Annotated in this window: 185 protein-coding genes, 1 tRNA gene, 1 pseudogene and 1 riboswitch; of the genes and pseudogenes, 22 read left to right on the top strand and 165 right to left on the bottom strand. The window is 38.0% G+C overall.

Going from position 1 to position 186,643, the window contains the following annotated elements; all coding sequences use genetic code 11:
- Positions 1–124: 124 nt before the first annotated feature.
- The 7 genes from LY28_RS07160 to LY28_RS07130 form a co-directional block, all read right to left on the bottom strand.
- Positions 125–523 carry a hypothetical protein gene (locus LY28_RS07160; protein WP_110461489.1) on the bottom strand — a complete coding sequence of 133 codons (399 nt, stop codon included), beginning with the start codon at positions 521–523 and terminating at the stop codon, positions 125–127.
- A complete protein-coding gene (locus LY28_RS07155) occupies positions 493–1,581 on the bottom strand; it encodes a M48 family metalloprotease (RefSeq protein WP_110461488.1) in 1,089 nt (362 codons plus the stop codon). Before LY28_RS07155 ends, LY28_RS07160 begins: the two co-directional genes overlap by 31 nt.
- Positions 1,582–1,603: 22 nt before the next feature.
- Positions 1,604–2,152: a DnaJ domain-containing protein gene (locus tag LY28_RS07150; protein ID WP_110461487.1), complete on the bottom strand. Its 549-nt coding sequence runs from the start codon at positions 2,150–2,152 to the stop codon at positions 1,604–1,606.
- Between the two features lie 209 nt (positions 2,153–2,361).
- Positions 2,362–2,925: a polysaccharide deacetylase family protein gene (locus tag LY28_RS07145; RefSeq protein ID WP_110461486.1), complete on the bottom strand. Its 564-nt coding sequence runs from the start codon at positions 2,923–2,925 to the stop codon at positions 2,362–2,364.
- 292 nt (positions 2,926–3,217) lie between these two features.
- Complete coding sequence (locus LY28_RS07140; protein ID WP_110461485.1) at positions 3,218–5,254, bottom strand: methyl-accepting chemotaxis protein; 2,037 nt, start codon at positions 5,252–5,254, stop codon at positions 3,218–3,220.
- Between the two features lie 336 nt (positions 5,255–5,590).
- Entirely contained in the window at positions 5,591–5,731 is a 141-nt protein-coding gene (locus LY28_RS19090) for an AgrD family cyclic lactone autoinducer peptide (RefSeq protein ID WP_165835518.1), read from the bottom strand.
- Between the two features lie 37 nt (positions 5,732–5,768).
- Positions 5,769–6,599 carry a hypothetical protein gene (locus LY28_RS07130; protein ID WP_110461483.1) on the bottom strand — a complete coding sequence of 277 codons (831 nt, stop codon included), beginning with the start codon at positions 6,597–6,599 and terminating at the stop codon, positions 5,769–5,771.
- Positions 6,600–6,893: 294 nt separating this feature from the next.
- Here LY28_RS07130 and LY28_RS07125 point away from each other — a divergent pair, with 294 nt between their 5' ends.
- Complete coding sequence (locus LY28_RS07125) at positions 6,894–7,505, top strand: accessory gene regulator ArgB-like protein (protein ID WP_110461482.1); 612 nt, start codon at positions 6,894–6,896, stop codon at positions 7,503–7,505.
- 180 nt (positions 7,506–7,685) lie between these two features.
- Here the strand turns inward: LY28_RS07125 and LY28_RS07120 are convergent, their stop codons facing one another.
- The 4 genes from LY28_RS07120 to LY28_RS07105 form a co-directional block, all read right to left on the bottom strand.
- On the bottom strand, positions 7,686–8,288 hold the full coding sequence (locus LY28_RS07120) for a hypothetical protein (RefSeq protein WP_110461481.1): 603 nt from the start codon (positions 8,286–8,288) through the stop codon (positions 7,686–7,688).
- A 639-nt stretch (positions 8,289–8,927) separates the two neighbouring features.
- A complete protein-coding gene (locus LY28_RS07115; RefSeq protein ID WP_110461480.1) occupies positions 8,928–9,614 on the bottom strand; it encodes a DUF4956 domain-containing protein in 687 nt (228 codons plus the stop codon).
- Complete coding sequence (locus LY28_RS07110) at positions 9,596–10,345, bottom strand: polyphosphate polymerase domain-containing protein (protein ID WP_110461479.1); 750 nt, start codon at positions 10,343–10,345, stop codon at positions 9,596–9,598. Before LY28_RS07110 ends, LY28_RS07115 begins: the two co-directional genes overlap by 19 nt.
- Before the next feature lie 568 nt (positions 10,346–10,913).
- Positions 10,914–12,455, bottom strand: a complete 1,542-nt coding sequence (locus tag LY28_RS07105; RefSeq protein ID WP_110461478.1) for a carbohydrate-binding domain-containing protein — start codon at positions 12,453–12,455, stop codon at positions 10,914–10,916.
- A gap of 335 nt (positions 12,456–12,790) precedes the next feature.
- On the opposite strand from LY28_RS07105, the gene LY28_RS07100 reads away from it, so the two are divergent.
- Positions 12,791–13,471 (top strand): response regulator transcription factor, encoded by a 681-nt coding sequence (locus LY28_RS07100; protein ID WP_110461477.1) that lies wholly within the window; start codon positions 12,791–12,793, stop codon positions 13,469–13,471.
- Positions 13,472–13,624: 153 nt separating this feature from the next.
- Here LY28_RS07100 and LY28_RS07095 read toward each other — a convergent pair whose 3' ends face one another.
- Together LY28_RS07095 and LY28_RS07090 are read right to left on the bottom strand one after the other, a co-directional pair.
- Positions 13,625–14,830 (bottom strand): M24 family metallopeptidase, encoded by a 1,206-nt coding sequence (locus tag LY28_RS07095; RefSeq protein WP_110461476.1) that lies wholly within the window; start codon positions 14,828–14,830, stop codon positions 13,625–13,627.
- A gap of 104 nt (positions 14,831–14,934) precedes the next feature.
- Entirely contained in the window at positions 14,935–16,140 is a 1,206-nt protein-coding gene (locus tag LY28_RS07090) for a transglutaminase-like domain-containing protein (protein ID WP_242981176.1), read from the bottom strand.
- Positions 16,141–16,617: 477 nt separating this feature from the next.
- On the opposite strand from LY28_RS07090, the gene LY28_RS07085 reads away from it, so the two are divergent.
- Positions 16,618–18,711, top strand: a complete 2,094-nt coding sequence (locus LY28_RS07085; protein WP_110461474.1) for a glutamine synthetase III family protein — start codon at positions 16,618–16,620, stop codon at positions 18,709–18,711.
- 95 nt (positions 18,712–18,806) lie between these two features.
- Here the strand turns inward: LY28_RS07085 and LY28_RS07080 are convergent, their stop codons facing one another.
- The 7 genes from LY28_RS07080 to LY28_RS07050 all read right to left on the bottom strand — a co-directional run bounded on the left by LY28_RS07080 (position 18,807) and on the right by LY28_RS07050 (position 24,220).
- Positions 18,807–19,340, bottom strand: a complete 534-nt coding sequence (locus tag LY28_RS07080) for a 2-oxoacid:acceptor oxidoreductase family protein (RefSeq protein ID WP_110461473.1) — start codon at positions 19,338–19,340, stop codon at positions 18,807–18,809.
- Positions 19,341–19,343: 3 nt separating this feature from the next.
- The gene (locus LY28_RS07075; protein WP_110461472.1) at positions 19,344–20,090 is read right to left on the bottom strand and encodes a thiamine pyrophosphate-dependent enzyme; all 747 of its coding nucleotides are present in this window, start codon (positions 20,088–20,090) and stop codon (positions 19,344–19,346) included.
- 23 nt (positions 20,091–20,113) lie between these two features.
- On the bottom strand, positions 20,114–21,172 hold the full coding sequence (locus LY28_RS07070) for a 3-methyl-2-oxobutanoate dehydrogenase subunit VorB (RefSeq protein WP_110461471.1): 1,059 nt from the start codon (positions 21,170–21,172) through the stop codon (positions 20,114–20,116).
- 115 nt (positions 21,173–21,287) lie between these two features.
- Positions 21,288–21,494, bottom strand: coding sequence for a 4Fe-4S dicluster domain-containing protein (locus tag LY28_RS07065; protein ID WP_110461470.1), 207 nt, complete (start codon positions 21,492–21,494; stop codon positions 21,288–21,290).
- 227 nt (positions 21,495–21,721) lie between these two features.
- Positions 21,722–22,402, bottom strand: coding sequence for a hypothetical protein (locus tag LY28_RS07060; RefSeq protein WP_110461469.1), 681 nt, complete (start codon positions 22,400–22,402; stop codon positions 21,722–21,724).
- An 86-nt stretch (positions 22,403–22,488) separates the two neighbouring features.
- Complete coding sequence (locus LY28_RS07055; protein WP_110461468.1) at positions 22,489–23,259, bottom strand: tRNA threonylcarbamoyladenosine dehydratase; 771 nt, start codon at positions 23,257–23,259, stop codon at positions 22,489–22,491.
- A gap of 112 nt (positions 23,260–23,371) precedes the next feature.
- Positions 23,372–24,220 (bottom strand): hypothetical protein, encoded by an 849-nt coding sequence (locus LY28_RS07050; RefSeq protein WP_110461467.1) that lies wholly within the window; start codon positions 24,218–24,220, stop codon positions 23,372–23,374.
- A gap of 301 nt (positions 24,221–24,521) precedes the next feature.
- Here LY28_RS07050 and LY28_RS07045 point away from each other — a divergent pair, with 301 nt between their 5' ends.
- Positions 24,522–24,710 carry a ferredoxin gene (locus tag LY28_RS07045; protein ID WP_110461466.1) on the top strand — a complete coding sequence of 63 codons (189 nt, stop codon included), beginning with the start codon at positions 24,522–24,524 and terminating at the stop codon, positions 24,708–24,710.
- A 92-nt stretch (positions 24,711–24,802) separates the two neighbouring features.
- On the opposite strand, the gene LY28_RS07040 is transcribed toward LY28_RS07045, so the two are convergent.
- Positions 24,803–25,201 (bottom strand): TM2 domain-containing protein, encoded by a 399-nt coding sequence (locus tag LY28_RS07040; RefSeq protein WP_110461465.1) that lies wholly within the window; start codon positions 25,199–25,201, stop codon positions 24,803–24,805.
- A gap of 574 nt (positions 25,202–25,775) precedes the next feature.
- Positions 25,776–26,114, bottom strand: coding sequence for a helix-turn-helix domain-containing protein (locus LY28_RS07035; RefSeq protein ID WP_110461464.1), 339 nt, complete (start codon positions 26,112–26,114; stop codon positions 25,776–25,778).
- Positions 26,115–26,377: 263 nt separating this feature from the next.
- Here LY28_RS07035 and LY28_RS07030 point away from each other — a divergent pair, with 263 nt between their 5' ends.
- Together LY28_RS07030 and ychF are read left to right on the top strand one after the other, a co-directional pair.
- Positions 26,378–26,530 carry an aspartyl-phosphate phosphatase Spo0E family protein gene (locus LY28_RS07030; RefSeq protein WP_110461463.1) on the top strand — a complete coding sequence of 51 codons (153 nt, stop codon included), beginning with the start codon at positions 26,378–26,380 and terminating at the stop codon, positions 26,528–26,530.
- A 98-nt stretch (positions 26,531–26,628) separates the two neighbouring features.
- Entirely contained in the window at positions 26,629–27,723 is a 1,095-nt protein-coding gene (ychF, locus tag LY28_RS07025; RefSeq protein ID WP_110461462.1) for a redox-regulated ATPase YchF, read from the top strand.
- Positions 27,724–27,833: 110 nt separating this feature from the next.
- Here the strand turns inward: ychF and LY28_RS07020 are convergent, their stop codons facing one another.
- The gene (locus LY28_RS07020) at positions 27,834–28,298 is read right to left on the bottom strand and encodes a chemotaxis protein CheW (protein WP_110461461.1); all 465 of its coding nucleotides are present in this window, start codon (positions 28,296–28,298) and stop codon (positions 27,834–27,836) included.
- Between the two features lie 463 nt (positions 28,299–28,761).
- On the opposite strand from LY28_RS07020, the gene LY28_RS07015 reads away from it, so the two are divergent.
- Together LY28_RS07015 and LY28_RS07010 are read left to right on the top strand one after the other, a co-directional pair.
- Complete coding sequence (locus LY28_RS07015) at positions 28,762–28,965, top strand: DUF896 domain-containing protein (protein ID WP_110461460.1); 204 nt, start codon at positions 28,762–28,764, stop codon at positions 28,963–28,965.
- A 1-nt stretch (position 28,966) separates the two neighbouring features.
- Entirely contained in the window at positions 28,967–30,136 is a 1,170-nt protein-coding gene (locus tag LY28_RS07010) for a class I SAM-dependent rRNA methyltransferase (RefSeq protein WP_110461459.1), read from the top strand.
- Positions 30,137–30,229: 93 nt separating this feature from the next.
- Here the strand turns inward: LY28_RS07010 and LY28_RS07005 are convergent, their stop codons facing one another.
- From LY28_RS07005 to LY28_RS06925, 17 genes are all read right to left on the bottom strand, one after another.
- Positions 30,230–31,027, bottom strand: coding sequence for a hypothetical protein (locus LY28_RS07005; RefSeq protein WP_110461458.1), 798 nt, complete (start codon positions 31,025–31,027; stop codon positions 30,230–30,232).
- Between the two features lie 70 nt (positions 31,028–31,097).
- Positions 31,098–32,819, bottom strand: coding sequence for an ABC transporter ATP-binding protein (locus tag LY28_RS07000; RefSeq protein ID WP_110461457.1), 1,722 nt, complete (start codon positions 32,817–32,819; stop codon positions 31,098–31,100).
- Complete coding sequence (locus tag LY28_RS06995) at positions 32,816–34,558, bottom strand: ABC transporter ATP-binding protein (protein ID WP_110461456.1); 1,743 nt, start codon at positions 34,556–34,558, stop codon at positions 32,816–32,818. Before LY28_RS06995 ends, LY28_RS07000 begins: the two co-directional genes overlap by 4 nt.
- A 101-nt stretch (positions 34,559–34,659) precedes the next feature.
- On the bottom strand, positions 34,660–36,108 hold the full coding sequence (gene cls, locus LY28_RS06990; protein WP_242981175.1) for a cardiolipin synthase: 1,449 nt from the start codon (positions 36,106–36,108) through the stop codon (positions 34,660–34,662).
- Positions 36,109–36,134: 26 nt separating this feature from the next.
- Positions 36,135–36,884: a DNA repair protein RecO gene (recO, locus tag LY28_RS06985; protein ID WP_110461454.1), complete on the bottom strand. Its 750-nt coding sequence runs from the start codon at positions 36,882–36,884 to the stop codon at positions 36,135–36,137.
- A 104-nt stretch (positions 36,885–36,988) separates the two neighbouring features.
- Positions 36,989–37,123 carry a YqzL family protein gene (locus tag LY28_RS06980; RefSeq protein WP_110461453.1) on the bottom strand — a complete coding sequence of 45 codons (135 nt, stop codon included), beginning with the start codon at positions 37,121–37,123 and terminating at the stop codon, positions 36,989–36,991.
- Positions 37,124–37,198: 75 nt separating this feature from the next.
- Positions 37,199–38,086, bottom strand: coding sequence for a GTPase Era (gene era / locus LY28_RS06975; protein WP_110461452.1), 888 nt, complete (start codon positions 38,084–38,086; stop codon positions 37,199–37,201).
- 40 nt (positions 38,087–38,126) lie between these two features.
- On the bottom strand, positions 38,127–38,585 hold the full coding sequence (gene cdd, locus LY28_RS06970; RefSeq protein ID WP_278302987.1) for a cytidine deaminase: 459 nt from the start codon (positions 38,583–38,585) through the stop codon (positions 38,127–38,129).
- On the bottom strand, positions 38,564–38,941 hold the full coding sequence (locus LY28_RS06965) for a diacylglycerol kinase family protein (RefSeq protein ID WP_110461450.1): 378 nt from the start codon (positions 38,939–38,941) through the stop codon (positions 38,564–38,566). The genes cdd and LY28_RS06965 overlap by 22 nt, the downstream gene beginning before the upstream one ends.
- A 137-nt stretch (positions 38,942–39,078) precedes the next feature.
- Complete coding sequence (ybeY, locus tag LY28_RS06960) at positions 39,079–39,567, bottom strand: rRNA maturation RNase YbeY (RefSeq protein ID WP_110461449.1); 489 nt, start codon at positions 39,565–39,567, stop codon at positions 39,079–39,081.
- Complete coding sequence (locus LY28_RS06955; RefSeq protein ID WP_110461448.1) at positions 39,554–41,806, bottom strand: HD family phosphohydrolase; 2,253 nt, start codon at positions 41,804–41,806, stop codon at positions 39,554–39,556. Before LY28_RS06955 ends, ybeY begins: the two co-directional genes overlap by 14 nt.
- Positions 41,807–41,858: 52 nt before the next feature.
- Positions 41,859–42,791 carry a PhoH family protein gene (locus LY28_RS06950; RefSeq protein WP_479692076.1) on the bottom strand — a complete coding sequence of 311 codons (933 nt, stop codon included), beginning with the start codon at positions 42,789–42,791 and terminating at the stop codon, positions 41,859–41,861.
- Positions 42,792–42,845: 54 nt separating this feature from the next.
- The gene (gene yqfD / locus LY28_RS06945; protein WP_110461446.1) at positions 42,846–44,045 is read right to left on the bottom strand and encodes a sporulation protein YqfD; all 1,200 of its coding nucleotides are present in this window, start codon (positions 44,043–44,045) and stop codon (positions 42,846–42,848) included.
- Between the two features lie 28 nt (positions 44,046–44,073).
- A complete protein-coding gene (gene yqfC / locus LY28_RS06940; protein WP_479692075.1) occupies positions 44,074–44,430 on the bottom strand; it encodes a sporulation protein YqfC in 357 nt (118 codons plus the stop codon).
- Between the two features lie 100 nt (positions 44,431–44,530).
- Positions 44,531–45,451 (bottom strand): delta-lactam-biosynthetic de-N-acetylase, encoded by a 921-nt coding sequence (gene pdaA, locus LY28_RS06935; RefSeq protein ID WP_110461445.1) that lies wholly within the window; start codon positions 45,449–45,451, stop codon positions 44,531–44,533.
- A 186-nt stretch (positions 45,452–45,637) separates the two neighbouring features.
- Positions 45,638–46,339: a DUF881 domain-containing protein gene (locus tag LY28_RS06930; protein ID WP_110461444.1), complete on the bottom strand. Its 702-nt coding sequence runs from the start codon at positions 46,337–46,339 to the stop codon at positions 45,638–45,640.
- Positions 46,314–47,060 carry a DUF881 domain-containing protein gene (locus tag LY28_RS06925; protein WP_242981174.1) on the bottom strand — a complete coding sequence of 249 codons (747 nt, stop codon included), beginning with the start codon at positions 47,058–47,060 and terminating at the stop codon, positions 46,314–46,316. Before LY28_RS06925 ends, LY28_RS06930 begins: the two co-directional genes overlap by 26 nt.
- 173 nt (positions 47,061–47,233) lie before the next feature.
- Here LY28_RS06925 and LY28_RS06920 point away from each other — a divergent pair.
- A tRNA-Trp gene (locus tag LY28_RS06920) sits at positions 47,234–47,309 on the top strand.
- Between the two features lie 107 nt (positions 47,310–47,416).
- Complete coding sequence (locus LY28_RS06915; RefSeq protein WP_110461443.1) at positions 47,417–48,337, top strand: acyl-CoA thioester hydrolase/BAAT C-terminal domain-containing protein; 921 nt, start codon at positions 47,417–47,419, stop codon at positions 48,335–48,337.
- Between the two features lie 137 nt (positions 48,338–48,474).
- Here LY28_RS06915 and LY28_RS06910 read toward each other — a convergent pair whose 3' ends face one another.
- The 19 genes from LY28_RS06910 to LY28_RS06825 all read right to left on the bottom strand — a co-directional run bounded on the left by LY28_RS06910 (position 48,475) and on the right by LY28_RS06825 (position 70,615).
- Positions 48,475–49,347: a MetQ/NlpA family ABC transporter substrate-binding protein gene (locus LY28_RS06910; protein WP_110461442.1), complete on the bottom strand. Its 873-nt coding sequence runs from the start codon at positions 49,345–49,347 to the stop codon at positions 48,475–48,477.
- A 34-nt stretch (positions 49,348–49,381) separates the two neighbouring features.
- The gene (locus tag LY28_RS06905; RefSeq protein ID WP_110461441.1) at positions 49,382–50,092 is read right to left on the bottom strand and encodes a methionine ABC transporter permease; all 711 of its coding nucleotides are present in this window, start codon (positions 50,090–50,092) and stop codon (positions 49,382–49,384) included.
- Positions 50,089–50,901 (bottom strand): methionine ABC transporter ATP-binding protein, encoded by an 813-nt coding sequence (locus LY28_RS06900; protein ID WP_110461440.1) that lies wholly within the window; start codon positions 50,899–50,901, stop codon positions 50,089–50,091. Before LY28_RS06900 ends, LY28_RS06905 begins: the two co-directional genes overlap by 4 nt.
- A gap of 234 nt (positions 50,902–51,135) precedes the next feature.
- Positions 51,136–51,942 carry an ABC transporter ATP-binding protein gene (locus tag LY28_RS06895; protein WP_110461439.1) on the bottom strand — a complete coding sequence of 269 codons (807 nt, stop codon included), beginning with the start codon at positions 51,940–51,942 and terminating at the stop codon, positions 51,136–51,138.
- A complete protein-coding gene (locus tag LY28_RS06890; protein ID WP_110461438.1) occupies positions 51,939–53,036 on the bottom strand; it encodes an ABC transporter permease in 1,098 nt (365 codons plus the stop codon). The genes LY28_RS06895 and LY28_RS06890 overlap by 4 nt, the downstream gene beginning before the upstream one ends.
- A 27-nt stretch (positions 53,037–53,063) precedes the next feature.
- Positions 53,064–54,113 carry an ABC transporter substrate-binding protein gene (locus LY28_RS06885; RefSeq protein WP_110461437.1) on the bottom strand — a complete coding sequence of 350 codons (1,050 nt, stop codon included), beginning with the start codon at positions 54,111–54,113 and terminating at the stop codon, positions 53,064–53,066.
- Positions 54,114–54,170: 57 nt separating this feature from the next.
- On the bottom strand, positions 54,171–55,487 hold the full coding sequence (locus LY28_RS06880; protein WP_110461436.1) for an O-acetylhomoserine aminocarboxypropyltransferase/cysteine synthase family protein: 1,317 nt from the start codon (positions 55,485–55,487) through the stop codon (positions 54,171–54,173).
- Between the two features lie 243 nt (positions 55,488–55,730).
- Positions 55,731–56,060, bottom strand: a complete 330-nt coding sequence (locus tag LY28_RS06875) for a NifB/NifX family molybdenum-iron cluster-binding protein (RefSeq protein WP_110461435.1) — start codon at positions 56,058–56,060, stop codon at positions 55,731–55,733.
- A gap of 11 nt (positions 56,061–56,071) precedes the next feature.
- Positions 56,072–57,409 (bottom strand): nitrogenase component 1, encoded by a 1,338-nt coding sequence (locus LY28_RS06870; protein WP_110461434.1) that lies wholly within the window; start codon positions 57,407–57,409, stop codon positions 56,072–56,074.
- Positions 57,406–58,902, bottom strand: a complete 1,497-nt coding sequence (locus tag LY28_RS06865; RefSeq protein ID WP_110461433.1) for a nitrogenase component 1 — start codon at positions 58,900–58,902, stop codon at positions 57,406–57,408. The genes LY28_RS06870 and LY28_RS06865 overlap by 4 nt, the downstream gene beginning before the upstream one ends.
- Positions 58,903–59,346: 444 nt before the next feature.
- Complete coding sequence (locus LY28_RS06860) at positions 59,347–60,525, bottom strand: trans-sulfuration enzyme family protein (RefSeq protein WP_110461432.1); 1,179 nt, start codon at positions 60,523–60,525, stop codon at positions 59,347–59,349.
- Between the two features lie 24 nt (positions 60,526–60,549).
- Complete coding sequence (locus LY28_RS06855; RefSeq protein WP_110461431.1) at positions 60,550–61,233, bottom strand: ABC transporter ATP-binding protein; 684 nt, start codon at positions 61,231–61,233, stop codon at positions 60,550–60,552.
- Between the two features lies 1 nt (position 61,234).
- Positions 61,235–62,455 (bottom strand): ABC transporter permease, encoded by a 1,221-nt coding sequence (locus LY28_RS06850; protein ID WP_110461430.1) that lies wholly within the window; start codon positions 62,453–62,455, stop codon positions 61,235–61,237.
- Positions 62,445–62,864: a DUF4418 family protein gene (locus tag LY28_RS06845; RefSeq protein WP_110461429.1), complete on the bottom strand. Its 420-nt coding sequence runs from the start codon at positions 62,862–62,864 to the stop codon at positions 62,445–62,447. The genes LY28_RS06850 and LY28_RS06845 overlap by 11 nt, the downstream gene beginning before the upstream one ends.
- Before the next feature lie 295 nt (positions 62,865–63,159).
- On the bottom strand, positions 63,160–65,625 hold the full coding sequence (locus LY28_RS06840) for a tetratricopeptide repeat protein (protein ID WP_110461428.1): 2,466 nt from the start codon (positions 65,623–65,625) through the stop codon (positions 63,160–63,162).
- A gap of 624 nt (positions 65,626–66,249) precedes the next feature.
- The gene (locus LY28_RS19085) at positions 66,250–66,417 is read right to left on the bottom strand and encodes a hypothetical protein (RefSeq protein WP_165835517.1); all 168 of its coding nucleotides are present in this window, start codon (positions 66,415–66,417) and stop codon (positions 66,250–66,252) included.
- A gap of 2 nt (positions 66,418–66,419) precedes the next feature.
- Entirely contained in the window at positions 66,420–67,640 is a 1,221-nt protein-coding gene (locus tag LY28_RS06835) for a Ger(x)C family spore germination protein (RefSeq protein WP_110461427.1), read from the bottom strand.
- Complete coding sequence (locus tag LY28_RS06830) at positions 67,637–68,734, bottom strand: GerAB/ArcD/ProY family transporter (RefSeq protein ID WP_110461426.1); 1,098 nt, start codon at positions 68,732–68,734, stop codon at positions 67,637–67,639. Before LY28_RS06830 ends, LY28_RS06835 begins: the two co-directional genes overlap by 4 nt.
- A 159-nt stretch (positions 68,735–68,893) precedes the next feature.
- The gene (locus LY28_RS06825; protein ID WP_110461425.1) at positions 68,894–70,615 is read right to left on the bottom strand and encodes a spore germination protein; all 1,722 of its coding nucleotides are present in this window, start codon (positions 70,613–70,615) and stop codon (positions 68,894–68,896) included.
- 230 nt (positions 70,616–70,845) lie between these two features.
- On the opposite strand from LY28_RS06825, the gene LY28_RS06820 reads away from it, so the two are divergent.
- The gene (locus tag LY28_RS06820; RefSeq protein WP_110461424.1) at positions 70,846–72,081 is read left to right on the top strand and encodes a D-alanyl-D-alanine carboxypeptidase family protein; all 1,236 of its coding nucleotides are present in this window, start codon (positions 70,846–70,848) and stop codon (positions 72,079–72,081) included.
- Positions 72,082–72,146: 65 nt separating this feature from the next.
- On the opposite strand, the gene dapB is transcribed toward LY28_RS06820, so the two are convergent.
- The 16 genes and pseudogenes from dapB to LY28_RS19670 all read right to left on the bottom strand — a co-directional run bounded on the left by dapB (position 72,147) and on the right by LY28_RS19670 (position 87,172).
- Entirely contained in the window at positions 72,147–73,007 is an 861-nt protein-coding gene (gene dapB / locus LY28_RS06815; RefSeq protein WP_110461503.1) for a 4-hydroxy-tetrahydrodipicolinate reductase, read from the bottom strand.
- 251 nt (positions 73,008–73,258) lie between these two features.
- Positions 73,259–73,401, bottom strand: a riboswitch (cyclic di-AMP (ydaO/yuaA leader).
- A gap of 175 nt (positions 73,402–73,576) precedes the next feature.
- Positions 73,577–74,371, bottom strand: coding sequence for a 3D domain-containing protein (locus LY28_RS06810; RefSeq protein ID WP_110461423.1), 795 nt, complete (start codon positions 74,369–74,371; stop codon positions 73,577–73,579).
- A 271-nt stretch (positions 74,372–74,642) separates the two neighbouring features.
- The gene (locus LY28_RS06805) at positions 74,643–75,395 is read right to left on the bottom strand and encodes a DUF975 family protein (RefSeq protein ID WP_110461422.1); all 753 of its coding nucleotides are present in this window, start codon (positions 75,393–75,395) and stop codon (positions 74,643–74,645) included.
- A gap of 59 nt (positions 75,396–75,454) precedes the next feature.
- On the bottom strand, positions 75,455–75,871 hold the full coding sequence (locus LY28_RS06800) for a secondary thiamine-phosphate synthase enzyme YjbQ (RefSeq protein ID WP_110461421.1): 417 nt from the start codon (positions 75,869–75,871) through the stop codon (positions 75,455–75,457).
- A 256-nt stretch (positions 75,872–76,127) separates the two neighbouring features.
- Positions 76,128–76,862: a zinc dependent phospholipase C family protein gene (locus LY28_RS06795; protein ID WP_110461420.1), complete on the bottom strand. Its 735-nt coding sequence runs from the start codon at positions 76,860–76,862 to the stop codon at positions 76,128–76,130.
- Positions 76,863–77,093: 231 nt separating this feature from the next.
- Entirely contained in the window at positions 77,094–77,630 is a 537-nt protein-coding gene (locus LY28_RS06790; protein ID WP_165835515.1) for an A24 family peptidase, read from the bottom strand.
- Between the two features lie 28 nt (positions 77,631–77,658).
- The gene (locus LY28_RS06785; protein WP_110461418.1) at positions 77,659–79,275 is read right to left on the bottom strand and encodes a DUF6382 domain-containing protein; all 1,617 of its coding nucleotides are present in this window, start codon (positions 79,273–79,275) and stop codon (positions 77,659–77,661) included.
- A gap of 230 nt (positions 79,276–79,505) precedes the next feature.
- Positions 79,506–80,105, bottom strand: coding sequence for a prepilin peptidase (locus LY28_RS06780; protein ID WP_165835514.1), 600 nt, complete (start codon positions 80,103–80,105; stop codon positions 79,506–79,508).
- Positions 80,089–81,210, bottom strand: coding sequence for an endonuclease toxin domain-containing protein (locus tag LY28_RS06775; protein ID WP_207658061.1), 1,122 nt, complete (start codon positions 81,208–81,210; stop codon positions 80,089–80,091). Before LY28_RS06775 ends, LY28_RS06780 begins: the two co-directional genes overlap by 17 nt.
- Positions 81,200–83,356, bottom strand: a complete 2,157-nt coding sequence (locus tag LY28_RS06770; RefSeq protein WP_110461416.1) for a DUF5702 domain-containing protein — start codon at positions 83,354–83,356, stop codon at positions 81,200–81,202. The genes LY28_RS06775 and LY28_RS06770 overlap by 11 nt, the downstream gene beginning before the upstream one ends.
- A gap of 244 nt (positions 83,357–83,600) precedes the next feature.
- Positions 83,601–84,227, bottom strand: coding sequence for a TadE/TadG family type IV pilus assembly protein (locus LY28_RS06765; protein ID WP_110461415.1), 627 nt, complete (start codon positions 84,225–84,227; stop codon positions 83,601–83,603).
- Between the two features lie 64 nt (positions 84,228–84,291).
- On the bottom strand, positions 84,292–84,504 hold the full coding sequence (locus tag LY28_RS06760) for a Flp1 family type IVb pilin (RefSeq protein ID WP_110461414.1): 213 nt from the start codon (positions 84,502–84,504) through the stop codon (positions 84,292–84,294).
- A gap of 75 nt (positions 84,505–84,579) precedes the next feature.
- Positions 84,580–85,461: a type II secretion system F family protein gene (locus LY28_RS06755; RefSeq protein WP_110461413.1), complete on the bottom strand. Its 882-nt coding sequence runs from the start codon at positions 85,459–85,461 to the stop codon at positions 84,580–84,582.
- A 6-nt stretch (positions 85,462–85,467) separates the two neighbouring features.
- Entirely contained in the window at positions 85,468–86,211 is a 744-nt protein-coding gene (locus tag LY28_RS06750; RefSeq protein ID WP_110461412.1) for a type II secretion system F family protein, read from the bottom strand.
- Positions 86,212–86,348: 137 nt separating this feature from the next.
- A pseudogene (locus LY28_RS06745) lies at positions 86,349–86,984 on the bottom strand (CpaF family protein); the annotation flags it as partial.
- Positions 86,985–87,037: 53 nt separating this feature from the next.
- The gene (locus LY28_RS19670) at positions 87,038–87,172 is read right to left on the bottom strand and encodes a hypothetical protein (protein ID WP_278302935.1); all 135 of its coding nucleotides are present in this window, start codon (positions 87,170–87,172) and stop codon (positions 87,038–87,040) included.
- 393 nt (positions 87,173–87,565) lie between these two features.
- Here LY28_RS19670 and LY28_RS06740 point away from each other — a divergent pair, with 393 nt between their 5' ends.
- Entirely contained in the window at positions 87,566–88,279 is a 714-nt protein-coding gene (locus LY28_RS06740) for a LytR/AlgR family response regulator transcription factor (protein WP_110461410.1), read from the top strand.
- On the top strand, positions 88,276–89,583 hold the full coding sequence (locus tag LY28_RS06735) for a sensor histidine kinase (RefSeq protein ID WP_110461409.1): 1,308 nt from the start codon (positions 88,276–88,278) through the stop codon (positions 89,581–89,583). Before LY28_RS06740 ends, LY28_RS06735 begins: the two co-directional genes overlap by 4 nt.
- Before the next feature lie 17 nt (positions 89,584–89,600).
- Here LY28_RS06735 and LY28_RS19665 read toward each other — a convergent pair whose 3' ends face one another.
- The 6 genes from LY28_RS19665 to LY28_RS06705 form a co-directional block, all read right to left on the bottom strand.
- Positions 89,601–89,735 (bottom strand): cyclic lactone autoinducer peptide, encoded by a 135-nt coding sequence (locus LY28_RS19665; RefSeq protein ID WP_110461408.1) that lies wholly within the window; start codon positions 89,733–89,735, stop codon positions 89,601–89,603.
- A gap of 61 nt (positions 89,736–89,796) precedes the next feature.
- A complete protein-coding gene (locus tag LY28_RS06725) occupies positions 89,797–90,378 on the bottom strand; it encodes an accessory gene regulator ArgB-like protein (RefSeq protein WP_110461407.1) in 582 nt (193 codons plus the stop codon).
- A 173-nt stretch (positions 90,379–90,551) separates the two neighbouring features.
- On the bottom strand, positions 90,552–91,469 hold the full coding sequence (locus LY28_RS06720; protein ID WP_110461406.1) for a BRCT domain-containing protein: 918 nt from the start codon (positions 91,467–91,469) through the stop codon (positions 90,552–90,554).
- A gap of 161 nt (positions 91,470–91,630) precedes the next feature.
- Positions 91,631–92,104, bottom strand: a complete 474-nt coding sequence (locus tag LY28_RS06715; RefSeq protein ID WP_110461405.1) for a phage holin family protein — start codon at positions 92,102–92,104, stop codon at positions 91,631–91,633.
- A gap of 1 nt (position 92,105) precedes the next feature.
- On the bottom strand, positions 92,106–92,729 hold the full coding sequence (locus LY28_RS06710) for a peptidoglycan recognition protein family protein (protein ID WP_110461404.1): 624 nt from the start codon (positions 92,727–92,729) through the stop codon (positions 92,106–92,108).
- 86 nt (positions 92,730–92,815) lie between these two features.
- Positions 92,816–93,337, bottom strand: a complete 522-nt coding sequence (locus LY28_RS06705; protein WP_110461403.1) for a hypothetical protein — start codon at positions 93,335–93,337, stop codon at positions 92,816–92,818.
- A 121-nt stretch (positions 93,338–93,458) separates the two neighbouring features.
- Here LY28_RS06705 and LY28_RS06700 point away from each other — a divergent pair, with 121 nt between their 5' ends.
- Positions 93,459–93,650, top strand: a complete 192-nt coding sequence (locus LY28_RS06700; RefSeq protein ID WP_110461402.1) for a ribbon-helix-helix domain-containing protein — start codon at positions 93,459–93,461, stop codon at positions 93,648–93,650.
- Positions 93,651–93,677: 27 nt separating this feature from the next.
- Here LY28_RS06700 and LY28_RS06695 read toward each other — a convergent pair whose 3' ends face one another.
- The 38 genes from LY28_RS06695 to LY28_RS06505 all read right to left on the bottom strand — a co-directional run bounded on the left by LY28_RS06695 (position 93,678) and on the right by LY28_RS06505 (position 122,078).
- Complete coding sequence (locus LY28_RS06695) at positions 93,678–94,883, bottom strand: BppU family phage baseplate upper protein (protein ID WP_110461401.1); 1,206 nt, start codon at positions 94,881–94,883, stop codon at positions 93,678–93,680.
- An 18-nt stretch (positions 94,884–94,901) separates the two neighbouring features.
- Entirely contained in the window at positions 94,902–95,426 is a 525-nt protein-coding gene (locus LY28_RS06690) for a hypothetical protein (protein WP_110461400.1), read from the bottom strand.
- The gene (locus LY28_RS06685; protein ID WP_110461399.1) at positions 95,423–96,544 is read right to left on the bottom strand and encodes a hypothetical protein; all 1,122 of its coding nucleotides are present in this window, start codon (positions 96,542–96,544) and stop codon (positions 95,423–95,425) included. Before LY28_RS06685 ends, LY28_RS06690 begins: the two co-directional genes overlap by 4 nt.
- Before the next feature lie 3 nt (positions 96,545–96,547).
- A complete protein-coding gene (locus tag LY28_RS06680) occupies positions 96,548–98,266 on the bottom strand; it encodes a hypothetical protein (protein WP_110461398.1) in 1,719 nt (572 codons plus the stop codon).
- Positions 98,266–100,434 carry a phage tail protein gene (locus LY28_RS06675; RefSeq protein WP_133250180.1) on the bottom strand — a complete coding sequence of 723 codons (2,169 nt, stop codon included), beginning with the start codon at positions 100,432–100,434 and terminating at the stop codon, positions 98,266–98,268. Before LY28_RS06675 ends, LY28_RS06680 begins: the two co-directional genes overlap by 1 nt.
- A 271-nt stretch (positions 100,435–100,705) precedes the next feature.
- The gene (locus LY28_RS06665; RefSeq protein ID WP_110461395.1) at positions 100,706–101,023 is read right to left on the bottom strand and encodes a hypothetical protein; all 318 of its coding nucleotides are present in this window, start codon (positions 101,021–101,023) and stop codon (positions 100,706–100,708) included.
- Between the two features lie 52 nt (positions 101,024–101,075).
- Positions 101,076–101,624: a hypothetical protein gene (locus LY28_RS06660; RefSeq protein ID WP_110461394.1), complete on the bottom strand. Its 549-nt coding sequence runs from the start codon at positions 101,622–101,624 to the stop codon at positions 101,076–101,078.
- Between the two features lie 16 nt (positions 101,625–101,640).
- On the bottom strand, positions 101,641–101,958 hold the full coding sequence (locus tag LY28_RS06655) for a hypothetical protein (RefSeq protein WP_110461502.1): 318 nt from the start codon (positions 101,956–101,958) through the stop codon (positions 101,641–101,643).
- On the bottom strand, positions 101,942–102,343 hold the full coding sequence (locus LY28_RS06650) for a hypothetical protein (protein ID WP_110461393.1): 402 nt from the start codon (positions 102,341–102,343) through the stop codon (positions 101,942–101,944). The genes LY28_RS06655 and LY28_RS06650 overlap by 17 nt, the downstream gene beginning before the upstream one ends.
- 5 nt (positions 102,344–102,348) lie before the next feature.
- Positions 102,349–102,687, bottom strand: a complete 339-nt coding sequence (locus tag LY28_RS06645; protein WP_110461392.1) for a hypothetical protein — start codon at positions 102,685–102,687, stop codon at positions 102,349–102,351.
- Positions 102,684–102,962, bottom strand: coding sequence for a hypothetical protein (locus LY28_RS06640; protein ID WP_242981173.1), 279 nt, complete (start codon positions 102,960–102,962; stop codon positions 102,684–102,686). The genes LY28_RS06645 and LY28_RS06640 overlap by 4 nt, the downstream gene beginning before the upstream one ends.
- A gap of 28 nt (positions 102,963–102,990) precedes the next feature.
- A complete protein-coding gene (locus LY28_RS06635) occupies positions 102,991–104,181 on the bottom strand; it encodes a phage major capsid protein (protein ID WP_110461390.1) in 1,191 nt (396 codons plus the stop codon).
- Positions 104,178–104,924, bottom strand: coding sequence for a head maturation protease, ClpP-related (locus LY28_RS06630; RefSeq protein ID WP_110461389.1), 747 nt, complete (start codon positions 104,922–104,924; stop codon positions 104,178–104,180). Before LY28_RS06630 ends, LY28_RS06635 begins: the two co-directional genes overlap by 4 nt.
- A complete protein-coding gene (locus LY28_RS06625; RefSeq protein WP_110461388.1) occupies positions 104,924–106,075 on the bottom strand; it encodes a phage portal protein in 1,152 nt (383 codons plus the stop codon). Before LY28_RS06625 ends, LY28_RS06630 begins: the two co-directional genes overlap by 1 nt.
- 53 nt (positions 106,076–106,128) lie before the next feature.
- Entirely contained in the window at positions 106,129–107,772 is a 1,644-nt protein-coding gene (locus LY28_RS06620; RefSeq protein WP_110461387.1) for a terminase TerL endonuclease subunit, read from the bottom strand.
- Positions 107,759–108,067 (bottom strand): P27 family phage terminase small subunit, encoded by a 309-nt coding sequence (locus LY28_RS06615; protein WP_110461386.1) that lies wholly within the window; start codon positions 108,065–108,067, stop codon positions 107,759–107,761. Before LY28_RS06615 ends, LY28_RS06620 begins: the two co-directional genes overlap by 14 nt.
- A gap of 141 nt (positions 108,068–108,208) precedes the next feature.
- Complete coding sequence (locus tag LY28_RS06610) at positions 108,209–108,529, bottom strand: HNH endonuclease (protein WP_110461385.1); 321 nt, start codon at positions 108,527–108,529, stop codon at positions 108,209–108,211.
- A gap of 546 nt (positions 108,530–109,075) precedes the next feature.
- Positions 109,076–109,495 carry a hypothetical protein gene (locus LY28_RS06605; protein WP_110461384.1) on the bottom strand — a complete coding sequence of 140 codons (420 nt, stop codon included), beginning with the start codon at positions 109,493–109,495 and terminating at the stop codon, positions 109,076–109,078.
- A 220-nt stretch (positions 109,496–109,715) separates the two neighbouring features.
- Positions 109,716–110,153 (bottom strand): ArpU family phage packaging/lysis transcriptional regulator, encoded by a 438-nt coding sequence (locus LY28_RS06600; protein WP_110461383.1) that lies wholly within the window; start codon positions 110,151–110,153, stop codon positions 109,716–109,718.
- Between the two features lie 14 nt (positions 110,154–110,167).
- Positions 110,168–111,295 carry a ParB/RepB/Spo0J family partition protein gene (locus LY28_RS06590; RefSeq protein WP_207658060.1) on the bottom strand — a complete coding sequence of 376 codons (1,128 nt, stop codon included), beginning with the start codon at positions 111,293–111,295 and terminating at the stop codon, positions 110,168–110,170.
- A 37-nt stretch (positions 111,296–111,332) separates the two neighbouring features.
- Positions 111,333–111,902 carry a class I SAM-dependent methyltransferase gene (locus LY28_RS06585; RefSeq protein ID WP_242981172.1) on the bottom strand — a complete coding sequence of 190 codons (570 nt, stop codon included), beginning with the start codon at positions 111,900–111,902 and terminating at the stop codon, positions 111,333–111,335.
- A 24-nt stretch (positions 111,903–111,926) separates the two neighbouring features.
- The gene (locus LY28_RS19505) at positions 111,927–112,454 is read right to left on the bottom strand and encodes a GNAT family N-acetyltransferase (protein ID WP_242981171.1); all 528 of its coding nucleotides are present in this window, start codon (positions 112,452–112,454) and stop codon (positions 111,927–111,929) included.
- A 40-nt stretch (positions 112,455–112,494) separates the two neighbouring features.
- Complete coding sequence (locus LY28_RS06575) at positions 112,495–112,857, bottom strand: HNH endonuclease (protein WP_165835513.1); 363 nt, start codon at positions 112,855–112,857, stop codon at positions 112,495–112,497.
- 97 nt (positions 112,858–112,954) lie between these two features.
- Positions 112,955–113,308: a hypothetical protein gene (locus LY28_RS06570; protein ID WP_110461382.1), complete on the bottom strand. Its 354-nt coding sequence runs from the start codon at positions 113,306–113,308 to the stop codon at positions 112,955–112,957.
- A complete protein-coding gene (locus tag LY28_RS06565; RefSeq protein ID WP_110461381.1) occupies positions 113,295–114,071 on the bottom strand; it encodes a ParA family protein in 777 nt (258 codons plus the stop codon). The genes LY28_RS06570 and LY28_RS06565 overlap by 14 nt, the downstream gene beginning before the upstream one ends.
- The gene (locus LY28_RS06560; RefSeq protein ID WP_110461380.1) at positions 114,068–114,409 is read right to left on the bottom strand and encodes a DUF7768 domain-containing protein; all 342 of its coding nucleotides are present in this window, start codon (positions 114,407–114,409) and stop codon (positions 114,068–114,070) included. The genes LY28_RS06565 and LY28_RS06560 overlap by 4 nt, the downstream gene beginning before the upstream one ends.
- The gene (locus tag LY28_RS06555; RefSeq protein WP_340162532.1) at positions 114,402–114,794 is read right to left on the bottom strand and encodes a VRR-NUC domain-containing protein; all 393 of its coding nucleotides are present in this window, start codon (positions 114,792–114,794) and stop codon (positions 114,402–114,404) included. Before LY28_RS06555 ends, LY28_RS06560 begins: the two co-directional genes overlap by 8 nt.
- Positions 114,763–115,713: a rolling circle replication-associated protein gene (locus tag LY28_RS06550; RefSeq protein WP_110461379.1), complete on the bottom strand. Its 951-nt coding sequence runs from the start codon at positions 115,711–115,713 to the stop codon at positions 114,763–114,765. The genes LY28_RS06555 and LY28_RS06550 overlap by 32 nt, the downstream gene beginning before the upstream one ends.
- 267 nt (positions 115,714–115,980) lie before the next feature.
- Positions 115,981–116,190, bottom strand: coding sequence for a hypothetical protein (locus LY28_RS06545; RefSeq protein ID WP_110461378.1), 210 nt, complete (start codon positions 116,188–116,190; stop codon positions 115,981–115,983).
- Between the two features lie 2 nt (positions 116,191–116,192).
- Entirely contained in the window at positions 116,193–116,615 is a 423-nt protein-coding gene (locus LY28_RS06540) for a hypothetical protein (RefSeq protein ID WP_110461377.1), read from the bottom strand.
- 40 nt (positions 116,616–116,655) lie between these two features.
- The gene (locus tag LY28_RS06535; protein ID WP_110461376.1) at positions 116,656–117,468 is read right to left on the bottom strand and encodes a DNA adenine methylase; all 813 of its coding nucleotides are present in this window, start codon (positions 117,466–117,468) and stop codon (positions 116,656–116,658) included.
- A gap of 16 nt (positions 117,469–117,484) precedes the next feature.
- Complete coding sequence (locus tag LY28_RS06530) at positions 117,485–119,206, bottom strand: DNA cytosine methyltransferase (protein ID WP_110461375.1); 1,722 nt, start codon at positions 119,204–119,206, stop codon at positions 117,485–117,487.
- A gap of 46 nt (positions 119,207–119,252) precedes the next feature.
- The gene (locus LY28_RS06525) at positions 119,253–120,548 is read right to left on the bottom strand and encodes a phosphoadenosine phosphosulfate reductase domain-containing protein (protein WP_110461374.1); all 1,296 of its coding nucleotides are present in this window, start codon (positions 120,546–120,548) and stop codon (positions 119,253–119,255) included.
- A 67-nt stretch (positions 120,549–120,615) separates the two neighbouring features.
- The gene (locus LY28_RS06520) at positions 120,616–120,930 is read right to left on the bottom strand and encodes a hypothetical protein (RefSeq protein ID WP_110461373.1); all 315 of its coding nucleotides are present in this window, start codon (positions 120,928–120,930) and stop codon (positions 120,616–120,618) included.
- A gap of 22 nt (positions 120,931–120,952) precedes the next feature.
- Positions 120,953–121,159 (bottom strand): hypothetical protein, encoded by a 207-nt coding sequence (locus LY28_RS06515; RefSeq protein ID WP_110461372.1) that lies wholly within the window; start codon positions 121,157–121,159, stop codon positions 120,953–120,955.
- 61 nt (positions 121,160–121,220) lie between these two features.
- A complete protein-coding gene (locus tag LY28_RS19080; protein WP_165835512.1) occupies positions 121,221–121,394 on the bottom strand; it encodes a hypothetical protein in 174 nt (57 codons plus the stop codon).
- Positions 121,391–121,813 (bottom strand): DUF6075 family protein, encoded by a 423-nt coding sequence (locus tag LY28_RS06510; RefSeq protein ID WP_110461371.1) that lies wholly within the window; start codon positions 121,811–121,813, stop codon positions 121,391–121,393. The genes LY28_RS19080 and LY28_RS06510 overlap by 4 nt, the downstream gene beginning before the upstream one ends.
- Before the next feature lie 16 nt (positions 121,814–121,829).
- Positions 121,830–122,078 (bottom strand): AbrB/MazE/SpoVT family DNA-binding domain-containing protein, encoded by a 249-nt coding sequence (locus LY28_RS06505; protein WP_110461370.1) that lies wholly within the window; start codon positions 122,076–122,078, stop codon positions 121,830–121,832.
- A 125-nt stretch (positions 122,079–122,203) separates the two neighbouring features.
- Between LY28_RS06505 and LY28_RS06500 the strand changes: the two genes are divergently transcribed.
- Positions 122,204–122,341 (top strand): zinc ribbon-containing protein, encoded by a 138-nt coding sequence (locus LY28_RS06500; RefSeq protein WP_110461369.1) that lies wholly within the window; start codon positions 122,204–122,206, stop codon positions 122,339–122,341.
- Here the strand turns inward: LY28_RS06500 and LY28_RS06495 are convergent.
- Genes LY28_RS06495 through LY28_RS06485 form a run of 4 tightly spaced genes read right to left on the bottom strand, consistent with a single transcriptional unit; the run spans position 122,329 to position 123,354 of the window.
- Positions 122,329–122,649, bottom strand: a complete 321-nt coding sequence (locus LY28_RS06495; RefSeq protein ID WP_110461368.1) for a hypothetical protein — start codon at positions 122,647–122,649, stop codon at positions 122,329–122,331. The genes LY28_RS06500 and LY28_RS06495 overlap by 13 nt on opposite strands.
- Positions 122,646–122,933 carry a hypothetical protein gene (locus LY28_RS06490; protein WP_110461367.1) on the bottom strand — a complete coding sequence of 96 codons (288 nt, stop codon included), beginning with the start codon at positions 122,931–122,933 and terminating at the stop codon, positions 122,646–122,648. The genes LY28_RS06495 and LY28_RS06490 overlap by 4 nt, the downstream gene beginning before the upstream one ends.
- On the bottom strand, positions 122,930–123,088 hold the full coding sequence (locus tag LY28_RS19075; protein WP_165835511.1) for a hypothetical protein: 159 nt from the start codon (positions 123,086–123,088) through the stop codon (positions 122,930–122,932). The genes LY28_RS06490 and LY28_RS19075 overlap by 4 nt, the downstream gene beginning before the upstream one ends.
- A gap of 2 nt (positions 123,089–123,090) precedes the next feature.
- A complete protein-coding gene (locus LY28_RS06485) occupies positions 123,091–123,354 on the bottom strand; it encodes a helix-turn-helix domain-containing protein (protein WP_242981170.1) in 264 nt (87 codons plus the stop codon).
- A gap of 296 nt (positions 123,355–123,650) precedes the next feature.
- On the opposite strand from LY28_RS06485, the gene LY28_RS06480 reads away from it, so the two are divergent.
- Both LY28_RS06480 and LY28_RS06475 read left to right on the top strand, forming a co-directional pair.
- Entirely contained in the window at positions 123,651–123,956 is a 306-nt protein-coding gene (locus tag LY28_RS06480) for a helix-turn-helix domain-containing protein (protein WP_110461366.1), read from the top strand.
- Entirely contained in the window at positions 123,956–125,467 is a 1,512-nt protein-coding gene (locus LY28_RS06475; RefSeq protein ID WP_110461365.1) for a recombinase family protein, read from the top strand. The genes LY28_RS06480 and LY28_RS06475 overlap by 1 nt, the downstream gene beginning before the upstream one ends.
- On the opposite strand, the gene LY28_RS06470 is transcribed toward LY28_RS06475, so the two are convergent.
- The 6 genes from LY28_RS06470 to LY28_RS06445 form a co-directional block, all read right to left on the bottom strand.
- Positions 125,441–126,082: an ATPase, T2SS/T4P/T4SS family gene (locus LY28_RS06470; protein WP_479692074.1), complete on the bottom strand. Its 642-nt coding sequence runs from the start codon at positions 126,080–126,082 to the stop codon at positions 125,441–125,443. The two genes, LY28_RS06475 and LY28_RS06470, sit on opposite strands and share 27 nt — an antisense overlap.
- Positions 126,083–126,146: 64 nt before the next feature.
- The gene (locus LY28_RS06465) at positions 126,147–127,247 is read right to left on the bottom strand and encodes an AAA family ATPase (protein ID WP_110461363.1); all 1,101 of its coding nucleotides are present in this window, start codon (positions 127,245–127,247) and stop codon (positions 126,147–126,149) included.
- Between the two features lie 207 nt (positions 127,248–127,454).
- Positions 127,455–128,255, bottom strand: a complete 801-nt coding sequence (locus tag LY28_RS06460; protein ID WP_110461362.1) for a hypothetical protein — start codon at positions 128,253–128,255, stop codon at positions 127,455–127,457.
- Positions 128,256–128,454: 199 nt separating this feature from the next.
- Positions 128,455–129,204 (bottom strand): sugar phosphate isomerase/epimerase family protein, encoded by a 750-nt coding sequence (locus tag LY28_RS06455; protein ID WP_242981169.1) that lies wholly within the window; start codon positions 129,202–129,204, stop codon positions 128,455–128,457.
- 163 nt (positions 129,205–129,367) lie between these two features.
- Positions 129,368–129,841: a VanZ family protein gene (locus LY28_RS06450; RefSeq protein ID WP_110461360.1), complete on the bottom strand. Its 474-nt coding sequence runs from the start codon at positions 129,839–129,841 to the stop codon at positions 129,368–129,370.
- Between the two features lie 149 nt (positions 129,842–129,990).
- Positions 129,991–133,761, bottom strand: coding sequence for a phosphoribosylformylglycinamidine synthase (locus LY28_RS06445; protein WP_110461359.1), 3,771 nt, complete (start codon positions 133,759–133,761; stop codon positions 129,991–129,993).
- Positions 133,762–133,909: 148 nt separating this feature from the next.
- Here LY28_RS06445 and LY28_RS06440 point away from each other — a divergent pair, with 148 nt between their 5' ends.
- Positions 133,910–134,794, top strand: coding sequence for a LysR family transcriptional regulator (locus tag LY28_RS06440; RefSeq protein ID WP_110461358.1), 885 nt, complete (start codon positions 133,910–133,912; stop codon positions 134,792–134,794).
- 30 nt (positions 134,795–134,824) lie between these two features.
- On the opposite strand, the gene LY28_RS06435 is transcribed toward LY28_RS06440, so the two are convergent.
- Positions 134,825–135,874, bottom strand: a complete 1,050-nt coding sequence (locus LY28_RS06435; RefSeq protein WP_110461357.1) for an HD-GYP domain-containing protein — start codon at positions 135,872–135,874, stop codon at positions 134,825–134,827.
- Positions 135,875–136,171: 297 nt separating this feature from the next.
- Complete coding sequence (locus LY28_RS06430) at positions 136,172–137,416, bottom strand: methyl-accepting chemotaxis protein (RefSeq protein WP_110461356.1); 1,245 nt, start codon at positions 137,414–137,416, stop codon at positions 136,172–136,174.
- Positions 137,417–138,124: 708 nt separating this feature from the next.
- Between LY28_RS06430 and LY28_RS06425 the strand changes: the two genes are divergently transcribed.
- Together LY28_RS06425 and LY28_RS06420 are read left to right on the top strand one after the other, a co-directional pair.
- Entirely contained in the window at positions 138,125–138,682 is a 558-nt protein-coding gene (locus LY28_RS06425; RefSeq protein ID WP_110461355.1) for a helix-turn-helix domain-containing protein, read from the top strand.
- Positions 138,683–138,699: 17 nt separating this feature from the next.
- Positions 138,700–140,364, top strand: a complete 1,665-nt coding sequence (locus LY28_RS06420; protein ID WP_479692073.1) for an AMP-binding protein — start codon at positions 138,700–138,702, stop codon at positions 140,362–140,364.
- 90 nt (positions 140,365–140,454) lie between these two features.
- Here LY28_RS06420 and htpG read toward each other — a convergent pair whose 3' ends face one another.
- The 6 genes from htpG to LY28_RS06390 all read right to left on the bottom strand — a co-directional run bounded on the left by htpG (position 140,455) and on the right by LY28_RS06390 (position 150,382).
- Positions 140,455–142,353 (bottom strand): molecular chaperone HtpG, encoded by a 1,899-nt coding sequence (gene htpG, locus LY28_RS06415; protein ID WP_110461354.1) that lies wholly within the window; start codon positions 142,351–142,353, stop codon positions 140,455–140,457.
- A gap of 295 nt (positions 142,354–142,648) precedes the next feature.
- Positions 142,649–144,034 carry a SpoVR family protein gene (locus LY28_RS06410; protein WP_110461353.1) on the bottom strand — a complete coding sequence of 462 codons (1,386 nt, stop codon included), beginning with the start codon at positions 144,032–144,034 and terminating at the stop codon, positions 142,649–142,651.
- A gap of 5 nt (positions 144,035–144,039) precedes the next feature.
- Positions 144,040–145,245 carry a YeaH/YhbH family protein gene (locus tag LY28_RS06405; RefSeq protein ID WP_110461352.1) on the bottom strand — a complete coding sequence of 402 codons (1,206 nt, stop codon included), beginning with the start codon at positions 145,243–145,245 and terminating at the stop codon, positions 144,040–144,042.
- 22 nt (positions 145,246–145,267) lie between these two features.
- On the bottom strand, positions 145,268–147,202 hold the full coding sequence (locus tag LY28_RS06400) for a PrkA family serine protein kinase (protein ID WP_110461351.1): 1,935 nt from the start codon (positions 147,200–147,202) through the stop codon (positions 145,268–145,270).
- A 104-nt stretch (positions 147,203–147,306) separates the two neighbouring features.
- Positions 147,307–149,076, bottom strand: coding sequence for a B12-binding domain-containing radical SAM protein (locus LY28_RS06395; RefSeq protein WP_110461350.1), 1,770 nt, complete (start codon positions 149,074–149,076; stop codon positions 147,307–147,309).
- Positions 149,077–149,179: 103 nt separating this feature from the next.
- A complete protein-coding gene (locus LY28_RS06390) occupies positions 149,180–150,382 on the bottom strand; it encodes a D-alanyl-D-alanine carboxypeptidase family protein (RefSeq protein WP_110461494.1) in 1,203 nt (400 codons plus the stop codon).
- Between the two features lie 288 nt (positions 150,383–150,670).
- Between LY28_RS06390 and LY28_RS06385 the strand changes: the two genes are divergently transcribed.
- Positions 150,671–151,858, top strand: a complete 1,188-nt coding sequence (locus LY28_RS06385; protein ID WP_110461349.1) for an MGDG synthase family glycosyltransferase — start codon at positions 150,671–150,673, stop codon at positions 151,856–151,858.
- A 157-nt stretch (positions 151,859–152,015) separates the two neighbouring features.
- Here LY28_RS06385 and LY28_RS06380 read toward each other — a convergent pair whose 3' ends face one another.
- From LY28_RS06380 to yfmF, 15 genes are all read right to left on the bottom strand, one after another.
- A complete protein-coding gene (locus LY28_RS06380) occupies positions 152,016–152,378 on the bottom strand; it encodes a hypothetical protein (protein ID WP_110461348.1) in 363 nt (120 codons plus the stop codon).
- Between the two features lie 284 nt (positions 152,379–152,662).
- On the bottom strand, positions 152,663–154,042 hold the full coding sequence (gene uraA / locus LY28_RS06375; RefSeq protein ID WP_110461347.1) for a uracil permease: 1,380 nt from the start codon (positions 154,040–154,042) through the stop codon (positions 152,663–152,665).
- Positions 154,043–154,293: 251 nt separating this feature from the next.
- Positions 154,294–155,412, bottom strand: a complete 1,119-nt coding sequence (gene murG, locus LY28_RS06370; RefSeq protein WP_110461493.1) for an undecaprenyldiphospho-muramoylpentapeptide beta-N-acetylglucosaminyltransferase — start codon at positions 155,410–155,412, stop codon at positions 154,294–154,296.
- A gap of 10 nt (positions 155,413–155,422) precedes the next feature.
- Complete coding sequence (gene ftsW / locus LY28_RS06365) at positions 155,423–156,535, bottom strand: putative lipid II flippase FtsW (protein WP_110461346.1); 1,113 nt, start codon at positions 156,533–156,535, stop codon at positions 155,423–155,425.
- A gap of 201 nt (positions 156,536–156,736) precedes the next feature.
- Complete coding sequence (mraY, locus tag LY28_RS06360) at positions 156,737–157,720, bottom strand: phospho-N-acetylmuramoyl-pentapeptide-transferase (protein ID WP_110461345.1); 984 nt, start codon at positions 157,718–157,720, stop codon at positions 156,737–156,739.
- 23 nt (positions 157,721–157,743) lie between these two features.
- Positions 157,744–159,135, bottom strand: coding sequence for a UDP-N-acetylmuramoyl-tripeptide--D-alanyl-D-alanine ligase (locus tag LY28_RS06355; RefSeq protein ID WP_110461344.1), 1,392 nt, complete (start codon positions 159,133–159,135; stop codon positions 157,744–157,746).
- A complete protein-coding gene (locus LY28_RS06350) occupies positions 159,132–160,598 on the bottom strand; it encodes a UDP-N-acetylmuramoyl-L-alanyl-D-glutamate--2,6-diaminopimelate ligase (protein ID WP_110461343.1) in 1,467 nt (488 codons plus the stop codon). Before LY28_RS06350 ends, LY28_RS06355 begins: the two co-directional genes overlap by 4 nt.
- A gap of 102 nt (positions 160,599–160,700) precedes the next feature.
- A complete protein-coding gene (locus tag LY28_RS06345) occupies positions 160,701–162,887 on the bottom strand; it encodes a penicillin-binding transpeptidase domain-containing protein (RefSeq protein ID WP_242981177.1) in 2,187 nt (728 codons plus the stop codon).
- A gap of 216 nt (positions 162,888–163,103) precedes the next feature.
- Entirely contained in the window at positions 163,104–163,592 is a 489-nt protein-coding gene (locus LY28_RS06340) for a cell division protein FtsL (RefSeq protein ID WP_110461341.1), read from the bottom strand.
- Between the two features lie 400 nt (positions 163,593–163,992).
- A complete protein-coding gene (gene rsmH, locus LY28_RS06335; protein ID WP_110461340.1) occupies positions 163,993–164,934 on the bottom strand; it encodes a 16S rRNA (cytosine(1402)-N(4))-methyltransferase RsmH in 942 nt (313 codons plus the stop codon).
- Between the two features lie 61 nt (positions 164,935–164,995).
- Entirely contained in the window at positions 164,996–165,427 is a 432-nt protein-coding gene (gene mraZ, locus LY28_RS06330) for a division/cell wall cluster transcriptional repressor MraZ (RefSeq protein WP_110461339.1), read from the bottom strand.
- Between the two features lie 218 nt (positions 165,428–165,645).
- On the bottom strand, positions 165,646–166,767 hold the full coding sequence (gene rodA, locus LY28_RS06325; RefSeq protein ID WP_110461338.1) for a rod shape-determining protein RodA: 1,122 nt from the start codon (positions 166,765–166,767) through the stop codon (positions 165,646–165,648).
- Between the two features lie 173 nt (positions 166,768–166,940).
- Positions 166,941–167,954: a prolipoprotein diacylglyceryl transferase gene (gene lgt, locus LY28_RS06320; protein ID WP_110461337.1), complete on the bottom strand. Its 1,014-nt coding sequence runs from the start codon at positions 167,952–167,954 to the stop codon at positions 166,941–166,943.
- A 78-nt stretch (positions 167,955–168,032) separates the two neighbouring features.
- On the bottom strand, positions 168,033–169,316 hold the full coding sequence (gene yfmH / locus LY28_RS06315; protein ID WP_110461336.1) for an EF-P 5-aminopentanol modification-associated protein YfmH: 1,284 nt from the start codon (positions 169,314–169,316) through the stop codon (positions 168,033–168,035).
- Between the two features lie 48 nt (positions 169,317–169,364).
- A complete protein-coding gene (gene yfmF / locus LY28_RS06310; protein WP_110461335.1) occupies positions 169,365–170,657 on the bottom strand; it encodes an EF-P 5-aminopentanol modification-associated protein YfmF in 1,293 nt (430 codons plus the stop codon).
- Positions 170,658–170,942: 285 nt separating this feature from the next.
- Here yfmF and LY28_RS06305 point away from each other — a divergent pair, with 285 nt between their 5' ends.
- On the top strand, positions 170,943–171,131 hold the full coding sequence (locus LY28_RS06305; RefSeq protein ID WP_110461334.1) for a hypothetical protein: 189 nt from the start codon (positions 170,943–170,945) through the stop codon (positions 171,129–171,131).
- A 99-nt stretch (positions 171,132–171,230) separates the two neighbouring features.
- Here the strand turns inward: LY28_RS06305 and LY28_RS06300 are convergent, their stop codons facing one another.
- The 13 genes from LY28_RS06300 to infB form a co-directional block, all read right to left on the bottom strand.
- On the bottom strand, positions 171,231–172,442 hold the full coding sequence (locus LY28_RS06300) for an ABC transporter permease (protein WP_110461333.1): 1,212 nt from the start codon (positions 172,440–172,442) through the stop codon (positions 171,231–171,233).
- Positions 172,443–172,459: 17 nt separating this feature from the next.
- Entirely contained in the window at positions 172,460–173,800 is a 1,341-nt protein-coding gene (locus tag LY28_RS06295) for an efflux RND transporter periplasmic adaptor subunit (protein ID WP_110461332.1), read from the bottom strand.
- A 212-nt stretch (positions 173,801–174,012) separates the two neighbouring features.
- Positions 174,013–174,759 (bottom strand): YknW family membrane protein, encoded by a 747-nt coding sequence (gene yknW / locus LY28_RS06285; RefSeq protein WP_165835510.1) that lies wholly within the window; start codon positions 174,757–174,759, stop codon positions 174,013–174,015.
- 49 nt (positions 174,760–174,808) lie between these two features.
- Positions 174,809–175,540: an ABC transporter ATP-binding protein gene (locus tag LY28_RS06280; RefSeq protein ID WP_110461492.1), complete on the bottom strand. Its 732-nt coding sequence runs from the start codon at positions 175,538–175,540 to the stop codon at positions 174,809–174,811.
- A gap of 196 nt (positions 175,541–175,736) precedes the next feature.
- Positions 175,737–176,747, bottom strand: a complete 1,011-nt coding sequence (hypE, locus tag LY28_RS06275) for a hydrogenase expression/formation protein HypE (RefSeq protein WP_110461329.1) — start codon at positions 176,745–176,747, stop codon at positions 175,737–175,739.
- A gap of 65 nt (positions 176,748–176,812) precedes the next feature.
- Complete coding sequence (hypD, locus tag LY28_RS06270) at positions 176,813–177,898, bottom strand: hydrogenase formation protein HypD (RefSeq protein ID WP_110461328.1); 1,086 nt, start codon at positions 177,896–177,898, stop codon at positions 176,813–176,815.
- A 36-nt stretch (positions 177,899–177,934) separates the two neighbouring features.
- Complete coding sequence (locus LY28_RS06265) at positions 177,935–178,162, bottom strand: HypC/HybG/HupF family hydrogenase formation chaperone (RefSeq protein ID WP_110461327.1); 228 nt, start codon at positions 178,160–178,162, stop codon at positions 177,935–177,937.
- 98 nt (positions 178,163–178,260) lie between these two features.
- Positions 178,261–180,807 carry a carbamoyltransferase HypF gene (gene hypF / locus LY28_RS06260; protein WP_110461326.1) on the bottom strand — a complete coding sequence of 849 codons (2,547 nt, stop codon included), beginning with the start codon at positions 180,805–180,807 and terminating at the stop codon, positions 178,261–178,263.
- Positions 180,808–180,810: 3 nt separating this feature from the next.
- Complete coding sequence (locus tag LY28_RS06255; protein WP_110461325.1) at positions 180,811–181,746, bottom strand: bifunctional riboflavin kinase/FAD synthetase; 936 nt, start codon at positions 181,744–181,746, stop codon at positions 180,811–180,813.
- A gap of 152 nt (positions 181,747–181,898) precedes the next feature.
- Positions 181,899–182,840 carry a tRNA pseudouridine(55) synthase TruB gene (gene truB / locus LY28_RS06250; protein ID WP_110461324.1) on the bottom strand — a complete coding sequence of 314 codons (942 nt, stop codon included), beginning with the start codon at positions 182,838–182,840 and terminating at the stop codon, positions 181,899–181,901.
- A gap of 1 nt (position 182,841) precedes the next feature.
- Entirely contained in the window at positions 182,842–183,795 is a 954-nt protein-coding gene (locus LY28_RS06245) for a DHH family phosphoesterase (protein WP_110461323.1), read from the bottom strand.
- 16 nt (positions 183,796–183,811) lie between these two features.
- Positions 183,812–184,165 carry a 30S ribosome-binding factor RbfA gene (rbfA, locus tag LY28_RS06240; protein ID WP_110461322.1) on the bottom strand — a complete coding sequence of 118 codons (354 nt, stop codon included), beginning with the start codon at positions 184,163–184,165 and terminating at the stop codon, positions 183,812–183,814.
- A gap of 300 nt (positions 184,166–184,465) precedes the next feature.
- The coding region (gene infB, locus LY28_RS06235; RefSeq protein WP_110461321.1) for a translation initiation factor IF-2 at positions 184,466–186,643 on the bottom strand (2,178 nt) is incomplete at its 5' end.

Raw genomic sequence — 186,643 nt, 5'->3', positions numbered from 1 at the left:
GAACAAAGTGAAAGCCAGCGTCTTTAGGCGCTAGCCGGTAACAAGCCCTTATAGGGCTAGCACAAGCCACCCGTTTTACGGGTGGTCATGACTTACTTTTAATGATACAATATTTTTAATTTATTTATCTTATACCATAGTAGCCTTTAATCATTTTTATTATCTTTTTCATTGTTTCGATATCTGTTTCATTAATCTTCAAATTTAAATTATCTGATTTATCTGCTGCTTTTCTTACCTCCAATAATAAATTATCATCACTTTTTGTGCCTTTATAGAGAAGAACCAGATTCAAAACTACCAAAATCACTTCAAATATTGTTTTTACACATTCGATTAAGGGCATAAGATCAAAACCGAACCCATCATCATATGTAATTAAGTTGTTCTCAACAGGGGTCTTGTTTTCAATTGAGCTTTGTATGGCTGATATCTGGTCATCATTAATATAACTCAATTCATTCTCCCAAAATTCACCGGCAACTAATCTGATTACATTCCAATCGATTTTTTCATTTTCCATTTGTAACTCCTTTCAACCGCTAAAAATAAAAACTTAACAATATAATATACAATAATGAAAATGAATGTCATAACAATTGCATTTGAAAAGCTTATATTAAAATTTATAAAGATTGGGTTATTCATATTAATAAGCGGCATCAGAATTAAGACTATGATCAAGGTCATCATATAATTATTTAAAGGAGAAATCCTATGAATATATGTATCCTTGTTTACTTTGTCCAAATATTCAATAATCAGGCTTACTTGAGTCTTCTGCATTAAGCCTCTGACTGTCTTTTTGTCTTTCAGCCGATCCAGCTTTATTTTCATTGGGAACTTGATAATATCAGCAGCCTCCTTTTTATCAATGGGAGTGCTTATTGCTTCAAGTATTTCAATTGCAAGGTTATTTGCAATTATTTCCGCATACATGGAGCACCAGATTTGACTGGCAAACAGAACAGCACTAAGTATTATTAAAAAAACAGTTTTAAAACATATGCCGATAAATACTAACGAAAAAACAGGCATAATTACACAGATTATCCTTATCAATAAAATAAATATATGCAGGACATCATTGCCTACACAATGTGCCAATTCATGAGTAATAAGCACCTGCTGCCTCTTACTTTTCAAATCCGCCTTTTCAGGAATTATTATATAGGAAATCCAGTTGGAAACCGGCATAGACACGTACCTGCCTATACCGCTGTTTAAAGCTTGCAGAAATACAATTTCCTTTGTTTTTGCCAGATTTTCAATCTTATGCTGTTGATACTTATATAGCTCATTTTTTATTTCTATTGTAAATTCTGTATCTTCAAGAACCTTATATTCTGACTTTGAAAGATTCCGTATGTATTTTTTTATAAAGAATATGTTATTAATAATTACAGCATTATAATTTATGAAGGAATCAATATAAACTGCCAATATAAAAAGCTTGAGAAAATCAGTATTTATAAAGGACAAATAACAGATTAAAAAAGTAACCCTATAAAGCAGGATTAATGTAATTATTATTTGAAAGGAATCAAAAAACGCAACTTTTATCTTATTGGGTATTTTCATATATATAACTCCAAATCCCTTTCTATTTATTTATATTATTTTGCTCACTATATTTATTCAGTTCGTTTGTTATGGTACCCGATATCATTGAAATTATAGCTGCGTCATCAATATATCCCGCAACGGGTATGTAATCAGCTACCAAATCAACCGGCAATATAAAATACAATAAAGCGACTGCTATTACTGCAAATGTCACAGAGTCCAGCTTATAACTCCCATTTATGCTGTCCTTAAACATTCTGTACATAAGATGAACATTATCCTGTAAGCCCTTAAACAATCTGCCGACCCTGTTAAAGGCCTTCTGAAAGCTATTATCATTTATTTCATCGAAATCCTTTCCCGCAGTAAATTTAAGCATGGTATCATACTGTCGTCTTCTCTCGCTGTCACTCAAAACATGATATGCCTCATTTAAGCCTTTAGACATTTCTTCGGCTTTCTCAATGTTCTTGGGATTTTTATCAGGATGCCAGATTTTAATTTTTTCGTAATATGCATTTTTAATTTCCTGAAAATCAGCGGTTTTATCTATACCCAAAAGCTCATAGTAGTTTTTGTATTCCATTATGCTCTCCCCCCAATACAGTTATTAATTTATTATTCTATAAATAAATATAAAACCCTTCCAAATTATTTATTATAATTCCATTTTAAGTAAATAAAAAAGCAGCCGTTTCGGGCTGTTTTCATTTTGGATAAATAAACGATGTAATCTCACGGAAATCTTGGTTTGAGGCTGAACCGCTATTGACTTCAGTCACACTGAATATGCTTTTAGGTTTTTACTTTTGTATCCAGCAATTCAACATTCCACTGGATAGGATAACAGCCCAATTCATTGCAGGTGTCAACAACAATGTTGTTATAGTCACCGTACGGCGGTCTGAACAGCTTTACCTTGACACCTGATATCTCCTCCAGCTTTTTGTTGCACAGCTCTATCTCGCTCTTGCATTTTTCTTTTCCGACAGTACTCATTTTCAGATGTGAATAACCATGATTTGCTATATCATGCCCTTCCTTTGCAATAAGCTTAACAGCCTCGGGATATTTTTCCGCCCACTGCCCCACCATGAAAAAGCTTGCTTTAACATTCTCCTTCTTCAATATATCCAGTATTTGCGGTATATCCGAGGCTCCCCATGCACAGTCAAAGGTTATTGCCACCTTGTCAGTCTCAACGCTGTATATAGGCAAGTGCCTTTCAGAATTGAAAACTACTATCGACTTGGCCGTATATCCTACAGAAAATACAGCATAAATAATTAAAAAAAATAAAACAATCTTTTTGGGAATCATTTTTTTATTGATAACACTTACAAAAATAAGTTTTTTCATTTTCAACGCCCCTAAATATTATTTGAGCTATGCAACCCTTCCGCTGTCAATTACCTGAAGCGGCACATATCAATATTATATATGCCGCATTTTTACAGTCATAGTTACCCTGTGTATAAAGGCTTTCACTGTAATTGACCTTGGTAATCAGCCCTATATTATATCTATTTTGAAAAATAAGATTTATGATGGAATAAGCCATATCAGGCAGCAACTATTTATACAAGCACAAAAGACCGCCATTTCTGGCGGTCTGACGGCGAAACTTATCCCTATTGTTTTTAAGCTCAAGCTATATTTTAAACGCAGAAATAACCTGCTGCAAATCGCTTGCCATTTCAGCAAGACTTTGACTTGAGCTTGCAACCTCCTGCATCGCCGCTAATTGCTGTTGTGTAGCAGCAGATACATTCTGTGCCTCACCTGCTGTCTTGTCACTCATTTTATCGATTTCACTCAGCTGCTCATAGAAGCTTCTTCCAATCTGCGTCAGATTGTCAATTGAAGCAGACACCTCTCCTATTTCTCTGGACAGGTTTTCAATGGATACATTAATGTCTTTAAAGCTGTCACCGGTAGAAAGAACATTTGAAATACCCAATTCAATGCTTACCGCATTTTCATTTGAAACATCTACTGTCATTTTAACATTTTCCTGATTGTCCTTCACCAAGACCCTGATACGGTCTGCTGCTGTCCTTGATTCCTCTGCCAGCTTCCGAACCTCATCGGCTACCACTGAAAAGCCTTTCCCGTTTTCTCCCGCTCTTGCTGCCTCTATCGCTGCATTTAATGCCAATAAATTGGTCTGCTCGGCAATTGAAGTCATGAAATCTACAATCTGAAATATTTCCGCAAAGCCGCTCTGAAGCTTTGTAACTGTATCCTGCATTTCACTCGACCCTTGTCCTACCTTCTTCATCTGAGTGATGGCTTCTTCAACTTTAACCAGTCCGTTGTCCGCATTCTGCTTTGCTGTCAATGATATGCTTTTAACAGCATTGGCAGAGCTGTCTATTTGCTCCAGCCCTTCCATCATTCTTTTCGACTCATCGCCCAAATACTTAATAGACCTTGCCTGTAATTCTGCGTCATTAGCTATTTCTCCGATAGAATCAGCCACCTGATTAACAGAGCTGGCAGATTGTTCTGACACCGCCGTCAGCTGCTGGCTGGAGGAAGCGACCTGCTCAATTCCGTCTATTGCCTTTGCAATTAACGCTCTGATACCTGTCCTCATTTTTGACAAGCCTGCCGAAGCCTGCCCCAGTTCATCCCTTGCTGTAATCACTTCATCAGTATTACTGAAATCACCCTCTGCCATAACAAGACACTCATCCTTCAGCCTGATGAAAACCTTGCCCATTCTGCTGCTGAAAACAAGTGTAACAATTACAGATATCAAAATACATACTAATGAAATAAACAGCATGGAATTGGCAAGAGTATTTATAGGAGCATACTCCTCTGCCTCGGGAGCGGCAATTAAAATATTCCACTGATGTCCACCCGCCAATGTAATGGGAGTAAAGGTTCCTATTACCTCGACCCCCTTGATGGAATTGTACTTTCCAACAACCTGCACATTCTCTTTAAGACTTTTTGCATACAGCTCCATAAGCTTGCTGTCCAGCTTTTGATCCTTCGTCTTCAAGGAAGCGTCAATATCCTCTTTAGTCAAATCCAATATTCCTACTGTTTCCTCCGATTTTGGAAATGCTATTACAATACCTGAATTATCCGCAATAAGTCCGTAGCCCGATTCAAGAAACTTCAAATCAGCTATAAGGCCTCCAAGCTTCTCCATTGCAAAGGAGCCTGTAAGGACACCCAGCAACTGCTCACCCTCCATTACAGGAACCGCAACATTAAAGGCTGTTTTGCCTGTAGTCCTTGAAGTCATAAGCTCAGAAACCACCGGACTCTTTGTTTCCATGACCTTTTTAAAATACTCTCTGTCTCCCAGTTCAACTTCGGTGCCATCCGACCTTATTGCCGAGCCGGAGGGCTCAATAAAAACAGCGCTCTCCAACACCTTGCTTCTGGATTTGCTCCATTCCAGCGCCTTTATAAGCTGCTGCCGGTCCTCCTTGACTCCCAGATATGCTATTTCTGCCGCAAAGGCTTCCTGCTGCATTATTGCCTGTTCTATGTAATCAGACACTTTAAGGGCATACTCTCTTCCAACAGCCATACCGGTCTCCTCTACACTCTTGGACAGGGCTGTGCTTGACAAATAATAGCTGATTGTTGAAAGTGCTGTAAAAGACAGCAAAAAGATAGGCATAAAAATCAGCAGTAGTTTGTACTTTATTTTCTTTAATTTCATCTTCGTATCCTCCTGTATTAATATCTTTAAATCAATTACTGCCGGCTAAGCCTGCTAAACTGTGTGAAGCACCGGGCTTAAAAGTATAATTCGCCTAAAAGCAACAGAATATAGTCCCGATATTTTAACTTTCAAAGGCTAACTCGTAATTGACTTTAGTATTTTATACCCTTCAAAATATTATTGTAACATATTATGTATACAATATTTATAGCTTGTAATAATTTTTTTCAGTACTATTATACAATTTGAAATACTTAGCCTATACTAACTGCTCTTTAGCTTTCAGCTAAAAAAGAAGACTCCCATTTATGAAATCTTCCTTTTTGAAATTTATTATTTTTTAAATGCCTTTTTATCTCTTAGTACCTTAGGCACCTTAGGTTGATAAATAAACAGCATGCACTTACCTGCCCTCTGTATGGAAATCTCCTCTATACCCTTTTCTATTGCATTTGTTAACAGCCTTTTAATCATGGTACTACCCCCTTTGTTTTTTGTTAGTTTATATAATTTAATAGTAACTGCCTTTTTTATTGTGCCTGTGGCTATCATTTTTTGACATATTTTTTCTTGCTATATCTAAATCTCTGTTTAACCTCTCAATATATGCTTCCTTTGCCATTATGTTATAAACGGAAAAGAAAAAACAAATATAAATCATAATCGGAACAATGATGTCACCCATCAATATAAGCAAGGAGGTTTTTATATTAAAGGAACCGTTAATCAGGAATTTATCCAGTACAAATACCTTAACAGAAGCTACAATCCATAAAATATTAAAGAAAGATGCTATTACAGCGAACATACTCTGCTCCTTGTCTTTTAAAATTGAATGCCATATGCTGGTGCTGAGCTTTTTGTCAATGTATTTGTGTTTCTTGATATATATGATAATAATACTTATTTCAATAAGCCTTATGGGAAGTGAACTGAAAAAAGCATTTACTATGTTTTCTTTCAAGGTCTCTTCTGTTATATTAGTGCAGAGCATAATTATTTTATAGTTGGCAATTTCCAGCATCGCATTTGTCATGCATGCTGCTGACACACAGGTAAATACTATAAATACTTTCTTTAAGGACTTTTGATTATAAATTATACATATTGTTAATACCATTACAAGAACGAATATTATAAATATCAAAGTCATATCAAGACTCAAAAAATACCTTAAAAAGTTTGAAATTACTGCCGGAATTAGTATTGAAGCAAGCATTTTTATATTAAATGAAATATGCATTGCCATTCCCAGTAATATGAGAGTTGCTATTACAACATAGCTTTCTTCTAATATGGAATTCAGTAATAAATTTGTAAAATAATTAGTTATCATGTACATTTTATTTTAATTCTCCTGTATATAAAGTAAACTATCAACTGCTTGACTGCATCGTTCCTATGCTGTCAGGCGATAGCCCGGGCTTAAACTTAATCTGCATAAAACGCCGGGCTTAAAGGTATAACCGGCTATATACGCAAAGGCTTCGAACCATAATTAATTTCAGTTAGTAATCGACACGTATTTACATATTTTTTTATTTATGGTAATATTCTTTTAAATCATTTTACATTTACTGATAAGGTTTGTAAATAGTTCTTTTTTATTTTACATTTATTTTACAAAGGAGACAGAATGAAAATACTTCATAGATTGGCATATATAAGTGCAAGCTGCATACAAAGGAATAACAACAGCAGCCATATAAACAGACGTATACTCTATTTCGGATTTCAAGCCATTTATGGAGACTTAGTCAAGTTAACGGTTATTATATGTATAGCTGCGATATTGAAAGCTCTTTTACCCGTATTGACACTTACATTGGCATTTGCACTGCTCAGAAGATATGCAGGCGGTTTCCATATGAGTACCGAGTTGAAATGTATATTCGCATCGGTATTCTCCTTTGTCATACCGGGGACAGTAATAAGTATGCTTAATTTTGAAATAAGCACTGTCCTGTCGGTAATTATAAGTGTAATTATTTTTTTAATATGCCTGTTCCTCGTAGCTAAATATTCTCCTAAAGACTGCGTAAACAGACCTATAGACGAAAAGGAGGCAGTAGTATTCAGAAAAAAAGCAATCAGAGACTTAATTCTTCTGTTTATGCTGTCAATTCTTCTGTTGCTGTTAGGTCAGCCCACTTTGTCCGCAGCAATAATTACTGGAATTGCAATAGAGATTTTTACTGTTATCCCAATAGGCTATAGATTTTTTGAGCTAATCAATTCTTTACAATAAAACGCAAATTTATTAAATACTATTATTTATGCTTATAACCTTCGAGACCGCTATCAATAAGCCTTGCTTGAATCTGCAAAAAAAACACCTGCTTTCAAGGCAGGTATAGCTTTTTGTCAGCATATTTTATTTTTTCCGTTCTTGTATTCTTGCATCCTTTGTAGCCACATACAGTGGTTTTCAGCTTAATTCAACCGCCTTATACAGGCAATCCTCAAATTCCAGAAAATTGTCAAGCAAATTATTGTTATGCCACAAGCTGATTTTGAAATTCAAGTCATCAATTTCTCTATAAATGCTCCTCTTTATCTTAATGAGCTTTTCCGCCCTTGAAAACTCACTTTTGTAAAAAACAAGATTTTTTATCTCATCTTTAAAGGTTTCCAATTTCCCTTCCTGATCAACATACCATCCTAAATCCTCTGTAAGCCTTTCAAATTTTTTTTCAATAGGCTCTATATATAAAACAAACCGCCAGGATTTACCGTCAGCTTTTCTGAAATTAAGCACCAGGCTGTTATCCTTTCCTTTTTCCTCCCATAATGTCAAGGTAATTTGAGGACTCTTAGCGGAAATATTTTTTTCCCCTCTCTTTTCTATCACAAAACCATTTGAAAGACACCTTTTAAAATCCTTAAACATATTTGCCTTATATGCTTCCAGTTTTTTATTATATGCATCGTAGATTCTGATATTTTCAATACTTATTTGACCTAGCTTTTCTTTGTACCTCTCAATATCCGGTATTGCTGTGTTATTATCAATTAATCCTTCCCATCTCATTAGTGTTCCTCCCCCCGGTATGCAATAATGGAAAACCATTATATGATATATATGTTATTACAGATACGAATTGAAAATATGAAAACTACTTAAATCACCGGTCTTTAATAACCCCTGATAATTAAAAACCCTTCCTCCGTTATATTCTTTATCGGTAATAAAGGCGTAACTTATTACAATAAGTTGTATTTTTCTTTAAGCTCCTACATATTTACTTCTTTTATGACCTTTTTCAAAGATTCCTGTCTGCTGCTGCAGTGTATGCCTGTGCAAGGCAGAGGTTCCCCCTCAGATGCTTTGCCAATACTTTTGCTGCGCTTTTAAACATATCCCATATTCTAAAAACACTACAGTTTTACGATAAGCATTATCGTAAAACTGTAGTGTTTCCTATAAAGATCAATTATTATCGGCCATAGCTTGGTTTTGAGGCTGAAGCCCAAACTGCGTTCAAAATCAGCTCAAAAGCTTAATCCGGCTGAAAAGACGATATATCATCCCTGATATAAACATCATCGCGAGGGCTTGAACTGTAATTGACTTTATGAACCTGTCGGATAAAATATAGAAATATTTATATGTGATATAATAAAATTTGCACTTATACTTGATAAAACAAATTGTATTATGCTGCTTTCATCAATTATCTCCTGGTTCTGCATTCATTGCAAGAATAATATTAAGGTTTCCGTTTCTGCATCTTAATTCATCCATAAAGCTCTTTTCATTCATATCGTTTTTAATTGTCACATTGTACACTAGCTCATAAAGCGTACCCAAATCAGTAGTTTTAACCTTCTTTAGGTCATGATTTACAGTATATTTTTCGAAAACCTCATCAAAGGCTCCATGATAATCCAAGTCTTCAGGTATTATTATTTTTAATAATTTATAAGTCGAATCCTTTGCACCAAAATTAACTTTTGATAAAATAAACATAATTATGCATAATAATATTGTGAAGAACGCAGCATACCCATAGCTTCCTGATCCGCATGCAAGACCTGCGGCCATCGTAAACAGCACATAAGAAATATCCTTAGGGTCTGTGGCATTACTTCTGAAACGAATTATTGAAAATGCACCCGTAAGTCCAAATGCTCTTGCAATATTACTTCCAACCATCATAATTATAATTGCTATTACACACGGTATCATAACCAATGTCAGTGAAAAATTTTGTGAATATTGCCCTTTAACATGAGTTTTTTTATAGGTAAAGCTAATAATTAATCCTAATATAAAAGCTGAGATAAGTGCTGTAGCCACTCCAAATAATGTCATTTCAGAAGTATCAGCTCCAAACTTTAATAATTCATCAAACATTCATTTTCCCTCATTTCTAGTTGTTTTTTTAGCATTGACTTATATTCAGTTCCATACTTTGAAAAACTTGTTCTGTATAGTTTATACTCACTTAAAATTTTAACGAGCCACACCGGAACACATTTTTCAGCCTTAACCTCCATAAGCCATACATCATCATCAAGCAGCTTATTGCCGTGATCACCTGCTTCAAGCCTTAAATCCTCTCTTCTTGTACGGATATTAGTATCAAAGGTTAATCTTAAATCCCTATTATCTATGGCAAAAAATGCCTGCCTGTCATACGCAAGATAAAGCTTGGGAGTAAGATCATAAACCTTCAAAAAATACTCCAGTTCATTAAGAACCTGCTGATTCATATATTTTTTAAATTCTGGTTTTTCGCCGGTATTGACAAATTCATAGGCTTCCTCCAAAACTAGCTTTGTTCTTCTTTTATTTACCATACCATTTACTTTTTTCTTGATTTCCAAATAGACCTTGTCTTCCATAGAAGGTACTCCATAAGCCCTTAATCTTAATTTTTCCTTGTATTTAGGCTTTGCCAATGAAGTTCTGATAAGATGGTTATCACGGGTGTCGTAATATAAATTGCTTATTGTATAAAATTGATGAGTTTTATTATATTCATCAAGCTCCATATATTCCTTTAATTTCCTCGTAAGCATCTCGTAAGTTTCACTATTTAACAAATACTTGTTTTCATGTCTGTTAAACACCTCTATAGCCAATTATTACACCTCCTTTCCCTAGTAACATTCTACCTATGCAACCTTAAACGAACCTTAAAAAATAGCAATTTATCTAATAAATGTTATTTGCTGTTAAAACATTGTTAAATTATACCTTAGAAAAATACAAAAAAATAATAATCAAATTAACCTTTTTGTTGTTTGCTGTAAAAATTATTAATAATCTGCAAAAATGAGAATTAACTTATTACCTTTGTAAGTCTTAGCCTATACATATTATGTAATCCCCAAGAAAATTGCTAACAAGAATATTCAATATTTGTACCGGGCTTAGCTGAGCACACAGCACAAAAAAATCCCCTGATTTATATAAAAAATCAATTACTATCGGCTGAATAGACGATTGCATCGTCAGCGATTGCATCGGTCGATAGTTTGGATTTGAGGCTGCTGAAGCCCCCTAAAGTCAAAATTAGCTTAAAAGCTTAATTCGCGTGAAAAGACGATATAAATGTCGTTGCGAAGGCTTTAACCGTAATTGACTTCAGTCATAAATCAGGGGAACTATCTATATCACTGCTTAATATGAATACAGGCATGCTTGCAGCTACATTCCCCAGCCGGGAAATCCTCCGCCTCCGCCTCCAAAAATAGTGCCTCCTGCACTGGTAACCATTGTACTTGTTGTAAATGTCTTTGTAAGCGTGCCGTTAACATACAAGGTATAGGTCTGTCCTTGAACCAGCAGCGGAGAAGTAAACAGCAGAGTGGCACCTGACTTTTTAGCCGTAAAACCATATATCTCTGTTCCCGAAGCATTTTTAATGCTCACAGCCGCATTAGCAGCTGACGGACCTGTCAGAATAGCCGAGCATTGTGTGGATGTAGCAGCTGTTGGAGAAGAGGTACATCCGCCGACAGCTGCCAGGGTTCCCCCGGTTATTGTAAAATTGTTAGTGTCACAATCTGCACAGCCATCCGGATTTCTGCCCCCGTAAATAACAGCATTGCCTCCTGTTATGGTTATTGTTCCGTTTGAGTCATAAGGATCAGTTCCTGCAAGTATTTCAAGGTTTCCGCCGTTGATAATTAATTGCTTTCCGGCGCATAAACCATCTTCGCTTGCTGTAATATTAACAGTACCGTTATTAACAGTAACAACTGTCTTGCCTTCAATGCCCTCATATGCTTTTGTAACTGTAATTGTACCGCCGTTAATAGTCATGTCCAGCTCGGAATGTATTGCATCATCACCTGCTGATAGTGTAAGACTGCCGTCATCAATTATTATATCACCGTCAGTATCGATGCAATCTGACGCTGCTGTGATATTTAATGTTCCTCCGGTTATTTTTATGGTATCATTACAATGGATTCCGTCTGAAGGCGCAGATTTAATAATAATATTTCCGTTTTCTATTTTTATATCATCATCGCCTGATATACCATGTTTAAAGTTAGCCGTAATATTTAAAGTTCCGGCACCTTTTATTTCCAAATCATCATTGCTTGAAATAACAGCCTTAGCTTCGGCATTAGCCGCAGAATATGTCTTTGCATCAGTCAGGCTGTTTGTTGAGCCTTTTTCAATTGTAATAAATCCCTTGTCGGCATTCTGAAAAAATATAGCCGGACCATTTGAATTTGTTATGCTGCAGCCATTCAAGCGAAGCTTAACCTTTTCAGTGGTATCAACATAAATCATTCCGTTTGCCAATGTGCCGACAACCTCAAAATCTCCTCCTGCCGTGATATTAACGGTTGTGCCGTTTACCGACGCTCCCGTTCCCGTACATGTTATCGTGCTTCCCAGACTGATTTTTCCGACGTTCTCCTTCCATGCATCCTCCGGATCAACCGGAACTACTGTGCCGGTGTCAACAGGAAACTTGGTTATATTCCCCAGCAGGTAACTCTTGAGCAGTGCAAAATCAATTGCGTCTACCGACCCGTCTCCATTCAAATCCGCAGCCTTTGTGTCATTGATAACGGTAACCCCTAAAAGACTGCTCTTCATTACGGCAATATCCAGCGCATCAACTCCCCCGTCTGAATTTAAATCCCCGTAGATTACCGCTGCATTTGCCAAAATGCTGCTGAAAACAAAGTTTCCTGCCAGCATTAATGCTAAAAAAATCTTTTTCTTCATGAATACTCCCTCCCACCACTTAATGGCATACCATATTATATATTATTTTACAAATAAAAACTTAAATGAAACTTAAAAGAAGCTTAAAAGAAAAAAAATAAATTATTTATTGACATATTTTTTAATATATAACATTATATATATTGAAGCTAATTACTTCACGATCATAAAATATTTAGACGATATAAATATCGTCTTTTCAGCCGAATTATGCTTTTAAGCTAATTTGAACGCAGTTTGGGTTTGAATTTGTTTTGACTTTAGGGGGCTTCAGCCTCAAACCAAGCTATCAGCCATAGTAATTGACTTTTAGTAATAGAAATGAGGTCTGAATTATGAATATTCTGCTTATTGAAGACAGCATTCCATCAACTGATTCTCTTGCGCACATATTTAAAAAAAATAATCATGCTGTTGACCGTACTGATAATATCGGAGACGGTTTATACCTTGCCCTGCTCGGTGCCTACGATATTATAGTTCTGGACACCTTGAACCATGCGGTGGAAGGGATTGCTCTGCTTAAGAGTATTAGGAAAAGCGGCTTAACAGTACCTGTCATTCTTCTTTCTATTCAAAGTGACATTTCATACAAGGTTATAGGGCTTGACAGCGGAGCAGATGACTATCTAGTCAAACCGTTTTCCACAGAAGAGCTGCTGGCGCGAATCCGGGCCTTGGGCAGAAGAAAAAACACTATTCTTTTAAACAGTATATTAAGCTTTGGTGATATAACCTTAAATACAAACAATTTAATATTATCCACAGAAAAGGGAGAGACCAGTCTTACCTGCCGTGAAAGTAAGCTTTTGGAATTTTTAATAATAAGAAAATGCATGATTACTTCAAAAGACATAATAATAGAAAAGATTTGGGGCTTTGATTCGGAAGCTCAGGCAAATCATGTGGAAGTATACATATCCTTTTTAAGAAAAAAATTAAGTGCCATTCATTCAGATGTAATAATAAATACTATCCGCGGATTAGGCTATAAGCTTGATATACCATCAAAATAAAAGGATTCCGTCTGAAAGGACGATAGGATATCACCGCAAAGGTTGAACCGTAATTGACTTTGGTTAAAAATTTATTATGCAATCCGGTTAAAATAAATTTTATACGGCTATACCCGTCTTGCATAATAAATCTGTTTTTAAAATTACTTATTTCTAAACAATAATAATATCCTTTTCTCCGCCTGTTATACACTGCCCTCCCTGATCCGTTACAATATATGTATCCTCTGTCCCTACCATTCCTACCCCGGCTACGCCCTTCTTTGGCTCAAGCGCTATAATCATATTTTCCTGAAGGGGACAAGTAAAGCCATTTGCAATAACAGGAGCCTCGTCAACATGAAGTCCTATCCCATGTCCCAGAAATTTCACTCTTTTGCCCTCAAAACCCATGAAATTTTTTAAAAAGTTCGGTTCCAAATCCTGCATGATACTGTTATAAATCTCAGCCGGAATATTTCCGGGCCTTAAAAGCTCTGCCGCCCTTTTCTCAACCTCAATGCACCCGCGATGCGCTCTTACGGCTTCTTCCGAAGGAGCCGCACCGAAAATGTAAACCTGTGTTCTGTCGGTATGGTATCCATGCATGCCAAACCCCACATCTATAAAGACCAAATCACCCTTTTTAAGAAGTCTGTCTCTGTTGCCTATAATAGGGACCGCAGGACACATACCTCTCATTCCTCCGGGGCTGTCAAAATTTGTTTCAACCAGAGAGCTTTCACCAAATCCAACCTGTCCCGCTATCATCTCCGTTTGAAATTGATAAAAACGCGTAACACCATGATAGCCCATCTTCAGCATTTTTTCATACAGCTCGGCAGTAAGCTCTATTTCGCTCATTCCCTCTCTAAGAATACCGGGAACCACTTCATCCAGCAATATTTTATGCTTTTTGCCTATTTCCTTCATCCAATATATCTCATATGGACTTTTGACCGCACGAACTCCAAAAATAATGCTGTCTGCCGGATGCAAAGTCTTTATACTAAAATATTTTTTAAATCTTTCAAGAATAGAAATAGTAAGGGTTTCAGTCTCAACCAGAGTATTCCCCAGCTCACTTCCCATGACCTGAGCGGCATCCCTATAGCTCTCCATCGGATAAAAGGCGCATACAGCCGAGTCCTTCAGCATCGATTCTTCTTTTGCCCTTTTGAAGCTTCTTCTTATAAAATACTGCGCCGTTTTGTTCCTTTTTATTACCAGCAAGCCCTCCTGCATTGTTCCTGTAAGGTAGTACTGGTTAATACGGTTTATAATAAGTGCTGTATCCCACTCAGGACAGCTTTTAGTCATAGCGGTGCACAAATTTAAAATCCTTGTTTCCAGCTCTTGCTTTGTCACTGTAGCTTCCATATATATGTTTTTCTCCCGTCCGTATTTATAATTAATATTATAAAATTCTTTATTAATATTAACACAAACTATTGCCTGTTAGCAAAATATTCGAAACGTACAGCCTACCATTCACCTTGAATCTTACTGTTTTTATGATCGAGCGAAAAATTGGCAGAATCAAAATAATCAGCACCGCTGGCGCCAAATGTAGTATCAACATTTACCCATCTTTTTTCGCTTTCGCAATAGAATTGATTCCATGCATGGTCTCCCCATGACATTCCGCTGTAGCCCAAACCTGTAACTAAATTTACCTTTATGCTGTTAGCCTTGCACATAGATATAAACAGGCTTGAAAAATCAAAGCAGATTCCCTTCCCTGTCTGGTAGCAGATTATTGTTCCAGAGTTTGTACTGCTGGTTTCCCTTGCAATCTTATCGGATTTTTCGTAATCATATGAAATATTTTTAGTTATCCAATCATATATTTTTCTGCATTTATCGTAATCATTCCTTTCATCCTTTGTCAGAAGAAGCGCAAGCTTATCTATTTCAGGCGTTGATTTTACGGCATCATCAAGGGTAACCCCGTTAAAATATTGAATAACCTTAATATTATAGCTGTCCAGTGTGTCTCTGATATTCTCGGCAATTTTAATATTTTTGCCGTTATTAATGTCAAGGCTGTTAAACCTGTCGTTGATAATTACAGGTATTTTCTTTGCAATATCAGATGCAATAACCGGTCTGAGGGCAGTATCATATACCTTATTTAAAATTGCCGATTCATCTATATACCGTGACAAACCGGGAACTGTAAAATAATATGAAAAAAAATAAAAAATAAAGCTTATCAATACGAGAGTTACAAATGCTTTTGGAATACTGCATATAAAGGATATAATCCTTCTTGCAGACGAACTCAGAGAGTTCATTGCCCTGTATAATTTATAGGCTAGATTGTCAAAAATAACAGCATAGAGAGGATATGTTATCAGTCTCAGGACAATAACAACTATTATCAGTACAATAGAAGCAATGCAAAGATACGTGTATATGTTATTTGCAACTAAGCTGGCCTTTACCGAGCCTGGCAGCAAATTGAATATATACGTAAAAGCAGAATTATTTCTGTCAAAAAGAATACCCCTCGTAATCAGCAAGGCAATTATTAGTGCGGCAATAAACTCAAAGCTATTTACAATTGAATAAAATCCACTTGATATTCTCTCATGGTTAAATGGTGTAAACAGTGATTTGACAAGTATTAAAATTACCGGAACTGATAATATAAGACTGACTGGGTTAAACACTAAGCTTATCAACATATTCACCTTTTAATATTGCACAATGTCAGTTTGAATATTTTCATTAATATTGTAATTATAGCACAAAAAATATATATTAATAATTTCCCCGCATATTTCTCTTGCAATTATTATGAAAAAATTGTATCTTTTATAAATGAGTGCTTATATATATTAATAACTCAATTTTCCCGATTGAAAATTGCGGTTGTTCAAGCTAATCAATAAAAAGCAGGCTTTTGGCGGCAAACCCTTGACAAGCTTGAGCGCCGGTATTCTTTTTATGTGGGAATACTGAGATAATAAGCATATAATTAAATCAGGATTTGATACCGGCACTATCCGTTTAGATTAATTTTAAAACAATTAGTTCCGGCCGGAAGCTTTTTAACTTGTAACAAAAGTCAATTATGCCTTGAAAAGGGTTGCATGTCTTTAGCTAGTAATTGACTTCGGTAATTAAATCTGTTTACTTAAATTTTATAATGAGGTGAATATATGAGTCAGTTAATTGAAATCTTTGGTTCAAACGTTTTTAATGATGCGGTAATGAGAGAGCGTCTTCCAAAAGCAACATATAAGGCCTTGAAAAAAACCATTGATGACGGTCTTCCCTTGAATCTGGAAATTGCAGAAGTTGTAGCAAGCTGTATGAAAGACTGGGCAATCGAAAAAGGGGCCACGCACTTTTCTCATTGGTTTCAGCCAATGACCGGAATTACAGCGGAAAAGCACGATTCTTTCATCAATCCCACATCTGATGGAAAAGTTATTTTAGAGTTCTCAGGGAAAGAGCTGATTAAGGGTGAAGCTGATGGCTCCTCTTTTCCTTCGGGAGGTCTGAGAGTAACCTTTGAGGCCAGAGGATATACTGCCTGGGATTGCACTTCACCGGCATTCATGAAGGGCAATACCCTTTATATACCAACAGCCTTCTGTTCTTATAACGGTGATACCCTAGACAAAAAGACCCCCTTGCTCAGGTCTATGGAATGTGTTTCTAAAAACGCACTCAGGGTTCTTCGTCTGTTCGGAAACAACACCGCTACAAAAGTAATAGCTACAGTTGGTCCTGAGCAGGAATATTTCCTGATTGATAAAAAAATGTATGACCAGAGAAAGGATCTGATATTTACAGGCCGTACCTTGTTCGGTGCAATGGCTCCGAAAGGTCAGGAAATGGATGATCACTACTTCGGCAGCATAAAGCCCCGAATTTCAGCTTTTATGAAGGACTTGGACGAAGAGCTCTGGAAATTGGGGATATCAGCCAAAACGGAGCATAACGAGGTTGCTCCTGCCCAGCATGAGCTTGCGCCGATATTTACTACCGCCAACATTGCGACAGACCATAATCAGCTTACAATGGAACTGATGAAGAAAACTGCCCTGAAGCACGGAATGGTATGCCTGCTTCATGAAAAGCCCTTTGCGGGAGTCAATGGATCAGGCAAGCACAACAACTGGTCTCTTTCAACAAATGACGGGCAGAATCTTCTGGAGCCCGGCAAGACACCCCATGAAAATGCTCAGTTTCTTATCTTCTTATGTGCGGTAGTCAAGGCCGTTGATGAGTATGCAGACTTGCTGAGATTGGCCGGTGCAAACCCCGGAAATGACCATCGTTTAGGAGCAAATGAAGCCCCTCCGGCTATTATTTCCATATTCCTAGGCGATGAGCTGACAAGAATACTTGAACAAATTGCATGCGGCGGGGATTGCTCATCAAGCATTTCAAGCAAGCTGAAGGTTGGTGTTACTACGCTGCCCACTCTCCGTCAGGATTCAACCGACAGAAACAGAACCTCACCCTTTGCCTTTACCGGAAATAAATTTGAGTTCAGAATGGTAGGTTCATCTGCTTCGGTTGCATCTCCGAATTTCTTTTTAAATACCATAGTTTCTGAGGTTTTAGAGCAATTTTCTGACAGATTGGAAAAAGCAGAGGATTTTAATACTGAGGTTAATGCAATAATTAAAGATGTATATGAGAAAAATGGAAGAGTCATTTTTAACGGCAACGGTTACTCTGATGAATGGGTTCTTGAGGCTGAGAAAAGAGGGCTTCCAAATCTGAAAAGCTATGTTGATGCCATCACCAGCCTCCAAGTTGAAAAAAATATGGTTGTTATGGAAAAGCATAAGGTTTTCAATCGTAATGAAATGAAATCCAGATATGAAATATCCCTTGAAAAATATATTAAATCTATCAATATTGAAGCTCTTACAATGCTGGAGATGGCTAAGCGTCAAATTTTGCCTGCTGCTGTCAGGTTTGCCTCAGAGGTAGCAAATTCAATAAATCAGATAAACAGCTGCGGTGTAGCCGCTGACATCAGTGCAAATACAGAATTGCTAAAAGAAGCTGCGGGCTTGACCTCTCAGCTGAAGAAAGAAATATCCGAGCTTGAAACTAAGCTTTGCAAGGCTCAGGAGCCGAATCAGAACAGCTACGAGCAAGCTGTATATTATAAGGATGTTGTATTTATTCAAATGAACAGCTTAAGAGCAGCAGCCGACAAGCTTGAATCCATCGTTGATTCCAGAATATGGCCGTTTCCTACCTATGCAGATATTTTATTCAATGTATAAAAGGAGAGCCTTCTGCTAAACCGGCATTGTCCTTTGCAAAACAAAATACCCGGTATGATATATAGTTATACATTATACCGGGTATTATTTATTTTTTATATATCATGACCCATAACAAGAGCTTTCATCTCATCAGGAATCATATAATGCTTCTTTTCCGGCAGAACCTTCTTGAGTGCGGCTTCGAAGCTTTCCTTTTTAACAATTCCGGTTTTGCCCAGCAGCTTTCCTAAAATTATGATGTTCGCATAGGTAAGATTCCCCATATCCGAAGCCATTTCTGTAGCGGGCACTCCGATAAATTCCACATCAGTTCTCATTGACCTGCCCTCAACTAAGGAGCTGTTTGTTATAATAAAACCGCCTTTTACAATTTTCTTTTCAAATTTCTCTAAGGACGGGCCATTCATAGCAATTAAAGCATTGGGATAATCTATTATAGGTGAACCAATAGGCTCGTCGGATATAACAATACTGCAATTGGCTGTTCCGCCTCTCATCTCGGGGCCGTATGAAGGTAACCATGAAACATGCTTTCCTTCAAGCATTCCGGCATATGCAAGCAGCTTTCCGGCAGACAATATACCCTGTCCTCCAAAGCCTGCAATTACTAAATCAAGCTGTTTCATACTTTACACCTCCAAATCCTTTCCCTTAAATACTCCAAGAGGATAATGCGGAAGCATATTTTCCTCCAGCCATTTAAGTGAATCTATTGGATTTATTCCCCAGTTAGTCGGGCAAGTAGACAATACCTCGACAATCGAGAAACCTTTTTTAGCCTTTTGAACCTCAAAGGCCTTTTTAATAGCAGCTTTTGTCTTTTTTATATTCTTGACATCATGTACGGAGGTTCTCTCTACGTAAGCAGCTCCCTCCAATGTGGAAAGCAATTCACATACATTGATTGGAAATCCATGTATCTCTGCTTTTCTTCCATAAGGAGAAGTTGTTGTCACCTGCCCCAACAAGGTAGTAGGAGCCATTTGACCGGATGTCATCCCATAAATGGCGTTATTTACGAATACCGTTGTGATTTTTTCTCCTCTTGCCGCCGCATGAACTATTTCAGCTGTCCCTATAGCAGCAAGATCCCCGTCACCCTGATAAGTAAATACATAATTATCAGGATTTACTCTTTTTATTCCGGTTGCTACGGCCGGCGCTCTTCCATGAGCAGCCTGAACCATATCACAGTTAAAATATTCATAATTGTTATATGCACAGCCGACAGGCGAAACACCTACCGTAATACCTTCTATATCTAATTCATCAATTACCTCTGCTATCAGTCTGTGTATTATTCCATGAGTACAACCGGGACAATAGTGAAGCTCTTTTTCTTTTAATGCATGTGGCCTTTTAAACACAGTTGCCATTTTTTACCCTCCATTCTTAAATTCTATTTATTTAAGATTTTCTTAATTTCATTTAAAATCTCTATCTGACTTGGAATAACTCCTCCGGTACGCCCATAAAAGTGAACAGGACATTTTCCGTTTACTGCAAGCCGCACATCTTCCACCATCTGACCGGCACTCAGCTCTACGCTCAAAAATGCCTCGGGTGTTTCCGCATACTTTTCGTAAGCAGCAGCCGGGAATGGGTAAAGGGTGATAGGACGGATTAATCCAACCCGTATGCCTTCATTTTCAGCCATCTTTATTACATTCTTAATTATACGTGCAACCGTGCCGTAAGCTGTAACAATTATTTCAGCATTATCGCAGTTATAGGTCTCAACCATGGCCTCATTTTGCTCAACCTGCCTGTATTTTGCCTGAAGCTTTCTGTTAAGTCCTTCAAGCACCTCCGGCTGTATATAAATAGATGTTATATCATTACTCTCTCTTTGCATCTTTGTACCGGTACAAGCCCAGTCTTTATCCGCACTGTATATTTCCTCTTTATCCTTAAACTCAACAGCTTCCATCATTTGCCCAAGCATACCGTCACCTAATATCATGGCAAGCATCCTGTACTTGTCCGCAAGGTTAAATGCATGAACGGTCAGCTCGTACAGCTCTTGAACACTTGAGGGTGCAAGAACTATGTTTTTATAGTCACCATGACCGCCGCCCTTGCATGCTTGAAAATAATCACATTGAGCAGCTTGGATACCTCCCAAGCCTGGTCCGCAGCGTACAATATTTACCAATACCGCCGGAAGCTCTGCGCCCGCGATATAAGAAATTCCCTCCTGCTTCAGACTTACTCCCGGGCTTGATGAGGATGTCAAAACACGCGCCCCCGCAGCCGCAGCACCGTAAACCATATTTATCGCCGCCACTTCGCTTTCTGCCTGAATAAAGGTGCCATTTACTTTTGGCATCACTTTTGCCATATAATGAGCAACTTCTGTCTGTGGTGTAATCGGATAACCGAAGTAGTGTCTGCAGCCTGCTCTTAAAGCGGCTTCTGCAATTACTTCATTACCCTTCATTAATAATTTTTCAGCCATTTCTTTCCCTCCAAAATAGTCATATCACCTATGACTCATAATTAACATATAAAAATTTATACTGTTTCATAATTAAAACCACGCCTAAAGGACAGTATTTGTGAATAAAAAAGATTTACTTCTCAACTTCGATAACGCAATCAGGACAAACTGTAGCACAGAAAGCACATCCGATGCATTTATCCATTTCCTCTACGCCGGCAGGATGAAAACCCTTCTGATTTAATTTATCAGATTTCATTATGACAATTTTTTTTGGACATACTGTTATACAAAGCTTACAGCCTTTGCATCTTTCCTCATGGAATATAACTTTTGCCATTATCAAAACCTCACTTATATTTTATTGATTTACAGACTTTTCCACATAAAAATATATCGGTCATCAACCTTATTAATGGTTTGTTGCCGAAATAAATGGACTAAAACTATTGTTTAATTATAAAACTCTTTATCTATATTTGCAAGTTTTGAAGAATAAACTTCAAAAATCATGAAAATAAAATAATTCCAGTCAATTAAAGTCAATTACTACCGGCCGATAGTGCCTTATCCCTTATCCCATGGAAGAAAAATCTGCTTTTTCATGGTTAATATTTCAGATCCGCTCAGCTCAAAACTGCCCAGCCCGTTTATCACCTCTTCCATTCCTGCCGTAATAGCTATTGGAAGCCCTGTTTTTTCCGAAACCTCAGAAATAATATCATTGCCGTGAAGTATGGTTTCAGGTGAGGTATCCCCCAGCAAATTGCTGTTATTAATCAGCTTTGTCACCTTTACATTTGCACCCTCTTCAATTAATGCAAGCATTTCATATATTTTTTCTGCCGTATCGGTCATGCCCCTCTTTGTGTTAATTACGAAAAACATTTCATAATCATCACCTGTTATCTCTTCCTTAAACCTTGAAACAGCTTTTGCACCCAGATCGTCGCCGCCGACATCAAGAACCACCTTGTATGACTTGTCCTGAAACAAAGAATATATCTCAGCAGGAATGGCAGGAATATCTACGTTCGTGTTTGCATATCTTGGCAAAAGCACCCGGACATTATTTTTTTCAAGCTCTTCTTTGGCATCAGCCGTTCTGAAATAGGGATTTATTATGTCGAAGTCAACAATTGCAGCCTTGTGGCCCGCTTCCGCCAGCCTTAAAGTATAATTTACAGCAACCTCAGTTTTACCGCTTCCAAAATGGCCTGTAAAAATATTTATTCGTTTTTCAAACATTTATTTTATCACCTCAGATTTTTATATACCATCTTTATGCCCTTTAAAGCATTTTTTATTTAGAAAATATTAGTACACACCTTGCTTCAGCCTGCAGTTCCTTCCCATCCGATTAAGTCCTTAATCACTTCCCCTGCTATAATCAGACCCATTACAGAAGGAACAAATGACAAGCTCCCCGGAATTTGATGCTTCACTGTGCATTTTCTTGCTGTTCCCTTAGGGCAGATACAACTGCTGCTGCAGCTTGAAGTTTCAGTTTCTACAGGTTTAACAGGTTCTTCCTTGGAATATACAACCTTTAAGCTTTTAATTCCGCGGCTTCTAAGCTCCTTCCTGACTACCCTTGCCAATGGATCGACAGAGGTTTTATAGATATCGGCCACCTCAAACTTAGTGGGATCAAGCTTATTGCCTGCCCCCATCGCACTTATAACGGGAATTCCAAGGTCATTTGCTCTTACAGCCAAATCTATCTTGGCCGTAACAGTGTCAATTGCATCAACAATATAGCTATAGCTCTTATCAATTAACTCTTCCGCAACATCCGGCATGTAAAATTTCTGAATTGTTGAAACCTTGCAATTTGGGTTTATATCCAGAATTCTTTCCCTCATGGCCTCTACCTTTGGCTTGCCGACAGTCTTTCTTGTTGCGTGCAGCTGCCTGTTTAAGTTGGTCAGGCAAACACAGTCATCATCTATCAATACAACCTGTCCAACTCCGCAGCGTACCAGAGCCTCTACGGTAAATGAGCCGACTCCTCCTATACCAAATACGGCTACCTTACTGTTTTTCAGCTTTTCAAGTCCGTCCGCTCCTATAATCAGTTCACTTCTTGAAAACTCATGTAACATTTTAATTACTCCCATCCAACACCTTTAAACAGCTTTTTGATAATAATAAGAATACACTAATTATATTCCTAAAACAAGTTTCTTCTTCCCGCTGTTGCAAAAAACCGGCCTATTATTTGCCGCTATTGCTTGTTTTACCGTTAAGATTATATTTTACAGTACTTTTTATCATATTCCTCTGATTATCTTTGGCTCTGATCTGCTGATTTAATTCACATATGCTATTAAGCCTCCAACCTATAAAATCATAGCTGTAAACATAAAAATTGCCGGTTGTGCCGATTGGTTTCCGGACACTGTCCGCATCACTGTTAAATACAATTTTGTCATTTGAGCAGCTTATTATTATTGTAACTGTTTTTTCATTTCCGGATATATTCAGCGGACAAACCTTATAAGAAAAGGCATTGTATTCTCCCTCTGGTGATATAAAAAATTTACTGAATTCACCATAGCCATAAATTATTTTCTCAATTTGCGAATTTTCCATATTATAGGAGTATACCGTTGTGTGTGTGTATTTTTTATCTTTTTTTCTTTCAGCATAAAAATAAAGCTTTTTCATATTTTTATTCAGAATCATGCTATAAAGCCTGTACCCTTCACCGCTTAGCTCTCTGAAACTGAACATATTCCGGATTTCCGGCAAGCTTGATTTATCTATTTTTTTAATTATACGCCGTCCTGACAGGCTATACGTCAGATTCAAGGAAACCCTGCCGTATTTATCCTCGGCAAGGTAAGCATGTAAATCAATGTCCGGAGAATTATTAACAACCTCTATTTCTTCTTTTTTTAATTCCCGGCTTATATATAAGCTGTTTTTTATATAAGAAGCGCCGATGTTGCCAATATTGCCGGCAGCTCTGTTTTTTTCCGAAGGCTTGCTAAGCAGAATAGCTCCGCTGATAACAAGTGAAAGCAATAAGACATACAGTATGGATAAATATAATTTTCTCATGTACTGCCTCCTCTAAAACATCTCTAATGTATTTTATACAAAAAAGGCAAATGTATTTACAAATATATTTCAACTGACAATTATTTTTTATATTATAAGCTCAACCTTCGCAGATAAATTTATTTTATGGTATATTTCCCTATTGATTTGGAATAATACAAGGCAGTATTATAAATTATTGAAGGTGTGAAGCCTCTTGGGGAAAAGCAGTCAGACAAGCTTAGCTGCATAATGCGGTTCTGCGGGTTACCCCTTTATTAAGCTGCTTTACATTAACAATTATTCAGAGGAGGAAAAAAATATGAGAGCGTCTGTTGACCAAGAAGGATGTATTGGCTGTGGGTTGTGTTTTTCAGTATGTCCTGCTGTTTTTATCATGAACGAAGACGGAAAAGCCGAAGCTATCGAGGATGACATCCCGGAAGAAAACGAAGGTGAAGCGGAAGAAGCCAGAGACGGCTGCCCTGTGAGTGTAATAGATATTGAATAAAAAAAGACCTTTTGGTCTTTTTTTATTTTTAACTCTTCAGATGTGTACAGCGCTGCTCATAGTTGGTTTTTGAAATCAAATTGCTGTCTCGGCTAATCCTTTAAGGCAACACCCTTTGCGTCAGTGTTGATAGTTCCCGATAAAATTAATATCCCTTCAATCAATCCCCATATAAAGGTTGCCCATGATAGAAGACCGCATGACAGAACTGTTATTAACAGCTGTGCAACACCAATTCCAATATTTCCTAAATAAAATCTATGAACTCCGAATACTCCAAGAAAAATGCCGAACAAGCCTGCCGCCAGCTTTGACTTCTGCTGACCGTAAATAATCAAATTCGCACCGCACCTCATACATACCTGAGCCATTGAATCCGTTGTCTCACCACACATCGGACAATAATTGCTTCCCTTTCCCACCGGAACTCCGCACGTTACACATATAGCAGCATGATCATTCATAACACTTCCGCAATTTCTGCAATACATAATATTCCTCCTGCCTTATTTTGATGTATATTATCCTCTTAATAATTTTTGGTTTTTAAAAATGCATTTCAATAAAGTATACGACAAATAAAGTCATATGTCTGAAAAAAAATAAATACAATGACAACACCGAATCAGCAGCTAATTTTACATACGCTAAAACACTGCACGCTAAATATATATTAATTTTTTAAAAAAATCAATAAAATCAAGATAAAATGATAAGAAAATCCGAAAATTTAATATAGTATAATATAACAGCGCCTCTATTATATTATTAAAATTAATTACTGTTGACAGCCTTCAGGACGATATTTTCATCGCCTTTTCAGGCATACTGCTTTTAAGCCGGCTTTCAATGCAGTTTGGGTTTGTATAATTTATTATGCTGAAGCCAGATGTGGAGATTAGCCTCAGAACCCAAACTACCAGCCGATAGTGCTTGACTTAAGGCAAAAGTTTTCTATTTATAATTATCGAAATCGCGGCTATATAATTGTATAAATTGATATAGGCTTATTTTCGGATTAAATTATATGAATAAGCTTTTTGTCTATTGTACTGGTTTAATTACTTACAGAGCTTTTCTGTTTTTACCCAATGTCCTTTCTTTAATATCCTTTGCCAGTTCAATATAAGTTTGATTATCCGGGTTTTGTATAAAACTGTTTATTTCCTCCGACAAATGGCTTAGATAGGGATTTCTAATATCATTTAAGCCGATCAAATAATCCACAGATACATCAAAATAGCTGGCAAGCTGCTTTAGCCTCGATATAGAAGGTTCCCTCTTATTGCCTACATATCCGTTAAAAGTTGGTGATTTAATATTCAGTTGTGCCGCAACTTCCTGTTGCTCCAGACCTTTCTCTCTTACTAATTGTTTTAATCTCTCCCCAACGGTAATTTCCATAAGCAGCTCCTTTCTTATTTTATATACAGTATTATTATAAATTTTCGCTTAAAAATTGTCAAACATTCCCTTTTAATAAGTTGCAAAGTGCATTTTAGTCAACAATTTTTTCTGTTATTATATTGACATAATTCATTTTGAATTTTATAATATATTCATGTGGTAATTCGTTCCATTTATGCAATTATATTGGTACAGCACTGTAACTTATCATGCAAGCTTAAAAATCATATAAACGGGTAGATGCGTGCAGGAGGTTTTGTATGCTAGAGGATAGGATTAACAAGCTAAGAGAAACACTTAATAGTGAAATAGAAAAATGTAGCTTAGACAGTGAATCAATTTTGACTCTCAGTCATGATCTGGATGAACTAATTACCGAATACTACAAGTATTCAAAAAACACGAAGGTTTAAATTGAGGCAAAACCTTATTGTTATTGCATTGAAAAATTATAAAGTGTATAATCTTTATGATGTTTTAATGTTTAATAACCATGAGAGGATAATTATAAATGAAACTAGGCATTGTAGGTCTACCGAATGTAGGGAAAAGTACTTTATTTAATGCTATCACAAAGGCCGGTGCGGAAAGTGCGAATTACCCCTTTTGCACTATTGAACCTAACGTTGGAATTGTATCCGTTCCGGATGAGCGATTGGATATGCTTGCTAAAATGTATAATCCTGAGAAAATCACTCCGACAGTAATCGAATTTGTTGACATTGCAGGTTTGGTTAAGGGTGCAAGCAAGGGAGAAGGTTTGGGCAACAAATTTCTGTCTCATATAAGAGAAGTTGATGCCATCGTTCATGTTGTGAGATGCTTTGAAGATGGAAACATCGTTCACGTTGACGGTTCAATCGGTCCTAAGCGGGATGTTGAAACCATTAATTTAGAGTTGATATTTGCCGACATAGAAATGCTTGAACGCCGAATTGACAGAACCAGAAAAATGATGAAATCCGGTGACAAAAAGTTCCAGTCTGAACTGGAGGTCTTTGAAGCAATAAAGTCTCACTTGGAAAGCGGCAAGCCTGCCAGATCATTGGCCTTCGACCATGAACAGCAGCAAATTGCAGATCAATTGTTTCTTATTACATCAAAACCGGTACTGTATGCTGCAAATGTGTCGGAAAACGATCTTTCCGAGCTTGCCGGCAACAGGTTTTTGTCTGAACTAAATGAGGTTGCTTCTTCCGAAGCTTCTGAGGTAATGGTTATTTGTGCCAAAATAGAAGAGGAAATTGCTCAGCTTGCAGAGGAGGAAAAGGCGGACTTCCTTGAAGCAATGGGATTGGAAGAGTCAGGTCTGGACAAATTGGTCAAAGCCAGCTACAAAATTCTCGGCCTTATAAGCTTTCTTACAGCAGGCCCGCAAGAAGTCAGGGCTTGGACAATTATCAAAGGAACAAAGGCACCGCAGGCTGCCGGTAAAATCCATAGTGACTTTGAAAGAGGCTTCATAAGGGCTGAAATTGTTTCTTATAATGATTTAATGAATTGCGGCTCGTACAATGCCGCTAAAGAAAAAGGGCTGGTCAGATCCGAAGGAAAAGAATATGTTATGCAGGATGGAGATGTTACCTTATTCAGATTTAACGTATAACTAAAGCTGATAGTAATTGACTTTTGGCAAACTATACAGCTTTGTTTATCAGTACTATATATAAAAGCGGTGCTTCCTTTTTGGCAAGCACCGCTTTTATTCCAAAGTCCTTATTCTTTATTTGAAATTACTTCTTTTACTTCCTGTACCTCTTGTGTATTTAGAATTTCATTCAGATCAATAATCGAAAACAGCTTATTATCCTTTTTCCCTATCCCCTTAATATACCTGTTTTTATTTACACGCAGGACAGCCTCGGATTTCTCAATTGCTTTTTCATTTAAGGTGACTATTTCCATAACATTATCAACTATAAACCCAAATAGCTGGTTATCATCCTCAGTAATAATAATTTTCGTTTTTGCAGTTATCTCAGAATCACCCATATTAAACCTTTTATTCAAATCCACGATAGGAACTACCTTGCCTCTTAAATTGTACAGGCCCTTAATATAGTCCGGCATTTGCGGCACAAGTGAGACCTCACCATACTTTTCAATTTTATAAACAATTGATGTATCAACACTGCATAATTCATCGTTCAAATTAAATATCACAACCTGTATGTCGGTCATTTCTTCAACCCCTCCAATAATTGTTTATTTAAATCCTGTCCGGTGTTCGCCTCTGCTAATATCAAGCCCTGCATAACTCACGCCGTTTCCGGTATAAACCCTCGGTTAAATGTACAAAAAGTCAATTACTACCGGTCAATAATCCGCCCTGAAAAGACGAGATAATATCCTCCCGAAGGCTTGAACCGTAATTGCCTTAGTCAAAGCTCATACTAAGCTTGAACCTTCTGATTATTTAAATTCTTTTAAATACATAATAACATAATAAATCGACTTTTTAAAGGAGATTATTTCTGATATAATAAGTTAACCCGTTGTGCCGGTTACGCTTGTACTGTTAGCTATCAGAAAATCACTGTATTTTAACCATGAGGACTAATCAACCGGCAGGGAAAAATACCGGCACAGGAAGCCATGCAAGTTTACGGATATAAAATCTTTATATAGAACAGGACGTGTTTTGATGGAAAAAAGCAAAATTGAAAGGCTGAACGAATTGGCAAAAAAATTTAAAGCTGGTACGCTTACAAGCTCGGAGCTGGCTGAAAGAGATGAATTGAGGAAAGAATATATTGCAGCTTTCAGAGCAAATCTGAAGGCAACCCTTGATAGTACTGTAATAGTTGACCAATACGGTAACAAAAGAAGTTTGAGAAAGGATAACTGATATGCCTAAGGCCTTTATTGCGAAAGGAAAAGAAAACAGAACAGAATACGGACATCCTTGGATTTTCAAGAGTGATATTTCTCATACGGAGGGAGATATCACTCCCGGTGACATAGTGGATGTATACAGCAGCAGGAACAAATTTCTCGGAAGAGGCTTCTATAATCCAAAATCTCAGATAACAATAAGGATGCTGACTTATGAGCATGAAGATATAAACCTTGATTTTCTGTACAGGAGAATAAGCGATGCATGGAATTACAGAAAGCAGGTCGCAGATATTAACAGCTGCCGTGTGGTCTTTGCGGAATCTGATTTTCTGCCGGCTCTGGTTGTAGATAAGTTTTCAGATATCTTGGTTATTCAGACTCTCGCACTTGGAATAGATAAATTTAAAAATGATATAGTAAGTATTCTTGATGAAATTATTCAGCCCAGAGGCATATATGAAAGAAATGATGTCCCGGTCAGGCAGCTTGAAGGCTTAGAGCTTCAAAAGGGCTTCTTGAAGGGTTCTTTTGATACTCTGGTCGAGATGACTGAAAACGGAGTAAAATTTCTGGTGGATGTGGAAAGCGGGCAAAAGACAGGCTTCTTTTTGGATCAAAAGGAAAACAGAGCTGCTATAGCTCCTTTCGTTAAGGGTGTAAAGGTTCTTGACTGTTTTACCCATACAGGCTCATTTGCCCTTCATGCGGGGCTTTATGGAGCAAAGAGCGTACTTGGAATAGATATCTCAGAGCACGCGGTTAAATGCGCAGCAAAAAATGCAGAAATAAACGGCTTGGCTTCCATAGTCAGCTTTCAGGCCGCAAATACCTTTGATATCCTGCGTGAATACTATGATAAAAATGAAACCTTTGATACAATAATACTGGATCCTCCTGCATTTACCAAGACAAGGAACACCGTACAGGGTGCCATAAGGGGCTACAAGGAAATAAACCTGCGGGCAATGAAGATTCTTAAAAGCAGCGGCTATCTTATAACCTGTTCCTGTTCACAGCACGTTGACTCAAGCTTATTTATGGATATTCTATATGATGCTGCTGCTGATGCCAGAAAAAAGGTACGTGTGGTTGAGTACAGGTCCCAAGCCAAGGATCACCCCGTATTACTTGCAGCACCGGAAACCGAATACTTGAAATGTGCCATTTTACAGGTGGTATAGAAATTCGAGGATATTGACTTTGTTAATGCTTCTGATCAGGGCTTGACTCTGCAAGCCCTGATCAGAATTAAGCTTTTTACTGAATTGCAGGCATTAATTCAAATATTTACCGGGTGCCGGCAGCTTCTCCAATATTTGCTTTTCCAGATTGTCAAGCACCTCATTTGCTATCTTTATATCAACATCTATATCTTTTTTAAATTTCTTTACGGCATCATCATCCTCCAGCATCTTTGCTTCTGAAAAAGGAAACTGCTTTTTCAGACTTTCTATCTCCGAAACAACAGATTCTCTCTTTGATTTAATAGAAAGAACCGTATTCTCCAGATCTGTTTCCGGTAGTTCTTCATTAAGCCCGATATTCCTGTATTCCAGATATACTTTTTTTTGCAGCCTCTTGAGCTTTGCTGTATCACCGTTTTCATAAGCCTTTTTGGCAGCATTCCATATTCTTTTTATATTTTTATCCCTAATATTAATCAGCTCCGGGTGGATACAGCTTGCAATAGAAAAGTACAGCTCCTTCAATTCCTGCATGTTATATGTCTTTATGTCCTCTTCATCACTTAGACTGTGCACACTTTCTATCTCCTTTTTCATATTTCTAAGTACGCTTAAATGCTTTTCAAATTCCTTTTCCAGCTGCCTGTCTATTTGCTCAGTATCAATAGGCATTTTGAATTTAATACAGGTCTGCATCATATCCAGCTTAAGCTTTGCCCTCGCAATGGTCAGCTCCAGCTTGTGCAGCTCGTATCTTGGCTCTCCCAGCTTCAGTACAAATTCATTTTTCAGCAAATAGGACTTATATGTTTTCATATGCTCAATTTCAACCAATGCTTCTGCAAGTAACCTTTTCTGATTTTTATATTCTTCAATAAGTCTATCCATAAAATCACCGCCTAAATTTTTAGAATTTTTTACCGCAGCTTCTCATACTGGCTAGAAGGCTTGAACCGTATTAACTTGTATAAAGCTTTGAATAAAAACCGCCTTTTGCCATAAGCTCTTCATGATTTCCCTGCTCCACAATCTGCCCGTTATTAAGTACCAGTATCAAATCAGCCTCCCTGATAGTAGAAAGTCTATGTGCGATGATAAAGCTTGTTCTCCCTTCCATCATTCTGAGAAAGGCCTTCTGAATATTAAGCTCCGTTCTCGTATCCACACTGCTGGTCGCTTCGTCAAGTATAAGCATAGACGGTATTACCAGCATGACTCTTGCAATAGTAATCAGCTGTCTCTGTCCCTGCGACAGATTTCCTCCGCCTTCGGTAAGCTCAGTATCATAGCCCCTAGGAAGCCTTTTTATAAAATTATGTGCATTTGCATCCTTTGAGGCCTGAATAATTTCTTCAGGCAATGCCTCCGGTTTGCCGTAAGCTATATTCTCTTTGATAGTACCCTTAAACAGCCATGTATCCTGCAATACCATACCAAAAGATTTTCTTAGGCTGTCCTTTGACAGCTTATTAACATCTATGCCGTCAATATATATATTCCCGCTATTTACATCATAGAAACGCATAAGAAGATTGACAAGGGTTGTCTTGCCTGCACCGGTCGGTCCCACAACAGCAATTCTCGAGCCTTTATTTACCTTGAGACTGAAATTCTTTATTAATGGTATTTCAGGAACATATGAAAATGAAATATCATTAAAGCAAACATTTCCCTCTGTATTCTTGAGCTCAATGTCATTTGCACTCTTATCCTCTTCTGTATTGCCGTCCATTATGGAAAAAACTCTTTGTGCTGAAGCTATCGCCGCTTGAAGCTGAGTTGTGACACTCGTAATATTATTTATCGGCTGAGAAAAATATGCGGAATAGGTCAAAAAGCTTGAAATATACCCAATGCTTAAATGACCTGCCAATGAAGCAATTCCGCCCGTCATTCCAAGAAGAACATACGTAATGTTATTAACCAGCCTCGTAGAAGGATTTACAAGTGACGAATAAAACTGTGCCCATCTGCCGCTTCTGTACAAACGATTATTTATTTCTTCAAACTTTTTCCGGGATTGCTCCTCATGGTTAAAGGCTTTTACCACATTCTGGTTTCCTATAATTTCTTCTATAAACCCGTTTAATTCACCATTGAGATTAGATTGTTCTTTAAACATTTTTGACGATTTTCCTGTTATAAACGAAGCTATTATAAATGTCACAGGTGTCATAACAATTACAATGAGCGTTATTGCAGGATTTAAAATAAACATAAAGACCAGTGAACCGGCTATTGAAATAATGCCTGTTACAAATTGTGTAACAGATTGAAAAATGCCTTCTGATATATTTTCTATATCAGCAGTCAGTCTGGCCATTATATCTCCGTGAGAATTTGTATCGAAGAATTTTAACGGCATTTTTGTAACATGCTCAAAGGCATCTTTTCGAAGCTCCTCTACAGTTTTATTCGACAGTTTGCTTGTAAAAACCTGCAAGCTCCATTGAAAAATTGCACTAATCAGATAAAGTGCCATAATAATGAAAACGTAATACCTTACCCGTTCAAAATCCACCTTCCCCTTGTCTGCTATATTGTCCACGCCCCTTCCTATTATAAAGGGCCCGACAACCATAAGGATATTGCTGAAAGCAGCGCATATCAATGCACCCAAAACATACAGCCTATTCCTCATTATATATTTCAGGAGGCGTTTTATATTTTTGTTTTTCATTTTCGCTCCTCCTTTGCTTCATCCTGTGAATTATATATTTCCTGATATACAGGGCAGCTTTCAAGCAGATAATCATTTTTACCCTTACCCACTATTTCACCATCATCAAGAACTATTATCAAATCAGCATTTTTGATAGTGGCAACTCTCTGTGTAACCATAATTACGGTTTTTCCCCTTAAGCTTTCAGAAAGCATTTTTCGCAGTGCCGCATCGGTAGCATAGTCCAATGCACTTGTACTGTCATCTAGAATCAATATCTCAGAATTCTTAGCAATAGCGCGGGCGATTGACAGCCTTTGCTTCTGTCCTCCCGAAAGATTTCCTCCGCCTTGTGACAAAATCGATTTAAAGCCTTCCTCTTTTTTAACTATAAACTCATAAGCTTGGGCAATCCTTGCTGCGGTTTCAATTTCTTCCTGAGCTGCATTCTCATTTCCCCATCTTAAATTTTCCTCAATCGTTCCTGAAAACAATACGGATTTTTGAGGTACCAAGCCTACCTTATTTCGTAATTCCGTCTGTTTATATGCCTTTACATTCTTTCCGCCTACATATACAGAGCCTTCCGTCGTATCATAAAAGCGAGCTATCAGATTTATCAGCGTTGATTTGCCTGAGCCTGTTGAGCCTATGATCCCAACCATTTGGCCCCGTTTTATCTCCAAGGAGATATTTTTCAGAGCATATTCCGAGGATTCATCATATGAGAAATTTACATTTCTGAATTCTATTACCGGTGCAGACTCCTTTAAGGAATGACTGCCCTCCGTAATATCCGGATTGTCTGTAACTGATGCTTCCAGCTCAAGTATTTCATTTACCCTGTTGGCCGAAGCAGCCGCCTTTGTAAAGGTTACAACCAGATTTGCAAAAACAATAAGAGCGGACAATATCATATTTACATAATTGATATATGCTATGACCTCTCCCTGCGTCATGCTTCCCTCGTATACCTGTATTCCTCCGAACCAAAGTATTGCAGCAATTCCCATATTTATAATTACCGATGTGGCAGGATTTAATAATGCGGATACACGTCCCACACTTATTGAAGCCTCAGCATACTCCTTGTTCCTCCTGACAAAACGTGCCTTTTCCCTGTCAAGTCTGGCAAAGGCACGTATAACCCTGACTCCTGATAAGTTCTCTCTGATAATAACAGTAAGGATATCCAGCTTTTTTTGTACATCTTTATAAAGCGGAACCGTTCTTGACATTATAAAATAAATAAACAAAACAAATACAGGCATTATCACCAGCAATATTAAGGAAAGCCTCGGATTTATAATCATGGCCATTATTAAACCGCCGATGCAAAGAAACGGAACTCTTACAACAAGCCTTATAAGCATTGCAACCGCAAACTGCAGCTGATTTACGTCACTTGTTATTCTATTTATCAAGGAAGGCGTACCTATCTTATCTATCTCATTTAATGAAAAGCTTTGAACCTTTTTAAAAAGCAGGTTTCTCATTGTGGTTCCAAAACCTTGGGATGCTATGGCTGCATAATACTGGCAAACAAAGGCCGAGCATGCGCCTGTTACAGCCGTTGCCACCATTACTCCGCCCATCATATAAATATAAGACGGATTATTTGCTCTTACCCCATTATCAATCAATTTAGCCATCATTAAGGGTATCAGTACTTCCAATATTGCTTCAAACAGCTTGAAAGCAGGTCCCAGAGTGACTTGCTTCAAATATGGCTTCAAATATTTTACCAGCTTGAACAAATACAAAAACCTCCTAATTTTCATTCTTCACTATTATGCCATAGAATAGTATAGCAAAAAAAACATGTAATGTGATATGTTTTAATAAAACTAATTGTCTTTTACAAAATAGGAGACAGGAGTCTGAAAATACTTTCCTGTATTTTTTGAAAAATGCTTCTGCTTTGGTATTTTTCCCTTGTCAATAATGTACAGCTATTCAGATCTTCTTTAAAAATTTCCGCACATCTTTGTGATATTTCTTTTCCATACATAAAAGCATTAATCTCAAAATTCAAGGAAAAGCTTCTTATATCAATATTTGCCGTACCAATAGAACAGCAGGAATCATCAATCACCAGCATTTTAGAATGTAAAAATCCCTGATACAAATATACCTTTATGCCATAATCAATCACATCTGCCACAAAAGACATTGTTGCCTTGTAGACATAAGGCTTGTCAGGAACGGCAGGTATCTGTATTATCACTTCCACACCTGATAAGGCAGCATTTTGAATGCTTTCTAAAAAAGAGCTGTCGGGTACAAAGTAAGGCGTTTGTATAAATATTTTTTTCTTTGCAGAATTAACCAGCTTGAGCATACAACGCTTAATTTCTTCATTCCTTGTGTCAGGGCCGCTCGAGACTATCTGAATCCCAATGCCGCCCTTGTCCAGCTGGTTAACGGGCATAAAATATTTCTCGGTATCCTCAAAATAAATATCCTTCTTTGAGGCATATAGCCAGTCTTCAAAAAATTTCAGCTGTAAGCTGTGAACACTGCTGCCTGTAATTTTCAGGTGAGTGTCTCTCCAAGGTGATATTTTTTTATTCAGTCCCAAATATTCGTCCCCTATATTAATTCCTCCGATATATCCTATTTTCCCGTCTATAACCGCAACCTTGCGATGATTTCTGAAGTTAGCCCTTAAATAATTGCTTATTGTATTAGACAGGAAACAAAGTACTTCTCCTCCGTTGTCTATAATAGGCTTATATATCTTCAAGGGAGCAAGCAGCTTTGACCCGTGATCAAACAAGACTCTTATTTCCAGCCCTTCCTTTGCTTTTTGAGCTAGCGCGCCTATTATTTTTTTCCCTATGTTATCATTTTGAATTATAAAATACAATATATGAATGGAGGACCTTGCAGAATATATATCTTCCAGAAGCTGCCGGTATTTTTCTTCCGCACTTGTAAAAACAGTAACCTTGTTATCATTCGTATAAGTGCTTTGAGAAGAATTGACATTCAATTTTATTATTTGCTTTGTTTCCAAGTCAAATTTTTCGTCGAACTTACTTTCGTCATAAATGGCAAAATCCAGAGTTTTATGCAATTCCCGGCAATACTTTCTGCTTTTGTCGCAATTTATAAGAAATTTTTTCTTTTTGATATGATATGCCCTTCCGAATATTAAATACAGTACAAAGCCTGCCACAGGCAAAAGAGACAGAGTAAGAACCCAGCTCAAGGCATGTACAGGTTTTTTCCTTTCAAAGAAAACAGCAGCAATTATGAATATAATATTTATAATTATTATTAATATTGAAATAACGGTGTACATGCGCATCCTTTATTAAGCTGAAAGCTCTACTTTAAGTTTAAGTATTTCAAATAATCCAGCTTATTATACTCCTTGCCTAAATGCTCCTTTATATAGCTTTTAGAAATTATATACAGCTCTTTTATTGACTCCTCTGAAAGTGAAAAGCTATACAGCTTTTGAGGATTTATACACATTATGTATTTTAAAGCCTTTACGGTTCCGGGCAGCAGTGAGACAACCCTTCCGTTCTTATTAACACATTCGGAACAGACCAGCCCCGAGCTGTCCAAATCAAAAAACATTTTTTTATCTTCAGTCTTATTACAGCTGACACAGCTGATAACATGAGGCTCATATCCCAGCAAGGCCATAAGGCGAAGCTCGAAAACCCTGGTTATAAGATCCAGCGAACGGCTTGTCTTTGCTATAACGTACAGCGTATTCAACAGAAGCTGAAGAATTTCTTCTGAAGGCTCCCCTTCCTGTACATTATCCGCCGCAAGCTCAAGAATATGGGAACAATATGTCAGCTTTACAATATCATTCCTGATTTCATAATTAGGCTCGATAACCTCACAGCTCGACATGTTATACAGCTCCTTGCCCTTAAAAAGCATATAACTGCTGTAACAGAGCAGCTGAGTCCCCGAGCTCAAGGAATTCTTCGCTCGTCTGGCATTCTTAGCCGCTATGGATATCTTACCCTCCTCTGCGGTCAGAACAGTTATTATCTTGTCTGCCTCACCGGTATTTACTTCCTTTAAAACTATTCCCCTATAATTCAAATATGCCATCCTGACCACCATTCAAATATGTAAAAACACATGCTCATTGCACAAAATAAGAAAACTTGGCTTGCGCCAGCTGAGCAAAGCAAAAGCCAAGTTACACAATTCAACTAAATTTTTACCTCTTCCGAAACGACATCCTCTGCTTTTTCCGTTTTGTACTTTTCCTCAATTTCCTTCATTAGTACATAAGAATCAACACTACCAGTTGATTTGAAAACATTCCAGATAAAATCCACCAGCATAAATGTCAGCTCCCTCTAATTTAAATTTACTTAAATTTATTTTTCCTCAAATAGCTAAAGATATACAAGCATAATTTAGTTTTTATATCCCAGGCTTTTCAGCATACTGTCATTGTTTCTCCAGTCAGGCTTTATTTTTACCCAAAGCTCCAGAAATACCTTTGTATCCAACAGCCTTTCTATTTCAAACCTTGCCGCGCTTCCTATCTTCTTGAGCATGGCTCCCTGCTTTCCAATAATTATTCCCTTGTGAGAATTTTTTTCACAGAAAATAGTGGCTTGTATGCTAATCAGGCCGTCTTTTCTTTCTTTGAAGGACATAATTTCAACACCTACTCCGTGAGGAACTTCGTCATCAAGATTCAGCAGCAGCTTCTCTCTTATCATCTCGGCAGCAATTACCTTTTCAGGCTGGTCAGTCAAGGTGTCCTCCGGGAAAAGCTTTTCCCCTTCAGGGATATACTTCAGCGCCTCCTTGAAAATAATATCCAATCCGTCCTTTTTCAGTGCCGAAACAGGAATGACAGCCTTGAAATCCATCAATTCACTGTATCCCGCTATTATAGAAAGCAGCTTTTCCTTGTCAACTATATCTACCTTGTTCAAAATCAGAAACACAGGGGTTTTTGTCTGCTTTAGCTGTTCAGCAATACTGATATCAATACTTTCAAGCCGTGCTGAGGCATCAGCCAGAAAAAAAATCAGGTCTACCTCTTTCATTGTTGAAGCTGCCGCATTTACCATGAATTCGCCTAATTTAGTTTTTGGCCTGTGAATACCCGGTGTGTCAATAAGAACAAGCTGGCATTCGTCATTTGTAATTACAGCTCTTATAGTGTTCCTTGTTGTTTGCGGCTTATTTGACATTATTGCTATTTTCTCACCTGTCAAGGCATTCAAAAGAGTAGACTTTCCTACATTTGGCCTGCCTATGACCGATATAAATCCAGTTTTGTATGCCATATATATTTATTCCTCCATAAATTCTTTAGTATGTTTATATTTAAAAGCTTCTGAACGCATTAGGCAGCATATCGCCAAAACGAATAGTTCTGTAGTCTCCGTTTTTATTCGAGCATAAAAGCTCCATATCATCCTGTGCAAATTCAGCCATTACCTGCCTGCAAATACCGCATGGATAAATATAAGCCTCATCATCACTGGCAATTGCTATTTTTTCGATATCTATTTTACCTTCCTCGGAAACCGCCTTCCATACAGCTGTCCTCTCCGCGCAGTTAGTTGCACCGTAAGAAGCTATTTCTACATTACAGCCTGTATAAATATTTCCGGTTTTGGTAAGGAGCGCCGCTCCTACTCTGAACTTGGAATATGGGGCATATGCCTTTTCCAATGCCTTTTTTGCATACTCAATAAGTTGCTGATCACTCATACAGTTTCTCCTTTGTTCATTATCAGACCAGACTTCCGCCGTAAGCCTTAACCCGCTAAGACCGCCAATTTCGTTATGAGCTTTTCGCCCAGAATAACAGCACCTATTATAATGCTGAAAAACGCTGAAACAAAAACCGCACCGGCCGAGACATCCTTTATTATCTTGGCTTTGGGATGATACACATCGACTATGAAATCAACCACTACCTCCATAGCTGTGTTTATAAGTTCAAAGCATACAACAACCGCTATTGTAAGACATAGTATTGCCAGCTCTGTCCTGCTGACATGCAGCCATATTGCAATAATAAACACCAGAATACCCGCAGCCAGATGAACCTTCATATTTCTTTCTTTCAATACAGTGTATAAAACACCTCGGAAAGCATTTATAAAGCTCTCAATAAGATTTTTATTTTTCATATACCCTCCACGCCCGTTTCCGGCGCAATAGTCAATTACTATCGGCTAAACAAACGATATAATCGTCCGCTATAATCGTCCGATAGCTTGGGTTTTGAGGCTGCCCTTTTGCTGCATCAATACTTTTCAAGCTGCTTCTATGTTTGCCTGGTTAAGCCTATTTCCTCCAGAACCGCCTCCTGCTTAACAAGCATAACCTTTTCTTCAGCCTCTTCCATATGATCATAGCCTAACAGGTGAAAGCAGGAGTGGGCTGTTAAAAATGCCATTTCCCGCTCAAAGCTGTGTTCATATTCCATTGCCTGCCTTTTTGCGGTCTCAGCCGAAATAATAATATCTCCCAGCATTAGAACATCAAATTCTATATCATAGTCTCCTGCATCAGAAATTAATTCTCCGTTTAAAAATTCCGCCATGGGAAAGGACAGGACATCAGTAGATTTGTCTATATTTCTGTGCTCCTTGTTTATAAGCCTTATTTCCTCATCGTCAACAATCAGCACGCTGACTTCATAGTCCTTGTGAAGCTTCTCCGCTTTCATGCATAAATCAATTACCTTCTTAATGATTATATTAATATTGTCATGAATTGATACCTTATCCTGTTCATTTTCAATTATTATCAACCTTTGCTCCTCCGTCCTTCTTTCCTTCCTCAAAAATAGTTCCGTTATTTTGAGCCTGTCCTATATTATACTCTCCCTTTGCCTCAATAAAAACATCTTTTTTTAACAGCTCCCTTATTTCAGGGTATTGCTCACGTGCATGGAAGTAACCGCTCAAAACCTTCATAAAGGAATTCGCTATGGTGTCCAAATCAGCCAATGTCAGCGGACATCTGTTCAGCTGTCCGTCATCAAGCTTGTCCTTAATAATCTTTCTGATTAATGCCTCTATTTTTTCTTCTGTTTTATTGCTCATGGATCTGACTGCAGCTTCAACCGAATCAGACAGCATAACGATTGCAGCCTCCCTTGTCTGAGGCTTTGGCCCCTCATATCTGTAGTCCTCCTGCTTAACTTCATCACCCGACTCCGACTTTTTTGCCTTGTAATAAAAATATGCCACAAGCGTTGTTCCATGATGCTGCTTTATTATGTCCTTAATTACAGGAGGCAGCTTGTATTTTGCGGCTATTTCAGCGCCATCGACAGTATGTGCCTTAATCACAACAGTGCTTACATTTGGTGCCATTCTCTCATGCGGATTTTCAGACAATTGATTTTCACTAAAAAAATCAGGTCTTTTAAGCTTTCCGACATCATGGAAATAGGCTCCGGCTCTGGCAAGAAGCGCATTGCCTCCTAAATCCTCAGTTGCCACCTCCGCAAGGTTTCCAACCATCAAGCTGTGATGATATGTGCCGGGTGCCTCCATAAGCAGCCTTTTAAGCAAAGGGTGATTGGGGTTTGATATTTCCAGCAATTTTAACGGAGTTACTATACCAAACGCACTTTCCAGAAACGGAAGCAATCCTATGGTAAGTATCATGGAAACTATTCCGTTAAGGAATACTGCCGCACTTTCTTTAAGAATGGTGGCAGCGTCGCTTTTTTCTATAAAATTGATAAAAACTATAAAAACGGCATTGATTAAGCCAAGCAAAACTCCGTTCATTGACAATCTGCTGCGCTGATGTGCTTTTGTAACCAGAAATGCCGATATTGCACCGCAAACCAACCCCATATATAAAAACTTATAATCGCCTTTTAGCATTAATGATATGCAAACTGTCAGAACACAGTTAATAACTACTGCAAGTTCAAAGTTAAGAAGTATTGATATAAGCATTGTTCCCACAAAAATAGGAATAATAAGACCTCCATAGAAAGGAAACAAATATCTGGCTAAAACAAGCATAATTATAACTATCAGACATAACAAAAATAATTCTTTTCTGCTTTTGTATATTTTTTTATTATATTTTCTCAAGAATACGGCAGCTATCCCTGTAAGGAAAAGCAACGTAACAAAAATCCCCAGCGAAAACAGATAGTCATACCTTTCCTTGGTTTCCAAGAGGTTAAGCTCTTCAAGAATCTTCAGCTTGTCCATTGTAACTATGTCTCCGAAGCTGATTACCCTAGATCCCTTTTTAATTTTAACAATATTAGCCTCATTATTATATGCGTCCTGCCTTTTTTTCTCGGTAGCCTCATTGTCAATTACTTGATTAGGCCTTAATATACTCCCGGCAAGCTGTCCGCCTATGTCTTTAAGCTCATCGCTTATACCCTGTTCATTATTATAGCTGTTACGCAAATTCTGTATATGTATGTCAAGATTGCTCTGTGTAATCACCTCAGACATAGACTGCGAAATAAGCTGCTTGGTCAGAACTTCAAAAGCTTCTGTCTCACTGTCTGACACCCTTGAGACAAGATAAGCTGTTTGCTCCTCCGATAATTGAACGGAAAGTTCCTTTAACTTATTTGCAAGGCTCTCCTGTGCCGCTTCCTCAGCTTCCTTTAAATATTGATTGTAGTTTTTGCTGCCCGGTGACAGGCCAAGCTCCTTCATTTTCTTTTCAACACTTAATCTGGCAGTTGATACCGCCTTAAAAAAATCATCCTTTTTATAGATAACCTGTATAAAAGCTTGTGTATCTTCCTTATATACCTGTTCAACATTATCTCTGGCTGAAATTCTGTTTTCTTCGGTCAGGACCTCATTAACCACTTCTCTGGGTGCAACTATATCATTGGTTGACACATCACCCGCATTAAGCTTGTATCTCGTTGGTTGAGCCCCTGTTTCAATTATAATAAAAGCAATCAGAACTGTAACAATTACCATAAAAAAACGTTGAACTGTAAAGTTCTTTGTAATCTTGCTCAGCTTATTGCTTTTTTTAGTTTTTTTCATTAGTTACCTCCCAGCAAAAATAAATAAACCTATGCTTCTTATATGGTTAAATTTACCTGCTATCCTGCATGTTTTCCTTTGAAGAAATTTTTTCATAAGCAACTATAATCTTTTGAACCAATTCATGCCGCACGACATCCTTTTGAGAAAGATAACAAAATTCAATTCCGTCTATATCCTTCAAAATTTGAGTTACCTCCTTCAGGCCTGACCTTTTGTCTCCCGGCAAATCAATCTGGGTGATATCTCCGGTTATAACAGCCTTTGAATTAAATCCTATTCTTGTCAGAAACATTTTCATCTGCTCAGGTGTTGTATTCTGCGCCTCATCAAGAATGATGAAGGAATTGTCCAGAGTTCTCCCTCTCATGTAAGCCAGCGGAGCTATCTCTATCATCCCTCTTTCAAGATACTTCATATACAAATCCGCGCCCATAATTTCATAAAGCCCGTCATAAAGAGGTCTTAGGTACGGATCAACCTTGTTTTGCAAATCGCCGGGCAAAAAGCCCAGCTTTTCGCCTGCTTCAACGGCAGGTCTTGTAAGAACAATTCTGTCAACTTCTTTATTTCTGAAGGCTGTTACTGCCATAGCAACTGCCAAAAAGGTCTTACCCGTACCGGCAGGACCTATTCCAAAAACTATATCATTCTTTTTCATTGCATCAACATACAGCTTCTGTCCGTGGGTTTTATTTCTAATAGGCTTTCCTTTTGCTGTCAGGCAAACATAATCCGTTAATATCTCATCCGCCTTTTCAATTTGCTTTTCATTTGTAAGGCCAATCAAATACTGCACATTTTGTCTTGTAATAATTTCTCCCTGCTTTGCTATATCTAACAATTTTATCACAATTGTTTCCGCTTTACTGACATTTTCGGCCTCTCCGCTGATTGCAATTGATGTGTCCCTTGTTACAACCTTTACCTTGAAGGCTTCCTCAATAATTTTTATATTTTCATCATAGTTTCCGAAAATATTCATTGCATAATCTATACTGAAAAAATCAATATTTTTTTCTATTTTCTCTGCCAAGTGCTACATTCCTCCTATCTCACGCGTAACCCCAATCTCCTCAATGCATTCAATCACTGCATTAGCTATACTTTCACCGTTATCATTATTGACAAAAGAAATATCCGTCTTAACTATTTCTGCATTTTCAGGCACCTTCTGCTTTGCTAAGGCTGCTGCCTTTTCTGATGCTATCTCCTCTGCTGCTTCAATATCTATTTCATATTTTTCCAAATTATATTCATAATACTGATCTGTAATAATTTCAAAGGGTAAGGCTAAATACTTCCCAATACACAATTGCTTTTTTAATTCTACATGTTCTGAATTATTATATGGATTTTTGCCATGAAATAATTTGAATTTTTTTGTAAATAGAACTATAGAATAATTTTCCTTTTTCATGCCTGTTCTTTTGGTTCTTGTAAGCTTATTTACCACCTTTGCACTGGCTTCATACCAGGTTCTTGCCTTGACGCTTCCCATGGAATGAACCATTAAAGGCTCTGACTCAGGATTTTTTATATTTTCGACTTTTCCCGTAATAAGCAGCTGACCTTTTATAACAGTATCTCCTATTTTAACTGCTTCAAGGCCTTCTTTTGCCACAACGGAACTGATCACACCTTCTTTCAAAGCAACTATGTCACAAGGTATATTTCTGTTTATCAAATCAGGCGGTTTCACTCTCTCATTTACAACCACCTGTATTTTTGTCCCATGAATATAAACGCTGATTCTCGCAAGATCATTCAATTCAAGCATCATGTTGCCGACAACATATTCAGGGTTTATTCTGTATTTCAAAGTTCCCACTTTGACTCCGTTATCACTGAGCTTCTCTATTATCAAGTCTGTCGGTACTCTGCTGTTTCCCGTAACCGATATATCCCATATAAAGGATGATATAACCAAAAAAGCTGTAATACAAATTCCTAATCCAATGACAAAGGGTTTTCTGTTTCTGTATTTATCTAATATAAAAGGGAAGCCCTTTTTCCTAATAATATGTACTCTGCAGCGTGTCTTTCTTGCAATAGGCCTAAGCATTCTAAAGTCTTTAATGCTGATCATCATTTTGACTTTACTGTTTTTATGCCATTTAACATTCCATAGTCTTAACTGCCTGTGGGTACATATATTTATGAACTTTTCCAGAAAATATCCCTCAACAATAATAATAACATATCCTCTGATATAATTCCATAACCTCAAAATTAACATTTTAACCCTCCAGTTAATAAAGACTTGGTTATTTCAAAAATTCCAGTGAAAAGATATTTCCATAAATCATTATGCTTTCAGGAGTAATCTCCTTTATGTAGACATCCTCACCGTTTACCTTTATAATTCCGGAAGTGGTATTAACACGAAGAATATCTTCATCGTATTCAACAATACCCTTATAGTTTTCTATAATAAGGTCACCGTTTCCAAGCATAGTTAGTTTGGGCATATCCAATACTATTTCTTTTGGCAGTTCCAGCATCTCGGTAAATTTTTCTCTCAGCCTTATTTTTGTATCAGGCTTTATATTTTTCTCAAGCTTCTGTTTACTCTTGCTGATTTTTTCGTTTTTTTGTCTCTTTGCGTCTAACCTCCACGCCAAATTTCCGGCATAAAAATATTTGTTGCAAACGTGGAGGTACGCTGATATTAAAGACCTTCCTCCACCTCTATCTGAAGCTTGTAAAGCTGTCTTACTAGTATCAGTTTTCCAAATCCTTTACATCTCCAAATTCATACCCGTTTGCGGCCGCTCCCTTTATTATCATATCCAGCGCATCGGCATTATCCTTTGATACAGCATGAAGAAGCATAATTTCACCGTTATGCAGATTTTTCATAACCATTTTGTAAGCATATTCAGGGCCTCTTATTTTATCCCTATGCCAATCATCATATGCAAAACTCCAAAAAAGATTACAATACCCAAGCTTGCTGGTGATGCTAAGGCTTCTCTCACTGTATTCCCCTTTAGGAGGCCTGAGAAATTTCATCCTGGCACCGAATTTTTCTGTAAAAGCTCTTTCCAGCCCCAAAACCTCCTCCTCAATTTCAGAGTCGCTTTTCTCCGGCAAGCTGGGATGATGGATAGTATGATTACCTACAACATGGCCTTCCTCTACCATTCTTTTTACCAAATCCGAATGTTCATTTAAATAAGGTCCGGTAATAAAAAATGCAGCCTTGACATTATTATCTTTTAAGGTATCAAGAATTTTTGCCGTATAACCATTTTCATAGCCCTCATCAAAGGTTAAATATATTATTTTCTTTGCAGTATCGCCCACATACCTTCCTCCATACCTTTCCAAAACCTTATCTGCGCCCGGATCAGCCTTGGGAGTCTGATTTTCCGGCTGTCTCAATATTCCCCAGCACCGCTTTTGCTCATATGGATAGACACTTTGAATTGATATGTCATTATCAGAGCCAACTTCTTCTATCAGATTTCCGGTAAGCTCGGTAGAATAATCAATATTTCTGCTGCTGACACTGTAAACGCCGCCTAAATCGGAGAGGCTTGAATTTGATACGGAATTACTTCTTCGTACAATAATACAATTTACAACGGAAGATAAAAATATAAGTACAACAGATAAAATAGCGGCTTTCTTTATTTTCAATCTAATCCCTCCAGTAGCTCAAGCACAATGATAATTGAAAACACTCACTCCTGCCCATTAAAAGAAAATGTTTCTCATTTATATTTATATATAATTTATTCACTTTTGAGAACAAGAAAAAAGCCTTATATAGTGTAAACAACACATATAGGCCTGTTATCTGGAATCTGTCTTATTTTCAATTTGTCATTTACTCTCAATGGTGGTCAGCTTACCTGTTTTTATAAGCTCCTCACTTATTTTCGGAATAACAACTTCATCGGATTTTTGTACACTAACATCAATAAAAAGCTTGATCTTTTCCAAAGGTCCGCCAATCATGTTTAATGCGTTTACAGCATTGTCAGGGTCAACTATTGCCTTTATCTGGTACGGAGGAATAACATGACGCCCATTTACCATAATATAGCTGCCTGCCGCTCTGACTTCGGTGGTATCTATAACCCTTTGTTCATTTATTGCCAGAGCCTGCGCATCAGATGCTCTCAATTCATTAAGTATTGATAATATGTCATCATCAGCTACATTTAATGAATCCTCCTTTGCAAAAGTGATTATTACTCCCTTACCCTTTACATCCGTCAGCCCGGCAACAATCTTAAGTCTGTTTATCTCATCGGATAACAGCTTCATATTTTTATCGGAATTACCGCTTGCATTTTCAAATTTGCCTATTTGGACCTGAAGTTCATTGAGCTTTGCCTTCAAGTTTTCGTTATTTTTTTGCTCGTTTAGTATTTTAACAACCAGGTCGTCTTTTTTTTGATTTTCCAGATTCATGACACTTGTATTATTCCTGATGCTTTGGAATTGCCACGATAACGCAAGTCCCAGTATCAAACAGAGAATTGTTATAGATATACTACTGCTGATTTTTTTTGTTTTCATCGTTTATTACCTCCAGCCTGGAAATCAGCCCATTAATATCATTTGCAAACTTCGGAATTATAATATTATTCTCTTTTGTAAATGTAACACGTTTTTTGAATGTCAGCATATCATTAATTAAATAGCTGTCCTTCAATGCTTCATAAAGCACCTCGGAATCACCTATCGCTTTTATTTCATAAGGAACTGCATACCTGTTGTTATTTATTTTTACGGTAGGCCCGGCACAAATCTGCTCGCTTGTTGCAATTATTCTTTCATTGTTGATGGCTATGGCAATGGCACCTGCCATTTTTAATTGATTCACGACGCTGTATATATCCTTGTCATGTATAATATAATCCATAGCTGTTTCCGATTCGGGCATTTCTGCATCATTCAGCGTAATTAAAACTCCTTCTCCCGTAACATCGGTCAGACCGGATATAAGCTTCAAATAATCAAGCTCATTTTTAGTTGAAATATTTATATCGTTATCAGGTGCAGCCAAAAAAGCGGATATATCAGTCTCCATCTCATCGATCTGAGCCTTATATCCCTCTCCTGTTTTAATTTTCTCATCAAGCTGAATTTTCAGCTTATCCGTATCCAGTATCTCAGCAGCCTGCCGCTGCATAGTAACCGTACTTCTGACCTGAACAGTAATCGAAGCCCCCAAAAGCATAAAAGCCAATAAAAAAACGATATATCCTTCTTTAAATTTTATCTCCTTAAATTTCATCTCGTCCCTCATAATTAAACATAAAGATACTATATTATTGTACTTTTAATAATTGTTTTTATCAAGTAATATCTAGTATTTCTCAGCTAATATTTCTCATAGTATTTTTTTGACATTTTTTAAAATTGCCATTGACAAAAACATAAGGTGTATTGTATACTAATACTCGTCTTAGGGGTGTAGCGCAATTGGTAGAGTACCGGTCTCCAAAACCGTTGGCTGTGGGTTCGAGTCCCCCCACCCCTGCCAGAAAAGACATAGCTTTCCGCCAAGGATTGTTATGTCTTTTTTTAGTAATATTATATATCAGAGCTTGTTCATCACGCAGATAATCTGGATTTTAAAGAGGCGATAACATGAAAAAACTTTTTTTTAATATAGAGAAAGACAGCTTTTACGGAGCATATTATCCTAATGCTGCCAAAAGCGACAAAGCTATTATCCTGATGCTTGGCGATGCCGTTGATGACAGAATGGCTGTTTCAGGTGTGAAGTGGTTTCAGAAGCTGGGATGTAACGTATTGGCCATGTCTCCTTCTAAAAAAGACTATGGTCATCATAATTATCCTTTAGAAAGATTCGAGGCAGCCATCAAATATCTTAAAACACAGGAGAACAATAAAATTGGAATTGCAGGAGCCTCCACTACCGGTATGCTGGCTTTGGTTGCCGCGTCATATTACCATGATATTACATTAACAATTGCCCTGACGCCAAGCGATTTTATTATGGAAGGCTTTTACCAGGACAGGCTTGATGGCGCCCATGAAAGACCGGGTGTAAATGAATCAAGCGTTTCATATGAAGGAAAGCCTTTGCCCTATCTTCCGTATGCATACCGCCATCCGGCATATTGGCAAATGATTAAAAAGGAATCAAAGGAGAGCGGAAATTTTATCGCAAGCAGAGAAATGTTTTGTGAATCAGAAAGGCTGCATCCTGTTAGCGAGGAAGAAAAAATAAAGGTTGAGAATATTAAAGGCAGTATTATTTTTATAGGAGCTGAAGACGACGCATTATGGGATACCTGCAGGTATATCAAAAGAATGGAAAACAGGCTTGAAAGCCATGCCCATGACAGTCAGTACCAATCGCTGCTTTATAAATACGGAACACATTTTGTTTTTCCGCAGACTATGCTTGAGTCTGTCATACCATTGGTTTCCGGCTTGTTAATTCGCTTTGCATTTAAATCCGGCAGGCAGAATCCGAGCAAATGCAAAAGAACAAGAATGGATATTGATGCAAAATTATCGAAGGCGATAGAAAAATGGTAATTTTTCAAATTGCAATCTAAGGCAAGCCCAAAAAAGCCCGGTGTCATTGGGCTTTTTTGGGTAAACGTATCTCCTGTATAAATTTATTCCGTTCATATACCTCTGCATATAGTAAGAATAATATCATAGCAGCACAGTTATTTCAGCTTTGCCGGAATAACCTTCCCATTATACTTCTCAGAAATATATTTACGGGTATCTTCCGACCGGAGAGCCTTCACCAGCTTATCTACTGCTGCCCGCTTACCGGCGGACAAATCACTGCGAACAGCTATGATGTTGGCATAAGGCGAATCCTCGCCTTCTTTAAACAGAACGGCAGAAGTAATCCCCGCTTCAAGTGCCTTATTTACGTTAGTGATGAATACGTCAAAATCCTCCTTGGTGGGGATAATAGTCGCACTGTCCAGCTCCACCAGCTTAACCGGCCTGAGGTATTCCTTGACATTTGATACTGATGCCTTCAGGTTGGTCGCAGCCGTTTCGTCAAGTTTTATAAAACCGGCTATTTCCAGAATCCGCAAAGCGCGGTATTCGTTGGTTGCATCATTAGGAATGGCTATTTTGGCATTATCCGGAACCTCCTCCGTTGTTTTATACTTGTCAGAATAGGCACTGATGGGTTCAACATGAATATCAGCAACATTAATCAGATGCCCTCCGTTGGTCTCATTCCACTGCTTTAAATAGGGGTAATGCTGAAAGAAATTGAAATCGACTTCCTTTGCTTCTGTACGCTCATTGGTGGTAGCATCCGCCGCAGTGGATACCAGCGTAACGATAACTCCCTCGGCAGCCAGTTTGTCTTTGACATATTCTATAAGCTCACTGTGGGGAACAAGGTCAGCGATACCCTTGATTTCTATGCTCTGAACAGTGCCGGAAGTTACTGAAGGGGTACCTTCTGAGGATGTGCTGCCTGATAAGGTGCCGCCGCCATTTGGCGAGCAGGCAGCAAGGCTGGTTAAGGTCAGGGCGGTTAATATAATCATGTTAATAATCTTTTTCATAATATGCAGCTCCTTTTAATTAAATTTAAGCTTGCTAAATAAGATGCCTCTTTTTAAGAATGAGCTTGGATGCAAAGTCACCCGCAAACTGGACAATTTGTACTATTATTATAAGAACATATACACAGGCAAAGAGAACCTCGTGCTGAAAACGCTGAAACCCGAACCGTACGGCAATATCTCCTATTCCGCCTGCACCGAAATTACCAGCCAAGGCACTCATAGAAATAATTGCTATTACCGCTACTGTAAAGCCGCGTATAAGCGAAGGCAGGGTTTCCGGCAGCAGCACCCGCAAAACGATTTGCAGATTGCTGCTGCCCATAGATTTAGCCGCCTCAATTTTTCCTTTGGAGATTTCCAGCAGGCTGCTTTGTACAATGCGGGCATACATAGGAATACAGGAGGCGGCAAGTGCGATAATACAGGAATTTATACCGTAGGATTGGCCTAATACCATCCTTGCCACAGGAATCATTAAAATAATCATAATCATCTGAGGCAATGAACGCAGGCAGTTGACGAGCCAGCCCATGCTTGTGTTGAAGGTGCGTACAGGCCGCAGACCGTCCTTGGCGGTAAGAGTCATTATTATACCCAGAAGCAGGCCGAACACCAGAGTAATCAGAGCTGCAATAAAGGTCATATACAGGGTATCGAGGGCGGCAGGCCATATTTCCTTCCACACCCCCGGAGAAAAGGAAGCTTTAAAGACTTCCCAGAATGAAGTATTTAAAAGGCTCATATACCGCCTCCTTGCACATAGCTCTCCTGAAGCTCGGAATAAACCTTTAGAAACATTTTTCCGGTCGCACTGTTTGGATTTGCGAAGATATCTCCGGTTCTTCCGGCTTCGCTGATGACGCCATCCTCCAGCACCGCCATGTTTCTGGTGGTATATTTGATAACGTCCAGCTCGTGGGTAATCAGCAGAATTGTCAGTCCCATCGTTTTGTTTATGTCCTTGAGCAGCTCCAAAATACTGAGGGTTGTTTGCGGATCAAGAGCACTGGTAGCCTCATCCGAGAGAAGAATATCGGGATTATTGGCTAGAGCTCTTGCGATTCCTATCCTCTGCTTCTGACCGCCGGACAATCCCGCCGGGTAGGCAGACAGCTTTTCCTGCAAACCGACCACTTCAGCTATTTCTCTGACGCGCCTGTCGCGTTTCTCTTTTTTTACTCCTCTAATGGCAAGAGGATAGGCAATATTCTGATAAACCGTTTTAGCCTCAAAGAGGTTGAAGGTCTGAAAAATCATGCCGATTTGCTGCCGTTCTCTTCGGAGCTGGCTTTTTGAAAGGCTCAATATATCAACACCGTCTATGATAACCCTGCCGGTATCCGGTGTCTCAAGGCGGTTTATGCACCTTGCCAGCGTGGATTTACCGGCTCCGGACAGCCCGATGATACCGAAGACATCACCCTTGCAAATAGATAGAGAGATTCCCTTCAGCACCTCCAGCCTCTCACCCTTGACCGTAAATGATTTTGTCAGGTTCTGAATATCAATATATGGTTTCTCCGCTTCCGCGGAATTATCAAGCTCACTCATGGTTCTCTTCCTCCTTGCGGCATTGTTGCAGCATTTCTCCAGCATCATGCAGTCAATATAACCTCGCCTTTCCGTTAAAAGCATAAATCTTATCTCCTTTGCTGCAATATCTTTTATGTACATACAGAATCCAGCCGGCAGTCAAGCATATATAAAGCCTCATACAAGTGTGCAAAATGCTCGTTTATTACCGCTTCTCCTGACAGTGTCCGGCACGGTACTCCGGGCATGGCTTCAAATCATATATTCAGGCTGAGGACTTGTGCTGGCCAAATGCAGCTTTTCAAGGATATCGCGCCGCAGGGCGAGAAAATCTGATTTTCCGCGATCTCTTGGATGCTTCAATTTGACCTCGATGATCTCTTTTATTTTGCCGGGACGAGCTGTCATAATCACAATGCGGTCGGAAAGATAAATTGCTTCATCCACATCGTGTGTTACCAGAATCATAGTTATATTCTTCTTCCTCCAAAGCTCCAGCAATTTATACTGAATATCGGCACGCGTGAAGGAATCCAAGGCTCCCATTGGCTCATCCAGCAGCAGAATGGTTGGATTATTGATGAGTGCACGGGCAATAGCAACGCGCTGTGCCATACCGCCGGAAATCTGGTGAGGATAGGATTTTTCAAATCCGTTTAATCCTATGAGCTTAATATACTCCGCCACTTGGCCCTTGTTTTCTTTATAGATACCGCGTGCCTTCAATCCCACCGCAATGTTCTGCTCAACTGTAAGCCAGGGAAACAGGCTGCCCTGCTGAAAGACATAGCCGCGCTGCGGTGCCGGCTGCGTGATTTTTTCTCCATCTAGCATCAGTTCTCCCGATTCAGGTGTGTCAAGCCCTGCAATCAGCCGCAAAAGAGTAGTTTTACCGCAGCCTGAGGAACCTATGACAGACAGGAATTCGCCCCGTTTTACAGAAAGGCTCACCTCCTGCAACGCTTCAACGGAATTATCCGCATCATCTATATAGGTGCGATTGACCGAATCAATCCGCAATATCACATTATTTACAACAGATAGCCGCTGTTCACTCATGCTTTCACCAATCCTTTCTGCCAACGCAGCAAGCGGCCTTGAATCAGGCCAATAGCATACATAATCAGGCTGAACAGCACAGCCATAACCAAGATAGCCGCAAATACCTTATAATAGGCACTCCAAACTTTTGAGGCGTTTATATAATACCCCAAGCCGCCGGGCTGCCCCATCATTTCGGCCATTACCAGCGTTGTAAAGGTAAATGCGTTTGCAGTGGATATGCCGGTAAAAATATTTGGCAGGGCATGAGGAATCGCCACACGAAAAACCAGATAGGGTGTTTTCGCTCCGAGTGTTCTCGCCACTTCAAAATGCACCTTCGGTGTGCCCGCAATACCCGATGCAGTCAAAGAGGCCACAGGAAACCACGCACAGATGATAATTAGAAAAGTGGCTGCAGCAAACGGAGTGGGAAACAGGGTTAATGCAAACGGCATCCATGCCACAGCGGGAATTACTCCTGTTATTTTGAGCACCGGATACACCCAGTAATATATGCTATGAAACCAGCCGATAAGGATGCCTGTGCCCACTCCAAGGGCAACACCCAGTATAAATCCCACCAAAAACAGCCGCAGGGAATAAAGGGTGTTTTGCCATATGTAGCCGCTTTCCATCAAAAAGGATTCTATAATCCGCGCAGGACCGGGAAAGAACGGCTGCGGCAAAAGCAGGAGCTTGGTTCCAAAAACATCCCATAATGCCAGAACCAGACCAATTACAAACCGAAACGGCATCCGTTTCTGAAATTTCTTGCGGCGTTCAGGGTCAAGCCATGAAAACGACGCAATACCCAGATAAAGCAAAATTAATGCAATCAGCACAATTCGGTATGCTCCGTTAATGTCAAGCTCCATCCCGCCAAGCAAGGGATAATGTGAAATCTTGACAGAGGCAAATTGCGGAAACAAAAGGTTTACAAGAATGGCTGCAGTGAATCCAGCCACAGTTAGAACGGAAAGCAGTATAAATTTTTTATTCCCGATAGATTGCCCGGCCGTCTGCCTTCTCTCACTTTTGTTCGTGGAAATAGGCAGACGCAGTGCAACCGCAATGGAGCGCCAAAATGATGTTGCAGATGATGTGTTCATATATTTTTCTCCTTTGGAGGTCTGCTATTATTTGCCAAGCTTTAAGTCCACCTTATAATAAGCATCCTTTGCGAATTGCGCCGGATCAGTCTTGAGGTATCCGATATTGTAAAGCTCTGTGGCAAAGTATTCCACATCCTTGCCTACATCCTGCCTGTTGGCGGCTCGGTCTTCCGCAGACGGATAGACATAGCTCTTCAGAAGCTCTTCTGCCAGCGCTTTGTCCTCAATGGCGGAGTACTTCTTATCAGAGATTATATCTACCGCCTCCTTCGGATTTTTCGCTATCCAATCCTGCGCCTTTTGATAGGCATACAGCAGTGCGGCAACCTTTTCGGGATTATCCCTGATTACCTTGTCTGAGGCATAGAGGAAGCAGCAATACTTGCCTGCAAAGGTCGGGTCGGTGGAAAGATCAAACAGCACTTCATAGTCCTTGGCGTTATCACCTGTGGTGTAGATGGAGCCGAGCGGATCCCACAAAGCAGCGACATCCACATCTCCTTTTTTAAGGGCTTCTATTTCAAGATTTCCATCGGAAAACACAAGAAACTCCACCTCTTTATCCTCGGGTTTTGCGGAAATACCGGCTTTTTCCACCCACACGCTGGCTACCTGATGCGGTGTGCCTCCAATTTCATCTACGGCAATTTTCTTGCCCTTCAGGTCAGCCGCCGTTCTAATGGAAGAGCCTTTTTTGACGATAAACTTTATGCAGCCGTTGTGCAGACCGTCTACAACCTTCACGTTCACGCCTTCTTCAATGGAAGGAAAGAACTGAAAGTCACCGTTTACAATCGGAATAGTTCCGTTGTTGAGCCCGATTTTGCGGGTCTCCGCGTCGGCAGAAATGAGGTTTACATCAAAGCCCTCTTCGGCAAAGAACCCCTTGTCATATGCTATATAGATAGGTGCTCCGCAAAGTGCGCCGTCTTTGCCGGGAATATCAATCCTGCCGTATTTGAATTTACTGTCTGCATTTGTGGTTTCGGTATTAGAAGCACACGCTGCAAGCGACAGGCTTAGAAGCAGCGAAAGCAGGCCCGCAAAAATCCGGGTGTGTCTTTTGATTTTCATGATAAACAATCCCCCTTTAATTTGTATATGGCTAATATGTTTATTGAGCAAAAATATTTACTTGGTTGCTTTTTGAAAAGCCTGCTCTAAATCTGCAATTAAATCTGCCGGATCTTCCAAGCCTGCCGAAATACGGATCAGGTTTTCGGGAATATCGGCGGCGGCCTTTTCATCGGCTTCCAGTTCACCGTGTGTGGTTTGAGGAGAATTGACTATGAGGGATCTTGCATCGCCGATATTGACGTGGTAGTGGAAAAGTCTAATCGCATTAAGGAAAATTTCCCGCTGCTCCTGTGTTCCTTTAAATCCGAAGGAAAGAATCCCGCCCGCACCGTTTTTGAAATCCCGTTGATAGAGCGTATGATGCGGGCTGTCTTCAAGCGCCGGATACCGAACCCATTCCACCGATTCGTGGGCGTTTAAATATTCCGCTAGAGTTACGGCATTTTGGCTTTGCTTTGTCAAACGTTCAGACAGCGTTTCCAGCCCTATAATAGCAAGATAAGCATCAAAGGGGCCGATAGCCGCACCGAAATAATTGAGGTAATTAAAACGAATCCGTGTTGTGAAAGGAAAGTCCGGGAAAACCTCCGGAAAACTTCTGTGGTTGCCGTTCGATTCTCTCAGGGTATAGTATTTTTCCGAAAACTGCGGAAATTTTTCACTTTCCCAGTTAAAGCTGCCGCTTTCCAGAACCAATCCCCCGATAATGTTACCGTGGCCGTTCAGTCCTTTTGTCGCGGAGTAGATGACAATATCCGCTCCATGGGCAATGGGATTAAAGAGATAGGGCGTGGCAATTGTATTGTCCACTACCAGAGGAATACCCTGTTCATGAGCGGCCTTAGCTATTGCATCCACATCCAGCAGTACTGTATTGGGGTTTGAAATACTCTCAATAAAAACAGCCTTGGTGTCTGGAGTGATTTCCTCCGCCAGCTTTTCGGGGTTCAAGATATTTTTAGCGTAATCAAACTGAATCCCCAGCTTTGGATACACCTTTTTAAAGCTGTCGGCACTGCCTCCATAAAGATAAGGTGAGGCGAGTATCCTTCCCCCGCCTTCGGCAAGATTTAACAGCGTATAGCTGATGGCAGCCATACCGCTTGCCAGTGCGACGGCGCCTGCCGCGCCATCCAATGCCGCTACCCGCTGCTCCAGCACCGCTACAGTGGGATTGCCTACGCGAGTGTAAAGATTTCCGGCCTCCTGAAAGCTGAATAGATTTCTTGCATGCTCCACATCCTTAAAATCATAGGCTGTGCTTTGATAAATAGGTGGTGATACCGCATTGTTATGCTCTGTAGGCTCATATCCTGCCCGTACCCTTTGCGTATCGAAATGGTACGCCGGCAATTGAGTTCCGTTTGTCATGTTTTGACCCCTTTCCGTTGTGGTATTTACATTTACTTGGTGTCAGCATATAACTGCAGTCACACATGTCACAGTCACTACTCATATAACACCACCCCCTTATATTCATGATTATATCAACCGTAAGAAAAGGTGCTTTCAAATCTCAGCGGGTGTATATACAACTCCTTGAAGCAGCCGGCAGAGATTTCCGCCACAGTAATACCGGGGCTGGGACTGCCCCTTTTGCACCTGCCAACGCCTCTATTCTCCTAAAATATCCTCTGCAATCAGCCGGGCAGCAATCTCCTCCACCTCTCCCGTTGCCTCAAAAACCCGCACGCCACGGGAAATCATAAAGGCCGCTGCACTTCTTCCGATTTTTAGGGTAAACACCGCATTGCAATCGGAAAGAGCCGCAAGCAGTTGGTCAAATCCGCCCTCACAGCTATTTTGGCCTTTGGCGGTAATTTTTCGGGTTTCAAAAAACCTGGATTCGCCGCCGTCAATGTCGTATACCTGAAAATAGCGGGCAGAGCCGAAATGCTGGTCAATCGCTTTCCCTGTGCTGGCAAATGCTACGCGATAATACATAGGGTTCCTCCTTAACGATAGGTTGCAAGCACATTGTGATAGATATCCTCAATCACACGCAGCCCTCCGGAAAAGCCTGCATAATTGGTGGAGAGCACCAGCCGGTAGGGTGAAGGCAGCGCAGCCGATAGAAAATCATAATTTTTTTCCTTTGCAAGTTCTTTGTCCCAACCGCTGCCGATGATCAGACCGCGCCCATTGTGTGAAAGCCTGCGTATTGCCTCCTGCGCAAGACCTGCATCCGGCTCAAAGGTGATGGGAATCTTCCTTTTATCCGAGGTAGAGGAAAGCTCCGCCTCAATTTGTGCCTGATATTTTTCCGGCGTATTATCGGTGACAAACTGCTCCTTTGGCACAATGCCCACCTCATGCAGCAGGAATTTGGAAAGGCCCACAACGTAGCCCGCATCATGCAGAATATGCACATGACTTGGCAGCCCGTAGCGAAATTCTAACAAAAAGGTGGCAAGATTATCGATTTCCTCGTAGTATGCTTCTCTTTCCCTCTTAATAAAGGCCTCCGCTTTTCCTCTGTCAACAGAGGCCCCCTGTTCCAAGGCAAAATCCAGTACCTGACGCAAAAACCTCTCAGTCTGGTTCGCCCCGATGGGGATGTGCGGAAACCATGTGTAGGGCTGACCATATTTCGCTTTCAGCTTATCAGCAATCGGTTTGCCATACCACGGAGACACAAGAATGTTAAAGCCGGAGCGAGGAATTTTCTGCCACTCTTTTACGCCGTCCGACTGCGGCCCGAACAGGACGTGTACCTTTAGTCCCAGCCCCTCAAGCAGCCGCTTGTATTCTCCGAAGTTCCCTTTCCAGAACGGATCCTGATAAGGCAGGGAAGCAAGCAGATTAACTGTGTTGGGTTCGCTTCTGCTTTCGTTGTCATCAGCATACAAATCCACATATTGGTCGATAATAGCGCCAACAACCAGACTGTGGGCTTCATAATTATTACATTTAAAGCCTGCCGCCTCCACCGAAACCACCGGCTTGCCCTTCTCCCGAAACTCCTCGGCCAGCGAATCCACATCATCTCCGACAATACCCGCCGTACATCCGGTGAGGATAACCTGCAAATCGGTGTCCAGCACCTTGTATGTATTGGCAACAATGTCCCGTAAACGGTCAATGCCGCCGAACACCACTTCCTTTTCCGAAAAATTAGTGCATGGAGAGGTGCTTCCTCCGGCATATCCGGTAGAGCGCTCAAAAAATCCTTGAATCATGTCCCCGCAGCCTGGGCCGGAATGCAGAATCGGCACAGCGCGGGGAATTGCAACAACACTTTGCAATGCTCCGATGGCACAGGTATAGCGCTCTTGTTCAATCACATTGTTCATAGGCTCCTCTCCTTTTTTGCCAGAAATGTATTGGGGGCTTGCTTCAGCCACCATTTGGTATATGGGTTGACAGCGTGGCTGGCAAGATTTTTTACAAATTCATCATTTTCCAAGGTTTCCAAAATCCGTTCCCCGTAGTGTATAAGTCCCTCATAACCCATGGAGTAATGCTCATCGCCAATCAGCAAGGAAGGGATACCAAGCTTTGCGCCCCATAGTGTCATGCCGCCATGCCGCGCCAAAAGCAAATCCGGTCGCAGACGGTTGAGAACATTCACCAGTTCAAACTCTTGCTTGTTGCAGACGTTGAAATTCGGCACATCTCCATAGTCCCGTACTCTTTGCGCCAGCTGGTCATTACCCGGCTCACCGTTGTCAAACAAGGGGTCGTGGTGAAAAATAGCCGCACCTGCAGCCTGAATCCCCAGTTCGCCCAGTACAGATAATAAAGCATGGCCGTGTGCGGCACCGCCGGTGACATAAGCAGTAAGCGGCCGCCCTGCGGCGATTTCTTTAAACCTTGCTTTGAGTGCCTCAATCTTGGGAATATATTCCGCTTTCTTTTCACCTATAACTCTCTCGGCAATTTCTTCTTTCCGGAGCAGCCTGCCCAGTGCCCTAAACCAGCGGTCGGTCTGCACTATTCCGTATGGCGGAGCGGTGGGCAGCTCCGGAACCCCGAATTCCTGTTCCAGAACTGCACCCAAATAGGAACCCAGCGTTGAGCAGGCCTGTACGGTAGCCGCCGCCTCGCTGGAGCTGGCGAGGCTTTCCACAGTGGAATAAGGCGTGATATAATTCGGCTTTGCCCCAAACGGAGCGAACCAGTCTGCAAATACATCACTGCCCCAGAAGTTTATAACATTAATCATATCCTCCCGGCGTTTGCGGGGGGGCTTAATCACCTTGCGCGCAATACCGTGATACCCGGCGTCAAAGCCTGTAGTCCACACGGTGGAACGGAATCCCTCGCAGAAAACAGCCGCAACGGGAACCCCCAGCTCCTCCTCCGCCTCGTCGCATACACTTTCCACATCGTCACCGATAATTCCCACCGCACAGGTGGTGAGCACGAAAATCACCTTGGGACGGGTGCGTTCATAGACCTCCCGTATTGCCTTGGCCAGCTTGACATTTCCGCCATACACCGTATCATTTTCAGTCAGGTTTGTGGAATAGATTCTGCGCTGGGTGGGTTTCTCAACACCGCGCAGCGGGGAATTAACCCGGTAGGTAAAGGCAAATTCGTGATAGCAGGAGGAACAGCCCACCGGTCCGTGGGAGATTACCGCACCGTCCTGTACCAGAATGGTCATACACGCCGCTTTGGAGGTCGCACAGCCCACGCACTGGGTAAAGGAACGGGTATTGTCTTTCAGTCCGCACCGGGAGCAGTTCACCAGTTCCTCTGCTCTGCCTTGAAAGCCGGTGATGGAATTGATTCTAATCTCCCGAATCTGAACTTCCGGGAGAGATAAATTAACCTTGGTCATGGATAATCCTCCTTAATACTTGGGATGAAGGGATAATAAAAAAGACACAGCCCGTAAATTTCAGGCTGTGCCTTATCACAGACGAAAAAATCACGGGAAGTTTATGGAGGTACCCATAAAGGAACAGCAGAAAGTGCGCATCATGCACATGGCAGATACGCTATACATCTTCATATTGTTGTTTACGCTTGAATACGTCTTCATGGTTACCTCCGGATAAAACATACAAAACATATGATATTTATATGCATTATGATATCATATGTTTACTACGTTGTCAAATTTTTCTGTTTAAAGATATCCCTGCTAAAAATACAAAAGTCAATTACTATCGGCTAAATAAACGCTATAATCGTCCGATAGTTTGGGTTTGAGGCTGAAAAGACGATATATCGCCGCGAAGGCTTGAACCGTAATTGGCTTTTGTCAATTGCCATCCTAAAATCAAAGAAATGCCTGCCGTAAATCGGAAATAAGGTCTTCTGCATCCTCCAGCCCCACGCTTAAGCGGAAGAATCCAGCATGGAACTCCGGCGGATATAGGTATTGCCGCTCATCGTTTTCTCCGAGAAAGACAATCAGGCTCTCATCATGTCCCAGCGATACGGCGGAGGTGATTACTTTCAGCCGGCTTACAAAGCGGTTATGCCCATCGTGATCAGTATTAAGACCAAAGGCCAGCATCCCGCTGAATCCGCCGTGCATCTGTGTCTTGGCGGTTTCGTTTCCCGAATGGGTATGAAGACCGGGATAAGCCACAAATCTGACTGACGGCTGGGACTGCAAAAACTCCGCCACCTTCAGAGCACTTTCGTTGTGCTGGCGCATCCTCAGAGGCAGCGTAACCGCTCCCCGCATAATTAACCAAGCATTAAAAGGGCTGATGGCTGCGCCAAGATTCACCATCGCCTCTGCGCGGATTTTGTCAATAAGCGGCTTCGGTCCCAGAACAGCACCGCCCATGGCATCACCATGACCGTTGATGTATTTTGTAAGGCTTTCCACCGTTAAATCCGCATGAAGTTCAAACGGACGCTGGTTATAGGGTGATGCAAAGGTATTATCGACGGAAAGTAAGGCTCCTGCATTATGAGCTATTTCGGCAATTGCGCGGATATCACTGACTTTCAGTGTAGGGTTCGCTGGAGTTTCAATATGAATCAGCTTGGTATTAGGGCGCACCGCCGCTTTTACGGCATCCAAATCCGATGAATCAACCAGCGTTGATTCTATATTGTATTTTTCCGGCAAAATCTCGTGCAGCAGGCGGTAAGCGGCAATATAGGTACTATCCGAAACCACCGCATGCTCTCCCGATTTCAGAAATGCAAAGAACACGCCGGAAAGTGCCGCAACACCCGACGCCAGCACGACACAATCCTCCGCATTATGCAAAAGGCGCAGCTTTTCCTGCAAGTAGTTCTGATTCGCCCCGCCGTTTCTCGTATAGATATTTCCTTCGGCACTGCTCCAGTTTATGTCCGAAGGATCGTAAGGCAGTTCATAGCTGTTGGCCATAGTGATGGGACGGCGGATTGCACCGGTTTCAGCATCCGTTTCATTTCCGCCGTGAACCGAACGGGTGGCAAATCCGAAGGTTTTATCAAGGTTTTTTATGCTCATAGAAGTTCTCCTTTATAAAAAATATTAAATCATTTGAATTTTTGCTTGTTGGGTCAGAACCCCTGAAACCATTGTAAAATTGCGGGTTGTATATTCCAAAGCAGCCAAATCATGTGTAACAATTAAAACTGCCTTCCCGTCTTTGGAAATAGATTGCAACAGTGCCAGAACCTCGGCAGTGGTTTGCTTGTCAAGATCACTGGTGGGTTCATCTGCAATCAAAATATCCGGGTCGTTGATAAGGGCACGGGCAATGGCAACACGCTTTAGCTCTCCTCCCGAAAGGTGCTTGGGGTAATTTCCCTTCAAATCAGCAATTCCGACCTGTTCAAGGAGCGTTAGCGCCCTGGAGGCGGAATCGCCCTTGCGTCCTGACAGATGAAAAGGCAGGCGCACATTATCCAGAACCGTCAAATCAGCCAGTGTGCTTTGCCCCTGCGGAATATACCCAAGGCTATTGCTGCGATAATCCGACATGGCACTGTCCGAATAGGTGAGTATGCTTTCTCCGTCCACCAGAACGTTGCCTGAAGTTGGAACAGTCAATCCGGCAATGATGTTTAAGAGAGTGCTTTTCCCGCTGCCGGACTTACCTATGACGGCAATAAAATCACCCGATTCCATAATCAGACTTACTCCGTCTACCGCTTTGAAAATTCTGTCTCCCCGCTTATATTCCTTGGTTACGCCCGCTACGGCAATTGTCATTTCATTCACCCTCCCTCAAGGTAATATAAGTTTCAGCCCGACTGATTTTCACAGCTGCATATATTGCGGAAAGCGGGCCGGAGGCGGAAGAAAGTACCAGTGTACTTATCATATAAACAAAAATTCCTCCAATATCCGGCAACAAAAACGGAAGTCCAAGCTGTTCTCCTATATATGCAGAAAACGGAAAAATAACAACTGCTGCAAGTGAAACCCCTGCAAGGCTTCCCACGATGCTGACAAGCATTGCCTCTGTTAAAACAGCCCTTACCAATTTCACACGGGTTGTGCCCATAATCCGCAGTACGGAGAATTCCTTTTTACGGCTGCTGATGATTGCTGAAAACAATATGGCAAGAATCAGAAGGGCCAATATCCAGAGGGCAGCAGAATAAATCCCGATAAAGGCTTTTATAATACCAAGATTTTCTGAAAAGCCGGAAAAAATACTCTTGCTTTTCACCATGCTGATTCCATCCACCTCCCGGCGGATATTCGTGACAACCTGATCTGTGTCATATCCCCTTTCTGTTTTGATAAGCACGGAGGAAATTGAATTTTCCAAATCAGCCTCCTGAACCGACGCATTTGTGCCGAGTCCCTGTTTCTTTGCGCTTTCCGCCAAGGCCTTGACTGCACGGATATTTACAAATACCGAATTGTCCATTCCTGTTGAGGTTTTTTCAAGCCTTGCAGCAACTGAAAACTCATGATTATAAAAAGTCAGCTTATTATCTTTCCCCGCTGCAATATCAGCACCTACAATTGCCTGCCGGTCTTTGAGCTCTTCTCTATAAACCTCGGATATCCACGGCTTGGTCACAAAATCCGTTTCCGGATCAATGCCGATAATCTGAACAGGAACCGAGCAGCAATCTGCCGAAAGGGTGGAAAGATAAAATTGCGAGGTGAGCTGCTCCACTCCGTCCACCTTTGATATCTGCTGTTCCAGTGCTCTGTCGAAATAAAACCTGACGGGTTCTCCCGACAGAATAATGCCCTGATAGCTGTTCTCATAGCCCAGCGGAACCACGGCAATATCCGCCCCCAACCTCTCCTTGAGACTGTTTAATCCATTTTGCAGACTTGCAGACAAAACCGCACCGGAAAACAAAGCAAAGGCCAATACCAATACCACTGCAATCAAAGCACCGGTGCGAAATGCCTTGCCTCTCAGATTGTACAATGACAGTCTTGTTATGGATAATGGTTTATCGGACATATGTACCGGACCTCCTTTTTTCGTTTAAAAGCAGGGAAATTATATTGACTGCCGATGTCACAATCACGAGGGCGCTCAATATTACCAGCGCAGGCAGGGTAAGTTTATTGCAATCCATATGTACTGAGCCGCACATCCCTATAAGTACAGTCGGCAAGAGTAAAGCTAAAACTCCACTTAAAAAAAGGGTGAAGCTCAGTCCGAGCCGTATCTGTGCGTTTTGTATAAGCAGCAGAAGAGCACCCGTCAAGGCAATGAGCATTCCAGCACCTATTTCCGCCATTGCTGACCAATGGCAGCTCATAGGCATATTCCCGACAGGACAAACAGAAAAAATAGTCCGGGGGCCCACCCCAATCAGCAACCCCAGTACGACAAACAAAATTCCTGAAGATAAGCGATTTTTCATTGTTACAAAACCTCCAACCTTTAAAATATAAAAAGCACAACCCGTAAAGTTTGGGCTGTGCTTTTTCACAGGCTAAAATATCACGGGCAAAATACAGGAGTCCTCATACAGAAGCGGCATGAAACACGCATCATGCACATGGCAGATACGTTACACATCATTCTGTTATCCTTCGCGGCAAAATACTTGTTCACGGCAACTCCTCCTTAAAGCATACTAAACATATAGTATTAATATGATTTGTATCATATTATATTTTTTCTGCATTGTCAAATCTTTTTATAACAAGCTTTGTCTAAAAGCTTTTTATCTTTTTCTGAACCTGTTCCAAAAAGCTTGAAAACATAAGAGACTGCGGAATTTCCTTCACCAATTCCACTAAGAGTTTCTCAGACTGCAAAAAATAATTGTAAGCTCTTTTTTTGCTGTTTTTATACTCCTTGTAAAACATTCCGATTTTATAATATGCAATTGCAAGACCGTTTTTAAAGTTAACATTAGCAGGGTATTCCTCATGAAGCTCCTTTTTCAGCTGGATATACCTTTCATAGTACTCCAGGGCTTTATCCAAATCAGCCATATTCTTATATGTTGAGCCGAGCTTTGAATAGGATATTGCCAAACCGTTTTTAAAGCCCGGAAAATCAGGGCACTCCTCATACAGCTCTTTTTTTAGCCGGGAGTATTCCTCAAAGCACTGCAGGGCTTTGCTTAAGTCCCCCTTGTTTTTATACATAATACCCATTTTTGAATAGCATACTGCCAAACCGTTTTTAAAACCTGCATTTCCGGGATTATCTTCATACAGCTCCTTTGTAAGCTTTGTATCTTTATTAAAATACTTTAACGCCTTGTCAAAAATATTCATATTTTTGTAGGTCAGCCCTAATTTTGAATAAGAAATTGCCAAGGAATTTTTTATTCGGATGTTTGTCGGATATGCCTCGTATAATTCTTCAAACAGCTTCGTCTCCTCTTTAAAGCATTCCAGAGCTTTTGGCAAATTCCCTGTGTCTCTGTACGCCGCGCCAAGCTTGGAATAAGAAACCGCCAGACCGTTTTTGAAGCCGACATTATTAGGGTATTCCTCATACAGCTCTTTTTTAAGCTTTGTATACTGCTCAAAATACTTCAATACCTTGCAAAAATTATATGTATTTTGGTAAGTAGCCCCCAATTGCGAGTATGACATGGCTAACCCGTTTTTTAATGCTACGCTGTTCGGATATTCCTCATACAATTCCTTTGTCAATTTAGTATCTTCCTTGAAGCACATAAGGGTTTTGTTCAAATCACCGATATTTTTATATGCAGTTCCCAGCTGTGAATATGAAATGGCCAAACCGAATTTGAAACCTGTATTTGCAGGATATTCCTCATATAGTTCTTTTTTAAGCTTTGTACATTCTTCGTAGTATTCCAGTGCCTTGCTTAAATTTCCTACGGTGGCATGATATCTGCCTATGCGTTCGCAAAGCACGGATATATTTTTCTCCGCATTACGAAAAAATTGCAAAATGCATTCGGCATATTCTACTATAACAGCTGCCTTATCATAGGTAACCTTCGTTAAATGCCCCGTTCCCGGCTCATATTCAAGCCTGCCGATAAGGGATTCAATTAGTATGCTGCAGTCATCCAATAATTCCATTCCGCTTTTTTTACGTTTTATTACTTCCTTAATCAGAGGGTTGCATATATATGTCTCGGTTTCTTCATTAAATTCAATCCACCCTCTCTGTGCCAGTGTTTCAAGATGTCTTTCCAGATCCCTCACCTGACAGAGCAAATCCATCACATCCTTATGTGAAATGCTCATAGAAGGCAAGACTGCAAAAACTGAAAGTACAGCCGATTCCGATTTTTTCAAGTCGTCTATTTCATATAATGCATCCAGGATATTTTCAGGCTTTTCCTCATTGATACCGCCGTATACCTGATATTCGGTGCCATAAACATGACTGTCCTTGCATATAAAGAGCCCCTTTTTCTGGAAGTCCTCCAGCAGACTGCCAAGGGTATAGGCATCATTTAATTCGTTGTATACATAAAGATGCTTTGCAAGCATTGCTATAATCAGGGTGTTTCCGCCTACTGCCCTGTATACCTCTTTAAACAGGCAGTTCTCGGTTTCCTTATGCATGGGGTAATACTCCCTGAAAAGTGCAAAGGCCTGATCTTCATTCAGCTCCCTGACATGATATACCTTGTCGAAGTCTATTCCGGAAATACGTGATATAATAATTATATGAAAATTTGTGCATTTCTTGAGTTTGTCGTAATTATTTTTAATATCTTCAAGATCATTTACGTCATCTATTATCAGAAGGCATGGCTTTTCTATCGAAGACATAAGCTGCAATATACATTTCAGCCTCTTCTGTTCTGTCATTTTCTCATCATATTCTATTCCTAAAGACTTTGACAGGCTCAATATAGCCGTACTGATATTTTTCCGGCAGTGAACCCATGCAGCATGCTTATACTCATTACTGTGCAAATGAAAATAACCGGAAGCTGCAGATGTTTTACCAATGCCCTCCCCGCCATTAAGAAAAAGAATCCTGCTGTTTCCTCTAAAAAGCAGCCCCTTTATGTCATCTATCTCATTTTTCCTGCCGAAAAAAACATTTGGCAAAAATGGAAAAGGGCTAAGGGTATGAGGAATAATTTTAGACTGAATATAAAAATAATCCTCTTCGCAATTTTTATTCCTGCCGCTCCGGTTATCCCGGCTTCTTCCCTTATACGTTTCATTCATTATTTTGTCACTCCCTTGTAGTTAAATCATTTTAAAAAAGTCAATTGCCATCGGCTAAATAAACGATTATATCGTTAACGATATAACCGTCCCGATATTCTATCGTAGCTGTGGCTTAAACCATAATTGACTTTTGGCCTTTATATCTTTTATTATCCGGAGAACATTACCTCCCCGCAGTTAAGTTTTAACAGTAATTTATTTAATTGTTCCCATCAGCATTGTTTCATAATTTAACATTTTTGTTTTTTGTATTACACCATATAACTCTTCGTTGGAAATTATAACATATTTTTCCATTAAATCAAAGCAAATTATATCCGGTTCTAACATTTAATCAATTGTTTTTACAATTTGTTGTATTCAATTAGAAAGGGTATGTGTTCTGTAATATTATTTGCAAATGGTATTCTTAAAGATTTTAGTTTATCTTAATACAAGCAAGGAAGAAAAACAATAAGATTAATAACCAGATTTATGAACCTTTAAGCTTAATTTTTTGAATAAATCCAATAAATAGAAAAATCAATTACTACCGGCTGAAAGCCTACTCCATTTAAACCTCGTCCCGATATTTTATTGTGGAAAAGACTTTCACCCGTAGTAACCGACTCTTTGAAATCACTACAAAAAAATCAGGATGTATGACGGTAATGCCAGTGCTATCAAGGCTACCAGTGTTATCATTATTCCGCCTAATTTATTCTTGTTTCTCCATGTCCAAATGCCAAAGCTGATTGAATACACAGTTATCCAAGCCACTGCTGTCAAAATGATTATATTTACTATCATAGCTAGCTCTGTCTCCTTATATCAACCTTGATTTTCAAATTATATTCTGATTTCGGAAATATTTCCTGCCAATTTGCCTTTTCCCATTCGCCTATTGTTTTAAAACTACGCTTAGCCTGCTGGCTGAATCCGAAAATATCAGACTTTAACTCCTTTGTGGTTTTATTTAGCAAAGCCATTATACCCTTGTGCAGATACTGCTCGTAAGCAGCCTCCAGCTTTGCGGCTTTTTCCGGCTCATCATAATCATTGTCGCTTTGTACCGCCTTCACATCAACATTCAGCTTCAGAGTAATATCAATTTGAGGCTTTCCGTCTTTCACAATTGCCTTAGTTGAGGACGACCTTGATTTGGTTATATTCCCCAGAACCTTAAATCTGTTATCAAGAGGATCGATTATTTCCATATTCCTATTTTCTGTACTTGTAAGCAAAGAAAACAGCATAGCTTCATCCCTGTTCAGCGTTCCCACCATCTTGTCCATTTGAAAAACAGCCAAGCCCTTTATCGCCATAGCTTCTTCTTTTTCCTTACTTTTATCTTTCTCTTCTCCGCCAGCCTTCTTGCTGTCTTCTTCCGATTTCTTATCTTCCTTTTCAGAAGCCTCGCTTGTGTCACCTATTGATTTATCAATAGAGGTATAAATCGCAACAGGCTGAGTAACATGGTTTTTTGCTCTGTACAGGTAATCTTCCAATTGCGTGTCCTTTACCAGAAAATCTGTTTCATAAGATTTAAAAAGTAAAGCATAATGCTTTGCAGGACTGGAGGAAAGCTTCGGCTGTATGGATTCTATATACTTTTGTGCGCCTTCGGAAGCAACTATTATATTAACATTCGGTCTTAGCTCTATGTTCTGCTGAAGTCCGTTCAAAAAAGCCATTATTCCTTCCTTTGCTATCTCTTCGGATACAACAATTATTTTTGTATGAGAAAGATTTATTCTTCTGTCTAAATATTCGCTGGCTTTTTTTAATCCCGACAAAAAATTATCCGTCCTGAAGGTTCTTATGTCTATGCTTTCCCCCTCTCCGCCGGCAATTGACTTTGGAACGGCAGTCTGAAAGGTTAAGGTAAAGTTTTTTTCATCTGCCTTGTCAATTCCGATTGCAATAACATACGCCAAATCCTCTATTTCATTGATATCGTAACAACCTGAAAGTAGAGCCGCTGAAAGTGCAATACTCATAAAAAGGCTGGTTAATCTAAGTTTTATGCTCATTTGTGCCTCCTCGTGCCTTCAGTACCAACCTTTTTTGCAGCACCTATAATAATTATTATTAAAGGCAGTACCATTCCCAAAAGCCAAATTATATTAGTTATGCTGTCGCCAAGGAAATCAAACTTTACCCTTTTTGAAATAATCGAAAGCGAGAATACTATTATAGCCATTGGAAGAATTAAGGGCTTTGATTGCTTCAAATCCAGCGTTTTGGCAAACACATATATTACAAAGTTAAATACTGCGCCCAGAAAAATTAAAGCGCATATTGAACTGATTAATACCGAAATTGATTCTATTCTTTGAATATAGTTTCCAAAATCCATATGCCTGGCTATCTGAAAAACCGGTATCTTTTTATCTGCAGCCATTTCATAAGGAAATACCAGTATAAAGCTAAGTGTTGACCAAATAAGCAGAATACCTGATAAAAGCACATAAGAAAAGCCAACCTTTTTCAGAAGCTGTTTTTTAAAGAAGGGCACCATCAGAAACAGTATTACAAACATTGCAAATACCGAAAGCCTTACGCCACTTCCCTTTAAAATTTCCAAGGCTCCTTCGCCCATTACCGGAAATAAATTATTCATCCGAAATTCAGGAATAACACCAACAGTTATCAGCAAAAAACCTATAATCACGGCAGGCACCAGAAAAGCACTTATTCTGGCAATAGCTTCCACTCCGAAATACGCTGCCGCTGTCATTCCCGCTAAGAACAAAACCTCAACATATTCCAGTGAGGATCTATCCAAGGATATAATTTTCAAGGTCTGGGAGAAAGCACCAAGATAGATGGAAGCGGTAAGTATAAGAAAAATTGTTATCAGCAGCCCTATTATAACCTTAAATATCCTGCCTCCTATACAATCTGAAATGTCCAGCAAATCCATGCTTCCAATATTATTGTACAATTTAACCGTAATTGCAAAATATCCTGCCGCAATCAGCGTTATAATAACAGGAATCATCCAGCCCGCACTTCCGCCAAGCTGTACCATATCTCTGGGAAATACAAGCATAATATTGGCAAACACCAAATTAACCAATAAAGTCGTTGCCTCCCACGAGCCGAAACCAATTTTATTCTTCATATTTTATCATTAACCTCCACGCCCAGCTTGGGCAGAAAATTTATAGTAAGGCAACGTGGCGGTACGCAATCTTATTTCTAAATCTCCACATTCCTTTCAAGCTAACCTCCACGCCGAGCTTCCGGCATATAAATTGTGGAGAACCTCTTTTTTGAAGCACTATTCGTCATCCTCTTTGTCCGAATCCTTCACAGTCCACCCTCTGCTCACCTTGGGCTGACTTTTTACATCTTTTACATTTAAATATTCCGGCCTTTCTTCCTGCTTCCACATTGGCTTCCTTGTCAGCTTGTCCGAATATTTTCCCTTTGTAACAGGTGCAAAAGGAGTGAGGAAGGGCACTCCAAAGGATTTTGATGATGCAAACAGCAATGAATTTATAACTAATCCCAAGGAAATGCCTAAAAAGCCTGCCGAGGCTCCGAGTATAATGTATAAAAATCTCATTATCCTTATTGAGAAGGACATTGAAAAGCTTGGCACCGTAAATGATCCCAGAGCTGTAATTGCTACAATTATAATCATAATAGGACTTACTACATTCGCAGTTACAGCCGCCTGCCCTAATATAAGCCCCCCCACTATTCCGATAGTAGAGCCTATCGCTCCCGGTACCCTTAGTCCTGCTTCTCTTATCAGCTCAAAGGAAAACTCCATTATCAGCATTTCAATGACAGACGGAAAAGGAACATTTTCTCTTGAAGCTTCAATTGCAAACAACAAATTAGTTGGAATCATTTCCTGATGGAAGTTTGTTATTGCAATATAGATACCCGGTAAAAGCAGTGCAATAGCAACCCCTGTAATTCTTATGGCACGTATAAAGTTCACATAGGGAAACCTTACATTCGTATCCTCCGTAGTGTGCAGAAATTCAGTCACAGTTGCCGGCATTACAAGCACCTGCGGGCTTCCGTCCAATATAACAGCTACATTTCCCTTTGAAAGCATCATTGCCACCTTGTCGGGACGTTCTGTGGCAAATATTTGAGGTGCGGCCATAAAGGTGCTGTCTTCGAGAAACTGCTCCAATTCCCCGGAGTCGAATATATAATCAACCTTTATGCTTTTAACCCTTTTCAACACCTCATGTACCAAGGAATCATTTGCAATATCCCTTATATACATCACAGCACACGGGGTATTGCTTCTTTCGCCGATTGATACACTCTGTATCATTAAGTCCTTATCCTTCAGTATTTTCCTTATCAGTGCTGTATTAGCCCTTATTTGCTCGTTAAATGCCTCCTGAGGACCGCGTATAACAGTTTCTGATTTAGGGGCTTCGATTCCCCTGTGCTCCCAGGTTTTTGTATCTGCCGCAAAGGCATATTCCAAGCCCTCAACAAATATTCCGCAGCCTCCGAAATTAACGTTGTTTATTATTTCACTGTAATTGTCAATTTTTTTTATTTGATTGTAAGGAATAAGCCGCTCAAACACGAATTGCCCCACATCTTTTGTATTGTCCTTGATTTCTATATTTGACAGAAGCATAAGCGGTTCCAGTACAAAATTACATATGGCAACACCGTTAGTCATTCCGTCTATAAAAACAATAAATGCCTTTAGCGTTTTTTCCTTAACAGTTATATTAAACTCTCTAAAAATCAAGTCACTGTTCTTAGGGATATCATAGGCTGTTTTAATAACCTTTTTATTGAGCTCCATATCCTTTGAAATCTTGTTTTTCAGGATATCCTCGCCCACCGTACATCCTATAAGGGCTCCCTCAGCTTCAGCCTTATCGAATAAATCCAGAGAAGCAGTATTTTTTACAGCTTCGCAGCTGATTTTTTTGCTTTCCTTGAGTATAAAGTTATTCTTTTTTTCCTTTTCTTTATAAATAAAATATCTTCCGACAGAATTTAAAAGTCCCAATTTAATACTCCTTTAAAGTACAAATTTTCTGAATTTTAACCAATCAAAAATATTATGGTAAATATGTTACCTTTATATACATAAAAAATAAAGTTAAAAGGATTCGGAAAATACTGTAATAGTTTATTAATAAATTATTAATATTTTTCACCTTGTTAATTCTTGCATAATAAATTATTATTAGTAATTAGAATGTTATTTTTTTTAATGCTATTTTATATAGGTGAGTAATGAATACTATATTTCAAAGAATTACTTTAGCGGCAATAATTTGCATTTTTATATTTAACAGCAGTATACCTGCATTTGCTCTGACTCCGGAAGAAGATACCTCTGCTGTATCCGCTATACTTATGGATACAACAAGGGGTCAGGTGTTGTACGAAAAAGAAGCAGATGCCATATACCCTCCGTTGATTATGTGTAAGCTGATGACAGCTTTGTTAACTATTGAAAAGTCTCAATTAAATTCTAAAGTTACTATCAGTAAAAATGCTGTGAGCATGAAGGGTTCCTCCTTGAATCTGGTTGTAGGAAATCTTTACAGCGTGGAGGATCTGCTCTACGGTACTATGCTCTCACAGGGAAATGACGCTGCAATGGCTCTGGCTGAATATATCGGTAATGGTAATGTCAGCGAATTTGTTGGCTACATGAATGATAAAGCAAAAGAGTTAAATTTAACCGATACTTATTTTGTTAATCCGACAGGTCTATACGATGATAAGCAGTTTACCTCTACCAGGGATATAGCAAAGCTTGTAAAAAACGCCATTTCCAATTCCACCTTTAACTCCTTGCTTGGCGCTAAAGGTATAGCTTGGATTAATGGAAATGATTCTTCAATTCTGACCAATCAGAACAAGCTTTTTTGGAGTTATTCAGGGGTTGACGGCGGAAAAATCGGTACTACTCCGCAGCAGGGGACTACTTCGGTTACAACGGCAACAAGAGATAACAGAAGGCTGATTGCTGTTGTCCTTGACAAAAATGAAACGAATGCTCTTAGCCAAACCTCCCGGCTATTTGATTATGGCTTTTCACATTTTTCTACCGGAATTTTAGTGCCTAAAAATACAACCTTACGCAGCATAACCGTAGAAGATGTTAATATCAATCTGATTAGTAAAATTGATGTTACTTATACTTATCCCCTAGGTGACAGCTTTATTAAAAATATCAGCTTCAGCATGAGTGAAAAATTGAAGCTTCCCATAAACACAGATACAATAGCGGGAATATTGAATTATACTTTATCCGACGGCACTTTAATTGATGTAAACCTATATCCCGATAAAACTGCAGTGGCCCCTCAGGATTACAAGTCCAGAATAAAATCAATATTTAAGGAAAACCGGGATCTGGTCACTATTGTTTCAATGCTTATAGTCATAGAGTTTGTTATAATTATATATAGATTATTCAAACTGCTGTTAAAAATTTTCAAAAGAAAAAAAAGCATATAAAATAAAAACCCGGTTCTCCATAGAGGGAACTGAGTTTTTACCTGTCTAGATTACCAATGCTTTTTTTAACCGATTTCAGCATCCAGATTGTTTATATAGTTACTTTTCCTTTTTGTCTTGTTTATATTTTCTATATAGGCTCTAAGCACCTTCTCTAAATCAAGAACATCCTTCATTTCATAATAACCGGATTTTTTATGAATAAACTTTGCCGCCCGTATCGCACCTTGTGCAAAAGCCTTTCTTGAAAAAGACTCATGACTTATTTCAATCTTGTCTTCCTCTCCCACAATCATTACCTCATGTTTACCTATCACGCCCCCTGCCCTGACTGAGCTTATCGGAATATTTACCTCGGGGGTATTTTTAATTCCTACATTTTTCAGACCGCTTTTTATCTCACAAGCAATTTTCTTTGCAGTACCCGACGGTGAATCAAGCTTATTTTTGTGGTGTATCTCGGTAATTTGGAAATCATAGTTGTTCAAAAGGCTCGCTGATAGGTTTGTAAGAAGCATCAGCACATTTACACCCAAGGTAATGTTAGGTGCATATACTATTCCATTTTTATATTTTCTGGTCAATACAAAAATCTTTTTCATATCATAAGCCGAAAACCCGGTAGTCCCAATTATAATGTTGACCCTGTACTTTGAAAACAGCACTGCATTTTTCAGAGCTGCCTTTGGATTTGAAAAATCAATAACAACATCCGGCTTGTTTTTAAATATAATCTGTTCAAGTTTTTCAGAGCTGCTGATAATTGTCCCTGTATCGGCAATACCTATAATCTGTCCTAAATCCCTGCCCAGAGATTTACTATCCGGACTGCAAATGGCTGAAACAATAGAAAGCTCTTTATCGTTTAAAATTTCCTTTGCAATTTCTTTACCTGTCCGGCCCAAACCAGCAATACAAACTTTAATCACAAAAATTTCCTCCTTATTTATAAAAAATTTTCCCATAGTCCGGCTTTTAAAGCCTCATCATGCTGCCTGCAGCATAGCGTCAAAGGACAAGCCGCACAGTATTTTAAAAAGTGCAGACTTAAAAGTGCAGGTCTTATCCTTTTTGCACTTATACCTTAATTAAATGTTAATAAATATGAAGAAAATGAATAGTAATTAAAAATGCTACAGAATTAACTGCAGCATTGGATTGAAGAAACAAATTAAATTCACTTTCTCCCCAACGCTTACGAAGTTAGCTGCCGGATTCGGGTTGTAAGAGACTAACCCTACCTGAATTATCAGGATTCACCCCAATGAATGGTTCCTCCGCTTATAGTTATGGTAAACTATAACTCAGCGATAAAGTTCTAGATTTGACAAGCCCCAAACTATCAACCGATAGTAAATCGACTTTGGTAATAAATTACCACTAAATCTTAGAAATTAAATATATAGTATTGAACTTTTGTAGGTATATTTTACCGTAAATTTTTCCAAAAGTCAATATTTCCGAATAAAAGCTTAATTTCCTCAAAATCAACCTATTAAATAAGAATAGATGTATCAATCTTTCCGTTTCCCATTTTTACTAAATATACATCATAGTATTGCAGTCCCAATGCATTAGCAAAGTCTTTATCCAATACAGCAAAATCAAACCTTTCCCTGCCTTTTATTGCACTGCCTGTATCCATTGCAATAGTATACCCAAGACCCTTTATATAGAAAACAGTTCCATAGGGCCAGTGCTTATTATCTATTGCAACCGATAATCCCGGAATTATAGGCTGTCCAGAGCTCGTTATTCCCTTGTCGTTACCGCATTCCTCTGCAGAAGGCGTATATGCTGTCCCTAGAAATTTACCCAGGTATTTCTTTTTTTCATCAACAGGCAAGGAGTCACTGTTATATATATTGTAGGATTGAGGAGTAACCCCGACAGCAGCTGCCTTTTTAAGTGACTTTTGAAGTTCGATATTATCTGCTTCCAATTCATTATTGCTTGCCTCAATTTTTTTCTTTTGCTTTTCAAGCTCATTAATTTGTTTTTTTATTTGCTCGTTTTCTTTCTTTAGTTGATTGTACTGGTTATTTAAATTTTCATTAAGTTTTTTATTTTCGTCGCGCACACGCTTTTCACTGGAAACAAGAGCTTCATTGGATTTCATTATTACCATTGCCTGCACACATTCATTATTGTATTTTTCTTTATATTTTAAGAACAAATCGTTCATTTTCAAACAGTAAAACGTAAGAACTGAACATAATAAAACTAAAAAAACAATAAGAATTTTAAATGTAGTATTTTTATTTCTGTCATAACTCTCACAGCCATCCATATTTTACCTACTCCTTTAATTACATCCTTGATATGCTTTTATACAAAGCGATAAGCCTTAATAATTCTCTTTAATTGTCTATTATAATTATTTTCCAAGAGAAATTAAGTTTATACTTATAGATGTAATAATTTTTCAAGAAATAACAACTTGGAGTTAAATACGGATGCTTTATGAAATAATTGCCGGAAGCAGCTGGCAAAAAAATTATAGCCGAAAAGCCGCCCGAATTCCAGCTTTCAGCTATAATATTTAAATTCGCAGTATTCTTTTAATATTGCAGTTCCTCACTGGTACACAGTCCCATATTCAGGGAATTCTCACGCAATACCAGATAAAGCTCAGCTTTAGTGGCATCAAGGTAAGGCTGTAAAAACAGAAAGCCTAAGCCAAGGGTTACCATACAAAGCAGATACCATAAAATAAACGAAAGATCCAATACAAACATGTTAAGCTTATGTCCGTCCGTCATGTTATTGCTGAGCTCAATAGCTCTTCTGTTGCCTATATTCGGATTATCAGCCAGAATATAAGGTACCATGCTGTAAGAATATGACTTTACTATTCCGGGAATGATAAAAAGCAAATACCATAAAAAATTCTGCAATCCCTTAAGCAGCATTGTAAATACTATTCCCGAATAATTCTCCCTGTAAAAAGCAAAGCTGAAGCAGTTTCTGTTATCCTCATAGCGTGCCGATTTGACAAAATACCTTCTTCCTCCTACTTCCAGGGGATAGCCTATGAATATCCTGAATGCCAATACAATTACAATGATTACAAAAACAATAGCAGCACCCAGAGCAATTATAGCAAAAATGTTAACCTTAAAATTCGAAAACAATGCTTCTGATGATGTCCAGCTGCCCGAATCGCTATGATTATTAAAATTAGTTCTGCTGCTTCCTCCGCCGCCTCCATTACCTCCTGCTATTCCAATAACTATGCTGATTAGAAACGCCTTCCAATAATTCAGCTTTAATACTGCTTTTGCCCTGCTTTTAAGCTCTTCTCTCAACCACATGAATTCGCCCCCTTTGTATTATGAATTTTGGTGATTTATACGCTGTTTTACCAAAATAATTATTCTCCTATTATTTTAACAAGAACTCTTTTCTCTCTCATTCCGTCATATTCCCCGTAAAATATTTGTTCCCAGGTTCCAAAGTCCAGTCTTCCGTTTGTTACTGCCACCACAACTTCCCTGCCCATCAGCTGTCTCTTCAGGTGTGCATCCGCATTATCTTCATAGCCGTTATGATTATACTGATTATACGGCTTTTCAGGTGCCAAGGCTTCCAGCCATTTCTCAAAATCCTGATGAAGGCCTGTTTCATCATCATTAACAAATACGCTGGCTGTTATATTCATTGCATTGACAAGAACCATTCCATCTGCAATTCCACTGTCATCAATGCATTTCTGAACCTCATCAGTTATATTGACATACGCTCTTCTCCTCGGAATATTAAAAAACAACTCTTTTCTGTATGATTTCATAATTATATCCATGCTCACCAATCAGGAAAGAATCATAAGAATGTCTGCATGGACTCCGCCCTCCCCTTTTGTTTGATATAACAGTGCCTTGTACCTTTGCTTATGTCACACTATTTTTTCATAATTATACCATATAGGTGTAACAGTGGCAAAGCTTATTTAGCTGCTTTTAACGTCAGAAAGCAAATAAAAAAGAAGCCTCCTTGAAATATTAATCCACTATAGACAGCTTCTGATATTAAATCAACCTTTATGCTTAGTTACTGTTTTGACTGTACATCTTGCTTTTATTTATCTGAGCATCGTTATAGAACATCATAAACAGTCCTGCGGTGGTTCTCTGAGCCAAAGGAACTGTATATCTGCTCAAGGCTGAGAAGCGCTCTTCCTCATCCTCAATACGGCTCAATATTTTGTTGGCCTTAATTGCACACACTGAATTATGTGTTATAAAATCCTCAATGCTTAATAAATAACAGCCCTTATCTGCAACAAAATAATCGGGGGTTTCATAAAATTTGTCTCTTACAAATTTCTCGAATTTATGATGTTCCTTCAAGAGCTTAATGTTAGCATGCTGCGGCACCGTCATATCCTGCACTAAATGGGCCGCCGCCCCTAAAAAAAACATCGCTTTCTTAATATCACAAGAATTCAAAAAGCTAATGGCAAATGCGTAATAGTTCTTTGCCAATGTTAATGCATTTGTATTTCCGTAAAGGCCGCGATCCTTGACCGGATTATAAAAATGCCCCGAACTTCTGAAATCCTGATCCGCCCATACAACTCCCAGATTCAAATCAGCGATATACTCTGAAAACAGCTCATACTGAGCAAGCTTTTTATCATTTTTCAAAATTATCAGAGCTTGCGTATTAATAGCCTTATGAACAAAACACTCTGTTGTTTTAACAGCTTTTTTTATGGGGTTTATTGCTTTCATAGTATATTTAAACAATTTACCATAAGAATACTCAACAATTTTTGGCATTACTGACCCCTCTCCAGTCAATACTTGAAGTAAATTACCAGCGGCCGAATAAGTGATACTGTGATACTGTCATCCTGATATTCTATTACCTTGAAGTTTTTCAGCCGTAATTAACCTTGATTAAGTTATATCTCTTATATTATACAATCTTTTATGCTTTAAAAGAATAGCCGGAACAAAATATTTGATTAATTTAATAATTTCAGCCGGCAGCCTTTAGTTAAGTTCTATTTATGTAATATATGTGCAAAGCATCAGATTAAAAAGAGCACCTGCGGCAATAGCCGGCGAAAGCTTGATACTATGTTTTTCTTCACTGCTTTTAAAATATAATACCGGATTAAAACAGAATAGCCTTATATTCGCATAAAAGCTGCAAAGAGTTTTTATATACTTATCCGGCTTGTCCTCATATTTTTTTATTTCTTTTTTTGTCAGGCTTATTAAAGCTTGAATTCCTGCAAATATAAATGAATAAGCCATAGCACACAGAATAAATTCTTCTCCCAAAAGAGCTCCAATAGCACTAAATAACTTTATGTCGCCTGCTCCCATTAATCCGGCATAAAATAAAATACCTAAGAGCACCATAGGGACCGCTATTCCAAGCAGACTTGATTTCAATCCGCCAAATCCATAATAATATACATTTGCAAGCAAGCCTCCCGAAACTGCAAAAAGTACATAAATGTTGCGTATTCTTGACTCCTTTATATCATTGAAAACCGATAGGGCAAGCAAGCATAGCAGCATACTATAAATTATCATATCAACCTCCATACAGAAAATCATAAAGTCAATTACTATCGGCTGAAAAAACGAATTCCTTATTGGCAAATCTCAGCTTGTCCCTGCTGTTTATTCTGGTTTTTGTATTGGGAAGTATTCTGCAATCGTTAATAAAGGTCCCATTCTTTGAATTGCAGTCCATAACATAAAATTCATCTCCTTCTCTGATAATCTCTGCATGTATTTTCCCTATAGCGCCATTGTTAATTTCATAATCCACAAAAGCCTCCATTCTGCCTATTAGTATGCTATCCTTATTTATTTCAAAGCTTTCTTCTCCTTCCTTAGCCCTTAAATGCGGATACTCTGATAATTTTGGCATTTTAATTATTACAGTTTCCCCATTACAATTTTCATTAATGTTATATCCCTCCTCTTCAGTTTTATACTCCTTGCCTAATAATTCCTTGTCAGCCTGCCCTTCTTTATTTTTCATCATAGCTGCTATAAACTGCAATGGCTTTAAAGCATCAGTACCCATTTCTTTATTTTCAAGCATATTTACGGGTTTGTCCGTTTGTTTTTCCCTTTCCCTTACAATTTTTATTATTAAAACATCAATTGCCGTAAAAATTAATGCCACTATAATAATTGCGGCTTTAGGACTGTCTGACATCCTGACAAAGCTGCTTCTTATCGAAAATATAAAGCCTGTTGCAGTAATTCCTTGAAGCAGCACCAGAGCAAGCAAAACAGTATTTTTTGTCTTTCCCTTATAAACCTTTTCATCCTCATTATAATCAACCGCCGACATTTTATCCCTTTTATCTTTTCGAGCATTCTCTTTATTCCCTTGCTTGCTTGTTTTTTTAAAATCAGGGATTTTTAGGCTTTCTGCTTTAAGCCTGTCAGCTCCTGCTAGGTTTGCATTGTGTCGGACTCTGATATTTTTGTCTGTTCCGGGCTTTTTTACAGGTAAATTATTTATGTCAATTTCATTTTCATATACATTAACCTCAGAACCTTTTTTGGGCATCAATACCGTTGAGCTTTTAGCTGAGGCCTGTGCTTCTTTCAGATTATTACTGTCAGAGTCTTCCGGCTCCTTTGCATGTTTTTTAATATCCTCGTACAATAAGCCCTCTATAACTGCTTTTAAATTACACAAGCTAAATTTTTCATTTTTAATAACTTCAAGTAATTTTTGAATATAATTATCACTGTATTCATCACTAAAATTTGCCAGCTCAAAAATGACTTTCATAAAAAAAGCTCTAATGTCGTTTTTACAATGCTGAAAAGGTAAATATACAAAGTAAATGTCAATACTATCAGGTTCAACATAAATCAGGCTTTCATCCAGTAAAATATTGTTGTCATAAAGCAAATAGTTTTTTATTTTATAAAAATTATTAATAATACTGAGTATAGTTTTAAGAAATTCATCCCTTGTAAAATATTTTCTGGTCAAAAAACCTGACAAGGTACATTTTGAAGTAATATTGTAAAAGCAATTAAGCTCATTTCCAATACGGTTTATATTAAAATCCAGCAAACCGTTAAGCCGGTTATTTAATAGCATTTGAACCTGATAATTTATTATGTTTTTATCAATTCCGGTTTTCAAAACCAAATAGTTAGAGGTTGAATCATTTTCATATAAAATTTTAATTCCGTTTTCCAAGCTATGTATCACCTTTCATTCACCTTTCCGGTAAAATAATTAAAATGCGTCACATTCTTTTCAAGTCAATTACTATCAAACAAATAAAGAACAGCCGATAGTTTGGGTTTGAGGCTGAAACCCCCTAAAGTCAAAACAAATTCAAACCCAAACTGCATCATTCAAAATCAGCTTAACATATCATCCCGATATTTTATCGTACAAAGGCTTGAGCCGTATTTTGACATTGGTTACCAATATACAATTATCATACAAATAACCGTGGCAAATAATATAAACGGAGCAAACGGGATCTCAGTATTTTTATCAGCCTTTTTTATTATTAATGCTATCACAGAATGCAATCCGGCTGATATTACAGAGACAAACAGAATATTAATGAAATCCTTAACTCCGGCAAAAAAGCCTGTAACTGTCATAAGCCACAAGTCACCGCCTCCAACCTGTCCTTTTGATAATAAAATTATTATCAGCATGATTAAAAACGCAGCGACTCCACCTGATATGCTATTTCGCAAAAAGTCTGCTCCATACAGCAAAGCAAAACATACGAAACCTGTTATAATACCAATAAACAATAATTTTAAAGGTATTGTCTTGTTATATAAATCATTTATTGAAGATACAAATTGTATGGTAACTAATGAAAGTAAAGCGACAGCTTCTATTCCAATTTTCATATGAAAAGCTATGCATGAAACAGCTGCCAGCCATATGCAAAAGCATATGGCCATTGGTACGGTATTTTTTTTTAAATTTTCACCCGAGCCTGTTTCATTAATTAGCTTTAACGGTCTGGGCTCTCTAATTACATTAATCTTCTGTATCATTTTCCACCTCATCTGGATTTCTCTCAGTATTTCCGCCTTGTGCAGCTTTTCCCCTGCCATATGCCTTTATAACCTTTAAATTAATCCCCTTGCCTTGTGCTGTTTTTATACATTCATTTATGGCTTGCTGCTGATTTGAAAGCAGCTCTGCTTCGGGAATAATTAATCTCAGCTCCCTTATACAAACTTGCATCCCTTCTATTGTTATTTCCGAGCTTTTCCCTCCTTCAAATTTCTCAAGCTTATCAATATACATCAGCAGCTTCTTTTTGAGATTATCAGAGCTTTTATAATATGCCTCCTCCGTGTTAAGGCTTTTTATACTTACGGCTTTTCCATTACTGAATATTGCTATTGTCGGAAAACTAAACGGAAGATTTGCGCCTTGAAGTTTACGAATCTCCCTGCCTCTGTTTATATTAGACATATCCCATATCCCCGCCCCGTCTGTTTTTTCCTCAGCTCTTTTCACTCCTTCTTCCCCCGCCCAAATACAGCTTGAGGCCATTTGCCTTAGGTGTATTTCCGGTAAAAATTGAGTTAAAAAAGGAAAAACCATTTCATAGCTTACAATAAGGTCTATGCTTTTACCGTCTGCCAGCATTCTGCTTTCCGAAAAATCCAATCCGCTGAAACCATTTTTTAAGTTCAGCCACCTTAATCTGTCATTAACCGTATCAATGCGGCTTACTTCCAGATTTTCCTCCACAAGAGCCTTCAAAACCGGCAATAAAACAGCTTGTGCACGAATATAATCCGTTGTGTCCTTTCCGATTTGTCCTATAATTGAGGATAGACTCGAATCTCCAAAGGTTTCGCTGACTTTCTGAGAATTGCAAATTTTTTCCAAATAGCCTACAAGCTCATCTGCATCGGTCTCATAATACAGAAGCCCGTATAGGCTGATTTCATTACATGCCCCCAATATAGCCTGCTGGATAATTTCATGTGTATAATAAACTTTAACTATGAATACAAATGTAATAAAGGCAGCTATAAAAACCGGGAGTATAATAGCGGCTTCTATTGTGATTGAACCTCTACAAGCCGCGATCCTTTCAGCCATGAATACTGAAGTTGTTTTATATGCCTTTTTAATAGCCAATACACATATCCTCGCTTATATATGTTCTTGAGGTCTTAAGTTCAGACTTCTGATTAAATGACGAAAAGAAAATAAAAATATTTTTAATTGATACTGTCATGTCCATCTTTAGCTCTGCCTTGCAGTCTTCCAATAAAAATCCCGTATTTGACCTTCCTAAATTAAGCTGTATCAAATCCTGAATTCTTGCCAGCTTTTTCTCCTTATTCATCATTAATAAAAATACCTTCAAGTAATCCTGATAGCTAAGGCATAAAAAACTGTCCTCCGAACCGGCCTTTGTATTTTCAGATACCGCACCTGAAATATCTGTTTTCCACTGGTCCTTTGTTTTATATATAGGAACTTTTTCACCTGAAAGTAATTGGTTTATATCATATATTGATTCTGCCGCAGCCCATGCAAATAATATCGTTGTTTGTATAAGAGGCGCAGATAGCCCGGCGCTCCAGATACTTAATGAAGCAGCCAGACTGGCTATTCTGCTCATTTTTATAGGATTCCCATAGATGTGGACAGCATTTGCCGTTAACCTCAGTGCCATAATTTCAGATTTCATAAGTAAAGAATTGACCCCTTCATCTCTGTTGCCATTAATAATATATTCAACTTCAAATTCTGAAAAATAGCCCTTTCTTTTTGTTTTATCTTCCGACCTCAAATTATAAGCTCTGCTTTGTTCCTCATTTTTCAGAAGAGGCACATCATGCATAAATGTACCCATTACATACTCATTCACATATATAGCTTCTGTTACCCTCGACACAAGCTGGCTTTCAGAAGCAGCTGCTATGCTGTCATCTGATAATAAGTCATCTAAATAGCCGTCTATAGAGATCTCCCCTCCTGAATTTATCCCGTAAGAATTTACTTCGGTTACAGTCTTTTCCTCAATATTTGCTTTTCGGGAGGGAAGCTGTTTCATCAAATTATCTTCTATTTTTATGGATTCAGCTTTTTCACTAAATAACCTTTTCAAAGCCTGTTCCACTTTGCCTCTGTTATCCTCATCCTCTGATATTGAAGGAACTGTCTTATTAAACGTATAATTAATGCCGGCTTCAGAAAAGCTGTCCAATTCCTGTAAAAAATCATTACCCAAGGCTGCTTTTTTCAATATGTATTTACATCTTTCTATGTTCCTGTTCAGGCTTGCTATAATAGCATCAGAATTGTCCTCCCCCATAAGCCCCAGAATATGTTCCAAATCATTCTCATAGTATTGCTGAATTTCATGGCTTCCTTCATCAGCCTTTTGTATATTATTTATTTCTTCCTGAATCCGTTTTATCAATTCTCCTTTTTTAACAGTAATGGTATTTGAATTTTCCAAGGCTTCTGAGTTTAAGCTTTCATATAGCTTTATAAGCTCTAAAATTTGCTGCTCTACCTCTTCCTTGCTTTTTACAATTTCATTTATATTGTCCTCGATATCTTTCAGCTTTTTTATCAGCTCCCCTTTTTTATTTATGCCGGTTTCATTAGAAATTTGCTCCTGCATTGCGTATTTCTGACTGATATACTCATTAAAATATGTTTCCTTATTCATAAGAGCTTTTTTCAGCTCCGATAATTTAGATGTGATTCCAATTCCATTTATTTTCTTTACGGTATTCTCTAAATAAAGTTGTATCTTCCCAATTTCACTTGCTTTCTTGTCAGCCTCAATTATTCCTTTATATACTTTAGAATTACCTGTTAGGCTGCCGAGCCCCTCAGCTTTTTTAACAAGATCAGCAGCTATTTCATAGGGTGCGCGATATTTCATAAACTCCATGATTTGTCGTTCAAATATAGCTCTGTCCTCCAGCGTATGCTGTTGCTTTATACTAGTATTTTCGATATTGAAATCGTATAAAAACTCCTCCTTTTCATAGATATTTAAATTTTTAGCCAAGTATTCTTCAAAGCTTTCCTTAATTGAAGCATCGTCCTGATAAACGCCAAAAAGTCCGTACTCCTTCTCCAATTGATTGCTATAACAGGCTAACACAGAGGAAACAGCTGTACTGCCTGCTCTATTTATATGCGAATGAGCCAGACTTATCCTTGCGGCATCTGTAAATACCGCTGCCGCAAGCAAAACAGCTGATAGCACAATACTTGTAAAAACAGTTACAGAGCCCTTATGATTTTTAAATTTCATTATACACCACCTTTATCCAAGTAATTGCTATCGGCTGACTATACTCTATCACAGCGATATTTACACCTCCTTTTCAGGTGAATTAAGCCTTTAAGCTAATACAGTTTGAGTTTGAATTTGTTTTGACTTTAGAGGGCTTCAGCCTCAAACCCAAATTATCGGCCGACAGTAATTGACTCCGGTAATTCCGACACGACAAAACTTTTTTAGAAAATATATCCCGTAGGTGTAATCGGTAAGGATTCTATCTGGATTTGAAAAGCTTATCCAATACAGTACTTACCTGCGAATCTTTACCAATCCATTTATTATCACTGTTTGCAATACATTTTTCAATATCGTTGATAATATCCAGATTTCTGACAAACTCAGCTTTATCATGGAGGGGAGAATTCGCCTCAGCTTTAATGCAGATTGTTGACGGAAGGCCGAATATTTCAAGACAGTTTCCCGCAGGAAGGCGATATTGAGCCTCAAGTGAGGCACTAATCTGCTTTAATAAGAATTTATCCGATATACAGATGTCAGATTTAATTTGTGAATTAAAAACTGATTTTTTAAGTCTTTCAGAGATATATTGGTTAAGCGCAGCCTTTTTTTCTTCTGAGCTTTTATCATATATTCTCCAATAAAGATTATTATTAACCGAATAGCCGTATTCATCACAAAATTGCTTGCAATAATAGCATGAGCCTATATTAGCGGCTTCATTGACAATGCTTTGAAGAACTGCATATTGATACATAAGTATAAAAATATATATAAGTGCGGCCGTAAGCAGAAATACAACCGAAAAAACTATTGATGTCTCTGCTGTCAAGCTGCCTTTTTTATTTATATAAATTTTTTTTGTATTTAAAGCCAAACTCATTAGCTCTTCTCCTTACCATTCAAGCAATTATTTTGGCAGAAAGCCACTGATAGGCTTGAGGCAATCAGTCCGCTCCATTTAGCTTCGCCTGGGTTCCTGTGTTATTTTCAAGCTGGTTCCCGTCAGGAAAAAGATTCTCTATAATACTGTTTACAAATTTAATCAGCTGATTTCTGAATAATAAAGCCACTCCAACAAGAACAGCAATAATAATTACTATCTCAACCGTTCCCATACCATCCTCCTCGGCAGCAAATCTTTTAAGTGTATTAAGCATGTATTTATCCTCCTATATTTTTGATTTTAATGCTTATTCAGCTTCTATCACAGCTCATACAATTGCAGGTAATGTTCAAATCCCTTGCATGGAAATAATTGCAGGAGTTATGACTATTATAATTATGGCAAAAAACATAAGCATCATAGGTAAAAGAAGCTTTGTAGATGCCTCCTCTCCAAGTTTTTTTATCGCATTCTTGCGCATCTCCCAGCACTCGTTTGATAATATTCTTAATGTCATAACAAAATCGTTTCCTCCTCTCTTTGTGTATTGTATGACAGTTGACATAAGCCTTGATATTTCGGGAGTTTTAACTCTTTTTGCAAATTGGCTGAATGCCTCTGCTTCACTTTTCCCGGCTTTAATATCAAGACTGGTTTTGTCTACCTCAGAATAAAAATATCCGCTTTTATTGCTATCACAAGATAGCTTTTCCCATGCCTTAGACATTGTCATTCCTGCATTGATTAAAAGAGTCAGCTTATTAATAAAATTCGGGAACTCAAGCTGGATTTCCAGTCGTCTTTTTTTTACCCTGTTATTAAGCTTTAAATCATCTGATATTACCAATATTCCAAATAAAAGGATTACATATGCGAGGAATACACCTTGATATTGTGACAATATTTCCACACTCAGTGCGCATATTATTCCAAGTAAAATTAATATGATTTTGTTTGCATGAAATATTCTGATATAAAATGCAGAATACTCCTGACCAAAGACTTCACAGATGGTATTAATCATTTTTCTGTCATAGTTTGTATTGTAAGAATAGGCACATATGTCCAGTATATGAAGACCAACAGGCAAAAGCTTTTTCAATATAAAATCCTTTTGATTCAAAGCTTCCACATATTCTGCATAAGACGGACCATGTTTAATAAGAATTCCGAAAGAACATACTGATATTATCAGTATTGCAGATAAGACAAACCAATTAGCAAATAACATATTTCCTCACATTTTTATATTCATAATTTTGCTTGATAAAAAGAAGGCGGCCATAAGCATAAGCAAGCATACTGTCATAGCTGTTCTTCCCTGAGAAGTTGTAAAAACCGGCTCTATATAGTCTGAAGCTGTAACAGAAAGAATGAAAACCATACCTATCGGCATGACATTTAATATTTTCTGTTCAAGCTTTCTAGATGACAGTATCGTTTCAATCTCTTGCTTCATCTCAATTTTGTCACTGATTATCGCAGCTGAATTTTTTATTGCATCTATCAGATTACCGCCTGTCCTCTTGCAGATAGTAATAACATCAGAAAAATTAATAATGTCATCAATATCTGATCTTTCTGCAAGCTCCCTTAATGCTTCCTCAACTGTTATATTATAGGATAGCTTATGAAGGATCACTTCTGTCTCTTTAATTATATAAGCTTCGCCACTTGGATAAAGCACATGCAGGTCTTCCAGCGCATTTTCAAATGCATTCTCTAAAGCTCTTCCTGCGCTAAGGGATGAGGATAATGAAGCCAACAGGTCTTTAAACTGCAGGTTAAGCTCATACCTTCTCGCACTGATAATCTGCTTTCGCTTGTATTTTAAATATAATATCCCCAGCGGGCACATCACCGCCGAAAACAGCACATTTCTATAAAACATGTACGAGACTGCAAAAAGAAATATTGCCGCTATTGAAAAATATATAATTTTAAGCCTTATGCCAATTAGATATGAATTATAATCAATCAAGTACTTTCCTCCTGTCTGATGTGAGTTTGCAATATAATCTTTTTAATCATGAAAGCCTGAGTTTATCCATACAAGGCAAAGTGAATCGAGAGTGCCATGATAAGCTTGCAGGAATAGTTGCTGCGTTTTTACTCGGACTAATCTAAGTTAAATATTCCTGCGTTTATTAGTTTTGACTTGTTATATAAAGGATTTTTACTTCTTTTCAAGTATCCCACAACCGGGTCGGACGGCCTTTCAGCATTTTGAAGCATTTCTTCAAATACAAATAGCGGACTCAGTTTTATACGGCTGTTTTCTACACCAATTATTTCTGATATTTCCATTGTCCTTCTTGACTTGTCCCGCAGTCTTGAAAGGAAGATAATTATATCAATGGCAGAGGCTATTTGACTTCTGACTGCTTCAACCGGCAAAGCCGATGAACTGACTATCATTGTCTCTATCCTTGAAAGCATATCTTCTGCCGAATTGGCATGTCCTGTCGAAATAGACCCATCGTGTCCGGTATTCATTGCGGCTAGCATGTCAATTGCCTCAGCACCTCTAACTTCACCAACGATTATTCTTTCAGGCCTCATCCGTAAGGATGCTTTTATCAGATCTCTTATTGTAATCCTGCCTTTGCCTTCAAGGTTCTCATTTCTGGTTTCAAGTCTCACCAGATTTGGAATGTTTGCTATTTGAAGCTCCGCAGAATCTTCTATTGTTATAATCCTTTCATCCTTCCGGATGAAATTTGACAATGCATTCAGGAAGGTTGTCTTGCCGGCTCTCAAAACAATTTAGATATAAAAAAACAAGTGCTTTTAAAGCACTTGTTTTTTTATATCCGTACATTAACCGTTTTTTCATTATCTGAATATTCATATCCTAAATTTTTATAATATTTGCCTTTATAAAAAATTCCTTTCACATGCTCAAATCCTTCTCCAAAATTGAAAATATCTGTTTTTTTCAAATATACGTTTCCCCCTGTAATATTGGAATTTTTAATAGGAATCACTTAGTTATTTTTTGACATATGTCAAATCTTAATATAGCATATTAATTGTATGTATTTAATTGCATATATAAGCGATACCAATAAAAAGAGAATTTTCTAACTTAATGGGTAGGAGTTCTCTTTTTACTTATTATTTCCACCTCCTAACATATGATTTAAATCATTCTTTTTTTGTCTTAACATTGGCAATATTCTGTTTAATTTGTTTTAACTTATCACAATATATACTTAAATACAAATATTGTCTATACATTTCGTTCCAAAAGTTGTTTTTATTGACTTAAAAAATATTCTAGTGTATTATTTTTAATATAATCTTATTACATAAAAGGAGGCACTTGTATTAATATGCTAAATATAGGAGTTTTGGATGATAATTTAAACACATTAGAAAATTATAAAAATCTTTTATCTGAGTGGTTTTTAAAACATAATATTAAAGGAAATTTAATTCTAGCATCTACAGATCCAGACGAATTTATGAAAGCGGTTAAAACTAATACAATAAATGTTTGTATTATAGACATCAACTTGAGGAACGAAGTAAATGGTATGTATTTAGCTGAGCAAGTCAGGGATAGTAGTGAATCTATTGACATTATATTTTTTACCGGATGTTTAGATTTTGTTTTTAAAGCATTTGAAATACGTGCCTATAGATTTATATGTAAGCCAGAATGGGATGTACTTGAAGATACATTAGTAAAGCTTTCAAAGGAAAAGGTACAAAACGAGCTACTAAAGGAGCCAAAATTACAAATCAAATGCAATTCGGAAGTATATTTTGTTCCTAAAAACACTATAAACTACATAGCACACTTAAATAGAAAAACTATTATATACACTAAGTATGGTGAACACTCAACATACGAATCACTCGAAGAATTAGAAAGCAGAATTAGTGATACTCGGTTTAAACGTTGCCATCGTTCTGCTTTGGTAAACTGCGAAAAAATTTATTGCATAGATTTCAAAAATAAAAAAATTAAACTACTAGATGGAACATCTTGTGATATTGGACCTAAATATATCTCTGGATTTGAGAAAGGACTTGAACCATGAGCATAGGATATCTATTAATAAACACTGTATTCTCTGCATTAACTGCTTTGTTAATTTTTATTTTCTTAAAATTTAACTTTAGCTTTAAATGTGATATAAGAAGACTATTATTATTACTTGTTGTTTTTGGATTTATAAACGGCTTTGTATCTACGCTTTGGGCACAATATGTTAATGTTTCTAGAGAATTTCAATTAATAAAACCAATAATTTTATTTTTTATATGTTTGCAAACAATAAAAAATATTTTAAAAATTAGCTGGTCAAAAGCAATAGTATCTTTTTTTGTTGTAATGGCAGCACTCGGATTTGCTAATTACCTAACACCTATATTATTTTCTATGTTGTTTAAACTTGACGTAACAGCTGCTACAATAAAAAATAATATTTACTTATATCTTATGGTTAATATTTCTATACTAATTATTTGTACATTAATTACAATATCAACACGTTATTTTACAAGGTTACATAAAATTAAAAATTTAAAGCCTGTTTCTGTTTTGTTTGGTATAGTTCTCCTTGTAATGCTGTTAAATATGAATGCTCATTTCGTAGATCACTATAATATAATTTCTTTCGCTATTGCCTTAATAATATCATTTGCATTTGTAATTGTAGCCATAATTTATATAAATAAATATCAGCGTAAAGAGGATTATTTAGAAGAGAAACGTCAACAAGAATTTTATAATGAATCTTTGTGTGATACATTACAGGATCTTAGGAGATATAAACACGACCATAATAATCATTTGTCCGTACTACATCACATGATAATTAATAATCAATATGCCGAAACAGCTCAGTATATATCTGAAATATACGATTCAACTAATTCTATTAATACTTCTGTTTTTAATATTAAAAATGTTGCATTATTTGCTATCATTTCAGCAAAAATGGAAAAAGCCAAAACTTTAGGTATAAGATTTAATTTAAAAACTATTGGCATAGTAAAATATGTACCAGAAATAAAAGTATCCGAACTATGTGAAATTGTAGGGATTTATGCAGACAATGCCATCGAATCCGCCTTTGAAAGCAATGATAAAATAGTTGAAATTACTATTCTTGCATATGATAACGGAAATATAGATTTAAAAATAGCAAATAGTTGTAATACTATTCCTAAAATGAACATGTTGAAAATTGATGGTTATTCAACTAAAGGAAAAAATAGAGGTCAGGGATTAGCTATCGTTGAAAAAATTTTGAGCAAGTATAAATTTGTATTAAACAACATGATTTTTGATGAAAACGAAATGATGTTTATTCAGGATATAAAAATAAAAAAGGCTTAAAGCCTTTTTTATTTTAGTTACTTTAGTAAGGATTTTGGGCATTCTGGCTGATATAAAGACCAGAACCAACATGCCGAAGCCGAAGATGTGGCTGCAAGCATTCCAACAGCGCTAAGAACAGTTAGAACAATTATTTTGATACGTTTGTTCATTATTTTTCACCCCTCACTTTTTTTGATATTTATTATAAGACTGATGTTTACAAGCAATGTATTAGCATATCCCGCCTTTTTGGTTTTTTGTAATCCGATAAATTACAGGAGTTAAATTAATAGTTGAAATTAAGGTAACTATAGAAATGATATTTGAATAATTTACAGGAACAATACATGTAATGATAAACCACATTACTAATAATATACTCCCTTTAATCCTTAATTCCTTCTTTCTTTTTTCTGTAATTATAGGTCTTGATGCTAAATCCGCTGGAGCATACAAACCCATAAGTATTCCCGATATAACAAACAAAATAATATTAAGATATCTAATATTAATTAGATCTGATAAATAAACAGAACCAAACATAAGTATAAAATGTGTAATTATACATCCGAGCTGCGTTTTTGCATGAACCCCACCAAAATATGATTTGTTAATGGCAAAAACTGCAACAGCCACCAAAACAAATTTAAACTGTCCTAAGCCCAATGCTACTAATAATACCGCAATTAATTTTAAGCCATCTGAAAAAGCTATATATAATCCATAATTAATTTGTTCGGCTTTTTCTTTAGATGTTCCCGGAACACTTGCCACAATTTGAGCGGTTATTTTTTTAGTAATTTTTTTTAACATAGGTTCACCACCACTTACAATTTATTCTATTATATTACTTTGTTTTTACTTTGTCGACAAATTTTAGTAACTTTTTTTATTTATTGCCTATTTTGTATGGGTAAAATAAAGAAACCCCTGAAATTAATTTCAGAGGCTTCTTTATTAAATTATAAAGCAGACTTATGGAAATCCTATAATTTATCATTTTCAACTGCATGCCAAAAATCATTTTCATGAATAATAAGGATAGACTTCCCTTTTTTTCTTAAATCCATTGCCTGCTCAACTTTTCTTCCATAGCACGAAAAAGCCCAGCAAGGGTTCCCATTATTTCCTATAACCAAGTATTTAGTATCTTTTATTACAGAGTCCTTAAATTTTCCTTCTAAAGATTCAACAATATTTTGAATATCGGCTCTTTTAAATCTTGATGATATTCCTGTAAAGCAAAATAAATTATTCTTAAAATAAATGTCAGGATCAACGCTACATAAACCTTCAATTTTTATAGTTTCTTTAAGCTTAATAATTTCATCTGCATCTATATTTACACTATTGTTAAAATCAATAAAGTCACTAAAGAATACTTTTAAAATCTCTTTTTCTTTTTCATCTATGATACCATCTGACAAAACGGAGGAAATTATAGAAAACAATTCATCATATGGGTACAGCCCCTTTAAGTGATGATTTTCAAAACTCCAATCCCTTAAACCTTCAATTTCATCTGTGGTTATTTCATTATCAGCTAATATCCCATGCATTATACCATGCAGCTGCTGTATATCTGCCGTAATTATATTATAATATTTGCTTGTGCCTTTAAAATTATCACATGCCCATAATATATCCTGAATTTCACTTTCAGTTAATATATTATCTTCAATTGATGTTTGTATTAATGGTATAATCTCGTCAAAAGGCTTTCTGTAAATCATTTCTTTGTATTGATCACACCAATTACTTAGTTCAACTATTTCGTATAAATTAACTTTTTCATCAATAGCAATTCCGGTAATTATCCCCTCTAATACATTAATTGCCTTATCAAGTTCACTTTTAAATGTGTATCTTGCATACTCCATTTCTTCATAATTAGCAATTGTCATAATATACCTCCACTAATATTTTATATCATAAAGTTACTATACTTTGTAAATTATTACAATAAAAAGTATAAAAATTATTTCATTATGATATTAAAGAGAGGTTTTGAGCAAAAAAAAAATTAAGCCCCTGAAATTAATTCCAGAGGCTATATTGATGGCTTTTATTTATCTGAATTATCTATAATTTTGTTACCCGCAGTATCAACCGCACCTTTAAACAGTGCGATAGCTTTCTGTAAGAAGGCAGGAATAGGAGCACCCATCTTTCCCGCATTTTCAATTACGCTACCCAACTCTGTGAGTATGTACCATACTAATACAATAGGGCACAAAAGCACTGTATAAGTAAAAGGGAGTTGTATTCCGGTTATATTATTTATTACAGTGCCTATTACTATGTCCAATAGTGCTGCAACCAATACAACAACAATGCATCCAGCTTTATGCCATATTCCTTCCCTCCCCCGTTTGGAACTCCATTCTCCTTTTTTTGCAGCTGCCGCAGACCCGGATATCCAGTCTCCTGCCAAACAAGCAACAAAGGCTACTACTAACCAGCCAAACCATCCTAATGCCGCTGATATTCCCGCAAATACTGCTGTTACTGTCATTTTAAATGCATTAATTTTTTCCATCTTATTTCCCTCCATAACTTTTAGCTATTTTTATTATTAAAGCCGGAAAACTAGGATCTATATCCCTCTTCCCCAACCAAAACTTATAAGAAGTATCAACCTTCTCCGCAACAATTTTCAAAGCCTCTTCAAACGTCATTTCGATTGCTACGTTTACTTTGTTTCTGAATACTTCCCATTCCTTCGGATTATCAACAAACCATTTGGGACATATTTTCCCCGTTACATCATAGTGCCTTATAATGTCTGCTAATGGGTTAAGGTTGTATCTTCTGCATATGTCGGCACACAACTCAATTAATGCATTGTAGGTAGTTTCCTTAAACTTACCTGTTGTATCCGGATGGCAGCACTCAATTGATATGCTGTAAGGGTTAGCACTGTTTGTACAAATTGATTGTTCTTTTTCGGGAATACAGCGGATTATTTCTCCTTGTAATCCGATAATATAATGACTGCTGGCTTTTGTAGTCCTTGATTTACTAAGACTTTCAAAATAGTTTCTGTTTGCCAATGCTGTGCTGTTGGGATTGCCTACATAGTGTACTGCTATTTTTGTAACATTTATTTTTGTTTGCTGCCTATTGTATAGGCTGGGAGTTAAAAGCATTTCTGTTATTTTCATAATTTAAATTCCTTCCTTCTTTAATTTTTAAGCAATATAAAAGGACTACCCATTTTGAGTAATCCTTTTATATTTTAAAGTTTTATTTATTTTTCTAACCATTCACAGATTGCCAAGTCCCAACTGCTGTCTTTGCCAGTCAGCCATTGTATAGTTTTGACTATCTTATCATCTTTAAAATTACACCAATTAAAATACAGCCTTGATGTTCTATATCCGCAGATGCTTTCAAAAGATGTACTATAAAATCCATGCCATTTTACATCAGGATACAAAGTTATAACTGTTGTATATATTTTCTCAGCAAACTGTTTTACCTGCTCTGTAGCTTTCTTCTTTTCAGAATACTTATATTCACCGAACTGAATTTCTTGAAATAACTGATAATTTGCATCAGCCTGAACCTCATAATAATCGGATTTTTTTATCACTTTGTACTTTATTTCCGCTGTACCTATATCTGTTTCAATTACTCCATAATCCTCCTGCAATATGTTTTCAACTTTTTTTAGTTCAACCCCGTCATTTTTATTATCTGCTGCTATAGCTACAAAACTAAGGTTAATTATCCCACACAAAACTAACATTAAAGCTAATACTTTTTTCATACCTTTTTACCTCCATTTTTTATTAATATTTTAACACAATTTGTATTGTTTTGAAATGTATATTTTGTGCCATATATGAATACATTTATTAATAATATAATTGTATCCGGAGGTATTGAATATGACAGCGGATAAAAAAGACTTTATTGTAACCAAAAGCAAAAACGAATCAGTTACATTTACGGTACGTATGGACAAAACATTGCAGGCAAAATTAGATGATCTTTCCTCCAAATCAGACCGAAGCCGGAATGAATTGATATCTCTCTGCATCAAATATGCGTTGGATAATTTAAAATTCATAGACGATTAATATACTTTAATGCCTATCCCTCCTTTTTTATGTTCTAATAGCTCCGCCATTGCTTACTTGCTCTGCTGTAGTGGCTGTAGGTTGCGTTCCGACTTTGCCTAAAGTACCAGCATTGCTTGCAATTAATGCTACACCATTTCCGGAGCCGCCGTTATTATAGGACAGCACATTGCTGTTTGCTACTCCTATAGCATAATTTATATTACTAACATTACAATTAAGTATATTGCCGTTGCATGCATAAGCCCAAATTCCATAACTACCAGCTACATAACTTACTGGCTCTATTCTGCAATATTGTACAATAAATAAATTACTTCCGCTTATGAGTCTAATCGAAAACTCTCCGTTTCCGGAATACGTTGTTTTTATACCTTGCAGCAAAAAACTATTAGCACAGTTATGCCCTCCAATAATTATTTTGCCTGTTACTATGTAATTAACACTATCTGCTAAATTACCGGCTCCAATTATTCGTATCCCACCGCTGCCGGAAAAACCATTAATAATAAGTTCTTCATTGTATGTACCGGCGGCAACGTAAATAGTAACAACATGGTTTACGATTTGAGGTATCATGCTTATCGCTTTGCTTATAGTTAAAAAAGCATGGGCTGAGTCATTAGCAGAGCCATCATTTGCATTTGAGCCGTCTGTCCGAACGTAATATGTTATATTATTGGTAGTTTTAAAAGGTACTTTATTATTAATTGCTGCATTAACTTCATTTATTGCATCCACGCAATTTTGAGAGGTTGTATTTAATGTTCCTGTTCCAACTTTATTTGTTAGGGCAACAACGTCTATTGCTTCTAATTCTTCCTTTAACTGCTGTAGTATTGCAAATTCCGTTGTGCTTTGGACTGCCGAAGGGTTAATAAGATCAGACACTACAATAAAACTAAATTGAGATGTAGTTAATCTTTCGCCATCTGCTCCCATTAACTGCACACTTGCGAAAACGGTTCCTGCTATTGCTATTTCGTTTGTGCCTAAATTATATGTAAATCCTATATCTGTACTAATTAAATTACCCTGAACCACATTGCCATCAGCTTTTAAAAATGTAATAGTTGCGGTTATTACTTTTGTGTAATCTATTTCTGCACTTCCATCAAAAATCCGGATGGCGAATTTATTAACCTTACAATCGTTTTGTACTAAGCTTATGTTGCTATTAATGTAATTTTGCTCTGATATGTCCAAAACTATATCGTATGTATTTACAATCATTTATTTAGCTCCCTTCCTTTAAACTAAGCCTAAGTCCTGCAATGCATTTAATATGTCTTTTAATTTGTTGTATGTATTAGTCATATCTTGCTTCATGTGGTTTAGCATATTTACCTCGTTACTGGAATATGTACTGTCTGGTGATTCCGTTGTTTGCAAACTGCTCATATCGCTAATACTCGTTTGGGTTCGTGCGGTACTGCCGAAAAATCCTAAATTACCCGATAAAGATGTTGTACCTGTAACGCTCAATGTAGTAAAATTACCAGTACTGCCACTTGAAGGAGTTGTGTTATAGCTAATTTTTCCTAAAATGACATGGCTTGAACTTGTAACAGCTAATAATACTCTATCGCCCACCGTTGGCATATATCCATCTAAATATGCATATTGTTTTTCACTTGCTGTTTCTTCTCCGTCAAATTGTATTTTGGCTGTACCGTTTGTAAATAAATCTGATACTATTCCTAATTTAAATACGGCCTGACTTTCTGCATCGCTTACTTGCTGTATAAACTGCGCTGAACTAGGCACATCACTCATATTTTTATCACCCTCCTTAAATTGTGGCTCATTTTGCCGCCAGCTTGTAACTCCATGCTCCAGCTTGTTTCCGTAAATTTTTCTTTAATATTTAATGTGGAATGCTCAACGTAGATGATATCCGAAAATGTATGATGTGGCATACAACAAGTAGAAAACATAAAACTTCCATAAATCTGACTATCGTTATACGCTAATCTTTTTACATATGCATCTAATGTATCTTGGTCGCTTATATCATTTATAGTTACAAATTTAGTTATTGTTCTATTTCTGTTTATTGTGCTTGTAATTGATGTAGGCAAATCATTTGTATACTTACTTGTAATTGGTATTTTCTCCGCGTTCGAAGCTGTTACAATCCATTTGTTAGGTACATTGAACACATCTAAAGTTTCCTGAACTCCATTACCGAATACACTTAAAAAGTCTGTTTTGTATGAATATTCAACCTCCCTCTGAGTTGGTAATATATAAGGCACCGAAGTAAAATATCCATTTTCATCAACCCAAACAGATGTATAATTTATTTCCATTAACAAACTATTTATTGCTTCCAGTTTTGTAGTACCGATTTCAAATTCTTTATCTACATTAATAACAGCAGCCGAATGAGTTATATTTATTTTGTTTATATTAGCAGAATTAAGTATAGTGTTTATTGCATCTGTATATAATGTATTGGCAGATATAATATATCTATTGTCAAACTTATCTTCTTTCAGTATTACCGAACTGTCATATGCTTCTACATCACGCCAAACATTTAAATAATCTTCTTTTCTTGTAGGACTGTATAATAAAAATACTCCCAAATTCCACTCAACGAAAGCATCATTAGGCATTCTCAACATAAATACAGGTTGAATTTTGTCATTTAACCAGTCTAAGTCCTTAAACTCTCCCTCTTTAAATCTAAAATTTGCTGTTCTTTTTATTTCCGCCAAAGAATCAAAATTAATTGTATTCCCTGAAGGTGTAGTAGATATTTCACCTATCTTATTTTCATGCTTGTTTAAGACATTGACTTTATATTTTATTTCTCTACCTCCGTTCCTGTAGTGAAGCTGATTAATAACATCGGCTTCACTATGTCCACCTAATGCTAAATTAAGCATCTATTACACCTCTACTTCCTCTTTGTAATCAACGGCATCTATTGTTAAATTTACAGTGTAGCCTATAACATTTTCTATAGCTGCATACCCTGTTATTTTTGCAAACATTTTACGTCTACTATCTTTGTAGAGTATAATGTTTTTTAGATTTATAATGCTATTAAGGTTTAGGAAATCCGCCTCTAAATCTACCCAAAAAGTCAAATAAATCTGATTATATTCAAATTCCGAAAATTCTGTTACTGAATATTTCCTTCCAGTAAAATAGTTTGTAGTATTAATTAAATTTTTTGTTATACTTTTATTTGGTTTGTCACCTAAATTATGTTTTACAACAAATACATTGTTGCAATCTAAAACCGATAGCATAACGGGATTTTGTATTGCCGGTGAATATATATCTAAAATATTGCTATCGTTATAGGCTTCATTAGAGTTAACGCAGCGTATAAAGTATTTATATTTTTTATTGCTTTCGATTGCATAGTCTGCAATTTCATTATTTGCAGTCTTTTTTATACAAATGTAATTATTTTTATGGTATTCCGATCTATATAACAATAAATAACTGTTATCTGCGATATTGCTTATAGCTGTAATATTGTAACTTTTTTTCACCAAAACCAATGTGGGTTTAGCCGGCTTTGTAGTGGTTATGGTAAAATTTGTACTTCCCCAGCCGCTCCATAAGTCATATTCATTTTTTACTCTTACTTGCGCGGTGTAGTCTCCATCTTCCAGAAACTCAGAGACTTTATGTAATTTGGTTGATATGCTGGCTACGTTTTCGGTATCAAATACTATATTGCTATTTCGCAATATTTGAAGCTGATATATTTGTTGATTGCTAGAAGTCCATAACACTGTAGGTCTTGCTGTTCCGCTTGTCACGCTAACTATGTTAGGTATTGCAGGACTGCCAATTGCATAAAATGTACTAATGTCGCTTTCTGGACTTGCTTCATCGTATTCGTTGTATGTTTTTACTTTCCAGTAAATATTCCCAGATGGCAAAGTATTAGCTGGCATATCATGATAATTGTTAGAGGTTGTTTGGCTTACTGTAGTCCATGTTGTCCCATTAGTGCTCCACAGTAAATTAAAAGATTTTTGAGTGCCGCCAACGCTACTATTATAATTCCAGCTAAACTTAATAGTTGTATTATTACTTATAAAATTACCAATTGGAGCTAGCGGTGTTGGTTGGTCTGGCGGTACATCTTCGTATATAACAGTCAGCATCGGTGGATTAGCACTGCCATATCCGGCAATTTCAAAATAATGTTCGTTGCTCTCAGCTGCAAAACTTACCACTTTTGCAGCTAAAACATTTAATGTATCTTCGTAAAAGGCCGGGATTGTAGCCCCATTATAAAAAGTTCTTGATTTGGTAGAACTATACCCATAGCCCTTAGTTGCATCGAATGTAAGCATAGACAGATTTACATCCGAATCGGTAGAACCAATATTTATCCTTGCCCAGTCGTTATAATAATTTACGCTGCTTACATAATATTTTAAAGTAATATTTGTAACTTTTTTTCTTATTGGCAAGGTGGAATCGTTAAATTTTGCATACCCTGTGTATCTTTTTACGGTTCCGGTCATGGTTGTGGGGTTTTGCCCTGTTTTTACTATGCTACTAGGGTAATTAGTATACCTATTGTCTGCATCTGTATAACAGCTGCCAACACAAGCCAATGTAATTGTATGCTGTGCCATTATGCTATTACCACCCTTCCCGCTCTATTAGTTTGGACTATGTTTTTAGTCATATTTACTACGTCTGTAAGTTCTTTTACATTTTTTGCATCTATTACAACACTGCCAATTTTATAAGTATCACCGCCATTATTTCCGCTTACAGAATAATCAGAGCTATCTCCAAATACATTGCCTGATTTAGGTAATAACGTTTTGTTCATGTTGACTGATACACTTTTTATTTCATCCTCGAATCCAACTCCAATACCTTGAGCCATGTATTTTCCTACTTCATCAGCTAAAACTCTGGATGGAGACTGTATCCCTAACGCTTCTTTTATATTGTCAACAATATTTCCTGCAAATCCCAAAATTTTATCTTTCAGCCATTTTGCAGTATTTTTTATACCCTCCCATATGCCCTTTACAATGTTTTCTCCCGTTTCTATCATCTTTTCAGGCAAGTCTTTAAACCAATCAATTATGCTTTTAACAAAATCAGGTATTTTTACTGTAAAGAAATCTATTATCCCTTGCACAAATTTATTTATAAATTCTCTGAATGCCTCACAATTATCATATAGCAGCTTAAATGCTCCTGCGAACGGATTCACTAATAGTAATAATAACCCTTGCCAATTATTTTTTACAAAATCTACAACTGCCCAAAATGCATCAACTACTGCATCTATAGCAGTTACTACCATTACCTTAATAGCCTCCCATATTAGGGTAATGGCCTCCCTAAAATTATCGTTTGTATTCCATAGCACTATTAATGCTGTTATAAGTCCTGCAATAAGTGCAACTATTAAAACAATCGGGTTAGCCACTAAAACTCCGTTAAATAATGCTTGTGCCACTGTAGCACCTTCTGTAGCTGCCTGAAATGCTTTTACTCCTTTTACTATGTCAGTAAGAGTAGTTGCTATTTGCCAAGTCACAAAACCTGCACCTATAGCCGCTACTAAAGATGTTACGGCATCACCATTTTTCAAAATTTCGGCTAACGCTTTTGTCAAGTCTGTTATTATAGGTTCAATTACCTTGCTTAACTCAACTAATGATTGATTAAGGTCATATTGTGCATTTGCACTTTCAACAAGATTAGAATTGCTTTTTCTGTATTCTTCGTTGACTTTTGCAAGTCCTGATTTGGCAAGAGTATCTAATATATATTCTTGTTCGGTTCCTGATTTAATTGCTCTTTTTAATCCTTTGTCAAAATCATCCACCGAAACACCTACCCTGCCTAACATTTCCTGAAATTGTCCGGTGGATTTACCTGTAGCAAGGGTTTCTTGCAAGCTATCCGCAAGGCTTTCAATTTTTAATGTGTCAGGGAACTTGATTACTGCACCTGATAATGCGTCTACAGCTTCTTGCAATTTGTTGCCTTTAAATCCCGCCTGAAATAGATTTGATAATGCTTCTATATTGCTATCTGATTCACCAGTAATTGCATTTAAATCTCTTAACGCATTATTGGTATCCTCCATGCTTACTCCTGCCACTTTTGCATTTGTTTCAAGCTTGGCAAAATCCTCACGAAATTCTTTTGTACTTTTTGTCAGTTCAATTATTTTTGTTATAGCCGCTTGTATTCCATTTGCAATAAGATTGCCAAATGCAACTGTCATTGCACCTAGTTTATTTTTTGAATTTTCACTTTCATCATTAAATTTCTTTGTGGAATTTGATGTTTTATCAAGGCCTTTTCTGGTTTCCTCAAGTGAATCATCAAGGCTTTTATAACCTTCTTTAAAATCATCCAGCATAGAATTTGCAGATTGCATTGTTTTATTTCCACGATTCAATGAGCTAAGAAAATTGCTTTCAGCTTCGGTTGCTTTTCTTAGCTCAGCTTCTGCGGAAATCAATTCCCTTTGAAACGCTCTATATTGTTCCTCTGAAATCTTTTTTAAATTAAAACTTTCTTCCACTTGCTTTTGCGCTTTCGCTAATATGTTTACCTTATCAGCAGTATTTTGCACTGCCTTAGTAAGTAATTCCTGTTTTTGTGCCAATAAAGCAGTATTTGTAGGATCTAATTTTAACAGCTTCTCAACTTGCCTAAGTTCTGATTGCAAGTCTCTGCTGTTTTTATTCACCCCTTGCAATGCCTTGTTTAAAGGTTCGGTATTCCCACCTATTTCAATTGTTATTCCCTTTATATTTCCTGCCAATATCATTACTCCTTTCCAAACCTCTCTCTTAATTTTGCTCTATCCGGTTTTGTTTGTTCCAATATCCAGCACCTATTTAAATATTTCTGTCCTTCCTCTGTCTGCATATATTTGTATATTACTGCATCCCGGAGTATTGCCTGATATGTAAATACATCAAGTTCATATATTTGAGCAAAATTAAAGCCGGTATAATCATATACCAGCTTTTCCTCAAGGTGATTTAAATTATAATGTCCCTCGTCTGTATCGTCAGGACAGCGAGGGATTCTTAGTTTGGGTTGTTTTTTACCTCCTTGAGCCAGCTTGTGTATTCTTTAAGAATTGCTTTGTACTGGTCTGTGTCAAGGTTTTCAATTATCTCATTTGGCACCTTGAAGCCAGTTTTATTCTTATTAAGGATTAAAGTTATAGCCTCCGACATTGCATTTTCATCATCCTTGTCCTTTGATAGAACGATTATTTTCTTTAAAGTTTTTATTTTTGGCGGTTCAACGTCGAGACTTATATCAAGTTCCTTGCCTTCATCATTTGTTACCGAAATACTAATATTAAAGTACCTTTTATTTATTGTGCTTATATCAAACATATTATTTTCACCCCTCAAAAATATTAAAGGGACATTCCTGTCCCCCTCAAAACTAACCTTCTGATACTTCCGGTATATCCTCGGTATATTTTATCAATGTACCTTCTGTATCATGCGGCAATGCTTTAAATTCAGCGTCAATTACCGTTTCCTTTTTTGAAAATGTAAGAGTAAATCCTTTCTGGTTTTGCCCCACAATTGTAACTCTTATATTTCCGTCAGCAGGATCTTCGTGGAGGAAATGAATGATATACTTTTTGCCATTATCGTTCCCTATTCCTCCGATTTTTACAGTTCTTTTGCCTCCTGTCTCGGTTACTCTTGCGGTACTGCAAAGCTTTTTAAGGGTATTGCCACACCATGTCATTATCCCGCTTTTCAATGTTGCCTCTTCCTCGGTAATAATTACTTTTGTAACTTTCCCCATATCGTCTTTTGCTTCATAAAAAGTAGGTTTATATTCTAAACTTGCCCCGCCTTGTATATAACCCAGCTGATTGTCGGTCACCTCTATTACCGCATCTTCTGGTATTGTTCCAGTAAACTCCATGCAAAAAAGCGAACCGCTTCCAAGTACTATTTTTTCTCCATCTGTAGACATATCCGTTAATTCCTTTCTATAATTTTTCTATTAAATTAAATTCGTACAACGTTTGAAAAAACATTTCTGTCTGTATCCATGCGCGGACTTTTGAATAATGTATTACTTTTCCATTCAATAGACCTTCAATCTTTTGCTCAGCTTCATTGTTAATTTTATCTGAGTACAATTCAACGCTTATCTGCCTGTCAGCTATACAATTTTTATTATCTGCACCACCAACCTCAGTATTGTCAACAAATATTATGTAGGGTTGTGCAGGAGGCTTTAGAAATCTTTCCTCGGCTACTTTATAACCAGTTGTCTCCAACCATGTTTTAACGTCTGTTAGCATCCTCTATTGCCTCCCTCGCCAGTTCTTCCATACGCTCTTGTGCTAATTCTTCGCCGTATTTTATATGCGGAAATGCTCCGGCTCTTCCGCCTTGACAAAGTGCATGCCCATTTTCAAGCAGGTGCGTTAGTCTATGTTGTCCATCTGCAACATACCAGGTTTTCCTTTTATCAAACTTACTCTCATACGATGTCTTTAGCCGAAAAGCTTTAACGTATTTGCCGCCCGGTCGTTGTTTAAAGGTTATATGATTTTTTATTTCTTGATTGACTTCATCTGCAACAATATCTACGGCTTTTTTTATTTCATCCGCTGCATTAGCTGAGTAGTTTTGAAGCTCCTCAGCTAATGCAGCTGCCAAGTCATTAATATTAATCAATTCCATTTTGTTTAACCTCCATGCATTTCGAGTTGTTTCAGAGTCAAATCAATACTCAGAGGGTTAGTGTCGTATTTATTTTGAATAAGTATGATATCATGCTTACCTCTGCCTCTTATCTCCAAAGTATCATGAGTATCAATATCAGGCACTTGCTGGATACGAATTACCGCATTAACCTCATCTTGTACTGCTCTGGCTGCAAACACACGATTAAACCCTAAAGCACGATCAGAAAAACCCAAACTTTGATATTTATATGTTTTATTTCCCTCTTCATCTTCCGTATAAATATCGCATACACCATCACTAAAGCTTGTAAAATCTATATTGTCTGTTTTAATTATCATTGGGTTGCCTCACTTTCAGTATTAACCTGACTATTTATGTGCAAGCTTAGTAATTCGGCCGAAAAATTCTTTTCAAACATTTCAAGGGCATGACTATTTGCATATCTGCAATAATCAAAAAGCAATGAGCGGGCTAAATCTTCCTGCGTAAAGTCAATAGACACGCCTGCAATAGTCTGCAAGCGTGTCATCCCTCTTTTTATTATTCCAGTAATGTTTTTGTCCGTTGCTTCATCCTGCCATGTGATATGCAGATAATTTTTAACATCATTCAATAAGTCCTCCGGCATTTAGATCACCTCTTTAAGCCTGTTCCTTAGTTTTAACTACATTTGTAACAGATACTTCAAGAGTGGCGGGAGTAAGTCCGCTTATATCTGCCAGAATAAAGGCATTATCGTCTAAAGCTCTGCCATTGCCATACATCTTTGTAAGGTACACCCTTTCATCATCAAGGAACTTGAATTCGTCAGAGTATTCTATTTTGCCGCCGCTTGTACCGGCTCCGATACCCATAAAGTACTTATCAGCCAATCCAAAAATAGCACTCCCTGATGCTACGGCAGAGGATTGTATTACCGTAGTGGGATACGGGAATACATCGTGCGAATATGTACCGTCTGCGGCTCTTACAGTAGTTGCCGGGAATACCTTAGTAAAATAATCCTGTGGGTTTACTATAAGTAATATATTATTTACGGGTCTTGTCTTGTCATTGGGGGCCTGCGCTAATTTTCCTGCAATGGCTCCATAGTTAACAGGGCTAAAGTTATTGACTGTAACGGGAGTTTTCTTCGGATAAACCCCGCCTGTTACAGTTACATCATCAGATACATCCCTGTCCATTCCAATAGGTTCATCCTTGCCAGTGCCTGTAACAATAGCCGTTTCAAGAGCTAAAGCGATAGCCTCGGATAAAACACCCCTTACATATGCATCAATCCATGTAGGGCCAACTGCAATCATATCCTTACTTATTGGCATAAATGCAGATAGCTTGCAAAGTGTAAGGTCAATTTTCCCAATGGTACCGCTCAATTCTTTTGTAATGGCTGAATTAATCGCCCCCCATACAGCAAGCTGAGCGCCCTGCTTGTTTACAATCATCTTCGTTAATATTGTAGTATTAGTAAAAGTTATTGCTGAAAGTAACGGGTGAGCCTCTTCGATATCAGCTATAACATTATCAATCACCGTCTCCGGATAAGCAGTATCAAGAGATGCAAAAGCCTGCCTTATGTCAGGAGCTTTCAGGGCATCAATTATGCCTTGATAAAACTTGTTTTCCTCACTGGTTAGCTGGTGAACTCCCCTTTTTGCTAGTATAGTGCTATCCGCTGTTTGCTGATAAGTCTTAAATTCTTCCATAACATTTTGCTGTACCGACTCGGCAAAAGTATTAAATGCCTGAGCAATTGCGTTTTCGTCTGTGCTTTTAAAAGCTGCGACTAAATTATCTCTTAATTCCTGTTGTATTAAGTCCTTTGATTTCATTTATTTTCATCCTCCAATTTTTTATTAAATGCTGCCATAAGCTTTTCAGCATTTGTTTTTTGTTGTTCAAATTTTTTCGGCACTTGAATTTTCATTTCAATTTGCTGAAGCTTATCCTTTATAGATTGTTCAAAACGCTGCTGTGCTTCTGTAATTTGTTTATCTTCCTTTCCTGCAATTTCATCACATAAACCATACTGTAAACATTGTTCAGCACTAAGCCATGTTTGTTCATCCAGTAGTTGGTTTAATGTTTCCTCGTTCAATTTGTCTCCGGCTTTGGTTAGATAGCTTGAACAGCTTGCCTTGTCGATTACCTCTACATCATTAGCCGCCTTTCTTAGCTCCTCTGCATTGCCGCAAATGGCCATTGAAGCATGATGTATCATCATTAGTGTATTGTTTCCCATAACTACCTTGTCAGCAGCCATAGCAATGACAGATGCAATTGAGCAAGCAAACCCATCTATGTATGCCGTTTTTTGAGCCAAGTGCCTTTTTAACTGATTGTATATGCCTAAACCTTCTTTCACATCGCCTCCATAAGAATTTATATAAATATTGATTTGGGTGATATTCGGATGTTGTTCCAACTGATTTTTGATGTAATTAGCGGAGGTTTGGCTTTCCTCTTTTTCACCTGTCCACCAATTCACGCTGTCACCTTTAACATAGTCATAAATGTATAAATCCATTGCATTAGGCTCTGCTGCCTGCTTAATCAAAAATATTGGTCCTCTCACTATTCCTCACCTCCTTTCGCTTCCTGAATGTCTGAATAGTTTTTAGTTATCCAGTGTTTTTTGCTCCAGTCTGTATTTAATGGAATATCACCTGCCTTTTCTCTTAACTCGTCAATGCTGTATCCACCACATGCAATAAGCTTGTCAAGCGATTCTGAGATAGAGAATATATCTATATGCTTAATACAGGTTGTATCCACCTTAATAAAAGAGCCTTTTAAAAAAGCACTTTTACCATATCTTTTGCGGTTGCCTTCCTCTCCTACCATATCCGCTAAAGGATCAATGCAAAATGTCAAAAAATTATCCGTTATTTTGTCTACGTCCGATATGTCTCCTCCAAGTAGGGAAGGGGGAATTTTAAAGGCTTGTGCAGTTTTGTCAAATTGTTCCTTCACAATTGCAGCTACATCAACCATATCGCTTGTGGATTTTTTATTTCCTTCTCCGTTTTGCTCATTGTATGTATATCCGTTTAGTAGTGGCAGTACTGCATTCTCAGATTCAAAATAGCTTTTAAATCTATTGTTCATCAAGTTATTAATGTTATCTTGAAAATTTTTATCGCCTAAGGCTGTGGAATTTATGTGCAACGTTCCTTTTCTTCCACCGCTACGCTTATATTTACCTATAGCCATATTTAATAAATTGTTATATCCGTTCATGAGTTCTGAGAGCAGACGTTTAACATCGTTATTGCTATATTTGAAATATAGGACTTCACTCATTTTAAAGGTTTTATCAAACTTCATTGTCCCCCTTACTACGTTTGAAAAAGTGTTTTCAAATACCGCATATTCTGTTTGTATAAAATCATCCGCAATAATTAACTGTCCGTTTATGTCCAAAATTAGGCATTCATTGTAATAAAGCAATTTTGAAATAAACTCCTGAATAAACTGCGTTGAGTTCTGGTTTTTATTCGGCTCAACATTCCAGATATAGTATTCATCGCCTTTAACCTCATTGCCGTTTAAATATGTTTTAAACTCACATTTACTTATTGCTCCGGCTATCAGGTTAATTGCAGAACATATGGCAAAGTCTTTAATCGCAAGCAGCACCTCTTGAGAGGCCTGAGCCTGTTGATTTATATATACTGTTGACTGGTCAACCCCGAAGAAGTCCTTTATCCAATCTATAAATTTCATTTTCTCACCTCCTTTCAAGGTATAATAAAAAGCCTTATTTCTAAGACTTATTTTTAATATGTATACACTCCAAAATCAAAATTAACCGTTTCGCCACTATCCTCTAAATTTCCACTTGCACACATAGCCGCAACAAAAGCTTTAAAACCATCTGTTTTCCTGCTTTTGGGTTCTATCTTTCCATATGTTATATTGCCTGCCTGTGAAGTTACCATACAAGTATTATTTGTGTACCACCTCATTAGCGGATTATCACCCCATGCAATATTGTGATTTACAAATAAACTATTTATTATTGGTGCTATAAGCATTTCATTGCTTGGCCTAGCTAGCATAATATTATTGGCTTCATTTTTATCTACATCAAAGCCGACATTTCTAAGGGATCTTGCCAGTAGTGTATAGCGGTAATTGTCCATGCCCAAAATAGTAATGTTGTATTTTTGTCCTTGTTCTTGTAACCATGCCGCCGGTATATCCGGTGACACCTCCGGGCCATCGACAAAGGTTAGTAACTTCATCTTCTCCCATTCTTTTAGCGGTGCCTTAATGCGGCCTAGATCATTACACTTTTTGCAAACCCATGTATGCGATAACCAGTAATATATTCCTTTGTATATAAAAAGTAGTCCTGCACAAACAAAGTCTGTTGTCTTAGCATAATCAATTCCCGCTACGCAGGTACATCCGGTTAGATCTGGCATGCTCTGGTTGGTTGCCAGTATATTTTCCCATGTTGTAACCTCTGCATCTTTATCACCTTGAGGCATGTTCATTCTTTTTGTCGCAAAAGAAGAGTTCCCTATTGGGTTTTGCAGATAGTCACCAAATTCAATATCAAGCTCGTGCTGTAGAGTTGGAAAGAAAGCTAAACTAGGGTTAGCTTTAGACCATTTTTTTTTATCTTTAATTTCGTCTTCGTTATCAAGCTTGCAAATAAAAGGCAATGTCCCGTTATCAGGCAACTCCATTCTTAAAATTGATTCACTTTTTGCTATTAAATCATCAAGCGGGCCTCCTCTTACATCTCCGTTTGTTGAAATAATCGTTCGCCTTGGGTGCGGTTTTTTACCTAAACCGGTTGTCGCAGTATCAACCAGCTTCATGCTTTCATAAGCATGATATTCGTCAAAATCAATTTTGCCCGGTCTGCCACCGTCTTTTGTCTTAACTCCACTGGTTCGGAATTTAAGTCTTGACTTGGTTTTTAGGTTAATAATCTCTTCTTTGTTCCAGTAAAAATGATTTTTGAGCTTTGTTTTATTGTCTTCCATCACATTGTATACATCTTCAAAAGTAGTTTTAGCCTGATCTTCCGACATTGCGAATATATCGATGAAATAATACTTAACCCCATTTACAGGGGTTAAAAGGCAAAAATCTTCAAACGCAAGGTAACCGTTTTTCCCAGCTCCGCGCCCCACTAAAACAAAAAGAACGGGCCATCTCAATTGCCCATCCTCCTTGTAAACACAGTTATGTAAGGTAAAACAAAGTTTTTCCCAAGCTAAAAGTTCAAACGGGAAATACTTTTGCAAAGCTAAATATTCCTCAAGCTGCTCCTTGTTTATGTAAAGTTTTTCTGATTTAAAAATCTGCTCTACATAATCGCATAATAATAATTGTTCTTTGCAAACCTCAAATTTTCCAGAGCGTACTAAATCTATATAATCTTTTATCTCTTTACAATTTATCATCGCCATCACTCATTACATTTTTAGTTGTTAATTCCAGTTCTTTGAGGATTGCAAGCTTTTGCTTATTGTAAGATATTGCATTTTTAACGGAGGGATTTTCTTTTTTAATAGAAACTCCTGATGCCGAAGTTGTTTCAAACATAAATCCACGTTCTTTTATATCTTTTTGCATAGCTTTTTCCTGATTCCAGTACCAAATATAGTCATCAATTAAACTATTAAAATGTTCAACGTTTGCTCCTTTATTTTTAAGTTGCTTTATCAGAGATTCCTTGATTTTCTTAGCACTTGCCATATTTATAATCCCTCCTTTTATTCCCTTGTTTTGTTATTTATGTTCTAATTTTTTCTCATGCGCGCGAGAAATCTGTTTTGTCTACCCTTCTACCCGTTCTTCCTGTGCTCAGAGTTTTTTCGCTTTTTTAGACCGGGGGTACTACCATCTTTCCTCATTTAACTGCGGTTTGCTTTTATTCTGTAGTTTCTCTGGATGTTCTAAATCGTGACAGCTATTGCATAGCGAAATAGTATTATCTATACTCAACGCCAACTCAGGATACTTCCTCACATGTTTTACGTGATGAACGCATTGTGCCGCACTAAACAACCCTTTAGCTTTGCATTTTTGACATTCGTTGTTGTCTCTTTGCAATGATTCATTTCTAATCTGTTCCCATAAACCTGAATTGTAAAATGCTTTTATATTTCTGTGCTCAATCAGCTTATTGATCCAGTGAACTAATTCATGTTTTGTCATTGTGTTTATCCTTTAAAAGAAAAAGACTTGAAGCAATTAACGCCGCAAGTCTTTGTATTAAACATTATTCTTTTATATTATTTTAGCATGAAGGGATGGATAAAACTTCCCTTGTTTTTATCATGTTTCTCCTTAATGTTATATGTTAACAAAAGTGCAACAACTCACGTTAATATACAAAAATCATTTTTTACATTCTTCTAAGCCATTTGTGCTATTATCCAGTGCTGATATCAGTAATTCATTTACATGTTCTGGAGGTGCTTTGTAATCGTTTACCAATATACCCTTAATCTTACCTATAGAATCACCACATGAAATATGACCTTCTATAATATCAATTAACGCACTCTCATTAAAATGTAACTCTTCAGGTTTATAAAGTTGTTATACGTTCTTTGTCTTTAACATTGCCTTAAAGAATAAAATAAAAAGGCTTGAAGCAAGTACGCTATAAGCCTTTTTATTAAAAATATTATTCTTTTATACTATTTTTAAATTATAAATCATCAAGGGATATTTACCATGTTTTCATACATTAAATCATTACAAAACCCCCATTGTAATTTGAGGTGGATTTCCAGGGACGATGGCCACGTTGGCAACCATTGTTTTTGAATAGATTGGACCAGATACTGTAGCATACCCAACAGATGTACTAAGTAGTCCGTTTCCATTAGTGATTTGAAGACCATATGTATAGCATCTATATCTAGAATCATTGACTGAACATGATAGATTTTCACTATAAATATGAATTTTATTATCAGTATAGTACCAAATAGTTACTTCAGCGGTAAATGTCGCAGTTACACCTTCTGCTACATAAAACTGTTCGGTATGTGTAAATGTCTGAGGATAATAACTTGCTGCACTTACCGTTGGAATGCTTACAATCATCAATGTCACAGCTATTAATATTGCTAACATGCTTTTAATTTGTACTTTCTTACACCACATGTACATAATAATACCTCCTATAATTTGATTTTAATATAGCTTAATAAGTTCTAAACCACAAAAAATAATATCATTATAATGTATTTATGTCAATATTTTTATTATTTTACATTTATTTGTTATTTGTCTTGATTTCCAAAAACCTATACGTCTGGGTGTGCACAAACTTTTAGCCTATGATTACTCCGTTTTAATTTTTTATTAGTTCCTATCAGACTAAAAACAACTAATATTCTTCAATCCCATACATATGTATAGTAAACTTATATAAAGCTTGGTCTTTAATTCTGTATATCTGGCTTTGTTCTACTCCCAACTCCTCAATTAATGTTCCAATATGGTCTTTTCTTCTATGAATAAAAAATCTGTCTAATACAAGCCTCTCCGTATTGTCTAGGGCTTGCAAACCCCTTTCTATAATTCCTAGTATTTTTCTATCTGCTTCAAGCAGAAAGTTAAGGCGTTCACGTTCTACTATATTGTCTAGCAGATAGTCCTCCCACTTACTACCGCCTCCATGTGCTGGAATCTTATCACTTCTATTTACCTTAATCCCTTCGAACTTTATTTCTAATGCTTCTATTCGTTCCTCTATGTTATATATGCTTGCCTTTAGTCCTTCATATTTCTTTAAGTCCTGTACTGCACAATCTGACCATCGCATATTCTAATCCCTCCCTATACTTCCTTAATACTCATAATCACATAATTTTCAGGTATTCCAAAATTGCCACCCTCTAATAGATAAATTACTTTAACATCTATAAACTGCCCTGTAGACTCCTCTTCCTTTGGTGAATATTCGAAAAGCCGTAATATATCTCCGTTCTTATAGCCTCTGTCATTTAGCCTGTATTCAAATGTCTTGATTCCTCTTCTAACTGCCTCAAATTGCTCTGGATATATTTTTAGTTTGTGGGTTATCTTGTATTCTGGCTTTATGGTGTCCGTTTCGGACACTTCTTTACTAAACATTGCTGTTTCTGCTACTCTCTCGGCTTCTACTGTTGCCTGCAGTACTCTTACCGTTGCATATTCTGCCTTTTTAACCGCTTTATCAATTTGCTTTTCAACATTATCTATAGCAGTTTGCTGTAATTCCTTTACCCTCTCCGCTATGTCTTTCGGCTTTACCTCTTCACCAGCTGCTGCGGAAGAGGCAACCGCTTTTTGTTCTTCTGGCTGTAATTTTGCTGTTTCATATGCGGCGGTTATACCCATATTGCCCGCCTTGAATTGTTCTTTTGCTTCATCAGTAAGGCTGGAACTTATCTTTTCCATTCTTGCAATTTGAGTAGGGCTTGTTGCTAGAAGCTCTGCTATAATATCTCTTATTTTGCCTTTAAGTTCTAAGCCATCCTCTTCCTTCGCCCTTATTAATGCTGCTTTTAGCCTCTTCGCCTGTTCCATTTCCTCATATGGTGTAAGCTTTCTATTCAGGGCATTGCCCATAATTAATGATAGCTCTAGGATTGCCGGTGTCATTTCTTTGTAAAGGTATCTTATCTTAGCATCCCTGTTAAGCTCACCACGCTCAATATTTAGAATATTAGCTGCATTTCTCCTGTGCCCGCTTATTATTTTGTACTCATCATTTGTATATGCTAATACTGTCGGCTGCTGCTGCCCTACTGTTAAAAAAGCATCTGCCAGCTCTTCTATATTTTCTTGTGAATAAAAATTACTCTCTGTCGGTTTTACTTCATATGGGCTTAAAAATATCTCTTTAAAATCCGTTGATACTTCATCTGATTTAGCAGAGCTGTTCATAATATCCAAAAAACTAAATTTCTTTGCTTGTACCATAATAAAGCCCTCCTTTGCTTTTTCTTATATTGCCAAACTAAATAACCTTTAATTTTGTATAATCCGGATAATAGCTTTTTCTCCATACCATATGACAGTACTCAATCGAATCTGTTTTCCCGTTGTCAGTAAACCCAATTCTTTTATGATGAACGAAGCAATGTTCCGGCATAAAATTATTCCAAAATGGTTTCCTGTCTTTGCTCCCATAATAGTTTAATCTCAGTAACATAACGACTAACCCACCGTCTTTTACATCATCCAGAGCCTTTTTAATAATATCAAGGGCTATACAAAATGGAGGATTAGTTATTATTAAATCGTATTTGCCAAAACAGTCTGTTTCAAGATAATCAGCTTTTATATCTGCCCTTGAATCTTCCCTAATATCAATAGTCGTTATATCGTTGTTGTAAGCCTTTATTGCTTCTGGATAACTCATTGTATGTTCTTCATCCCCTCCGGCACAGGGATCTAAAATATTGCCGTAATTAAGATGATATCCATAGAGTTTGTTAAATTCAATTAAAAACCTTTCTATTTCAATTACAGGCGTTCTGTAATAATCTGCTTCATTTCTTACCATGCTTCTATTTGTACTACTCAAAATTCCACCTCTTATCCTTTAATATTAATCCATCCCCTGCTGCACACCTTTCGTCATTTGTGATTCAAAATCACATTTAAATATCTCATATTCTTTTTCATCTCTAAGCGTTCCATCAGCCATCATTGTTGCTTCTTTTTTAATGCCAACAACCCTTCCACCATATTTTGAAATGATTCTGTCATATAATTTTTCTGCCGGATTCCCGACAATGACATACCATTCAATTTTGCGGAATTTGTGCTTTGTGAACAATTCATACAAAAATTGGTAAAAGTCTTTTGAAAATGTCACGTTCACATTACCGAAGTTGATAGCACCAATGCTTGAAACCTTGTTCGATTGTCTGTCAATATGGGCACCGAAGTATCCAAGAATGTTGTCATTGTTCCCAACACTGACCATCTGAATATTATCCCAAGAACTACTGTCAAGTTCGACCTTGTAACTCCACCAAATATCACCACTGTAAAATTGATACTTGTCTTTGAAAGCAATAGACTGCCAAACATGATTTAACTTCTCTTGATATGAGAATGCCAATTTTAACATTTATCTTCACCTCTAAGTTGTTTAATATTTGTATCATTTCTTAGCGATTTGTAACTATCTTTTCAAAATAAAATTTCCCATCAAACGGCTTGATATTTATAATTCCGTGGTCTATTCCTACTCTTACTATGTAAAGTTTGGATATGCGTTTATGCAGCGTACTCATGGATTCTCTAAAGGCTTCTAAGTTATCTGCTCGTTTATAATGGTTACACATGCGACAAGATGGATTAAAATTCTTGATATTGTTTAATTCCTCCTGAGTTTTTGCCCTATCCCAATTTCTTAATGGTTCAATGTGGTCTACTTGCATATCTTTTAAAGCAATTTCTTTCCCACAGTACGCACAATGTCCGTTATATTTTTCATAAATTTTTTGCCTATCTGATTTTTTTATTGCCATAATTCGCCCTCACTCTTTATTTGTTTAGTAATTGCTTTCTTTCAGCCAATCCACGCCTGCCATATTGGAATCTTTATTTATTTGTTTCATGGATCACTTAAACATCAATTTCAATTAACTGGTCAGGCTCATAGGCAAAATTAGCTCCGGGATGTCTTGCTAATATTCTGTCAAATATGACTTGCAGTTCTGATATATCCTCTTCCGTTATATCTGCCTTTATGTTATAGTCCCAGTCATCATACATTCCATTACACTGTTCGTCTTCAATAGCAGCTTCTAAAATTTCTTTAGCATCAAATTTCGCATAAATTGTTGTTGTCGTATATATTTCCTTATCTTTATAAAGTTCTAAATCATTCAAAATATCTTCCACAGTGTTTACAGTATAATTGCCTTCAACCAAAACCACATCATCTTTTTCAAGTTCCGATATTTTAATTTTTTCCATAAGTAACCTCACTTTCATACTCTTTTATAAATTTTTTATAGTCTATAGCTACTGCACTCCTGGGGCTATATTCTTGTACTGCTTTGTGAAAAAATATGCTCTCTGTCGCTTTGTCGCTATACCTTATCTTTGTATCAAATATTTTGTAATTGCTTTCTTTCAGCCAATCAACGCCTGCTATATTGGAATCGTTCTTTTTATAGTTTGTAACTAAAGCTCCCGCAAAGCGTATTTTCTCGTTAAGGGCTTTGGCGTTTTCTATCTGCTCTATGATAATGTCTAAACCCTCTAAAGCCCATTCGTCAATTTTTATCGGAACTATAACATCATCCGTAATTATTAAGGCATTTATAACATTCAGTCCCATATCCGGAGGATTATCAATAATCATGTAATCATATCCCGCCTTTTCTGCCTGCTGTATTATCCTTTTAAATCTTAAATGCTGGTCACTTGCCGTTGTTTTTGTAACTTCAAGTGTTGCAGTTAAAAGGCTCATATTCGCATTTATTATGTACTGATTTTTGTACTGGGTTTCCTCTTCCAGCGTTTTCAATATAGGCTGGTATGTACTTAGTAATTTAGCTGCAGCACATTCCTCTGTATTGCTATATACCTTATAAAATTTAGATAAATTGCCCTGCTTGTCATTATCCAGTAAAAGAACTTTCTTTCCTTCAAGTTGTAAGCCATATGCCATTTGTATGGCTGTAAAGGTTTTACCCACTCCGCCTTTCAAGTTTATAATGCTAATTGTTTTCATTCTGCTGCCCCCTCCGTTCCACCGGCATGTAAAACTGTTTTTACCGGTATATTTATTTGCCTTGCTAATTCAATCTCTCCCTGCATCCCTTTGCTTATAACATTTCCGAACACCCATGCTTCATCACAACGCTTTACAAGCTCAAGCCCTAAAGATAATGCTGTTTCCCTCTCCTGCTGCACTTTATCGTTAAGCATTCCGTTAAATGCAACATGCGGAGCTATAGGAATGTGCCCCATAATTAAAACAGTCTTGCAATGCTCTTTTGCTTTTGTTATGTTTTCTTCTATATCTCCCTTAACCGGAGAACATACATAAATCAGCTTTTGTTTATACATTTGCACTGCCTCCATTTTTCAAATAATTTGTGATTACTTTTGAGGCTTTCTCCCATCCGTAACAAACTGCTGTAAAATATCCGTTACTGTCTAACGCCTCTAACCATTCGTCCTGTTTTTCTGTAGTTATGTTTCGACCTGCCTTTAGTTCAATATACAAGCCATGATATACGCCCCTCGGCACCGGCAAGCATATATCCGGTACTCCTGCTTTTACTCCCTCTGCTTTGAGCCTCTTCGCCGTTGTAATATTCCTCTTCCCGCCGTTCGGTATATGATACATTAGTTCAAGCTCTGGCATAGCCCCGGAGGATAAGGCAGCCCATCTAAATAAATATATTTGCTCTACACTCTCACTTGCTGTCGGTACTTTGCTCTTTGCCAATTTCTAAGCCTCCCCTGCTTTTCCGATTTTCTTTCCTCTTCTGAGGCCTGTCCCTCTGCCGCATCCTTACATACAGATAAGCCCCGCTTACAAATTTGCTGTATTTTATATCAATGTCATTAAATATGTAGCCCTCATATAACTTTTCGAATATGTCACTTGCTATATTTTGGTTTTTTGCTATCTTCTCTGCTTCCCTCTTTGTCATTTTGTTGTCTGCTATAGTAAGCTTTGAATACTTTTTTAGATTTCTGCTGGTTGTATATCTTTTTGAGTTTTTAGGATCTTTTGTTATGTATCTTGCCATTCCTTCTAAGCCGTAATCATCAGGCTGCAATCTTCTGGTTTGTGTCCTCCCTCCCTTATCCCAAATTTCCTCCGCCGTGTCTCTGCCCCTGAAATTCATTATTATGTGATGGTGCACCCGCTTCTTACCTTTCTTCTCATCCTCTTCATACTCTGTTACATAAATATATTTAAGAGCTGGAAGTTTATTTTTTCTTACATATCTGTTTAGCCGCCTTATGTAATTTTGCATATCCTTTTTTGCCTGCTCCGCACTGCCCGGTAAATGTTCGTTGTCGTATGTGAAGGTAGCCCATATATCTTCATTGGTAAAATTAGTATTTATTTGCCTTATAACTTTTTTCTTTGCATTTTTGTCATTCAGATTTTTTTGTGCTTCTCGGCTGGGCTTCTTTTTACCAATCCCGATATCTTTATTGCCTGTTTTCCAGATAGGGTATATTTCACATTCCAACATCTGACCGCACTTTATTGTTTTTACTCTATATTTCTTAATATTTTTATCTCTCAGAGCTTCTATCTGTTCCTCTATGCTATCCTCAATATTTTTCTCATATTGGATTGTATAAAGTTCCTCATAATTTTCTAAGATATAGCTGTTACTATACGGCACATATTTAACCCCCTTTAAGTCAATAATTTTAGTGTCATATTAATTAGCTAATAATGGTAAATATTTGTTTATGGTTGTTTAGTTAATACCTATTACAAGCCCGTAAACGCCTATCGGCGCTGATTTTCGCTTTTGACTTATGCCGTTAAGTATGGTATACTTTTATTAGGATTATTTGGCAATTAGTCAATTTTAAGGTTACGCCTTGTTTACTACTGGAATAGCATACAAGGCGTTTTCCTTTGCTTTCTGAATCATTTATGTAGCTCACCTACCGACTTTTCTGACATGGCGGGTTTTCCTCTCCCTTTGCTTTTTACTTGTACAATACGGACAAATATAGCCTCTTTTGTATCTGCTTACATTCCACGTTTTTCCGCAGTCATTACATATTGCAAAATAGGCTGTATGATCTGGCGTATAGGATAAGTCAATACCTATAATAAACAAAGGCTCAATCCTACTTATTAAGCTCATTGCTATACCTCCTGTTTAAATACTGCCGCATCTGACCTCACAAAAGTTAATTTGCCTTTAGTTGATTTTGATATCTTCACTTTCAGGCAAGAAGTAATGTTGATTGATACATCTTTTAATAAGCTGTCATAAATCATTATTGCTGAATTTAAAATCAGCTCTTTTATAATGTTTTCTACCGGTAATAATCCGTATGAAGCCGAACCACCACCGAATAAGTTTTCTATTTGTTCCTCTGCTCGTTTTATGGCCTGCTGCCTATCCTCTTCCGCTTTCTTTTGAACTTGATATTTAGTAGCTTCAATACAATTACAATGAAGCGTTGCACATTCGTTGGCCTGTTCCACTGTTTCAAAATCATCCTTGTCATGCAGGCTGTTCTGTCCGCAGAACCGGCAACTTCCAAAAGATATAACTTTATTCATCAGAGTTCTCCTTTCACCAATTTATGCAGTTATTTCACCGTCATATAGACAGTGATAATTGCTCATTTGACGGTTTGTAATTCATCCATATAACTTCCGTTGCTGCTTTACCCATTTCGCAATTAGATTTATTGGTCTTTACTGTCCATCCTTTAAGCATTTCATTATAAATTTCATTCATATAACCGGATATCATTACCGGGCCTGTATGCCCTGTTAATGCTTCAAGTAGTTCTATATGGTCATTATCAGTCATTTCACATTTGTAAATTCTTTTACTGCGGGTACTGAGTACATATGGAGGATCACAGTAAATAAATACATACGGTCTGTTATATCTCCTAATCAGGTCTACTGCAGGCATGTTCTCAATTTGTACCAGACATTTTTTATAGCTCTGTAACCTCTTCGCTGCTTCATCTATGCTTTTGTCAAGTCGTGTCCACCTAGATGTACCGGTATCGCCCGGCTTAATATGATTACTCCATCCTGATATGTCACTTGTTTTTGTGCCTATAGCCTGCCAGCACCTGACTAAAAACCTTCTGGCATCTTCTAAGCTATCCCCTGTCATTTCATAACTATTTTTATATTCTTGTCTTGCCCAAGGAGTATATTTGATTGCTCTTTTAAACTCTTCCGGTTGTTCTCTGATTACTTCAAATAGGTTTGTAATATTATTGTCCAAGTCATTTATTGTCTCTATTTGACTTCTTTTTTTATTGAAGAATACTGCTAACGAACCCGCATAAGGCTCTAAGTAAGTCATTTTTTCATAATCAGCAGGAAAATTTGATATTATCCAATCTGTCATACTCCACTTGCTGCCCGGATATTTTAGAACTGTATTCATTTTTCACCACCTGTTCCTATCCTGCTTTTGCTATACAGTACTCGGGTAAATTGGCTCTTGTCAAAGCTTCAGCAAATGGCGGCGGTACTGCATTACCACATCTTGCAACCTGAGCCGTTTTGGGATATGGTTTTCCTGTATAATCATGATCAATTATGTATTTGTCCGGAAATCCTTGAGCTGCAAATAGCTCATATGGCTCTAACATTCTCAACCCAATATCTACAATCTGATAATCAATATTATTTATAGTGATTAGACCGAATCTATCCTTTGAAACAACTGTATCTAATGGCTCTGATAGTGACTGACCTGTTCCCTGTCCGTAATACTTAATTAAAAATGCTCTTACTTCTCCGAAGTGGTTTGCACCAGCTGTTACAGTGTTTAGTGGTTCGTTTACGGTCTGACCAATAGAAGATTTATTCATTTGTGTTATGAATGTGGTTATAACTGCATTATGGTCTTTTGATGTAACTGTATGTACTGGTTCGTCAAGAGCACTGCCAAAGCCCTTATAATTTCCGGCATAATACTTTGATATAAAAGCACTGACAAGTCCGTACCGTGGAGAAGCATCAATCGTTGATATGGGTTTATTTACTACTTGCCCTCTCGGCTGGTCTGTTGTTTCTGTGTGGTACTGAATTAATGTAGGTGCAACTACTGCATGTTTACAAGTACTTACTACCGTTCCAAGTGGTTTATTTATTCCGGGTACTCTTGGGGCTTGTCCTTCCCTTTCGCCATAGCCTGTCTGAATAAGTGTTGGTGCAATCAGTGCATGATGTCCACCTGTGGTTATTGTATGTATTGGCTCGTCTACTTCTCCTCCGGTATGTCCAGTTGTATTTACTGCCAAGTACGGAGTAACAACTCCAAACCCATGTTTTGATGTTATTGTCGGCAATGGACATTCAATTGAATTGCAGTAATGGTGATTAGAGCCACTATGATTTACCTGTACTATAAACGGTTTAGGATTATCAATAACAAACTTCTGTAGCCCTCTGGCTATCCTCTTCAATGTATTCTCCGCAAGTGGCTTTTTCCTGTCAAATATACTCGGGCATGGTAGCGACCAATCAATTATCTCTGCCGCTGTTCTCCATGGCTTTAATAAACCCATTTGCACTTCCAATGAATTAGGATTCCCATGTGTCGGCTCAGGCCATTCAATTGGTTTTCCATCGCACCTAGCAACTAGAAAAAATCTTTTCCTAATTGTCGGTGTTCCATAATCGCAAGCCTTGAGTTCTCGATGCTCAATCTTGTATCCTAAACTTTCAAGCTGATTTTTCCATGCTTGAAACGTTTGTCCTGATTTACTTTTTATCGGTCTGCCTTTTCGGATAGGCCCCCATGTTTGAAATTCTTCAACATTTTCTAACATAATTACTCTCGGCCTTACTTTAGCAGCCCACTTTAATACTATCCATGCAAGCCCCCGGATTTTCTTTTCTACCGGCTTTCCACCTTTAGCCTTGCTAAAATGCTTACAGTCCGGACTAAACCACGCTAATGCTACCAGTCTGCCTTGACATGCTTCTACCGGGTCAACATCCCAAACCGATTCACAATAATGCTTTGTTGTAGGATGGTTTACCTTATGCATTGCTATTGCAGCAGGATCATGGTTGATTGCTATATCAACACTCCTGCCTATTGCCATTTCAATGCCTGTGCTGGCTCCTCCGCCACCGGCAAAGTTATCAACTATTATTTCTCTGTTTTTCATGTATGCTCTCCAATCTGCCCCAGTCTTAAAATGTTTGTTATAAAAATTACTTTGAAATATTTGAAATAAATGTGCTTCCGCCAAACAAATCTAGTTGCTCAGGCTCTTCGCGTAAAGCTTTTAAAATATCTGTCTTAGGTGTAAGCCTATCGAACGCACACGGTCTGTTATCAAGTAAATAGTCGCTTTCTAAGGCATTAAGCTTCACATCATTACACATGGCACAAGCAAATGTTTTCATTTCTCTTGCCATACCGTATTTCATTAATCCCCGCCATTTTGGCTGATAGTGTTTTCTCAGGATTTCTATGTTATTTCCTTCATAAGCAAGCCCAGTTCCGCAGGTATAGCAACCATTACGCTCAAATAGTTTGTTTCCTTTTTCGTCTGTTAGGTCGTATAATTCAGAATACGGGCAGTTCCTTGAATTAATGTAAGCCCATATATCGGTGTCAGTAAATATTGCAAGCGGTGAAGAATATAAATATTTATCTGCGCCTTTGTACAAAAATCCGTAATCAAGAAATGTAAATGTTCTGCGGCGGCTCTCACTTGCTAGTAATCCCCTAAACAACGTATCGCAGCCTAATTTCTTTTGTAACTTCTGTGATGGCTGCTCTTTTATAAAGTAGCAGCAAGAATGCGATATACGCATATCCGGGAATTCTCGAAGCATATCATAATATTCTTTGTTGCCCTCCGACTGCTCTGTACTATATTTAAGAAATACATTTATGTTTATTCTGGGCGCATCCAGCTTCGTTGCATCTTTACCCAGTATCGGGAATCCGTACTGCTCCGCTATGAACCAAAAACTAATTTGCGTTCCAGCCTCCCAAACAAGATTTTGTTCGCGAAATAATTCCCACATTTTAGGTGTAACCGCTTCGTTTAACTTGTCGGTAGAAAGCAGACGGCCTTTCTTGTTTAGGTACCTATGGGCATCACCCTGTTTCTCAATCATAGCCCACACCATCTTTTGAGCTTCGTACTTTAATCGCGGAACTTTTATGCGGTCAAGTTTGGTTTCGTGGAAGTTTTCGCCTCCCCATTCTTTCCCTAGCTTTCGCGCAAAGTCGAGTGATTCTTTATACTCAACACCAGTATTACCAAATATAACAATCATATTTTTAGCTTCTTCGGGGCAGGTTTCACGAATTAAGTGCCACAATGCTGTACTATCTTTGCCGCCGGAAAAAGCAAGGGCAATTTTCTTGCCATACTTAAATGTCTGGCGTATTATTTTTTGTGCGTTTTCAATTTTCATTTCAAGAGGCCATGCTTGCATTTCCTGTAGTTGAGCATATGTAAATACACTCTCTTTTTTAACCTTGCTTCCCATTTTTAAATTTTCCTCCACGTCTGGAGGCGTGTACACGCTTATTGCCTAGGATTACTCCGATTTATTTTTAATTCACACTTTGCCTATCCTTCATAGAAGAACTTTTTATAAAATCCTCTCCACTGCTAAATATCTCTTCAAAAATATTTTCAAACATTGTCATAACTGGTGAATCTCCTGTATCTGGATCGCTCATATCAGCTAAAGCATTACCTATGTAATCAATGAATTCTTTTCGTTTGCCTCTTTTAACATAGTACTCATCATAATTATTAGGGCTTTTCTCAATCAGCCATGCTAAGTCCTTAATTTTAATGTCAATCTTTAATTTTTCATTGTTTGAAGTTATATTAAATAACTGTTTGCCGCTGTATTTTTTCATCTTCCCCCCCTGCCTTTATATTTCATGCACTCTCAGCCTTTTCCCTAATCCGTAAAGGACAGCTCCAACTATAACAATTGCCTACCTTTTGTCCCTCTTCTGTTACTGTTTCCTCCTGTTTCGGATGCCTGCAATTGTACCCGCTGTTAGTTAAAATACCTCGTTCTAAATATGCGCTATAGAAATAACTGCAATCTTTTACACTTTTCGTTTCGCCTGTATTTATCAATTCCCTCACCTTCTTTTAAATTTTCATTGTTAAATGAAATTGGTCATGTTTCAGATTTTGACTAATTTCCAAAAATAATGTTATGCAGAAGCCTTGAGCGTTTTTCATGGCTTCTTTTTCTTTCTATTGATTTAATCAATGCTCTGATCTGATTTTCTTCATCATGCGTTAATCCAACCGTAACAATTGTGATTGCATCACGTTTCGCCGTTTCATTGTCTATGTACTGTCTCATGATTGTATGCTCCTTTCTATGCTTGTAAATTTGTATCCGCTGTATTCTGCATAGCGAATCTTTATAGCTTCTAGCATGTAGTCAATTAAGCTGCAATCAAATAACCAGTATGGACTATAAAAACGTCCTTCCTTATTTTCTTTTCCATCCCCCTGCTCATCAGTAAATCCATTGTAAAGATTAAAGGCAAGTCTACAAAGTCTTATTGTTGTACCCGTTTGCCATCCTGCATTTAATCCGTCAAACTCTATGCAATTTTCTTTGAAATTGTATAACAAATTAATGTTACAGCGTGTTTCAGCCGTTAAACCTAATGTGTAAAACAATGCTGCACGATATGGATCATTTTTGCAGTTTGTCTTTTTAACCATACTTTCAAAGAAATCTTTATGTATAATATCTTTAAATTTGAGTAACATAGTCTTTCATCCTCTCCTATTTATTTTTCAATTCTTTCATGCAATCCGGACAGATATTCTTGCCCTTGTATGCTTTAACATTTCTAGCTTGTCCGCAGAATATACAATCTGGCTCATACTTCTTTAAAATGATTGTTGAATCCTCAACAAAAATCTCAAGCGCGTCCTTTTCCTCAATGTTGAAAGTTTTTCTCAACTCAATCGGTAATACAATCCTTCCTAACTCATCCACTTTCCTTACTATTCCTGTTGCTTTTCTGCTCATAAATAAAACCTCCTAAAATATTTTTTAATTACTTTTGTGCTTATTTTGTAAATGTTGTAAACTTAATCCATTTAATGTAGAATAATATTGTATTTTATACTTATCTACATAAAGGAGGTTTACACATGCCAACTACAGGAGAAAAACCCGGCAAGGGTACCTATCAATGCAAAACATGTGGTCAGGTTGTAAGGTTAGATGATAGCACCGACACATTGCCACCATGTCCTAAATGCAATGGTACCGAGTATTATAAGGTATAATTCCTTATAAACTTCTCAATTGCTTCATCTGAAAAACCGAATACTTTTCCAAGAACCCAATGTTCAAAAATTGTGTTTGGTTTTTCAGGTAAGCAGTTTATTATTTCAAGCATAAAATCTTTATCATATATCCAAATTGAACTCCATTCCTCTGACAGCTCTTTTTCAAATGCTTTTAACCTATGAAAATTGATAATTCTGTCTTTTACCCCTCTTACACATTCTTTTTTTACAGGCAACACTGCCGCTGGTTTTCCCCTTAATACCATGTAGCAGTAGCAATCAATTTCTCCATTCAAATATGTCATTTTATTTTCTTGCCTTTCTTAAAACTAGGTATAAGCATTCTCTGCTTACTTAAAATTTCTCGTTGTCTTTGCTCCGGCAAGGATTCAAAAAAGCCTCTTCGATACCAATCCTCACATTTTTTCAAATTAAATTGATACCGTCCGTTCTTTAAGACTACATATGGCATACCTTGTTTAATAAATTTTCTTACATCCCCGTTTGAACATCTCCATTTTTCCGCTAGATGTGTCATGCTTAAAGTGTTATCGCTTCGTTCTGTATCTATTTCCGCACTGTTTGTCATGCTGGGTGGCTCTCCTCCTTTCTATGCAAGTTTTCTGCCGCTTCTAATATGTAACCTTGTAATGCTTCTAAAAAACCATCTATGTCACTCAATGTTCCGGGAATTATATTTTGGTTCTTTATCCCTGCTGTGATTTTAATATTTGTAATATTCATGTTTATCCCACTCTTCTTTCTGGATAAAATGTTTCTATTGGCACATCAAGAGCTTTAGCTATCTTTACAACATTGTCAAAACTTGCGGTTTTGCCTTTGTTTTCTAAGCTTGATATAGTTGATTGGGATATTCCAGTATCTTTAGATAATCTGTATATCGTTACACCTTTTGATTCTCTAAGTTTTTTTACTAACTTACCTATAGGCATAATATCGCATCGTTCTTTTCTGTTAATATTTCCTTTAGTCAGCTTGTATTTTGTCATTCTAATCCCCTTTCTTATTTGTATTGTTTACATGTTTTTTGTTGACATTACAACGAAATTTCGTTATAATGTTCAAGTATTGGTTTTTATTCCGTGCTAGTTTCCCCAAACTAGTAACAACAAAGATATAAAGTAATTGCCACGAATTGCCGTTGTTATGTTTTTTATTATATCGGAATACCGCGCTATTGCAAAATGATGCATTCGCTTTTAAACGGTAACTGAGCAATTTTAGGTCGGTATTTCGTGCTATTGCTAATTATATCTTTTATTAGCTTTAATTTTGGAGGTTTTAAATGTTATCAGAAAATTTAGCACTACATCTGAAAAGCAGAAAAATATCTGTATACAAGTTTAGTAAGTTATCAAATGTTCCACAATCTACAATAAGAGATATTTTGGCTGGAAGAAGTAAAAGCACTTCGTATGAAAATCTTGCTAAAATGGCATCAGCATTGAATTTGTCAATGAATGAATTATCCGGAGAAGAAGAAGTAAAACTTGAAGGTTGCTATTTAGAAGTTGCAAAAATTGCGCAGGATAAAAAGATAGATCCTAAAAAGATTCTTGACATTATAAATTTAATTGAAGGTGACAAATAATGAGAGCCGTTTTATATGTTCGTGTTTCGACAGAAGAACAAGCTATTGAAGGGTATTCTATTTCTGCTCAAACTTCAATTTTAAGAGAATTTGCAAAAGCTTATGAATATGATGTTATTAAAGTATATCAAGATGCGGGCATAAGCGGGAAAAACATTTCTGGACGTCCAGCCTTAAAGGAATTACTTAGTGATGCAAGAAGCAAAAAGTTTGATATCGTTTTAATTTGGAAGCTATCTAGGTTAAGCAGAAGCTTGTTAGATTTGCTAGAAATGGTTGATATATTTAATCAAAACGGAATTTCATTTCAAAGTTTTTCCGAAAAATTTGATACTTCTACTCCTATAGGTAAAATGCTTCTCCAATTGCTTGGATCTATAGCTGAGTTTGAAAGAAACACCATAGCTGAAAATGTTAAAATGGGTTTAAATGAGAGATTTAAACAAGGAAACAGCAAAGGATCTATACCTTTCGGTTATAAATATAACGAAAATAAGCAAGCAATAATAGTTCCTGAGCAAGCAGAAATAATTAAAAAAATATTTCAAAGGTACGTAGAATCAAGGGATGGTAACTGTATACTTGAAATTACTAGAGAATTAAATGCAACAGGGTACAAAACTAGGAAAAATAAACAATGGAACAGGACAACAATAAAAGATATGCTGTGCAATCCTTTTTATGCTGGATATGTGCGCACTGGATATCATAGTCATGGTTGGGTTTTAAATAATGATGCAAGTATTATAAAAGGTAATCACGAACCGATAATTGATGAAAAAACATTTAATAAAATTTCACAAATTATAAAAAACTCTAAAAGAATGAATTTTACTAAAAACGAAAATAATGTTGCCGTATTTTCACAATTACTTATTTGTCCGTTATGTGGTGGAAAAATGTATGCTTATTCTTATATGGGCAATAACTATACAAATAAAAAAGGAGAATTAAAACAATATTTAGTATGCTCATATAGATGCTCAAACACAAATAGCGGAAACAATCTCTGTAAAGGATTCCAAGTGTCATACAAAAAAATCGATGATATAATTATAGATAATATTAATTCTTATGTAAACAAAAAACTATATATGACTGCTGCTAAGAGGTTAAAAATAAAAAAAGTCAACACCGATGATGTGTTGACTTTAGAACAAGAAATAAAGCGTTTAAAATCTCTAAAGGAAAAGTATTTTGTAGCATTTGAACAAAGTAATACGGAAGATTTAAGTCCATACATTGCAAAAATTAATCAATTGCATGTACAAATACAAAATTTAGAAAAAGAGCTTTCGAACGTTAAATTAAATGATAAATTTACGGAAGTAAACAAATTAGAATCACTTTTTAGTCAAATAAGTGATTTTAAAACTATGTTTTATAATATAAGCTTAAAAAGTCAAAAGGAGATTGTGAGAAAGATAGTAACTAATATATATTTAACTAAGGATAAAAAAATCAAATCAATAAAGTTAACAAATTCAGATGTAATAAATTCTTATACCTAAATTACTTTTGCCAGCTCCCGTACCGCCGGCTATAAATATATTGTATTTTGCCTCTACAAGCATTTTTAGAAAAGCTGCTGCCTCAGCCGTCAGCGAGCCAAGCTCAATCAGCATATTAATATCTATTGGCTTTTCGGGAAACTTTCTTATAGTGACGATTGGCCCGTTTAATGCAATCGGCGGCAGTACCACATTAATTCTTGAACCATCCTTGAGCCTTGCATCAACAATCGGTACTGACTCATTGACAGTTCTGTTTACAGCTGTCACCATAATTTGAATAATATCCTCCAACTTTTGCGAAGATTGAAATCTCAGGTCCAGCTTTTTACTCTCGCCTTTTTTCTCAATAAATATATTATCAGGGCCATTAATCATTATTTCTGTTACTTCCTTATCATCAATGAGAGGCTGCAATATATCCAATCTGCGAAAAGAATTGAACACAGCCTCAATTATTTCCTTTTTCTCCGATGATTTTAAAATTAACTGCTTGGACTTTTCAAATACCGATTTTGATATTGCCTGATTTATTTCTTCATCTGAGAAATCTCGCTTCAAGTCTATTTTTTGACTGACAGAGTTCCTTATTTCATTGATAAGCTCCTGCTTCAATATATCCTCCATATTTTTTTATATAGTATGCTTTATTCTCTTTATTTTTTTATTATCATGAGTGTCACTTTATATACCTTGCTGCAATATCCTTTACGGAATTTTTAAATAACTCAGGCCCTCCATTAGATTTGATAAGCTTTTTTAAAGAATTGAATTTCCCATCATACGGAAGTGAGTAAAGACTTTTGTTGTTAAGAAAGGTTTTGTGTGATAGGAGGGCCTGTTTGGATACTTTATTTGCAACATATAGCAATTTATGCGTCAAAAAAGTATTTTGGGTAAAGCTTTCTGACAGTTTGTTTATACTTTCAACAAACAGCTGAGTTTTATGTAAACATATTTCCTCATTTGTAAAAATACATAGGATTTCATCAGTAATTTTGAAAATAGCGGTAGTATTATCATTAAGCTGAGAATCCATATCGATTACAATGAGATCATATAGTCCACTCGATTTAATTGTATTAATGATTAATTCAATATCCTGAGGCTGTATTTCATTAATTTCAAATGCATTGTTAGCCTCTTTAAAATAGTGTATATTTGAGGAAATGTCCTTGCAGCTCATAGTTGTTATCTTTGATAACAGATTATTGTCCTTTTCTTTTGCATAGTAAATTATATCGGCAATAGAATAATCATTATTGCCGCAGAAAAATATACTTGCAGAAGAAAAAAGCTCCAGATTCAAATAGAAAACAGACATTCCCAAGCTTGAGCATATAGTGCTTATTCCAACTGCTACAGATGTTTTTCCGGTATTGCCTGCCGCAGAATAAACTGCTACTGTTTTTGCTTCTTTCTCTTTTTTTTGGGTAATTATGTTATTGGATTTTGTATAGATATTGATAATGCTTCCTGCTATGCGGTTTGCATCCTGATACTTGTATATTGACGGAACATCAGCTAAATCCTCGTTTTTTGTTGTCCCTGTTGTTAAGATAATAAGGTTTGCTTTGAATTGATTACAGACTTGATTATAATATTTCTCACAGACTAAAATTATATCCGGTTCTATCTTTTTAATCCAATCCTCAATTTTATAAGAATTATTATAGTAATTTACGAGTAATGTCTCAGAAAAATTATGAGTTAGAAAATTGCATAAACTAAATGAGTATTCATTGTCGTCATCAAAAATTATAAGCCTGATTAGCGCCATTGCTTTTCTCCTTCCCCTCTTCCTTTGTATATAAAAACTAAGCAAAATCATTCACTTAAGTAATTACACTTACCACGAGATTTTAAAGAGAAAAACAAGCAACTGTCTGGTTACATTATATTACAATTTTTCATATTTTGTCAACAAGTTTTTGAATATTTAATTATTTTTTTGTATATTATTACATTATTCTGGTAATTATGACTTTCAGTATCCATTTATAGATATTTTACCCATATCAGCATAAGCCTCAACTTCTATATCCCCTTCATTTTCTATAATACCATTACTATCAATGGCTCCGAAGCTATTTAGCTTAACTTTCAAATCCTTTGGAAATAGCAAATCTATATTCCCTTTTTTTGTTTTAAATGAATATGCAGATTTATTCTGATATTGAGACTTTATATATATATTACCTGAAGAAATATTAACAAAGGATTGATTCTCCAGCTTCCCCAAGTCCAGCCTGAGGGTCCCCTTGTCACATTCATATGCCAAAAACCCCTTCATATACTTTATTACAGAGTTTACGGAATCCAAATCCGCTTCTATATTTCCTTCAAATTTGTCCATTAAAGCAATACTGCCATACTGTTGACTAATATGTATATTTTTTATTTGTTTAGGGATTGTCAGATTAATATCTGTATAAATATCCTTTGGATTATTTATACTTCCTGAATAATTAATTTTATAAAATAATGTATTTTCTTTCTCTTTTTTTTCTACGGAATATTTTCTTAACATTTTTTCTAATTCCTCATCTGTTTTATTATCTCTGACAATATGTTTTGCTTCTGATTTAATAATCTTCTTATCCCAGCAATATATCTGCAGGTTTCCAGAGTCAATTGTTATATCCAGAGTCTTTATGCCGCTGCTTAAAGCAATCGGCAAATCATTGTACATAGCAGCCCCATGCTTTGGAACAGCAGAAGATTTGCCCTTACAGCCGCTTAAACAAATTAAAGGAATAAATAATATGCATAAAATAACACGTTTCAAGCCTAACCTCCATGCCGAATATAGTTAAGCAATTTTTCACAGCTTATCAGCTGCCTTATTTAACCGCCACTGTGAAAATAACTTTGCTATGATAATACCATATTTTACCATTAATTCTCAATTTATTTCCCTATAATAAAAAATGCCTTTCCATATTTTTTAGAAAAGCACTTAATAAATATATTCAGCTTTATTATTTTTAAATTAAACCCTTCATATATCCCGCAAAATGTGAAAAAACGATTTCAGGCTCTTCAAGGTCTATACACCATCTTTTAATCCATTCAACAGAAATATAACCTTTATAATCGTTTTCCTTTAATAACCGTATAATAGTTTTTATCGGAATATCGCCATATCCCATTTTTTTATATTTTACAATTCCGTCAATGACAAGTGAATCCTTAACATGCAGAAAGCAAATGTAGTCCTTCAAATTTTCAAAGGTATATTCTACAGGCTCATCAAAAAACCTGAAGGGATGATGAATATCCCATAAAACACCTACATTATCTGAATCAACAGCAGTAATTAAGGACCTTAAGACCTTTGAATCTGCGAATACCCCATTTGTTTCTATTAATATTTTTATTCCCTTTGGAGTTGCTATATCTGTCAGTTTTTTTAAATTTTCAAGTACAAATTCAATATCTACATCTCCGGGCTTAGGCTGAGCATCACCCAAGACTCTTACATAGGGGGTTTCAAGCTTTGCCGCAAGTTCAATATATTCAGTCCCCTCTTGCAGCTGCTTATCAATATTCGTTTTATCAAACAAGTAACAAGCAGATGATAAGCACGGAATTTCAATACCTATCTTTGCAATCTTTTTCTTTGTCAGGTCAATATCTTCAGCCGAAAATTGTTTTATACTTGGTGCATACATCTCATTTTCAATACCCCTGATTTCAATACCGTCAAACCCAATATCCCTTGCAGTTGAAAGCATGTCTTCCCAACTCCAGTTTGGACAACCGAGCGTAGAAAACGAAATTTTCGTAATAACCACCTCCGAAAGAATCATTGTAGAGCTTTTATTAACATATATTTACAAAACTGTAATTTATTTTAACATATTGCTTGAAATTAATCAACTGCACCTGCTTTTGAAGTTATTTCTTGCCTCTTATAACGTTACAACGGCAAATTAAGTTTATAACAGCCCTCACTGCAAAATATCCTATTGCCGCTCCCAGTACATTCAATATGACATCGTCTATATCACTTGCTCCTGTTCCGAAAATATACTGAATAAGCTCAACCGATAAAGTACCCGGCAAAGAAGCAAAGACAATCCTCCTCAAGCTGTTCAGCTTTCCAAAAGCTACCGGCAGTAAAAAGCCCATTGGCAGAAAAGCAGCTATATTTCCCGCCAAATTGGTTATAACTGCTTCCGTATTATAATCTGAGGTTATAAATTCAATTATAGTCTTAAAGGGAATTAAATTAATGCTGCGGTGAACCATCCTTCTGCCGTAATAATCACTAAAAAAAGTCAGATATGCAAGCAGCAGCACATATCCTGCAAATACAAAAGCAACAGCCAATCTTACAGGATCTATTCTATTGTTAAATTCAGCTTTCATAAAACCTCACTTTAAGTATATAAAATTGAGAAAGCCGTCCATATACCAGCTTTCCCAATAATTTATATTATAAACTATTTATTTAAGTGTGTGCACATATTTTGTACTCACGTTCTTCCTGTTGAAATGCATTTACTTTCAGGACAGCTTTATCCAAAATACTCGACACCGGCTTGGAACAGCTTCTGGTCCTTATGTCCCGGTACATTCCTGTAAAGGTTTGAGCCTATTCTTTCAGAATGCCCCATTTTTCCGAATACTCTTCCGTCAGGGCTTGTAATCCCTTCAATTGCATTGACGGAGCCGTTTGGATTAAACGCAACATCATAGGTTGCTTTTCCGTCCAAGTCTACATATTGAGTGGCAATCTGCCCGTTGGAGCCAAGCACCCTGAGTACCTCCCCATTTGCAGTAAACCGGCCTTCCCCGTGTGATACTGCTATGGTATGCACATCTCCCACTTTGACCTTGTTAAGCCAGGGAGAAAGGTTCGAGGTTATTTTTGTATTTACAAGGCAGGACTGGTGGCGGCCTATTGTATTGAAGGTCAATGTAGGGCAGCTGTCATCTATAGCCCTGATTTCTCCAAAAGGAAGCAAGCCCAGCTTAATCAATGCCTGAAAGCCGTTGCATATACCCATAACCAATCCGTCTCTCTGCTTCAGCAGCTTCATTACCGCTTCGCTGACAACAGGATTTCTGAAGGCCGTTGCAATAAACTTGCCGGAACCTTCAGGCTCATCACCTGCGCTAAAGCCGCCCGGAATCATTATTATCTGGGATTTGTCTATAATTCTTTCCATTTCCTTGATAGATTCCTCAATATCGTTGTGTGACATGTTTCTGATTACCAATGTTTCAACAAGCCCGCCCGCAGCTTCAAATACCCTTTTAGTGTCATACTCGCAGTTTGTTCCGGGGAACACAGGTATGAATATTCTCGGTCTTGCAACCTTTATCCCGGGGCTGACCTTTGACCTTGCTTCAAAAGCATATTCCTCAGGCCCTTCCATTATTTTCTTGGTTCTTGTAGGAAATACCCTTTCAAGCGGTTCCTGCCATTTTTCGGCAAGCATGTCAAGGGCAATAACAGTGCCGTTTACATTTATCTCAGCCTTAGCTGCCGTTGTTCCCAGCAATATATATTCCAAATCACCAAGCTGCTTTTCAAAATCAGTACTTTCAGGCAGCTCAAGAATTATTGAGCCGTAGAACGGCTTAAACAGCATTCCGGTATCGATATTCTTTTCAAAATCGAAGCCAAGCATATTACCAAACGCCATTTTACTGATTACTTCAGCTATACCGCCTTCTCTTACTGAACTGGCGGATAATATTGCCTTTTCACAGGCCAACCTGTAAATACGGCTGTATATCCTGTCAAGCTGTTCAAAATCCGGAAGGCTGTTCTTGTCAAGACCTGCCTTAAGCATTACAACCTTGCTGCCTGCCGCTTTAAATTCATTTGAAACAACATTGTTTACATTAACTGTATTAACCGCAAAGGATACAAGTGTCGGAGGAACATCCATATCCATAAAGCTTCCCGACATACTGTCCTTACCGCCGATTGCGGCAGTTCCAAGCTTTAATTGTGCATAATAGCCTCCCAGAAGCGCACTGAGCGGTTTCCCCCACCGTCTTGCATCCTTTCCCGGCTTTTCAAAATATTCCTGAAAGGTAAGTCGTGCTTTGCCGTAATCTCCTCCCATTGCCACAATCTTCGCAATTGACTCAACTACCGCAAAGACAGCGCCATGAAATGGACTCCATGTTGATATTCCAGAGTTATAGCCATATGACATCAAGGTACCTGTTGAAGTATCCCCCTCCATTAAAGGCAGCTTTGCAGCCATACCCTCTGCAGGTGTCAGCTGTGTTTTCCCTCCGAACGGCATCAGCACAGTATTTGCTCCTATTGTAGAATCGAATCTCTCCGCAAGTCCCTTCTGACTGCATCGGTTCAGGTTTTGCAGGTTTTCAATCCATTTATCTGTAATGCTCTTAACATCGATATCATTATATTTATCAAAATAAGTTTGCTCTTCCGGAGCAGTCACCTCAATATCTATCCTTTGCTTTGCACCGTTTGAATTGAGAAATTCACGGCTTAAATCAACTATTGTATTTCCTCTCCATGTCATTTTGAGCCTTGCCGCTTCTGTTACCTCTGCAACCACAACAGCTTCAAGATTCTCTCTTGCGGCATGGCTAATAAATTCTCCGGCATCCTTTGCGGCAACAACAACAGCCATACGCTCCTGTGACTCTGATATGGCAAGCTCTGTTCCGTCAAGGCCTTCATATTTTTTAGGAACCACATCCAGATTTATCTCAAGTCCGTCCGCCAATTCTCCTATTGCAACCGATATACCTCCTGCGCCAAAATCATTGCATCTCTTTATAAGAGTGCTTGCATCAGGGTTTCTGAATAAACGCTGTATTTTTCTCTCCGTCGGGGGATTACCCTTCTGAACCTCTGCTCCGCAGCTCACCAGAGATTCCTCCGTATGAGCCTTCGATGAGCCTGTCGCACCGCCGCAGCCGTCTCTTCCGGTTCTTCCCCCCAATAATATTATCTTGTCTCCAGCCTGCGGCACCATACGCACCACGTTCTTTCTTGGCGCGGCACCGATTACGGCACCGATTTCCATCCTCTTTGCCACATAGCCTTCATTGTATATTTCAGCAACCTGTCCTGTTGCAAGGCCTATTTGATTCCCATAGGAGCTGTAGCCGGCTGCTGCTCCGGTGGTTATCTTCTTTTGCGGCAGCTTGCCTGGAATTGTATCCTCAAGCTTTGCTCTGGGATCACCGCTTCCTGTAACTCTCATCGCCTGATAAACGTAAACCCTGCCCGATAGCGGATCTCTTATCGCTCCTCCCAGACATGTAGCGGCTCCGCCGAAGGGCTCTATTTCAGTAGGATGATTATGAGTTTCATTTTTGAACATTACAAGCCATTCTTCATTTCTGCCGTCTATATCAGCATTAACAACTATGCTGCAGGCATTAATCTCCTCAGATAAGTCCAAATCGTTTAATTTTCCCTGCTTTTTAAGCTTCTTCATTGCCAGAAGCGCCACATCCATAAGGCATATGTCTTTATCGTCACGACCCCTGTAGATTTCTTCTCTTGAGGCCTTATAGTCAATAAAGGTTTCTTTTATTATATCTGAGTATTTGCCCTCTTCAAATTCAACGCTGTCAATGCAGGTAAGGAAAGTAGTGTGCCTGCAGTGATCAGACCAGTATGTATCAATCATTCTCATTTCTGTTACTGACGGATCACGTTTTTCGGTATTTTTGAAATACCCCTGACAGAAAGCAATATCATCAAAGGACATCGCAAAGCCCATACTCTTAAGCAGACCGGCAAGCTGTTCTTCATTCATGGCTGTAAAGCCTTCTATTGCCGTAACCTCCTTCGGCTGCTCAACCTCTGTCTTTAGGGTGTCCGGCTTGTCCATTTTAGCTTCCTGACTTTCAACCGGATTTATATAGTACCTTTTAATTGCTGAAAATTCACTATCAGTTATACCGCCCTCAAAAACAATTACTCTGGCAGCTTTTATCTCAGGCCTTTCGCCCTGAGTTAACAACTGAATGCACTGAGCGGCCGAATCTGCCCTCTGGTCGTACTGTCCCGGCAGATATTCTACAGCGAAGGCTCTGCTGCCGTTTTTTATTTTATATTCCTCATCATAGGCGTAGTCTACCGGCGGCTCAGAAAAAATTGTATTTCTGGCCATCAGGTACTCTTCGTCACTTATTCCCTCTATGTCATACCTGTTTATTATTTTGACATGCTCCAATGCCTTTATTCCCAAGGTTCCTTTCAAATCGGATAAAAGTCCCTGAGCCTCAACATCATATGGCTGCCTCTTCTCAACAAATAACCTCTTAACAGTGCTCATCACCAGTATTCCTCCCTATGGATAAAATTTATATTAATGCTTGCAAAAGCAGTTACGCCTAAGTGAAAGCCTTACTCTTTACTTATAATTATAATATGATAAAATATATTAGTAAAATTAATATAACTAATATAACGCATTAGAGGTACTTATGGATATTAACTTTGAATTATATAAAATATTCTATTATTGTGCACAAAACAAAAGCTTTTCAACCGCGGCACAAAAGCTTTTTATTACACAATCCGCCGTAAGTCAATCAATTAAAAGCCTTGAAAAACAATTGGGTGTTAATTTATTCTATAGAAAATCCAGAAATATGCAGCTTACATCGGAAGGAGAGCTGCTTTTCAGCTATGCTTCACAGGCCTTTAATTTCCTAAAGGCAGCAGAAGGCAAGCTTCAGGAAATAGAAGGACTTCGTGCGGGAGAAATTAAAATCGGTGTGAGTGACTCTATCTGCAAATATTTTATAATGCCGTATATCGAAAAATTTGGAAAATTATATCCAAAGGTGGCCGTTAAAATAATAAACAGAACCACTCCGCAATTGCTGGAGGTACTGAAAAGCGGACTTGTTGACATCGCAATAGCTACCCTCCCCGTCAGCAAGGAGGTATTTATATCTGTTCCGTTTATCAATGTCAATGATATTTTTGTTGCCTCTGATAAATTTGCCGAGCTTAAGAACAGAAAGACAGAGCTGAAGGAATTAATTCAATATCCTCTTATAATGCTTCAGGCACAAAGCTCTACAAGGAAATCCGTTGATAGCCTCTTCAGCGATCGCGGACTTGTATGTTCACCCGAAATAGAGCTTGAAAGTCTGGAGCTTCTGGTGGAATTTGCAAAAATAGGCACCGGAATAGCATATGTACTGAAGGAAAGCGCATCTGACCTGATAAGTAACGGGGAGCTGTTTGAAATTCAACTTAAAGAGCCTATTCCCACAAGGGAAATTGGAATTGTTCAAATGAAAAATGTAGTTTTGTCTAAGGCTGTAAACACATTTATTGATATACTCCTGTCAAAGTAATTTATCGAGGAATATATACCCGTTAAGCTATTATAAAAATTCTGAAATTAAAACCTCTTTTTCGTATGAAAAATCATAAAAGCTGTTATTTACCTTTATAACAGGAGCATATGCACACTGATACGGCACATAAACAACCTCTCCTATCTCGCCGTTCTGCATTCTCACTTTAGAGCCCACATAATAGCTGGGCATGTTGCAAAGCATTGCCATCATGACCTTTGGATCAACGACATCATATCCTATTCTCTCAAGCTCCTTGAAGGCTTCAAAGGGCGTCTGCCTTCTTCTGTATACCCTGTCAGAGGTTATAGCGTCAAATATATCGGCGACGGTAAGAATTTTAGAATACAGGTTTTTCTGGTTTCCTTTTATCCCAAAAGGGTATCCGGACCCGTCTTCCTTTTCATGATGCATTATTACTGCTCTTTTTACATCCATATTTATATCTTTGTTATGTTTTATTATTTCATATCCATATACAGCATGCTTCTTCATTATCTCAAATTCACTTTCATTCAGAGACCCCTTTTTATTCAGAATTTCCAGCGGAATCTGAGATTTTCCCACATCATGAAGAATACCTGCCAAAATAACATCCTTGATTTGTTCTTTGCTTAGGCCCATCCATTTGCCTAAAAGCATGGAATATACAGAAACATTTACCATGTGCGAGTATGTATACTCATCAGCAATTTTGACAGTATTGACACAATCCATTAAGGAGCTGTAATCATTAATTTTGCTGTACACATTTTCCGAGATATCCTCCGCCTTACCCAAATCCAACTTTTTACCCGAGGCCAGGTCTTGGAGCAGCTGCTTTGCTTTATTAACATCCCCGATATATCTTTTCTGGTCGTTACTTATATCATTGCTTCGTAAATAATCATCCCCTCGGACCGTATTAATCCTATAGGTGTATATCTTTTCAATTCCAAAGCTTATTAACTTTTTAAGTATATAATCTGTAATCAGCGTATCTTCCGTAACAATTAAATTGCCCCCGACAGTATATACATCGCCGCCCAAAAAGCTTCCTATAATATCCTCGCTAACCTTTACATAGTCATATCTCATAAATAACACCTACTTTAACAAATTGAACTGACACCATAAATAATGTAAATTTGACTAAGAATAATACTACTATTAAGAGGTCAATTACTGTCTGCCAAAAAAATTCGTTTTTTCAATGCAAATTCCCATATTACGGAAAACAATATTATATCGTACAAAGCTTAAACCGTAATTGATTTTTTAGTTATATTAAATATCGGCTTATGTATAATATACTATAATAAGAAACTCTCAAAAGCAATCGCATTTACCGGTTGTAAATATTCCCAACCATGAAAACCGCACTATACCCACATACTATAGAGTAAACTTTGAAACCTGATCCTTTAACTTCTTTGATGAAACCAAATTATTTTGAGTTGAGCTTTTAACCTCTGAAACCTTTCCGGCTACTTCTGCTGTTTTTACGGAAATTGATACAACCCCGCCAGCACTTTGACTGACACTTGCCGATACCTGCTCAAGTGCATTTACAATAATTGAAACAGACTGATTCATTGCTTTTGAGGAATCATTAAATTCATTCATCATAGAACTGAACTGCATGGAATCAGCATAATATTGCTCTCCGGTTTTTATTAATTTCTGATAATCATTGAGAACATCCTTATCCATAAAGTTCAAAAGGACGCCTGCGCTCTCTGTTAGCGCATCCACTGACTCATTTACAGTCCGGACAACTTGCTTTATATCTGTTGCAGTCTTTGATGACTGATCTGCCAGCTTTCGTATTTCGTCGGCAACAACAGCGAAGCCCTTTCCTGCTTCTCCTGCTCTTGCAGCTTCTATGGCGGCATTGAGTGATAATAAATTGGTCTGTTCTGTAATCTGCAATATCGCCTGAGCAAGAAATTCTATCTGAGAAACTGCTGCTGCCTGTTCCATCGCCTTTTGAAGCTGCTGCTTAACCTCCATATAAATATCTTCGGCATTTTTTGCTGATAAAACAGCACTTTCCTTTATTTCGCTTGCATGTTCACTGATTATATTTGCGGATACAGCTCCTTTCTCAGAATTTTGAGATATAAGGTTAATATTCTGCAAAATCTCCTGAGTACTGTTGCTAATCTGTGATGTGGTTGCGGCTGACTGCTGCATAGAAGCCGAAATATGCTCTGTTGTAAGCAAGGTATCGTCTGTCTTTTCTTTTAAGTGAAGTGCGGCATTTTCAACTTCCTGGGTATTATTTATGAGGTGATTTGACGTTTCCTGCATCAAGCCTAACATATCCCTTAATGCAATTCTTGCCAGCGACAGGTTTTTTGCAATAAAACCTATCTCATCCTTTCTTTGTTTAATTTTGTTATATGTTTTATCATGAGACAAATCAAAATTTGCTGTTCTTTCAACAACCTTCCCGATGGTCTTTAAAGGTATACTGATTGAAAAAGTCAGCAGCAGGCCAATGGCAATAACAAAAGCCCATGAAATAACCGGAAATATCAAAGGCGAAAAATCCCAAAGTAAATTTCCTGCCGTTCCGAAGCAAGTAATCAATATTCCGCACAAAACAATAACAAAAATCTTTTTGCTTATAGACATGTTTATCAAACCTCCAGCGCAAAGTCAATTACTATCGGCTTGAGGAACCGATTATACCGGCCGATAGTCTGGGTTCGAGGCTAAAGCCTCCTAAAGGGCAAATCCAAACTGCATTCAAAATCAGCTTAAAAGCTTAATTCAACTAAAAAGACGAAATATATTTCGTCACAAAACATAATACCGTCACAAATATATATCGCCGCGATATATATTCTTTGCAATATAAATAGCATTGCAATATTCTATCGCCGCAAAAGCCGGAGCTGTAATTGGCTTTAGTAAATATATTCCATATCTATTATGGTATCATATTCTGCATATAATTTCTATAATATTTTATATATTGTTATATTAATTGCATAACTGTCAATATTTTATATTTTTTAAAGGTTATATATGTAATATTATACATTTTTTAATGTTTTTTACCTTTTTAAATTTTATTCAGAATAAATTGGGTTGAAAACGTTAAAATAAATACTAAAAAAGGTTATTTACAAGCTTTACATGATTTATTCAGTTATGCTATTATATTTTTCGAATGTGTACAGATTTTTATACAAAATTTTTATAGCTTCTAATAGCATGTATGCATAGTATTATGTCAATAAAACAGTTTTTATTTAATACTTAAGCTTTTTTTAGAATTTCAGCTAAAAAAACTCCTGTATTGCTAAATCTAAAATATTAATATCGGAAGGTGATTGTATGTCTGAGCAAATAAAGCTAATTGCATCGCGCATTAAAGACTTGAGAGAAATATCCGAGATATCCATTCAGACTCTGGCTGCTGAACTAAAAATTCCCGAAGAAACTTACCGGGCATATGAAAGCGGAGATACAGATATTCCTGTCAGCTTTCTCTATCAGATAGCTAATAAATTCAAAGTTGAGCTTTCAGCTATCCTTACCGGTGATGCTCCCAAGCTTCACACCTATCAGGTGGTAAGAAAAGGCAAGGGCGCCAGTGTGGAAAGAAGAGAAGCTTATAAATATCACAACTTAGCCAACAATTTTATAGGCAAAAAGGCCGAGCCCTTTATTGTCACTGTTCCTGCCCAAGCCGAAAATTCCCGGATTCATTTCAATTCCCACCAAGGACAGGAGTTTAATTATGTACTGGAAGGAACAGTAGAAATTATAATAAACGGTCATGAGCTCATTTTGGAAGAAGGCGATTCGGTATACTTTGATTCTTCTGCGAATCATGGCATGAAAGCTTTAAACGGAAAGCAAGCTAAATTTTTAGCAATAATTCTTAAGTAATTTAGGGGGAAAAACAAATGTTGCTGCATAAATATCTGTCAAAGCTCGATTTCTCTTCTTATGAAGATATAATCGAAAATTACCGTGTAAATATACCTGAAAATTTTAATTTTGCATATGATGTGGTTGACGAATATGCAAGAACCGAGCCCGACAAGGTGGCTATAGTGTGGTGCGACGAATCCGGAGCTGAGGCTACGTTTACATTTGCACAGCTCAAGGAATACAGTGATAAAACCGCAAACTTCTTTAAGTCTGTGGGTATTAAACGGGGAGACCCTGTTATGCTTGTTTTAAAAAGAAGATATGAATTCTGGTTCTGTATTCTTGCATTGCATAAGCTAGGTGCTGTTACCATCCCTGCAACCCATCTTTTAACTCAAAAAGACTATGTTTACAGATTTAATGCCGCTGATATAAAAATGATTGTATGCGTTCCCGATCCTGAGGTCTTAAAGCATGTTGAGGATGCTCAGAGTAAATGTCCGTCACTGAAGCACAAGGCACTGATCTGTGACAGCAAGGATGGCTGGATAGACTTTACAAAATCAGTTGATGAGGCTTCAAATGTATTTGACAGGCCTCAAGGCGAATTGGCTTCACAAAATAATGATATTTCATTGCTGTATTTTACTTCCGGAACCACAGGTATGCCCAAAATGGTTCAGCATGATTACGTTTATCCCTTAGGGCATATTTATACCGCCAGATACTGGCAAAATGTTATTGACGGCGGCTTGCATCTTACCGTTGCAGACACCGGATGGGCAAAGGCTGTTTGGGGCAAGATTTATGGCCAATGGCTGGCAGGCAGTGCCGTATTTGTATATGATTTTGACAAATTTGTGGCAAAGGACTTGCTTGCGGTTATATCAAGGCACAAGGTAACCACCTTCTGCGCACCTCCAACAATTTATAGGTTTTTCATAAAAGAGGATCTTACGAAGCTTGATTTAAGCGCTCTTAAATATTGTGTAGTTGCCGGTGAGCCACTTAATCCAGAGGTATTTACCCAATTTTACAATGCTACCGGCATTCAGCTTAAGGAAGCCTTCGGTCAAACAGAATTAACCGTTGTTCTGTCTACAACAAAGTGGACGGAGGCAAAACCCGGTTCCATGGGCAAGCCTTCTCCCGGCTATGATATTGATATATTGGATGAAAACGGCAATTCATGTCAAATCGGTGAGGAAGGCCAGATTGTTATTCGTACTGATAAGATAAAGCCTGCCGGAATGTTCGGCGGATACTACAGAGACGAAGCTTTGACTAACAAGGTATGGCATGATGATATTTATTACACCGGTGATTTGGCTTGGCGTGATGAAGACGGTTATTTCTGGTTTGTTGGCAGAGCCGACGATGTAATTAAAAGCTCAGGCTACAGAATTGGACCTTTTGAAGTTGAAAGCGCGCTATTGGAGCATCCTGCCGTATTAGAATGTGCTATAACAGCCGTTCCCGATGAAGTAAGAGGCCAGATTGTAAAGGCTACCGTCGTACTGGCAAAAAGCTATACGCCCAGCAAGGAGCTTATAAAGGAGCTTCAGGAGCATGTTAAGAATGTAACTGCCCCGTATAAATATCCAAGAGTTATTGAGTTTGTGGAGGAGCTTCCAAAAACTATCAGCGGTAAAATAAGGCGTGTTGAAATCAGAGAAACTGACGAAACAAAAAAGTAATTCCTTTGATTCAAAAAGGCAGCCGTAGAATTTATTTCTAAGCTGCCTTTTTAATTTAGCTTTATAACTTATAAGCTTTCTCTTATGCTGTTAAACCAGCTTCATCAATATCTCATTGCTTCTGGCAATAAACCTTGACATTGCCTCCGGCTCAAGCTGCTGATGGCTCATCATTGCCAAATCGTAAATATGCTCGCTTATAAGCTTAACATCTTCTTTTTTTGCTTCATTAGCCTTCAAATCAATAACAGCCTTGACAAGCTTGTTTGATGAATTAAGTACAAGCGTCTGCTCCTTAGGGAACATACTGCTCATATCCATACCGCCTCCGTACATTCTGCTCATTTCCTGCATTCTTCTTGACTGCTCCGATAGCAGAACAACAGCCGGTATAGTATCATTTTTCAGAGACTCAACCTGAACCTTCAGCTTTTCATCATTAACAGTCTCTTTAAACAGGGTTTCCAGATAGCTGACGTCCTCTTCGGCAATTCCGGTATTCTCCTGCTTCATGCTGTCTGATATGTCAGCGTCGATTCTGTTAAAATGTACACCTGAAACCTTGCTCTCAATCAAGGACATAAAATGATTATCAATCATTGTTGACAAAATTACAGCTTCCATATCATTTTCGTTGAACAGCTTCACATACTGTGCCTGCTGATTTTCATCCGATACGTAGAATACCTTGTTCTCATGCTTTTCCTTGTTATTCTCAAGGTATTGGTTAAGTGTTACATATCCGCCCTTGGTAGATTTATAAATAATAATATCCTTTACTCTGTCATAAAATTTTTCTTCCCGTATACAACCGTACTTAACAAACGGATTAATATCATCCCAATACTTATCATAGTTTTCGCGTTCATTTTCAAAAATGGAAGTAAGCTTATCTGCAACCTTCTTTGTAATATGACTGGATATTTTATTGACATATCCGTCGTTCTGCAAGAAGCTTCTTGACACATTCAGCGGTAAATCCGGGCAATCCAGCACACCCTTCAGCAGCATCAGAAATTCTGGTATAACCTCTTTGATATTGTCCGCAACAAAAACCTGATTGTAATATAGCTTTATCTGACCTTCCATCGTTTCAAATTCATGCTTTAGCTTGGGGAAGTACAAAATTCCCTTTAAATTAAACGGATAATCCATATTTAAATGAATCCAGAAAAGCGGTTCGTTAAAATCGTGGAACACCTTTGTATAGAATTGCTTATACTCCTCCTCGGTGCAATCTCTTGGATTTTTCAGCCATAAAGGAGCTGTGTCGTTCAGCGGCTTCGGAGCTGCCGGTACAGCTTCCTCCCCGCTCTTATCCTCAGCAGGCTTCTCCTCTGCCTTTTCAGGTTCTTTTGCAGCATCCTCCAGATAAAGCTCTATCGGTAAAAATGCAAAATATTTTTCAAGCGTCTGCCTCATTTTGTACTCGTCAACAAATTCAAGGCTGTCATCAGATAAGTACAGTGTAATCAAGGTGCCTCTGTCCGTTTTGTCTGAGTCTGACATTTCAAATTCTGTGCCGCCGTCACTTACCCATTTCACAGCCTTTGCGCCGTTTTGATAAGACAGGGTGTCTATCTGCACACGCTCTGACACCATAAATGCCGAATAGAAGCCCAATCCAAAATGTCCTATAATCTGGCCGTCATCAGACTTATCCTTATATTTTTCAATGAAATCCACCGCACCTGAAAAAGCTATCTGGTTGATATATTTTTTTACCTCTTCATCAGTCATTCCCAAACCGTTGTCTAAAACCTTTATAGTTTTCTCATTCTTGTTAACAATGACCTTGATTTCATATTTATTGTCCTCAGGCAGCTGTGCCTCTCCCATAGCCTCCAGCTTCTTCATTTTGTTAACTGCATCGCTGGCATTTGATACAAGCTCTCTAATAAATATATCCTTTTCTGAATACAGCCATTTTTTTATAATTGGAAAAATATTTTCCGTATTGATTGATATACTTCCTCTTTCCTGTCCCATGATAATTATGTCCAGCCCTCTGTTGGTACAAAATTCCGTTAAAGTACCGGCATGGACTCGGTCCTCCTTTTTTGTTAATTTAAATATTCAGCCTTTGTATTACTTGAAATATTACGATAGTAATAATATAACTCTATTGCCGAAAAATTTCAAGTATTTTTTAGCACTCATTTAATAAGAGTGCTAACAATATTTTTTACTCTTATACCATATGGCTGGATTAACTGCCTTTAATTATTTTTCTCAGATAGCCTCCCCCATGGTTTCGATTGCCTGCCCTTACGCTGTGTCCTGCCTAGCCGTATAATGAAATTCTTTTTGCTTCATCGCAATTTATGCTTTTTTGCTTTCCTTCAAGCTGAGTTGTCAATAAGGTCTTTCCGTTCCAAAGGTCCACTATATGCTTCAAGGTTTCATAAGCGTATCCCAATTCAAGCTCTCTTCCGTCAAATTCATGCTTTAGCATAAGTGTATTGTCCTTTTTATTCCAATCGCTTACCACGATGGTAGGAATGCTTCCGATACCCACTGTATTACATAAGGTTTCCCTGATTACCTTCCAGCCCTCTTCATCTGAGACTTCAGAAACCATGTAGTCATTTCCCGCAGTCACATACTCAAAAAGATTCATTTCAGTGCAAAGCTCCTGAGTCAGATATCTCCTTATGAAGGATTGATCCCTCTCGGTATTTCTCACCTCAAATATCTTCTCAGAGCCAAACTTATTATACAGGTCTTCAAACATTTTAAAGCCTATATAATACGGGTTGATAGATGACTTTAAAGGCCTTATAACTTCATTATGCCTTCTGAGGAATTCCAAATGCATATTCTGAGGCAGCTCAAGCTTATTTAATATATTATAATGCCAAAAGCTGGCCCAGCCTTCATTCATAATCTTAGTTTCAATCTGGGGAATAAAGTATTGCGCTTCTTCTCTGACTATAGATAATATGTCCTTCTCCCAATCCTGCAGGCATCCGTTTTCAGCTATGAATTTCAATATATCCTCCTGGGGCTCTGACAGAAAAAGGTCTTCCTGAAGCTCCTTATCTATGGAGCCGGCCGGACTGCCAGAATATCTCTCCAAATTCGGAAACTCCTTTTTGTTCTCTTTTATTGCGAATTTCGGTTCTTCCTTTTTTTCACTTCCGCTCTGAAACTCAGCTACGCGTTCTGTTTGCAGCTTTACCGCATGTGCGGCATTCAGTATTTTTTCCACTCTCGCATAGCCTATGCTGGGATCCGAGATATACTCCCTGATACGGTTAGCATGGTTTTTAAACATCTCAATTGCATATTCTGCCTTGGTTCCCAGCTTAAAGAGCCTGTTATTTTTGAAAAAATCATTGTGCGCATATACATGGGCAATAGTAAGAACCTGAACCAGCAAGGAGTTATCCTTCATCAGATATGCAATGCAAGGATCAGAGTTAATAACCATTTCATAAGGCAGACCTGTCAAATTATATTTATGCAGGGTTTTTATTCTTTCATAGGACTTTCCATAGCTCCAATGAGGGTAGTGGGAAGGCATCCCTATATAGGATTCATACCCGATCATATCCTCATAATTTATTATTTCAAATTCCTGATTATAGTAATCCAAGCCGCAGTTCCTTGCCAGCCCTTCAATACGTTCATTCCAATATTCCAGCTCCAGAATGCTAAAGTCTGCCATCAGCGTCAACCCTCCTGTTCCACATCTTTATCACTGACCTTGTCAAGCAGCTTTTTTAACGCAGGCAGCACATCTTCCTTTTTATTGATATTAATTGCCGCAAAATTCCTGTTATCTATCTTTCCCAGCAATTCGGTTTTAATTGTACTTCCTATGCTGTAGTAACCCGGTACAATTTCGCCGTAGCCGAATAAATTGCAGACCTCACAAAGCCTTTTAGCACTCTCAATGGCTTTCTTATTATCCTCTGACCAGTTATCCCCGTCACTGCAATGAAAAGCATACACATTCCAGTTGGCCGGGCTGTATCTTTGGGAGATTATCTCCAGAGCCTTTTCATAGCCACTGCTGATGTAAGTACCTCCGGACTCGCCTCTATGAAAGAATTCCTTTTCATTTACCTCCTTGGCAGTAGTTGTATGAGCAATAAAAACTACATCCACATTGGAATATTTCAGCTGCAAAAACTGATACAGCAGAAAATAAAAGCTTCTTGCAAGATATTTTTTTGTCTGGTCCATAGAGCCTGAAACATCCATTATACATAGCACTACCGCATTGTAGTCTCTCTTGTTTTCTTCCTTTATCCTGTAGTATCTTAAGTCCTCCTCTACGAACGGAAATCTTCTATTTTCATTATCTGAAGAAATATCCTCCGGCTGAGCTTGGCTTTTTTCTGCAATTGCCCTTTTGAAGGATTGCTTTCTTTTTATTTTTTCAACAACCGAACGCTTTTTTGCAAGCTTGGGAGGTATTCCCCGGTTCTGATATCCAAGCTTTCTGTAGCTTTTTTCTTCTAATTGAGAAAGCTGTTTTTTGTCTATATCTGGAAGCTCCAGATCGTCAAAAAGATATCTTACCACCTCCTCTATGGTTATTTCCGTCTCATATATTTCTTCACCCTCCTGATTGCCTGCCTTGTCTTTTCCCGAATTGCTCTGCTCCTCGCCCGAAAATTTATCGCCCCTTTTTTCCTCTCCGTTTCCGACACCTATTCCCGGCTTACTTTTACCATATATAAATTGATATTCCTTTATTCCCTTAATCGGAATTTTAATTTTTTTGTCCTTGCTTTTTCCTATAATACTTTCCTCAGCTATAATATTACCAAGATTTTTCTTTATTGAATCTTCTATTAATTCTCTGTGCCTGCGTCTGTCCTCGGCAGACCTGTCTCTGCCGTCATTGCTGCACTCCCTAAAAATGGTCATTCTTCACCCTCCAAAGCTGCAATCAATCTTTCCACAGATTATTAGCGGAATACTTTAAGATAACGTTGCAGCAATTATCACAGTAGCCATTTTTCTTCATTTCTTCCACCATAGTATTGTATTTTTGTGTCTGCTCCTTATCCCTGACCTTTGTCTGTGTAATTATCCTGCTTAAATCCCTTACCGACGCCGTTAATTTCTTTTCGATTGCCTCCTTGAGCGGCTCATAGCTGGTATAATCCAGAGTTCCTCCATTCCTCATGACAAAAAACATATATGCGGTTACATCAGAACGAAATCCCTTTACAGCAGTATCGGATATCCCGATTTGCTCCTCGATTGACCGCATGAATTTTTCATCTGGCTCAAGCTCCTCTCCCGTATTAGAATCCTTAATTTTTGTTTTGTTAACAAAAGCCTCCGCATGATCCAGATAATTATTGAACAAGCTTTCCGCCTGCTCCTTGTAACCATGTATAAAGGCCTTTGTAACCTCTTTTTCAAGAATTTTGTTATATTCTTTTTTAACCGAATCATAGATAAGCCTTAAGTATCTCTCCTTTTCCTCTTCGCCTATCCCAAGCTCCTTTACCGATTTAATAAGCGTCTCCATAAGTGCAATTGGATTGATGCAGTTGTTTTCAGATTCTGAAAGTGTAGTATCAAGTGCCTTCATGATAAACCTTGTTGAAATTCCCGTCATTCCCTCTCTGGGTGCTTCCTCACGCAGCTCAAATATATCAATCTTTCTGGTCATGCCCTTTTCCAGTATTTCCTCACCGTTATATATCTTCAGCTTTGTGATTGGATCGACCTTTCCTGAAGGGCTCAGCCTTGTCAGAATAGCGAACATTGATGCAATTTCTATTGTATGCGGCGCTATGTGAGCTTTAAAATTGCTTCTGGACAGCATTTTCTTGTATATCTTGATTTCCTCATTCAGCTCAAGGCAATAGGGAACCTCGACCTTTACAATTCGGTCCAGAATAGCTTCATTTGTATGATCGGATCTGAATTTGTTCCACTCCGCCTCATTTGAATGCGCAAGAATTACCCCGTCAAAATACACCATAGCCCCTTTTCCGGGAGAAGGAACCGATTTTTCCTGTGTAGCGGTAATCATAGTATGCAGGTATTCCGTTTCGTTCTTGAACACCTCTATGAATTCAACTATTCCTCTGTTTCCCACATTAAATGCTCCATTAAGGGACAGCACTCTGGGATCATCCTCCGGATACAAGTCAATTTTGGAGATATCAACGCTTCCCGTTAATATAGAAGTGTCCTGATTGTTCGGATCAACAGGAGGTACAACTCCTATACCCTTTCTTGAACGTATTGAAAAGCCTGTGGATACTACCGGAAAGCCTTCATACTCTCCATGATACTCGTTTTTCAGCCTGTATCTGCAAACCGGGCAAAGATCCCCTTCTATTTTTACCTTCAGGGTTTTTTCAAATTCACTGCGCAAGTGCTTCGGTATGAGATGCAGCGGTTCTTCCCTCATCGGACAGCCTTTCAGCCCATAAATAGGCTCTGCACATTCAAGGGCCTTCTTCAAGGCTTCCATTATTGAAGATTTCCCTGCCCCTACAGGGCCTACCAGATACAGCACCTGTCTTGCTTCTTCTCCTGCCATTGCTGCTGAGTGAAAGTATCTCACAATTTTCATTATGGTTTTATCAATCCCAAAAAAGTCATTCTCAAAGAAAGAGTACTTTTTAATAATGTCATTGCCATATATTCTTCTTAACCTTGGATTCTCATCTGTCTTGACAGCTTCAAAGCCCTGTGAAATAATCAGATCATACATCCTTTGGTGTGAAAGAACTGCTGCTGCGGGATTTGCTTTTACGATATCCAGATACTCTATGAATGTACCTTCAAACTGCTCTTTGATTCTTTCTTCCCTGTCCTTTTGAATCATTTCTCTGAAATTAAACTCCGGTGCGGTCATTCAAAAACCTCCCTTTTTGGCTACTTGTAAATGTCATTAATTTTAAAATTAATTCATTTTAAAATATATGTGTCCTTTCTTCATAATATTATCAATTAGACAAGTTAACCTAAAAAGAAATATTTCACCGCGGCACTCCTGTACCTGCCGCTCAGCAAGTCCCTTCCTGAATAGTCAAACAGCATTATTTCACCGTCTTGGGTAAGCTCGTTCAATTTAATAAAGAATATTTTTTTTAATATGCTTTTGACAGGCGCACCAATAAAATCCGGAAGATATTCCTTGACAAGCTCTTCATTTTTCAACAGCTGATGTATAGAACCAACGCTTATTAAATCCTTTTCCCTTTTCAGGCACTCCGGTACGGCACATGAGCTGTCGCAGGAAAGAAAATCAAAAATCATTTTCTGTCGGAATACTTCTGAATTTTTTTCGCAAATACTAAGCTTCTGAGAAGAAATCCTGCTTTCAAAAAACTCATACAAAATGGCAATATTCTCCCTATAGGATATGGGCCTGTCCAGATACCCCCTCTCCCTGCAGAATACAGAAAGCCTGTAATACAGCTCGAAGGCGTCAGGAAAAAAGCCTTCCTCAATAAACTCCAGGGAGCTTCCGTATCTTGAGGAATTGTAATATCTTTCAAGAACCTCTTCAACATCCTTCATAAGAAGAATATCCTCAAAGGAAACATAATTATTTTTCAGCACCTCATAAGGCGCATAGCTTCTATAGACAAAACCATGCTTCTCTGCCTCCTTGCGTATCCTTGACCCGTGTAAAAGCTTTAAAAAGCCAAGCTGAAGCTGGTGAGGCCTCATACCGTAAACATCGTTAAAGGATTTTTTGAAGGTTTCCAGATTTTCGCAGGGCAGCCCTGCAATCAAGTCAAGATGCACATGTATGTTTCCGTTATCAAGTATTTTTTTTACATTGCCTGACAATTTTGCGATATCAGTGACTCTGTCTATTTCTTCAAGCGTGTCGGCATTTGTTGTCTGTATTCCTATTTCAAGCTGTATAGTTCCTTTAGGTGCATTGCTCAGCAGGCGCAGAATATCCTCGTCAAATAAATCCGCGGCAGCCTCAAAATGAAATAATGTACTGCTTTTCAGTCCGATAATATACTCGAATATCTCCTTTGCTCTGCGCTTATTGCAGTTGAAGGTTCTGTCAACAAATTTTATAAGCTTGGGCTTGTACAATAACAGGGTATTCAAATCCTGCTTAACTCTGTCCATGGAAAAAAACCTGACACCATTAAAGGTGGATGATATGCAATAAGAGCACGAAAAGGGACAGCCGCGTGAGGATTCATAGTAGACTATCCTGTTTGCCGCAGCCTCCAACAGCTCCGGAGTATATGGAGAATTTATATCATCCAGATTTTGTATAAGACTGAAGCCCTTGTTATAAACCACAGAGCTTTCAGTCCTGTATGCAATCCCGCTTAAGCTCCTATAAGCATCGGTTCCTTCCAGCAGAGAACCGTACAATACGGGAAATGTCTCTTCACCCTCACCGCATAAGACAAAATCAATTGAACAGTTGTCCTTTAAAACAGCCTCCGCATTATATGAAACCTCAGGCCCCCCCAAAACTATAAGGCATCCGGGCAGAAGCTTTTTCAATTCCTTTGAGAGCATAAGTATAAGCTCAGTATTCCATATATAACAGGAAAAGGTTATAATATCAGGCTTTTCCTTATATATTTCGGCAAGAATATTATCCTTGCTGTCATTTATTGTGAATTCTCTTATGAGAATACTCTCATCAGGAATTTTTGACCCTTTAGAAATACTTGACTTCAAATACCATACAGCCAAGCAGGTATGTATATATTTGGAATTTATTCCTGTTAAAACTGTTTTCATATATTTTAATTCTCTTTTCTAGGCTCTAATAATTAAATTACTACCGGCTAAAAACCTATTTCATCGGCTGATAGTAATTAACTCAAAGACTATTATGCCATCTTTACTTCCCTCGTACAAGTCCGGTCCAGGATTTAAAAATTTTATTAAAATAAAAATAGAAATCCTTTCTGCCTATTTCATTATGGGTTATAATATCTGCCGAGGCAAGCAGCTTTCCATCCAGCCTGTAATCAATTGTTCCCACCTTGCTGTAGATTTTTACAGGTGCTTCTATTTCCCCGGAAAAATTATATATTGTTTCAAGCTTCGCTGCTTCCTCCTCTTTCAGCGGAATTGAAATGTCTCTGTCCGAATAAAGGGGTATGTTATCTTCCAGGCCTTTATGCAGCTTAATATCAGAAATCCTCTGTCCCTCTTTTAAATACTCGCGGCTTTTATAATTGTTGAAGGCATAATCCAATAAGGTCTTGCTGCTCTGTGCCCTGACAGACCTTGAGCTGCAATTGAGCACAACTGATATCACCCTCCAGCCGTCATGAGTTGCAGAAGTCACAAGACATCTTCCGGCTTGGCCTGTATATCCTGTTTTCACTCCATCAGCTCCCGGATACAGGCTCAGCATTTCATTGGTATTTGTAATATTGCTTCCCATAAATGTAGAGGCTTTTGTCCCTACAATTTTGCAGAATTTTTCATTTCTGAGAGCATACTGTGTGATTAATGCGAGGTCATAGGGTGTTGAGTAATGCTGTGGATTATCAAGTCCATGGGGAGTCACAAAGTTCGTATTGGTTGCTCCTATTTCAGCCGCCTTTCTGTTCATCATCTCAGCAAAAGCTTCTTCCGAGCCTCCCACATGCTCTGCTATTGCTATTGCCGCATCATTACCCGACCTGAGCATCATGGCATACAATAAGTCTCCCAGTTTATAGGTTTTGCCCTCCTGTAAATTAACCTGGGAGCCTGATATAGATGCTGCCTTTTTACTTACAATAACATCCTCATTTTCTTTCCCGTTTTCAATTGCAACTATAGCCGTCATTATTTTAGTGGTACTTGCAATAGAACGTCTGGTATATGCATTTTTTTCATAGAGAACTCTTCCGCTGGCGACATCAATAACTATTGCCGCACCGGCCGATATCTTAGGAATATTTTTTCCTACGGCTTCAACACTCTCTTGGTTGAATAAATAATCAATCGGCTCATCATCGCTGATATCATCCGCATAAGATAAATCATTGTAAAACATATTTGCCAGTATAACAAAAACTACCAAAAGTATCTTTAAAAATTTTTTCAACAACCTATCATCCCCAACCTTCTGAACTTTAGTCGAACCGTAATTAAACCCGCTGTGATAAATATATGTGAGGTAAGTCTCCTTTATAACGAAAGACATTTTAATAATATTTAATAATTATTTTACAAAAACAAACTTTTACATTTGTAAGTCGTACAATAAAATGATAAAATAAACCGTTCTGCTATGTAAAATTTACACTCAATGCATATTATTTTATAAATAATATGCAATAATATATTATATTGATTGTTTTTGTTCTATTATCAGGGAGGCTTAGAAAAAAGCATGAAAAATGTTTTAATAATATCTTCAAACTATACGGGTCATGGTCATAAAAGTATCAGTGAAGCTCTGCAGGAGCAATTTAATTTGCATAAAGATGTAAATATAAATATTATAGATGGTTTTGATTTAGGCGGCAATATGGGTATCAGGGTAGGCAAATCTTACGGCTTGGTCACACGGAATGCAAAAGAGCTCTGGAATCTGGCATGGAAAATTTCCAGCAAAAATCATTCTGTTATACATGAATTTGTTGAATTATCAATAAAGCATAATTTCCTTAAGCTTTTAAGAAGGCTCAAGCCTGATTTGATTTTATGCGTTCATCCCGTTTTCAATACGCCGGCTTTAAATATTCTCAAAAAATACAGAATAAATATACCCTTTGTTACCTTTGTAGCTGACTTGATCAGTATCTCTCCTTTATGGGCCGACAAAAGAGCAAGCTGCATTATTTGCCCCACCGAAGAAGCAAAGGAAAAATGCATGGGCTTTGGTGTTTCCGAAGACTCAATAAAGGTAATGGGCTTCCCGGTACGTTCAAGGTTTACTCAGCATATCTCAAAAAAAGAACAAAAGCAGGACTACAGTCTGGACAAACCGCTGCAGTGCTTGATTATGAGCGGCGGAGAGGGTTCCGGAGATATGGGGCTCATTTCGAAGATTCTTTTAGACAATTTTAATTGTAATGTTTGCATTATTGCGGGAAGAAATAAATCCTTAAAAGAAAAGCTGGAAAAAACTCTGTCCCAGCAATATCCTGACAGAGTCAATATTCTGGGCTATGTCACCAATATTGAAGAATATATGCTGACCTCAGATATAGCCTTTACAAGAGGAAGCCCAAATGTAATGATGGAGGCTGTGGCTTGCAGCGTTCCGCTGATTATTACGGGAGCTCTGCCCGGACAGGAGCAGGAAAATCCTGACTTTGCCCAAAGGAATAATCTAGGTATAGTTTGCAAGGACACTTCAAGTCTGTCCGATATTGTATCGGAGCTGCTGGCAAATAACGCAAAAGCACTGAATATAATTAAACAGTCCCAGCAGAGATATTTTGACCATAAGTCGGCTGAAAAAATCGCTCAGTACACTCTTAGTCTGATTAATAAAAATATGTATGTATATCCTTCTGAAATAGGCCGAAGAAGAAAATTCAGCAGACTGGCATTAAAAGCAAAAATCAGGTAGGTGCTAACCGGCAATGCTTATGCTATAACAGACCACACTTCAAATATTGCTATAAACAGTTGCAGCTTAATGTATAATATCATCATATAAGTATGGTCTGTTTTTAATGCGTGGGTTTTTTATGTAAAATTCAACTTTTTTCATATGTTTAGGGTCTTTAAAGCTTCTCCAGAGCATCCTCCATTGAATTCACCAGAAGCATTGAATCAAAACCGGGAATATCTCTTGCCAATCTTTGCGTTTGCATCTTTCCCATAGAAGAAGCCTGCTGGACAATAATCTTCTTTTTAAACGGATCCTTGGCATAGAGCTTCATTACATCCTTCAATTGCTCTGCAACATCCTGCGTTGATGTCTTTAGCCCTTTTCCATTAACAATCATGGTAAATTCCTTTGGATCAAATTCTCTAGTTCTTAACTTATATTCAGCTATAAAATCCTTACTCTCCTGTGTTGAAAAAAATCCTGATGCATTGATCGTAAAAAGCTTTTTAGAACTGTCAACTTCCATCTTGAACACTAAGAAACACCTCCATGCTATTAAATGTAATTGTATATATAAAAATATATATTGTGTATATTATTACATATTTATTACAATATTTCAAGTATATTATGTTTATTTTGATTTAATTTGTATATTATTGAATTTTTTTGTATTTATTTTGCTATTTATGCATAAGTATACATCATTAAATTTGTTTTATATTAAAAACTCGTTTCTAAATTAGAAACGAGTTTTTAATATAAAACAATTACTATCTCGTGAAAAGCAACGCATAGGAAGCCATCTCATACAGCATCCTATTCGGCATCATTTGTAAGCTTCAGCTTATCAAGCACATAAAATACCAGACTAAGTGCCATTCCCGCTAAAGTGGCTAAAACCATTCCCGACAGCTTGACATTTTGCCCGAGATTAACTGTTATTCCGCTAATGCCTGTAACAAAAACCAGAGCCGTAAGAACAAGATTTTTTGCTTTACTGTAATCAATTTTTGCCTCAACAATCATTCTTATACCGGAAGCAGCGATTGTACCAAACAGAAGCAGGCTGACTCCTCCCATAACAGCAGCGGGTATACTTGAAATAATTCCTGAAAGCTTGCCTACAAAAGCTATTATTATGGAAATAACACCTGCTCCTCCGATTACCCATACACTGTATACTCTGGTTATTGCCATAACACCCATATTTTCGCCGTAGGTAGTTGTCGGACATGAGCCGCAGAAGCCGGAAAGCATGGTTGAAAGACCGTCTCCCATCAAGGACCTGTGAAGTCCCGGGTCCTTGGTTAAATTTCTTCCCACTATATTCCCTGTTACAAACAAATGGCCTATATGTTCTGAAAGAACAACCAAAGCTGCCGGTGCAAGAATAAGAATTGCATTAAACTTAAAGGATGGAGCTACGAAGGCAGGCAAATCAAACCATCTCGCTGTTGAAACTGCAGAATAATCCACATTGCCCATTATTGCAGATAGTACATAACCGGCTATAACAGCCAATAGTATAGGAATTACCGAAAGAAAGCCTCTGAAGCAAAGATTGCCGATTATCAGTACAGCCAATGTTACCATTGAAATAATTATGCTCTGTATATTAAAGCCTCCGTTTGCATCCGGCAATAAACCCGCCATATCAGCAGCACTTCCTGCCAGCTCAAGTCCTATAAGCGCAACAATAGGCCCCATTGCCGCCGGCGGAAGTACAACATCCAGCCAGCCTGTCCCAACCTTGCCTATAATAAATGCAACTATAACAAAAACCAGTCCGCAAATTATGTAACCTCCCAAAGCCTGTCTGAAATTATCCGCATAATTCGATGAACTTGTAATAATAGCAGATGTCGGTGAAAGGAATGCAAAGCTCGAGCCTAAAAATGCAGGAGCTCTTCCTTTACAGATAAAGATATAAATCAAGGTACCTATACCGTTAAGCAGCAATACAAGTGCAGGGTCAATAACCTGAATGCCGTTATAGGTTGCCAGCTGATCAGCATTTAACTGCTTAAGTGTTAATTTAAGCGTTTCAAGATAATGGTCCTTTGCATAGCTGTTAAATAAAAACGGAACAAGTACAGATGCACTGAACATTGCAAATAAATGCTGAAAACTAAGAGGCAGTGCTTTTAGGAACGGAACTTTTTCTTCAACCTGAATTATAGGTCTGGTATTATTCATTTAAAATCTCCTCCAAATTTTTTGTAATAAAAAAACCTTACTGATTTGGCGCAGTAAGGTTGGGTTTATCCAAAAATTATAAAGCTGTAATATACTCCCAAATATAACCCTTACTAGCCTCTCGGGACTAATTTAAAAGTTTTTTTATTCGAAAGATATTCTATCATATGTATATATCAAAGTCTACAAATTCATATAATTTTTTATTTATGTTTTTATGTATGCTTACTTTATATTACATTGAATCCAATTTATACTTTTCCTGTCTTTAGGCTTTTACATATATTCTGAATTAATGAATAAATCTTTTCCGCCGAATCGGTCATACGGTTTTTAGCGGCACCCTTTGCCATTTGCATTAAAGCATCCCTATTTGATATCAGGCTGCAAATTTTATTGTACAGAGCCTCAGCATTCAAATCATTTTCCAGTATTACCGCTGCGCCGCCGTCCCTTTCCAAGGAGCGGGCATTATGCTCCTGATGGTTTGCTGTGACATAAGGCGACGGAATAAGTACGGACGGAATTCCCATAGTCTGAAGTTCACTTACAGTAATGGCTCCTGCACGGCAAATCATTAAGTCACTTGCCGCATAAATCTTATCCACATCATAAATATAAGGTACAACCTTAACCAGCTCTTTGTATCTATCAGCTATTTTAATACTTGATTTTACTGTTTCAAACTGCTGTTCGCCGGTCGAAAAAATTATATTGAACTCACCTTTAAAGCAGTTATTCAGCATTTCGGCAACTGTCTCATTTATTTTTCTCGCGCCCCTGCTGCCGCCCATTACCACAATCAAGGGCTTACCCTGCACTATATCCAGCTGTGAAGCAGCCTTCTGCCTGTCTGCATTCAATAGCTCCTGCCTTACCGGATTGCCTGTACGCACTACCCTTCCTTTTCCTTTGAAATACTTTTCGGATTCCTTGAAGCTGATAGCGACATAATCCACATAACGGGCAAGAATTCTATTTGTCACACCCGGAAAGGCATTTGATTCATGAATTAATGTCGGTATCCCCTTTTTGGCTGCGGCATACAGAACAGGTCCGCAGACATAGCCTCCCGTACCTATTACAACATCCGGCTTTAATCTGTTTATAAGCTTTGATGCCTCAAAAAAGCTTTGAACAAGCTCTTTTACAGCAACTACTGTATCAAAAGATATTTTTCTTCTGAAACCCCTGACAGTAATAGTCTCAAGCGAATAACCCTCTCTGGGAACCAGCTTGGCTTCAAGTCCCTTTTTGGTGCCCACAAAGGTTATTTCCGCATTTTGCTCCTGCTGCTTTATATATTTCGCAATTGCCAGACCCGGATTCACGTGCCCTCCGGTTCCTCCACCTGCTATTAAAACCTTCAAATTTTTCACCTCATAGCCTTTCGTAATTTGAATATCTGGAAATATTAAGCAATACACCCACACCAAACATTAACAGCATCAGCGATGTGCCTCCATAGCTGAAAAACGGCAGAGAAATACCTGTTGATGGTATTGAATTGGTTACAACAGCTACATTGAACAGAAACTGAATCCCAATGAGGGAGGTAATACCTGTAGCCAGCAAGCTTCCAAATGTATCGGGTGCATTCATGGCCACCTTGATACCTCTCCAGATAAACACCAAAAACAGCAGCATAACAAACATAGCACCTATAAAGCCCAATTCCTCGGATAATATTGCAAATATATAATCATTATATGGTTCCGGTATATATAAATATTTTTGCATGCTTTGCCCAAGTCCTCTTCCAAACAAGCCTCCCGACCCAATGGCAAGAAGAGACTGAACCGTCTGCCAGCCTTCATCCATAGCATAATCAAAGGGGTGAAGCCATGCCTTAACTCTGTCAAACCGGTACGGTGCAGCTAATATCGCCACAACTACTGCCGCAACTGCAGGTACCGCCATTGCTACAAAATGGGATATCCTCGCTCCTGCACAGAACAGAATAATACACGAAGTAATTACTATAATCAGAGTTCCGCTTAAATGAGGTTCAATTACAACCAAGCCTGCCACAAAGCCAATCAAAAGCAGGTAGGGCACCAACCCTCTTGTAAAGGATTTTAATACGTCCTTACGTTTTGACAAGCTGAAGGAAAGAAACATTATGAGTGCAATTTTAGCCATCTCGGAAGGCTGGACTGTTTTTGAACCCACACCCAGCCATCTTTGAGCACCATTCTGCTTCTGGCCGATTCCCGGAATAAGCACCAGAATCAGTAATCCGATGCATATCATAAGTATTAACGGCGACAGCTTTCCCCATCTCCTGTAATCGAAATTCATTGTCAGTATAAGTACTAAAATACTTAAAGCCATATACTCCAATTGAGGTATTAATAGAAAAAATGAATTGCCTACTGTCTTTACCGAAAAATAATAGCTGGAGCTGAACACCATGATTGTGCCTAAAGAAAGCAACAGTATTACCGCTGCAAATATCCAGAAATCAAAAGGCTTTTTGTTTTTGTTCTTCATTAATTCCCTCCAAATCAAACTACATACCGTATTCCGGCATAAAAATCATCTCAGTTTCACTGAGAAGCCCATATTCTGCCGAAAAAGGCTGCATTTTTACAGCGGCAGCAAAATTCTTACAAGCTATATTTCTTTTACTGCTGAAAGACAATTACATCGTCACGATGCAATATGTTGCAAAGGCCTTAACCGCAATTGACTTCAGTTATTGCCGATACCTAAAATCACTAATGAAGCTATCGCCAGCAGAACTGTAATAAATATAAATACAGCTACTACCTTTGTTTCCTTCCATCCAAGCAATTCAAAGTGATGATGAATCGGCGCCATTTTAAATATACGCTTTCCGGTCAGCTTAAATGAACCAACCTGTAAAATTACAGACAAGGCTTCAATTAAATATATTCCTCCAACGATAACTAAAATAAGCGGAATACGCATCATGACAACAATAGCTGTTACTGCGCCGCCCAGTGCCAAGCTTCCTGTATCTCCCATAAAAACCTTTGCAGGATGCAAATTATAGGCTAAAAAGCCCAGACAGCCCCCGGCAATAGCAGCCGAAAACACCTTTATATATCCGAACTCAGGATTTGTAAGAGAACAAATTGTAAAAAATATGGCAACTACCAGAGTAACGCCTGCACACAGCCCGTCTAGCCCGTCAGTAAGATTCACTGCATTTGTAAAAAAATACATAAACGCAATTATGAAAAGAAAGTACAGCCACGGTTGAATTACAATATTTGTAAACGGTATAAGAACAGACGTTCCCGCATCAGTATAACGCATTACATAAAATGAAAAGGCAACACATACTATCAGCTGCATGAACGTCTTTTGTCCTGCATACAGACCGTCTTTCCTTCTTTTCACTATTTTTATGAAATCATCCACAAAGCCGACTGCTGCAAAGCCTAGTGCTGCAAGCAATACGGGTATTATCTCTGGGTACTTTGGGGAATAGTAAACAGCTACCAATGAAATGGGTATGATAAATATCAAGCCGCCGATTGTAGGCGTGCCCATTTTCTTCAAATGAGTCTGCGGTCCGTCATCTCTCACCGTCTGTCCGAATTTCAATCTTCTAAGAAACGGAATACAAACAGGCCCTGCAATAAGAGCCAATATAAACGAAGCCGCAAAGGCCAATATATGTTCGGATGTTAACGAAAACGTAAGCAATTCTATTTCCCCCTGTTTTTTATTTATGGAATCATAACCCCGGAATTCATAATTCCTTCTGTAATCTGTTCCATCTTCATTCCTCTTGAGCCCTTTATCAGCACATAATCACCTTGTCTGATAATGCTCAGTATATATTCCAGTGCTTCCCCGTTAGTATTAAAATGCCGTAATGTTATTGCTTTTTTGCCTGAATCGGCTGCTGCCTGCATTATATTTTGAGAGGCGTTTCCGATAGTTATAAGATAATCAATTTTTTTATCCTTAATAAAGCTTCCCACCTCATAGTGAAGCTCTTCCGACATATCCCCCATTTCAAGCATATCACCCAGGACAGCAATTCCGCGGGTCTTACTGCACAGCTCCTCCAGTACATTTATAGCTGCCTGCATTGATTGGGGGCTGGCATTGTATGCATCATTTATTATTTTAATACCTTTAAATGCAATTATGTTTTGCCTCATATTCCCCGGGCTGAATGCTCCTATTCCTTCAACGATTGTGTCCATAGGTATATTCATTTCAATTCCGACTGCTATTGCCGCAAGTGCATTATAAACATTATGTATTCCCGGCACAGGAAGAAAAACCTTAAACAGCTTTTCTCCCAGCCTGATGCTGAAGCTTGTTCCAGCCTCTCCCAAGGATTCATAGCCCTCTGCGACATAATCCAGTCCTGAATTCATCCCATAATAAACCGTTTTATATTCCAAGCTTTCTTCCAAGCCCTTTAATAAGGGGTCATCCCCATTGAGTACAGCCAGCCCGCCCGGCTTCAAGCCTTCAAAAATCTCAAGCTTTGCTTTTAAAATCCCCTGTCTGGAGCCTAGCTTCTCTATATGAGACACGCCTATATTTGTTATAACAGCTATCTGAGGCTGAGCAATTGCCGTAAGCCTGCTTATTTCACCAAAGCCGCTCATGCCCATTTCAATAACAGCCGCTTCGTGCCTGTCGTTCAAATTAAGGATAGTCAACGGCAGACCAATCTCATTGTTAAAATTACCCTGTGTCTTTAATACATCATACTTTTTAGATAATACACAGGCTATCATATCCTTTGTACTTGTTTTTCCAACGCTTCCGGTTATCCCTACCACAGGTATGGCATGTTTTTTCCTGTGCCATGCGGCAAGGTCTCTCAAAGCCCTTGCTGTATCATCAACCAGAACAGCGGCAGCATTATCTTTCTGAGGAATAGTCCTTTCTGTTAAGCAAACTGCCGCCCCGCTGCTAAAGCATTGCTCTATATAATCATGTCCGTCGAAGCGTTCGCCCGCTAAAGGAATAAACAGATTTCCTTCAGCAACCCTTCTCGAATCTGTTGTAACACCCGAAAATACCTGTTCGGCCTTACCCCATAATAACTTTCCGTTTACGGCTCTGACTAATTCTGCACAGTCAAAAGAAATCATTCAGCACTCCTTCCAAGCTCCGCCAACAGCTCATTTACTACCTCACGTTCATCAAAATGAATAGTTTTATCCTTAAATTGCTGATAGGTCTCATGGCCTTTGCCCGCCAAAACAATTATATCTCCATCCTGTGTATTTTCAAGAGCAAATTTTATTGCTTGCCTTCTATCTGTTATTTTAATATATTTCCCGTCTGTTTTAAGCATGCCTGCTTCTATATCGTTTATTATTTTTTCCGGGTCCTCAGTTCTGGGATTATCAGAGGTGATTATTGAAAAATCGGCAATATCTCCCGAAATCTCACCCATCTGAGGTCTTTTACCCGCATCTCTGTCTCCGCCGCAGCCAAACAAGCTTACTACCCTGCCCCTTGCAAATTCCTTAACTGTAGAAAGAACCTTTTCAAGACTGTCAGGAGTGTGGGCATAATCTATCAGAACAGAATAGTTTCCGTATGTAGGAACTGTCTCCATTCTGCCGGGTACATTCACATTCATAAGCCCTTCCTTGACATGCTCCAGGGTTATCCCGGGTATCAGGCAGCACGCACCTATTGCAGCAAGGGCATTATATATATTAAAATTGCCCTGCAGGTTTGTTTTTACCGGTATGCCTCCCCATGGAGAAACAAGCATAAAAGAGGTATACAGAGTCTCTTTAATTATATTTATGGCTCTTATATCTGCATTTTCGGAAATACCGTAAGTATATACCTTGCACTTAGCAAGCTCAGCCATTTTCCTTCCATGCTCACTGTCAATATTTATGACTGCCTGCTTACACATTCCGAATAGCTTAGCCTTTGCATTAAAATATTCCTCAAGCGTTGCATGTTCCTTTGGCCCTATATGGTCTCTGGAAAAGTTAGTGAATACTCCGATATCGAAGTCGCATTTTGCCACCCTGTGCAATTCCAAGCCCTGTGAGGATACCTCTATAACCGTACTGTCAACCTTTTTTTCCGCCATATCACTGAACAGGCTCTGCAAGTCATATGATTCGGGTGTGGTTCTTGTGGCATATAATATCTCATCTCCTATTAAGTTCGCAACTGTCCCTATCAAACCTGTTTTATGGCTTGCTGCCTGAAGAATTGCCCTTACCATATAAGAAGTTGTAGTTTTTCCCTTGGTGCCCGTTATTCCCACCAGATTAAATTTCTGCGAGGGATGCCCGAAAAAAGCATCCGCAACACATGCAAGACCATATCTGGTATCCTCGATTTCAACAACAGTTATCCCCTCGGGAACTTCCACAGGTCTTTGTACTAAAAAAGCTCTAGTACCGTTTTCAATAGCATCGGCAATGTACTTATGCCCGTCAGAAACGGTTCCGTCAATACATACAAACAAGCTTCCCTGTCTGGCCTTTCTGGAATCATATGCAACAGCCTCAATGGCTATATCCGGGTTCCCCTTCAAACTCTTTATTTCCAAACCTCTCACTAATTCACTAAGTAACAAGTAATACACCTCCTGCCGGTAGTCAAGCATAATCTATTTACAATCAAGCACTTACAAACAATTATTGCCCTATATAACTAGTATATTTCATAATTTGCCGATTTAGTCTGAAACTATGTTTCTGAACATAACTTCAACCACAGTTCCCTTAGTAATAACCTTACCTGCCTCTTTATCCTGACTGACGGCGGTACCGGTGCCATTTATCCTTATATTCAGCCCCACTGCCTTAAATGCCTGCGTTGCTTCATACACAGATTTATTTTTTACATCCGGCACAGTAGCCTTAGCCTCGCTTTCCGGCTTATAAGTGTACAGTATTACTAATGAGTTTTCATTTAATAAAGCAGAGGATTTCGGAGTCTGAGCCTGAACAACAGCCTTCATATCCTTATTGCTTCCTTCTATTTTATACTCAAGCTTATTTTGTTTCAATATCTTTATTGCCTCTTCCACTGTTTTTCCTTTTACATCCGGAACCTGAACCTCTTTCTGTAAAAGCTTTTTGTCCTCATCGGTATATTCCTTTTCAACTCCCTGATAAGTCAGGATATCATCTATAAGCTTTCCGACAACAGGGGCTACAAGCATACCTCCGCCGGGACTATATACATCCGGCCAGTCCAGAACCACCAGAACGCAAAGGGAAGGATTGTCAGTAGGTGCAATGGCAGAAAAAGAAACAATATACCTTTTGTTTTTCCCTTGAACTACGATATCTTTTGATGCAACAGTTTCTGAGGTTCCGGTTTTCCCGCCTATTTTATAACCCGGAACCCGTGCATTTTTACCGGTACCCACATCAACAACACCCCTGAGTATATCCACCACAGTACCCGAGGTTTGCTTCGATATTACCCTTCTGACTACATTGGGCTCATATTTTTTTATTACATTTCCGGAGCTGTCTATAACCTCTTTTACCACATGCGGCGTTATAAGCTCTCCCCCGTTAGCTATAGCGCCATATGCCTGTATAAGCTGAATCGGAGTTATTTGAAACCGCTGTCCGAAGGATGCGGTGCACATGTCAATTTCCGTGGGTTTGGTATGTATAATGCTTATTGCCTCTCCCGGCAAATCTATTCCTGTTTTTTGATAAAACCCAAAAGCCTTGATGTAGCTATAAAACTTACTTATGCCTAATTGCTGTGCAAGTCTTACGAAAACAGGATTGCATGAATTATAAACTCCCTCCCTGAAGGTCTCATGAAGGTGAGCATTGGGCTTCCAGCAATGTATATTCCATCCTCCTACTTTAATTGTCGCATCTGTAACCTGAGTTTCCGGAGTCACCAAGCCCTCCTCTAGTCCTGCAGATGCCGTAACAGGCTTAAAGGTTGATCCCGGCTCATATGTGTCAACAACTGCTTTATTCCTCCATACTGTTTTTTGAAGATATTGCACATCCTCGGTAGATGTACCTGTCCATGCAGTTTTGTCAACACCCGAAGGAGCTGCTCTGGGATTGTTTAAATCAAAATCCGGCTTTGAGGTTAATGCCAGTATTTCTCCGTTTCTCGGATCCATGACTATGGCAGTTGCACCATTTATAACATTATTATCTGAAATAGCCTTTTCTAATGTCTTTTCCGCAAAATACTGAATGGTTTCGTCAATTGTCAGTATTACATCATTACCATCCTGCGGCTGAATATACTGCTCCTGACCCATACTAAGCTCAACGCCGCTGGCATCTACTTCGCTCAGTATCTTACCCGGAACTCCCTTCAAATATTTATCCATTATCTTCTCAACACCGTCAAGACCGTCGTTGTCAACATTTGTAAATCCAACAACATGCGCCGCAAGGTTGCTGTTTGGATAAAATCTCTTTGTATCCTCATCTATGTATATCCCGTCAATTTCATTATCTTTCTTCCATTGCCTTACCTTTGAGCCGATATCCTTATCAACCTTTTTCTTAATAAGCTCATATCTTGAGGATTTCACCAGCTTTTTCCTAATGGTTTCCTTATCCATTGACAGAATAGCTGATAAATCACTTGAAATTTTATCAACATCGAGAGATAGCTTTTTTATAACCTGAGGACTGCAGCTGATTGTTTCAACAGATCCGCTGACAGCTAAGGGTTCCATGTTTCTGTCATAAATTGTTCCTCTTTTGGGACTTATAGTCCTGTTACTGGTTTGCTGCTCAAATGCCTTCTGCTGATATTCCTGACCATTCACGAATTGAATCCACGCTATTCTTGAAATCAGGCATATTGTAAAAAAGGTGAAAAACCCCAGTATAAACAAAAGCCTCTTCTTCAGTTTAATATTCATATTTGTCAAAAGTATCCCCCCTAGTATTCTTATAAAGATAAACCATCTATAAATAATATTTATTAATTTCAAAATATAATATCACCTAAAATGTAAAAATACATAAACTCTCTAATCATCCTTACATACGAAAAAACTATAGATTTTATATCGTTTATTTTAAATATAATCTATAGTCAAGAGATAAGTATATTAATTCAATTATCATAATACCAGTCAAAATATATTTAAGACTTTTTTCAGGCTATTTTCAATATCTTCAATAATGATGCCTATTTTAGACTTCTCCTTGCTTGCAGTCATAGTTATATCCTCTTTCGGCACCTCAACATATACAATCTGACTTTTGTTAGGCTTATGCATATGCAGGCTGTTCTCAGCCACTTCTCGAATATTTCTTAAGCTCTTGGCATTTTGGATTTCAATTGACAATAATTGATTATCATTCTGCATTTCAATATATTGCTTGTTTAGCTTTTCATTTTCATAGCTTAGCTGGCTTATTTGAGCATACCTGAACATAGTCAGCGCGCACAGGCTGAAAGCCGTCAAAATGCAAAAGGTTATTTTTGCTTTTAGCTTTTTATTGTTCCTTGCAATTTTTTTTGACTTGAGTACGGCATTTTCTTCATATGGATCATATATATCATTTTCAATATTTTCCGCAACTGATCCGTATACATATTTATTTTTTGAAGCCGCCACTTATATCACTCCCGTCAGAAATCATTTTATAGACTTATAGTTCCTTATGCTTTTTATTTCTTCTTTTGTGTCTTAAATTGCTTTTTATCCTTTGTGTGTTTTTAATCCTTCTTCTTTTGTACTTTAATTCTTTCGCTTAGAATCAACTGCTATCGCCTGAATAAACGATATAATATCGTACTAAGGCTTGAACCATAATTGACCTTGTGTTTTTAACTGCTTTTTGTCTTTTGTGTATTTGTCTTTAGTTTCTCATTTGTTTGGTTTTGTTTTTTGTGTTTCCCGCTTGCTTTTTATCTTTTGTGTTTTTTATTTCTTCTTTTCTTTTGTATTTTGCTTTTTTTCATTTGTTTGCTTCTCTTGCTCTTTTTCATTTGTTTTTATTTTTTGTCAAACTTATTTAAATTTTTTGTAATACCCTAAGTTTTGCACTTCTTGCTCTTGGATTAGATTCCAGCTCCTGCTCTGATGAAACAATGGGCTTTCGGTTTACCAATACAGCCTCAGGCTTTCCTCCGCATACGCAAACCGGAAAAGAAGGCGGACAGGTACATGGATTTACATATTTAGCGTACTGCACCTTTACAATCCTGTCTTCAAGAGAATGAAAGGTAATTATGCAGAGCCTCCCTCCGCTTTTCAGCAATGCCACACAATCGGCAATAGTATTGTTTAATATATCAAGTTCATGATTAACGGCAATTCTGATTGCCTGAAAGGTTCTTTTTGCCGGATGCGGACCGTCTCGTCTTGCAGCACTGGGCACTGCTTTTTTTATGATGTCAACCAAATCATAGGTTGTAGCTATTGGCTTTACTTCTCGGGCTTCCGCAATAAATTTTGCAATTCTGGAGGCCCACTTTTCTTCCCCGAAATCTCTAATGATACGATAAAGCTCTTGCTCCGAATATTCATTGACTACTTGATATGCAGATAACTGAGCTTTTGTGTCCATCCTCATATCCAGCGGTGCATCCTGCTGATAGCTGAATCCTCTGGAAGCTTCGTCAAGCTGATGTGAAGAAACTCCCAAATCAAGCAATATACCGTCAGCTTCCTTAACCCCTAATTCTCCACACGCCTTTTTTATATGTTTAAAATTTGTATTTACTATCTTATAGTTTGCCTCTGATTTTATTTCATCAAGGCGTTTTGCAGAGGCTTCTACGGCAAAACCATCTTGATCCAAGCCTATTAATAATCCCTTTGAATTTAATCTTCCGTATATCTCAGACGAGTGTCCCGCTCCGCCGATAGTACCGTCAATATAAACTCCTTCCGGATTTATATTCAAATATTCAATGCACTCATCAAGCAGCACAGATTTATGCTTAAATTCCATTCCTCACCTCAAAGTCTTTTCCAATCTATACTTAGCAGAGATATGTTTTTGAACTGCATTTTTATATCCCCAGCAAGGCCATCTTTTCTGCAATTTTATCGGCGCTTATATTGTCATCACTGTTATATTCTTCCCATTTAGTTTTGTCCCATATTTCAACTCTTGAGGAAACTCCAATTACAGATATCTCCTTTACAAGCGCTGCGTATTCACGTAAATTTTGCGGTATGAGTATTCTTCCCTGCTTATCCAGCTCGCACTCAGCCGCACCGGAAAAGAAAAATCTTATAAATGCACGTACATCCTTATCTGTAAAGGGAAGTGTTTTCAACTTGTTTTCCAAGCTTGTCCACTCTTCTAATGAGTATGCAAACAAACAGCAGTCAAGTCCCTTAGTAATAATGAACCTGTCTCCCAAGCCCTCTCTGAATTTTGAGGGTACGATCGCTCTGCCTTTTGGGTCAACTGTATGCTGGTACTCACCATAAAACAAATTGTACACCCCTCACTTCATAAATTCCTCCACTTTCCTCCACTTCTCACCACTTATATGGATATTTTATTGCAAAATCGTTATTTTTACAATAGTTTTTAAATAATAAATTATAAAAAAAATAAAGACAGGAAAAACATCCCGTCTTTTATAGTCCAAAAGTACTAGTTTTTTATATTTATATAAAATCTCCATAGGTAATAAAAAGCTTTAAAGCATTATGCCGTGCTGAAGCCTCTTTTCCTTCGTATGGATACGCTCAGTACGATTCCAATTGACATAAAATATACCAGCATTGCAGTACCTCCCTGACTTACAAAAGGCAGCGGCAAGCCTGTAACAGGCAGCAAGCCTATACTCATACCTATATTTTCAATAAAATTAAATGCAATCATTCCGGTAATACCCATTACCAAAAAGGTACCGTAAGAATCGCTGGAATTCTTGGCTATATAAATACACCTGAGTATAATAAACAATCCCAGTAAAATAATAATTATCCCGCCAATAAAACCGAACTCCTCTCCGACCACTGAAAATATAAAATCCGATTCATTCACAGGAACACTTCTGCTCTGAGTCTGAATACCATTTTCATATCCTTGGCCAAAAAGCTGTCCCGAGCCTATTGCCATTTTTGACATAATAACATTATAGCCGCCGCCCAGAGGATCTCTTTCAGGTGATATAAAAGTCAATATTCTTTCTCTTCTTTTATCATTCAGCACGTAAATCCATACAAAGGGCAAGGAAAGAGTGAGGCACCCGCACAGGATGAATATATATCTATATGGGATTCCTACAATATAAATAAAAATAAGAAATATAAAACCAAATACAAGAGCTGTTCCCAAATCCTTCTGCAACAGAACAAAGCCTATGGCTACACCTGAATATACAATAAACTTTATGATATCTGACTTATCTGTTTCCTGACTGTCCTTAATTCTTTCAAGAAATACCGAAGCCAGAATGATATATGCCAGCTTCGCGAATTCTGAAGGCTGAACACTCATTCCCGCAATTTTAATCCAATTTTTATTTCCAAGATTCTCACCATGTCCGAAAAGCAGCGTAATAACCATCAAGCCCATAGCTCCGAAGAAAATAAGCAGACTGAAAAACTTCAGATCCTTGTAATCAATTGCGCTTAAAATCAAGCATAAGGCTATTCCCATAATAAAAGCCAACACCTGTGATTTTAAAATATTAGGTTTGTTTTTTACAGCACTGTTCAAAACAAAAAGTCCTATTACCGATAACACCATTACGGCAGTAAACAGTGGATAGTCAAACCTTTTATATGGACTTTGGGGCTTTAACTTTTCTACAAAATACATTTTTCACCGTTCCTAAAAATACATTTAAATTTCTTATTCTTTTGGCTCTTCCTTTATATCCTCTGCCTCATTATCCTGCCTGTCACCGCCTTCAATATTTCCTTCCCCGAAAGTCAATTACTATCGGCTAAAAAGACGATATATCGTCGCAAAGGCTTGAACCGTAATTAACCTTAGTCAGCCTCATCACCGGCCTCCGGCTCCTGCTCAGACTGGACAGCATCACTTTCAGCCTTTTCGTTTAGCTTCTCTTCCTCAAGGCTCTCTTTTTCCATATCTTTAAGTATACCTGCATAAATGCTGTGTCCTGCTTCCGCTTGTTCAAGGCTTTCATTTTTTATTTTAGCCCTTTTATAAATTATAAAAATGCCAAATGCAATTACAAACAATACCGATAAAAGCTGTGATACTCTTAAGCTTCCTAACATAAGGCTATCAGTTCTAAGTCCTTCGATAAAGGCTCTTCCAAGTGAATATGTCAAAAAGTAGAAGCAAAACACCTCACCGTTGAACTTTTTCTTCTTTCTCATCCATATCAGGAAAACAAAAACCGCCAAGTCTAAAATCGATTCGTATAAAAAAGTCGGGTGAACAGGCAAATCAGGATATACTGTTATTCCGCTTTGCTGCTGCAATTCCTGTGCATGGTTTGATAAATATGCTTTTGTAACAGGACTGGTCATTCCCCAGGGAAGAGAAGTATTTGTACCGAAGGCTTCCTGATTAAAGAAATTCCCCCATCGTCCTATAGCCTGTCCAAGTGCAACGTACGGAATCGCAAAATCAAACAATTTCAGAGCAGGTATTTTTTTGTACCTTGCAACAAGGTATGCAGTTATAACTGCTCCTATTATTCCTCCGTATATGGCAAGACCGCCGTTTCTTGTATTAAAAATCTCTTTAAGACTTGAGCTGTACTTATCCCAACTGAATATCACATAATAAATTCTTGCACAAATAATTGCCGCAGGAGCAGCAAACAGCATTAAGTCTATTATCGTATCGGGTACCAAATCGAACTTGGTTGAATCCTTCATAGCCCAAAGCACACACACCAGAAAAGCAGACGCAATAATAATACCATACCAGTAAATAGGAATATTAAATACCCTAAAAGCTACATTAGAAATATTAAAGTCTATCCCATTCCCCAGATTGGGGAAGCTTACAGCTATTCTTTCGTCCATTATAACCTCCACACCGTTTTATCGGCACTAAATTCCCGTAATCGCGCCAGCATAAGGCAGCCGCAAAGCAGGTAAATATTACCGGTTCTTAACCACAGACAAGGCCATGCGTTCAATATCAAAATGCTTATCAAACACATCGGTAATATAATCAAAACCTATTGTATCATAAACATTTAAATAATCAAACATTGTTACACCTTTAAAATACAAATTTATAAATGACCTTGAAATACTTTCAACTGAATTCATTTGCCTGAGGAATCTGCCCTTTGATGCTCTTCGCAGTCTTTCAAATACACTTGGCTCCAGACCCTTATCACGTATAGTTTTTATCTCCTTTACCAGCAGCTCCATGACAGCTTCGGGATTAATTGACTCTCCGCCCAGCATAGAATAAGCATAGCTCTTTTCCAAAGAAAAATCCATCTCAAAGGTTGAATTTATAAGTCCCTTGTCATAAAGCTTTGTATACAGCTCGGAGCTTTTACCGATAATTGCAGATAATAAAAGCTTAACCGCCAGATCATACTTCAATATTTCCGTACCCTCCGGCTCAAGGCTGCTATCCTTAAAGCCTATATAAAACAATGGCGTGGAAACAGGCATTATTTGTTCGGAATATTTTTTGTTCAGACCTTCTCCTTCTTCCGGATAAATTCTCTTTATCCCGGATACCTTTTCAGCAGTTTTTATATTCTTCTCCACCTGCTCAAAAACCTGTCTATAATCTACGTCGCCAACCACTGTTATTACCATATTTGACGGATGATAAAACGTGTCATAACATTTGTACAAGGTTTCTTTTGTAATCCTGCCTATGCTCTCAATTGACCCTGCAATATCCAGCTTAACAGGGTGCTCCTTATATAGAGCATCAAGCAGATTGAACGAAACCCGCCAGCCGGGATTATCACGATACATGTTAATTTCCTGAGCAATAATTCCTTTTTCCTTTTCAACACTTTCCTCGGTTATATACGGGTTTTGAACAAAGTTCAAAAGAAGGTCAAAATTTTCTTTGAACATATCTGTGCATGAAAATAAATATACTGTCTGATTAAAGCTTGTAAATGCATTTGGTCTTGAACCTAATGCGGCAAATTTATCCATTACGCTTCCATCCTTCTGCTCGAACAGCTTGTGCTCCAGAAAGTGGGCAATTCCGTCAGGAACCTTTGTTTTGGTTTTCTCACCCGGAATAATAAACTCATTATCCACCGAACCGTACTGAGTTGAAAAGGTTGCATATTTTTTGTAATATCCCCTTTTAGGAACCACAATGCATTTCAATCCACTGCTATGCTCATATTTGTATACCATTTCGTCATATTTTTTATATTCAATCGTTTCAATTTTCATTTATAACCTCCACGCCAAGTATTGGCACAAAAATTTTGGTAAAGCAGCTTAATTATTAGCTGTAAGAAAATATTCAGTATCAAGCTGTATTTTCTTTGATACGGCTATTACCTCCTCTTTGGTTACAAGCTTTATTTTTTCAAGCAGGGCTTCCATAGTATCGTGCGTACCTGCCGTTAATTGGCTCAAGTAAAAATCCACAATCTGCAGTTGACTGTCCTTAAGTGACTGAATGCCTGTTTCCAGAGACTTAATTGTGGCCTTAAACTCATAATCGGTTATATTCCCGGCCTGAATTTCGTCTAACTCCTTGAGAATCAGTTCCTTCACATGTTCCCTTTCTTTTATGTCTATGCCGCTGCCTATAATCATTAAGCCTTTAAACTTTTCCAAGCCGGCAAATACATAATAAGCAAGACCTGCCTTTTCCCTTACATTTTGAAACAGCTTTGAATGCATCCCTCCGCCCAGTATTCCGTTATATACCAGCAATGCATAATACTCATCCTCTTTTGCTGTTATATTTGTTCTAAAGCCCAGTGACAGCTTTGCCTGATTAATGTCCATTTTATCCTCATAGTATTTAATCTTCCCCGGAAGGCTTTTGACAATAGCCGCACTTAATGCTTTCTGTCCTTTTCTTCCGATACTTCTTATTCTTTTTATAAGAAACTCAGTGTCAGTGTCACTCAGTTCACCGGTTATAAAAATATCTGCCGGCAGAGTCAGTACCTTTTCTTTGTAGTGGCTGTACAGCTCACGAGCCGTAATACCTTCAATTTGCCGAGCCGTACCATACTCGTAAAGTCCAAAAGGCTCCTCCCTGCACATTAACTCATAGCATCTGTCCAGAGCATATTGAACCTTGTCGTTTGTTCTTCCTTCAACAAGCATTTTCAAGTTGTTTTTTTCCTGCTCCACATATTGCTCATTAAAAATACCATTTTGCAGATGAGGATTAAAAATTATATTCAATAAAAATTCAAAAGCTCTCTCAAAATTTCTGTGTCCATCCGAGGTATATTTATCAGAAACATATTCAAAATAAAACTGTATTATCTGTCTCTCGCCTTTTTTTACAATACCGCAGTCAAATACTGCTCCATAAAGCTCCTCCAAATATAAATTAATATCCCTTATGGTTGGAAGACCCTTGCAGCCTCTTCTCAAAACAGAGGGAAAAAGAGCATTTAATGCAACCGAATTTATATTTAAATCATCCTCAAAAAATATATTTATGGTATTTGTTTTAAATTTATCAGACTTAATATTATAAATTCTTATTCCGTTTATTTCTGATATTTTGTCCGGTTTTTCTCCCGAAGTATTTATATTAGTCATTCCTACCTCCTTAAAGCAGCATATTTGTTAATATTTATCATATCATCTAACATTATTATACATATATACTTATTAAAAGTATTCATATTTAGTATAATATTTTTTTAATAAATAATTCAGCCTTCCCGCATAAAAAAGTCCGCCGGTGCTCAAGCTTATCTTCCAAAATAATTAATACTTGGCAATTCACTATATTTGTTTAAATAATTATTAAACTACAGATACTAAAGGTTGAAAAACAGAGCACTTTAAAACAGTATTTTTAAAATTCTACAGGAGGCTCATATGAACAACAATAAAATCAGAAAATATGCCAGATGTATAAAAAAAGAAGAAAACAATCTACCTGCAGACAACAGTGACGATTCAGAGTTTTCTATTTCAGGAACAGCAGCTTTGGGTATTTTAGGCGGAACCTTTTTAGTCGGTCTTGTCTCAGGCAAACTTCTTTGCATGTTAATGAAAGACAGATAGTCAGAAAACAGCCGGCTGAAAAGCATAATTCACGTGATAAAATATCGGAACGATATTTTATCACGTGAAGGCTTGATTGAATAATTAAATTCAGTCCCTCTATTCATATCTGAGGGATTCAATCGGGTCAAGATCCGCAGCCTTTTTAGCCGGATAAACTCCGAATAACAAGCCCAGTGCAACTGACCCTAAGAAAGCCAGTACAATAACCTTAATATTCACAACCGGCGGAATTTTAATAAGCGAGGATATTAAAAAGCCTCCCAGTATTCCAAATAAAATTCCTATCAAGCCGCTTATTCCCGTCAGCATTATTGACTCAGTAATAAACTGGACGACGATATCCCGCTTTCGTGCTCCCAGCGCCTTTCTTACTCCTATTTCTCTTATACGCTCGGTAACAGAAACCAACAGGATATTTACAATGCCTATTCCGCCTACCACCAGAGTTATAACGGCAACGACCAGCAATACCGACGAGACTATGCCCAGCATTGAATTCAGCATTTCCTGATAATCAGACAAGAATTCAATAGCATATTTGTCTTTATTTCCGTGCTTGCTCTCAAGAACTCTTACTACCTTATCTGCAATCTTCTTTAATTCGGAGCTGTCAGTCTCTTCAACAGATGCATAAATATAATTCAGAGTATTATCTCCATAATATGACTGAAGGGTAGTCATTGGAATAGTTAAAGAAACCGGCTGATTTTCATTAACCATCATATTTCCGAACGGTGAATCCTCGGTTTCGGTTACACCTACTACTGTTAAATTCAAGGAGCTTCCTGAGTTCAGAGTTACTCTCAGCTTTTGCCCAATTGGATTTTGTCCGTTAAAATTAGCATTGGCAAACTCCTCGGTTATTACGACAACATTTGATCTTGTTGAGTTATCAATATCATTTATCATCCTGCCCTCCGCCATCTCGGCAGGCATAATTTCCTTATATTGGGACGAAATACCGGTAATGCTTGCCGTCCTGTTTTTAGAGCCAAGTCTCAAGGAGCCTGAGCCTGATATGGCAGTACCGACATTCTTTATTTCTTCAACAGTACCAATTGCCTTAAGGTCATCATTTTTTAATATATCATTAGAATTAATTGTACCCGACTTATAGTATACAACTAACACATTTGCCCCTATTTTCGCGAACTCATTGTCCATATAGCTTTGAGTGGCATTTCCTATTGCGACAATCGTTATAACCGAAAACACACCCATTATAATACCAACCATGGTCAGAATGGAACGGAGTTTGTTGGCTCGGAGGCTTGATAATGCTTGTTTAAAGCTCTCAATAATATTCATTCTCTTAACCTCGCCTCTTATTTTTCGCTGATTTTCACTCTTGCTCCATCCTCGTATGCAGCCTTTGGATTCATGACAGCCAAGTCGCCTTCCTTCAATTCTCCGCCCTTTACTTCGGCAGTCATATCCGATGTGCTTCCCAGTTCAACAGCTTTTTTATTCATTGTCTTTTTATCCCCGCTTAGTACGAAAACAAAGTTTTTGCCATCCTTGTCCTGCGTCAGCATATCAAGTTGAATTGTCAGGACATCAGTAATATCAACAATTTTAATATCACAATTAACTGTAATACCTGGTTTAATGGATTCAACAATATTATCTATACCTATGGTAACCTCAATTACAGTTTCTGCACTTCCCGTACCTGATGTACTTTTGCTTGCAACAGGCGAAACATTGGTTACCTTACCGGTAATCTTTTCTGTCTCAGGAATGGAATCTCCGGTGATGTCAACCTTTTGTCCCTGCTTTACCTGCTTTGCATTGTACTCATTTATATTTACCTTGACCTCCAGCCTGTCAGGATTGATAACCACAAAAGCCGGCTGTGTCGCCGGAGTTAAGGAGCCATCCGAAACATTTGCCTGGGATATAACCCCGTCCATAGTACAATACATGGCCTCGCTAATCTTTTTTATTTTGCTCTCGAGATTCTTTATTGCAAGAGTGCTGTTATCTATTGCAACCTGCTGGGTTTGAATGTCAATTTGCTTTGAGCTTTCAGAAAGGTTATTTGTTTTTGAAGTATCCTTTAATGCTGCTTTTTGGGATTCCAGATTAATCTTGGCATTATTCAGTGCAACCTCTGTTTCCTTCAATGCATTTTCTGCCGAATCCAGCTCGCTTTTAGCCTTATCTCCAACTTCATAAAGCTTTTTTGTATCGTTATAATTTTTCAAAGCATTGTCATAGCTTCTTTGTGCAGATACTACAGAATTTTCAGCCACCTTCAGGGCATTCTGAGCCGAGGTTACATTAACTGTTGTATCTGCAAGCTTTAATTTCTTTAAGGTTAGCTCTTGAGTTCTCTTTGTCAGCTTTGCCTGATCAAGCTGTGAGTTTAAATCATCAAAATCAAAATCAGCCAGCTTCTGGCCCTTTTTAACAGAATCATTCTGCTTGACATATACCTTTGTTGCTTTTATAGGTGTATCTATGTATATTTCTGCTTTCTCAATCTCTGTGACTGTTCCGTTTGCAGATATATATGAACTTATATCCCCTTTTTTTATTTCGCTTGCCTCAACACTGTATACCGCTCCTGTTCCGACTGCTCCCGCATTTTTAATTATGCCCCATGCAACCAGACAAATAACCAGAGCAGCAACACCGATACCTATGAAAACCTTTTTTTTCATTTTACCCTCCATAAACACTTGTGGTTTTTAAGACCTGAAAATGCTCCCGCTTGTATAACCTGTTCTTTTGAGCGTCTCAAGCCAGCTTCATTTCTTACATTGATTATAAGCACTGCAATTTTATATGTAGCTATCCTTTTACCACAATCCAAGCCAGCTTTAAAGCTTAATTCGCCTGAAGGCTTTGGCAATGATATTGTATTATGTTTTTCCTACATATATTTTGCCGCCTGAAATTCTGTTACTCCCCCGTATATTGCAACAGCGGCAAATATAATGGCAACAATAATGATTATCTTGTTTTTGCTCAATTTACTTACAGAGGATAATCCGATACCCAGAACAATATATTGCCATATGCTGAATATTTCTATCATCTTTGCAGCACCGTAAAAAAAGCTGCCCTTCATATCCGGCAGAAATGATGCCAGACTTGTAAAGCTTACCTCACTGAAAGAGCCTGTAAGCTGAACCGATATAATCATTACAATTACTGATACTGCAGCTATTACACCCGTATATCCCAAAACAGACAAAACCTGCTTGTAGCGGCCCTCTCCCTTAAATATCTTGACAAGTCCCCATAAAACCAAGGCTTCAATAAGCATCAACGCGACAGCACCTATCGCCCCGCCTATCAGTGATGAGTATTTGGACATACTCATTATACTGTCCATCTGCTGAGCAGTCACATCAATATCCATATTTGCATATGTAATTTCCAATTTTGCTCTCATATATTCCATATACATGGGAAAGGTCAAAAGTATCAATGCAACAGGTGATAAAGCTGCCAGCAGCAACCCGAACAATACTCTGGGCTTTTTCTCCAGCGACTGCATAACCTTGCCCGGAAAAAACATCACACCAAAAACTCTCTTGATAAAATTCATTTTTGAATACTCGGCTTCAGCCAACCCTGTGGAATTTTCATTATTAACCGGAATATTTTCATTCATTTTTCTCTTTCCTTCCATTATTAAATTTTTTGTGTTCAGTCAGGAAATATTACTCTTCCATCATGCTGTAGTTTTTCAGAACCTCTCTGGCATCAACGGGATTTTTAACTGTTTCGTCAGCCCGTATTATTCCGTCTCTGAATCTTAAAACTCTCTTTGTATGCTCTGCAATATCTGGTTCATGCGTTACCAGCACAATAGTTACACCCTCCCTGTTTAAATCCTGAAAAACAGACATTATTTCCTCACTGGAGGTACTGTCAAGATTGCCCGTAGGCTCATCCGCAAGTATTAATGCAGGAGAATTCACCAAGGCTCTTGCTATTGCAACTCTTTGCTTTTGCCCTCCCGACATTTCGTTTGGCTTATGGTGCATTCTCTCTTCAAGTCCAACTCTCTCCAATGCACTGCTGGCCTTCTTTCGTCTTTCCTTGCTGCCTATTCCCGCATAAATCATCGGAAGCTCCACATTCTGCAATGCAGTTATTCTTGGCAATAAGTTAAAGGATTGGAATACAAAGCCTATTTTCAGATTTCTTATTCTGGCAAGCTCAACCTCATTCAGCGTAGATATATTAATACCGTCCAGCCAATACTCACCTGATGTGGATTTATCCAAGCATCCGATTATATTCATCATTGTGGATTTTCCGGAACCTGAAGGTCCCATTATAGCAACAAATTCCTCTTTTTCAATATCGATATTGGCATGTTTAAGTGCTTCAACTTCGATTTGTCCATTTTTGTATATTTTCCCCAAATTCTTCATTGATATTATCAATGCTGTTATTCCTCCTTTCAAAATTGTAATTTGCCGCACAAGCCGGCAGGCCATTCCTGCTGATACTCATATTAATTAACAGCTGCCGCCTTCACAGCTTATTTAATTATTAATCCGACACATCCTTATACTTTTTTACTAAAGTCAATTACTATCAGCCGATAGCAATTGACTTGCCACATCCATGCAAATTTTCTCAGCATATCCTTGGCAGCTGTTCTCCTGCAAGTACGCCGATTATCCTGCTGCCGCCGCTCAATGCTTTCAGGAGAACCTTGGGTTCTCCTTCACCTGTTACCTCACCGATAATCCGCGCCTCTGCCCCATATTTATTCCTTCGTACAGCCTCAAGAACAGCTTCTGCCTTCTCCGCAGGTACAAAACTTAAAAGCTTGCCTTCATTAGCCATATATAAAGGATCCATCCCTAAAAGCTCGCAAACTCCCTGAACTTCTCTTTTCACCGGAAGCTTATCCTCCTCTATAACAATTGATACCTTGCTTTGAAGCGCTATTTCATTTAATGTGGTTGCAACCCCGCCTCTGGTTGGGTCTCTTAAAACATGAATATCCGATGCAGCCTCCAGCATATCACGCACTAAGCCGGAAAGCGGAGCGCAGTCGCTTTTGATTTCAGCCTGAAAGCCCATATTCTCTCTTTCAAGTAAAATGCAGCTTCCGTGATCTCCAATAGTGCCTGTAATTATTATTTTATCTCCCACCCTTGCATTTCTGCCGGAAATACATATTCCGTCAGGAACTGCGCCGATACCGGAGGTGTTGATAAAAACCTTGTCTGCCGCACCCTTTTGTACTACCTTTGTATCTCCTGTTACTATCTGAACGCCGCATTCACGGGCAGTATCGCTCATAGATTCAACAATTTTTTCCAGCTCCTCTATGCTGAAGCCCTCTTCAATAATAAAGCCGCAGCTCAAATACAGCGGTATTGCCCCGCTGGTTGACAAATCATTTACCGTTCCGCATACAGCCAGCTTTCCGATGTCGCCTCCTTTAAAAAATACCGGAGTAACAACAAAACTGTCGGTTGTAAAAACCAAGCTTTTTGTACCGTCCATAGCCAGCCTTGCGCAGTCATCCCCCTGAGACAGGATTTCATTATTGAAGTATTTTTTAAATACCTGTTCTATAAGCTTCAGAGTAGCTGAGCCTCCGCTGCCGTGAGCCAAAGTAATTATATTTTCCATATTTGTTTAACAAGCCTCCGTAAAGCTTTTAAATACAAAGCCAAATATTATTTGTATCCCTGCTTTCACCCGCCATATTTATAATAAGCCGCACATGTACCCTCTGACGAAACCATGCAGGCACCCACAGGATTTTCGGGAGTGCACCCGTTTTTAAAAAGCTTACAGTCAGGCGGCTTTTTCTTACCCCTCAGCACTTCACCGCACAGGCAGCCCTTTGGCTCGGGACTGTTTTTAAGCTTGATGCCGAACCTTTTGGATGCATCAAACCTTTCATATTCAGGCCTAAGTGCCAGTCCCGAATTCTGAATCATACCTATTCCTCTCCATACGGCATCCGCTGCTTCAAAAACCTCATACATTTTATTCTGAGCTTTTGTATTTCCCTCTTTTGTTACAATTCTTGAATACATATTTTCTAAAATAATATTGCCTTCAGTTATATTTTTTACTAATACATTTATCGAATACAAAATATCCAAAGGTTCAAACCCGGCCACCACACCTGCCTTTTTCATATTATACGCAACCTGTGAAAAAAAGTCTGTACCAATTATGGCAGCAACATGTCCGGGATAAATAAACCCGTCAATAGCCAGCTCGCCGTCACCTGCAAGGGTTTTAACAGCCTCCGGCATTGTCTTGTTCGCCGTTAATACAGAAAAATTTTTAATTTTTTCTCTTTCGGCTTTATATATGGAAAGAGCAATAACCGGAGTAGTAGTTTCAAAACCTACCGATAAAAAAACAACCTCCTTATCTGGATTATCTCTGGCTAAATCAACCGCATTCAGTGGAGAATAAACCATTTGGACGTTGCATCCCTGAGCCCTTTTGTAAAGCAAGGTACTGTCATTTCCGGGGATTCTCATCATATCGCCAAAGGTGGTAATAATAATATCCTTATTGTCTGCCAGTTCCAGAGCACTGTCAATATATGATGTGGGTGTGACGCATACCGGACATCCCGGTCCTGAAAGCAGCTCGATACTATCCGGTAAAAGCGTTCTGAGTCCATACCTCGAAATAGCCATTGTATGTGTTCCGCAAACCTCCATGATTTTTATATCAGGACCCTTATACTCACTAATACCTTCTGCGATTTTTTTAATTACTTCCTTGTCTCTGAATTCATCTATATAGTCTGCCATTTATCCTCCATTTCTCAGCTTGGCTTTCTGAAATAATTATTTCGACCCGCCAAGCCTTTTTATATCCTCAAATATTTCTATGGTTTTCAGTGCCTCTTCCTGATCAAGTATCTGAATAGCACATCCTGCATGAACCAGAACATAATCGCCTGCTTTAACATTCTCCAGAAGCTCTATAGAAATAGTATTTGATACTCCCATCATTTCAACTGTACTGTTATTTCCATCAATGCTCAATACTTTAGCCGGTAATCCTAGACACATTTAAAAGCCCTCCTTTATCTATGGCAAATAATATATAAATTTTATCTGATTTCTTAGACTCTTCACCTAAAAAAGTATATACCCTACACAGATATATTTCAATCGCAAGAGTTGGAAAAGCCCTTCTTATGCATATCTGCAATCTCCGCCAATGCCAGCAGAGCCTGCCCCAGAGCAATTCCTCCGTCATTTGCAGGAAGCTCCGAATGCATATAGACATTGAAACCGTTTTCTTTCAGCCTGTCAGCACTCATTTTCAGCAGAGTTATGTTCTGAAAAACCCCCCCGCTCAAAGCCACTGTATTAATGCCGCTTTTCTCCCTTATCCTTATACAGCCCCTCAAAACAATTTCAGCCGCAGTAGAATGAAACCGGGAAGAAATATGCCTTTTACTGTGTCCGTCAAATATATCCTTAATAATATCATATATTATGCCTTTTGTTTGCACTATAAAGCCTGTGTCACCCTTAGCCGGACTATCGCTGTCTGATGCCTCTCCTGCATCCTGAGGCTGTTCCGGGCTGTAAAGGCTAAAATTATAAGGCTCTGCCTTTAAAGCCTCCGCATAATATTCCAGCTCAACAGCCGCCTGTCCTTCATAGCTTATATCCGTATTTATTCCTATCAAAGCTGAAACTGCATCAAAAAATCTGCCCATACTTGACGTCTGAGGGCAATTCAGCTTTTTCTCCAGCATTCTGACTGTAAAATCAATATCCTTTTGACTTATATTACTTAATAAGCCTCCGTTTTCACAAGCCCTGCTATTACAATCATGCTTGCAGCTTCCCGGACCAGCAAAGGCGGCCTTTTCATTCTCATGCTGCCCTATATTTCTGTCATACAGCAAATCAGTCCTGTCCGCGGAAAAAAGGTAGCTTACAGCCATTCTCCATGGATGCTTTACAGCCGAGTCCGCCCCCGGCATCATTACATACTCAAGATGACCGGCTCTTTCAAAGCCATAATAGCCTCCGGTAAAAAATTCCCCTCCCCAGATATTCCCATCCTCACCATATCCGGTTCCGTCAAAGGAGACCCCTATTACTTGTCCGCTCAGCCTGTTTTCAGCCATACACGAAGCTATATGGGCTTTATGATGCTGAATTCCGATTCTCTTGTCTGCCGTCTGACTTATTGCATATCGGGATGAAAAATAATTGGGATGCAAATCATATGCAATATATTCAGGCGAAACCTCAAATAACCTTTTGAAATGCATTATACTATCGGTAAAAGCTTTATTTGTGCTTTCGTTTTCCAAGTCTCCTATATGCTGGCTTAAGTAAAATAAATTGTTCTTATTTATGCAAAATACATTTTTAAGCTCTCCTCCGCATGCAAGGATTGAAGGCAGCCTGAAATCCATGTCTGTCCCTAAAAGCTCGTATACCTCCAATACAAAAGGCCTCGGTACATAGCCTCTCGAACGCCTTATAATATATTCCTTATTTTCGAATACTCTTGTAACTGAATCATCGGTACGGATATATATATCCCGGTTATTTATCAGAAAGGCATCGGCGATATTTCCAAGCTCACATACCGCATCATCCTTATAAAAAATAGGCTCACTTGAAAAATTCCCGCTTGTCATAACAACTGCCTCAGGAAAGCCCTCCTGTTCAAATAATATGTGATGAATCGGATTATAAGGCAGCATAACACCAAGATACCTGTTTAACGGAGCTATCGGTTCCGGCAGCTTGATGCCATCCTTTTTTTCAAGCAATACTATAGGACTTGCGGGAGATTTTAATAATTGAATTTCTTTTTCATTTATTTTGCAGTACCTGCTTATTACCTCAAGATTTTTCATCATCAACGCAAAAGGCTTTTTATCACGGTGCTTTCTTGTTCTAAGTCTCTCGACAGCATCGTTGTTCAGAGCGTCACATACAAGATGATATCCGCCTATCCCTTTTATTCCGGCAATTCTGCCAGTCTTTATTATTTCAGAAATATAATTGATACATTCCCCGCTGTTTAAATAAGTACCGGAACCTGCCGGCTGCTTCCCTTCTTCGTACAGCTTCTTTTCACATGACATGTCAGAGCAGCTGTTTTGGCTGCTTACCGCTATTTCCAATACAGGCCCGCAATTGTGACAGGATACAGGCTGTGCATGATACCGCCTGTCTGTAGGCTTTGTATACTCCTGCCTGCAGATACCGCACATTTCAAAGCTGTCCATTGTAGTTTTGTCTCTGTCATAGGGAATATCCTTGATTATTGTAAATCTCGGCCCGCAGTTAGTACAATTTATGAAAGGATACATATATCTTCTGTCTTTTTTATTCTTGAGCTCTTTTATACAAGCATCACAGGTTGCTACATCCGGAGATATAAAAATATTATCTTTTATGCCTGTCTGGCTTTGTACTATAGTAAAATCTTCAAACCCTTCAAATGGCAGTCGTTCGTATAGAATTGATTTTATCTCAGCTAAAGCAGGCGCAGTATTCCTTATTTCCTCTATAAAATCCTGTAACTGGCCGCTGTCTGCTTCCACCTCAATTATCACATCACTGCCTGTATTGCCGACCCAGCCCTTTAATCCATGCCTGATTGACAGATTGTATACAAACGGTCTGAAACCCACACCCTGAACAATTCCTGCAATAATAATCCTATATTTATCCATTAGCTATTGTCCTATACCAAAATATTCCCTTGCTTCGAGCATATCCTTTGAAATCTGCTGAATTAAATGTTCAACGCTCTCAAATTTTCTTTCATTTCTTATTTTTTTGAGAAAGAAAACTTCAATTTTTTTCCCGTAAATATCCTGATTAAAATCAATTATATGAGTTTCAACATTTTTTTGCTTACAGTCTTCAAAGGTTGGATTATAACCCACATTTGTCATGCTGTTATAAAATTTTCCGTCTATTAATGTCTTTGTAATATACACTCCGTTTGCCGGTAAAACAAGAAATCTCTCGGGATGTATATTTGCGGTAGGATAGCCTATTGTATTGCCTACTCTCCTGCCGTTTACCACCTTTGCGGTAATGGAATAATTTCTTCCCAAAAGCTTATAGGCAGTCTCAAGCTCTCCGTTAATAACAAGCTCTCTTATCCTTGTGCTGCTGATAATTTCATTTTCACAAGTAATCGGCGATACGACTATAACTCTGAAGCCGTACTTTTTCCCCAGTTCCTTCAAAAAATCTGTATCCCCCTGTCCCTGATAGCCGAATCTGTAATCATATCCAACCACCGCTAGCTTGATATGAAGCCTGTTTATCAAAATCAGCCTTACAAAATCCTCAGGAGAAAGTCTGGAAAAGACCTCATTAAACTCATCAAAATATAAATAATCCAAGCATATCTCACTAAGCAAATCAATCTTTTTCTGTTCAGTCAGCAATAAAGGGGTAATAAGCTTTTTCCTGAGAATATTTTCAGGATGCTTTGTAAAATTGTATACTACAGATGACAACCCATTTAATTTTGCTTCCCGGATTAATGTATTTATAAGAGCCATATGTCCGATATGCAGGCCGTCAAAGTTTCCAAGTCCCACACCTGTACTGCAATTAAAATTTATATCGCTTCTATTAGAATAAATAACCTGCATACTGCTAACCTCCGCACCCAAGCCAAAATACCTTTTAAGTCAATTACTGCCGCCTAAAAAATGATATAAATATCATTGGATATAAATATCATCGCATATAAATACCGTCAGATATTATATCGCGCGAAGACCTGAACAGTAATTGCCTTTAGTCAGTTATCTCTGAAAAACTTCTTTGATTTTAGATATATACCCTTCTGCATATTAAGTATTTCACCTATACCCAGAAAAGCATTGTTATTATCGTATACTCTTTTATTAATATCTTCGTTTCCATAATCTGAATCAAGCTTTATACATACGCCATTATTATACCTAGATGAATTTTCTTCATTTAAGGCTATTTTTTCATACTCCTCAAAAACTGTCTCTACGGGCAACAGGCTTCTGCTGAGAATACCCTTATCAGCTAATTCCATAATTTCCTCCAGAGTAAGAGCAGATTTTATATCATACCTTCCGGCTTTTGTTCTGACCAAAAAGGACATATGCCCGCCGCAGCCAAGCTTCTCTCCGATATCATTGCAAAGCGTTCTGATATAAGTCCCTTTAGAGCAATGTACATCAAAAAGCACTTTTTTTGTATTGTACAAAGTATCTTGTCCGTTATCACTAAAAACTACAGCTTGCTTCCAAATCCTTATTTTACTTATATCATAAATTGTTATATTTCTTGCCTGCCGTTCAACAGTCTCACCCTGTCTGGCAAGCTCATAAAGCTTTTTACCGCCAATCTTTATTGCAGAATACATCGGCGGAATCTGGGCAGTATTACCTATAAAGCTGTTAATCGCACTAATTATCGTACTGTCATCAGAATCGACACAACGGGAGGCTGTCACCCTTCCGGATGAATCCTGCGTATCGGTTGCAACACCCAATGTCAGCTCGGCACGATAAATCTTGTCCTTATCAATCATAAATTCTATAGCCTTGGTTGCGTTGCCAAAGCACAAGGGCAATACCCCAACTGCTGATGGATCCAGAGTTCCTGTGTGACCAATCCTTTTCTGGTGTGATATTTTCCTTGCAACGGCAATAACATCAAAAGAAGTCATTCCCGCAGGCTTTAATACATTCAGAATACCATTCATTTTATAGTTTATCCTTTATAGCCTCTATAATTTTCCCCTTTACTTCTTCCAAGCTGCCATTAACAGTACATCCGGCCGCTCTCGTATGCCCGCCTCCGTCAAAAGCGGCGGCAACCTCTGAAACATCAACATATGTCTTTGATCTCAAATTAATCCTTGCCTCGTTTTTACTTCTTTCCTTTATAAGAACAGATACCTCAACGCTTTCTATTGATCTCCCTATGTTTACAATACCGTCACAATCCTCCTCCTTTGCTCCGGTTGACTGAATATCCTCCAAAGAAAGCGTAACGACTGCCAGCTTTGCATTTTCATAAAGCTCGAGCAAATTAATTGCCCTTGCATTTAATTTCAGCTTTTCATAGGTGGTATTATCATAAATTCTTTGAGATACCTCTCCAACATTAATGCCTGTTGAAAGCAGCTCCGCAACTATTCTGTGCGTATCTGCTGTTGTATTCTGATATTGAAAGCCGCCCGTATCTGTGGCAATAGCTGTATACAGGCAAACAGCAATATCGGTATTTATAGGAATATTCAATTCCAGCAGCAAAGAATAGATAATTTCTCCGGTTGAAGCGGACAACGCATCCACAAAATTCAGATGTGCATACTTGGTATTTGTAATATGATGATCTATATTAATTGAACACGGGGCCTTAAAAAAGAACTCCGCTCTGGAACCAAGTCTGCCGACATCACCTGTGTCAAGCGCTATGTTAAGGTCTGCAGTTTCATCCTCTTCATTATGAAAGCCGGCTAACTCAAGTCCCGGCAAAAATCTATATACTGTGGGAATATCCTCCTCTATAAATATTTCTACCCTTTTGCCTGCATTTCTAAGTGCCATTCCCAAAGCAAGAGAGGAGCCTATTGCGTCCCCGTCGGCACTGACATGAGGATATATAGCCACACTGCCTGCATCAGAAATCAACTTGACAATTTCTTTTTCCATTATTAGCCCCCAATAATTATTCCGTATACTCTTTTTTTGCATCATCTAATAATTTGTTAATATACATACCATGTTCAATCGAATTATCCAACTCAAAATGAACTTCCGGAGTAGCTCTTAACTGTACTCTGTGTCCAAGCTCACGTCTTATAAAACCTGATGCGCTCTTTAAAGCCTTTATTGCATTCTTCTTTTCCTCTTCGGTACCCATAACACTTACATAAACCTTTGCATGTCCCAAATCCCTTGACACCTGACAGTCTATAATACTTACCAAACTAGGCAGTCTTGGATCCTTAATCTCATTCTGGATTATATTGCTTATTTCTTTTTTTACTTCCTCGGATATTCTTGTTATTCTATCAGCCATAGCTTACCTCCCGACCGTCCGCACTCAACACATGCGGTTCTCTGTTTTCATTTTAGCAGTTTTTTAATACCCTATACAACTGACTATATTTACAAAATCAGATTTCATGGTTTCTGCCAATTTTCATCTGGTTTTCAGTGATTATTATTCCCAATGTATTTACCTTTTAACTTTAATATAATATATAAGCATCTTTATATATTTATACAAATAGGCTGAATTGGATATTTATCCTCTTCAACCTATTTCATTTGAATTATAATTGGAAGCACAAGCAATGCTCCTTACATTCTTAAAAGCTTATCTCTTCACTTCTTCCATTATAAAGGCCTCAATCACATCACCCTCTTTAATGTCATTGAATTTTTCTATGGAAACACCGCATTCGTATCCCTGGGCAACTTCCTTTGCATCATCCTTAAATCTTTTGAGTGATGCAAGCTTCCCTTCATGGATTACTATGCCTTCTCTGATAACTCTGACCTCAGAATTTCTCTGAACCTTGCCGTCTGTGACATATGCTCCTCCGATTGTTCCAACATTGGAAACCTTGAATACCTGCCGTATTTCAATATGTCCAAGAACAACCTCTTTATAAGTCGGTTCAAGCAAACCGTTCATTGCAGACTGAACATCCTCTATTGCCTTATAAATTACGCTGTACAGCCTTATATCCACCTCAGCAGCTTTTGCAGCCTCAGTAACATTTGTACCCGGTCTTACATTAAAACCGATAATAATGGCATTTGAAACCTGTGCCAAGGTCACATCAGATTCGGTAATAGCACCAACTGCATCGTGCACAATGCTTACTCTTACCTCCTCATTGCTCAGCTTAAGAAGCGATTGCTTTACAGCCTCAAGAGAACCCTGAACATCAGCCTTAATTATTATATTCAAGGCTTTAACCTTACCGGCAATAATCTGGGCATACAAATCCTCAAGAGTGACCTTCGAATTTGTTTTGTACAATTGTTCCTTTTGCTTAAACTTTCTTTTTTCAACCAGCTGCTTTGCTACCTTCTCATCTGTAACAGCATAGAATATCTCTCCTGCTTCCGGAACCTCATTCATTCCAAGAACCTCCACCGGTATTGAAGGTCCGGCATTATTAATTGAAAGGCCCTTGTCATTTGTCATTGCCTTGATTCTACCAAATGCAGAACCGGCAATAATAGAGTCTCCAGCTCTTAATGTACCTCTTTGAACAAGCACCGTAGCAACAGGTCCTCTTTCCTTGTCAAGCTTGGCTTCAATGATTGTTCCCTTGGCCTGCTTGTCAGGATCTGCCTTCAATTCCAGCATATCCGCCACTAGCAGAACCATTTCCAACAGCTGATCTATATTCTCTCTCTTCTTTGCAGAAACAGGAACCATTATTGCATCTCCGCCCCATTCTTCCGCAACTATTCCATACTCGGTAAGCTCTTGCTTCACCTTATCCGGATTCGCACCCGGTTTATCAATCTTGTTAATTGCAACAATAATTGAAACATTCGCTGCCTTGGCATGATTTATTGCTTCAATTGTCTGTGGCATTACACCGTCATCAGCCGCAACAACCAAAATTGCAATATCTGTGGCTTGAGCTCCTCTGGCACGCATTGCTGTAAAGGCTTCATGACCGGGAGTATCCAAAAACGTAATAGGCTTATCCTTCGCTCTGACAGTATAAGCACCTATGTGCTGGGTAATTCCGCCGGCTTCGCTGTCTATTACATGAGTGCTTCTGATAGCATCAAGCAGCGAGGTCTTACCATGGTCAACGTGTCCCATTACAACAACAACCGGAGGCCTAGGCTTCAATTTCGTCTCATCCTTCTCCTCGATGTCATCAAAGAGGATATCTTCCTCGCTTACCTGTACAGCCTTCTCAGTTTTTACACCAAATTCTTCCGCAATAATAGTTGCGGTATCGAAATCAACATCATTATTAAGTGTAGCCATTACTCCAAATGACATAAGCTTCTTAATTATTTCAGTTGAAGTCTTTTTAAGAGATTCAGCTAATTCCTTTACAGTAAGTGTATCCGGTATAGTTATTGAAGTCAGAACCGCTTTTGGAGGAATATATTTTACCTGTAAGGCCTTGTCAGCCTTTCTGTTTTTAGGCAGTCTCTTCTTGGTTCCATCATCATTATAAAACTCGTTGAAAATATACTCTTCAGATAGAATTTCCGAAACACCCTTTTTCTCAATAACAATCTTCTGAGGCTTTACTCTGCTGTGTTTGTTTTGTATATTACCGGTTTTCGGAATTTCCTTCTTTTTGTTTTCATCCCTTTTTACACTCTTGTCAAAATCCTTACTTTGGAATTCTCTTCTGGCTTCATTCCTCTGTGAGTCAAATTGCTCCTGAGCTACAGCAGCATCTGGCTTTGGTATATCCAGACCTTGTTGTTTATACTGGCCCTGAGGTCTGTCTGATCTTTGATTATTGTACTGGCCCTGCGGTCTGTTATTGTACTGACCCTGCGG

This window comes from Ruminiclostridium sufflavum DSM 19573 (genome assembly GCF_003208175.1).
Taxonomy (GTDB): domain Bacteria; phylum Bacillota; class Clostridia; order Acetivibrionales; family DSM-1351; genus Ruminiclostridium; species Ruminiclostridium sufflavum.
The sequence above is the reverse complement of the archived record's forward strand: the minus strand, read 5'-3'. Positions and strand labels throughout refer to the sequence as shown.

Excerpts from the sequence above, each read along its gene's own strand:
- LY28_RS06430 (WP_110461356.1), bottom strand. The coding sequence starts at position 137,416 with ATGTCTATAAGCAAAAAGATTTTTGTTATTGTTTTGTGCGGAATATTG.
- LY28_RS06410 (WP_110461353.1), bottom strand. The coding sequence starts at position 144,034 with ATGGCAGACTTTAGCATTCTGGAGCTGGAATATTGGAATGAACGTATT.
- LY28_RS06830 (WP_110461426.1), bottom strand. The coding sequence starts at position 68,734 with ATGAAGAATAAAATTGGTTTCGGCTCGTGGGAGGCAACGACTTTATTG.
- LY28_RS06345 (WP_242981177.1), bottom strand. The coding sequence starts at position 162,887 with ATGAATATTAAACTGAAGAAGAGGCTTTTGTTTATACTGGGGTTTTTC.
- LY28_RS06305 (WP_110461334.1), top strand. The coding sequence starts at position 170,943 with ATGAACAACAATAAAATCAGAAAATATGCCAGATGTATAAAAAAAGAA.
- LY28_RS07055 (WP_110461468.1), bottom strand. The coding sequence starts at position 23,259 with ATGTTACATGAGTTTTCAAGAAGTGAACTGATTATAGGAGCGGACGGA.
- LY28_RS06890 (WP_110461438.1), bottom strand. The coding sequence starts at position 53,036 with ATGAACACATCATCTGCAACATCATTTTGGCGCTCCATTGCGGTTGCA.
- LY28_RS06955 (WP_110461448.1), bottom strand. The coding sequence starts at position 41,806 with ATGAAAAAAACTAAAAAAAGCAATAAGCTGAGCAAGATTACAAAGAAC.
- LY28_RS06800 (WP_110461421.1), bottom strand. The coding sequence starts at position 75,871 with ATGAAATCATACAGAAAAGAGTTGTTTTTTAATATTCCGAGGAGAAGA.
- LY28_RS06295 (WP_110461332.1), bottom strand. The coding sequence starts at position 173,800 with ATGAAAAAAAAGGTTTTCATAGGTATCGGTGTTGCTGCTCTGGTTATT.
- LY28_RS06455 (WP_242981169.1), bottom strand. The coding sequence starts at position 129,204 with ATGCTTTCAACTGCAAGGGATATTGGGTTTGACGGTATTGAAATCAGG.
- rsmH (WP_110461340.1), bottom strand. The coding sequence starts at position 164,934 with ATGGAATTTAAGCATAAATCTGTGCTGCTTGATGAGTGCATTGAATAT.
- LY28_RS07105 (WP_110461478.1), bottom strand. The coding sequence starts at position 12,455 with ATGAAGAAAAAGATTTTTTTAGCATTAATGCTGGCAGGAAACTTTGTT.
- LY28_RS07045 (WP_110461466.1), top strand. The coding sequence starts at position 24,522 with ATGAGAGCGTCTGTTGACCAAGAAGGATGTATTGGCTGTGGGTTGTGT.
- LY28_RS06715 (WP_110461405.1), bottom strand. The coding sequence starts at position 92,104 with ATGGAAAAAATTAATGCATTTAAAATGACAGTAACAGCAGTATTTGCG.
- LY28_RS07130 (WP_110461483.1), bottom strand. The coding sequence starts at position 6,599 with ATGTACATGATAACTAATTATTTTACAAATTTATTACTGAATTCCATA.
- LY28_RS06835 (WP_110461427.1), bottom strand. The coding sequence starts at position 67,640 with ATGAGCATAAAACTTAGATTAACCAGCCTTTTTATGAGTATTGCACTT.
- LY28_RS07060 (WP_110461469.1), bottom strand. The coding sequence starts at position 22,402 with ATGTTTGAAAAACGAATAAATATTTTTACAGGCCATTTTGGAAGCGGT.
- rbfA (WP_110461322.1), bottom strand. The coding sequence starts at position 184,165 with ATGGCTGATAGAATAACAAGAATATCCGAGGAAGTAAAAAAAGAAATA.
- LY28_RS06735 (WP_110461409.1), top strand. The coding sequence starts at position 88,276 with ATGAGCATAGGATATCTATTAATAAACACTGTATTCTCTGCATTAACT.
- LY28_RS06265 (WP_110461327.1), bottom strand. The coding sequence starts at position 178,162 with ATGTGTCTAGGATTACCGGCTAAAGTATTGAGCATTGATGGAAATAAC.
- LY28_RS06820 (WP_110461424.1), top strand. The coding sequence starts at position 70,846 with ATGAATACTATATTTCAAAGAATTACTTTAGCGGCAATAATTTGCATT.
- yknW (WP_165835510.1), bottom strand. The coding sequence starts at position 174,759 with ATGAATGAAAATATTCCGGTTAATAATGAAAATTCCACAGGGTTGGCT.
- LY28_RS06850 (WP_110461430.1), bottom strand. The coding sequence starts at position 62,455 with ATGTCCGATAAACCATTATCCATAACAAGACTGTCATTGTACAATCTG.
- LY28_RS06695 (WP_110461401.1), bottom strand. The coding sequence starts at position 94,883 with ATGATTGTAAATACATACGATATAGTTTTGGACATATCAGAGCAAAAT.
- LY28_RS07155 (WP_110461488.1), bottom strand. The coding sequence starts at position 1,581 with ATGAAAATACCCAATAAGATAAAAGTTGCGTTTTTTGATTCCTTTCAA.
- LY28_RS06660 (WP_110461394.1), bottom strand. The coding sequence starts at position 101,624 with ATGTCTACAGATGGAGAAAAAATAGTACTTGGAAGCGGTTCGCTTTTT.
- LY28_RS06910 (WP_110461442.1), bottom strand. The coding sequence starts at position 49,347 with ATGAAAAAGATTATTAACATGATTATATTAACCGCCCTGACCTTAACC.
- LY28_RS06565 (WP_110461381.1), bottom strand. The coding sequence starts at position 114,071 with ATGAAAACAATTAGCATTATAAACTTGAAAGGCGGAGTGGGTAAAACC.
- LY28_RS07090 (WP_242981176.1), bottom strand. The coding sequence starts at position 16,140 with ATGTTGATAAGCTTAGTGTTTAACCCAGTCAGTCTTATATTATCAGTT.
- LY28_RS06355 (WP_110461344.1), bottom strand. The coding sequence starts at position 159,135 with ATGATTTCTTTTGACTGTGCAGAATTAGTCAGAGCCGTAAACGGAAAG.
- LY28_RS06965 (WP_110461450.1), bottom strand. The coding sequence starts at position 38,941 with ATGAAAAATAAAAATCTTATTGAGAGCTTTATAAATGCTTTCCGAGGT.
- LY28_RS07070 (WP_110461471.1), bottom strand. The coding sequence starts at position 21,172 with ATGGCTGAAAAATTATTAATGAAGGGTAATGAAGTAATTGCAGAAGCC.
- LY28_RS07065 (WP_110461470.1), bottom strand. The coding sequence starts at position 21,494 with ATGGCAAAAGTTATATTCCATGAGGAAAGATGCAAAGGCTGTAAGCTT.
- LY28_RS06635 (WP_110461390.1), bottom strand. The coding sequence starts at position 104,181 with ATGAAATCAAAGGACTTAATACAACAGGAATTAAGAGATAATTTAGTC.
- LY28_RS06600 (WP_110461383.1), bottom strand. The coding sequence starts at position 110,153 with ATGCGATGGTCAGATTGTGCAGTACAGGACTTAAAGAAATATGAAGGA.
- LY28_RS06875 (WP_110461435.1), bottom strand. The coding sequence starts at position 56,060 with ATGTATTATCGCGTAGCATTTGCCAGCACAGGGAAAGCGATTGACCAG.
- LY28_RS06505 (WP_110461370.1), bottom strand. The coding sequence starts at position 122,078 with ATGAGCAGAAAAGCAACAGGAATAGTAAGGAAAGTGGATGAGTTAGGA.
- LY28_RS06570 (WP_110461382.1), bottom strand. The coding sequence starts at position 113,308 with ATGGAAAAAATTAAAATATCGGAACTTGAAAAAGATGATGTGGTTTTG.
- LY28_RS07005 (WP_110461458.1), bottom strand. The coding sequence starts at position 31,027 with ATGGATAGACTTATTGAAGAATATAAAAATCAGAAAAGGTTACTTGCA.
- LY28_RS06795 (WP_110461420.1), bottom strand. The coding sequence starts at position 76,862 with ATGCCAAAAATTGTTGAGTATTCTTATGGTAAATTGTTTAAATATACT.
- LY28_RS06720 (WP_110461406.1), bottom strand. The coding sequence starts at position 91,469 with ATGACAATTGCTAATTATGAAGAAATGGAGTATGCAAGATACACATTT.
- LY28_RS19665 (WP_110461408.1), bottom strand. The coding sequence starts at position 89,735 with ATGAACAAACGTATCAAAATAATTGTTCTAACTGTTCTTAGCGCTGTT.
- LY28_RS06810 (WP_110461423.1), bottom strand. The coding sequence starts at position 74,371 with ATGGATGGCTGTGAGAGTTATGACAGAAATAAAAATACTACATTTAAA.
- LY28_RS06755 (WP_110461413.1), bottom strand. The coding sequence starts at position 85,461 with ATGTTATTTGCTAATTGGTTTGTCTTATCTGCAATACTGATAATATCA.
- LY28_RS07050 (WP_110461467.1), bottom strand. The coding sequence starts at position 24,220 with ATGAGAAAATTATATTTATCCATACTGTATGTCTTATTGCTTTCACTT.
- LY28_RS07035 (WP_110461464.1), bottom strand. The coding sequence starts at position 26,114 with ATGGAAATTACCGTTGGGGAGAGATTAAAACAATTAGTAAGAGAGAAA.
- LY28_RS07160 (WP_110461489.1), bottom strand. The coding sequence starts at position 523 with ATGGAAAATGAAAAAATCGATTGGAATGTAATCAGATTAGTTGCCGGT.
- hypF (WP_110461326.1), bottom strand. The coding sequence starts at position 180,807 with ATGGATAAATATAGGATTATTATTGCAGGAATTGTTCAGGGTGTGGGT.
- LY28_RS06535 (WP_110461376.1), bottom strand. The coding sequence starts at position 117,468 with ATGAATACAGTTCTAAAATATCCGGGCAGCAAGTGGAGTATGACAGAT.
- LY28_RS07015 (WP_110461460.1), top strand. The coding sequence starts at position 28,762 with ATGGAAAAAAGCAAAATTGAAAGGCTGAACGAATTGGCAAAAAAATTT.
- LY28_RS06420 (WP_479692073.1), top strand. The coding sequence starts at position 138,700 with ATGTTGCTGCATAAATATCTGTCAAAGCTCGATTTCTCTTCTTATGAA.
- LY28_RS19075 (WP_165835511.1), bottom strand. The coding sequence starts at position 123,088 with ATGAATATTACAAATATTAAAATCACAGCAGGGATAAAGAACCAAAAT.
- LY28_RS07010 (WP_110461459.1), top strand. The coding sequence starts at position 28,967 with ATGCCTAAGGCCTTTATTGCGAAAGGAAAAGAAAACAGAACAGAATAC.
- LY28_RS06790 (WP_165835515.1), bottom strand. The coding sequence starts at position 77,630 with ATGATAATTTATAGTATGCTGCTATGCTTGCTTGCCCTATCGGTTTTC.
- LY28_RS06665 (WP_110461395.1), bottom strand. The coding sequence starts at position 101,023 with ATGTTTGATATAAGCACAATAAATAAAAGGTACTTTAATATTAGTATT.
- yfmH (WP_110461336.1), bottom strand. The coding sequence starts at position 169,316 with ATGAAAATTGAAACGATTGAATATAAAAAATATGACGAAATGGTATAC.
- LY28_RS07100 (WP_110461477.1), top strand. The coding sequence starts at position 12,791 with ATGAATATTCTGCTTATTGAAGACAGCATTCCATCAACTGATTCTCTT.
- LY28_RS06980 (WP_110461453.1), bottom strand. The coding sequence starts at position 37,123 with ATGCTGGTGGATTTTATCTGGAATGTTTTCAAATCAACTGGTAGTGTT.
- LY28_RS06495 (WP_110461368.1), bottom strand. The coding sequence starts at position 122,649 with ATGACATATTTGAATGGAGAAATTGATTGCTACTGCTACATGGTATTA.
- LY28_RS06765 (WP_110461415.1), bottom strand. The coding sequence starts at position 84,227 with ATGAGTTTGGCTTTAAATACAAAAAAAATTTATATAAATAAAAAAGGC.
- LY28_RS06540 (WP_110461377.1), bottom strand. The coding sequence starts at position 116,615 with ATGAATAAAGTTATATCTTTTGGAAGTTGCCGGTTCTGCGGACAGAAC.
- LY28_RS19090 (WP_165835518.1), bottom strand. The coding sequence starts at position 5,731 with ATGATTAAAAGGCTGTTAACAAATGCAATAGAAAAGGGTATAGAGGAG.
- LY28_RS06605 (WP_110461384.1), bottom strand. The coding sequence starts at position 109,495 with ATGTACATGTGGTGTAAGAAAGTACAAATTAAAAGCATGTTAGCAATA.
- LY28_RS07095 (WP_110461476.1), bottom strand. The coding sequence starts at position 14,830 with ATGGAAGCTACAGTGACAAAGCAAGAGCTGGAAACAAGGATTTTAAAT.
- hypE (WP_110461329.1), bottom strand. The coding sequence starts at position 176,747 with ATGGAAAATATAATTACTTTGGCTCACGGCAGCGGAGGCTCAGCTACT.
- LY28_RS06885 (WP_110461437.1), bottom strand. The coding sequence starts at position 54,113 with ATGAAAATCAAAAGACACACCCGGATTTTTGCGGGCCTGCTTTCGCTG.
- LY28_RS06520 (WP_110461373.1), bottom strand. The coding sequence starts at position 120,930 with ATGAAAAAATACAGCGGCAAACAGTTATTTAATATAACTTCAAACAAT.
- LY28_RS06395 (WP_110461350.1), bottom strand. The coding sequence starts at position 149,076 with ATGAAAACAGTTTTAACAGGAATAAATTCCAAATATATACATACCTGC.
- LY28_RS06705 (WP_110461403.1), bottom strand. The coding sequence starts at position 93,337 with ATGAAAAAAGTATTAGCTTTAATGTTAGTTTTGTGTGGGATAATTAAC.
- cls (WP_242981175.1), bottom strand. The coding sequence starts at position 36,108 with ATGTACACCGTTATTTCAATATTAATAATAATTATAAATATTATATTC.
- LY28_RS06855 (WP_110461431.1), bottom strand. The coding sequence starts at position 61,233 with ATGACAATTGCCGTAGCGGGCGTAACCAAGGAATATAAGCGGGGAGAC.
- LY28_RS06895 (WP_110461439.1), bottom strand. The coding sequence starts at position 51,942 with ATGAGTGAACAGCGGCTATCTGTTGTAAATAATGTGATATTGCGGATT.
- LY28_RS06950 (WP_479692076.1), bottom strand. The coding sequence starts at position 42,791 with ATGAATATTTTCGGAAACTATGATGAAAATATAAAAATTATTGAGGAA.
- LY28_RS06510 (WP_110461371.1), bottom strand. The coding sequence starts at position 121,813 with ATGTTACTCAAATTTAAAGATATTATACATAAAGATTTCTTTGAAAGT.
- LY28_RS06575 (WP_165835513.1), bottom strand. The coding sequence starts at position 112,857 with ATGGCAATAAAAAAATCAGATAGGCAAAAAATTTATGAAAAATATAAC.
- LY28_RS06255 (WP_110461325.1), bottom strand. The coding sequence starts at position 181,746 with ATGCAGGTTATTTATTCTAATAGAAGCGATATAAATTTTAATTGCAGT.
- LY28_RS07125 (WP_110461482.1), top strand. The coding sequence starts at position 6,894 with ATGAAAATACTTCATAGATTGGCATATATAAGTGCAAGCTGCATACAA.
- LY28_RS06485 (WP_242981170.1), bottom strand. The coding sequence starts at position 123,354 with ATGACAAAATACAAGCTGACTAAAGGAAATATTAACAGAAAAGAACGA.
- LY28_RS06620 (WP_110461387.1), bottom strand. The coding sequence starts at position 107,772 with ATGATAAATTGTAAAGAGATAAAAGATTATATAGATTTAGTACGCTCT.
- LY28_RS06905 (WP_110461441.1), bottom strand. The coding sequence starts at position 50,092 with ATGAGCCTTTTAAATACTTCATTCTGGGAAGTCTTTAAAGCTTCCTTT.
- LY28_RS07120 (WP_110461481.1), bottom strand. The coding sequence starts at position 8,288 with ATGAGATGGGAAGGATTAATTGATAATAACACAGCAATACCGGATATT.
- LY28_RS06465 (WP_110461363.1), bottom strand. The coding sequence starts at position 127,247 with ATGGCGCTAATCAGGCTTATAATTTTTGATGACGACAATGAATACTCA.
- LY28_RS06475 (WP_110461365.1), top strand. The coding sequence starts at position 123,956 with ATGAGAGCCGTTTTATATGTTCGTGTTTCGACAGAAGAACAAGCTATT.
- LY28_RS06780 (WP_165835514.1), bottom strand. The coding sequence starts at position 80,105 with ATGATACAGAAGATTAATGTAATTAGAGAGCCCAGACCGTTAAAGCTA.
- LY28_RS07145 (WP_110461486.1), bottom strand. The coding sequence starts at position 2,925 with ATGAAAAAACTTATTTTTGTAAGTGTTATCAATAAAAAAATGATTCCC.
- LY28_RS06840 (WP_110461428.1), bottom strand. The coding sequence starts at position 65,625 with ATGAATGAAACGTATAAGGGAAGAAGCCGGGATAACCGGAGCGGCAGG.
- LY28_RS06870 (WP_110461434.1), bottom strand. The coding sequence starts at position 57,409 with ATGAACAATGTGATTGAACAAGAGCGCTATACCTGTGCCATCGGAGCA.
- LY28_RS07020 (WP_110461461.1), bottom strand. The coding sequence starts at position 28,298 with ATGACCGACATACAGGTTGTGATATTTAATTTGAACGATGAATTATGC.
- LY28_RS06685 (WP_110461399.1), bottom strand. The coding sequence starts at position 96,544 with ATGCTTAATTTAGCATTAGGTGGACATAGTGAAGCCGATGTTATTAAT.
- LY28_RS06650 (WP_110461393.1), bottom strand. The coding sequence starts at position 102,343 with ATGGAATTGATTAATATTAATGACTTGGCAGCTGCATTAGCTGAGGAG.
- LY28_RS06530 (WP_110461375.1), bottom strand. The coding sequence starts at position 119,206 with ATGAAAAACAGAGAAATAATAGTTGATAACTTTGCCGGTGGCGGAGGA.
- LY28_RS06245 (WP_110461323.1), bottom strand. The coding sequence starts at position 183,795 with ATGGAAAAAGAAATTGTCAAGTTGATTTCTGATGCAGGCAGTGTGGCT.
- LY28_RS06490 (WP_110461367.1), bottom strand. The coding sequence starts at position 122,933 with ATGACAAACAGTGCGGAAATAGATACAGAACGAAGCGATAACACTTTA.
- LY28_RS06525 (WP_110461374.1), bottom strand. The coding sequence starts at position 120,548 with ATGGGAAGCAAGGTTAAAAAAGAGAGTGTATTTACATATGCTCAACTA.
- LY28_RS06680 (WP_110461398.1), bottom strand. The coding sequence starts at position 98,266 with ATGGCACAGCATACAATTACATTGGCTTGTGTTGGCAGCTGTTATACA.
- LY28_RS06690 (WP_110461400.1), bottom strand. The coding sequence starts at position 95,426 with ATGAGTGATGTGCCTAGTTCAGCGCAGTTTATACAGCAAGTAAGCGAT.
- uraA (WP_110461347.1), bottom strand. The coding sequence starts at position 154,042 with ATGAATAATACCAGACCTATAATTCAGGTTGAAGAAAAAGTTCCGTTC.
- era (WP_110461452.1), bottom strand. The coding sequence starts at position 38,086 with ATGGCATACAAAACTGGATTTATATCGGTCATAGGCAGGCCAAATGTA.
- LY28_RS07085 (WP_110461474.1), top strand. The coding sequence starts at position 16,618 with ATGAGTCAGTTAATTGAAATCTTTGGTTCAAACGTTTTTAATGATGCG.
- yqfD (WP_110461446.1), bottom strand. The coding sequence starts at position 44,045 with ATGTTAATTTTGAGGTTATGGAATTATATCAGAGGATATGTTATTATT.
- LY28_RS06915 (WP_110461443.1), top strand. The coding sequence starts at position 47,417 with ATGAAAAAACTTTTTTTTAATATAGAGAAAGACAGCTTTTACGGAGCA.
- LY28_RS06860 (WP_110461432.1), bottom strand. The coding sequence starts at position 60,525 with ATGAGCATAAAAAACCTTGATAAAACCTTCGGATTTGCCACCCGTTCG.
- LY28_RS06925 (WP_242981174.1), bottom strand. The coding sequence starts at position 47,060 with ATGAAATTTAAGGAGATAAAATTTAAAGAAGGATATATCGTTTTTTTA.
- LY28_RS06450 (WP_110461360.1), bottom strand. The coding sequence starts at position 129,841 with ATGAAAGCTGAATTTAACAATAGAATAGATCCTGTAAGATTGGCTGTT.
- LY28_RS06500 (WP_110461369.1), top strand. The coding sequence starts at position 122,204 with ATGCCAACTACAGGAGAAAAACCCGGCAAGGGTACCTATCAATGCAAA.
- LY28_RS07140 (WP_110461485.1), bottom strand. The coding sequence starts at position 5,254 with ATGAAATTAAAGAAAATAAAGTACAAACTACTGCTGATTTTTATGCCT.
- LY28_RS19085 (WP_165835517.1), bottom strand. The coding sequence starts at position 66,417 with ATGATAGTAAATATAATCATTTTGACAGCAGTGGCTTGGATAACTGTG.
- ychF (WP_110461462.1), top strand. The coding sequence starts at position 26,629 with ATGAAACTAGGCATTGTAGGTCTACCGAATGTAGGGAAAAGTACTTTA.
- LY28_RS06740 (WP_110461410.1), top strand. The coding sequence starts at position 87,566 with ATGCTAAATATAGGAGTTTTGGATGATAATTTAAACACATTAGAAAAT.
- LY28_RS06590 (WP_207658060.1), bottom strand. The coding sequence starts at position 111,295 with ATGGTACAAGCAAAGAAATTTAGTTTTTTGGATATTATGAACAGCTCT.
- LY28_RS06700 (WP_110461402.1), top strand. The coding sequence starts at position 93,459 with ATGACAGCGGATAAAAAAGACTTTATTGTAACCAAAAGCAAAAACGAA.
- LY28_RS06900 (WP_110461440.1), bottom strand. The coding sequence starts at position 50,901 with ATGAGTGAGCTTGATAATTCCGCGGAAGCGGAGAAACCATATATTGAT.
- LY28_RS06615 (WP_110461386.1), bottom strand. The coding sequence starts at position 108,067 with ATGGCAAGTGCTAAGAAAATCAAGGAATCTCTGATAAAGCAACTTAAA.
- LY28_RS07040 (WP_110461465.1), bottom strand. The coding sequence starts at position 25,201 with ATGTATTGCAGAAATTGCGGAAGTGTTATGAATGATCATGCTGCTATA.
- LY28_RS06645 (WP_110461392.1), bottom strand. The coding sequence starts at position 102,687 with ATGATAATTAAAACAGACAATATAGATTTTACAAGCTTTAGTGATGGT.
- LY28_RS19505 (WP_242981171.1), bottom strand. The coding sequence starts at position 112,454 with ATGTTAAAATTGGCATTCTCATATCAAGAGAAGTTAAATCATGTTTGG.
- LY28_RS06760 (WP_110461414.1), bottom strand. The coding sequence starts at position 84,504 with ATGCTTAATACACTTAAAAGATTTGCTGCCGAGGAGGATGGTATGGGA.
- lgt (WP_110461337.1), bottom strand. The coding sequence starts at position 167,954 with ATGGACGAAAGAATAGCTGTAAGCTTCCCCAATCTGGGGAATGGGATA.
- LY28_RS07115 (WP_110461480.1), bottom strand. The coding sequence starts at position 9,614 with ATGTTTGATGAATTATTAAAGTTTGGAGCTGATACTTCTGAAATGACA.
- rodA (WP_110461338.1), bottom strand. The coding sequence starts at position 166,767 with ATGTATTTTGTAGAAAAGTTAAAGCCCCAAAGTCCATATAAAAGGTTT.
- LY28_RS06545 (WP_110461378.1), bottom strand. The coding sequence starts at position 116,190 with ATGAGCTTAATAAGTAGGATTGAGCCTTTGTTTATTATAGGTATTGAC.
- LY28_RS06385 (WP_110461349.1), top strand. The coding sequence starts at position 150,671 with ATGAAAAATGTTTTAATAATATCTTCAAACTATACGGGTCATGGTCAT.
- hypD (WP_110461328.1), bottom strand. The coding sequence starts at position 177,898 with ATGGCAGACTATATAGATGAATTCAGAGACAAGGAAGTAATTAAAAAA.
- LY28_RS06710 (WP_110461404.1), bottom strand. The coding sequence starts at position 92,729 with ATGAAAATAACAGAAATGCTTTTAACTCCCAGCCTATACAATAGGCAG.
- LY28_RS06655 (WP_110461502.1), bottom strand. The coding sequence starts at position 101,958 with ATGCTAACAGACGTTAAAACATGGTTGGAGACAACTGGTTATAAAGTA.
- LY28_RS06865 (WP_110461433.1), bottom strand. The coding sequence starts at position 58,902 with ATGACCAAGGTTAATTTATCTCTCCCGGAAGTTCAGATTCGGGAGATT.
- recO (WP_110461454.1), bottom strand. The coding sequence starts at position 36,884 with ATGGCATATTTGAATTATAGGGGAATAGTTTTAAAGGAAGTAAATACC.
- LY28_RS06625 (WP_110461388.1), bottom strand. The coding sequence starts at position 106,075 with ATGAAATTTATAGATTGGATAAAGGACTTCTTCGGGGTTGACCAGTCA.
- LY28_RS06805 (WP_110461422.1), bottom strand. The coding sequence starts at position 75,395 with ATGTGGTTGAGAGAAGAGCTTAAAAGCAGGGCAAAAGCAGTATTAAAG.
- ftsW (WP_110461346.1), bottom strand. The coding sequence starts at position 156,535 with ATGAAGAACAAAAACAAAAAGCCTTTTGATTTCTGGATATTTGCAGCG.
- LY28_RS06425 (WP_110461355.1), top strand. The coding sequence starts at position 138,125 with ATGTCTGAGCAAATAAAGCTAATTGCATCGCGCATTAAAGACTTGAGA.
- truB (WP_110461324.1), bottom strand. The coding sequence starts at position 182,840 with ATGAATGGTATTCTGAATGTATTAAAGCCTGCGGGAATGACTTCTTTT.
- LY28_RS06845 (WP_110461429.1), bottom strand. The coding sequence starts at position 62,864 with ATGAAAAATCGCTTATCTTCAGGAATTTTGTTTGTCGTACTGGGGTTG.
- LY28_RS07075 (WP_110461472.1), bottom strand. The coding sequence starts at position 20,090 with ATGGCAACTGTGTTTAAAAGGCCACATGCATTAAAAGAAAAAGAGCTT.
- LY28_RS07000 (WP_110461457.1), bottom strand. The coding sequence starts at position 32,819 with ATGAAAAACAAAAATATAAAACGCCTCCTGAAATATATAATGAGGAAT.
- LY28_RS06770 (WP_110461416.1), bottom strand. The coding sequence starts at position 83,356 with ATGAAATTTAAAAATCATAAGGGCTCTGTAACTGTTTTTACAAGTATT.
- LY28_RS06300 (WP_110461333.1), bottom strand. The coding sequence starts at position 172,442 with ATGAATATTATTGAGAGCTTTAAACAAGCATTATCAAGCCTCCGAGCC.
- LY28_RS06610 (WP_110461385.1), bottom strand. The coding sequence starts at position 108,529 with ATGACAAAACATGAATTAGTTCACTGGATCAATAAGCTGATTGAGCAC.
- LY28_RS07080 (WP_110461473.1), bottom strand. The coding sequence starts at position 19,340 with ATGAAACAGCTTGATTTAGTAATTGCAGGCTTTGGAGGACAGGGTATA.
- LY28_RS06930 (WP_110461444.1), bottom strand. The coding sequence starts at position 46,339 with ATGAAAACAAAAAAAATCAGCAGTAGTATATCTATAACAATTCTCTGT.
- LY28_RS06400 (WP_110461351.1), bottom strand. The coding sequence starts at position 147,202 with ATGACCGCACCGGAGTTTAATTTCAGAGAAATGATTCAAAAGGACAGG.
- yfmF (WP_110461335.1), bottom strand. The coding sequence starts at position 170,657 with ATGACTAATATAAATACTTCGGGAGAAAAACCGGACAAAATATCAGAA.
- htpG (WP_110461354.1), bottom strand. The coding sequence starts at position 142,353 with ATGGGACAGGAAAGAGGAAGTATATCAATCAATACGGAAAATATTTTT.
- LY28_RS06480 (WP_110461366.1), top strand. The coding sequence starts at position 123,651 with ATGTTATCAGAAAATTTAGCACTACATCTGAAAAGCAGAAAAATATCT.
- LY28_RS06435 (WP_110461357.1), bottom strand. The coding sequence starts at position 135,874 with ATGAGATATGACTATGTAAAGGTTAGCGAGGATATTATAGGAAGCTTT.
- LY28_RS07150 (WP_110461487.1), bottom strand. The coding sequence starts at position 2,152 with ATGGAATACAAAAACTACTATGAGCTTTTGGGTATAGATAAAACCGCT.
- LY28_RS19080 (WP_165835512.1), bottom strand. The coding sequence starts at position 121,394 with ATGAGACAGTACATAGACAATGAAACGGCGAAACGTGATGCAATCACA.
- LY28_RS07030 (WP_110461463.1), top strand. The coding sequence starts at position 26,378 with ATGCTAGAGGATAGGATTAACAAGCTAAGAGAAACACTTAATAGTGAA.
- LY28_RS06880 (WP_110461436.1), bottom strand. The coding sequence starts at position 55,487 with ATGACAAACGGAACTCAATTGCCGGCGTACCATTTCGATACGCAAAGG.
- LY28_RS06560 (WP_110461380.1), bottom strand. The coding sequence starts at position 114,409 with ATGTATAAACAAAAGCTGATTTATGTATGTTCTCCGGTTAAGGGAGAT.
- LY28_RS06725 (WP_110461407.1), bottom strand. The coding sequence starts at position 90,378 with ATGTTAAAAAAAATTACTAAAAAAATAACCGCTCAAATTGTGGCAAGT.
- LY28_RS06440 (WP_110461358.1), top strand. The coding sequence starts at position 133,910 with ATGGATATTAACTTTGAATTATATAAAATATTCTATTATTGTGCACAA.
- LY28_RS06405 (WP_110461352.1), bottom strand. The coding sequence starts at position 145,245 with ATGACCATTTTTAGGGAGTGCAGCAATGACGGCAGAGACAGGTCTGCC.